The sequence below is a fragment of the Streptomyces sp. NPDC101393 genome (genome assembly GCF_044767385.1).
GTDB lineage: Bacteria > Actinomycetota > Actinomycetes > Streptomycetales > Streptomycetaceae > Streptomyces.
Genome location: NZ_JBIWNU010000007.1, coordinates 225,835 through 450,513, shown reverse-complemented (window position 1 = coordinate 450,513; position 224,679 = coordinate 225,835). Strand labels below are relative to the sequence as shown.

Annotated in this window: 208 protein-coding genes, 8 tRNA genes and 3 pseudogenes (2 of these 219 cut by a window edge); 55 read left to right on the top strand and 164 right to left on the bottom strand. The window is 71.5% G+C overall.

The genetic code is table 11. The annotated features are described in order from the left end of the window. The 9 genes from ACIRQ7_RS24335 to fmt form a co-directional block, all read right to left on the bottom strand. A protein-coding gene (locus tag ACIRQ7_RS24335) for a barstar family protein (protein ID WP_404264870.1) crosses the window boundary here: on the bottom strand, positions 1-152 show its 5' end (the start). Its footprint begins 292 nt before the window's first position; the window shows 152 of its 444 coding nt (coding positions 1-152); it begins with the start codon at positions 150-152; the stop codon falls past the left edge of the window. Continuing rightward, positions 149-604: a ribonuclease domain-containing protein gene (locus ACIRQ7_RS24330; RefSeq protein ID WP_404264869.1), complete on the bottom strand. Its 456-nt coding sequence runs from the start codon at positions 602-604 to the stop codon at positions 149-151. The genes ACIRQ7_RS24335 and ACIRQ7_RS24330 overlap by 4 nt, the downstream gene beginning before the upstream one ends. A 66-nt stretch (positions 605-670) precedes the next feature. Next, entirely contained in the window at positions 671-1,660 is a 990-nt protein-coding gene (locus ACIRQ7_RS24325) for a sugar-binding transcriptional regulator (RefSeq protein ID WP_401475131.1), read from the bottom strand. Positions 1,661-1,878: 218 nt separating this feature from the next. Then, positions 1,879-2,559 carry a ribulose-phosphate 3-epimerase gene (gene rpe, locus ACIRQ7_RS24320; protein ID WP_401475128.1) on the bottom strand — a complete coding sequence of 227 codons (681 nt, stop codon included), beginning with the start codon at positions 2,557-2,559 and terminating at the stop codon, positions 1,879-1,881. 77 nt (positions 2,560-2,636) lie between these two features. Beyond that, positions 2,637-3,845 (bottom strand): amidohydrolase, encoded by a 1,209-nt coding sequence (locus ACIRQ7_RS24315; RefSeq protein WP_404264868.1) that lies wholly within the window; start codon positions 3,843-3,845, stop codon positions 2,637-2,639. A 2-nt stretch (positions 3,846-3,847) separates the two neighbouring features. Beyond that, positions 3,848-5,314: an MFS transporter gene (locus tag ACIRQ7_RS24310; RefSeq protein WP_404264867.1), complete on the bottom strand. Its 1,467-nt coding sequence runs from the start codon at positions 5,312-5,314 to the stop codon at positions 3,848-3,850. Positions 5,315-5,656: 342 nt separating this feature from the next. Next, positions 5,657-6,451, bottom strand: a complete 795-nt coding sequence (locus tag ACIRQ7_RS24305) for a TetR/AcrR family transcriptional regulator (protein WP_404264866.1) — start codon at positions 6,449-6,451, stop codon at positions 5,657-5,659. A 296-nt stretch (positions 6,452-6,747) separates the two neighbouring features. Continuing rightward, positions 6,748-8,181, bottom strand: a complete 1,434-nt coding sequence (locus ACIRQ7_RS24300; protein ID WP_404264865.1) for an RsmB/NOP family class I SAM-dependent RNA methyltransferase — start codon at positions 8,179-8,181, stop codon at positions 6,748-6,750. Between the two features lie 127 nt (positions 8,182-8,308). Further along, positions 8,309-9,247: a methionyl-tRNA formyltransferase gene (gene fmt, locus ACIRQ7_RS24295; protein ID WP_404264864.1), complete on the bottom strand. Its 939-nt coding sequence runs from the start codon at positions 9,245-9,247 to the stop codon at positions 8,309-8,311. 252 nt (positions 9,248-9,499) lie between these two features. Here fmt and ACIRQ7_RS24290 point away from each other — a divergent pair, with 252 nt between their 5' ends. Then, a complete protein-coding gene (locus ACIRQ7_RS24290; RefSeq protein ID WP_404264863.1) occupies positions 9,500-10,042 on the top strand; it encodes a hypothetical protein in 543 nt (180 codons plus the stop codon). A 339-nt stretch (positions 10,043-10,381) separates the two neighbouring features. Here the strand turns inward: ACIRQ7_RS24290 and ACIRQ7_RS24285 are convergent, their stop codons facing one another. The 14 genes from ACIRQ7_RS24285 to pyrR form a co-directional block, all read right to left on the bottom strand. Then, positions 10,382-12,550 (bottom strand): primosomal protein N', encoded by a 2,169-nt coding sequence (locus ACIRQ7_RS24285; protein ID WP_404264862.1) that lies wholly within the window; start codon positions 12,548-12,550, stop codon positions 10,382-10,384. A 251-nt stretch (positions 12,551-12,801) separates the two neighbouring features. Further along, positions 12,802-14,010 carry a methionine adenosyltransferase gene (gene metK / locus ACIRQ7_RS24280; protein ID WP_404264861.1) on the bottom strand — a complete coding sequence of 403 codons (1,209 nt, stop codon included), beginning with the start codon at positions 14,008-14,010 and terminating at the stop codon, positions 12,802-12,804. 242 nt (positions 14,011-14,252) lie between these two features. Further along, positions 14,253-15,491, bottom strand: a complete 1,239-nt coding sequence (gene coaBC / locus ACIRQ7_RS24275) for a bifunctional phosphopantothenoylcysteine decarboxylase/phosphopantothenate--cysteine ligase CoaBC (RefSeq protein ID WP_404264860.1) — start codon at positions 15,489-15,491, stop codon at positions 14,253-14,255. 133 nt (positions 15,492-15,624) lie between these two features. Next, positions 15,625-15,897: a DNA-directed RNA polymerase subunit omega gene (gene rpoZ, locus ACIRQ7_RS24270; RefSeq protein WP_017242218.1), complete on the bottom strand. Its 273-nt coding sequence runs from the start codon at positions 15,895-15,897 to the stop codon at positions 15,625-15,627. 71 nt (positions 15,898-15,968) lie between these two features. Further along, positions 15,969-16,586: a guanylate kinase gene (gene gmk, locus ACIRQ7_RS24265; RefSeq protein ID WP_401475097.1), complete on the bottom strand. Its 618-nt coding sequence runs from the start codon at positions 16,584-16,586 to the stop codon at positions 15,969-15,971. A gap of 38 nt (positions 16,587-16,624) precedes the next feature. Beyond that, complete coding sequence (locus tag ACIRQ7_RS24260; protein WP_018564176.1) at positions 16,625-16,948, bottom strand: integration host factor; 324 nt, start codon at positions 16,946-16,948, stop codon at positions 16,625-16,627. A gap of 204 nt (positions 16,949-17,152) precedes the next feature. After that, entirely contained in the window at positions 17,153-18,001 is an 849-nt protein-coding gene (gene pyrF, locus ACIRQ7_RS24255) for an orotidine-5'-phosphate decarboxylase (RefSeq protein ID WP_404264859.1), read from the bottom strand. Next, positions 17,998-19,107: a quinone-dependent dihydroorotate dehydrogenase gene (locus ACIRQ7_RS24250; RefSeq protein WP_403674809.1), complete on the bottom strand. Its 1,110-nt coding sequence runs from the start codon at positions 19,105-19,107 to the stop codon at positions 17,998-18,000. Before ACIRQ7_RS24250 ends, pyrF begins: the two co-directional genes overlap by 4 nt. Positions 19,108-19,185: 78 nt before the next feature. Then, positions 19,186-22,497: a carbamoyl-phosphate synthase large subunit gene (gene carB / locus ACIRQ7_RS24245; protein ID WP_404264858.1), complete on the bottom strand. Its 3,312-nt coding sequence runs from the start codon at positions 22,495-22,497 to the stop codon at positions 19,186-19,188. After that, on the bottom strand, positions 22,490-23,632 hold the full coding sequence (gene carA / locus ACIRQ7_RS24240) for a glutamine-hydrolyzing carbamoyl-phosphate synthase small subunit (RefSeq protein ID WP_404264857.1): 1,143 nt from the start codon (positions 23,630-23,632) through the stop codon (positions 22,490-22,492). Before carA ends, carB begins: the two co-directional genes overlap by 8 nt. Next, positions 23,629-24,228, bottom strand: a complete 600-nt coding sequence (locus ACIRQ7_RS24235) for a hypothetical protein (RefSeq protein ID WP_404264959.1) — start codon at positions 24,226-24,228, stop codon at positions 23,629-23,631. The genes carA and ACIRQ7_RS24235 overlap by 4 nt, the downstream gene beginning before the upstream one ends. An 11-nt stretch (positions 24,229-24,239) precedes the next feature. Beyond that, entirely contained in the window at positions 24,240-25,526 is a 1,287-nt protein-coding gene (locus ACIRQ7_RS24230) for a dihydroorotase (RefSeq protein ID WP_404264856.1), read from the bottom strand. Between the two features lie 2 nt (positions 25,527-25,528). Then, positions 25,529-26,521: an aspartate carbamoyltransferase catalytic subunit gene (locus ACIRQ7_RS24225; protein ID WP_401475082.1), complete on the bottom strand. Its 993-nt coding sequence runs from the start codon at positions 26,519-26,521 to the stop codon at positions 25,529-25,531. A 92-nt stretch (positions 26,522-26,613) separates the two neighbouring features. Further along, positions 26,614-27,204, bottom strand: a complete 591-nt coding sequence (pyrR, locus tag ACIRQ7_RS24220) for a bifunctional pyr operon transcriptional regulator/uracil phosphoribosyltransferase PyrR (protein ID WP_401475079.1) — start codon at positions 27,202-27,204, stop codon at positions 26,614-26,616. A gap of 365 nt (positions 27,205-27,569) precedes the next feature. Here pyrR and bldD point away from each other — a divergent pair, with 365 nt between their 5' ends. Continuing rightward, positions 27,570-28,070 carry a transcriptional regulator BldD gene (gene bldD, locus ACIRQ7_RS24215; protein ID WP_030278578.1) on the top strand — a complete coding sequence of 167 codons (501 nt, stop codon included), beginning with the start codon at positions 27,570-27,572 and terminating at the stop codon, positions 28,068-28,070. A 207-nt stretch (positions 28,071-28,277) separates the two neighbouring features. On the opposite strand, the gene nusB is transcribed toward bldD, so the two are convergent. The 14 genes from nusB to ACIRQ7_RS24145 all read right to left on the bottom strand — a co-directional run bounded on the left by nusB (position 28,278) and on the right by ACIRQ7_RS24145 (position 41,645). After that, complete coding sequence (gene nusB, locus ACIRQ7_RS24210; protein WP_401475075.1) at positions 28,278-28,715, bottom strand: transcription antitermination factor NusB; 438 nt, start codon at positions 28,713-28,715, stop codon at positions 28,278-28,280. 2 nt (positions 28,716-28,717) lie between these two features. Continuing rightward, entirely contained in the window at positions 28,718-29,284 is a 567-nt protein-coding gene (efp, locus tag ACIRQ7_RS24205; RefSeq protein WP_401475072.1) for an elongation factor P, read from the bottom strand. 66 nt (positions 29,285-29,350) lie between these two features. Then, entirely contained in the window at positions 29,351-30,457 is a 1,107-nt protein-coding gene (locus ACIRQ7_RS24200) for an aminopeptidase P family protein (RefSeq protein WP_404264855.1), read from the bottom strand. A 92-nt stretch (positions 30,458-30,549) separates the two neighbouring features. Next, positions 30,550-31,482, bottom strand: a complete 933-nt coding sequence (locus ACIRQ7_RS24195) for a Pro-rich N-terminal domain-containing protein (RefSeq protein ID WP_401475066.1) — start codon at positions 31,480-31,482, stop codon at positions 30,550-30,552. Between the two features lie 202 nt (positions 31,483-31,684). Further along, positions 31,685-32,152, bottom strand: coding sequence for a type II 3-dehydroquinate dehydratase (gene aroQ / locus ACIRQ7_RS24190; protein ID WP_404264854.1), 468 nt, complete (start codon positions 32,150-32,152; stop codon positions 31,685-31,687). Next, positions 32,149-33,240 carry a 3-dehydroquinate synthase gene (aroB, locus tag ACIRQ7_RS24185; protein ID WP_401475060.1) on the bottom strand — a complete coding sequence of 364 codons (1,092 nt, stop codon included), beginning with the start codon at positions 33,238-33,240 and terminating at the stop codon, positions 32,149-32,151. The genes aroQ and aroB overlap by 4 nt, the downstream gene beginning before the upstream one ends. Then, entirely contained in the window at positions 33,237-33,794 is a 558-nt protein-coding gene (locus ACIRQ7_RS24180; RefSeq protein WP_404264853.1) for a shikimate kinase, read from the bottom strand. Before ACIRQ7_RS24180 ends, aroB begins: the two co-directional genes overlap by 4 nt. Beyond that, positions 33,791-34,975, bottom strand: coding sequence for a chorismate synthase (gene aroC, locus ACIRQ7_RS24175; RefSeq protein WP_404264852.1), 1,185 nt, complete (start codon positions 34,973-34,975; stop codon positions 33,791-33,793). Before aroC ends, ACIRQ7_RS24180 begins: the two co-directional genes overlap by 4 nt. A gap of 118 nt (positions 34,976-35,093) precedes the next feature. Further along, complete coding sequence (locus ACIRQ7_RS24170; protein ID WP_404264851.1) at positions 35,094-35,921, bottom strand: shikimate dehydrogenase; 828 nt, start codon at positions 35,919-35,921, stop codon at positions 35,094-35,096. Further along, positions 35,918-37,567, bottom strand: a complete 1,650-nt coding sequence (gene mltG, locus ACIRQ7_RS24165) for an endolytic transglycosylase MltG (RefSeq protein ID WP_404264850.1) — start codon at positions 37,565-37,567, stop codon at positions 35,918-35,920. Before mltG ends, ACIRQ7_RS24170 begins: the two co-directional genes overlap by 4 nt. Positions 37,568-37,695: 128 nt before the next feature. Then, positions 37,696-38,160 carry a Holliday junction resolvase RuvX gene (ruvX, locus tag ACIRQ7_RS24160; protein WP_401475627.1) on the bottom strand — a complete coding sequence of 155 codons (465 nt, stop codon included), beginning with the start codon at positions 38,158-38,160 and terminating at the stop codon, positions 37,696-37,698. 13 nt (positions 38,161-38,173) lie between these two features. Continuing rightward, entirely contained in the window at positions 38,174-40,843 is a 2,670-nt protein-coding gene (gene alaS / locus ACIRQ7_RS24155) for an alanine--tRNA ligase (protein ID WP_404264849.1), read from the bottom strand. Next, complete coding sequence (locus tag ACIRQ7_RS24150) at positions 40,843-41,190, bottom strand: DUF6167 family protein (RefSeq protein WP_404264848.1); 348 nt, start codon at positions 41,188-41,190, stop codon at positions 40,843-40,845. The genes alaS and ACIRQ7_RS24150 overlap by 1 nt, the downstream gene beginning before the upstream one ends. Before the next feature lie 8 nt (positions 41,191-41,198). Continuing rightward, positions 41,199-41,645: a DUF948 domain-containing protein gene (locus ACIRQ7_RS24145; RefSeq protein WP_401475041.1), complete on the bottom strand. Its 447-nt coding sequence runs from the start codon at positions 41,643-41,645 to the stop codon at positions 41,199-41,201. 205 nt (positions 41,646-41,850) lie between these two features. On the opposite strand from ACIRQ7_RS24145, the gene ACIRQ7_RS24140 reads away from it, so the two are divergent. After that, on the top strand, positions 41,851-44,028 hold the full coding sequence (locus ACIRQ7_RS24140; RefSeq protein WP_404264847.1) for an ATP-binding protein: 2,178 nt from the start codon (positions 41,851-41,853) through the stop codon (positions 44,026-44,028). A gap of 30 nt (positions 44,029-44,058) precedes the next feature. Here ACIRQ7_RS24140 and rpsD read toward each other — a convergent pair whose 3' ends face one another. Next, on the bottom strand, positions 44,059-44,670 hold the full coding sequence (gene rpsD / locus ACIRQ7_RS24135) for a 30S ribosomal protein S4 (protein ID WP_401475035.1): 612 nt from the start codon (positions 44,668-44,670) through the stop codon (positions 44,059-44,061). 182 nt (positions 44,671-44,852) lie between these two features. Here rpsD and ACIRQ7_RS24130 point away from each other — a divergent pair, with 182 nt between their 5' ends. Continuing rightward, positions 44,853-45,605 carry a DUF2470 domain-containing protein gene (locus ACIRQ7_RS24130; protein WP_404264846.1) on the top strand — a complete coding sequence of 251 codons (753 nt, stop codon included), beginning with the start codon at positions 44,853-44,855 and terminating at the stop codon, positions 45,603-45,605. A gap of 130 nt (positions 45,606-45,735) precedes the next feature. On the opposite strand, the gene ACIRQ7_RS24125 is transcribed toward ACIRQ7_RS24130, so the two are convergent. The 4 genes from ACIRQ7_RS24125 to ACIRQ7_RS24110 all read right to left on the bottom strand — a co-directional run bounded on the left by ACIRQ7_RS24125 (position 45,736) and on the right by ACIRQ7_RS24110 (position 50,175). Then, on the bottom strand, positions 45,736-47,094 hold the full coding sequence (locus tag ACIRQ7_RS24125; protein ID WP_404264845.1) for a replication-associated recombination protein A: 1,359 nt from the start codon (positions 47,092-47,094) through the stop codon (positions 45,736-45,738). Between the two features lie 97 nt (positions 47,095-47,191). Beyond that, entirely contained in the window at positions 47,192-47,836 is a 645-nt protein-coding gene (locus ACIRQ7_RS24120; protein ID WP_401475026.1) for a vitamin K epoxide reductase family protein, read from the bottom strand. Between the two features lie 351 nt (positions 47,837-48,187). Then, positions 48,188-49,450 carry a histidine--tRNA ligase gene (gene hisS, locus ACIRQ7_RS24115; protein WP_401475023.1) on the bottom strand — a complete coding sequence of 421 codons (1,263 nt, stop codon included), beginning with the start codon at positions 49,448-49,450 and terminating at the stop codon, positions 48,188-48,190. Positions 49,451-49,461: 11 nt separating this feature from the next. Next, on the bottom strand, positions 49,462-50,175 hold the full coding sequence (locus ACIRQ7_RS24110) for an MBL fold metallo-hydrolase (RefSeq protein ID WP_404264844.1): 714 nt from the start codon (positions 50,173-50,175) through the stop codon (positions 49,462-49,464). A 168-nt stretch (positions 50,176-50,343) separates the two neighbouring features. Here ACIRQ7_RS24110 and ACIRQ7_RS24105 point away from each other — a divergent pair, with 168 nt between their 5' ends. Both ACIRQ7_RS24105 and ACIRQ7_RS24100 read left to right on the top strand, forming a co-directional pair. Next, positions 50,344-51,162: a peptidylprolyl isomerase gene (locus ACIRQ7_RS24105; RefSeq protein WP_404264843.1), complete on the top strand. Its 819-nt coding sequence runs from the start codon at positions 50,344-50,346 to the stop codon at positions 51,160-51,162. Positions 51,163-51,438: 276 nt separating this feature from the next. Next, entirely contained in the window at positions 51,439-52,668 is a 1,230-nt protein-coding gene (locus ACIRQ7_RS24100; RefSeq protein ID WP_404264842.1) for a DUF349 domain-containing protein, read from the top strand. 98 nt (positions 52,669-52,766) lie between these two features. On the opposite strand, the gene ACIRQ7_RS24095 is transcribed toward ACIRQ7_RS24100, so the two are convergent. The 18 genes from ACIRQ7_RS24095 to pgsA form a co-directional block, all read right to left on the bottom strand. Beyond that, complete coding sequence (locus tag ACIRQ7_RS24095) at positions 52,767-53,912, bottom strand: tetratricopeptide repeat protein (protein ID WP_404264841.1); 1,146 nt, start codon at positions 53,910-53,912, stop codon at positions 52,767-52,769. Beyond that, entirely contained in the window at positions 53,896-54,273 is a 378-nt protein-coding gene (locus ACIRQ7_RS24090) for a hypothetical protein (protein WP_404264840.1), read from the bottom strand. Before ACIRQ7_RS24090 ends, ACIRQ7_RS24095 begins: the two co-directional genes overlap by 17 nt. Positions 54,274-54,328: 55 nt before the next feature. Further along, a complete protein-coding gene (locus ACIRQ7_RS24085; RefSeq protein ID WP_404264839.1) occupies positions 54,329-55,636 on the bottom strand; it encodes a serine/threonine-protein kinase in 1,308 nt (435 codons plus the stop codon). A 105-nt stretch (positions 55,637-55,741) separates the two neighbouring features. Continuing rightward, positions 55,742-58,450 carry a RelA/SpoT family protein gene (locus ACIRQ7_RS24080; protein WP_404264838.1) on the bottom strand — a complete coding sequence of 903 codons (2,709 nt, stop codon included), beginning with the start codon at positions 58,448-58,450 and terminating at the stop codon, positions 55,742-55,744. Positions 58,451-58,621: 171 nt separating this feature from the next. Beyond that, positions 58,622-59,170, bottom strand: coding sequence for an adenine phosphoribosyltransferase (locus ACIRQ7_RS24075; RefSeq protein ID WP_404264837.1), 549 nt, complete (start codon positions 59,168-59,170; stop codon positions 58,622-58,624). Continuing rightward, the gene (secF, locus tag ACIRQ7_RS24070) at positions 59,167-60,282 is read right to left on the bottom strand and encodes a protein translocase subunit SecF (protein WP_404264836.1); all 1,116 of its coding nucleotides are present in this window, start codon (positions 60,280-60,282) and stop codon (positions 59,167-59,169) included. The genes ACIRQ7_RS24075 and secF overlap by 4 nt, the downstream gene beginning before the upstream one ends. Before the next feature lies 1 nt (position 60,283). Further along, positions 60,284-62,065: a protein translocase subunit SecD gene (secD, locus tag ACIRQ7_RS24065; RefSeq protein WP_404264835.1), complete on the bottom strand. Its 1,782-nt coding sequence runs from the start codon at positions 62,063-62,065 to the stop codon at positions 60,284-60,286. Between the two features lie 153 nt (positions 62,066-62,218). Then, positions 62,219-62,761, bottom strand: a complete 543-nt coding sequence (gene yajC, locus ACIRQ7_RS24060) for a preprotein translocase subunit YajC (protein WP_404264834.1) — start codon at positions 62,759-62,761, stop codon at positions 62,219-62,221. A 161-nt stretch (positions 62,762-62,922) separates the two neighbouring features. After that, the gene (gene ruvB / locus ACIRQ7_RS24055) at positions 62,923-64,011 is read right to left on the bottom strand and encodes a Holliday junction branch migration DNA helicase RuvB (protein ID WP_401474999.1); all 1,089 of its coding nucleotides are present in this window, start codon (positions 64,009-64,011) and stop codon (positions 62,923-62,925) included. 97 nt (positions 64,012-64,108) lie between these two features. Further along, complete coding sequence (gene ruvA, locus ACIRQ7_RS24050) at positions 64,109-64,729, bottom strand: Holliday junction branch migration protein RuvA (protein WP_404264833.1); 621 nt, start codon at positions 64,727-64,729, stop codon at positions 64,109-64,111. After that, entirely contained in the window at positions 64,726-65,277 is a 552-nt protein-coding gene (gene ruvC, locus ACIRQ7_RS24045; RefSeq protein ID WP_401474993.1) for a crossover junction endodeoxyribonuclease RuvC, read from the bottom strand. The genes ruvA and ruvC overlap by 4 nt, the downstream gene beginning before the upstream one ends. A 210-nt stretch (positions 65,278-65,487) precedes the next feature. After that, a complete protein-coding gene (locus ACIRQ7_RS24040) occupies positions 65,488-66,240 on the bottom strand; it encodes a YebC/PmpR family DNA-binding transcriptional regulator (RefSeq protein ID WP_401474990.1) in 753 nt (250 codons plus the stop codon). A 62-nt stretch (positions 66,241-66,302) separates the two neighbouring features. Continuing rightward, on the bottom strand, positions 66,303-66,893 hold the full coding sequence (gene pdxT, locus ACIRQ7_RS24035) for a pyridoxal 5'-phosphate synthase glutaminase subunit PdxT (RefSeq protein WP_404264832.1): 591 nt from the start codon (positions 66,891-66,893) through the stop codon (positions 66,303-66,305). Between the two features lie 8 nt (positions 66,894-66,901). Then, on the bottom strand, positions 66,902-67,813 hold the full coding sequence (gene pdxS, locus ACIRQ7_RS24030; protein ID WP_404264831.1) for a pyridoxal 5'-phosphate synthase lyase subunit PdxS: 912 nt from the start codon (positions 67,811-67,813) through the stop codon (positions 66,902-66,904). A gap of 149 nt (positions 67,814-67,962) precedes the next feature. After that, positions 67,963-68,508, bottom strand: a complete 546-nt coding sequence (locus ACIRQ7_RS24025) for a hypothetical protein (protein WP_401474981.1) — start codon at positions 68,506-68,508, stop codon at positions 67,963-67,965. A gap of 82 nt (positions 68,509-68,590) precedes the next feature. Then, positions 68,591-69,751: a glycosyltransferase family 4 protein gene (locus ACIRQ7_RS24020; RefSeq protein WP_404264830.1), complete on the bottom strand. Its 1,161-nt coding sequence runs from the start codon at positions 69,749-69,751 to the stop codon at positions 68,591-68,593. Then, positions 69,748-70,809 (bottom strand): phosphatidylinositol mannoside acyltransferase, encoded by a 1,062-nt coding sequence (locus tag ACIRQ7_RS24015; RefSeq protein WP_404264829.1) that lies wholly within the window; start codon positions 70,807-70,809, stop codon positions 69,748-69,750. Before ACIRQ7_RS24015 ends, ACIRQ7_RS24020 begins: the two co-directional genes overlap by 4 nt. Then, on the bottom strand, positions 70,806-71,462 hold the full coding sequence (gene pgsA, locus ACIRQ7_RS24010) for a phosphatidylinositol phosphate synthase (RefSeq protein ID WP_401474972.1): 657 nt from the start codon (positions 71,460-71,462) through the stop codon (positions 70,806-70,808). The genes ACIRQ7_RS24015 and pgsA overlap by 4 nt, the downstream gene beginning before the upstream one ends. Before the next feature lie 219 nt (positions 71,463-71,681). Between pgsA and ACIRQ7_RS24005 the strand changes: the two genes are divergently transcribed. Both ACIRQ7_RS24005 and ACIRQ7_RS24000 read left to right on the top strand, forming a co-directional pair. Further along, on the top strand, positions 71,682-73,880 hold the full coding sequence (locus ACIRQ7_RS24005; protein WP_404264828.1) for an elongation factor G-like protein EF-G2: 2,199 nt from the start codon (positions 71,682-71,684) through the stop codon (positions 73,878-73,880). An 83-nt stretch (positions 73,881-73,963) separates the two neighbouring features. Then, on the top strand, positions 73,964-75,646 hold the full coding sequence (locus tag ACIRQ7_RS24000) for a hypothetical protein (RefSeq protein ID WP_404264827.1): 1,683 nt from the start codon (positions 73,964-73,966) through the stop codon (positions 75,644-75,646). Between the two features lie 9 nt (positions 75,647-75,655). On the opposite strand, the gene ACIRQ7_RS23995 is transcribed toward ACIRQ7_RS24000, so the two are convergent. The 3 genes from ACIRQ7_RS23995 to ACIRQ7_RS23985 all read right to left on the bottom strand — a co-directional run bounded on the left by ACIRQ7_RS23995 (position 75,656) and on the right by ACIRQ7_RS23985 (position 78,368). Then, a complete protein-coding gene (locus tag ACIRQ7_RS23995; RefSeq protein WP_404264826.1) occupies positions 75,656-76,876 on the bottom strand; it encodes a YncE family protein in 1,221 nt (406 codons plus the stop codon). Then, positions 76,876-77,688, bottom strand: coding sequence for a polysaccharide deacetylase family protein (locus tag ACIRQ7_RS23990; protein WP_404264825.1), 813 nt, complete (start codon positions 77,686-77,688; stop codon positions 76,876-76,878). The genes ACIRQ7_RS23995 and ACIRQ7_RS23990 overlap by 1 nt, the downstream gene beginning before the upstream one ends. A gap of 122 nt (positions 77,689-77,810) precedes the next feature. Next, complete coding sequence (locus tag ACIRQ7_RS23985) at positions 77,811-78,368, bottom strand: HIT family protein (protein ID WP_401474957.1); 558 nt, start codon at positions 78,366-78,368, stop codon at positions 77,811-77,813. Between the two features lie 67 nt (positions 78,369-78,435). On the opposite strand from ACIRQ7_RS23985, the gene ACIRQ7_RS23980 reads away from it, so the two are divergent. Then, the gene (locus ACIRQ7_RS23980) at positions 78,436-79,077 is read left to right on the top strand and encodes a potassium channel family protein (protein ID WP_401474954.1); all 642 of its coding nucleotides are present in this window, start codon (positions 78,436-78,438) and stop codon (positions 79,075-79,077) included. A gap of 91 nt (positions 79,078-79,168) precedes the next feature. On the opposite strand, the gene thrS is transcribed toward ACIRQ7_RS23980, so the two are convergent. From thrS to ACIRQ7_RS23965, 3 genes are all read right to left on the bottom strand, one after another. Then, complete coding sequence (thrS, locus tag ACIRQ7_RS23975; RefSeq protein WP_404264824.1) at positions 79,169-81,148, bottom strand: threonine--tRNA ligase; 1,980 nt, start codon at positions 81,146-81,148, stop codon at positions 79,169-79,171. A gap of 103 nt (positions 81,149-81,251) precedes the next feature. Then, on the bottom strand, positions 81,252-82,439 hold the full coding sequence (locus ACIRQ7_RS23970) for a hypothetical protein (RefSeq protein WP_404264823.1): 1,188 nt from the start codon (positions 82,437-82,439) through the stop codon (positions 81,252-81,254). Further along, on the bottom strand, positions 82,439-83,005 hold the full coding sequence (locus ACIRQ7_RS23965) for a DUF4365 domain-containing protein (protein ID WP_401474945.1): 567 nt from the start codon (positions 83,003-83,005) through the stop codon (positions 82,439-82,441). The genes ACIRQ7_RS23970 and ACIRQ7_RS23965 overlap by 1 nt, the downstream gene beginning before the upstream one ends. Positions 83,006-83,201: 196 nt before the next feature. Between ACIRQ7_RS23965 and ACIRQ7_RS23960 the strand changes: the two genes are divergently transcribed. Next, entirely contained in the window at positions 83,202-83,927 is a 726-nt protein-coding gene (locus ACIRQ7_RS23960) for an exonuclease domain-containing protein (RefSeq protein ID WP_401475621.1), read from the top strand. A 147-nt stretch (positions 83,928-84,074) separates the two neighbouring features. On the opposite strand, the gene ACIRQ7_RS23955 is transcribed toward ACIRQ7_RS23960, so the two are convergent. From ACIRQ7_RS23955 to ACIRQ7_RS23940, 4 genes are all read right to left on the bottom strand, one after another. Continuing rightward, a tRNA-Val gene (locus ACIRQ7_RS23955) sits at positions 84,075-84,146 on the bottom strand. Between the two features lie 117 nt (positions 84,147-84,263). Then, positions 84,264-84,725: an SRPBCC family protein gene (locus tag ACIRQ7_RS23950; RefSeq protein ID WP_404264822.1), complete on the bottom strand. Its 462-nt coding sequence runs from the start codon at positions 84,723-84,725 to the stop codon at positions 84,264-84,266. An 86-nt stretch (positions 84,726-84,811) separates the two neighbouring features. After that, positions 84,812-84,883, bottom strand: a tRNA-Val gene (locus tag ACIRQ7_RS23945). 53 nt (positions 84,884-84,936) lie between these two features. Beyond that, positions 84,937-85,368, bottom strand: a complete 432-nt coding sequence (locus tag ACIRQ7_RS23940) for a TIGR02611 family protein (RefSeq protein ID WP_401474939.1) — start codon at positions 85,366-85,368, stop codon at positions 84,937-84,939. A gap of 190 nt (positions 85,369-85,558) precedes the next feature. On the opposite strand from ACIRQ7_RS23940, the gene ACIRQ7_RS23935 reads away from it, so the two are divergent. Further along, positions 85,559-85,972: an SsgA family sporulation/cell division regulator gene (locus ACIRQ7_RS23935; RefSeq protein WP_003959770.1), complete on the top strand. Its 414-nt coding sequence runs from the start codon at positions 85,559-85,561 to the stop codon at positions 85,970-85,972. A gap of 228 nt (positions 85,973-86,200) precedes the next feature. Then, positions 86,201-86,767, top strand: a complete 567-nt coding sequence (locus tag ACIRQ7_RS23930; RefSeq protein WP_404264821.1) for a CGNR zinc finger domain-containing protein — start codon at positions 86,201-86,203, stop codon at positions 86,765-86,767. Positions 86,768-86,809: 42 nt separating this feature from the next. Here the strand turns inward: ACIRQ7_RS23930 and ACIRQ7_RS23925 are convergent, their stop codons facing one another. Together ACIRQ7_RS23925 and ACIRQ7_RS23920 are read right to left on the bottom strand one after the other, a co-directional pair. Then, the gene (locus ACIRQ7_RS23925; protein ID WP_401474933.1) at positions 86,810-86,965 is read right to left on the bottom strand and encodes a hypothetical protein; all 156 of its coding nucleotides are present in this window, start codon (positions 86,963-86,965) and stop codon (positions 86,810-86,812) included. 68 nt (positions 86,966-87,033) lie between these two features. Beyond that, complete coding sequence (locus ACIRQ7_RS23920; RefSeq protein ID WP_401474930.1) at positions 87,034-87,495, bottom strand: hypothetical protein; 462 nt, start codon at positions 87,493-87,495, stop codon at positions 87,034-87,036. 169 nt (positions 87,496-87,664) lie between these two features. Here ACIRQ7_RS23920 and ACIRQ7_RS23915 point away from each other — a divergent pair, with 169 nt between their 5' ends. After that, on the top strand, positions 87,665-88,186 hold the full coding sequence (locus tag ACIRQ7_RS23915; RefSeq protein WP_404264820.1) for a DsbA family protein: 522 nt from the start codon (positions 87,665-87,667) through the stop codon (positions 88,184-88,186). Positions 88,187-88,299: 113 nt separating this feature from the next. On the opposite strand, the gene ACIRQ7_RS23910 is transcribed toward ACIRQ7_RS23915, so the two are convergent. Genes ACIRQ7_RS23910 through ACIRQ7_RS23900 form a run of 3 tightly spaced genes read right to left on the bottom strand, consistent with a single transcriptional unit; the run spans position 88,300 to position 91,039 of the window. Continuing rightward, positions 88,300-89,130 carry a GNAT family N-acetyltransferase gene (locus tag ACIRQ7_RS23910; RefSeq protein ID WP_404264819.1) on the bottom strand — a complete coding sequence of 277 codons (831 nt, stop codon included), beginning with the start codon at positions 89,128-89,130 and terminating at the stop codon, positions 88,300-88,302. A gap of 35 nt (positions 89,131-89,165) precedes the next feature. Further along, positions 89,166-89,990 (bottom strand): aminotransferase class IV, encoded by an 825-nt coding sequence (locus tag ACIRQ7_RS23905; protein ID WP_404264818.1) that lies wholly within the window; start codon positions 89,988-89,990, stop codon positions 89,166-89,168. A gap of 2 nt (positions 89,991-89,992) precedes the next feature. Next, on the bottom strand, positions 89,993-91,039 hold the full coding sequence (locus ACIRQ7_RS23900; protein ID WP_404264958.1) for a chorismate-binding protein: 1,047 nt from the start codon (positions 91,037-91,039) through the stop codon (positions 89,993-89,995). Positions 91,040-91,235: 196 nt separating this feature from the next. Here ACIRQ7_RS23900 and ACIRQ7_RS23895 point away from each other — a divergent pair. The 5 genes from ACIRQ7_RS23895 to ACIRQ7_RS23875 all read left to right on the top strand — a co-directional run bounded on the left by ACIRQ7_RS23895 (position 91,236) and on the right by ACIRQ7_RS23875 (position 91,712). Further along, positions 91,236-91,308 (top strand) — tRNA-Gly (locus tag ACIRQ7_RS23895). Positions 91,309-91,343: 35 nt separating this feature from the next. After that, a tRNA-Cys gene (locus ACIRQ7_RS23890) sits at positions 91,344-91,417 on the top strand. 1 nt (position 91,418) lies between these two features. Beyond that, positions 91,419-91,490, top strand: a tRNA-Val gene (locus ACIRQ7_RS23885). A gap of 36 nt (positions 91,491-91,526) precedes the next feature. Continuing rightward, positions 91,527-91,598, top strand: a tRNA-Val gene (locus ACIRQ7_RS23880). 42 nt (positions 91,599-91,640) lie between these two features. Continuing rightward, positions 91,641-91,712: transfer RNA gene (locus ACIRQ7_RS23875), tRNA-Val, on the top strand. A gap of 57 nt (positions 91,713-91,769) precedes the next feature. Here ACIRQ7_RS23875 and ACIRQ7_RS23870 read toward each other — a convergent pair. The 3 genes from ACIRQ7_RS23870 to ACIRQ7_RS23860 all read right to left on the bottom strand — a co-directional run bounded on the left by ACIRQ7_RS23870 (position 91,770) and on the right by ACIRQ7_RS23860 (position 93,621). Next, positions 91,770-92,099: a zf-TFIIB domain-containing protein gene (locus ACIRQ7_RS23870; protein WP_404264817.1), complete on the bottom strand. Its 330-nt coding sequence runs from the start codon at positions 92,097-92,099 to the stop codon at positions 91,770-91,772. 73 nt (positions 92,100-92,172) lie between these two features. Then, positions 92,173-93,162: a phosphotransferase gene (locus ACIRQ7_RS23865; RefSeq protein WP_404264816.1), complete on the bottom strand. Its 990-nt coding sequence runs from the start codon at positions 93,160-93,162 to the stop codon at positions 92,173-92,175. 249 nt (positions 93,163-93,411) lie between these two features. After that, positions 93,412-93,621 (bottom strand): hypothetical protein, encoded by a 210-nt coding sequence (locus ACIRQ7_RS23860; protein ID WP_401474912.1) that lies wholly within the window; start codon positions 93,619-93,621, stop codon positions 93,412-93,414. A gap of 694 nt (positions 93,622-94,315) precedes the next feature. Between ACIRQ7_RS23860 and ACIRQ7_RS23855 the strand changes: the two genes are divergently transcribed. Next, the gene (locus tag ACIRQ7_RS23855; protein ID WP_404264815.1) at positions 94,316-95,668 is read left to right on the top strand and encodes a serine/threonine-protein kinase; all 1,353 of its coding nucleotides are present in this window, start codon (positions 94,316-94,318) and stop codon (positions 95,666-95,668) included. Positions 95,669-95,708: 40 nt separating this feature from the next. Here ACIRQ7_RS23855 and ACIRQ7_RS23850 read toward each other — a convergent pair whose 3' ends face one another. From ACIRQ7_RS23850 to ACIRQ7_RS23810, 9 genes are all read right to left on the bottom strand, one after another. Continuing rightward, complete coding sequence (locus ACIRQ7_RS23850) at positions 95,709-96,527, bottom strand: TrmH family RNA methyltransferase (protein ID WP_401474906.1); 819 nt, start codon at positions 96,525-96,527, stop codon at positions 95,709-95,711. Between the two features lie 53 nt (positions 96,528-96,580). Further along, complete coding sequence (gene cobA / locus ACIRQ7_RS23845; RefSeq protein WP_404264814.1) at positions 96,581-97,816, bottom strand: uroporphyrinogen-III C-methyltransferase; 1,236 nt, start codon at positions 97,814-97,816, stop codon at positions 96,581-96,583. Between the two features lie 184 nt (positions 97,817-98,000). Then, complete coding sequence (gene cobT / locus ACIRQ7_RS23840; protein WP_404264813.1) at positions 98,001-102,179, bottom strand: nicotinate-nucleotide--dimethylbenzimidazole phosphoribosyltransferase; 4,179 nt, start codon at positions 102,177-102,179, stop codon at positions 98,001-98,003. Positions 102,180-102,415: 236 nt separating this feature from the next. After that, positions 102,416-103,636: a precorrin-6y C5,15-methyltransferase (decarboxylating) subunit CbiE gene (gene cbiE / locus ACIRQ7_RS23835; protein WP_404264812.1), complete on the bottom strand. Its 1,221-nt coding sequence runs from the start codon at positions 103,634-103,636 to the stop codon at positions 102,416-102,418. Between the two features lie 177 nt (positions 103,637-103,813). Then, on the bottom strand, positions 103,814-104,449 hold the full coding sequence (locus ACIRQ7_RS23830; protein WP_404264811.1) for a GNAT family N-acetyltransferase: 636 nt from the start codon (positions 104,447-104,449) through the stop codon (positions 103,814-103,816). A 234-nt stretch (positions 104,450-104,683) separates the two neighbouring features. Beyond that, positions 104,684-105,541 (bottom strand): MetQ/NlpA family ABC transporter substrate-binding protein, encoded by an 858-nt coding sequence (locus ACIRQ7_RS23825; RefSeq protein WP_404264810.1) that lies wholly within the window; start codon positions 105,539-105,541, stop codon positions 104,684-104,686. Positions 105,542-105,628: 87 nt separating this feature from the next. After that, positions 105,629-106,369, bottom strand: coding sequence for a methionine ABC transporter permease (locus tag ACIRQ7_RS23820; RefSeq protein WP_401474889.1), 741 nt, complete (start codon positions 106,367-106,369; stop codon positions 105,629-105,631). Continuing rightward, a complete protein-coding gene (locus ACIRQ7_RS23815; protein ID WP_404264809.1) occupies positions 106,366-107,445 on the bottom strand; it encodes a methionine ABC transporter ATP-binding protein in 1,080 nt (359 codons plus the stop codon). The genes ACIRQ7_RS23820 and ACIRQ7_RS23815 overlap by 4 nt, the downstream gene beginning before the upstream one ends. A gap of 402 nt (positions 107,446-107,847) precedes the next feature. Further along, the gene (locus ACIRQ7_RS23810) at positions 107,848-108,495 is read right to left on the bottom strand and encodes an HAD-IA family hydrolase (RefSeq protein WP_404264808.1); all 648 of its coding nucleotides are present in this window, start codon (positions 108,493-108,495) and stop codon (positions 107,848-107,850) included. Between the two features lie 117 nt (positions 108,496-108,612). Here ACIRQ7_RS23810 and ACIRQ7_RS23805 point away from each other — a divergent pair, with 117 nt between their 5' ends. Both ACIRQ7_RS23805 and ACIRQ7_RS23800 read left to right on the top strand, forming a co-directional pair. After that, entirely contained in the window at positions 108,613-108,981 is a 369-nt protein-coding gene (locus tag ACIRQ7_RS23805) for a hypothetical protein (protein ID WP_401474880.1), read from the top strand. After that, positions 108,974-109,420, top strand: coding sequence for a hypothetical protein (locus ACIRQ7_RS23800; RefSeq protein WP_404264807.1), 447 nt, complete (start codon positions 108,974-108,976; stop codon positions 109,418-109,420). Before ACIRQ7_RS23805 ends, ACIRQ7_RS23800 begins: the two co-directional genes overlap by 8 nt. Before the next feature lie 98 nt (positions 109,421-109,518). On the opposite strand, the gene ACIRQ7_RS23795 is transcribed toward ACIRQ7_RS23800, so the two are convergent. Continuing rightward, positions 109,519-110,019, bottom strand: coding sequence for a GNAT family N-acetyltransferase (locus ACIRQ7_RS23795; protein WP_404264806.1), 501 nt, complete (start codon positions 110,017-110,019; stop codon positions 109,519-109,521). A gap of 195 nt (positions 110,020-110,214) precedes the next feature. Next, positions 110,215-111,363, bottom strand: a complete 1,149-nt coding sequence (locus tag ACIRQ7_RS23790; protein ID WP_404264805.1) for a glycerophosphodiester phosphodiesterase — start codon at positions 111,361-111,363, stop codon at positions 110,215-110,217. A 294-nt stretch (positions 111,364-111,657) separates the two neighbouring features. On the opposite strand from ACIRQ7_RS23790, the gene ACIRQ7_RS23785 reads away from it, so the two are divergent. Then, positions 111,658-112,326: a lysophospholipid acyltransferase family protein gene (locus ACIRQ7_RS23785; protein ID WP_404264957.1), complete on the top strand. Its 669-nt coding sequence runs from the start codon at positions 111,658-111,660 to the stop codon at positions 112,324-112,326. Between the two features lie 75 nt (positions 112,327-112,401). On the opposite strand, the gene ACIRQ7_RS23780 is transcribed toward ACIRQ7_RS23785, so the two are convergent. From ACIRQ7_RS23780 to ACIRQ7_RS23760, 5 genes are all read right to left on the bottom strand, one after another. Continuing rightward, on the bottom strand, positions 112,402-114,372 hold the full coding sequence (locus tag ACIRQ7_RS23780; protein WP_404264804.1) for a bifunctional metallophosphatase/5'-nucleotidase: 1,971 nt from the start codon (positions 114,370-114,372) through the stop codon (positions 112,402-112,404). A gap of 273 nt (positions 114,373-114,645) precedes the next feature. Further along, positions 114,646-116,268: an MFS transporter gene (locus ACIRQ7_RS23775; protein WP_404264803.1), complete on the bottom strand. Its 1,623-nt coding sequence runs from the start codon at positions 116,266-116,268 to the stop codon at positions 114,646-114,648. Further along, positions 116,265-116,816: a TetR/AcrR family transcriptional regulator gene (locus ACIRQ7_RS23770; protein WP_401474862.1), complete on the bottom strand. Its 552-nt coding sequence runs from the start codon at positions 116,814-116,816 to the stop codon at positions 116,265-116,267. The genes ACIRQ7_RS23775 and ACIRQ7_RS23770 overlap by 4 nt, the downstream gene beginning before the upstream one ends. Positions 116,817-116,990: 174 nt before the next feature. Then, positions 116,991-118,439: an argininosuccinate lyase gene (gene argH / locus ACIRQ7_RS23765; protein WP_404264802.1), complete on the bottom strand. Its 1,449-nt coding sequence runs from the start codon at positions 118,437-118,439 to the stop codon at positions 116,991-116,993. A 121-nt stretch (positions 118,440-118,560) separates the two neighbouring features. Next, positions 118,561-119,754 (bottom strand): argininosuccinate synthase, encoded by a 1,194-nt coding sequence (locus tag ACIRQ7_RS23760; RefSeq protein ID WP_404264801.1) that lies wholly within the window; start codon positions 119,752-119,754, stop codon positions 118,561-118,563. A gap of 307 nt (positions 119,755-120,061) precedes the next feature. Between ACIRQ7_RS23760 and ACIRQ7_RS23755 the strand changes: the two genes are divergently transcribed. Beyond that, a tRNA-Pro gene (locus ACIRQ7_RS23755) sits at positions 120,062-120,135 on the top strand. A gap of 231 nt (positions 120,136-120,366) precedes the next feature. Here ACIRQ7_RS23755 and ACIRQ7_RS23750 read toward each other — a convergent pair. The 5 genes from ACIRQ7_RS23750 to argC form a co-directional block, all read right to left on the bottom strand. Next, positions 120,367-120,903: an arginine repressor gene (locus ACIRQ7_RS23750; protein WP_401473247.1), complete on the bottom strand. Its 537-nt coding sequence runs from the start codon at positions 120,901-120,903 to the stop codon at positions 120,367-120,369. Between the two features lie 8 nt (positions 120,904-120,911). After that, a complete protein-coding gene (locus ACIRQ7_RS23745; protein ID WP_401473250.1) occupies positions 120,912-122,162 on the bottom strand; it encodes an acetylornithine transaminase in 1,251 nt (416 codons plus the stop codon). Next, a complete protein-coding gene (gene argB / locus ACIRQ7_RS23740; protein ID WP_404264800.1) occupies positions 122,159-123,076 on the bottom strand; it encodes an acetylglutamate kinase in 918 nt (305 codons plus the stop codon). The genes ACIRQ7_RS23745 and argB overlap by 4 nt, the downstream gene beginning before the upstream one ends. A 73-nt stretch (positions 123,077-123,149) precedes the next feature. Then, positions 123,150-124,328, bottom strand: a complete 1,179-nt coding sequence (argJ, locus tag ACIRQ7_RS23735; RefSeq protein WP_404264799.1) for a bifunctional glutamate N-acetyltransferase/amino-acid acetyltransferase ArgJ — start codon at positions 124,326-124,328, stop codon at positions 123,150-123,152. 85 nt (positions 124,329-124,413) lie between these two features. Continuing rightward, the gene (gene argC / locus ACIRQ7_RS23730) at positions 124,414-125,442 is read right to left on the bottom strand and encodes an N-acetyl-gamma-glutamyl-phosphate reductase (RefSeq protein WP_404264798.1); all 1,029 of its coding nucleotides are present in this window, start codon (positions 125,440-125,442) and stop codon (positions 124,414-124,416) included. A 290-nt stretch (positions 125,443-125,732) separates the two neighbouring features. Between argC and ACIRQ7_RS23725 the strand changes: the two genes are divergently transcribed. The 3 genes from ACIRQ7_RS23725 to ACIRQ7_RS23715 all read left to right on the top strand — a co-directional run bounded on the left by ACIRQ7_RS23725 (position 125,733) and on the right by ACIRQ7_RS23715 (position 127,859). Continuing rightward, positions 125,733-126,251: an AAA family ATPase gene (locus ACIRQ7_RS23725; RefSeq protein ID WP_404264797.1), complete on the top strand. Its 519-nt coding sequence runs from the start codon at positions 125,733-125,735 to the stop codon at positions 126,249-126,251. Between the two features lie 99 nt (positions 126,252-126,350). Further along, entirely contained in the window at positions 126,351-127,274 is a 924-nt protein-coding gene (locus ACIRQ7_RS23720; protein WP_404264796.1) for a TIGR03564 family F420-dependent LLM class oxidoreductase, read from the top strand. A gap of 363 nt (positions 127,275-127,637) precedes the next feature. Then, the gene (locus tag ACIRQ7_RS23715; RefSeq protein WP_401473268.1) at positions 127,638-127,859 is read left to right on the top strand and encodes a hypothetical protein; all 222 of its coding nucleotides are present in this window, start codon (positions 127,638-127,640) and stop codon (positions 127,857-127,859) included. Between the two features lie 277 nt (positions 127,860-128,136). On the opposite strand, the gene ACIRQ7_RS23710 is transcribed toward ACIRQ7_RS23715, so the two are convergent. Continuing rightward, positions 128,137-128,328 (bottom strand): DUF1059 domain-containing protein, encoded by a 192-nt coding sequence (locus ACIRQ7_RS23710; RefSeq protein ID WP_401473271.1) that lies wholly within the window; start codon positions 128,326-128,328, stop codon positions 128,137-128,139. Positions 128,329-128,449: 121 nt separating this feature from the next. Between ACIRQ7_RS23710 and ACIRQ7_RS23705 the strand changes: the two genes are divergently transcribed. From ACIRQ7_RS23705 to ACIRQ7_RS23685, 5 genes are all read left to right on the top strand, one after another. Continuing rightward, a complete protein-coding gene (locus ACIRQ7_RS23705; protein ID WP_404264795.1) occupies positions 128,450-129,538 on the top strand; it encodes a class I SAM-dependent methyltransferase in 1,089 nt (362 codons plus the stop codon). An 84-nt stretch (positions 129,539-129,622) separates the two neighbouring features. Continuing rightward, positions 129,623-130,381 carry a response regulator transcription factor gene (locus ACIRQ7_RS23700; protein WP_404264794.1) on the top strand — a complete coding sequence of 253 codons (759 nt, stop codon included), beginning with the start codon at positions 129,623-129,625 and terminating at the stop codon, positions 130,379-130,381. 109 nt (positions 130,382-130,490) lie between these two features. Next, positions 130,491-130,973: a YybH family protein gene (locus tag ACIRQ7_RS23695; protein WP_404264793.1), complete on the top strand. Its 483-nt coding sequence runs from the start codon at positions 130,491-130,493 to the stop codon at positions 130,971-130,973. 109 nt (positions 130,974-131,082) lie between these two features. Beyond that, positions 131,083-131,274 carry a hypothetical protein gene (locus ACIRQ7_RS23690; RefSeq protein ID WP_404264792.1) on the top strand — a complete coding sequence of 64 codons (192 nt, stop codon included), beginning with the start codon at positions 131,083-131,085 and terminating at the stop codon, positions 131,272-131,274. A 58-nt stretch (positions 131,275-131,332) separates the two neighbouring features. Further along, the gene (locus tag ACIRQ7_RS23685) at positions 131,333-132,115 is read left to right on the top strand and encodes a hypothetical protein (RefSeq protein WP_404264956.1); all 783 of its coding nucleotides are present in this window, start codon (positions 131,333-131,335) and stop codon (positions 132,113-132,115) included. Positions 132,116-132,173: 58 nt separating this feature from the next. Here ACIRQ7_RS23685 and ACIRQ7_RS23680 read toward each other — a convergent pair whose 3' ends face one another. The 4 genes and pseudogenes from ACIRQ7_RS23680 to ACIRQ7_RS23665 all read right to left on the bottom strand — a co-directional run bounded on the left by ACIRQ7_RS23680 (position 132,174) and on the right by ACIRQ7_RS23665 (position 135,961). Continuing rightward, positions 132,174-133,067, bottom strand: coding sequence for a hypothetical protein (locus ACIRQ7_RS23680; RefSeq protein WP_404264791.1), 894 nt, complete (start codon positions 133,065-133,067; stop codon positions 132,174-132,176). A 170-nt stretch (positions 133,068-133,237) separates the two neighbouring features. Then, a pseudogene (locus tag ACIRQ7_RS23675) lies at positions 133,238-133,806 on the bottom strand (histidine phosphatase family protein). A gap of 112 nt (positions 133,807-133,918) precedes the next feature. Then, the gene (locus ACIRQ7_RS23670) at positions 133,919-134,368 is read right to left on the bottom strand and encodes a GNAT family N-acetyltransferase (protein ID WP_404264790.1); all 450 of its coding nucleotides are present in this window, start codon (positions 134,366-134,368) and stop codon (positions 133,919-133,921) included. A 108-nt stretch (positions 134,369-134,476) separates the two neighbouring features. Further along, the gene (locus ACIRQ7_RS23665) at positions 134,477-135,961 is read right to left on the bottom strand and encodes a PLP-dependent aminotransferase family protein (protein WP_404264789.1); all 1,485 of its coding nucleotides are present in this window, start codon (positions 135,959-135,961) and stop codon (positions 134,477-134,479) included. Between ACIRQ7_RS23665 and ACIRQ7_RS23660 the strand changes: the two genes are divergently transcribed. Beyond that, entirely contained in the window at positions 135,960-136,973 is a 1,014-nt protein-coding gene (locus ACIRQ7_RS23660) for a DMT family transporter (RefSeq protein WP_404264788.1), read from the top strand. The genes ACIRQ7_RS23665 and ACIRQ7_RS23660 overlap by 2 nt on opposite strands. A gap of 219 nt (positions 136,974-137,192) precedes the next feature. Further along, the gene (locus tag ACIRQ7_RS23655) at positions 137,193-137,399 is read left to right on the top strand and encodes a DUF1918 domain-containing protein (protein ID WP_401473300.1); all 207 of its coding nucleotides are present in this window, start codon (positions 137,193-137,195) and stop codon (positions 137,397-137,399) included. A 63-nt stretch (positions 137,400-137,462) separates the two neighbouring features. Here the strand turns inward: ACIRQ7_RS23655 and ACIRQ7_RS23650 are convergent, their stop codons facing one another. Then, entirely contained in the window at positions 137,463-138,719 is a 1,257-nt protein-coding gene (locus ACIRQ7_RS23650; protein WP_404264787.1) for a glycoside hydrolase family 10 protein, read from the bottom strand. Positions 138,720-138,878: 159 nt separating this feature from the next. Here ACIRQ7_RS23650 and ACIRQ7_RS23645 point away from each other — a divergent pair, with 159 nt between their 5' ends. Then, entirely contained in the window at positions 138,879-139,748 is an 870-nt protein-coding gene (locus ACIRQ7_RS23645; RefSeq protein ID WP_401473305.1) for a 3-hydroxybutyryl-CoA dehydrogenase, read from the top strand. 357 nt (positions 139,749-140,105) lie between these two features. Next, positions 140,106-140,363, top strand: coding sequence for a hypothetical protein (locus ACIRQ7_RS23640; RefSeq protein WP_404264786.1), 258 nt, complete (start codon positions 140,106-140,108; stop codon positions 140,361-140,363). A 30-nt stretch (positions 140,364-140,393) separates the two neighbouring features. Here ACIRQ7_RS23640 and ACIRQ7_RS23635 read toward each other — a convergent pair whose 3' ends face one another. The 10 genes from ACIRQ7_RS23635 to infC all read right to left on the bottom strand — a co-directional run bounded on the left by ACIRQ7_RS23635 (position 140,394) and on the right by infC (position 151,567). Beyond that, positions 140,394-140,924, bottom strand: coding sequence for an NUDIX domain-containing protein (locus ACIRQ7_RS23635; protein ID WP_404264785.1), 531 nt, complete (start codon positions 140,922-140,924; stop codon positions 140,394-140,396). Between the two features lie 64 nt (positions 140,925-140,988). Continuing rightward, entirely contained in the window at positions 140,989-142,326 is a 1,338-nt protein-coding gene (locus ACIRQ7_RS23630) for a transcriptional regulator (RefSeq protein ID WP_404264784.1), read from the bottom strand. A 113-nt stretch (positions 142,327-142,439) separates the two neighbouring features. Beyond that, on the bottom strand, positions 142,440-143,711 hold the full coding sequence (locus ACIRQ7_RS23625; RefSeq protein ID WP_404264783.1) for a PP2C family protein-serine/threonine phosphatase: 1,272 nt from the start codon (positions 143,709-143,711) through the stop codon (positions 142,440-142,442). A gap of 317 nt (positions 143,712-144,028) precedes the next feature. After that, a complete protein-coding gene (gene pheT / locus ACIRQ7_RS23620) occupies positions 144,029-146,563 on the bottom strand; it encodes a phenylalanine--tRNA ligase subunit beta (protein WP_404264782.1) in 2,535 nt (844 codons plus the stop codon). Next, positions 146,563-147,687, bottom strand: a complete 1,125-nt coding sequence (gene pheS, locus ACIRQ7_RS23615; protein WP_404264781.1) for a phenylalanine--tRNA ligase subunit alpha — start codon at positions 147,685-147,687, stop codon at positions 146,563-146,565. The genes pheT and pheS overlap by 1 nt, the downstream gene beginning before the upstream one ends. A 191-nt stretch (positions 147,688-147,878) precedes the next feature. Next, on the bottom strand, positions 147,879-149,039 hold the full coding sequence (locus ACIRQ7_RS23610) for an ATP-binding protein (RefSeq protein ID WP_404264780.1): 1,161 nt from the start codon (positions 149,037-149,039) through the stop codon (positions 147,879-147,881). Positions 149,040-149,122: 83 nt separating this feature from the next. Continuing rightward, entirely contained in the window at positions 149,123-149,977 is an 855-nt protein-coding gene (locus ACIRQ7_RS23605) for a TrmH family RNA methyltransferase (RefSeq protein WP_401473329.1), read from the bottom strand. A gap of 121 nt (positions 149,978-150,098) precedes the next feature. Continuing rightward, entirely contained in the window at positions 150,099-150,482 is a 384-nt protein-coding gene (gene rplT / locus ACIRQ7_RS23600) for a 50S ribosomal protein L20 (protein WP_018087732.1), read from the bottom strand. Positions 150,483-150,584: 102 nt separating this feature from the next. Next, complete coding sequence (gene rpmI / locus ACIRQ7_RS23595) at positions 150,585-150,779, bottom strand: 50S ribosomal protein L35 (protein ID WP_398557566.1); 195 nt, start codon at positions 150,777-150,779, stop codon at positions 150,585-150,587. A gap of 146 nt (positions 150,780-150,925) precedes the next feature. Then, entirely contained in the window at positions 150,926-151,567 is a 642-nt protein-coding gene (gene infC, locus ACIRQ7_RS23590; RefSeq protein WP_404264955.1) for a translation initiation factor IF-3, read from the bottom strand. A gap of 407 nt (positions 151,568-151,974) precedes the next feature. Here infC and ACIRQ7_RS23585 point away from each other — a divergent pair, with 407 nt between their 5' ends. Continuing rightward, positions 151,975-152,364, top strand: a complete 390-nt coding sequence (locus ACIRQ7_RS23585; RefSeq protein WP_401473333.1) for a DUF1844 domain-containing protein — start codon at positions 151,975-151,977, stop codon at positions 152,362-152,364. Between the two features lie 101 nt (positions 152,365-152,465). Here the strand turns inward: ACIRQ7_RS23585 and ACIRQ7_RS23580 are convergent, their stop codons facing one another. The 4 genes from ACIRQ7_RS23580 to ACIRQ7_RS23565 all read right to left on the bottom strand — a co-directional run bounded on the left by ACIRQ7_RS23580 (position 152,466) and on the right by ACIRQ7_RS23565 (position 156,720). Then, positions 152,466-153,203 carry an MIP family channel protein gene (locus ACIRQ7_RS23580; RefSeq protein ID WP_404264779.1) on the bottom strand — a complete coding sequence of 246 codons (738 nt, stop codon included), beginning with the start codon at positions 153,201-153,203 and terminating at the stop codon, positions 152,466-152,468. Between the two features lie 150 nt (positions 153,204-153,353). Then, positions 153,354-154,088 (bottom strand): SseB family protein, encoded by a 735-nt coding sequence (locus tag ACIRQ7_RS23575; protein WP_404264778.1) that lies wholly within the window; start codon positions 154,086-154,088, stop codon positions 153,354-153,356. Between the two features lie 74 nt (positions 154,089-154,162). Continuing rightward, a complete protein-coding gene (gene mycP, locus ACIRQ7_RS23570; RefSeq protein ID WP_404264777.1) occupies positions 154,163-155,347 on the bottom strand; it encodes a type VII secretion-associated serine protease mycosin in 1,185 nt (394 codons plus the stop codon). Next, positions 155,344-156,720, bottom strand: coding sequence for a hypothetical protein (locus tag ACIRQ7_RS23565; protein WP_404264776.1), 1,377 nt, complete (start codon positions 156,718-156,720; stop codon positions 155,344-155,346). Before ACIRQ7_RS23565 ends, mycP begins: the two co-directional genes overlap by 4 nt. Positions 156,721-156,924: 204 nt before the next feature. Here ACIRQ7_RS23565 and ACIRQ7_RS23560 point away from each other — a divergent pair, with 204 nt between their 5' ends. Further along, positions 156,925-158,148: an amino acid deaminase/aldolase gene (locus ACIRQ7_RS23560; protein WP_404264775.1), complete on the top strand. Its 1,224-nt coding sequence runs from the start codon at positions 156,925-156,927 to the stop codon at positions 158,146-158,148. A gap of 46 nt (positions 158,149-158,194) precedes the next feature. Here ACIRQ7_RS23560 and ACIRQ7_RS23555 read toward each other — a convergent pair whose 3' ends face one another. From ACIRQ7_RS23555 to ACIRQ7_RS23540, 4 genes are all read right to left on the bottom strand, one after another. Then, on the bottom strand, positions 158,195-159,511 hold the full coding sequence (locus ACIRQ7_RS23555; protein WP_404264774.1) for a haloacid dehalogenase-like hydrolase: 1,317 nt from the start codon (positions 159,509-159,511) through the stop codon (positions 158,195-158,197). 161 nt (positions 159,512-159,672) lie between these two features. Further along, positions 159,673-160,458, bottom strand: a complete 786-nt coding sequence (locus ACIRQ7_RS23550; RefSeq protein ID WP_404264773.1) for a 3-oxoacyl-ACP reductase — start codon at positions 160,456-160,458, stop codon at positions 159,673-159,675. A 1-nt stretch (position 160,459) separates the two neighbouring features. Next, positions 160,460-161,836, bottom strand: a complete 1,377-nt coding sequence (locus ACIRQ7_RS23545; protein WP_404264772.1) for an aldehyde dehydrogenase family protein — start codon at positions 161,834-161,836, stop codon at positions 160,460-160,462. Positions 161,837-161,847: 11 nt separating this feature from the next. Further along, complete coding sequence (locus tag ACIRQ7_RS23540; RefSeq protein ID WP_401473355.1) at positions 161,848-163,215, bottom strand: glutamine synthetase family protein; 1,368 nt, start codon at positions 163,213-163,215, stop codon at positions 161,848-161,850. A gap of 73 nt (positions 163,216-163,288) precedes the next feature. Between ACIRQ7_RS23540 and ACIRQ7_RS23535 the strand changes: the two genes are divergently transcribed. The 3 genes from ACIRQ7_RS23535 (at position 163,289) to ACIRQ7_RS23525 (ending at position 166,435) form a co-directional block, all read left to right on the top strand. Beyond that, a complete protein-coding gene (locus ACIRQ7_RS23535; protein WP_404264771.1) occupies positions 163,289-164,020 on the top strand; it encodes a FadR/GntR family transcriptional regulator in 732 nt (243 codons plus the stop codon). 142 nt (positions 164,021-164,162) lie between these two features. Next, entirely contained in the window at positions 164,163-165,650 is a 1,488-nt protein-coding gene (gene eat / locus ACIRQ7_RS23530) for an ethanolamine permease (RefSeq protein WP_404264770.1), read from the top strand. A gap of 74 nt (positions 165,651-165,724) precedes the next feature. Further along, the gene (locus ACIRQ7_RS23525) at positions 165,725-166,435 is read left to right on the top strand and encodes a gamma-glutamyl-gamma-aminobutyrate hydrolase family protein (RefSeq protein WP_401473364.1); all 711 of its coding nucleotides are present in this window, start codon (positions 165,725-165,727) and stop codon (positions 166,433-166,435) included. A gap of 90 nt (positions 166,436-166,525) precedes the next feature. Here ACIRQ7_RS23525 and ACIRQ7_RS23520 read toward each other — a convergent pair whose 3' ends face one another. Then, positions 166,526-166,876, bottom strand: coding sequence for a hypothetical protein (locus ACIRQ7_RS23520; RefSeq protein WP_404264769.1), 351 nt, complete (start codon positions 166,874-166,876; stop codon positions 166,526-166,528). A 167-nt stretch (positions 166,877-167,043) separates the two neighbouring features. Next, entirely contained in the window at positions 167,044-167,988 is a 945-nt protein-coding gene (locus tag ACIRQ7_RS23515; RefSeq protein ID WP_401473370.1) for a LysR family transcriptional regulator, read from the bottom strand. Between the two features lie 180 nt (positions 167,989-168,168). On the opposite strand from ACIRQ7_RS23515, the gene ACIRQ7_RS23510 reads away from it, so the two are divergent. Continuing rightward, complete coding sequence (locus tag ACIRQ7_RS23510) at positions 168,169-169,317, top strand: TDT family transporter (protein ID WP_404264768.1); 1,149 nt, start codon at positions 168,169-168,171, stop codon at positions 169,315-169,317. On the opposite strand, the gene ACIRQ7_RS23505 is transcribed toward ACIRQ7_RS23510, so the two are convergent. The 4 genes from ACIRQ7_RS23505 to ACIRQ7_RS23490 form a co-directional block, all read right to left on the bottom strand. Further along, complete coding sequence (locus ACIRQ7_RS23505) at positions 169,314-170,069, bottom strand: helical backbone metal receptor (RefSeq protein WP_404264767.1); 756 nt, start codon at positions 170,067-170,069, stop codon at positions 169,314-169,316. The genes ACIRQ7_RS23510 and ACIRQ7_RS23505 overlap by 4 nt on opposite strands. A 175-nt stretch (positions 170,070-170,244) precedes the next feature. Next, positions 170,245-170,682, bottom strand: a complete 438-nt coding sequence (locus ACIRQ7_RS23500; protein ID WP_404264766.1) for a hypothetical protein — start codon at positions 170,680-170,682, stop codon at positions 170,245-170,247. Positions 170,683-171,040: 358 nt separating this feature from the next. Then, complete coding sequence (locus ACIRQ7_RS23495; RefSeq protein WP_404264765.1) at positions 171,041-173,650, bottom strand: ABC transporter permease/substrate binding protein; 2,610 nt, start codon at positions 173,648-173,650, stop codon at positions 171,041-171,043. Continuing rightward, the gene (locus ACIRQ7_RS23490) at positions 173,643-174,890 is read right to left on the bottom strand and encodes a glycine betaine/L-proline ABC transporter ATP-binding protein (protein ID WP_404264764.1); all 1,248 of its coding nucleotides are present in this window, start codon (positions 174,888-174,890) and stop codon (positions 173,643-173,645) included. Before ACIRQ7_RS23490 ends, ACIRQ7_RS23495 begins: the two co-directional genes overlap by 8 nt. A gap of 227 nt (positions 174,891-175,117) precedes the next feature. Between ACIRQ7_RS23490 and ACIRQ7_RS23485 the strand changes: the two genes are divergently transcribed. Both ACIRQ7_RS23485 and ACIRQ7_RS23480 read left to right on the top strand, forming a co-directional pair. Then, the gene (locus tag ACIRQ7_RS23485) at positions 175,118-176,032 is read left to right on the top strand and encodes a 5'-3' exonuclease H3TH domain-containing protein (RefSeq protein ID WP_404264954.1); all 915 of its coding nucleotides are present in this window, start codon (positions 175,118-175,120) and stop codon (positions 176,030-176,032) included. A gap of 50 nt (positions 176,033-176,082) precedes the next feature. Next, entirely contained in the window at positions 176,083-176,940 is an 858-nt protein-coding gene (locus ACIRQ7_RS23480) for a siderophore-interacting protein (protein ID WP_404264763.1), read from the top strand. Between the two features lie 57 nt (positions 176,941-176,997). On the opposite strand, the gene ACIRQ7_RS23475 is transcribed toward ACIRQ7_RS23480, so the two are convergent. Further along, a complete protein-coding gene (locus ACIRQ7_RS23475) occupies positions 176,998-177,666 on the bottom strand; it encodes a MerR family transcriptional regulator (protein ID WP_404264762.1) in 669 nt (222 codons plus the stop codon). Positions 177,667-177,855: 189 nt separating this feature from the next. Here ACIRQ7_RS23475 and ACIRQ7_RS23470 point away from each other — a divergent pair, with 189 nt between their 5' ends. Both ACIRQ7_RS23470 and ACIRQ7_RS23465 read left to right on the top strand, forming a co-directional pair. Further along, the gene (locus ACIRQ7_RS23470; RefSeq protein WP_404264953.1) at positions 177,856-178,770 is read left to right on the top strand and encodes a hypothetical protein; all 915 of its coding nucleotides are present in this window, start codon (positions 177,856-177,858) and stop codon (positions 178,768-178,770) included. Continuing rightward, positions 178,767-179,261, top strand: a complete 495-nt coding sequence (locus ACIRQ7_RS23465) for an ABA4-like family protein (protein ID WP_404264761.1) — start codon at positions 178,767-178,769, stop codon at positions 179,259-179,261. The genes ACIRQ7_RS23470 and ACIRQ7_RS23465 overlap by 4 nt, the downstream gene beginning before the upstream one ends. A gap of 7 nt (positions 179,262-179,268) precedes the next feature. Here ACIRQ7_RS23465 and ACIRQ7_RS23460 read toward each other — a convergent pair whose 3' ends face one another. The 9 genes from ACIRQ7_RS23460 to ACIRQ7_RS23420 all read right to left on the bottom strand — a co-directional run bounded on the left by ACIRQ7_RS23460 (position 179,269) and on the right by ACIRQ7_RS23420 (position 185,482). After that, positions 179,269-179,865 carry a bifunctional 4-hydroxy-2-oxoglutarate aldolase/2-dehydro-3-deoxy-phosphogluconate aldolase gene (locus ACIRQ7_RS23460; RefSeq protein ID WP_404264760.1) on the bottom strand — a complete coding sequence of 199 codons (597 nt, stop codon included), beginning with the start codon at positions 179,863-179,865 and terminating at the stop codon, positions 179,269-179,271. 61 nt (positions 179,866-179,926) lie between these two features. Beyond that, positions 179,927-180,256 carry an HPr family phosphocarrier protein gene (locus tag ACIRQ7_RS23455; protein WP_404264759.1) on the bottom strand — a complete coding sequence of 110 codons (330 nt, stop codon included), beginning with the start codon at positions 180,254-180,256 and terminating at the stop codon, positions 179,927-179,929. A 98-nt stretch (positions 180,257-180,354) separates the two neighbouring features. Next, positions 180,355-181,464, bottom strand: coding sequence for a DgaE family pyridoxal phosphate-dependent ammonia lyase (locus tag ACIRQ7_RS23450; protein WP_404264758.1), 1,110 nt, complete (start codon positions 181,462-181,464; stop codon positions 180,355-180,357). 75 nt (positions 181,465-181,539) lie between these two features. Next, complete coding sequence (locus tag ACIRQ7_RS23445; RefSeq protein ID WP_404264757.1) at positions 181,540-182,256, bottom strand: DUF4310 family protein; 717 nt, start codon at positions 182,254-182,256, stop codon at positions 181,540-181,542. A 13-nt stretch (positions 182,257-182,269) separates the two neighbouring features. After that, positions 182,270-183,061: a DUF4311 domain-containing protein gene (locus tag ACIRQ7_RS23440; RefSeq protein WP_404264756.1), complete on the bottom strand. Its 792-nt coding sequence runs from the start codon at positions 183,059-183,061 to the stop codon at positions 182,270-182,272. Between the two features lie 10 nt (positions 183,062-183,071). Beyond that, positions 183,072-183,407, bottom strand: coding sequence for a DUF4312 family protein (locus ACIRQ7_RS23435; protein ID WP_404264755.1), 336 nt, complete (start codon positions 183,405-183,407; stop codon positions 183,072-183,074). Next, positions 183,404-183,769, bottom strand: coding sequence for an SFCGS family glycine-rich protein (locus tag ACIRQ7_RS23430; protein WP_404264754.1), 366 nt, complete (start codon positions 183,767-183,769; stop codon positions 183,404-183,406). Before ACIRQ7_RS23430 ends, ACIRQ7_RS23435 begins: the two co-directional genes overlap by 4 nt. Before the next feature lie 118 nt (positions 183,770-183,887). Beyond that, complete coding sequence (locus tag ACIRQ7_RS23425) at positions 183,888-184,316, bottom strand: hypothetical protein (RefSeq protein ID WP_404264753.1); 429 nt, start codon at positions 184,314-184,316, stop codon at positions 183,888-183,890. Further along, the gene (locus ACIRQ7_RS23420) at positions 184,313-185,482 is read right to left on the bottom strand and encodes an amidohydrolase/deacetylase family metallohydrolase (RefSeq protein WP_404264752.1); all 1,170 of its coding nucleotides are present in this window, start codon (positions 185,480-185,482) and stop codon (positions 184,313-184,315) included. Before ACIRQ7_RS23420 ends, ACIRQ7_RS23425 begins: the two co-directional genes overlap by 4 nt. Positions 185,483-185,655: 173 nt before the next feature. Between ACIRQ7_RS23420 and ACIRQ7_RS23415 the strand changes: the two genes are divergently transcribed. Both ACIRQ7_RS23415 and ACIRQ7_RS23410 read left to right on the top strand, forming a co-directional pair. Further along, positions 185,656-186,474 (top strand): IclR family transcriptional regulator, encoded by an 819-nt coding sequence (locus ACIRQ7_RS23415; RefSeq protein ID WP_404264751.1) that lies wholly within the window; start codon positions 185,656-185,658, stop codon positions 186,472-186,474. A 23-nt stretch (positions 186,475-186,497) separates the two neighbouring features. Beyond that, positions 186,498-186,790, top strand: a pseudogene (locus ACIRQ7_RS23410) (ADP-ribosylglycohydrolase family protein); the annotation flags it as partial. Positions 186,791-186,832: 42 nt separating this feature from the next. On the opposite strand, the gene ACIRQ7_RS23405 reads toward ACIRQ7_RS23410, so the two are convergent. Beyond that, a complete protein-coding gene (locus ACIRQ7_RS23405) occupies positions 186,833-187,219 on the bottom strand; it encodes an L-rhamnose mutarotase (RefSeq protein ID WP_404264750.1) in 387 nt (128 codons plus the stop codon). Between the two features lie 346 nt (positions 187,220-187,565). Between ACIRQ7_RS23405 and ACIRQ7_RS23400 the strand changes: the two genes are divergently transcribed. After that, positions 187,566-188,690, top strand: a complete 1,125-nt coding sequence (locus ACIRQ7_RS23400) for an LLM class flavin-dependent oxidoreductase (protein ID WP_404264749.1) — start codon at positions 187,566-187,568, stop codon at positions 188,688-188,690. 262 nt (positions 188,691-188,952) lie between these two features. Here ACIRQ7_RS23400 and ACIRQ7_RS23395 read toward each other — a convergent pair whose 3' ends face one another. The 11 genes from ACIRQ7_RS23395 to ACIRQ7_RS23345 all read right to left on the bottom strand — a co-directional run bounded on the left by ACIRQ7_RS23395 (position 188,953) and on the right by ACIRQ7_RS23345 (position 200,240). Continuing rightward, a complete protein-coding gene (locus ACIRQ7_RS23395) occupies positions 188,953-191,769 on the bottom strand; it encodes a DEAD/DEAH box helicase (protein WP_404264748.1) in 2,817 nt (938 codons plus the stop codon). Positions 191,770-191,878: 109 nt separating this feature from the next. After that, a complete protein-coding gene (gene tatC, locus ACIRQ7_RS23390; protein WP_404264747.1) occupies positions 191,879-192,844 on the bottom strand; it encodes a twin-arginine translocase subunit TatC in 966 nt (321 codons plus the stop codon). Between the two features lie 65 nt (positions 192,845-192,909). After that, positions 192,910-193,203, bottom strand: coding sequence for a Sec-independent protein translocase subunit TatA (gene tatA, locus ACIRQ7_RS23385; protein WP_404264746.1), 294 nt, complete (start codon positions 193,201-193,203; stop codon positions 192,910-192,912). Positions 193,204-193,426: 223 nt separating this feature from the next. Next, on the bottom strand, positions 193,427-193,633 hold the full coding sequence (locus ACIRQ7_RS23380; protein ID WP_404264745.1) for a hypothetical protein: 207 nt from the start codon (positions 193,631-193,633) through the stop codon (positions 193,427-193,429). Between the two features lie 16 nt (positions 193,634-193,649). Then, positions 193,650-193,910, bottom strand: coding sequence for a hypothetical protein (locus ACIRQ7_RS23375; RefSeq protein WP_403673522.1), 261 nt, complete (start codon positions 193,908-193,910; stop codon positions 193,650-193,652). A gap of 58 nt (positions 193,911-193,968) precedes the next feature. Then, a complete protein-coding gene (locus ACIRQ7_RS23370; protein WP_401473438.1) occupies positions 193,969-194,919 on the bottom strand; it encodes a helix-turn-helix transcriptional regulator in 951 nt (316 codons plus the stop codon). Positions 194,920-194,936: 17 nt separating this feature from the next. After that, a complete protein-coding gene (locus tag ACIRQ7_RS23365) occupies positions 194,937-195,905 on the bottom strand; it encodes a helix-turn-helix transcriptional regulator (protein ID WP_401473441.1) in 969 nt (322 codons plus the stop codon). A 128-nt stretch (positions 195,906-196,033) separates the two neighbouring features. After that, positions 196,034-196,408: an FKBP-type peptidyl-prolyl cis-trans isomerase gene (locus ACIRQ7_RS23360; RefSeq protein ID WP_404264744.1), complete on the bottom strand. Its 375-nt coding sequence runs from the start codon at positions 196,406-196,408 to the stop codon at positions 196,034-196,036. Between the two features lie 57 nt (positions 196,409-196,465). Beyond that, positions 196,466-197,473 carry an FKBP-type peptidyl-prolyl cis-trans isomerase gene (locus ACIRQ7_RS23355; RefSeq protein WP_401473447.1) on the bottom strand — a complete coding sequence of 336 codons (1,008 nt, stop codon included), beginning with the start codon at positions 197,471-197,473 and terminating at the stop codon, positions 196,466-196,468. Positions 197,474-197,609: 136 nt separating this feature from the next. After that, positions 197,610-198,971: a Pup--protein ligase gene (gene pafA, locus ACIRQ7_RS23350; RefSeq protein WP_401473450.1), complete on the bottom strand. Its 1,362-nt coding sequence runs from the start codon at positions 198,969-198,971 to the stop codon at positions 197,610-197,612. 9 nt (positions 198,972-198,980) lie between these two features. Continuing rightward, positions 198,981-200,240 carry an MFS transporter gene (locus ACIRQ7_RS23345; protein WP_404264743.1) on the bottom strand — a complete coding sequence of 420 codons (1,260 nt, stop codon included), beginning with the start codon at positions 200,238-200,240 and terminating at the stop codon, positions 198,981-198,983. Between the two features lie 122 nt (positions 200,241-200,362). Here ACIRQ7_RS23345 and ACIRQ7_RS23340 point away from each other — a divergent pair, with 122 nt between their 5' ends. Beyond that, complete coding sequence (locus ACIRQ7_RS23340; RefSeq protein ID WP_404264742.1) at positions 200,363-201,454, top strand: LacI family DNA-binding transcriptional regulator; 1,092 nt, start codon at positions 200,363-200,365, stop codon at positions 201,452-201,454. A 56-nt stretch (positions 201,455-201,510) separates the two neighbouring features. Here the strand turns inward: ACIRQ7_RS23340 and prcA are convergent, their stop codons facing one another. From prcA to arc, 6 genes and pseudogenes are all read right to left on the bottom strand, one after another. Beyond that, positions 201,511-202,434: a proteasome subunit alpha gene (prcA, locus tag ACIRQ7_RS23335; protein ID WP_404264741.1), complete on the bottom strand. Its 924-nt coding sequence runs from the start codon at positions 202,432-202,434 to the stop codon at positions 201,511-201,513. 69 nt (positions 202,435-202,503) lie between these two features. Further along, a complete protein-coding gene (gene prcB, locus ACIRQ7_RS23330; RefSeq protein WP_401473462.1) occupies positions 202,504-203,349 on the bottom strand; it encodes a proteasome subunit beta in 846 nt (281 codons plus the stop codon). Beyond that, positions 203,301-203,480 (bottom strand): annotated as a pseudogene (locus tag ACIRQ7_RS23325) (endonuclease domain-containing protein); the annotation flags it as partial. The gene prcB and the pseudogene ACIRQ7_RS23325, both read right to left, overlap by 49 nt. A gap of 188 nt (positions 203,481-203,668) precedes the next feature. After that, positions 203,669-203,887, bottom strand: a complete 219-nt coding sequence (locus ACIRQ7_RS23320; protein ID WP_393894349.1) for a ubiquitin-like protein Pup — start codon at positions 203,885-203,887, stop codon at positions 203,669-203,671. Positions 203,888-204,076: 189 nt separating this feature from the next. Next, positions 204,077-205,588, bottom strand: a complete 1,512-nt coding sequence (gene dop / locus ACIRQ7_RS23315) for a depupylase/deamidase Dop (protein WP_401473466.1) — start codon at positions 205,586-205,588, stop codon at positions 204,077-204,079. A 274-nt stretch (positions 205,589-205,862) separates the two neighbouring features. After that, positions 205,863-207,629: a proteasome ATPase gene (gene arc, locus ACIRQ7_RS23310; RefSeq protein ID WP_401473469.1), complete on the bottom strand. Its 1,767-nt coding sequence runs from the start codon at positions 207,627-207,629 to the stop codon at positions 205,863-205,865. 250 nt (positions 207,630-207,879) lie between these two features. Between arc and ACIRQ7_RS23305 the strand changes: the two genes are divergently transcribed. Continuing rightward, positions 207,880-208,176 carry a ferredoxin gene (locus ACIRQ7_RS23305; RefSeq protein ID WP_404264740.1) on the top strand — a complete coding sequence of 99 codons (297 nt, stop codon included), beginning with the start codon at positions 207,880-207,882 and terminating at the stop codon, positions 208,174-208,176. A gap of 66 nt (positions 208,177-208,242) precedes the next feature. On the opposite strand, the gene ACIRQ7_RS23300 is transcribed toward ACIRQ7_RS23305, so the two are convergent. The 3 genes from ACIRQ7_RS23300 to ACIRQ7_RS23290 form a co-directional block, all read right to left on the bottom strand. Further along, a complete protein-coding gene (locus ACIRQ7_RS23300; protein ID WP_404264739.1) occupies positions 208,243-208,830 on the bottom strand; it encodes a hypothetical protein in 588 nt (195 codons plus the stop codon). A 191-nt stretch (positions 208,831-209,021) separates the two neighbouring features. After that, a complete protein-coding gene (locus tag ACIRQ7_RS23295; RefSeq protein WP_404264738.1) occupies positions 209,022-209,954 on the bottom strand; it encodes a tRNA (adenine-N1)-methyltransferase in 933 nt (310 codons plus the stop codon). Positions 209,955-210,006: 52 nt separating this feature from the next. Beyond that, entirely contained in the window at positions 210,007-211,266 is a 1,260-nt protein-coding gene (locus ACIRQ7_RS23290) for a site-2 protease family protein (RefSeq protein ID WP_401473481.1), read from the bottom strand. A gap of 174 nt (positions 211,267-211,440) precedes the next feature. Here ACIRQ7_RS23290 and ACIRQ7_RS23285 point away from each other — a divergent pair, with 174 nt between their 5' ends. Then, a complete protein-coding gene (locus tag ACIRQ7_RS23285; protein WP_404264737.1) occupies positions 211,441-212,481 on the top strand; it encodes a RecB family exonuclease in 1,041 nt (346 codons plus the stop codon). A 66-nt stretch (positions 212,482-212,547) separates the two neighbouring features. Next, positions 212,548-213,219 (top strand): response regulator, encoded by a 672-nt coding sequence (locus ACIRQ7_RS23280; RefSeq protein ID WP_401473487.1) that lies wholly within the window; start codon positions 212,548-212,550, stop codon positions 213,217-213,219. 113 nt (positions 213,220-213,332) lie between these two features. Here ACIRQ7_RS23280 and ACIRQ7_RS23275 read toward each other — a convergent pair whose 3' ends face one another. The 4 genes from ACIRQ7_RS23275 to metH all read right to left on the bottom strand — a co-directional run bounded on the left by ACIRQ7_RS23275 (position 213,333) and on the right by metH (position 221,436). Beyond that, positions 213,333-214,931 carry an ABC transporter substrate-binding protein gene (locus tag ACIRQ7_RS23275; protein WP_404264736.1) on the bottom strand — a complete coding sequence of 533 codons (1,599 nt, stop codon included), beginning with the start codon at positions 214,929-214,931 and terminating at the stop codon, positions 213,333-213,335. A 91-nt stretch (positions 214,932-215,022) separates the two neighbouring features. Continuing rightward, positions 215,023-216,630, bottom strand: a complete 1,608-nt coding sequence (locus ACIRQ7_RS23270) for an ABC transporter substrate-binding protein (RefSeq protein WP_404264735.1) — start codon at positions 216,628-216,630, stop codon at positions 215,023-215,025. Between the two features lie 374 nt (positions 216,631-217,004). Next, positions 217,005-217,706 carry an HAD family hydrolase gene (locus ACIRQ7_RS23265; RefSeq protein WP_404264734.1) on the bottom strand — a complete coding sequence of 234 codons (702 nt, stop codon included), beginning with the start codon at positions 217,704-217,706 and terminating at the stop codon, positions 217,005-217,007. Between the two features lie 220 nt (positions 217,707-217,926). Continuing rightward, complete coding sequence (metH, locus tag ACIRQ7_RS23260; RefSeq protein ID WP_401473499.1) at positions 217,927-221,436, bottom strand: methionine synthase; 3,510 nt, start codon at positions 221,434-221,436, stop codon at positions 217,927-217,929. 240 nt (positions 221,437-221,676) lie between these two features. Between metH and ACIRQ7_RS23255 the strand changes: the two genes are divergently transcribed. From ACIRQ7_RS23255 to glpK, 3 genes are all read left to right on the top strand, one after another. Next, positions 221,677-222,441 carry an IclR family transcriptional regulator gene (locus ACIRQ7_RS23255; RefSeq protein WP_404264733.1) on the top strand — a complete coding sequence of 255 codons (765 nt, stop codon included), beginning with the start codon at positions 221,677-221,679 and terminating at the stop codon, positions 222,439-222,441. Positions 222,442-222,667: 226 nt separating this feature from the next. Further along, positions 222,668-223,456: an MIP/aquaporin family protein gene (locus tag ACIRQ7_RS23250; protein WP_401473504.1), complete on the top strand. Its 789-nt coding sequence runs from the start codon at positions 222,668-222,670 to the stop codon at positions 223,454-223,456. 49 nt (positions 223,457-223,505) lie between these two features. After that, positions 223,506-224,679, top strand: partial view of a glycerol kinase GlpK gene (gene glpK / locus ACIRQ7_RS23245; RefSeq protein ID WP_404264732.1) — the 5' portion only. It continues 383 nt past the right edge of the window; only the first 1,174 of its 1,557 coding nucleotides appear in the window; the start codon lies at positions 223,506-223,508; its stop codon lies off the right edge, out of view.

The window sequence follows — 224,679 nt, the reverse complement described above, 5'->3', positions numbered from 1 at the left end:
CCCTCAAGATCCAGGGCGGTGGCGCTCCAGCCGGCGTCGCGCGCGGCGGCCAGCGCATCGGCCACCGGGCGGTCGGCGGGCCAGGGCAGTACGCCCGCGGGCGTACTGCCGTCGAGCACCGCAGCGAGCGGCCGGGGCACGGATCCCGTCATCGGAGCACCGCCTTGAAGGTCCGGTAGTGGTCGTCGGTGTAGTACGTCTCGTGGCCCTCGCCGGTGATGAGGCGACGGGCGCCGCGGTCCGGCGAGCCGGGGGTGCGGACCGTGTACTCGTGGTAGTAGCCGCGCGGCTGACGGGGCAGCAGCCGTTCGACGTTGCCGAAGACGGTGCCGTCCTGCCGGTAGGGGAAGGGCCCGCCGGCGTCGATCAGCCGCAGGGTCGTCCGCGCCTCGGCGGGCAGGTCGCCCGACGGGACGACCGGCATCCCCGCCGTCCGACCCGGCGCGGTGGACGGCCGGCCGGCGACGCCGGTGGCGGACGGCTGCGATCCGCCCGCGCTCCCGTTGCCGCCGCCCGTGGAACAGCCCGTCAGCACCAGCAGCAGCCCGGCGAGCAGCGCGCCGATGACGCCGGCGGCCCTGCGCGGGCCGGAGCGGATCACCATGGCGCCGATGCTGTCACAGCACCGGCCGGGCTGCGCGTCGTGGAACGGTGCGCACCGGCCGGGCGGTCACACCCCGTCAGGGTCCGCCCGGTCCAGGGCGGGACGCGGTCCGGGGCCGGTCTCCAGGAGCAGATGGTCGGCGGCGGCGGTGTCCGTCACCAGGCTCGTCACGAGACCGGAGCGGAGCACCGCGCCGATGGCGGCCGCCTTTCGCCGGCCGCCGGCGATCGCGACGACCTCGGGGATCCGGCGCAGCCGGTCCGCCTCGACGGTGATGCAGCGCTCGCCGAGGTCCCGGCCGATGCGCCGGCCGTCCGCGTCGAAGAGGTGGGCGGACATCTCGGCGGCGGCGCCGAGCGAGGCGTAGTGCTCGCGCTCCTGCTCCGAGAGCATGTCGTAGACGGTGGAGACGCCGGGCTCCCAGGAGCCGATGGAGACGCAGGCGACGGTGACCTTGTCGAAGTACTCGAAGGCGCGGGCGATGCCGGTCTGGCCGCGCAGGGCTGCGGCCGTCGCCGAGTCGGGGAGCAGCATCGGCGCGTAGATCGGGTGCGCCTCGCCGCCGGAGACGTCGGCCGCGCGGCGGACCGCCTCGACCGAGCCGCGGTCGGCGGTGCCCGCGTCGTAGACGCCGGTCAGCTGCACGACGGTGCACGGCGGGAGGCGGTGCAGCGCGGCGGCCATGTGGATGGTCGAGCGGCCCCAGGCCAGGCCCAGCACATCGCCCTCGGCGACCAGCTCGCCCAGCAGGTCGGCCGCGACCTCGCCGAGGTTCTCCGGGTCGGCGGCGTCCTCGGAAGCGTCCGCGGGGGATTCGACGACGACGGCGTGCCGCAGGCCGTAGCGGGCCCGCAGCGCGTCGGAGCGTTCGGCGTCCAGTTCGGACGGCACCCGGATCTCGATGCGTACGAGATCGCGTTCCAGTGCTGTCTCCAGCACGCGGGCGACCTTGAACCGGCTGACGCCGAATTCCTCCGCGATCTGGATCTTGGACTTGTTCTCAAGATAGAAACGGCGGGCCATGGCCGCGGCCTGCACCAGCTCGGCGGGGCCCATTCCGGACTGTGGGCGGCTGGCTACCACGAAATTCTCCCCTTTGGCGCATCTGATCGAGTCTTTGCTCATCCTTGCAGAAACCCGAGGTCGGCGGGGACCACGACCGCTCTGGACGTCGTGAACGCTCGGTTGCGGCACGGACAACCGGTGGCACGGGCCGCCCGCCGCCTCAGGCTGCCCTGCCCCGGCCGGGTCGGCAATCCCCTGGGCACGCCGCTTCAGTGCGCGCAGCCCCAGCTCGCCGCGGTCGCCGCATCCGCCTTTTCCCGCAGGTCACGGACGGCCTTGGCCGGGTCGTCGGCGCCGTACACCGCGGAGCCCGCCACGAACACGTCGGCGCCCGCCTCCGCGCACCGCTCGATGGTGGCGGCCGAGACCCCGCCGTCCACCTGGAGCCACAGCTCCAGACCGTGCCGGGAAATCAGCTCACGGGTCCGGCGGATCTTCGGGAGCATGATGTCGAGAAACGCCTGGCCGCCGAAGCCCGGCTCCACGGTCATGATCAGCAGCATGTCCAGCTCGCCGAGCAGGTCCTCGTACGGCTCGATCGGAGTGGCCGGCTTGAGGGCCATCGACGCCCGCGCGCCCTGCGCCCTGATCTCCCGTGCCAGGCGCACCGGGGCGGCCGCCGCCTCCGCGTGGAAGGTGACGGACCCGGCCCCGGCCTCGACGTACTGCGGCGCCCAGCGGTCCGGGTCCTCGATCATCAGGTGCAGATCGAGGGGGGTGTCCGTCGCCTTGCTCAGCGATTCGACGATCGGCACGCCGAGCGTGAGGTTCGGGACGAAGTGGTTGTCCATGACGTCGACATGGAGCCAGTCGGCGCCCTCGACGGCCTTCGCCTCCTCGGCGAGGCGGGCGAAGTCTGCGGACAGGATGCTGGGGTTGATCAAGGCCATACCCCCAGTATGGCGTGCCCCCTTCGGCCCGCCGAGGGGGGATCCGCGTCGGGGGCGGGGTCCCGGGCGCCGGGAGGTCAGGGGTGCGCGCCGGTGGGTTCGGCGGTGGGCCGCGGTGTACGGGCGCGCGCGCTGACGGCGGCGCGGAGCCGGTCGCGGTGGCCGGGGCCGGTGGCCAGTTCGACGCCGGTCCAGGCCATGGCCACCGCACCGTCCAGGACCGCGCGGTCGGCGCCCGCCGAGGTGCCGGCCGCGGCGAATTCGCGGGTGTGCTGGTGCGCGCCGCCGGTGTCGTAACCGATCATCGGGTGGATCGTCGGCAGCAGCTGGGAGACATTGCCCATATCGGTGGAGCCGCCGCGCTCCGGTGCCCGGCCGACGGTGCGCCCGAGGGATTCGGCGGCCTCGGCGTAGATCCCGGCGACGGTGCCGTCCTGGCGGAGCTCGGCGAAGTCGTGGCCGTGCGGCGCCATGTGCAGCGCGGCACCGGTGGCCAGCGCGCCCGCCTCGAAACAGACCGCCACCCGGCGCTGCAGGGCACGCATCGACTCCAGCGTCGCGGACCGCACTTCGTAGCGGGCCGCGGTCCGTTCGGGAATGACGTTCGGGGCCTGGCCGCCGTCGGTGATGATGCCGTGCACCCGGGCGTCCTGGGGCAGGTGCTGGCGCAGCAGGCCGATCGAGGTCTGTGCGACGGTGAGCGCGTCGAGTGCGTTGACCCCGTCCCAGGGCGCGGCGGCGGCGTGCGCGGGGCGCCCGGTGTACGTGATGTCCCACGCCCCGATGGCCATCGACGTATTGCCCACCGTGTCGGCGTTCGCGGCGTGCACCATCATCGCGACGGCCACGTCGTCGAAGAGCCCGGCGTCGATCATGTCGACCTTGCCGCCGCCGTCCTCCTCCGCGGGTGTGCCCAACAGCTTGACGGTGAGACCCAGTTCGTCGGCGACCGCGCCCAGGGCGAGGGCCGCGCCGAGCGCCGCCGTGCCGTTGACGTTGTGCCCGCAGGCGTGTCCGATGCCGGGCAGCGCGTCGTATTCCGCGCACAGGCCGATGACCAGGTCGCCGGTGCCCCGCACAGCGGTGAAGGCGGTGGGCAGCCCGGCCACCCCGCGCTCGACGGCGAAGCCCGCGCGCGCGGCGAGGTCCGCCAGCGCGGCCGCCGCACGGTGCTCCTCGTACGCCGTCTCCGGGTCGGCGTGCAACCGGTGGCTGAGGTCGAGCAGCGGACGGCGCCAGGACTCGGCGTGGTCGCGGACGGTGTGGTGGTGCCGGGTGAGCCGCACGGTCAGTGCTCCTTCGCGGGGTGGGCGGAGTGAGTGGGGGTCGCGGGCCGGGCCTCGGGGCCGGCGGGCGGGGCGGCTGTGGCCGGCCGCAGCCGCAGTGCGACGGCGGCCGCCGCCAGTCCCGCGACGGCGCACAGCGCCCAGCCGGTGGTGTAGCCGCCGAGGCCGACCCGGCCGTCGGCGGCGGTGTGCGCGCCGAGTGCCGCCCCGAGGACCGCGGCCCCCACGGCCGCCCCCAGGGACAGCACCAGTTCGTTGATCCCGGCCGCGCTCGCGGTCTCCTCCTTGGCGACGGCCTCCACGGTCAGCGTCCGGGTGACCGATTCGAAGAGGCCGAGCGCGGCGCCGATGAACAACGACGCGACCAGATACGCCGCGAGGCTGTCGTGCACGGCCACCAGTCCGCCGAATCCGATGAGCGTCGCGACCCCGGCGGCGGCCACGGTGGCCCGTTCACCACAGGCCCGCAGCAGCGCCGGCGAGAGCGCCGAGGTGAGGACGCTGGAGAGCGTCATGGGCAGCAGCGCCCAGCCGATGGCCCCCGCCCGCAGCCCGGTGCCGTACCCGACGTCGTGCGGCGAGGCGCCGAGGAAGGTCGCGTTGAAGGCGATCGATCCGATGGTGGCCGCCGCGACGCAGAACGTCACCACGCTCAGCACCGCGACCCTCGGATTGCGGAACATCCGTACGTCCACCAGCGGCCGCACGACCCGCAGTTCCAGCGCCCACCAGCCGGCCAGCCCCGCGATGCCCAGCAGCCCGCAGCCCAGCGTCGCGGCGGAGGTCCAACCCCAGGCGGCGCCCTGGGCGAGGGCGAGTACGACACCCACGAGCCCGGCCGTCAGCAGCAGGAACCCGCGCAGATCGAAGCTGCGCGCGGCGGCCGGCGGCGCCGCGGCGTCCGGCAGCAGGAACCCGGCGGCCGCTCCGAGCACCCCGGCGCCGACACCGATCCACAGACCCGACCGGGCATCGTGCGCCCCGACCGCGCCGGAGGCGATACCCGCACAGCCGACGGCCAGGAGCAGCGCGCCGACCAGCACCCCGATGCCGCGCCGGGATGCGGCGTCGCCGAGCTGGTGGCGCAGGATGCCGATCATCAGCGGCATGAATCCGACCACGCCGCCCTGCAGCAACGCGCCGATGGTGAGGAAGCCGAGCGTCGGCCGCAGCGCCATGAGCAGCGAGCCGAGCACCACCATGCCGATGGACACCCGCAGGACCCGCCGGTACCCGAAGCCGTCGCCCAGCCGTGAGAGCACGGGCGTGAGCACGGCGCAGCCGGCCATCTGGACGACGACGATCCAGTTCTGCTGGGCAGTGGTGATGCCGACCTGGGCGCCGAGCGCGGGCAGGATCGGCGGCAGGTACTGCTGGGTGGCACCACTGGCGACCTCCACGAGGGCCATGGAGGAGAGCATCGCGGTGGGACCGAGGGATCCACGCGGGGCGAGCTTTGATCTGAGCATGACAGCTCCTCGGATGGGCGGGGCTGAAGGGAGGGAGGGCGAAGAGAGCCTGGCCAGGCTCCGGGAGAAGCGAGAAGCGGGGCGGGAGCCAGAGGGAGCCGGCGGCCGCCGGGCGGGTTCGGGGAGTCGGGGTCAGGAAAGCTCGGGGTTCAGCAAAGCACCGGGGCCTGCGGCACCGGCCTCAGCGACGCATGGCGAGAGGACCGGCCAGAGACTCAGAGGCCGGAGACTCAGAGGCCGGAAGTCAGAGGTCAGAGGTCGCGGGGATCCCAGGGGCCACTGAGATCCCAGAGACCGCAGCGCCGCAGAGCCGCAGATCCGCAGATCCGCAGATCCGCAGGATCATGGCCTGTCGGCCGCACCCTCACCCGAAGGACCGGCGTCATCGAGACCGTCCCCGTGCTCGGCTCCGCCTCCGTCCCCGGCTCCGCCCCCGTCCATGCCCGCATCCCATGCCGCCGCCGGCACCCCGGCATGCGCAGCGCCCGCGCCGGATGCCTCCGTGCCCGACGGCAGCCTCGGTACGGACCCGCACAGCGCGAGGTCGACGAGCGCGTCGGCCTGCGAGGCGAGAAAGGTGTCCGCGCGGACATCGGTCCGGAACAGCACCGCCCCCGACCACATGTCGATCAGCAGATCCACATCGATATCGGCCGGGAGATCACCGCGGGCCACCCCGCGCTGCACCGCGGCCCGTGCGAACTGCCGCCGGGGTCCCAGCACTTCGGACCGGAACCGGTCAAGGACGGCAGGCTCGCCGATGGTCGCCCACAAGGCCGACATCAGCGTCCCCCGGTCGTCGCGCACATCCCGCAGGATCTGCCGGAAGAGGATGGCGAGTTCGCTCCGGGTGTCACCGAGGTCCGGCACATGGTCGACGACGGCGTGCGCGATGAGCAGGTCGCCGACCAGCGCCGCCTTGTTGGCCCACCGGTGGTAGACCGTCTTGCGGGTGACCCCGGCCCGCGCCGCGACCTTCTCGATCGTCAGCTCCAAGTACCCGAGTTCCGGGAGGAGTTCGGCCGCGGCGTCCAGCACCTTGCCGTGCACCTCAGGGTCCTTGGGGCGGCCACCGCGGGCAACGGGCCGGACGCCTTGCTCACCGGGCTCGGACCCCGGGGTACGACGTGAACTCATGCGGCACTCCGGTACGGAAGGGAGGACAGAGCGAAGCGGCCCGGCCCCGGGAAACCCGACCGGCCCGCCGACAGGCCCTCAACTTACGACCGGCCCTCCGCAGCGTCAACAGATGAACGTAAACACTCTGTACCCGATCCGCTCGGGAGCCATCTCCGCCACCCGGTCCTTACAGGCCGGTCCCGGCGATTCGACGCACCACCCCCGCCCTCAGGTTACGGAACACACTGTCCCCGAACTCGGAGCAAGCCGGGCACCCTGAGCACCCTCGACCGTGCCGAGGGCGCCGCCCTTCCTCAGGCGGTCCGCCGCAGCAGCGCCAGATACATCGCGTCCGTACCGTGCAGATGCGGCCACAGCTGGACATCGGGACCGTCGCCGAGCGCCGGCACACCCGCCATCAGCGGCCGGGCGTCGATCCACTCGACCTCCACGGCCTGGCCGCTGTGGCCCTTGATGACGTCGTCCACCACGGCGCGCGTCTCGGCCGGGTGCGGGGAGCAGGTCGCATAGCCGACGACGCCGCCGACCCGTACCGCCACCAGCGCCTGCCGGAGCAGCTCGCGCTGCAGCGGCGCGAAGCCGGCCAGGTCCTCCGGGCGGCGGCGCCAACGCGCCTCGGGCCGCCGGCGCAGCGCGCCCAGGCCGGTGCACGGCACGTCCACCAGCACCCGGTCGAAGGCCCCGGGCTGCCAGGCAGGCCGGGTGCCATCGGCGGCGATGACCGCGTACGGGCCGGGGTTGCCCTCCAGCGCACGCGCCACAAGCCGCGCACGGTGCGGCTGCTTCTCCGACGCCACCAGGGCGGCCCCGCGCCCCGCGGCGAGCGCGGCCAGCAGCGCCGCCTTTCCGCCGGGGCCCGCGCAACCGTCCAGCCAGAGGCGGTCGGGGCCTTCGACGGGCGCGTTCGCCAGCGCGATCGCGACGAGCTGGCTGCCCTCGTCCTGGACGCCGGCCCGCCCTTCGCGCACCGCGTCCAGCGCACCCGGCTCGCCGCCCTCCGCGAGCCGTACCGCGTACGGGGACCAGCGGCCGGGCAGGGCGCTGTCCTCGCCGACGGCGTCCAGCAGTTCGTCGGCCGTGGCGCGGCCGGGCCGTGCCACCAGCGTGACCTCGGGCCGCTCGTTGTCCGCCTCCAGCAGGTCCTCGATGCCGGCGCGGCCACCGCCGAGCGCGTCCCACAGCGCGGAGACAATCCAGCGCGGATGCGCGTGCACGATGCCGAGGTGGTCCTCGGGGTCCTCGTCGTACTCCGGGGCGACCCGCTCCAGCCAGCCGTCCATGTCGTGGGCGGCGATCTTCCGCAGCACCGCGTTGACGAACTTGGCCCGCCCGTCACCGAGCACCACCCGCGCCAGCTCGACACTCGCGCTGACCGCTGCGTGCGTGGGAATCCGGGTGCCCAGCAACTGGTGCGCGCCGAGCGTCAGCACGTCCAGGACCGGGGGGTCGACCTCCCGCAGCGGCCGGTCCACGCACTGCGCGATGATCGCGTCGTAGGTGCCCTGGCGGCGCAGCGTTCCGTAGACCAGCTCCGTCGCCAGCGCCGCGTCCCGGCTGTCGAAGTCGGCGTCCTCGCGCGCCTTGCGCAGCAACGGCGGCAGGACGAGGTTCGCGTAGGCGTCCCGCTCGTCCACTGCCCGCAACGCCTCGAAAGCGAGGATCCTGACCGGGTCCTTCTGCGGGCGGCGGTAGGGCTTGCTGGGGCGGCGGCGCGGCTGCTGGCTCACAGAAAAGGTGCTCCGGATACGAGATGAAGGGTCCACCCAACCCTACGCGGGCGCCCGGCCCGCCGCGCGCCCGGACGGTCGGGCCGCGGGCCCCCGGCGGGCGCGGAGCGGCGAGCCGCTCGGGCGGTCAGTCGCCGAGCCGCTCCCCGGGCTCGATCCGCACGCCGCGCGCCCAGTCGGCACCCTTCATCGGCTTCTTGCCCTGCGGCTGGACCCAGCCGAGTTCGGCGGCGTGGCTGCCGGTGCCGACGTACACCGCCTTCTTGGTGATCGCCAACTCGCCCGGCGCGAGCGCCAGTTCGGGGTGGGCGGCGGCCGAGGTCGCGGACATCAGCTTGAGGCGTTCGCCGCGGAAGACCGTCCACGCGCCGGGGGCGGGCGCACAGCCGCGGATCAAGCGGTCGACCCGCAGCGCCGGGGCGGACCAGTCCACCTTTGCGTCCTCGACCTCGATCTTGGGGGCGAGCGAAACACCGCCGGCCGGCTGCGGAACCGCCTGCAGGGTGCCGTCCTCGATGCCGTCCATCGTGGCGGACAGCAGCCCGGCACCGGCGAACGCCAGGCGGGTGAGCAGGTCACCACTGGTGTCCGTCGGACGCACCTCCTCGGTCAGCACGCCGAAGACGGGGCCGGAGTCCAGGCCCTCCTCGATCTGGAACGTCGAGGCACCGGTCATCTCGTCGCCCGCGAGCACCGCGTGCTGCACGGGCGCGGCACCACGCCATGCGGGCAGCAGCGAGAAATGCAGGTTGACCCACCCCTTGGTGGGGATGTCCAGCGCGGACTTCGGCAGCAGCGCGCCGTAGGCGACCACGGGGCAGCAGTCCGGGGCGATCTCCCGCAGCCGGGCCTGGAATTCCTCGTCCCGCGGCTTGACGGGCTTGAGGACCTCGATGCCCGCCTCCTCGGCGCGCTCGGCCACGGGGCTGGCGACGAGCCGCCGGCCGCGGCCCGCGGGAGCGTCGGGCCTGGTCACGACGGCCACGACCTCGTGCCGGTCCGAGGCGATCAGGGCATCGAGGGCGGGGACGGCGACCTCGGGGGTGCCGGCGAAGACGAGCCTCATGGGTGGCGCACAACCTCTCTCGCGCTGCGGAACGACGCACCAGTCTATGGGGCCCGGCCCGGGTCGCGCCGCGTGGCTCCAGGGGGCGTACGCAGTTGCCCGCGCCCCGCACGGAAGCTCGTACGCCCCCATACCGTGACCAGAGCCGCTGCTGTCGCGTTGGTCAAACAGCATTGACCCATGTCGGGCCGCCCAGGCGGCCCGATCGCTTGCACCACCTTCCCTTTCCACGCCGGTTCGAGAGGCTTGCTCATGGCCGACCACGCAACCCACGACGCCCAGGCACGCGCCAGCCTGCATCTCCTGGTGCGGGACATCGAGCGGGTCCGCCGGCAGGTGGACGCGCTGCGCACGCTGACCGCTCAGCTCGGCAACGTCTACCGCCCGCGGCGCACCGGCCCCTCGGCGGGCTTCGTCGTCTACGGCCGGGCGCCCGCCCCGACGGTGCGCCTCGCCCAGGAGCTGCGGGACAGCGTCGAAACGCTCGTCACGGCAGCGGTCGACTTCGACCGTTCGCTGGGCTTCTCCTGGGACGCGGTGGGCTCGGCACTCGGCGTCACCAAGCAGGCGGTGCACCGCCGTTACGGTGCCCGCCGCGCCGCCGCCCAGCCCGCCGCCGAGGGCGCCGAGCCGGCGGTCCGCTCGCCCGAGGCCCCCGCGCCGCGCCCGGTGACCGTCGCCGGCCTGCCCGCCACGCCGTCCCTCCCCGCCGCGCGTTCCCTGCCCGCACAGCCGTCCGCCGCCACGCGCGACGACGCACGACCGGGCGCCTTCCCCGGCCCCCGCAACGGCTGACGCCGACCCGCGCCGCAGAAGCCGCCCGGCCACCACACCGGAGCAGCTCACCGGACGAGGGCAGCCCGTCCCCTCGGGCAACGCAAGGACGCACAGCCGGCCAACGCCCCGGGACCGCCCACAGACTTCGGTCCCGGGGCGGCGCCATGTCCGGAGGACACACGGCCGCACGGCAAGAGGCGGCGAGAAGCCAGGGACGTCGCCTCGGCTTCTGACGGGCCTGATCCGCCGAGCCTGCTCGGGTGCGAAACCGGGACCGTGAACGCGCCCCTCGCCCCGGCCCGGCACGTACCGATCCCGCTCCGCCGCCGGACCGGCCCCGCCCCGCGCCCCTCCGCATCACCCGAGGTCGGGCGGATCGATCCGCACCCGGACCGGCTCGCCCTCCCGCTTCACCAGCCGGGCCGCGCGGGCGGCCTTGAGGGCGGCGGCGAGCGCCGCTCCCTGCCCCGGGCGGACCCGGACGAGGGCACGCTGCCACTCGTCCTCCGGCCGGCGGTCGCCGCCCCCGGAAGCCGGCGGCGGATCGCCCGGCCTCCGCGGACGCCCCGGATCGGGAACGGGCACCGGGACCGGCCCCAACACCTCGGCTCCCGCCGGGAGTTCGGCCGCCTTGAGCAGTTCGACGACGTCCTCGAAACGGCCGGCCACCGAGGCCATCCGGGACACCGGGGGGAAGCCCAGCTCGGCGCGCTCGGAGAGCTCACGGACGGCGTGGCCGACCGGATCCCAGCGCACCAGCGCCTGCACCGGCCGCAGAGTGGCCTCCGCGATCACCGCGACCGTGCCGCCCGCCGCCTGCCCCCGGACGAGCGCGGCGGCGCCCAGCCAGCGGCGCAGCGCCTCCTCACCGGCCCGCAGATCGGGGCGCCCCAGCAGCGCCCAGCCGTCCAGCAGCAACGCGGCGGCGTACCCCTCGCCCTCCGCCACCGGCTCGGCGCCGGGCGTACTCACCACGAGTGCGGGGGCATCGGGCACCGACGTCAGAATGTGGTCGCGCCCCGAGGTACGCACCGGCACGGCCGGGAACGCCCGGCCCAGCTCCTCCGCGGTCCTCCGGGCGCCCACGATCTGGGCGCGCAGCCGGGCCCCGCCGCACTCCTGGCAGTGCCAGTCCGGCTCCTCGCGTCCGCACCACGCGCAGGCCAGCTCGCCCGCGCCCTGCGACTCCAGCGGGCCGGCGCAGGCCCGGCAGCGGGCGGGCGCCCGGCAGCGCTCGCAGGCCAGCCGGGGCGCATAGCCGCGCCGCGGCACCTGGACCAGCACCGGGCCCGTCTTCAGCCCCTCCCGCACCACCTGCCACGCCATCGTCGGCAACCGGGCGGCCCGCGCCGCGGCATCCCGCGCCTCGTCGCCGTCACCGACCGTACGCACCATGGGCGCCGCTGCCCGCACCTGCTCGCGCTCGGCGGCCAGCGGACGCGCCCAGCCCGTCTCGACCAGCTGCGCCGCCTCGACCGTGCAGCCGATCCCGCCGAGCAGGAAACCCGCCCGTTCGTTGACCGCACGCTGGATCAGCACCTCTCTGGCGTGCGGCTGCGGGGCATGCGGATCGCTGTGGCTGGCGTCGCCGTCGTCCCACAGCGCGACCAGCCCCGGATCGGCGACCGGCGCGAACATCGCCGCACGGGTCCCGATCACGGCGCGCACCGCTCCCCGGCTCACCGCCAGCCAGCGCCGATACCGCTCCTCCGGCCCGGCATCGGCGGTCAGCAGCACATGCCGCCCCTCCCCGATCAGCTCGCCGAGCGCCGCGTCCACCCGCGCCGCGGCCCGCCCGTCCGGCACCACCACCAGCGCGCCACGGCCCCCGGCGAGCGCGGTGGCGGCGGCCCGCGCCAGCTCCTGCGGCCAGGTCGCACCCGGCAGCGCCGTCCACACCGCACGCGGCGCGTCCCCGCGCGCCAGCGCGGCCAGAAACCCGGGCCCGGCCGGATACCGCTCCCAACTCCCCGCCTCCGGAAGCGCATTGGGCGGGAGCGGAGCGGGCGACGCCTTGCCCTCCGCGCGCGCCCGGCGCGGCGGCACCGCCAGCTGCACCACATCGGCGAGCGTCCCCGCATAGCGATCGGCGACCGACCGGCACAACGCCAGCAGCTCGGGCGTCAGCACCCGCTCCGGCGAGAGCACCTGCGCGATCGGCGCGAGCACCCCGCGATAGTCGCTCTCCGCGACCCGCTCGACGATGAACCCGCTGACCAGCTTGCCGCCCTCGCGCCGGCCCCCCTTCTCCCCCGCCCCGAACCGCACCCGCACCCGCACGCCGGGCTGCGCCTCGGCATCCATGGCGGCGGGCACCGCATAGTCGAAATACCGGTCGAGGTGCACCAGCCCCTTGTCCACCAGCACCCGCGCCACCGGCAGCCCGGCCGCCAGCTCCGCCCCGCGCCACGTCCGCGGCTTCGCCCGCTCCGCCTTGGTCTCACGCACGGTCTCCCGGATGAGGGCCAGTTGCTCGCCCGCACCCGACTCCGCCCCCGCCTCCGGTCGCCCGTTCTCCCTGCTCACAGCATCAGTCTTAGCAGACGCCACCGACAACGCCCGGCCCCGCTCGGGACCGGGACCGCCGGCGGGAACGACGCACCGCGAACCAGGACGGAGGCGGCCCCGGAGCCACCGACCCGACCAGGGCCGTCTCGACACACCGGGCGATCTCCGCTTCCGTTCGGCAAGAGGAAACGGAAAACGCACGGCCCCGGACCGCAACCCGGTCCGGGGCCGTGCGTTTATGCCGTGTGGCGAGCCGAAGGCTTGAGGGCTTAGAGACCCGCGGCCTTCTTCAGTGCCTCGACCCGGTCCGTGCGCTCCCAGGTGAAGTCCTCCAGCTCGCGGCCGAAGTGGCCGTAAGCGGCGGTCTGGGCGTAGATCGGGCGGAGCAGGTCGAGGTCGCGGATGATCGCGGCCGGGCGGAGGTCGAAGACCTCGCCGATGGCCTGCTCGATCTTGTCCGTGTCGACCGTGGCCGTGCCGAAGGTCTCGACGAAGAGGCCGACGGGCTCGGCCTTGCCGATGGCGTAGGCGACCTGGACCTCGCAGCGGGCCGCGAGGCCTGCCGCGACGACGTTCTTGGCGACCCAGCGCATGGCGTACGCGGCCGAACGGTCGACCTTGGACGGGTCCTTGCCGGAGAAGGCACCGCCGCCGTGGCGGGCCATGCCGCCGTACGTGTCGATGATGATCTTGCGGCCGGTCAGGCCGGCGTCGCCCATCGGGCCGCCGATCTCGAAGCGGCCGGTCGGGTTGACGAGCAGGCGGTAGCCGTCGGTGTCCAGCTTGATGCCGTCCTCGACGAGCTCCTTGAGGACGTGCTCGACGACGAACTCGCGGATGTCGGGCGACAGCAGCGAGTCCAGGTCGATGTCGCTCGCGTGCTGCGAGGAGACGACGACCGTGTCGAGACGGACGGCCTTGTGGCCGTCGTACTCGATGGTGACCTGGGTCTTGCCGTCGGGGCGCAGGTACGGGATGGTCCCGTTCTTGCGGACGTCGGACAGACGCTTGGAGAGGCGGTGCGCGAGGTTGATCGGGAGCGGCATCAGCTCCGGGGTCTCGTCGCAGGCGTAGCCGAACATCAGGCCCTGGTCGCCCGCGCCCTGCTTGTCCAGCTCGTCCTCATCGCCCTCGACCCGCTTCTCGTACGCGGTGTCGACGCCCTGGGCGATATCCGGGGACTGCGCGCCGATGGAGACGGAGACGCCACAGGAAGCGCCGTCGAAGCCCTTCTTGGACGAGTCGTAGCCGATGTCGAGGATCTTGTTGCGGACAAGATTCGGGATGTCGGCGTACGCCTTCGTCGTCACCTCGCCGGCCACATGCACCAGGCCGGTGGTGATCAACGTCTCCACGGCGACCCGGGAAGTCGGGTCTTCCTTGAGGAGAGCGTCGAGAATCGTGTCGCTGATCTGGTCAGCGATCTTGTCGGGGTGGCCCTCGGTGACGGACTCCGAGGTGAACAGGCGGCGGGACACATCGCTCCCTGGGGTTGCAGCGGCTGCTGGCTGATCATTGGCGGAAGGGGCTCGAGAGCTGCGCTCGGCCCTTTCCTCGGCCAGTTTATCGGTCGTGTGTGACATGCGGGCACGCAGTCTCGATTTGTGGACCCCCCGTGACCTGGGACACCACGACCCACGGGTAGGACGATCACCTTACGAGCCTGTCGGGTCAAGGGGGCACGCCGGGTTCGGTGGGGTCGGTGGGACGGATCGAGGGGTCAGGATCCGGCCACGCCGAGACGGGGCGCCACGAGGTCCCACACCGTGTCGGCCAGGGCTTCCTTGGGGCCGTAGGGCACCGGGGTCTCCGTGCCGTCCGCCCCGAGGATCACCGCTTCGTTCTCGGCCGAGCCGAAGGCCTTGTGGTCACCGACCTCATTGACGACCAGCAGGTCACAGCCCTTGCGGACGAGCTTGGCGCGCCCGTTGGCGAGCACGTCGTCAGTCTCGGCGGCGAATCCGACCACGAGCTGGCCGGGGCGGGCGCGATCGGCGGAAATCTCGGCGAGGATGTCCGGATTACGGACCAGGGTGACTGGTTCCGGCTCCTGCCCGTCCTTCTTCTTGATCTTCCCGGTGGCATAGACGGCCGGGCGGAAGTCGGCAACGGCGGCCGCCATGACCACCGCGTCGGCGTCCGTGGCGGCCTTGAGGACGGCCTCGCGCAACTGCACGGCGGTGCCGATGCGGACGACGTCCACCCCGGCCGGATCCGGCAGCTCCGTATTGCCGGCGACCAGGGTGACGCGGGCACCGCGGGCCGCGGCGGTCCGGGCGAGGGCGTAGCCCTGCTTTCCGGAGGAACGGTTGCCCAGGTAACGGACCGGGTCGAGGGGCTCCCGGGTGCCGCCCGCGCTGATCAGCACATGGCGGCCGGCGAGGTCCGACGTCGCGGCCTCGGAGCCGCGGGCCAGCACCCGGCGGCAGAGTTCGAAGATCTCGACGGGGTCGGGGAAGCGGCCCTTGCCGGTGTCGACGCCGGTCAGCCGGCCCACGGAGGGTTCGATGACGATCGCGCCGCGGCGGCGCAGGGTGGCGACGTTCTCCTGGGTTGCCGGGTTCTCCCACATCTCGGTGTGCATGGCCGGCGCGAAGACCACCGGACAGCGAGCCGTGAGCAGGGTGTTGGTCAGCAGGTCGTCGGCGAGGCCGTGGGCGGCCTTCGCCAGCATGTCGGCGGTGGCGGGAGCGACGACGACGAGCTCGGCGGCCTGGCCGATGCGGACGTGCGGCACCTCGTGGACGGATTCCCAGACCTCGGTGGAGGCGGGGTTGCCGGAGAGCGCCGACCAGGTGGCCTCGCCGATGAAGTGCAGCGACGCGGCGGTCGGTACGACGCGTACGTCGTGCCCGGACTCGGTGAGCCGCCGCAGCAGCTCGCACGCCTTGTACGCGGCGATTCCGCCGCTGACCCCCAGGACGACCTTGGGCTTGTCCCGCCGCTCCCGCTTGTCCATCGCTTCGCCGCTCCCCGAGCCTCGGTCCGTTAGGTATGTCCCCATGACACACCAAGGGCCCGGCAGATGCTCCCCCCAGTCAGATGCTGGAAGGTGCCCCCGGCCGGGCCCTCGGTGGCGGAATGCCGTGCTGCTACTGAGCCGGGCCCTCGATGGCCTCGGAGGTCAGCAGGCCTGCGTTGATCTCGCGGAGCGCGATCGACAGCGGCTTCTCGTGGACGTGCGTGTCCACGAGCGGGCCGACGTACTCAAGCAGGCCCTCACCGAGCTGGGAGTAGTACGCGTTGATCTGACGCGCGCGCTTGGCGGCGTAGATCACGAGGCTGTACTTCGAGTCGGTGGCCTCGAGAAGCTCATCAATCGGAGGATTGATGATGCCCTCGGGTGCGGTCATGGAAGAGGACACTCTCTGCCTTCCGAAGGGGTATGAAGCCGGGGGTGGAGCGGAAAATCTTTGGCGGTCCGGGGGCCGCGGGGTCAGCCGCTGGTGTTCTGGTCCCCAGGTCGACGCAGCATCAAGGCTAGCAGCTCACGGCTGACGTCCTCGACGGAGGTGTTGACGAGGGTCACATCGAACTCGGTCTCCGCGGCCAGCTCGACCTTGGCGGCCGTCAGACGGCGCTCGATGACCTCGGGGGCCTCGGTGCCCCGCCCGGTGAGCCGGCGGACGAGTTCGTCCCAGCTCGGCGGGGCCAGGAAGATCAGATGGGCCTCCGCCATGGACTCCCGGACCTGGCGGGCACCCTGCAGGTCGATCTCCAGCAGGACGGGCTCCCCGGCCTCCAGGCGGTCCAGGACCGCCTGCCGCGGGGTGCCGTAGCGGTTGCCCGCGAACTCGGCCCACTCCAGCAGCTCGCCATTGGCGACGAGCTTGTCGAACTCCTCGTCGTCGACGAAGAAGTACTGGACACCGTGCCGCTCCCCCGGGCGCGGCTTGCGGGTGGTGGCCGAGACCGAGAGCCAGACCTCGGGATGAACTTTGCGCAGATGCGCGACGACCGTGCTCTTGCCGACCCCCGAGGGGCCGGAGAGCACGGTCAGTCGCGGACGGGCGTCCGGGGGCACGGGGGTGGTCCCCCGGGATGTTGCAGCCATACGGCGATTATTCCAGCTTCCCGGCAGTGCCGGGAAACTCAGGCAGCGGGGCTGCCGAACTCGCGCTCCAGCGACGCGATCTGATTGGAGCCAAGACCCCGTACGCGGCGGCTCTCGGAGATCCCGAGTCGCTCCATGATCTGCTTGGCGCGGACCTTGCCCACGCCGGGCAGGGACTCCAGGAGGGCGGAGACCTTCATCTTGCCGATGACGTCGTTCTCCTGGCCCTGCTTGATGACCTCATGGAGGGATGCACCGGAGTGCTTGAGCCGATTCTTGACCTCGGCGCGCTCCCGGCGAGCCGCGGCGGCCTTCTCGAGCGCGGCTGCGCGCTGTTCAGGGGTAAGGGGCGGAAGAGCCACGCCTACGTCACCTCGGATGTCGAACTGTCGGATACGGACCGGTGTGGAACCTAGTCGCCCCGCACCTGCGGAGCAACGAGCAACGCCCTTACGTGCGGTGCTCTCGACGGAGACTAGCGGCCGAGGGCGCCGGAGTCAGCGAGAACAGACGAAAAGTCCTGGTCAGACTCTGCTGACCAGGACAATTCGGGACCAAAGTCCCCCCTATTCGACCGCTGCTCGCACTTCATCGGCGAAACGGACCGCCGCCGCGCGCAGCGCCGCGGTGTCCGGACCGTGCCGCAGCACTCCGCGGCTGACGCTCGGCACGACATTGCGCACCGCGTCGCCGAAGACGCCGGGGAGGTCGGCGGGGGTGGCGCCCTGCGCGCCGATGCCGGGGGCCAGCAGCGGACCGTTGATCCCCAGATCGAACGCGGAGAGATCACCGAGGGTGGCGCCGACGACCGCGCCGACGGACCCGAGCGGCTCGGCACCGGCGTTCTCGGCCGCGAGGTGGCCGAGCATCGTCGCCGCGACGGTGCTGCCGTCGGCGCGCAGGGCGCGCTGGACCTCGGCGCCCTCCGGGTTGGACGTCAGCGCGAGCACGAAGACACCGGCGCCGCTGACACGGGCCGCCTCCAGGGCCGGACGCAGCGAGCCGTAGCCCAGATACGGCGAGACGGTCACCGCGTCGGAGAAGAGCGGCGAGTCCTTGTCCAGGTAGGTGGCGGCGTACGCGCCCATGGTGGAGCCGATGTCGCCGCGCTTGGCGTCCATCAGGACCAGGGCCCCGCGCTCGCGGGCCTCCTCGACGGCGGTCTCCAGGACGGCGATGCCGCGGGAGCCGAAGCGCTCGAAGAAGGCGGACTGCGGCTTGAGGACGGCGACGCGGTCGGCGAGCGCCTCCACGACGGTGCGGGTGAACCGCGCCAGGCCCGCGACGTCGTCGTTCAGGCCCCAGTCGGCGAGCAGCGAGGCGTGCGGGTCGATGCCGACGCAGAGCGGGCCCCGCTCGTCCATCGCGCGGCGCAGGCGGGCGCCGAAGGGCTCCTGGGCGGTCTCCCGGGTCATGCCGTCACCTTCTTGTGCTCGGCGCCGACGGCGTCGGCGAGGGTGGCGTACGGGCTGTTGCGCAGGCGCGCGGCCAGGCCCTTGTGGATGCCGCGGCACCAGAGGGGGCCTTCGTAGATGAAGGCGCTGTAGCCCTGAACGAGGGTGGCGCCGGCGAGGATGCGCTGCCAGGCGTCCTCGGCGGTGGTGATGCCGCCGACACCGACGAGGGTGATCCGGTCGCCCACGCGCGCGTAGAGGCGGCGCAGGACCTCCAGGGAGCGCTCCTTGACGGGCGCGCCGGACAGGCCGCCGGTCTCGGAGGTCAGGGCCGGGTCGGACCGCAGGCCGAGGCTGTCGCGGGCGATGGTGGTGTTGGTGGCGATGATGCCGTCCAGGCCGAGTTCGACGGCGAGGTCGGCGACGGCGTCGATGTCCGCGTCGGCGAGGTCCGGGGCGATCTTGACCAGCAGCGGGACCCGGCGGTCGGTGACCGTGCGGTCGGCGGCCTCGCGGACGGCGGTGAGCAGCGGCCGGAGGTGTTCGACGGCCTGGAGGTTGCGCAGCCCCGGGGTGTTCGGCGAGGAGACGTTGACGACGAGGTAGTCGGCGTGGCCGGCGAGGCGCTCGGTGGAGGTGACGTAGTCGGCGGTCGCCTCGTCCTCGGGGACGATCTTGGTCTTGCCGATGTTGACGCCGACGGTGGTCGAAAAGACCGGGTTCCGGGCGGCCAGGCGGGCCGCCACGGACGCGGAACCGTCGTTGTTGAACCCCATGCGGTTGATCAGCGCGCGGTCCGGCACGAGCCGGAACAGGCGCTTCTTGGGGTTGCCCGGCTGCGCCTGGGCGGTGACGGTGCCGATCTCGACGTGGTCGAAGCCGAGCATCGTCATGCCGTCGATGGCGACGGCGTTCTTGTCGAAGCCGGCGGCCAGGCCGAAGGGGCCGTGCATCCGGCGCCCGAGGGCCTCGGTGCGCAGCTCGGTGAAGCGGGGCGCGAGGGCGGCCGCGAGGAAGGTGCGGAGCACCGGGACGCGGGCCGCCCGGCGGATCCAGCCGAAGGCGAGGTGGTGGGCCTGCTCGGGGTCCATGCGCTTGAAGATCAGGTGGAAGAAGAGGCGGTACATCGTGGGTGGGCCTTCCGCGGGCGGGGATGGTGGGCTCATGAAGAGGGGGACACCGCCTCGGTGTCCCCCTCGTGCGCCCTACTCCTCGCGGGCGGCGGTGAGATGTCGTGCGTGTTCCTGGAGGGACCGCACACCCACGTCCCCGCGGGACATCGCCTCGATGCCCTGGACGGCGGCGGCGAGCGCCTGGACCGTGGTCAGGCAGGGGATGCCGCGGGCGACGGACGCGGTACGGATGTCGTACCCGTCGAGGCGGCCGCCGGTGCCGTAGGGGGTGTTGACGATCAGGTCGACCTGGCCGTCGTGGATGAGCTGGACGATGGTCTTCTCGCCGTTCGGGCCCTCGCCCTCGGACTGCTTGCGGACCACGGTGGCGTTGATGCCGTTGCGGCGCAGGACCTCGGCGGTGCCGGAGGTGGCGAGCAGTTCGAAGCCGTGCGCGACGAGTTCCCGGGCCGGGAAGATCATCGAGCGCTTGTCGCGGTTGGCGACGGAGACGAACGCGCGGCCCTTGGTGGGCAGCGCGCCGTACGCGGCGGACTGCGACTTGGCGTAGGCGGTGCCGAAGACCGAGTCGATGCCCATGACCTCGCCGGTGGAGCGCATCTCCGGGCCGAGGATGGTGTCCACACCGCGGCCCGAGGCGTCCCGGAAGCGCGACCAGGGCATCACGGCCTCCTTGACGGAGATCGGCGCGTCCAGCGGCAGCGTGCCGCCGTCGCCGGCCTTGGGCAGCATGCCCTCGGCGCGCAGCTCGGCGACGGTGGCGCCGAGCGAGATGCGGGCGGCGGCCTTGGCCAGCGGCACCGCGGTCGCCTTCGAGGTGAAGGGGACCGTACGGGAGGCGCGGGGGTTGGCCTCCAGGACGTAGAGGATGTCCCCGGCCATCGCGAACTGGATGTTGATCAGGCCGCGGACGCCGACGCCCTTGGCGATGGCTTCCGTCGAGGCGCGCAGCCGCTTGATGTCGAAGCCGCCCAGGGTGATGGGGGGCAGAGCGCAGGCGGAGTCGCCGGAGTGGATGCCGGCTTCCTCGATGTGCTCCATGACGCCGCCGAGGTAGAGCTCGGTGCCGTCGTAGAGGGCGTCGACGTCGATCTCGATGGCGTCGTCGAGGAAACGGTCGATGAGGACCGGGTGCCGGTCGATGAGACCGGCGTGGCGCAGCAGGTACTCGCCGAGCGACGGCTCGTCGTAGACGATCTCCATACCGCGGCCGCCCAGGACGTACGAGGGGCGGACCATGACCGGGTAGCCGATCTCGGTGGCGATCTTCTTCGCGTCCTCGTAGGAGAAGGCGGTGCCGTACTTCGGGGCGGGCAGCCCGGCCTCGGTGAGCACCCGGCCGAAGGCGCCGCGCTCCTCGGCGAGGTCGATGGCCTCGGGCGAGGTGCCGACGATCGGCACGCCGTTGTCCTTGAGGGCCTGCGCCAGGCCCAGCGGGGTCTGGCCGCCGAGCTGGACGATGACACCGGCGACCGGGCCGGCCAGGGTCTCGGCGTGCACGATCTCCAGGACGTCCTCCAGGGTGAGCGGCTCGAAGTAGAGCCGGTCGGAGGTGTCGTAGTCGGTGGAGACGGTCTCCGGGTTGCAGTTGACCATCACGGTCTCGTAGCCGGCGTCGCTGAGCGCGAAGGAGGCGTGGACGCAGGAGTAGTCGAACTCGATGCCCTGGCCGATGCGGTTGGGGCCGGAGCCGAGGATGATCACGGCGGGCTTCTCGCGGGGCGCGACCTCGCTCTCCTCGTCGTACGAGGAGTAGAAGTACGGCGTCCGCGCGGCGAACTCGGCGGCGCAGGTGTCGACGGTCTTGTAGACCGGGCGGACGCCGAGGGCGTGCCGCACCTCGCGGACGACGTCCTCGCGCAGCCCGCGGATCGCGGCGATCTGCGCGTCGGAGAAGCCGTGCCGCTTTGCGTCCGCAAGGATCTCCGGGTGGAGCTTCTCGGCGTCCGCGATCTCGTCCGCGATCTCCTTGACCAGGAAGAGCTGGTCGACGAACCACGGGTCGATCTTCGTGTGGTCGAAGACCTCCGCCGGGGTGGCGCCGGCCCGGATCGCCTGCATGACGGTGTTGATCCGGCCGTCGGTGGGAACCCGGGCGGACTCCAGGAGGGCGGTCCTGTCGCCGGGCTCGCCGACGAAGTCGAACTGGCTGCCCTTCTTCTCCAGCGAGCGCAGCGCCTTGTTGAGCGCCTCGGGGAAGTTGCGGCCGATGGCCATCGCCTCGCCGACCGACTTCATGGTCGTGGTGAGCGTGGCGTCGGCGGCCGGGAACTTCTCGAATGCGAAGCGGGGCACCTTGACGACGACATAGTCGAGGGTCGGCTCGAAGGACGCCGGGGTCTTCTCGGTGATGTCGTTGGGGATCTCATCGAGCGTGTAGCCCACCGCGAGCCGGGCCGCGATCTTGGCGATCGGGAAGCCGGTCGCCTTGGAGGCGAGCGCGGAGGAGCGCGAGACACGGGGGTTCATCTCGATGACGATGATCCGGCCGTCGTCGGGGTTGACCGCGAACTGGATGTTGCAGCCACCGGTGTCGACGCCGACCTCGCGGATGATCGCGATACCGACGTCCCGCAGGGTCTGGTACTCGCGGTCGGTCAGCGTCATCGCCGGGGCGACGGTGATCGAGTCGCCGGTGTGCACGCCCATCGGGTCGAAGTTCTCGATGGAGCAGACGACCACGACGTTGTCGTGCTTGTCGCGCATCAGCTCCAGCTCGTACTCCTTCCAGCCGAGGATGGACTCCTCCAGGAGCACCTCGGTGGTCGGGGAGAGGGTGAGGCCCTGGCCGGCGATGCGGCGCAGCTCCTCCTCGTCGTGCGCGAAGCCGGAGCCGGCGCCGCCCATGGTGAAGGAGGGGCGGACGACGACGGGGTAGCCGCCGAGGGTGTCGACACCCTGGAGGACGTCGTCCATGGAGTGGCAGATCACCGAGCGGGCGGACTCGCCGTGCCCGATCTTGGCGTGCACGGCCTCGACGACGCCCTTGAACAGGTCGCGGTCCTCGCCCTTGTTGATCGCCTCGACGTTGGCGCCGATGAGCTCGACGCCGTACTTGTCGAGCACGCCCTGCTCGTGCATGGAGATCGCGGTGTTCAGCGCGGTCTGGCCGCCCAGGGTGGGCAGCAGCGCGTCGGGGCGCTCCTTGGCGATGATCTTCTCGACGAACTCGGGGGTGATCGGCTCGACGTAGGTGGCGTCGGCGATCTCCGGGTCGGTCATGATCGTGGCCGGGTTGGAGTTGACCAGGATGACGCGCAGGCCCTCGGCCTTGAGGACGCGGCAGGCCTGGGTGCCGGAGTAGTCGAACTCGGCGGCCTGGCCGATGACGATCGGGCCGGAGCCGATGACCAGGACGGACTGGATATCGGTGCGCTTAGGCACGCTGGCCCTCCATGAGAGAGACGAAGCGGTCGAACAGGTAGGCCGCGTCGTGCGGCCCCGCTGCGGCTTCGGGGTGGTACTGGACGCTGAAAGCCGGCTGGTCGAGGAGGTGCAGCCCCTCAACGACGTTGTCGTTGAGGCAGACGTGCGAGACCTCGGCGCGGCCGAAGGGGGTGTCGGAGACGGCGTCGAGCGGGGCGTCGACGGCGAATCCGTGGTTGTGCGCGGTGACCTCGACCTTGCCGGTCGTACGGTCCTGCACCGGCTGGTTGATGCCGCGGTGGCCGTACTTGAGCTTGAAGGTGCCGAAGCCCAGCGCGCGGCCCAGGATCTGGTTGCCGAAGCAGATGCCGAACAGCGGCGTCTTCCGCTCCAGCACACCCTGCATCACGGACACCGGGTGATCGGCGGTCGCCGGGTCGCCGGGGCCGTTGGAGAAGAACACGCCGTCGGGCTCCACGGCGTAGATGTCCTCGACGGTGGCGGTCGCGGGCAGCACGTGCACCTCGATGCCGCGCTCGGCCATGCGGTGCGGGGTCATGCCCTTGATGCCCAGGTCGACGGCGGCGACCGTGAACCTCTTCGTGCCGATGGCGGGCACGACGTAGGACTCCTTGGTGGCGACCTGTGCCGAGAGGTCGGCGCCCTCCATCTCGGGGGCCTGGCGCACCTTGGCGAGCATCATGCCCTCGTCGGGCAGCGCGTCCCCGGAGAAGATGCCGACCCGCATCGCACCGCGCTCGCGCAGGTGGCGGGTGAGTGCGCGGGTGTCGACGCCGCTGATGCCGACGATGCCCTGGGCGACCAGCTCGTCGTCCAGCGAGCGCACCGAGCGCCAGTTGGACGGGATCCGGGCGGGGTCACGGACGACGTAGCCGGCGACCCAGATCTTCGCGGACTCGTTGTCCTCGTCGTTCACACCGGTGTTGCCGATGTGCGGGGCGGTCATGACGACGACCTGGCGGTGGTAGGACGGGTCGGTCAGGGTCTCCTGGTAGCCGGTCATGCCGGTGGAGAACACCGCCTCGCCGAAGGTCTCCCCCACGGCCCCGTAGGCGCGGCCGCGGAAGCTGCGGCCGTCCTCCAGGACGAGTACGGCGGGAACCTTCTCAGTTCCCCTGGTGGAGGTCGTCATCGTGCGCCTTCCGTTTCGATGTGCTCGGTGGTGCTGGTGGTGTCTTCGGTGGTGCCGGGGGCGGCGGCCGCACTGCGGGCGTTGACCGCGCGGACCCACGCCGGGTGCTCGGCCGCCCGGTCGGAGCGGAAGCCGGAGTCGATCTCCTTGCCGCCGTGCGCCCAGGTCACGATGAGCAGTCCGCCCTCGGGCAGGACCTTGCCGGCGATGCCCTTGTCGAGCCGGGCGCCGCGCAGCGCGGCGGCGGGCACGAAGAAGTCCCGCGCGCCCGGCCGCACGACGTCCAGGCCCTGGTCGGTCAGGGTCAGCCCGACGCGGCTGCGGGTGCCGAGACCGTGGGCGACGATGCGGTCGAGCCACTCTCCGGCGGTGGTCGAACCGTGGTAGCGGCCGCTCAGGGTCAGCTGCGGCTCACCGGCGTCGGCGGGCGTGGCGGGCAGCTCGGGCAGATCGCCCTGGAGCGTGCCGCGCCATTTCCAGCCCTCGCGCATCAGCCAGTAGAGGAGCGCGACGAAGAGCAGCAGGCCGACGACCCAGCCGATCCGTGCGGCCCAGTCGGTGACCTCGGCGGACTTCTGCGCCGCGGCCAGTTGCATAAGAGGAGGAGTCACGCCAGCTTCCCGTCGACGACCGTTGCGCGGCCCCGCAGGAAGGTGTGGGTGACGCGTCCCGGCAGCTCACGGCCCTCGTAGGGGGTGTTGCGGCTGCGGGAGGCGAAGCCCGCGGGGTCCACCTCTCCACGGTAAGCGGAATCGAGCAGTGTGAGGTTGGCAGGTTCACCGGCCGAGACGGGGCGGCCGTGGCCCTCAAGGCGGCCGATGACGGCCGGGCGGAAGGACATCCGGTCGGCGACGCCGGCCCAGTCCAGGAGTCCGCTGTCGACCATCGTGTGCTGGACGACGGACAGCGCCGTCTCCAGGCCGACCATGCCCATGGCCGCGGCACCCCACTCGCAGTCCTTGTCCTCGTGCGGGTGCGGGGCGTGGTCGGTGGCGACGCAGTCGATGGTGCCGTCGGCGAGCGCCTCGCGCAGCGCCATGACGTCGGCCTCGGTGCGCAGCGGCGGGTTCACCTTGTAGACCGGGTTGTAGGAGCGTACGAGCTCGTCGGTGAGCAGGAGGTGGTGCGGGGTGACCTCGGCGGTGACGTCCCAGCCCTTGGACTTGGCCCAGCGCACCAGCTCGACGGAGCCGGCGGTGGAGAGGTGGCAGATGTGCACCCGGGAGCCGACGTGCGCGGCGAGCAGCACATCGCGGGCGATGATCGACTCCTCGGCCACCGCGGGCCAGCCGCCCAGACCGAGTTCCGCGGAGACGATGCCCTCGTTCATCTGGGCGCCTTCGGTGAGCCGGGGCTCCTGGGCGTGCTGGGCGACGACGCCGTCGAAGGCCTTCACGTACTCCAGGGCGCGCCGCATGATGACGGCGTCGTCGACGCACTTGCCGTCGTCGGAGAAGACCCGGACGCCGGCCGCGGAGTCGTGCATGGCGCCGAGCTCGGCGAGCTTCTTGCCCTCCAGGCCCACCGTTACCGCACCGACCGGCTGGACGTCGCAGTAGCCGGACTCCTTGCCCAGGCGCCAGACCTGCTCGACGACGCCCGCGGTGTCGGCGACGGGGAAGGTGTTGGCCATCGCGTGCACGGCGGTGAAGCCGCCGACGGCCGCGGCCTTGGTGCCGGTCAGTACCGTCTCGGAGTCCTCGCGGCCCGGCTCCCGCAGGTGGGTGTGCAGGTCGACGAGGCCCGGCAGCAGGATCTTCCCGTCGGCCTCGATCACCCGGGCGCCCTCGGCGCTCAGCCCGCTGCCGACCTCGGCGATGGTCTCGCCGTCGATGAGGACGTCCTGCGGCTCGCCACCGAGGATCTTCGCCCCGCGAATAAGGATCTTGCTCATGGTTACTTGCTCTCCTCGGTGCGGGGGCTGGTGCCGGTGCCGGCGGTGATGGCGGGCTCGTTGCCGCCCAGAAGCAGATAGAGGACCGCCATACGGATGCTGACACCGTTGGTGACCTGTTCGACGGCGGTGCAGCGCGGCGAGTCGGCGACCTCGGCGGTGATCTCCATGCCGCGGTTCATCGGGCCGGGGTGCATCACGATGGCGTGCTCGGGCATCCGCGCCATCCGGTCGCCGTCCAGGCCGTAGCGCCGCGCGTACTCCCGCTCGGTGGGGAAGAACGCCGCGTTCATCCGCTCGCGCTGCACCCGCAGCATCATCACGGCGTCCGACCCTGCCACCACGGAGTCCAGGTCGTAGCTGACCTCGCAGGGCCACTGCTCCACGCCGATCGGGACCAGGGTCGGCGGCGCGACCAGGGTGACCTGGGCCCCGAGGGTGGTCAGCAGATGGACGTTGGAGCGGGCGACACGGCTGTGCAGGATGTCGCCGACGATGGTGATCCGGCGGCCGGCGAGGTCCTTGCCCGCGGCGTCGGCCCCGACGAGGCGCCGGCGCATCGTGAAGGCGTCCAGCAGGGCCTGGGTGGGGTGTTCGTGGGTGCCGTCACCGGCATTGACCACGGAGCCGCCGATCCAGCCGGAGGTCGCCAGGCGGTGCGGGGCGCCGGAGTCGCCGTGCCGGATGACGACGGCATCCGCGCCCATCGCCTCCAGCGTCAGGGCGGTGTCCTTGAGCGACTCGCCCTTGGAGACCGACGAGCCCTTGGCGGAGAAGTTGATGACGTCCGCCGAGAGCCGCTTGGCTGCGGCCTCGAAGGAGATGCGGGTACGGGTCGAGTCCTCGAAGAAAAGGTTGACGACGGTGCGTCCGCGCAGGGTGGGAAGTTTCTTGATCGGCCGGTCCGCGACCCGGGCCATCTCCTCGGCGGTGTCGAGGATCAGGACGGCGTCGTCGCGGGTGAGATCGGCGGCCGAGATGAGGTGACGCTTCATCCGGTTTCTCCGTGTGTGAGGGAGGGGTACGGGAATGTCCGTCGAGCAGGCAGGGGTACGGGCCCGGGATCACCGGGTCCGTACGCGGTGCGCTAGCGCTCGCCGGCCGGGCCGGTCCCACTGACACCGAGCAGCACGGCGTCCCGGCCGTCCTCCTCGGTGAGCTGGACCTTGACCGTCTCCCGCAGCGACGTGGGGAGGTTCTTGCCTACGTAATCGGCGCGGATCGGCAGCTCGCGGTGACCGCGGTCGACGAGGACCGCCAACTGCACGGCGCGCGGCCGTCCGATGTCGCCCAGCGCGTCCAGGGCGGCGCGGATCGTGCGCCCGGAGAAGAGGACGTCGTCCACGAGGAGGACGACGCGTCCCTCGATGCCGTCGGCGGGGATCTCCGTACGGGCGAGCGTACGGGCGGGGCCCAGCCGCAGGTCGTCGCGGTACATCGTGATGTCGAGCGAGCCGACCGGAATGCTGCGGCCGGTGATGTCCTCAAGCTTGGCGGCCAGCCGCCGGGCGAGGAACACGCCGCGGGTGGGGATTCCCAGCAGCACCACGTCGTCGGCGCCCTTGGCGCGTTCGACGATCTCGTGGGCGATGCGGGTGAGCATCCGCGCGATGTCCGGGCCTTCGAGCACCGGGCGTGCGGGGAGCTGGGATCGTGCGTCGGAACTGCTTGCGTCCATATGAAACGGACCTCCTTCTCCGCCTCACGGGACGGACCTTAAAGGACGTCGAAATTACGGTGCTCAGATTAGCAGGGGGCGCCCCGGCACCCGCAGGGGGGTGACGGCGGAGCCGGCGGCCCGGGGCGGCCGGCGCGGCGTCGCGTCGCCGCACTGGCGGTATGCGGATGATCGGACAATGGTGCGTGGCCTTGGGCCAGACGCCGCAAGCCGCACGGGCCCTTCATGAGCCCCCCGTGGCCCCTGTGACGGGCTCGGGTCTGACTCATTCGGCTTGACGAAGCCAAATTACGCTGCGTAACCTCACAGTGAGTTACCAGCCGCGCGGCGTAGCCGCATATCGATTCAGGTGTCTGGGGAGCTTTATGTCCAGCGAATACGCCAAACAGCTCGGGGCCAAGCTCCGTGCGATCCGCACCCAGCAGGGCCTCTCGCTCCACGGCGTCGAGGAGAAGTCCCAGGGCCGCTGGAAGGCCGTGGTGGTCGGCTCGTACGAGCGCGGCGACCGAGCCGTGACCGTGCAGCGCCTCGCCGAACTGGCGGACTTCTACGGTGTGCCGGTGCAGGAGCTGCTGCCGGGTACGACACCCGGCGGAGCTGCCGAGCCGCCGCCGAAGCTGGTGCTGGACCTGGAGCGCCTCGCCCACGTCCCGCAGGAGAAGGCCGGACCGCTGCAGCGCTACGCCGCCACGATCCAGAGCCAGCGCGGCGACTACAACGGCAAGGTCCTCTCGATCCGTCAGGACGACCTGCGCACCCTCGCGGTCATCTACGACCAGTCGCCCTCGGTGCTGACCGAGCAGCTGATCAGCTGGGGCGTGCTGGACGCCGACGCCCGCCGCGCCGTGGCGCACGACGACCTCTGACACCCCGGCTTCACCTGCAGAAACGTACCGCCGCCCCGGCCACCGGGGCGGCGGTTGTCGTCTGTCCGGGCCCGACCGGCCCGCAGGGCGGTACCCACGGGGCGCCCGGGGCGGCCGTGCCGAGGCCCGTACGCCGCTGGGCGGACAGGCGAAGGGCCCGGAGTATCCAGCTTCACCCCGGGCCCGTTCACCTACTGCACCGTCCGCCTACTGCGTCTCCTCACGCCGCAGGCCCGGCTTCAGCTCCTTGAAACGGCCGAGCAGGCCGTTGACGAAGGCCGGGGAGTCATCCGTGGAGAACTCCTTGGCGAGCTGCACCGCTTCGTCGATCGCCACGGCGTCCGGGGTCTCGTCGACCCAGATCAGCTCATAGGCACCGAGCCGGACGATGGCACGGTCGGCGACCGGCATCCGGTCCAGGTCCCAGTCGACGGCGTACGTCCAGATCAGCTCGTCGATGTGGCGGGTGTGGTCCGCGTACCCCTCGACCAACTGCAAGGTGTACTCGTTCACCGGCGGCTGCCGGGGGTCGGTCCGGGCGTGCCGCATCCAGTCCGCGAGCACGGACTGCACGTCGACCCCGCGCTGGTCGGCCTCGAAGAGGATCTGGAAGGCGCGCTTACGGGCCTTGTTGCGGGCAGCCACGGTTAGCTGTTCACCCGGCCGAGGTAGTCGCCCGAACGGGTATCGACCTTGATCTTTTCACCGGTGGTGATGAAGAGCGGCACCTGGATGTCGTAACCGGTCTCCAGGGTGGCGGGCTTGGAGCCGCCGGTGGAGCGGTCGCCCTGGACGCCCGGGTCGGTGTGCTGGATGACCAGCTCGACGGCGGCGGGCAGCTCGACGTAGAGGACCTCGCCCTCGTGCTGCGCCACGACGGCCTCGAAGCCCTCGAGGAGGAAGTTCGCGGCGTCGCCGACAGCCTTGCGGTCGACGTGCAGCTGGTCATACGTGTCCATGTCCATGAAGACGAAGTAGTCGCCGTCCATGTAGGAGAACTGCATGCTGCGCTTGTCGACGGTGGCCGTCTCGACCTTCACGCCGGCGTTGAAGGTCTTGTCGACCACCTTGCCGGAGAGCACATTCTTCAGCTTGGTGCGGACGAAGGCCGGGCCCTTACCGGGCTTGACATGCTGGAACTCGACGACGGACCAGAGCTGGCCCCCTTCGAGCTTGAGCACCAGGCCGTTCTTGAGGTCGTTCGTGGAAGCCACGGTTGCGGAATCTCCTGGACTGCAGGTGGTGGGTACCCCGAAGCCGCCCGCCGCAAGCCGTCAAGCTCACAGCGCGAGCAGCTCCTTGGTCGTGATCGTGAGTAGCTCGGGCCCGCCGTCCGCCTCGGGACGGACGACGAGTGTGTCGTCGATGCGGACACCTCCGCGGCCCGGGAGGTGAACCCCCGGTTCGACGGTGACCGGCACGCAAGCGTCCAGTTTACCCATGGCCGCAGGTGACAATTGAGGGTCCTCGTCGATTTCGAGCCCGACACCGTGCCCGGTCCACGGTCCGAGCCGCTCGCCGTGCCCCGCCGCGTCCAGTACGTGACGGGTCACACGGTCCACTTCGCGGTATTCCACACCGGGTGCGAGTGCCTCCCGGCCTGCCCGCTGGGCTGCGAAAACAAGGTCGTAGAGCTCGATCTGCCAGTCCGCGGGCGTGGTGCCGATGACGAAGGTCCGGCCGATCTCGCAACGATATCCGCGGTAGTTCGCCCCCAGGGAGACGCTCAGGAAGTCACCCTCCTCCACCCGGCGGTCCGTGGGCAGATGCCCCAAGCGCCCGGAATTGAGCCCGGAGGCCACGGAGGTGGGGAAGGCCGGGCCGTCGGCGCCGTGATCGACGAGGCGGCGCTCCAGTTCGAGGGCGAGATGACGTTCGGTGCGCCCCACGAGGATGGACTCCAGGAGTTCACCGAGCGCCTGGTCGGTGATCTCGGCGGCGATCCGCAGCGAGGCGATCTCGTCGTCGTCCTTGATCAGCCGCTGCGCCTCGACCGCGCACGCCAGGTCGGCCAGCCGCATCCGGGGCACGACCTGGGCGAGCGCCCGGTGCCGGGTGACGGTGAGATGGTGCTCCTCGACGGCCAGGGTGTCGGCGCCGGCCTTCTCGGCGAGGTCGGCGCCGGCCACGACCGGGTCACCCGCGCGGGTGGGCAGCACCAGCAGCCGTACGCCCTCGGCGGGGCGGCCCTCGGACGGGTCGCCGCTCAGCGGCCGGGTGCAGAGCAGCACGTCATGGACGGGCCCCAGCAGCAGGGCGGCGCCGGGTGGCGCACAGCCGGTGAGGTAGCGGACGTTGGCAGGGCGCGATACCAGGGCGGAGGCGCTTCCCGCCCCGGCTACGCGGTCGCGCAACCGCGTGCGTCGAACCGCGTACAACTCGGACATATCACGAGCCTACGGCCGGAACGGTGCGGCGGCCGTTCGAGAGCGGCCGCCCGGAGTACGCAGCCGCGCCCGGCGGCCAACGCCCCTGCCCGCTACCAGCTGGGCGGGCTGGCGATGCTGCGGGCGACGACGTCGTCCAGCACCCGCACCGTCGTCGCGACGTCGTGCGAGGAGTTGTCGATGATCGGCAGCCCCGAGCCGTACCAGCCGGCCATCCGGCCGTGGATGCGGGCGACCTCTTCGTCGGAGAGCCGGCGGTTGCCGCTGCGCCGGGCGTTGCGCTCCAGGACGATCTCCAGGCCCGGCAGCAGCACGACGGGCAGCAGGCCGGGGCCCACATGCCGCTTCCAGCCGCCGAGGCCGACGACCGGGCGGTCGGGGAAGACGGCGTCGTCGAGGATGCAGGAGATGCCGTTGGCGAGGAAGTTGCGGGCGGCGAAGCCGCAGGTGCGGCGGGCGAGGCGGTACTGCGCCTCGGAGTGGTCGTTCCAGCCCGTCTGCGGGTCGGCGAATCCGGAACGGACCCATTCGCGCACGTCGTCGAGGCTGATGTGCGCGGTCGGCACCCGCCGGGTGTCGGCCCAGTGCCGGGCGACGCTGGTCTTGCCGGCACCGGCCGGGCCGATGAGCAGCACCGCGACGGCGGCATGCGCGGCGTCGGGGGCCGCGGTGTCCGTCGGCGGGCTGGGCAGCGGCACCGGGGCGCCCGGGGGCAGCTGGATGTGGCCGGTGATGTCGGTGCTCTGTGGGGTGGGCGGGGCCTGCTGCGGTGCCGGTCCGCTCCAGCCGGGGCCGGGCGCGGGCGCGCCGTGGGACGGGGCGGGCGGCGGGGGCACCGGGGGTGCCTGGGCCGGCGGGGCGGCGGGAGCCGGGGGCTGCGCAGGGGACGGGGGTGAGGCGGGAGGTAGGGGCCGGCCCTGGTCGGGGGTCCAGCTCATGGCGGCGCCGGGCCCCGGGGCGTGGCCCGGCAGGTCAGGCTCCGGCCGGCGGGGCGGAGGCAGCGGAGCCCCCACTGCGTACTGCATCCGGTGGCTCTCCGTCTCGTGCGGTCGACATGGTGCGCTGCGGCGCCGGGCTGTGCCGTGCGGGTCGTGACCGGCGGCGGCCGGCGGCGCGGGTGGAACTGCTGCGAACGGTACTCTGCCCGCTGATGCCCCGTCGGATCCCCACCCCCGGCGCTCGGTTGCTGAACGGCCGGGGGCTGCGGGGAGTGCCCGGATCGGCGCGTCAGGCGGTGAGCTCCTCGGCCAGCGCGCGCAGCGCGAGGCGGTACGAGCCGATACCGAAGCCGGCGACCGTACCGCTGGCGACGGCCGCGATCACCGAATTGTGCCGGAATTCCTCGCGCGCGTACGGGTTAGAGATGTGCACCTCGATGAGCGGGGCGGTGCGCTGGGCCGCCGCGTCCCGCATTCCGTACGAATAGTGCGTGAAGGCACCGGGGTTGATGACGACCGGGATCGATCCGTCGGCGGCCTCGTGCAGCCAGCGGATCATCTCGCCCTCGTCGTTGGTCTCCCGGACCTCGGCCGCGAAGCCCAGCTCCTTGCCGAGCCGGGTGCACTCGTCGACGAGTCCGGCGTACGACGTGGCGCCGTAGACATCGGGCTCGCGGGAGCCCAGCCGGCCGAGATTGGGACCGTTCAGCACCAGGACCCGGCGAGGCGTGCCGGGCGCCTGCGGGGCGTCGCTCATGCCGCGATCTCCGCGTGTGCGGCGAGCAGCATCGCCGGGTCCGGGCCCTCCAGGACCGTCGGCTTGGCGAGGCCGTCGAGGACGATGAAGCGCAGCCGGTCGCCGCGGGTCTTCTTGTCGACCTTCATGGTCTCCAGCAGCTTGGGCCACTGGTCGCCGCGGTAGGTGAGCGGCAGCCCGACGGACTCCAGGACGGCGCGGTGCCGGTCGGCGGTGGCGTCGTCCAGGCGGCCGGCGATCCGGCCGAGTTCGGCGGCGAAGACCATGCCGACGGAGACGGCGGCGCCGTGCCGCCAGTTGTAGCGCTCGTTCTTCTCGATGGCGTGCGCCAGGGTGTGGCCGTAGTTGAGGATCTCCCGCAGACCGGATTCCTTGAGGTCGGCGGAGACCACCTCGGCCTTGACCCGGATCGCCCGCTCGATCAGCTCGGCGGTGTGCACGCCGTCCGGGCGCTTGGCCGCCTCGGGGTCGGACTCGATCAGGTCGAGGATCGCCGGGTCGGCGATGAACCCGGCCTTGATGACCTCGGCCAGGCCGGAGACGTAGTCGTGGACGGACAGCGAGTCCAGCGCCGCCAGGTCGCAGAGGACCCCGGCCGGCGGGTGGAACGCGCCGACGAGGTTCTTGCCCTCGGCGGTGTTGATGCCGGTCTTGCCGCCCACGGCCGCGTCGACCATGCCCAGCACCGTGGTGGGCACCGCGATCCAGCGCACCCCGCGCAGCCAGGTCGCAGCGACGAAACCGGCCAGGTCGGTGGTGGCGCCGCCGCCGACGCCGACGATCACATCGCCGCGCGTGAAGCCGGTCTGGCCGAGCGCCTTCCAGCAGTACGCCGCGACCTCGACGGTCTTGGACTCCTCGGCGTTCGGCAGCTGGACGGCGACCGCTTCGTAGCCCTGGGCGGCGAGATCCTCGCGCAGCGCCTCACCCGTGGCGGCCAGCGCCTCCGGGTGCAGCACGGCGACGCGCTGGGCGTTCTCCCCGATCAGCGCCGGGAGTTCGCCGAGCAGCTGCCGTCCGACGAGCACCTCGTACGGGTCGGTACCGGCCGTGCCGCCGACCTGGATACGGGTGGCCTGCTCCGTCATGCCTGTTCCTCCCTGTGGGCGGCCCGCGGGGCGTCGCCCGCCGCCTGCCCTGGCTTCAAAGCGTCCACGATCGCGTCGACGACCTCGTCCGGGGTGCGCTCCCCGGTGGCGATCACGGCACGCGAGACCTCGGTGTACAGCGGGCGGCGGTGCTCCATCAGCTCCCGCCAGCGCTTGCGCGGGTTGACGGCGAGCAGCGGGCGGGGCGCGTCGAGGCCCACCCGCTTGATGGCGTCGGCGAGTTGGACGTCCAGGAAGACGACCGGCAGCCCCGTCAGCAGCGCGCGGGTGCCGGCGTCCAGGATCGCGCCGCCGCCGAGCGACAGCACGCCGTCGTGGCTCTCCAGCGCGGCGCGTACGGCCTCCCGCTCGATCTCGCGGAAGTAGGGCTCGCCGTCGTCGACGAAGATCTCCGCGATCGGCCTGCCGGCCGCGGCGACGATATCGGCGTCGGTGTCGCGGTAGACGACACCGAGCCGCTTGGCCAGCAGCTCGCCCACCGTCGACTTGCCCGCGCCGGGCGGGCCGATGAGTACGGCGACCGGCGACGTCACTTGATCGCCAGGTTCTCGAGGAAGCTGCGGACGTTGCGGCGGGTCTCCGGCACGCTGTCGCCGCCGAACTTCTCCACCACCGCGTCGGCCAGCACCAGCGCGACCATCGCCTCGGCCACGATCCCGGCGGCCGGCACCGCGCAGACGTCCGAGCGCTGGTGATGCGCCTTGGTCGCCTCGCCCGTGCTCACGTCCACGGTGGCCAGCGCCCGCGGCACCGTCGCGATCGGCTTCATCGCGGCGCGTACGCGCAGCAGTTCGCCGGTCGTCAGGCCGCCCTCGGTGCCGCCGGAGCGACCGGACGTGCGCTTGATGCCGTCCTCGGTCGCGACGATCTCGTCATGGGCCTTCGAGCCCGGCACCCGCGCCAGATCGAACCCGTCACCGACCTCGACGCCCTTGATGGCCTGGATCCCCATCAGGGCGGCGGCCAGCCGGGCATCCAGACGGCGGTCCCAGTGGACGTGCGACCCCAGACCCACCGGCACTCCGTAGGCCAGCACCTCGACCACGCCACCGAGCGTGTCGCCGTCCTTGTGTGCCTGGTCGATCTCCGCGACCATCGCCTTGCTCGCGTCCGCGTCCAGGCAGCGCACCGGGTCCGCATCCAGCTTCTCGACGTCCGAGGGCTCGGGAACGACGCCGTAGGGCGCCTTCGCCGCCGCCAGCTCCACCACGTGCGAGACGATCTCGATACCGGCCGCCTCCTTGAGGAAGGACCGGGCCACCGCGCCCAGCGCCACCCGGGCCGCCGTCTCGCGGGCGGAGGCACGCTCCAGAATCGGCCGCGCCTCGTCGAAGCCGTACTTCTGCATACCGGCCAGGTCGGCGTGCCCGGGGCGCGGGCGGGTCAGCGGCGCGTTACGCGCCAGCGCCGCCAGCTCCGCCGCATCCACCGGATCGGCCGCCATGACCTGCTCCCACTTGGGCCACTCGGTGTTGCCGACCATCACGGCGACGGGCGAGCCCAGCGACAGACCGTGCCGGACACCGCCCAGGAACGTGATCTCGTCCTGCTCGAACTTCATCCGGGCACCGCGGCCGTAGCCGAGCCGGCGCCGGGCCAGCGCGTCCGCCACCAACTCCGTGGTGATCGGGACGCCGGCCGGAAGGCCTTCCAGTGTCGCCACGAGTGCGGGGCCGTGCGACTCCCCCGCCGTCAGCCAGCGCAACCTGCTCAACGGTGCTCCTCATGTACTGCTCATCCGCGTACGGTCTCCCCCCGATCCTCCCACGTCGCGCCGGACGGGCGGCGCCCAGTCCACGGACCGGGCGCCCGCGCGGGCGGCAGGCACAGGATCAGCGCGCGGCGAGCGCCGCCTCGCCGGCCTTGCGCATCGCGGCCAGCGGCGCCGGGGCGCTGCCGGTCATCTGTTCCACCTGGAGCACCGCCTGGTGCACCAGCAGGTCGAGGCCGCCGACGACCCCGCCGCCGTGCGTCGCCCAGGCCGTGGCCAGCGTCGTCGGCCAGGGCTCGTAGAGGACGTCGAAGAGCGTGCCGGGCCGCTCGGGGACGGCTGCGGCGAGCGCGTCGGTGGAGCCCGCCGGAGTCGTGGCGATGACCAGCGGCGCGTCGAGGCCTTCGGCGGCGTCCTCCCAGGAGGCCGTCCGCACCGTGACGCCGAGCCGCTCGCCCCAGCCGCGCATCTCCTCGGCACGGGCCGCACTGCGGACGTAGGCGGTCACCTCGCCGGTGCAGATCCGGGCGAGCGCGGCGAGCGCGGAGGACGCGGTGGCGCCCGCGCCCAGCACCGATGCCCGCTCGACGTGCTCCACACCGCGCTCGTGCAGGGCGGCCAGCATGCCGGGGATGTCGGTGTTGTCGCCTCGGACACGGCCGTCGTCGCCGAACACAACGGTGTTCACCGCCTCGACGGAGGCCGCGGTGTCACTGATCTCGTCGAGCAGCGGGATCACGGCACGCTTGAGCGGCATGGTCAGCGACAGTCCGGCCCAGTCCGGGCCGAGCTCGGCGACGAAGCCGGGCAGCGCCGCCTCGTCGATGTCGAAGCGGTCGTACGTCCAACCGCTCAGGCCCAGTTCCTCATAGGCCGCGCGGTGCAGCACCGGGGAAAGCGAATGGGCAATCGGGGAACCGAGAACCGCGGCTCGGCGTACGGCACTCACTGCTTTTCCTTCTCACGTTCTTTCTCGTAGAGGCGACGGTTGCGCTCGTGCTCTTCGTTCGTCACCGCGAAGAGCGTCTTCTCCGGGTTGATCGAAACGAAGTAGTACCAGTCGCCCTTCGCGGGCTTGATGGCGGATTTGAGCGCCACCTCGCCCGGGTTTCCGATCGGCCCCGGAGGGAGACCTTTGAATTTGTAGGTGTTGTACGGATCGTTGAAATTCCGCAGATCGTCGACGGTCCCGGTGTCCAGGGTGCTCTTCGATCTCGCGTAGTTCACAGTCGAGTCGAAGTCGAGCAGCCCGTAGGTCTCGGTGTTGTTCGGCTTCAGACGGTTGTAGACAACGGTCGCGACCTTCTCGAAGTCGTGCTTGTACTTGCCTTCGGCCTGCGTGAGGCTGGCGACGGTGAGCAGCTGCATCGGCGATTCGAGGTGGAGCTTCCTGGCGTTGCCCTCCAGGTCGTACTTCTTGTACTGCTGGGTGGCCAGTCGCACCATCTGCTTCAGGACGTCCGCGGGCTTCGCGTGGTCGCCGACGCTGTATGTCGACGGATAGAGGAAGCCCTCCAGCGGGTCCTTGACCTTCGACGATTCGTCGGCCCAGGACGGCAGCCCGAGGTGTGCGGCCTGGCTCTTGGCCACGTTCTTGGTGGTGCCCTTGCCGAGGTCCAGCTTTTTGTCGATCAGCTGGTAGACATCGCCCGAGCGCAGTCCCTCGCGGATCGTCAGGCCGTTGCGGCTCTTGGGATCCAGCATCAGGTCGATCGCCGAGGCCGCCGACATCTTTTCGCGCAGCGAATAGGTACCGGGCGGCAGGCTCTTGGCCCTCTTGTTCTCGTCGGCCGCACCGGTGAACGCATCGGCACTCTTGACGACGCCCTCGCGTTTCAGGATCAGGCCCATTTCCCCGAGCGACGAATCGGCCGGGATCTCGATCTGCACGGAACCCGACCCCTCCCCCTCGTAATCGGGGGCCGAGCCGAAGTGGCTCAGGTAGAAGTCGTACCCGAAGTAGCCGACGGTGCCCACGACACCGGCGAACACCGCGGAAATGACCAGGCAGGCCATGCCGCTGCGGCGCTTGGGCTTCCTGCCGCGGCGCTCGCGGCCGGCCCGGCGCTGCTCGCGCGGCTCGGGGTCGGGGCGGTCGTCGCCGGCGTCGTCGGAGCCGCCCGCGAAGAACGCGTGCTCCGGCTCCGGCTCCGGCTCGGCCCGCCAGTCGTCGCGGAGGCCGTCGTCGTACTGCGGCTCGGCCTGCTGCGCGTACTGCTGGTGCTGCTGCTGGAACTGTTGTTGCTGCTGCTGCGCGTACTGCTGTTGCTGCTGCGCCTGCTGCTGGCGCAGATGCTGGGGCTGCGGAGGCGGGTAGGCGTCCTGCGTGCCGTAGTAGTCGGGGCTCGCCCCGCTGTACGGATCGACCGGCGGCTGCTGGCCGTAGGGATCGTACGGGTCGTACGGCGACTGCCCGCCCTGCGAGCCGTCCCAGCCCCCGTTGTATTGCTGCTGGGGATAGGGACCGGACTGCTGCCCGTCCCAATGCGGCTGCTGCGGCTGCTGCGCCTGGCCTCCGTAGGAACCCTGCTCTCCGTAGAGCGGGTCCTCCGGATGCCACGGTTCGGAGCCGTAGCCCCGGCCATACTCGGTCATCGATCCCCTAGAGCCGAGAGGCGGTGCGCTCCTGACGGGGCGCGCATCCGCAGTACCGATCCGCCTCTTCTTGCACGCGCGACTGTTCGAACCGCCGCCGCATCGCGCGGAACGTTACCGTACCGCGATCAGATGACCACTTCGACGCTCTCGCCGGGGGGCTCCCCGGAGACCCGTTCAGTCTCCAGCGCGCTCTGCAGGATGACCACCGCGGCGGCCTGGTCGACCACCGAGCGGCCCTTCTTGCTGCGGACGCCGGAGGCTCGCAGCCCCTGGGTCGCGGTGACCGTCGACATCCGCTCGTCGACCAGCCGGACTCCGACGGGCGCGACGTTGCGGGCCATCTCCTGGGCGAACGCCCGGACCTTGGCCGCGGCCGGCCCCTCTCCCCCGTTGAGGGAGCGGGGCAGGCCGACCACGATCTCCAGCGGCTCGTACTCGTCGACGATCGCCTTGAGCCGCCGGTGCGCTGAGGGGACGTCACGTCCCGGCACGGTCTCGACGGGGGTGGCGAGGACCCCGTCGGGGTCGCACGAAGCGACCCCGATACGGGCGTCCCCGACATCCACGGCGATGCGCCGTCCGCGTCGCATGTCGCTCACGCGATCAGGCCGACTCGGCGACGAGCCGCTCGACGGCCTCGATGGCCTCGGGCACGGCCGCGGCGTTCTGCCCGCCGCCCTGGGCGACGTCCGGCTTGCCGCCGCCGCCTCCGCCGAGCGTCTTGGCGGCCGTACGGACCAGGTCGCCGGCCTTGATGCCGCGCTCGCGGGCGGCGTCGTTGGTGGCGATGACCGTCACCGGGCGGCCGTTGGCCACGGTGAACAGGGCCACCACCGCGGCGCGGTCACCCGGAATCCGACCGCGCACGTCCAGCACCAGCTTGCGCAGGTCGTCGGCGGAGGTGCCGTCGGGGACCTGCCCGGCGGCCAGCGCCACACCGCGTACGTCCTTGGCACCGGAGGCCAGCCCGGCGGCGGCCTGCAGCACCTTCTCGGCGCGGAACTTCTCGATCTCCTTCTCGGCGTCCTTCAGCTTGGCCAGGACACCGGAGATCTTCTCGGGCAGCTCGTCCGGGCGCCCCTTGACCAGCTCGGTGAGCTGCGAGACGACGGTGTGCTCGCGGGCCAGGAACTTGTAGGCGTCCACGCCCACCAGCGCCTCGACCCGGCGGACACCGGAGCCGATGGACGACTCGCCGAGCAGCTTCACCAGGCCCAGCTGGGCGGTGTTGTGGACGTGGGTGCCGCCGCACAGCTCCTTGGAGAAGTCGCCGATGGTGACCACACGGACCCGGTCGCCGTACTTCTCACCGAACTCGGCGATGGCGCCCTGCTTCTTGGCGTCATCCATGCTCATGACCTCGGCGTGCACGTCGAGCTCGCGCGAGAGCACCTCGTTGATCTTCTGCTCGACGTCGGTGAGGACCCCGCCGGGCACGGCGGCCGGCGAGCCGAAGTCGAAGCGGAAGCGGCCCGGGGAGTTCTCCGAACCTGCCTGGGCGGCCGTCGGGCCGAGGGCGTCGCGCAGCGCCTGGTGGGTGAGGTGGGTGGCGCTGTGGGCGCGGGCGATGGCCCGCCGGCGGGTGATGTCGATGGCGGCGTAAGCGGCCGAGCCGAGCACCACCTCGCCGACCTGGACGACGCCCTTGTGCACCGTCACGCCGGGCACCGGCTGCTGGACGTCGCGGACCTCGACGACGGCGCCGGAGCTCAGCTTGATCCGGCCGGTGTCGGCGAGCTGGCCGCCACCCTCGGCGTAGAAGGGGGTGCGGTCCAGCACGACCTCGACCTCGTCGCCCTCGTGGGCGGCGGGGGCCGGAGCGCCGTTGACGAGCAGACCGACGATGCTGGTCTCGCCCTCGGTGGAGCTGTAGCCGGTGAACTCGGTGGCGCCGGAGGTGTCGGCGACCTCGCGGTAGGCGGAGAGGTCGGCGTGCCCGTGCTTCTTGGACTGGGCGTCGGCCTTGGCGCGCTCCCGCTGCTCCTTCATCAGGCGGCGGAAACCGTCCTCGTCCACCGACAGGCCCTGCTCGGCGGCCATTTCGAGGGTGAGGTCGATCGGGAAGCCCCAGGTGTCGTGGAGCAGGAACGCCTTGTCACCGGCGAGCACCTTGCCGCCGGAGGCCTTGGTGTCGGTGACGGCGGTGTCGAGGATGTTCGTACCGGCCTTCAGCGTCTTGACGAAGGCGGCCTCCTCGGCGAGGGCGACGGTCTCGATGCGCCGGCGGTCCTCCAGCAGCTCCGGGTACTGCTGGCCCATCGTCTTGATGACGACGTCCAGCAGCTCGCCGACGACCAGGCCGGAGGCGCCGAGCAGCCGCATGTTGCGGATGGCGCGGCGCATGATGCGGCGCAGGACGTAGCCGCGGCCCTCGTTGCCGGGGGTGACGCCGTCGCCGATGAGCATCGTGGAGGTGCGGATGTGGTCGGCGACCACGCGCAGCGAGACATCGGAGTCGTCCGAGGCGCCGTAGCGGACGCCGGAGAGCTCGGTGGCCTTGTCGATGACGACACGCAGGGTGTCGGTCTCGTACATGTTGGGGACGTCCTGCAGGATCATCGCCAGGCGCTCCAGGCCGAGACCGGTGTCGATGTTCTGGCTGGGCAGGTCCCCGAGGATCTCGAAGTCCTCCTTGCCCGTGCCGGCACCCCGCTCGTACTGCATGAAGACGAGGTTCCAGATCTCCACGTACCGCTCGTCGTTGACGGCCGGGCCGCCCTCGACGCCGAAGGCCGGACCGCGGTCGTAGTTGATCTCGGAGCACGGGCCGCACGGGCCCGGAACGCCCATGGACCAGTAGTTCTCCTTCTTGCCCAGCCGCTGGATCCGCTCGGCCGGCACGCCGACGACCTCGCGCCAGATGCGCTCGGCCTCGTCGTCGTCGAGGTAGACGGTGATCCAGAGCTTCTCCGGGTCGAGCCCGAAGCTGCCGTCGGCCTGCGAGCCGGTCAGCAGCTCCCAGGCGAACTTGATGGCGCCTTCCTTGAAGTAGTCGCCGAAGGAGAAGTTGCCGCACATCTGGAAGAACGTGCCGTGCCGGGTCGTCTTGCCGACCTCTTCGATGTCCGGCGTCCGCACGCACTTCTGCACGCTGGTGGCGCGCGCGGCGGGCGGCTTCACCTCGCCGAGGAAGTACGGCTTGAAGGGGACCATGCCCGCGTTGACGAGCAACAGGGTCGGGTCGTCCGCGATGAGCGACGCCGACGGCACGACGGTGTGCCCACGCTCTTCGAAGAAGCGCAGCCAGCGGCGGCGGATTTCAGCCGACTCCATCAGTGGTCCTCATTTCCAGTCGGTCCGGTCAGCCGGGCCTGTCCGGTTGTTCTCGTGTGTCGGTACTGCGGTTCGAGCACCGTGCGGGAGCGCGGTGCGGGCAGCTCGCGGACGTCGCCGGTCTCGCCGAGACCCAGCGCGTCGTGCAGCTGTTCCTCACGGTCCGCCATTCCCGTGCGTACGTCCAATGCAAATTGGCGCAGCCGGTGGCCGGATTCGACGGCCTTGTCCACGGCCTGCGCCGCGAGGCTGTCGGGCTGCAGCTTGCGCAGCTTGCGGTTGACCTTGGTGGTGGCCCACACGCCGGCGGCGGCGCCGGTGGTGAACCAGAATGCGCGGCGGAACATCGCTGTGATCAGTCCTTGGAGCGACGGGTTCGGCGCCCGCCGCGGCGGGCGCCGGGCAGGGTTCGGCCGACGACGACGGTGCGCTTCGTGCCGGCGGCAGAGGCTTCTTCGCCCTTCTTGCCGATCGCGCGGCGCACGCCGTAGCCGAACGCCGCGACCTTGACCAGCGGTCCCCCGAAGGCGGAGGAGACGGTCGAGGAGAGCGCGGAGGCGTTGGCGGTGACCTCCTGGACGTCGGCGGCGATGGCGTCGACGCGGGCCAGTTGGCTGTGTGCGGAGCGGACGGTCGCGGACGCGTCGGCGAGCAACGGGACGGCCTGGTCGGACACCTCGGCCACCATCTTCGTGGTCGCCTTGAGCGTCTGCGCGAGTCTCACCAGCACGAGGGCGAGGAAGGACACGAGGATCGCCCAGAAGACGGCCACGAGAATCCCGGCCACCTCTCCACCGGACACGTTGGCACCACTCTCCGACTGGGTTGGTCTGGGATCGGCCCGCTCGGCTGTCCCGCTCGAACGGCAACCTTGACCTTATCGCGCCGTGACTGTCCGTCCGCACCCCCGTTCCCCGTGCCGCCGGGGGGCGCACGAAGGGTCAGGGGGGAGCAATCCGAAAGAGCGATTGTACGGTCCGCACACCTCCGAGTACGCTCCGTGTCCCATGCGACGCTACGCGCGGGCCGATCCCGCTCCCGTACGTCTGCGGGCACCGGGAAATCTGCCCGCGGAACTCACCCGGTTCATCGGCCGCGACGACGAACTGGCCGCGCTGGCCCGGCGACTGGAAGCCGACCGTCTCGTGACGCTCACCGGCCTCGGCGGCGTCGGAAAGTCCCGGCTCGCCGTGCATGGCGCGGCGATCTTGCAGGATCGCTTCTGCGACGGGGTGTGGCTGGTCGAACTGTCCGCCCTGCGCGAGCCCGGCGTCCTGGTGCACGCCGTCGTCGAGGCACTCGCTCCGGTGGACCACACCAGCCGGCCGCCCCTCGACGCACTGTGCGACCACCTCGCCGACCGCGAGCTGCTGCTCGTCCTGGACGGCTACGAGCATCTGGTCGACGCCTGCGCCGAGCTGACCGCCAAGCTGCTGCGCCGCGCCCCCGGGCTGCGGGTGCTGGCCGCGGGCCGCAGACCGCTCAAAATCCCCGGCGAGCAGAATCTCCCGCTGGCACCGATGAACGACGGCGACGCGGCCGCCCTCTTCGAGGACCGCGCCGCCTCGGTCGTGCCCGGCTTCACCGTCGGACCGGCCGACGAGGCGGCCGTCGCCGAGCTCTGCCGGCGCCTCGACGGCATCCCGCTCGCCCTGGAGCTGGCCGCCGGCCGGCTGCGCGCGCTCTCCGTCGACCAGGTGCTGGACCGGCTCGGCGACCGCTTCCGGCTGCTGACCGGCGCCGCCCGCGGTGCGCTGCCCCGCCACCAGACGCTGCGTACGGCGATCGGCTGGAGCCATGAGCTGTGCACGTCCGCGGAACGGCTGCTGTGGGCGCGGCTCTCCGTCTTCGCCGGGCAGTTCGACCTGGAGGCCGCCGAGTACGTCTGCTCGGGGCCCGATCTTCCCGTCGATGAACTGCTCGACGTCATCGACGAGTTGGTTGCCCAGTCGGTGCTCGTACGGGAGGAGACCGCGGCCGGGGTGCGCTACCGGATGCTGGACACCGTGCGGGCGTACGCCGCGGACTGGCTGGCGGCGACCCGGGATGGCGAGCGGCTGCGGCGCCGCCATCGCGACTGGTTCCTGGGCCTCGCCACCTGGTGCGAGATGGACTGGTTCAGCCCCCGGCAGGCCGAGATCGCCGCCCGTATCGACGCCGAACTCCCCAATCTGCGGGTCGCGCTGGAGCAGTGCCTGGACAGCGGGCACGACGCGCACCTCGGCCAGTATCTGGCGGGTTCGCTGTGGTTCTACTGGGTGGGCTGCGGCCGGCTGGCGGAGGGCCGGCACTGGCTGGACCGGGCGCTGGAGCTGGACGGCGGCCACGACGACGCCCGGCTGAAGGCCCTGTGGGTGGTCGGCTACGTCGCGGTCCTCCAGGGTGACACCGTCGGCGCGCTGCGGGCCCTGGAGGAGTGCCGCGACGAGGCCGAGCGCACGGACAACCCCACGGCGACGGCGTACGCGCTGCACCGCACCGGCTGTCTGGCGCTGGTCTGCGACGACATGCCGCGCGCCGAGGCGCTGCTGCGCGACGCCCTGGCCCGCTACCGCGAGATCGGCGAGCTCAACAGCAATGTGCTGATGGGTCAGGTCGAGCTGGCGATGGCGGTGGCGTTCCGGGGGGATCTGGAGGCGGCCGTGGCGCTGTGCGAGGACGTCCGGGAGGTGTGCGAGGAGCACGGTGAGCGCTGGACGCTGGCGTACGCGCTGTACGTGCTGGCGTACGCCGCCTGGACCCGCGGCGAGAGCGACCGGGCCCGCGCACTTCTGGAGCAGTGCCTGTCCATCGACCACACCTTCCACGATCTGCTGGGTGCGGTGCTGGCCATCGAGCTGCTGGCGCTGGTGACGCTCGACTCCGGGGACGCACAGGAGGCGGCGGTGCTGCAGGGTGCCGCGGGGGGCATCTGGCCGTCCGTGGGGCTGCCGCTGTTCGGCTCGCGGCACTTCAACCAGCCGCACGCACTGTGCGCGGACCGGGCGCGCGAGCTGCTGGGCGCGGAGCACTACGCGCACTGCCTGCACGCGGGTGCTGCCCTCGGCCTGGACGCCGCGGTGGCCCGGATCCTCGGACGGACCGGCGGGGTGCCGGGCCCGCGCCGCAGGATGCGGATCTCGTCACCGGGAACGAACGAACCCGCCGCCTCCCCCACCGCGAGCGGCGGGGAGACGGCGGGCTGAATGCCGTTCGGCTGAGCGGCTACGCCTGATTTATCGGGCGTAGTACTCGACGACGAGCTGCTCGTCGCAGATCACCGGGATCTCCTTGCGGTTCGGGTCCCGGTCGAGCCGGAACGCCAGAGCCGGAAGGTTGACCTCGAGGTAGCGCGGGGTCTCACCGTCGGTGTCGTAGCCACCCTCACGGGCGACCTGGAAGGGGTGCTTCTCGCGGCTGCGCTCGCGGACCACCACGACGTCGCCGGGGCGGACGCGGAAGGACGGCTTGTCGACCTTGCGGTCGTTGACCGCGATGTGGCCGTGGACGACCATCTGGCGAGCCTGGTAGATGGTGCGGGCGATGCCCGACCGCAGGACGAGCGCGTCCAGACGGCGCTCAAGCTCGATGATCAGCGCTTCGCCGGTCTTGCCTTCGACCTTCCGAGCGCGGTCGTAGGCACGCGCCATCTGGCGCTCGCTGATGTCGTACTGCGCACGCAGACGCTGCTTTTCGAGCAGACGGACCTTGTAGTCCGAGTTCTGCTTGCGGCCACGGCCGTGCTCGCCGGGCGGGTAGGGACGGGCCTCGAAGTACTTGACGGCCTTCGGCGTCAGGGCAATGCCCAGAGCGCGCGACTTCTTGACCTTGGGACGCGACTGGTTCACGTGGAACGGACCTCCATGTAAGTTAGGTGAGGCTTACCTTACCGCGAGGAGTACGCATGTTTCGACCTGGGATCCCCCTGCCCGGTGCACAAAACACCGAGGCGGGTCAGCCGCGTCCCGTGGAAAACGCCCAGCAGCCTTCGGCCGCCGAGCGCGTACGAACCCTCGTCGAAGCCAATGGTATGGCGTCTCTCAGTATCCCCGGAATCGAGGACCCCGACGAAACCGGACTCTCGGCTCCGGTCTGCCGGACCGTGACGCCCGAAGGAGACGTGCTACTGCTGGTTCCTGGCGATTCTGCGGCCGCACGAGCGGCCGCACACGCACAGGACGACGACCTCACCGCCGTGATGGAAATCACTGATGTCGCGCCGGTTTCCGTGCCGCATCGGATCCGCGGACGCGCCTGGGTGGCCGGCTGGCTGACTCCCGTACGCAATGACCAGCGCGCACAGGCGGCGATGCTGCTCGCCGAGCGGCACCCCGTCGGCGAGCTGCTCGGCATCGGCGAGGCGCTGCATCCCGAGCCGGCACCGGGACTGAACGGGCGGGCCGCCTGGATGATGCTGCGCCTGGAGGTCGGGGAGGGTGCGGTGGACGATCTGTGGGGCGCCGAGCCCGTCGAACCGGACGAGTTCGCCGCCGCCTCCCCCGACCCCCTGGTGGCCCACGAGGCGGAACTGCTGCAGCATCTGCACAGCGCGCACGGCGATCAGGTGCGCGGGCTGTGTGCGCTGCTGGGCGATCGATCGCAGGTCTGCGGGCTGCGCGACCGGGCCACTCCGGTCGGCCTGGACCGCTTCGGACTCCGCGTCCGCTTCACCGACACCGAGCAGCGGTCCTTCGACGCCCGCTTCGACTTCCCGGAGCCGGTGCGGGACGTGGCCGAGCTGCGGCGGGCGATGCACACGCTCTTCGAGGCCGCGGCGGAATGACCCGGACGAGCGATACGCAGGGCCCGCGGGGTGACGCCCGGGGTTGACCCCGGGCGGATCCGCGGCAGCTGCCGCCCGCCCCTCGGCATGCGACGGACCGCCCGGGCCGGTGATCCGCCGAACACCGTCGTCAGTCGGAGCTCTCGCCGCGGAGCCGGGCGCGGACCCGCTCGGCGACGTCGGCGTACCGGGCCTCGGTGCCGTGCCGGGTCGGGGAGTAGTACCGCTTGCCGTGCACCTCGTCCGGTGCGTACTGCTGGGCCGCGATGCCGCCCGGCAGATCATGCGGATACTGATAGCCCTTGCCGTGGCCGAGCTTCTCCGCGCCCTTGTAGTGGCTGTCGCGCAGATGGGCCGGGACCGCACCGGCGAGACCGCCGCGGACGTCCGCCAGCGCGGCGTCGATCGCCATGTAGGCGGCGTTCGACTTCGGCGCCAGCGCGAGCGCGATGGTGGCCTGGCTCAAGGTGATCCGGGCCTCCGGGAAACCGATCATCGCCACCGCCTGGGCCGCGGCGACCGCGGTCTGCAGGGCCGACGGATCGGCCAGCCCGATGTCCTCGCTCGCCGAGATCATCAGCCGCCGAGCGATGAACCGCGGGTCCTCGCCGGCCTCGATCATGCGCGCGAGGTAGTGCAGCGCGGCATCGACATCGGAGCCCCGGATGGACTTGATCAGGGCGCTGGCGACGTCGTAATGCTGATCGCCGTCCCGGTCGTACTTCACCGCGGCGCGGTCGACGGACTCCTCCAGGGTCTGGAGGGTGATCTCCTTCTCGCCCTTGGACAGGGCGGATCCGGCGCCGGCCTCCAGGGCCGTCAGCGCACGCCGGGCATCGCCGCCCGCGATCCGCAGCAGATGCGCCTCGGTGTCTTCGGGGAGGGTGACGGCGCCCGCGAGTCCACGCGCATCGGTCAGCGCGCGCTTGAGCAGACCGCGCAGATCGTCGTCGGTGAGCGGTTCGAGAGTCAGCAGCAGGGAGCGGGACAGCAGCGGGGAGATCACCGAGAAGTAGGGGTTCTCGGTCGTCGCGGCGATCAGGGTGACCCAGCGGTTCTCGACCGCGGGCAGCAGAGAATCCTGCTGGGCCTTGCTGAAGCGGTGGATCTCGTCGAGGAAGAGGACGGTGTCCTTGCCGTAGCCGCCCGAGGCGCGCCGGGCGCCGTCGATGACGGTCCGGACCTCCTTGACGCCCGCGGTGATCGCGGACAGCTCCACGAAGCGTTTGTTGGTCGCCTGGCTGACGACATACGCGAGGGTCGTCTTGCCGATGCCGGGCGGACCCCACAGGAAGACGGAGGACGGGCCGGCGGGACCGCCGCTGCCCTCGCCGACGAGACGGCGCAGCGGGGAGCCGGGCTTGAGCAGATGCTGCTGTCCCACCACCTCGTCGAGGGTGCGCGGGCGCATCCGGACGGCGAGCGGGGACCCCGCGGGGTCCTTCTCCTGGCGGTCTTCGGCAGCGGCGGTGAACAGGTCGGGCTCCACGCTCAAGAGCCTATGTCACCCCACTGACAACGCCCCCGGCCGCCGTCCCGGCCGGTGTCCGACCTGGGCGGCGGCCGGGGGCCGGGCGCGGGAGGGATCAGATCAGCGTGCTCCAGTACGACCACCACTTGGTGAGGATCAGCAGCGCGATCACGCCGTACCAGAGCACGGGGACGACCCAGTGGAACTCCAGCACGGTCCTGCGGAGGCCTTCGGGCGCCGGGATGATGCCGTGCTTGAGGTTGTGGACGGTGGTGTACCAGAACATCAGGATCGTGACGCACCAGGTCAGCGTGCACCACAGGCACAGCGAGTTGATGCTGTACAGCGACTGGGTCATCAGCCACATGCAGAACACGGCGCCGAGCAGCGTGCCGACGTTCAGACCGATCCAGTACCAGCGACGGTAGCGGGCGCCGGCCAGCAGGCCCATACCGACGGCGACGACCACGGCGAAGCCGACGAGGCCGGCCAGCGGGTTGGGGAAGCCGAAGACGTTGGCCTGCTCGCTCTGCATGACATTGCCGCAGGAAATGATCGGGTTGAGGCTGCAGGCCGGCTTGTAGTTCGGGTCCTTCAGCAGCTCGATCTTGTCGATGGTGATGACCCAGGCCGCCAGGAGGCCCAGCGCGCCGGTGATCACCAGGAGCAAGGCGAATCCACGGCCCGACCCGATGGTGCCCGCGCCGCTCGCGCGGTCGTCGTCGGTGGACACGTCGTCGTCAAGCGCTGTCGTCGTCATATCGCCGTTCCGTCGATCCCTTGGGAGATGAGGCTGAGCAAACGGGCCCGCGGGGACGCGGCCGCGCCTTTCATTCTGCCCCAACTCCTCGACGGCCCACCGTTCGATGAACATAAAGACGACCGGCGCCGGACCTCCGGTGCGGGCGGTATCCCGGACCGCCCGGTGCCCTGCGGCGGCGCGCTGCGGTCACCGGGGCAGCACCGGCGCACCACCGGGAGGCCGCCGGAATCATCCGGCGGAATGAACGCGCGCGCACGCCGGCGTTGACGCGACCACGCACGGGGCCCGGCCGGCTGTGTCCGCCGTCCGGGCCCCGCGCCCTGTCACTCCCCGCGTACCGGGCGCCTCTCAGCCCAGCGTGCGCCGGACCTCCTCTACCACCGCGTCCAGCGCGATCGGCGTCTGCTCGCCGCTCTCCAGATTCTTGAGCTGCAGCACGCCCTCGGCCAGGTCCCGCTCGCCCGCCACCAGCGCCAGCCGGGCGCCGGAGCGGTTGGCGGACTTCATGGCGTTCTTCAGGCCCTTGCCGCCGAACGCGAAGTCGGTGGCGATACCGGCCCGGCGCAGCTCGGTGACGGCTCCGAAGAGCACCCGGCGGGCCTCCTCGCCGAGCGGCACGGCGTACACGGCGGTGGCGGCGGGGATGTCGAGCGTGATGCCCTCCGCCTCCAGCGCGAGCACCGTACGGTCCACGCCCAGTGCCCAGCCGACGGACGGCAGCGCGGGGCCGCCGATCATCTCGGACAGCCCGTCGTAGCGGCCGCCGCCGCCCACCGCGGACTGCGAGCCGAGGCCGTCGTGGACGAACTCGAAGGTGGTGCGGGTGTAGTAATCGAGGCCGCGGACCAGCTTCTCGTCGTCCTCGTACGTCACGCCCGCCGCGGTCAGCAGCTCGCGCACCTGCTCGTGGTACGCCTTGCACGCCTCACAGAGGTAATCGCGCAGCGCGGGCGCGCCGGTCAGCTGCTTCTGGACGTACTCGCGCTTGTCGTCCAGGACCCGCAGCGGGTTGATGTCGACGCGGCGCCGGGTGTCGTCGTCCAGGTCCAGCTCGCGCAGGAAGTCCTGCAGCGCGGTGCGGTAGACCGGGCGGCACTCCTTGTCACCGAGCGAGTTCAGCAGGATGCGGAAGTCGCGCAGGCCGAGCGCGCGGTAGGCCTGGTCGGCCAGGATGATCAACTCGGCGTCCAGCGCCGGGTCCTCGGCGCCGATGGCCTCGGCACCGACCTGCGAGAAGTGGCGGTAGCGGCCCTTCTGCGGGCGCTCGTAGCGGTAGTACGAGCCGGAGTACCAGAGCTTGACGGGGAGGTTGCCGCCCTTGTGGAGGTTGGCCTCCAGCGCCGCGCGCAGTACGGAGGCGGTGCCCTCGGGGCGCAGTGCGAGCTGGTCGCCGCCCTTGGTCTCGAAGGCGTACATCTCCTTGGTCACGATGTCGGTGGACTCACCGACGCCGCGTGCGAACAGCTCGACGTTCTCGAAGCCGGGCGTCTCGATGTAGCCGTAGCCGGAGTTCTTCAGCGGGCCGGAGATCGCCTCGCGCACCGCGAGATACGTCGCGGAGTCCGGCGGAAGCAGGTCGTACGTGCCCTTGGGTGCCTGAAAGGTGCTCACGGAAAGTCTCGTCACATTCCTCGTCGCGGAGCGGCCGGGAAGCCGTCTCCGAGGCCGGCGGCCAACTCCCGCAAGTAGGGGTTGCCGGCGCGCTCGCGGCCGATGGTGGTCTGGGGGCCGTGGCCGGACAGGACGACGGTCGAGTCCTCCAGCGGCAGGCACACGCGCGCCAGCGACTGCAGGATCTCGGCGTGGTCGCCGCCCGGCAGGTCGGTACGTCCGATGGAGCCGGCGAAGAGCAGGTCGCCCGAGAAGAAGACCGGCGGAATGTCCGCCTGCTCGGGCATCCGGAACGTCACCGACCCCTTGGTATGGCCCGGGGCGTGCGCGACGGAGAACTCCATGCCGGCGAGCTCCAGCGCACTGCCGTCGGTCAGCTCCTTGACGTCGTCCGGCTCCCCCACCGTCAGGTCGCCCATGAGCTGCGCGCCGAAGGAGCGGCCGAGGGCCTTCTCCGGGTCGCTCATCATGAAGCGGTCCTCGGGGTGGATCCAGGCCGGTACGCCGTGGGCGCCGCACACCGGGACGACCGAGGCGACATGGTCGATATGGCCGTGGGTGAGGATGACCGCGACGGGCTTGAGCCGATGCTTCTTGACCGCGTCCTCGACTCCTTGGGCCGCCTGGTGGCCCGGGTCGATGATCACGCACTCCTCGCCTGCGGCGGGGGCGACCAGATAGCAGTTGGTCCCCCAGGCCCCGGCGGGGAACCCGGCAATCAGCACGTTCGTCCTTAAAGGTCGGTGGAGGTCGGCGGAGATCGGCCCGCGGGACCGTTCCTGGAACATCTCGGCAGCTCCAGAGCTTACCGGCGGCACTCCCACGGGGGCGAACCCGTATACGGTACGGCCACGGCAGACGAGAGCGATCAGGCTCAGGACAGGAGACGACCGGTGGTCAGCAGCGATCAGCGGCGGCGGCAGCTCGCCCGGGAGAAGTACGAGCGCCAGCAGCAACGGCGGGCCGTGCAACGGCAGAAGACCAAACGCCGCAATGTGATCGTCGCGTCCTCCGTCGCGCTCGTGGTGGTGGCCGGCCTGGTCGGCGCAGCCGTCGCCTCGTACGCCGGAGCCTTCACGGAGAGCGGCAAGGGCCAAGGGGCCGAGGCGGCCGACCCCTGCGGCAAGCCCGCGAAGGGCCGCCCCTCCACCCAGAAGTGGAAGAAGGAGCCGGCGATGTCGGTCGACACCTCCGCTTCCTACGACGTGACGCTGGCAACGACCTGCGGACAGATCGAGATGGAGCTGGACGCGGGCAAGGCACCGCACACGGTGAACTCCTTCGCGTTCCTCGCCGGCAAGCGCTATTTCGACCACAGCAGGTGCCATCGCCTCGTCGACCAGGGCATCTTCGTCCTCCAGTGCGGCGACCCGACCGCGACCGGCGGGGGCACGCCCGGCTACTCCCTGCCGGACGAGAACCTCAAGGACCCCGCGCTCAAGGGCGGTATCTATCCGGCGGGCACGGTCGCGATGGCCAACACCTACGACGGCAAGAACGAGAAGACCCGCAACTCCGGTGGCAGCCAGTTCTTTCTCGTCTACCAGGACAGCAAGCTGCCGGCCAACTACACACCGTTCGGGAAGATCACTGCCGGTATGGACGTACTGCAGAAGATCGCCAAGGCCGGTTCCCGGGCCGACCCGGCGACGCACAACACCGCACCGAAGGCCACCGTCGTCATCAACAAGGCGACGGTCACCAAGTCCTGACCTCCTACCTGGGACGCACCTGACCGATACCTGACCGAATGGGGGGCGTTGCGCCGTCGTCCCCGTGTGCGAACCGCGGAATTCCGGTCGTGCTGGATGCGGACAGCCGACCGCCGGTCGCCTAGATTGGCGTTGTGAGGGTGCCTGCTCCGACGGCTGCCACCCTCGCCCGCAAGACACCCGTCGGACCGGTCAGGGCGCGGCTCTGCCGGACAGAAACTGTGGACGATGCCGGGGGGCCGCACGCCCCCGTCGGCATCATGTGGAGGAGGCGCTGTGAGCAGCGACCCGTGGGGCCGCGTCGACGAGACGGGGACCGTGTACGTGCGTACCGCCGAGGGCGAGCAGGTCGTCGGATCGTGGCAGGCGGGATCTCCGGAGGAGGCTCTCGCCTACTTCGAGCGCAAGTATGAGGGCCTGGTCGTGGAGATCGGCCTCCTGGAGCGCCGGGTCAAGACCACCGACCTGTCGGCGAAGGACGCCCAGACCGCGATCGACCATCTGCGGCAGCAGGTCGACGAGCACCACGCGGTCGGTGACCTGGAGGCGCTGAGGAAGCGGCTGGACGCGCTCGTCAGCACGGTCGAGTCGCGCCGCGAGGAGCGCAAGGCGCAGAAGGCCAAGCAGAGCGACGAGGCCCGGCAGGCCAAGGAGAAGCTGGTCGCCGAGGCCGAGGAGCTGGCGGCGAGCGAGCAGTGGCGGGCGGCGGGTGAGCGGCTGCGGTCTCTGGTCGACACCTGGAAGGGCCTGCCGCGTCTGGACCGCAAGGCCGACGACGAGCTGTGGCACCGCTTCTCGCACGCCCGCTCGGCGTTCTCCAAGCGGCGCAAGGCGCACTTCGCCTCGCTGGACGCGCAGCGCGAGGAGGCCCGCAAGGCGAAGGAGAAGCTGGTCGCCGAGGCCGAGTCGCTGTCGAAGTCGACGGACTGGGGCACCACCGCCGCCCGCTACCGCGACCTGATGACGGACTGGAAGGCCGCGGGCCGCGCCCAGCGCGAGCACGAGGACGATCTGTGGAACCGTTTCCGCGGTGCCCAGGACATCTTCTTCCAGGCGCGCGGCGAGGTCTTCGCGGAGCGCGATGCCGAGCAGCAGGAGAATCTCACCCGCAAGGAGGAGCTCGTCGTCGAGGCGGAGAAGCTGCTCCCGGTCTCCGACCTGAAGACCGCGCGGGCCGCGTTCCGTACGGTCAATGAGCGGTGGGAGGCCATCGGCCATGTGCCGCGGGACGCCCGCCCGAAGATCGAGGGCCGGATGCATGCCGTCGAGCGCGCGATCCAGGAGGCCGAGGAGACCGAGTGGCGGCGGACGAACCCTGAGGCGCGGGCGCGTGCCGCGGGGCTGACCGGCCAGCTGCAGGACGCCGTCGACAAGCTGGAGAAGCAGATCGACACGGCACGGGCGGCCGGCAACAACGCCAAGGCCGACAAGCTCGGCCGGGAGCTGGCGGGCCGCAAGGCCCTGCTGGACCAGGCGCTCAAGGGCCTGGAGGAGTTCGGCGGTTGAGCGGACCCGGGTAGGGCGGACCCCCGCGCAGGCCACCCGGCCCGCGCGGGGGTTTCTGTTGTGCGCGCAGCAGGTACGGCGAGAGCCACCCGGGGCCGCTATACGGGAGCCCCGGCGCCCGGCCCGCGTTCGAGGCTGTCGAGGGCGTGCCTGAGCACCTCGCATGCCTGGCGGTGGTTGCCTGCGGCCTGCAGCAGTTCCGCCAGCCTGCGGCAGACGGTGACCGTCTCGGGTCCGAAACGCTTATGGGTCTGGCGGAACGCGGATTCAAGCGTTTCGATCGCTTCCTTCTCCCGTCCCGTCTCGGTGAGGAGTTCGGCAAGCTCGAGGTGGACGGCGACGCTGTCACCGTCGGCTTCGGGGACCCGCGCCTGGAGGACCATCCGGAGGATCGGCAGCGCGTCACGGTTGCGTCCCACGGACCGCAGGAGACGGGCGAGTTTCAACCCGGTGGACATCATCGCGACCTGGACCTCGATGTCGACCACGGGCCCGGCGGCGGTCGCTGCGGACGCCCGGGCGCGGTTGCGTACGAGCGGCAGACGGCCGACATCGTTCTCCTGGCTTCGCTGCGGACGCGGCCGGTTCTTCGAACTCAGCCTCGCTTCGAGGGCCCGGAAGAGGGTTTCCAGGTCAAGGGTCTCCGGAGCCTCGCTCACTCCGTTGGACAGCAGGTGCAGCAGCTCTCCGGTGAAGGCCGTGTTCCGCTCGCCCTCCGGCGCCAGTGCGACATGGTCGCGCGGTGACGCAGTGAGGACGTACGCGCCGTCGATCCCGGCCTGCGCAGCGAGCGCGTTGGGGCTGCTGAGCATGCGTGCGGCGCGTCCGCTGAAGCAGCAGTCCAAGATCACGATCTTGCGCCGGGCCGGAGAGGCCAGCAGCGCGGACCTCAGATGGCGGTACTCGGTCGCCGTGTAGCCGGCGCCTTCCCGCGAGCCGGTGAGCCCCAGATAGAGGTCGGCCGACTCGGAGTCCCGCAGCCCGTGCCCGCAGTAGTAGACAAGAAGGGTGTCGGTGGACTCGCGCCCCAGCGCGTAGACGGGGTCCAGGAGTTCGGCAGGCGTGCTGGGGTCGAGAACCGTTGGACAGCGCGCGGGCGGAAGTCCCCAAACCGTGGGGTCGCACAAGATGTCCGCGAGGTCCGAGGTGTTGCGCTGCACGGCCTTCAGCTGCGGAAGATGCTGGTAGGAGGACGTCCCGATCAGCACCGCCGCGGAGGCGGACGGGTCAGGAAGCTCCGTCATCGCCGCCCTGGCCCCCGGCAAGCAGCTCGGTCAGACGCCGCACGGTCTCCGGGTCCGCGTCGTACACCTCCACCCGGGCTTCACCCCTGTGCACGATGATCGAGGGGGCGCTGTGCCGCGCGGCTCGCCACTGGGCGAGGCCCGCCGCGAGCTGCGCTGCTCCCAGCCCGCCGCTGACCGTGAGCGAGATGAGATCGAGCAGCGCCCCCATGTGATCGGTGCGGGCCGGCTGCGAGCTCGCGAGCACACCGTGGGCGTACGGCCCGACCCCTTCATCAGCCTTCAGCCAGCGCAGCAGGGACCGCAGCTCGCTCTCGTCGTCGTTCGTTCCCGCGACCCGTACCTCGATCACCTTCGTCATGCCCCCACTGATTCCCTCGTCCTCGCGTCTGTCAGCTGCGGTTGTCCGGCCGTCGTCATAGGCGGCGCGCTTTCTCCCGGTCGCCGAACACGGCCTCGGCGGTCTGGTCGGCGACCCCCGAGAAAGCGGCGAGCGCCTCACCCGAGGCGCCCAGCCGGGCCAGGCACACGGCTTGCCAATAGCGACTGGTGAGTGTGGTGGGATGAGCGGCCCCGAAGGCCGGCCCGCAGACGTTGCCCACCGCCGCCAGCAGCTCGATGGCCTCCTCCAGCTCGTCGCGCAGCACCAGACCCACGGCCTCGCGCAGCCTCGCCTCTGCGGCCTCCGGGGTCATCGAGCGCAGGATCTGCTGCCGGGTCTCGACGCTGAGGCTCACGTCTGTCGAAGCGCCGTGCGGAGTCCCGCCGTACGTGGTCGGCAGTGCCGCCGGCAACGCCAAGGCGCGGTCGACGTCCACGGAGGAGAGCGAGTCCACCGAGGGGAGCGAGTCCGCGAACTGCTGCACGGCGCGGTCCCGGATCCCGCCCGTCGCCGCTTTCGCGATCAGGCGCTCCGCGTCCGGCGGGCAGTCCAGCCGCTCGATCACCTCGCCGGGCCCGGGGCGGTCGGCGGGGTCGCGGCTGAGGAGGTCGTCGACCAGCGCCGCCAAGTCGCCCGGGACGTCGGGATGATCCTGCAACGACGGCGGGCCCTCGTGCACGATGCGGTACATCGCCTGGAGAGCGCCCTCGCCGAAAGGCAGTTCGCCGGTGAGCATGACGTACATGCACACACCGACCGCGTACAGATCGGCGGGTGGCCCCAGGAGCTTCCCGGCGACCGCCTCCGGGCTCATGAACCTCGGCGTGCCGATCACGGCTCCGGTCTGGGTGATCAGGGACGTCTCCTGCATCAACAGGTGCGCGATACCGAAGTCCTGCAGGACCACCCTGCCCCGCCGGCTCAGGTGGACGTTGCCGGGTTTGATGTCGCGGTGCAGCACACCTGCCTCGTGCACGGCGCCCAGCCCCTCGCACATGCCCGCCGCCACTGCCCTGACCAGCGAGGACTCCATGGGGCCCCGCTCAGTGAGGCTCTGCAGGCTGATGCCTTCGAGCAGTTCCATCACGAGGTAGGGACGGCTGTCGATCTGGCCGAAGTCGTGGACCGCGACCGTGTTGGGGTGGGCGATCCGGGCCAGGACTTGGGCCTCGCGGCGGAATCGGTCGATCAGCCTGTCACCGGAGATGTCCGAGCGGATGAGCTTCACGGCGACCCGCCGGTCGAGTGCGGTGTCGAGCGCTTCGAACACCTGGCCCATGCCGCCCGAACCGATGGGACTCAGCACTCTGTACCGGCCGTCGATCTCGGTCCCCGTCGACACCAGTGGTGATTCCATCCGCCCCCCAAGCCCCTGCACTCTGATCATCGCCATTCCGGTCCATGCCCCGCAACCCGTTGCGCGGAATGGACCGGTATGGACAGAGCCCTACGGCCGGCGGGCCGACGTCACGCGGTAGACGTCGTACACGCCCTCCACGCCGCGTACCGCCTTCAGGACGTGTCCCAGGTGCTTGGGATCGCCCATCTCGAAGGTGAAGCGGGAGGTGGCGACGCGGTCGCGGGAGGTCTGGACGGCCGCGGACAGGATGTTGACGTGCTGGTCGGACAGGACACGGGTGACGTCCGACAGCAGGCGGGAGCGGTCCAGTGCCTCGACCTGGATGGCGACGAGGAAGACCGAGGACTGGGTGGGTGCCCACTCGACCTCCAGGATCCGCTCCGGCTGCTTGGACAGCGAGTCGACGTTGACGCAGTCCGCGCGGTGCACCGAGACGCCGCTGCCGCGGGTGACGAAGCCGATGATGGGGTCGCCCGGCACCGGCGTACAGCAGCGGGCCAGCTTGACCCAGACATCGTCGACGCCCTTGACGACCACACCGGGGTCGGCGCTGGAGCGGCGCTTGGAGCGCGGCCGGATCGGCGTCGACTCCGCGAGGTCCTCGGTGGCCTCGTCCTGGCCGCCGAGTGCGTGCACCAGCTTCTGCACGACGCTCTGCGCGGTGACATGGCCCTCGCCGATGGCGGCGTACAGCGACGAGATGTCCGGATAGCGCATCTCGTGCGCGAGGGTGACCAGTGAGTCGCCGGTCAGGATCCGCTGGATCGGCAGGTTCTGCTTGCGCATGGCCCGCGCGATGGCGTCCTTGCCCTGCTCTATGGCCTCGTCGCGGCGTTCCTTGGAGAACCAGGCGCGGATCTTGTTGCGGGCGCGGGGCGATTTGACGAAGCCCAGCCAGTCGCGGGACGGCCCGGCCCCCGGTGCCTTGGAGGTGAAGACCTCCACCAAGTCGCCGTTGTCCAGGGTCGATTCGAGCGGTACGAGCCGCCCGTTGACCCGGGCTCCTATCGTGCGGTGGCCGACCTCGGTGTGCACCGCGTACGCGAAGTCGACGGGGGTCGCGCCGGCCGGCAGCGCTATCACGTCGCCCTTCGGCGTGAAGACGAAGACTTCGTTGCGGGAGAGGTCGAAGCGCAGCGATTCGAGGAACTCGCCCGGGTCCTCAGTCTCCTTCTGCCAGTCGAGCAGCTGCCGCAGCCAGGCCATGTCGTTGACGGTGTCCTGGCCGGCGCCCTTGCCCTTGGGGATGTCCGTACGCACCTTGGAGGCGCCGGCGACGGCCTCCTGCTTGTACTTCCAGTGCGCGGCGATGCCGTACTCGGCGCGGCGGTGCATGTCGAAGGTGCGGATCTGCAGCTCGACGGGCTTGCCGCTGGGGCCGATGACCGTCGTGTGCAGCGACTGGTACATGTTGAACTTGGGCATCGCGATGTAGTCCTTGAACCGGCCGGGGACCGGATTCCATCGCGCGTGCACGGTGCCCAGCGCCGCGTAGCAGTCGCGGACGGTGTCGACGAGGACGCGGATGCCCACCAGGTCGTAGATCTCGGCGAAGTCGCGGCCGCGCACGATCATCTTCTGGTAGACGCTGTAGTAGTGCTTCGGCCGGCCGGTGACGGTGGCCTTGATCCGCGCGGCACGTAGATCCGTCTGGACCTCGTCGGTCACTATGGCCAGATACTCGTCGCGCTTGGGCGCCCGCTCGGCGACGAGCCGGACGATCTCGTCGTACATCTTGGGGTAGAGGATCGCGAAGGCGAGGTCCTCCAGCTCCCACTTGATGGTGTTCATGCCCAGGCGGTGGGCCAGCGGGGCGTAGATCTCCAGGGTCTCGCGGGCCTTCTTCTCCTGCTTCTCCCGCTTGAGATACCGCATCGTGCGCATGTTGTGCAGCCGGTCGGCGAGCTTGATGACCAGGACGCGCGGGTCCTTGGCCATCGCGACGACCATCTTGCGGACGGTCTCGGCCTGCGCGGCCTCGCCGAATTTGACCCGGTCCAGCTTCGTGACGCCGTCGACCAGCAGCGCCACCTGGTCGCCGAAGTCGCGGCGCAGGGTGTCCAGGCCGTACTCGGTGTCCTCGACGGTGTCGTGCAGCAGGCCGGCCATCAGGGTGGCCGGGTCCATGCCCAGCTCGGCGAGGATCGTCGTCACCGCGAGCGGGTGGGTGATGTACGGGTCGCCGCTCTTGCGCTTCTGGCCGCGGTGCCAGCGCTCGGCGACCTGATAGGCGCGCTCGATCTGCCGCAGCGTCGCGGACTCGATCTTGGGGTCGTTGCCCCGCACGGCCCGCAGCAGCGGTTCGAGAACGGGGTTGTACGGGCTGGAACGCTGCACGCCCAGCCGGGCGAGGCGGGCCCGTACGCGGTTCGGCGAACCCGAGCGGCCCGCCGGGGTGGGCGTCACGGGCTTGGCGGCCGGGGCCGGCGAGGCGGCGGGCTGCTCAGCCTTGGCGGGCGGGGCCGGCGAGGCGGCAGGCTGCTCGGCCTTGGCGGGCGGCTTGGGCGCGGCCGGCATGTCGGTCGGCTTGGGCGTGCTGCCGTCCGCCTTCGGCTTCGGCCGGGGCGCCGGGTCAGGAGCCGGTTCGGCCGCGGCGGCCGGGGACGCGGCGGACCGGCCGTCCTCGGCGGACGGCTCGGGCTTGGCTGTGCCGTCGGCCGCGCCCTGCTGCTCGGGCTTCGGCGCGTCCGAGGAAGCTGCGCCCGTGGCGTCGCTGGGCGTCGGCTCGTCCGGACGCGCGGCGGAGGATTCCGCCGGACGCAGTCCGGGGGAGAGCGGCTGGGCCTCGTCTGGCAAGAGCACTCCTCAAGCGATTCCGGACCACAAGACCACGAACGGGTCGGGGTGCCATGGTATCGACCCCGGCGGCGCGGCTCTCCCGCGGCCATGGCTCCGTACATGACACAGCAGCAGGGGCACCCGGATTCTTCCGGGTGCCCCTGCTGCCGATGTGGTGCGTGCGGTCCCTCAGACCGTGATCAGGGCCTCCAGCGGAGCGCCCTTCAGACCGTCCTCCAGCCGCCGGCGACCGGCGAGGAAGCCCAGCTCCAGCAGCACGGCAAGGCCCGCGACCTCGGCCCCCGCACGGCGGATGAGCTGGAGCGACGCGTCGGCCGTGCCGCCCGTGGCCAGCACGTCGTCGATCACCAGCACCCGGTCGCCCGGGGCCAGCGCATCGGCGTGGATCTCGATCTCGGCGGTGCCGTACTCCAGCTCGTAGGACTGCCCGAGCGTCGCGCCGGGCAGCTTGCCCGCCTTGCGCACGGGGACGAAGCCGATGCCGGCGCGGACCGCGACCGGGGCCGCGAGGATGAAGCCACGCGCCTCCAGGCCGACGACCTTGTCCACGCGGTGCTGTGCGCACAGGTCGGCGAACGTGTCGGTCAGCGCGCCGAAGGCCGCCGGGTCGGCCAGCAGCGGGGTGATGTCCTTGAACATCACGCCCGGCTGCGGGTAGTCCGGGACGTCCGAGATCCGGCTCAGCAGCAGCTCACGCAGCTCGGCGGAGGCGCTCATCGGCGCTTGCCCGACGGGCGGCCGCGGCCGCCCTTGCGCGAGGCGGGCTGGTTGCGCGGCCCGACGACGGCGGCGTCGTCGCCACCGTCATCGGCGACGGCGGTCGACCCGCCCTGCGGCTCGTCCTCCGCGCCCTTGGCCGCAGCCGCGGTGCGCTTGGCCTTGACCCGCTTGGCGAGCGCCTTCATCTGCGGCTCGCGCTCCTTGAAGTCGGCGACCAGCGGGGTGGCGATGAAGATCGACGAATACGCACCGGCCGCGAGACCGACGAACAGGGCGAGCGAGATGTCGTTGAGCATGCCCGCGCCCAGCACACCGCCACCGACGAACAGCAGACCGGCCACCGGCAGCAGCGCGACGACGGTGGTGTTGATGGAACGCACCAGAGTGCCGTTGATACTGCGGTTGGCGATCTCGCTGTACGTGAAGCGGGTCTGCTTGGTGATGTCCTTGGAGGCTTCCTTGAGGCTGTCGAAGACGACGACCGTGTCGTACAGGGAGTAACCAAGGATGGTCAGCAGACCGATGACCGTGCCGGGGGTGACCTCGAAGCCGACCAGGGCGTAGATACCGACCGTGATCGTGAGGTCGTGGATCAGCGCGATCAGAGCCGCTGCCGCCATCCGCCACTCGAAGGCAATGGCCAGATAGAGCACCACCAGGACCATGAAGATCCCCAGGCCCAGCCAGGCCTTGTTGGCGATCTCCTCGCCCCAACTCGGGCCGACCAGCTGGGTGTTGACGTCATTGACCGGGACGTTCAGGTCCTTGGCGAGCTCCTCCTGGACCGGCACCGACTGCTTGGTGTCCAGGCCGCTGATCTGGATGCGCAGCGCGCCGCCACCGAGCTTCTGGACGACGGCCTGATGACCGCCGGCCGCCGACTCGGCCTTGTGCTGGGCCTCCGTGGCGGACACCGAGGTCTTCGGGGTGGTGAAGACCGCGCCGCCGGAGAACTCGATGCCCATGTTCAGGCCGCGCACCGCCAGGCCGGCGATGGCCAGGATGGTGATGAGGATCGAGATGCCGTACCAGATCTTCCGCTTGCCGATGAAGTCGTAGCCGACCTCACCGCGGTAGAGCCTGGCGCCGATGTTTCCGAGCTTCGACATCTCACGCCTCCTTGGTCTCGGTGCGGGTGCTGCCGCGACGGCGGCGCAGCGGCGGCTTGGCGCCGAGCCGCTCGGGGTCCAGGCCGGACCAGGAGTGGCCCTCGTAGAAGAACCGCTTCTTCGCCAGCAGCGTCATCAGCGGCTTGGTGAAGAAGAAGACCACGACGACGTCGAGGACGGTGGTCAGGCCGAGCGTGAACGCGAAGCCCTGCACCTTGCCGACGGTGACGGCGAAGAGCACCGCGGCCGCCAGGAACGACACGAAGTCGGAGACCAGGATCGTGCGGCGGGCGCGCGGCCAGCCGCGTTCGACGGCGGGTCGCAGCGTGCGGCCCTCGCGGATCTCGTCTCTGATGCGTTCGAAATACACGATGAACGAGTCGGCGGTGATGCCGATGGCGACGATGGCGCCGCAGACAGCCGGCAGGTTCAGCGCGAAGCCGATCGCCGGGCCGAGCAACGTCATGATCGTGTACGTCAGGATCGCGGAGACCACCAGGCTCGCCAACGCCACCAGGGCGAGGCCCCGGTAGTACGCGACGAGGTAGACGACGACGAGCGCGAGGCCGATGGCGCCCGCGATGAGGCCTGCCTGCAGCTGCTCACCACCGAGCGCGGCGGTGACCGTGGTCTCGTCGACGATCTTGAAGGAGAGGGGCAGCGCGCCGTACGACAGCATGTTGCCGAGCTCCTCGGCGCTCTGCTGCGTGAAGCCGCCGGAGATGGTGGCGCTGCCGCCGTTGAGCTGCTGGCTGACGCGCGGGTCGGAGACCACGGCGCCGTCCAGGACGATCGCGAACTGGTTCTGCGGCGGCTGATTGGCGGCGAGCTTGCCGGTGACGTCCGCGAACTTCTTGCCACCGTCGGAGGTGAAGTCCATCTGGACGATCCAGCCCTGGCCGCCCTGGCTGTCGAAGACCGCCTTGGCGTCGTCGACGTCGGTGCCCTCGACACCGACCGCGCCCAGCGCGTACTTCTGCGTGCCGTCGTTCTTGCACGCCACCACCGGATCGCCGGGCTTGCTGCCGGCGGCCTTCTCACCGGCCACGGCGCGCGATGCCTTGGTGGAGCAGTCCAGCGCGTCGAGCTGCTTCTGCAGGGCCGCGGGGATCTCCGCGGCGCCCGTCGGCGGCGGGGTCGGGGCCGGGGGCGTGGAAGGCTTGGCGGAGGCCGGGTCGGTGGCCTTGGGCGGGTCGGACGGAGCCTTCTTCAGGGAGTCCGTGACCGCGCGGCCCTGGGTCGTGGGGCCGGAGGATGGCTTCGCCGGCGACGAGGCCTGCGGCTTGTCATCCTTGGCGTCCTTGCCCTTGGCGCCGCCCTTGTCGTTCTTGCCGCTCTTGGAGGGGCTCGGGGTGGGCGGCGGCGTCTTCTTCCCGGCGGTGGTGGTGAGCACCGGGCGGAAGCCGAGCTGGGCGGTGGTGCCGACCTGTTGGCGGGACTGCTTCGGGTTCGTCCCCTTGGGGATGTTCACAATGATGTGATTCTCGCCCTGGGTCTGGACCTCGGCCTCCGTCACACCCAGACCGTTGACCCGCCGGTCCATGATGGCGGCGGCGGTCTTCATGTTGGTCTCGTTGATCGCGTTGGGCTTGCCCGGCTGGTTCTCGGCCTGGAGCGTGAAGCTGGTGCCGCCCGCCAGGTCGATGCCCAGTCGTGGCGTCAGAGTGCCGGAGTAGAACATTCCTCCGACCAGCGCCACCATCACGATCAGGATCAGGAGCAGGGTGCGCCCCGGATGGCCCTGGCTCGTGGGCGCCCTACGGCCCTTGTTCGGTGCTGCCACCTTCTCGTATCTCCCTGTCCAACCACTCGGCTTCGGGTGTCTGCCGAGCGGCCACGAAGTGTTGTGGGGACATGCCCCCGCCGGAGCCTAGACCGTCCCGGAACCGCGGTGCACCGCGCGTGGGGTGCCTCCGCGGTTCCGTCCGGGCGGGACCTACTTCGCGTCGGCGCCGCCGGCCTTCTTCTCGTCCTTGGCGGCTTCGGCGTCGTCCTCCACCGCGTCCTTGGCGGTCTTGGCGTCCTCGACGTCCTTGGCGGTGGGCTCGACGGCGCCGGCGTCGTCGGCCGCGGCCTCGGTCTTGCCCAGGTCGATCTTGTCGGCCTTGTCACCCGATTCGGTGGCGGCGTCGGCGCTCGCGCCGGTCAGCGAGGAGGCGTCGTCCGGGACCGTCGGCTCGTCGCCCTTGATCGGGTCGGCACCGTCCAGGATGCGGTTGTACTCCTCGTCCGCGAGCACCGCCCCGATGGCGTTCTTGGCGTAGATGGCGTGCACGCCGGGGGCGACCTCGAGGAGTACGGACTCCTCGTGGATCTCCTTGACGGTGGCGTACATGCCGCCGATCGTGCGGACGCCGGTGCCGGGCTGCATCTCATTGCGCATCTGCGCGGCAGCCTGCTGCTTCTTCTTGGCAGACCGGGTCATCAGGAACATGGCCCCGATGAGGACGACGAAAGGGAGGAGAGTCATGATGCTCACGGGACGGAAATCCTTCGCACGACCGCGATCCGCGGTCTCATATACGGGGGTGGGCATGCACGTCCATACGGACGGCATCGGCGGAGTCTAAGTCAGTCCGCACCGGTGGAACAACGCCCAGCATCCCACCGCAGTTCCTGACCGGGCGAGTCTCCGCGCCGTCACGCCCCGAAGAGGCCTTGCTGTCCACTTCCGCCCGATTGCTGCTGCGGCGGAACCAGCCCCATGTGGGCCCAGGCCGCGGGCGTCCCGATCCGGCCCCTGGGGGTACGGGCCAGCAGCCCTTCGCGCACCAGGAACGGCTCGGCGACCTCCTCCACCGTCTCGCGCTCCTCCCCCACCGCGACCGCGAGGGTCGACAGGCCCACCGGGCCGCCGCCGAAGAGCTTGAGCAGTGCCGTGAGGACGGCGCGGTCGAGGCGGTCCAGACCGCGGGCGTCGACCTCGTAGACACCGAGCGCCTGGGAGGCGATCTCGCGGGTGATCAGGCCGTCGGCCTTGACCTGGGCGTAGTCGCGGACGCGGCGCAGCAGGCGGTTGGCGATACGGGGTGTGCCGCGGGAGCGGCCGGCGATCTCGGCGGCGCCGTCGGCCTCTATGTCGAGGTCCAGCAGGCCGGCCGAGCGGTGGATGACCCGCTCCAGCTCGGCGGGGGCATAGAACTCCATGTGGCCGGTGAAGCCGAAGCGGTCGCGCAGCGGGGGCGGCAGGAGGCCGGCCCGGGTGGTGGCGCCCACGAGGGTGAACGGCGGGAGTTCGAGGGGGATGGCGGTGGCGCCGGGGCCCTTGCCGACGATCACGTCGACGCGGAAGTCCTCCATGGCCATGTAGAGCATTTCCTCGGCGGGCCGGGACATCCGGTGGATCTCGTCGAGGAAGAGCACCTCGCCCTCCTGGAGGGAGGAGAGGATCGCGGCCAGGTCGCCGGCGTGCTGGATGGCGGGGCCGGAGGTGATGCGGATGGGGGCGCCCATCTCGGCGGCGATGATCATCGAGAGGGTGGTCTTGCCCAGGCCGGGGGCGCCGGAGAGCAGGACGTGGTCGGCGGTGGCACCGCGGGCGCGGGCGGCGCGGAGCACCAGGTCGAGCTGTTCGCGCACCCGTTCCTGGCCGACGAACTCCCCCAGGTCCTTGGGCCGCAGCGCGGCCTCCACGGCGGTGTCCTCGCCGTCGGCGTCGGACCCGACCAGCCGGTCGGCAGCCCCGGTGGGGTCGTCGGTGGTGGACGGTGCGGTGTCGTCCCAGTTCACTGCGGATTGCCTCGCGGGGTCGGGGCGGCCGGGCCGCCTGCGTGGTCGTCGTGGTGGTGCGCTCGGGTGCGGGCCGCCGGAGGCCGGGGGCCCGCGGTCATCGCGCCCGGTTCAGGGTCTGCAGTGCGGCCTTGAGGAGCTGCGGGACCTGCGGCTGCCCGCCGTCGGCGACGGCCGCTTCGGCCTGCGGGGCGACGGCGGCGACCGCCTCGTCCGCCTCGCGGGTGGCATAGCCGAGGCTGATCAGGGCGGCGTTCAGCTGGTCGCGCCAGCCGGAGGTGACAGCGCTGCCGATGCCCGCGCGGCCGTTGCCGACCGGCGCTCCGAGGCGGTCCTTCAGCTCCAGGAGCAGCTTCTGGGCGCCCTTCTTGCCGATTCCGGGCACGGCGGTGAGCGTCTTCTCGTCATCGCCGGCGACCGCGCGCCGCAGAGTGTCCGGGGAGTGCACGGCCAGCATGGCCTGGGCGAGCCGGGGCCCGACGCCGCTGGCGGTCTGCAGCAGCTCGAAGGTCTGCCGCTCGTCGTCGTCGGCGAAGCCGTAGAGGGTCAGGGAGTCCTCGCGGACGACGAGGGAGGTGGCGAGCTTGGCCTGCTGTCCGATGCGCAGCCCGGACAGGGTGTCGGGTGTGCACTGGACGGCCATGCCGAGACCGCCGACCTCGACGACCGCGGTGTCGGGGGCCAGGGCCGCGATCGGGCCGGAGACAAAGGCGATCATCGGGTGCCCTTCAGCGTGCGGGTGGGAGCGGGGGTGCGGCGGGCGGCGGCGTGTGCCTGCTGGAGGCGGTTGAGCGCGGGCGCGCGCCAGATGTGGCAGATGGCCAGCGCGAGGGCGTCGGCGGCGTCGGCCGGTTTGGGGGGTGCGTCGAGCCGGAGCAGCCGGGTGACCATCGCGCCGACCTGGTCCTTGCCGGCCCGGCCCGAGCCGGTGACGGCGGCCTTGACCTCGCTGGGGGTGTGCAGGGCGACGGGCAGTCCGCGGCGCGCGGCGCACAGCATGGCGACCGCGCTGGCCTGGGCCGTGCCCATCACCGTACGGACGTTGTGCTGGCTGAACACCCGCTCCACGGCGACGAATTCGGGGCGGTGCGCATCGAGCCATTCCTCGATGCCGCGCTCGATGAGGACCAGGCGGTCGGCGACGGGCGCGTCCGCGGGGGTACGCACGACACCGACGCCGACCATCTTCAGCGGGCGGCCGGCGACGCCTTCCACCACGCCGACGCCGCATCGGGTCAGACCCGGGTCCACACCCAGTACGCGCACAATGCCCCTCTCATGACCGGCCGCCGACCGATCGGCGGCCAACCGGCAGACTGTTCCTGCAGGTTATCGGCTGCCACTGACAATGCGTCGGGGGCGGGCGGGTGCGGCGTCCGCGGCGGCCGCGTACCCGGACTCCCGCCATGAACTCCCGCCATCGGCAACGGCCCGCCGGTTCTCACCGGCGGGCCGTTGTCGGGTACGGAGTGCGGCTCAGGCGTCGACCTTGGCCATCGTCTCGTCGGAGACGTCGAAGTTGGCGAAGACGTTCTGCACGTCGTCGCTGTCCTCCAGCGCGTCGATCAGCTTGAAGATCTTGCGCGCGCCCTCTTCCTCCAGCTCGACCTGCATGGTCGGGACGAAGCTGGCGTCGGCCGAGTCGTAGTCGATACCGGCCTCCTGGAGCGCGGTGCGGACCGCGACCAGGTCGGTGGCCTCGCTGAGCACCTCGAAGGACTCGCCGAGGTCGTTGACCTCTTCGGCGCCCGCGTCCAGGACGGCACCGAGGACGTCGTCCTCGGACAGCTCGGCCTTGGGGACGATCACGACGCCCTTGCGGTTGAAGAGGTACGACACCGAGCCCGGGTCGGCCATCGAGCCGCCGTTGCGGGTCATCGCGACGCGGACGTCCGAGGCGGCACGGTTGCGGTTGTCGGTGAGGCACTCGATGAGCACCGCGACACCGTTGGGGCCGTATCCCTCGTACATGATGGTTTCGTAGTCGGCGCCGCCCGCTTCAAGACCGGCACCGCGCTTGAGCGCGGAGTCGATGTTCTTGTTGGGCACCGAGCTCTTCTTGGCCTTCTGGATGGCGTCGAAGAGCGTCGGGTTGCCTTCGGGGTCGGCGCCGCCGGTGCGGGCCGCGACCTCGATGTTCTTGATCAGCTTCGCGAAGAGCTTGCCGCGCTTGGCATCGATCACGGCCTTCTTGTGCTTCGTCGTAGCCCATTTAGAGTGGCCGGACATCCGCCTGTCTCCTTCGCGTAACCAATTGAGAAACGAACGCCTGAGATCCTACCGGGATCGCCTCAGACCGCCGCACGCACCATGTCCACGAAAAACGCGTGGACGCGGTGGTCACCGGTCAGCTCCGGGTGGAAAGACGTGGCAAGGACGTTACCCTGCCGCACGGCCACCGTGTGCCCGTCATACGTCGCCAGGACCTCCGCCGCCGCACCGACCGACTCGACCCACGGCGCCCGGATGAAGACTCCCTGGACGGGTCCGCCGGGTATGCCGGCGATGTCGATGGCGGCCTCGAAGGACTCGTTCTGCCGCCCGAAGGCGTTACGGCGCACGATCATGTCGACGCCGCCGAGCGTCTCCTGGTCCTCGCGGGCGTCCAGCAGCTTGTCCGCGACCATGATCATGCCGGCGCAGGTGCCGTAGACCGGCTTGCCCGCACGGACGAACGCGCGCAGCGGCTCCAGCATGCCGAAGGCGACGGCCAGCTTGGACATCGTGGTGGACTCGCCGCCGGGGACGACCAGGCCGTCGAGCCCTTCCAGTTCCTCGGGGCGGCGCACCGGCCTGGCCAGGGCGTCCGCCTCGGCGAGCGCCGTGAGGTGCTCGCGGACGTCGCCCTGGAGGGCCAGCACACCGATGGTGGGGGTGCTCATCTACGTCCCTACCAGCCGCGGTTGGCGTAGCGCTCGGCCTCGGGGAGGGTGTCGCAGTTGATGCCGACCATGGCCTCGCCCAGGTTGCGGGAGACATCCGCGATGACCTTGGGGTCGTCGTAGAAGGTGGTGGCCTTCACGATCGCGGCGGCGCGCTTGGCGGGGTCGCCGGACTTGAAGATGCCGGAGCCCACGAAGACGCCCTCGGCACCGAGCTGGCGCATCAGGGCCGCGTCGGCCGGGGTGGCCACGCCGCCGGCGGAGAACAGCACGACCGGCAGCTTGCCGAGCTCGGCGACCTCCTTGACCAGCTCGTACGGGGCGCGCAGTTCCTTGGCGGCGGCGAACAGCTCGTTGTTGTCGTAGCCGCGCAGGCGGGCGATCTCGCCCTTGATCTGGCGCATGTGGCGGACCGCCTCGACGACGTTGCCGGTGCCGGCCTCGCCCTTCGAGCGGATCATGGCCGCGCCCTCGGCGATACGGCGCAGCGCCTCGCCCAGGTTGGTGGCACCACAGACGAAGGGGGTGGTGTACGCCCACTTGTCGGAGTGGTTGACCTCGTCGGCCGGGGTGAGGACCTCGGACTCGTCGATGTAGTCGACGCCGAGCGACTGCAGGACCTGGGCCTCGACGATGTGGCCGATGCGGGACTTGGCCATGACCGGGATGGAGACGGCGTTGATGATGCCGTCGATCATGTCGGGGTCCGACATCCGGGCCACGCCGCCGTCCTTGCGGATGTCGGCGGGGACCCGCTCCAGGGCCATGACGGCGACGGCGCCGGCGTCCTCGGCGATCTTCGCCTCTTCCGGCGTGACGACGTCCATGATCACGCCGCCCTTGAGCTGCTCGGCCATACCGCGCTTGACGCGCGCGGTTCCGGTCTCGGGGTGCTGGGGCGTGGTGGGCGTGCTGGACACGGTTGACCTCACTCAATGCGGGTGGTTGCGCTACGACGCCTACACAACCGTGTGTGCGGGGCCCGCGAAAAGGGCCAATTAGAGGTCAGTGGCTCGTCACGCCCCGCAGGCGGCCCCGGCCGGAGTCGTCCGCGGCTGCGGTGGCGCGCTCAGTTCCCGGCGGAGCGGTCGTCGAGGACGGCCGGCGGTTCGTCGTCCATCTCGAAGGCCAGCGGGAACGGCGCGTGGCCGGCCAGCCGCAGATAGCGCACCACCCGGTGCCGGCGGACGGCGCGCGCGGCGCGTACGGCGTCGTTGTGGAACCGTCGCGCCATCGGGACCCGGCGCACCGCCGCGGTGAGTTCGGTGACCGTCTGCTCGCCGCCCGGTGCCTCGCGGACGGCTTCCAGCTGGGCCTCCTCGTCGAAGATGGCGCGCAGCGCCTGGCTGAGCTCGCTCTCGGCCACCTCGCGGTGGTCCTCCTCGGCCTGCCGGGCCTCGTGCGCCGCCTGGTAGAGGACGATCGAGGCCGCGGGGTCGAGGACGCCCGAGGTGCCCACTTCCTGGGCGACCGAGGCGCGCCGCAGCAGTTGGGCGTCGAGGGCGGCCCGTGCCGCGTCGATGCGCGCGTGCAGGCGGTCGAGCCGGCCGGCCGTCCAGCTCAGATAGACGCCGATGAGGACGACGGCAGCCGCGATCCAGATGAAGGTGGTCACGCGGGGTCACGTTACCCGTCCGTCGGGGCCGCCCCCGGCCGCCGGGGGGCCACCGGGAACCGGCGGCCGCCCCGGGGCGCCGTCAGTCCTTGGCCAGGCCCCAGCGGGCGCGCAGGCCCACCCGTTCGTCGGTGGCGACCGAGGCGGCACCGTCGGTCACCGTTTCGTAGACCGCGAGGATGTCCGCGCCGACCGTCGACCAGTCGAAGCGGCGGACGTGCTTGCTGCCGCGCTCGCGGAGTTCCGCCAGCCGCTCGGGGTCGCCGAGCAGGCGTACGGCGGCGGCGGCGAGCTCGGCGGCGTCCTCGTTGGCGAACAGCTCGCCGGCCTCGCCCTGGTCCAGGACCTGGGCGAACGCGTCGAGATCGCTGGCCAGGACGGGTGCCCCGGCCGACATGGCCTCGACGAGGATGATGCCGAAGGATTCGCCGCCGGTATTCGGTGCGACGTACACATCGACGCTGCGCAGCAGCCGGGCCTTGTCCTCGTCGCTGACCATGCCGAGGAATTCGACCCGGGAGCGCAGCTCGGCGGGCAGCTCCGCGACGGCCTCCTCCTCGTCGCCGCGGCCGGCGACCAGCAGCCGGGCGTCCGGCACCTCGGCAAGGATCGTGGGCAGGGCCTTCATCAGGACCGGCAGGCCCTTGCGCGGTTCGTCGATCCGGCCGATGAAGCCGATCGTGTGGCCCTGCCATTCGGCCTTGGGCTCGGCGCGCGCGAAGAAGTCGACGTCCACGCCGTTGGGGATGACGACGGCGTCGCCGCCGAGGTGTTCGACGAGGGTGCGGCGGGCGTATTCGCTGACCGCGATGCGTGCGCTGATCTTCTCCAGTGCGGGCTGCAGGATCGGATACGCGGCGATCATCGCCCGGGAGCGCGGGTTGGAGGTGTGGAAGGTCGCCACGATCGGGCCCTGCGCCGCCCAGCAGGAGAGCAGCCCCAGCGAGGGGGAGGCCGGTTCGTGGATGTGGATGACGTCGAAGGCGCCGTTCTGCAGCCAGCGGCGCACCCGGGCCGCCGACAGGAAACCGAAGTTGAGCCGGGCGACGGAACCGTTGTACGGGACGGGGACGGCGCGGCCCGCGGAGACGACGTACGGCGGGAGGGGGGTCTCGTCGTCCGCCGGGGCGAGGACGGAGACCTCGTGGCCGAGCCGGATGAGGTGTTCGGCGAGGTCACGGATGTGGAATTGGACGCCGCCGGGGACGTCCCAGGCGTAGGGGCAGACGATGCCGATTCTCACGCGGTCTCCGTTCCGGTGGCCTCGGCCTCGGCGTCATTGCGGGGCGGCACGGAAGGCTGCTCGCGCGGTGGGCGGGGCGCTTCGCCCGCAGGTGCGGGGAGGTCGTCGCGCGCTTCCAGGTCGGCGAGCCACAGGCGCTGCAGCATGTGCCAGTCCTGGGGGTGCTCGGCGATGCCGGAGGCGAACGCGTCGGCCAGTGCCTGGGTCATCGCGGCGGCCTTCTCATTGCGGGTGCCGGTCCCGGGGACCTCGATCTCGGGGTGGACGCGGCCGCGCATGATGGCGGTGTCGTCGTACCAGAGGGTGACGGGGAGCAGCATCGCGCCGGTCTGTGCGGCGAGGATCGCGGGTCCGGCCGGCATCTTCGTGGCCTCCCCGAAGAAGGTGACCTCGATCCCGGAACTGGACAGATCGCGGTCGGCGACCAGGCAGACCAGGCCGCCGGCCCGCAGCCGCCGGGCCAGGGTGCCGAAGGCGGCGCCGCCCGTGTGCGGCAGCACCTCCATGCCCAGGCCCTGGCGGTAGGCGACGAAGCGGTCGTAGAGGGTCTCGGGCTTGAGGCGCTCGGCGACGGTGGTGAAGGGCACGCCGAGCTTGGTGGTGACCCAGACACCCGCGAGGTCGTAGTTGCCCATGTGGGGCAGCGCCAGGATGACCCCGCGGTCGCTCTTGAGGCCGTCCTCCAGGTGGTGCACGTCCTGGGGCGTGAAACCGGCCCTTATCCGGTCCTTGCTCCAGGCAGGCAGCCGGAACGACTCCATCCAGTAGCGCATGTAGGAGCGCATCCCGGCCCGGGAGAGCTCGGCGAGCCGCTGCGGCGAGGCGTCCGGGACGACCCGGGCGAGGTTGGACTCCAGGCGGAGCACGCCCTTGCCGCGGCGTTTCCAGACCGTGTCGGCGATCCGCCGGCCGAGCCGTACGGCGACCCCCTCGGGGAGCTTCTTGACGGTGCTCCAGCCGAGACCGTAGAGCCCGTCCGTGAGCTTCCCGGTGTCGATCTTCCACCGGCCGGTCCGCCTCGTGCCGGCGTCCGGTCCGGTCCTGTCGTCACGGCTCATGCGCCGTTCCCCCCTTGTGCGATGGCGTCGGCCTCGGCCGACTCACGGCGCACCGTCACCACGCGCTGGGCGAGGGTGACGGTGCTGCCGATGCCGACGACCCACAGGGCGATCGGCAGCAGGATCTCGATTCCGGGCACCCCGAACTTGTGCAGTCCCGACAGGCCGCAGGCGACCAGCGAGATGACCAGCCGCTCGGCGCGCTCCACCAGCCCGTTGACGTTCACCGGAAGTCCGATGGCCTCGCCGCGTGCCTTGGTGTAGGACACCACCTGCCCGCTGGCGAGGCAGAAGATCGCCATCGCGCAGAGCATCAGGCTGTCGCCGCGTCCGGCGTACCAGAGGGCGAGTCCGCCGAAGATCGCGGAGTCCGCGACCCGGTCGAGGGTGGAGTCGAGGAAGGCGCCCCAGCGGCTCGTGCGGCCCAGTTGCCTGGCCATGTTGCCGTCGACCAGGTCGGAGAAGACGAACAGGGTGATGACGATGGTGCCCCAGAAGAACTCGCCCAGCGGGTAGAAGACCAGGGCGCCGGCCACCACGCCGCCGGTCCCGACGAGGGTGACCGCGTCCGGGCTGACCCCGATACGGATGAGCAGGGCGGCGAACGGCGTGAGAACACGCGTGAAGAACGCACGCGCGTACTTGTTCAGCATGGCCTTCCCGGAGGGTCGATACGGGCCGCGCGGTCGATGGGCCACCGGCTGGCCCATCGTAGCCAGCGCGCCAGGGGCCACCGCGAACGCATCGCGGCACCGGGTGCGGCCGGGGGCCGCCCCGCCCGGTGGGCCCCGGCCCTGCGCCACGTATGGACGCATCATGACCTCGGTGGAAAGCTCGAATCACCGCAAAGTGTCGACCTGGAGGCGAGACACATGAGCGAGAAGTCGAGTACACACCCGCGAGCCGCCGGCAGGGCGTCGGCGGCCGACCGGCCCACCGCCCTGCGGAATGTGGTGCTGGTCGGCCACAGCGGTTCGGGGAAGACCACACTGGTCGAGGCACTGGCGCTGGCTTCCGGCGCGGTCAACAGGGCGGGCCGGGTCGAGGACGGCGCCGCGCTGTCCGACTACGACGAGATCGAGCACCGCCAGCAGCGCTCCGTACAGCTCTCCCTGGTCCCGGTCGACTGGGGCGGAGTCAAGATCAATCTTCTGGACACCCCCGGATACGCGGATTTCGTCGGGGAGTTGAGGGCCGGTCTGCGCGCTGCGGACGCGGCCCTCTTCGTGATTTCGGCGGCGGACGGGGTCGCCGGTGCGGACCGGATGGTCTGGGAGGAGTGCGCCGCCGTCAACATGCCGCGCGCCCTGGTCGTCACCCACCTGGAAGCCGCCCGCTCCGACTTCGACGAGATGACCGAGCTCTGCCGCGCCACCTTCGGCGGCGAGGACCCGGATGCCGTGCTTCCGCTCTATCTGCCGCTGTACGGCACGCCCGGTGCCGACGGCCACTCCCCCGTGCACGGCCTCACCGGCCTGCTCACGCGGCGGGTCTTCGACTATTCCTCCGGTGAGCGCACCGAGCGCGCACCGACCGGCGACGAACAGCCGCTGATCGAGCAGGCCCGCAACCGCCTCATCGAGGGGATCATCGCCGAGAGCGAGGACGAGTCCCTGATGGACCGCTACCTCGGCGGCGAGGAGATCGACGTCAAGACCCTCATCGGTGACCTGGAGACCGCGGTCGCCCGCGGCACCTTCCACCCCGTACTCGCCGCCGCCCCCGCCGCCGAGGGCTCCAGGCAGGGGCTCGGCACCGTCGAACTGCTGGAGCTGATCACCGGCGGTTTCCCGACCCCGGCGGAGTGCGAGGCGCCCGCGGTGACCGGGATCGACGGCGCCCCGCGTGCGCCGCTGACCTGCGATCCGGCAGGGCCGCTGGCGGCCGAGGTGGTCAAGACCTCCTCCGACCCGTACGTCGGGCGCCTCTCGCTGGTCCGGGTCTTCTCCGGCACCCTGCGCCCGGACGAGACGGTGCATGTCTCGGGCCACGGTCTGCAGGACCGGGGGCATGAGGACCACGACGTCGACGAGCGGATCGGCGCGCTGTCCGCACCGTTCGGCAAGCAGCAGCGCCCGCTGCCCAAGGCGATCGCCGGCGATCTGGCCTGTGTGGCGAAGCTGACCCGCGCCGAGACCGGCGACACCCTCTCGGCCAAGGACACACCGCTGCTGATGGCGCCCTGGACGATGCCGGACCCGCTGCTGCCGGTCGCCATCCAGGCGCACAGCAAGGCCGACGAGGACAAACTGTCGCAGGGCCTGTCCCGGCTGGTGGCGGAGGATCCGACGATGCGCCTGGAGCACAACCAGGCCACCCACCAGGTGGTGCTGTGGTGCCTGGGCGAGGCGCACGCCGATGTGGCGCTGGAGCGGCTGCGGTCGCGCTACGGCGTCCAGGTCGACACCGTCACCCACCAGGTGCCGCTGCGGGAGACCTTCGGGGCGGGCGGCACGGGGCGCGGCCGCCATGTGAAACAGTCCGGTGGACACGGCCAGTTCGCGATCTGCGAGATCGAGGTCGAGCCGCTGCCGGGCGGCTCCGGCATCGAGTTCGTGGACAAGGTGGTCGGCGGCGCGGTGCCACGCCAGTTCATCCCGTCCGTCGAGAAGGGCGTACGCGCCCAGGCCCGCGCGGGGGTCGCCGCCGGGCATCCGCTCGTCGACATCCGCGTCACACTGCTGGACGGCAAGGCGCACTCCGTCGACTCCTCGGACGCCGCCTTCCAGATGGCGGGCGCGCTGGCGCTGCGCGAGGCCGCCGCCGAGGCCCGGATCGATCTCCTCGAACCGTACGCCGAGGTGCGGGTGCTGATTCCGGACGACTTCGTCGGCCCGGTGATGAGCGATCTGTCGGGGCGCCGGGGCCGGGTGGTGGGCACCGAGCAGTCGGGAGCGGGTCGCACACTCGTACGCGCCGAGGTGCCCGAGCTCGAAATCGGCAGGTACGCCGTCGATCTGCGCTCCCTCTCGCACGGGACCGGGCGCTTCGAACGCTGTTACCTGCGGCATGAGCCGATGCCGCCGCAGCTCGCCTCGAAGCTGCGTCAGGCGCCGGAGAACGGCGCATAGTCAACGCTGCGTCAGCCGTCGTCCCGCTCAACTCCCTTGGGCTGGACGGCGGCTGTACGCTGGGATTCCTCGGATGTGCGGTGATGGGGGCGGTAGTGGCAGACGGCTTTGACTTCAGTCCCGGTGCGCAGGTGCCGCTCCTGGGCGGCGCCGGGCAGACAGCGGCGACCCAGGCGCTGGCCTCGGCCGCCTATCGGGACGGCCCGGTCGCCGACATCTCCAAGGCCGACTCCGATTCCGGCAAGTCCGAGATCAAGAAGCCGAAGCTGTCGCTGTTCGCGCCCAATCTCGGCGAGGCGTTCTCGCGCGCCGTGCAGGTGCGGATGCTCGGTGGCGGCCGCAAGGCGCTGATCCAGTCCTTCGGCACCGAACCCCAGGCCATCGTCGAGCACTGCCTGTCCGCCACCCGCGTCCGCAAGCAGCGGGACGCCAAACTCACGCTGCTGATGGTGTTGTTCGGGCTGGTGTTCCTGCCCGGGGTGCTGCTGTGGCTCGGCGCGTTCCAGCTCAAGAAGGTGTTCTCCAAGGACCCCGCCAAGGAGGGCGGGCCCCGCGGCGTCAGTGCGCTGGGTGCCGTCCTGCTCGCCGTGCTCGCCGGTCTCGCCCTGTTCGCGATGGTCAAGCTGCCGACCACGGGCTTCTGGATGCTGTACGTCCGCGCCATGCTCGTCGTCCCCGTGATCGGCTGGTGGTGGGCCAAGCAGATCTGCGAGAAGACCGCCGTCATGCTGCGGGAGGCCTGGAAGGGCCTGCTGGAGGGCGGTGGCGTCGCCGCGAAGATCCCCGAGGCGGTGCCGCAGGACCCGAACGAGATCGCGGCCGAGACCCTCCGGCAGAACCTCGCCAAGGTGTCGGCCGAGCAGAAGAGCAACGTCGTCTTCTACGCCGGCCCCAAGGGGATACTCGGCATGGGCACCCGCTGGGGCAGCTGGCAGCTCGCCGAGGAGCTGAAGCCGGCTCAGGCGGGCGGGGAGATCCACCCGTTCCGCAGCTGGGACGTCATCCGGGTCATCCACGACCGGCTGCGCCTGCTGGAGCGCTCGCCGCTGCACACCGGCGGATTCCAGCAGCCCCCGTCCGTGCGCCACTGGATCGTCTCGCCGGTCGGGGAGAAGGCCAAGGAGGTCGCCCACCCGGAGGGCACCGAGATCGAGGCCTATCAGGTCCGCGGGCACGAGATCGAGCGGATCTGCAACGAGCAGCAGTTCGGCAGCGGCAACCGCCACTACCTCGGCGTCCAATTCGTCCTCTGGGACGGCCAGTTGGTGATTACCTTGATGATCACCGTCACGGTGCTGCACGAGACGCTGCGCGTCGAGGTGACCGGTCATGCCCTGGGTCCGGTCAACTCCCTGTTCACCACCAAGCCGGAGCCCAAGACCAAGGACGTCGCCAAGGTCGTGAAGTTCTGGGAGACCAAGACCCAGCAGCTGCCGCTCATTCACCCCGGCGAGGTCGTCCGGCTCGCCGCCCGCGCCCCGCTGACGTGGTTCCCCTCGGTGCTGGACTTCATGGGCGGCAAGCTGACCCTCCCCGAGCCCTTCGGGCTGCGCCACGTCTGGGCCGACAAGCCCTGGCGGCACCGCTTCATGGCCGATGACGCGCTGCGCGCGGCGACCCCGGTCCTGCGGACGGTGCACGCCGCCGCCCTGAGCGTGCTCAAGGAGAACGGCGTGGACACCGAGCGCTTCGACAACCGGTCCCTGGTCCTCAGCGGCATGATCCAGGGCGCCGAACCGGGCAAGGCGGACGAGTACAACGCCTAGGGGACACGGCTAGCGGAAGATCCCGGTGTGGCCCAGCGAGTACCGTCCGGGCTGCGGGTAGACGGCGAGCCCGTGCGGCCCGGCACCCACCGGGATCTTCGCCAGGGTCTTACCGGTCCGGGTGTCGAGGGCGTAGACCTCGGAGTTGTAGCGGCCCGAGAGCCACAGCACCTTGCCGTCCACGGAGACTCCGCCCATGTCCGGACTGCCGCCGCCCGGGATGTGCCACTTGTCGACGAGTTTGCCGGTCGTGAAGTCGAGGAGGGAAATGGAGCCCTCGCCGCGGTTGGAGATGTACATGTTCTTGGAGTCACGGCTGACGTAGAGGCCGTGGGCGCCCTTGCCGGTCGGCATCAGGCGGGGCCGTTCGAAGGTGTCACCGTTGAGGACCCAGACGCCGTCGGCCATCATGTCGGCGATGTACCAGGTCTTGCCGTCCGGGGAGATCTTCACGTCCTGCGGCATCGCCCCGTCGAAGGGCAGCTTCTCCTGGCCGATGACCTTCATCTTCTCGGTGTCGACCTTGAGCAGTTCGCCGGAGAACTCACAGGAGACGATGAAGTACCTGCCGTCCGGCGAGAAGTCGGCGTGGTTGACGCCGGCGCAGGAGACCGGGACGGTCTTGCGGATCTTCATGGAGTGCGGGTCGCGGAAGACCAGCTGCCTGTCCAGCGAGGCCATCACGATCGCGTACTTGCCGTTCGGCGTGAAGTAGAGGTTGTACGGGTCGTGCACGTCGACGGGCTCACCGGACTTTCCGGTGGCCGGGTCGATCGGGGTGAGGTCGTGGCCGCGGTTGTTGTTGACCCAGAGCGTCTTCATGTCCCAGGACGGGACGACGTGCTGCGGCTGCACGCCGACCGGGATGGTCTCGATGACCTTGTAGGTCTTCGGGTCGATCACGCTGACGGTGTCGGACTCGGTGTTGGGCACATACACCCGCGAGGGGAAATCCTTGACCTGCGGCGCCAGTTTGCCGGGCCGGTCCGCGGCGTAGAGGTCGTCCGCCTCCAGCGGCGGCGGCATCCCGGGCAGACCGGGGCTGACGGCCTTGACCGGCGAGGGCTTGGCGGGGCGCTGGCTCTTCTCGGCGGCCCGGATGTCGCTGCCGCCGCCACCGCAGCCCGCCGCCACCAGCGCACAGGCCACCGCCAGCAGCCCGGCCCGCCGGCCGCCGCGCACGGGCCACCAGCCGTTGCGGCGGTGAGGGGTACGGATGCGTTCAGCCATCAGGTCACCAGCTCCGTAGTCGTCACCGCACGCAGACCGCGCCGGCGGAGGCCGTCGAGAATCGGGGGCAGCGCGGCCACCGTGCCGGCGTGCCCGAGGTGGAGGCTCACGACCGAGCCCGGCGTGAGGGCGCCCAGCACGGTGCGCTGCACGGCCGCCGCCCCGGGGTCGTCGGCGTCGAGGGAGTCCACGTCGTAGGACAGGACGTGCGGATAGCCGGCCTTGCGGGCCAGCCGGGTCACCAGGTCCGTGGACCGCTGGGTCTGCGAGGGGCGGAACCAGCTGCCGATGCTGCCCGTGAGCGCCTTCAGCCGGTCGGCGCACCGGGTGATCTCGGCGTACGCCTCATCGGCGGGCAGTGCGCAGATGTTGCGGTGGTGCATCGTGTGATTGCCCAGCTCATGGCCGCCGTCGAGGATCCGGCGGGCCATCGCGGGCTGTTCGTCGAGCCACTCCCCGACGGCAAGCACGGTGATACGGGCGCCGGCCCGCTCCGCCTCGCCGAGCAGGGCGGTCGCCAGCCGTGGGTCGCCCTTGCCGTGGAAGGTCAGCGCGACGGCGTGACCGCCCCGCGGCCCGTGGTCGATCTGCGCGGGCAGCCCGGGCGCCAGGGTCGGCGGCCGGGCGGCGTGCGCGGGGGCGGGCGAGGCACGGCCGGGCGCTGCGGGGCTCGGCCCACCGGAGCGGCCGGTTGCCGCGGCCCGTACGGCGGTGGAGTCCGTACGGGCCCCGGCGCAGCCCGACGCGAGCGCACCGGCGGCCGCGGCCGAGACGGCCGCGCGCAGCACGGAGCGGCGTTCTAGGGAAGTCACCACACCATTAGAGGGGCAACTATTCCCAATTGGGGCGATTTGTCGGATTCCTCGGGATGCGTGTCGCCTGCACCGTCCCGCACGACGACGCCGACGCCCGAGGGCGCCGGCGGACGGTGCGTCTAGACGGGCCAGGCGTCGGCGAGCATCGCCCGGGTGTCGGCGAGGAGTTGGGGCAGCACCTTGGTGTGGCCGACCACCGGCATGAAGTTGGTGTCGCCGCCCCAGCGGGGCACGACGTGCTGGTGGAGATGCGCGGCGATACCGGCCCCCGCGACGGTGCCCTGATTCATCCCGATGTTGAAGCCGTGCGCCCCGGACGCGGTCCGCAGCGCCGTCATCGCCCGCTTCGTCAGCTCGGCGAGCTCCGCGGTCTCCGGCCCGTCCAGCTCGGTGTAATCGGCGACGTGCCGGAAGGGGACGAGCATGAGATGTCCGCCGTTGTACGGGTAGAGATTCAGCACCGCGTAGACGTGCTCGCCGCGCGCGATCACGAGGCCGTCCTCGTCCGACTTCGCGGGAATCGAGCAGAACGGACAGCCGTCGTCGGCCCCCGGGCCGCTCGGCTTGTTCTCCCCCTGGATGTACGCCATCCGGTGGGGCGTCCACAGGCGCTGGAAGGCGTCCTGTGTCCCGACTCCGATCTGCTGCTCCGGCTCGCTTGTCATACGGGCCAGCATATGACTTCGCCTTCCGGCCGCGTGTCGTTGGGGCGAGCTGTACCCCCGGCTCCGCGATGCTGACCCGGTGGACAGGGAAGAGCGGCTCCGTGAATGGGAAAAGGGCGCCGAGCCCTACCTCTTCGTCGCGTCGCTCCTCTTCCTGACCTCGTACGCGGTACGGGTCCTGTGCCCCGACCTCTCCCCCGGCTGGCACACCCTGTGGGAGACGGTCACCGTCGTGTCCTGGAGCGTCTTCGGCGTGGAGTATCTGGCACGGCTGGCCTTCAGCAACGACCGGCGGCACTTCATCCGCACCCGCTGGCTGGACCTGATCGTGACCGTGCTGCCGCTGCTGCGCCCGCTGCGCATGGTCGACCTGCACGAGCGGCTGCAGCGGCGCAGGGACCGGCCCCGGCTCGTCCTGGAGGCGCGGGTGATGTTGTACTCCGGGCTCGCGGCGCTGCTGCTGGGCTTCGCCGCCAGCCTGGCCGTCTACCACGACGAGCGCTACGCCCCGGGCGCCAACATCCATACCTTCGGCGACTCGGTGTGGTGGGCCGTCTCGGCACTGACGACGACCGGATACGGCGATGTCACCCCGGTCACGGTGCGCGGCCGCTTCATCGGCTCGGGGCTGATGTGTGTCGGGGTCGCCCTGGTCGGCGCGGTGGTCGGCTCGTTCTCCTCCTGGCTGCTGCGCCGCTTCCGGCAGGAGGGCGAGAGCTGAGGGGCCGGGGCACGGCGAAGGCCCCGGGAGCGGATGCCGCTCGCCGGGGCCTTCGTCAGGTTCTCGGGGAGAACCCGGGGTCGTGCCGGTCTCACACCTGGACGCGGCGCTCCACGACGTCCACGATCTCGGCGATCGCCTCGTCGCGCGGGATGCCGTTCTTCTGCGAACCGTCGCGGTAGCGGAAGGACACGGCGCCGTTGGCGACGTCGTCGTCACCGGCGATGACCATGAACGGCACCTTGCTCTTCTGGGCGTTCCTGATCTTCTTCTGCATCCGGTCCGAGGACGAGTCGACCTCGATGCGCAGGCCCTTGGCCTTCGCCTCCGCCGCGAACTCCTGGAGGTAGGGCACGTGGGCGTCGCCGATCGGGATACCGGTCGCCTGCACCGGCGCCAGCCACGCCGGGAACGCACCCGCGTAGTGCTCCAGCAGCACCGCGAAGAACCGCTCGATGGAGCCGAACAGCGCACGGTGGATCATGACCGGGCGCTGCTTGCTGCCGTCGGCGGAGGTGTACTCCAGGTCGAACCGCTCCGGCAGGTTGAAGTCCAGCTGGATGGTGGACATCTGCCAGGTACGGCCGATGGCGTCCTTGGCCTGGACCGAGATCTTGGGGCCGTAGAACGCGGCGCCGCCCGGGTCGGGGACCAGCGGGAGGCCCTGCTTCTCGGCGACCTTGCGCAGCGTCTCGGTGGCCTCTTCCCAGGCGTCGTCCTCGCCGACGAACTTCTCCGGATCCTTGGTGGACAGCTCCAGGTAGAAGTCGTTGAGGCCGTAGTCGCGCAGCAGGTCCAGCACGAAGGTGAGCGTGGTGTCCAGTTCGTCGGCCATCTGCTCCTTGGTGCAGTAGATGTGCGCGTCGTCCTGGGTGAAGCCGCGGGCGCGGGTCAGACCGTGCACCACGCCGGACTTCTCGTAGCGGTAGACCGTCCCGAACTCGAAGAGACGCAGCGGGAGTTCACGGTAGGAACGGCCGCGCGCATCGAAGATCAGGTTGTGCATCGGGCAGTTCATGGGCTTGAGGTAGTAGTCCGTGCCCTCGTCCAGCTGCATGGGCGGGTACATGCCGTCGGCGTACCAGTCCAGGTGGCCGGACTTCTCGAACAGCTTCCCCTTGGTGGCGTGCGGGGTGTAGACGAACTCGTAGCCCGAGTCCTCGTGCCGCTTGCGGGAGTAGTCCTCCATGGTGCGGCGGATGATGCCGCCCTTGGGGTGGAAGACCGCCAGGCCCGAGCCGATGTCCTCCGGGATCGAGAAGAGGTCCAGCTCGCTGCCGAGCTTGCGGTGGTCGCGCTTCTCGGCCTCGGCGAGGAACTCCAGATGGGCCTTGAGCTCGTCCTTGGTCGGCCAGGCGGTGCCGTAGATCCGCTGCAGCTGCTTGTTCTTCTCGCTGCCGCGCCAGTACGCGGCGGCCGAGCGCATCAGCTTGAAGGCCGGGATGGCGCGGGTGCTGGGCAGGTGCGGGCCGCGGCACAGGTCCTTCCAGCACAGCTCGCCGGTCTTGGCGTCGAGGTTGTCGTAGATGGTCAGCTCGCCGGCGCCGACCTCGGCGGACGCGCCCTCGGCGGCGTCGGCCGCGGAACCCTTGAGACCGATCAGCTCGATCTTGTACGGCTCGTCGGCCAGCTCCTCGCGCGCCGCGTCGTCGCTGATCGCGCGGCGGGAGAACTTCTGCCCGCGCTTCTGGATCTCCTGCATCTTCTTCTCGATGCGCTTGAGATCGTCCGGGTGGAAGGGGTTCTCGACGTCGAAGTCGTAGTAGAAGCCGTCCTTGATGGGCGGGCCGATGCCGAGCTTCGCGTCCGGGAACAGCTCCTGCACGGCCTGCGCCATCACATGCGCGGTGGAGTGCCGCAGGATGTTCAGGCCGTCCTCGGAGGTGATCTCGACGGGCTCGACGATCTCGCCGTCGGCGACCTCGTGGGCCAGGTCCTTCAGCTCGCCGGCCACCCGCGCGGCGACGACACTGCGCTCGCCCTGGAAGAGCTCGGCGGCCGTAGTCCCCGTGGTCACCACGCGTTCTTCCCGCTCGGAATCGCGTTGGACGGTCACACGGACGTCTGACACCGGTCTCTCCAAACTCATGTCTCTTGCACGTCAGCGATTGCTGCGCAGCCGAATCGTACCGAGCCACCGGGCCGCACCGCGAAACGGTTTGTCCCGCACCCGCTCAGTCGCCGGCCGGCGGCACGCCGCACGCCTCCTCGAACGAGTCGAGATTCTCCTGGAGCGACTTCATCAGCCGGTCCCGCTCGGCCTCGTCGACCTGCACGGGGGTGACGTCCCGGCCCCCGGTGATACGACGGAACCCGCCCCGGCTCTCCAACCGCCCGCTCACCCGGATCGGCAGCCCCACCAGGTGCGCGTGCCCCGCGATGCGGTAGTCCTCCTCCCCCAGCGCGACCCGCACCTGCACCACGTCCGCCCCGGTGATCACCCGCAGCCGCACCGCGCCCGGCCCGCCCGGCCGCTCCCTGCGCAGCCGTACCACCGCGCCGGTCACCCGCACCGGCAGCGACGGCTCGTCGCGTACGTAGCGCTGGGCGGCCAGCTGGAGCGCGGGCAGATCACCCGGGGAGAACTCGACCGGTTCGGGGCGGGCCGCGCAGCCCGGCGGCGGCCCCGAGGCCGGCGCCCACTCCACCGCGATCCGCGCCCCCTCGGTGTCCCGCACCAGCGCGATCAGCGCCTCCACCAGCTCATGGCAGACGCCCAGCTCGACGGCCGCGTCGAAGGCCTCCATACCGCCGGTGGCCCGCTGGTAGTCGGTCGCGTCCCGGGCCGCGTGCAGCGCCCGCTGGAGCCCGGCGACCGCACCGCGCCCGGCCCGCACCGGGACGAACGCGGCCACCCGGCGGCCGGCCGACGCGGGGCCGACCAGGACCTCGCCGAGGAATCCCTCGGCCTTCCGTTTGTGCCGGGCGCCGTGATAGCCGTTGCGCGCGTACGTGCCGAGCGCCCCGGCGGTCAGCATCGACCGCGCGGCACCGCGCAGCCGCTCCTGCGCGACCCACAGCCCGGCCCCCGCCCCGCCATCGGGGATCTCACGCTCCCAGCGCACCTCGTCACTGGGCACCGCCAGCCCCACCAGTACGTCGCGCGCGGAGGGGGCGGCGCTCTGCGCCAGCGCCGCCAGCGCCTCGGCGAGCAGTTCCCCGCTGTCGGGGAAGCGGCGGTCGTGCGGCACCAGCAGGCTGGTGCCGGCCGCGCCGTCCGGCGGCATCCACCGGGCGTACGGTGCGCCGGCCCCGCCACTGCGCCGCCAGCCGTGCCGGGCCAGCAGGGCGCCGAGCACCGCCGGGTCGAGCCGCGCCGGGTCCAGCAGCCGGGCGTCGTGATCATCGGTCGGCCGGTACATCAGGGTCTCCCTCCCGCCCCGACCCGCGTCATGATCTCGCAGAGCGCGCGGTCGTCGAAGATCCGCGTGGTCGGGATCCGCACAGTGGTCCTGCGCCGGCCGGTCACCGGATGTCCGGCCAGGTTGATCCAGTAGCAGCAGTGCCGCAGTTCGAGATGGTCGTGGCCCGCCCGCAGCCAGTCCTCCTGCACCCGCGGGACGAGCATCACGACCAGGATCTTGTGCACCGCCACGGGCGTACGGGCCAGTTTCACCAGGTGGTCGTTGTCGAGCGTGAAGGCGAAGGTGGGCCCCGGCGGGCGCGGGGCGGTCTGGTAGGTGCACTTGAGCTGCACCTTGATGGTGATCTCGTCGTCGACGGTGTGCCCCGGCGCGCCATGGCTGACGTGCCAGTCGATTCCGTTGTCCGGGAAGGGCTGCCCCAGCGAGCACCCGGAGGCGGCGGCGATCGCGTGCAGATAGCCCACCTGGAGGGTCTCCATGCAGGCAGTGGTGGCGAGTCCGCCGCGCTGAGGTGCGAGGTGCTGGGGCAGCAGCCCGCCCGGTTCGGGCTGCGCGAGCGTCATCGCTCCATGCCTTCCGGGCTGTGCCGATCGAAGTGTCAGGCCGACGGCGGCGCGGATCGCACCGGCCCGTCCCCTTGGTTTTCTCCGCGTCAAGTGGCCGTCAAACAAAGACGGTTCGAGTACCGCGCGGCTCGGGTATCACCAGCTCGGGTGGCGTGCACCGTCATCCGTCCCCCGAACCCGAGGAGTTGGGATGATGCCGTGCTGGTATGACGGTCCGCTTGCTTCCTTCGACACCGAGACGACGGGCATCGACGTCGAGCGGGACCGCATCGTCTCCGCGGCCCTGGTGGTCCAGGAGACCCCCCGCTCCGCGCCCCGGATCACCCGCTGGCTGGTCAACCCCGGCGTCGCGATACCCGAGGCCGCGACGGCCGTACACGGCCTGACCGCCGACCACCTCGCGCTGCACGGCCGCTGGCCTGCGCCGGTGCTGGAAGAGGTCGCGCGCGCCCTGGCCGCGCAGGCGGCGACCGGCCGGCCGCTGGTCGTGATGAACGCGCCGTTCGATCTCACGCTCCTGGACCGCGAGTTGAAGCGGCACCGCGCCTCGTCCCTCGACGCCTACCTCGGCAGCCGTCCGCTGTGCGTCCTCGACCCCCGGGTCCTGGACAAGCACCTCGACCGCTACCGCAAGGGCCGGCGCACCCTCACCGACCTGTGCGCGCACTACGGCGTCGAACTGACCGGCGCGCACGAGGCCGCCGCCGACGCGATGGCCGCGCTGGGCGTCGTCCGCGCGCTGGGGCACCATTTCGCCGCCCGGCTCGACGGACTGCGACCCGAGGAACTGCACACCCGCCAGGCGGTCTGGCATGCCGCCCAGGCACGCGGGCTGCAGGCGTGGTTCGCCCGCAGCGGCACCCCGGAAACCGTCGATCCGCATTGGCCGCTGCGCCCCGGCCTTCCGGCCGCTGCCTGATACCGCATCAGTAATTCCGGGCCATTCGGCCACGCCTTTCGGTGGCGGCCCGGAAAAGCAATCACAAGGGATCACGGACGATCGGCAACGGCACATCTCAACGAAAAGGACCGGGCCGTCAATTGACGGCCCGGTCCTTGATCCGGGTGGGCGATACTGGGTTCGAACCAGTGACCTCTTCGGTGTGAACGAAGCGCTCTCCCACTGAGCTAATCGCCCGGGTGCCTGCGAGGTTTCCCCCGCGAACGACCTGAACAATACAGGCCGCCACGTCCTTCCATCAAATTCTCGTTCCGTACCCGCCCCAGGTACCCCCGCCGCCCCGCCCCGCCCGCCTCACCCGCGGGCCAGCCAGGCGGCCAGTCCGCGCCGCCCCGCGCGCATCATCAGCCGGTGGTTGGCGAGGAAAAGCGGCCGCCCCAGCAGCACGAGCCGCCGCAGCAGCGGCTTGCTGACCTCGACCTGCTGCTCGAACACGGCCCGCGTCCCGCCGCTTCCGGGGCGCACGGTCCAGCGCGCCCAGCCGGCCATGTCCCCGCTCAGTTCCGTCTCCAGCACCCCGGCCCCCGGGTCGTGCACCCGCTCGCTCACCACGACGGTCAACGCGTACGGCAGCAGGGAACGGACCCGGACCGTCGCGCTGTGTTCGTCGATCGAGGCCGCCTCACGCACCTGCGGCCACCACCGCGGGTACGCGTCGAGGCGTTCGAGCACGGCGTAGACGACGGCGGGCTGGGCGTCCAGCAGCCATTCGCTGCGGAAGCGGTAGCGGTGCAGACGGCGGGTCCGGGCGGGCATGGTCCCAGTGTGCGCCCCGGCGCACCGCGCGCATCCAACAAGCGCGACGGCCCGGAGACTTGAAGTCTCCGGGCCGTCGTCCGGGGTGGGCGATACTGGGTTCGAACCAGTGACCTCTTCGGTGTGAACGAAGCGCTCTCCCACTGAGCTAATCGCCCGGTGCAGCGCCAACATTACCCCACGTCGGCGCGCGCTCCCGACCATTGCGCGATCACTCGCTGACGTTCCACGGCATCGCGAAACCGAACTTCCAGACATACACCGCGAGCGCCGCCGCGATGATCACCAATCCGATGCTCGTCAGAATGATGTTGCGCCGCCGCACCTTCGGGTCGAGCGCCTTCTGGGCCGCCTCGGTGACCTTCCTCTTGGTCCAGCGCAGCACCAGCTGGGCCCACACGAATTCCGTGGCCCAGATCGCCATACCGCCGAAGATCACCAGCCAGCCCGGCCCCGGCAGCGGCAGCATGATGACGCCGGCCACCACCACCGCGAGACCGACCACAAAGACCCCGACCTGCCAGCTCACATGCAGCGGCCGGGAGCGCTTGATGAAGTGCGGCGCACGCGAACCGAGCGGCTGCTCATCCGTCGGGGCGCTCCCTTCGGCCGCGCCCGTCCCCCCGTTACTCTCCGTATTCATAAGGCCCAACTTACCGGACGAGATCCGTCCACCGGAATTACCACCAAGGACGATCCCGCAATCCGCCGTAAGAGGTACGTGAAGCCACACAAAACCGTCAGAGGGGTTTACAACGGCACCGTAGGTGGCATGTCGATTTCGCCGACGTGCGAATCCCCGAGCGCACACTGAGCGAAAGGCCCTGGCGCTTATGAACACCACGGTCAGCTGCGAGCTGCACCTGCGCCTCGTTGTGTCGAGCGAGTCCTCACTGCCTGTACCCGCGGGCCTGCGGTATGACACGGCCGATCCCTATGCCGTGCATGCCACCTTCCATACCGGAGCCGAGGAGACCGTGGAGTGGGTTTTCGCCCGCGACCTCCTCGCCGAGGGCCTGCACCGGCCCACAGGCACCGGAGACGTCCGCGTATGGCCGTCCCGGAGCCACGGTCAGGGTGTTGTCTGCATCGCCCTGAGCTCCCCGGAAGGCGAAGCCCTCCTGGAGGCCCCCGCACGGGCCCTCGAATCGTTCCTCAAGAGGACCGACGCCGCCGTGCCACCCGGCACGGAGCACCGGCACTTCGATCTCGACACGGAGCTCTCCCACATCCTCGCGGAGAGCTGAGGCGCACCACAGCCACCCACCGCACCCAACCGCTCACACTTGCGACCGTCCGACTCGGGGCGACGGCGCAGGACCGACAAGTTCATACGGCACACTCCGGCGCCGTCGCCGCGGACCCACCGCGGCGGCGGCGCCGAGGCTTGTTCGAAGCGCTAAAGTCGGCCACCATTCGGCAACGAGACCGGGGGCGGCACCCGCCCGACCCCCGCCCGGCCAGGGAGCGGAACCGTGATGATCACCCATGACACCCGGTGCGCGCTCGACGCGGTCGTCGATCTGCTCAACACCGCCCCGGAGGGCGAAGCGGCCGAAGCGCCGGACAGCCTGACCGACCTCGCGGCGCTCCAGGACTTCGTGGTGCGCAACGACGTCAGCGACGTGGGCTCCCTCGGTGAGGGCGATCTGGCGGCCGTACGGTCCCTTCGCGCGACGTTCGCCCAGGTCTTCGCCGCCGACAACGACCGCGCCGCCTCCGAGCTGCTGAACGCCCTGGTCGCCTCGGCGGGCACCACGCCGCGGCTGACCGACCACGACGGCTACGACTGGCATGTCCATTACTTCGCACCCGGTGCCTCGGTCGCCGATCATCTGGCGGCCGACGGCGGGATGGCGCTGGCCTTCCTCGTCGTCGGCGGCGAGCGCGAGCGGCTGCGGCACTGCGAGGCGCCGGACTGCCGGCACGCCTTCGTCGACCTCTCACGCAACCGCTCCCGGCGCTACTGCGACAGCCGCACCTGCGGAAACCGGCTGCATGTCGCCGCCTACCGGGCGCGGCGGCGGGAGGCCACGGGCTGAGCGGCTCCCGGCGGGGCGTACGGCCACCGGCGGGCGCGGCCCTCACAGGAGGAACAGGTCGTGTACGGCGCCCATGAGGAGCAACAGGCCGATCACGCCGAGGAAGAGCATCAGCGGTGGCTGGGACAGCGCGAAAAGACAGCCGCGCGGTTCGGGGGCCGGGGCGTCGTCCCGGGCCAGGGCGCACTCATCGTTCATCTCGCGCGCATCATGGCGCAGATGATCGACCCGGAGCCCCCGATAGGCCCCTCAGCAGGGGTAGTTCATCAGATCCCGTGCTTTTTCAGAATCGCTTCGATGTCCGAGAAGTCATCCTTGGGCGCACCGGCCTTGCCCTTGCCCTGAGCCTTCGGCTGGGTGGCCGGCGTCGCGCCGCGGCCCGCGCCCAGCGAGGGTGCCGATGCGGCCGGCGCCACCGCGTCCGGCCGGGAGGCCGCCGCGGCCTTGCGCTCCTTGCGGCTGCCGATCCCGCCCCTGCGGCGCTCCACGCCCCGGCTGATCATGAACAGCACGACCGAGAGGGCGAGCACGCCGAAGCCTGCCCAGACCGTGGGCTTGAAGACGATGTCGGTGACCCAGTCGATGACGCCGGTCATCACCAGGCCCACAGGGATGAGGGAAAACGCCGCGATGCGGGTCGCGGTCAGGAACCGCTTGCGGTATGCCGTCAGCGCGGCGATGCCCAGGCCCGCCGCCGACACCGCGGCACAGACGGTCGAGGTCAGCATCCGGTCCTCCTGCCGATGGATGTCCGAGCGGGCAGTCCGCTCCCTTCCATCCTGCCTTGTCCGGTGCGTCCGGGGCCATCTTCCGGCAGCGCCTCAGGGACATCTCCGGGTCCCGCTCCTCCGCAGGTCCCGGTTCCAGCACCGGTTCCGGTGCTGGAAGACTGACCTCATGAACGACGCCACCACCTCCGGCACCGCCCGTCCCGTCCTGGACGTCTGGTGCGAGCTGCAGTGCCCGGACTGCCATGCCGCCCTCGACGACGTACGGGCGCTGCGTGCGCGCTACGGCGACCGGCTGGACATCCGGCTGCGCCACTTCCCCCTGGAGAAGCACAAGCACGCCTACGTCGCGGCGCAGGCGGCCGAGGAGGCCACCGAGCAGGGGCAGGGCTGGCCGTACATCGAGGCCGTGCTGGCGCGCACCGAGGAACTCGGCAAGCGCGGCGAGAAGCTGCTGCTGGAGATCGCCGGGTCGCTGGGTCTGGACGCCGAGGAGCTGGACACCGCGCTGATCGACGGGCGGCACCTGCTGATCGTCGACGCGGACCAGGCGGAGGGCAAGGCGATCGGCGTCACCGGCACCCCGACCTATGTGATCGGCGGGGAACGGCTGGACGGCGGCAAGAGCCAGGACGGGCTGCGTGCCCGGATCGAGGAGATCGCCGACCGCCTGCTGGCCGAGCAGGACTGAGGCCGCGCGGGCCCGCCGCACCCCCTCGACCGCACAGCCCACCCGCACCGCCGCAGTCACAGAAGCGGCATCACAGGATCGGCGTCACGGAATCCGCGTCACGGAATCCGCCATCACAGGATCGGCTTCCAGAGCTGGTAGGCGGTCGGGCGGTAGCCCAGCCCGTCGTAGAGCCGGCGCGCGGGGGCGTTGTCCGCGTAGACGTTGAGGCCCAGGACCGGCAGTCCGGCGGCGAGGCACACCCGCTCGGCGACGAGCATCAGGCTGCGGCCGTGGCCGCTTCCCCGGTGTTCGGGGTCCACCGTCACATCGAAGACATGGCCACCCGGCTGGTCCGGCATCCGCAGCGCGATCCAGATGGTGCCGACGTCCGTCCCGTCGTGGGCGAGGATCCGCAGTTCGTGGCCGGGCGTGCCGGCCCCGTCGGGGAGCAGGGTGCGGTGCGCGTCGGCGGAGGTCTCCTCGGCGCGTGCGCGGGTCATGCCCTGCCCGGTCTGGATCCGGACGTAACGGTCGGACGCCTCGGCCTGCCAGGCCGGGTACTCCGCTTCGTCCATGGCCCGGTCGGCGCTGCCCGCGGGCAGCGGGGGCGGTTCGGTGAGGGGCTTGGCCATCCGCCGGCTGCGCTCGGTGTAGCCCAGAGCCGCGGCGAGCCGCACCGCGGCCTCGGCCTCCACCGGGACGGCCGCCTCGATCTGCCGGCAGCCCCAGCCGCGCAGCACTTCCTCGGCGGCCAGCGCGGCGACCGTGGCGCGGCCGCGGTGCCGGTCCGGTGCCTCGATGGCCAGGGCCTGGATCCGGCCGGCCGTGGGCCCGTACCGCGCGTCCGTGGTCAGCCGGATCCCGCCGACACGGCGGCTGTTGACGCAGATGTCGTACGTACGGGCCCGGCTCCCGTCGTCGTGCCGTTCTTCCGGTCCCGCGGGGCGCAGCGTAGTGGTCACCAGGACTTTCTACTCGCCCGGTGGCGGGCCCGTCATCACCGCGGGTCGAAGTCGGCCGCCGCGTGCGCGTCGAAGATCCGCATGGCCTCGGCGGTCACCGGGCCCGGTCCGTCGGCCAGTTGGCGCCGGTCGATCCGGGTCACGGCCTGCACGTCGCGCAGCGTGGAGGTCAGGAAGATCTCCTCGGCGTGCTCCAGGGCGTCCAGCGGAAGGTCGGCCTCCTTGGCCCCCGCCCACGTCACGGTGAGGGCGCGGGTGATGCCCGCCAGGCAGCCGGAGGCCAGCGGCGGGGTGTGCAGTTCGCCGTCGAGGACGACGAAGACGTTGGAGCCGGTGCCTTCGCACAGGGCGCCCACGGTGTTGGCGAACAGCGCCTCGGAGGCGCCCAGTTCACGGGCGCGGGCGAGCGCGACGACGTTCTCGCCGTACGACGTGCTCTTGAGACCGGCCAGCGCACCGCGTTCGTTGCGGGTCCAGGGGACCGTGACCGCGGCGGTGGTGTCGGGGCGGCGCGTGGTCTCGGAGAGCGCGATGGCCAGCGTCGGCGCGGCGTCCCCGCGGTCCGAACCGAGTGGCGAGACGCCGCCCGTGTAGGTGATCCGCAGCCGTCCGAGCGCCATCGGGTTGGCGTCCAGGACGGCCGCACAACCGCGCCGCACTTCGTCCAGGTCGGGGTCGGGCAGGCCGAGCCCCCGCGCCGAGGTGGTCAGCCGCTCCAGGTGACGGGTGAGCGCGAACAGCTGCCCCCGGTCGGCCTTGATCGTCTCGAATACGCCGTCGCCGACCGTCAGCCCATGGTCGAATACCGAGACCGTGGCACCCTCGGCGTCCCGCAGTCCCCCGTCGAGCCAGATCTTCATCGTCACTTTCCTCCACTCGCGTCGTGCAGGCCGGACGCTACCGCCAGCAGCCTGCTCGCCTTCAACTCGGTCTCCTCCCACTCCCGCTCCGGGTCCGAGTCCCAGATGATCCCGGCCCCGGCGCCGAACCGGAGCACCGGCCCGCCGGGCGGCGTCCGGTCGATCCAGAACGTACGTATGCCGACGTTGAGCTCGCCGGTGCGGCGGTCCGCGTCGACCCAGCCGATGCCTCCGCAGTACGGCCCGCGCGGCGCGCTCTCCAGCTCCCCGATGATCCGCAGCGCGCTGTATTTGGGGGCGCCGGTGACCGAGCCGGGCGGGAAGGTGGCGCCCAGCAGATCCGCCCAGGCGGTCTTCTCGTGCTCCTCCGCCAGCTCGCCGCGCACGGTGGAGACGAGGTGGACGAGCCCGGGGTGCTCCTCGACGGCGCACAGCGCGGGGACGGTCACCGTGCCGCCCGCGCAGACCCGCCCGAGATCGTTGCGGACCAGGTCCACGATCATCACGTTCTCCGCCCTGTCCTTCTCGGAGAGATCCTCAACGGTCCTGCCGGTCCCCTTGATCGGCCCCGACTCGACCGTACGGCCGTCCCGCCGCAGGTACAGCTCGGGCGAGGCGGAGGCGACCTCGACGCCGTGGTCGGGCAGCCGCACCGTTCCCGCATAGGGAGCGGGATTGCCGCGGGCCAGCACCGTGGACAGCGCGTCGACGTCGGAGCGGCCGGGGTCGGGCAGCGGCGCGGTCAGCACCCGGCAGAGGTTCACCTGGTAGACCGTGCCGGCCGCGATGTGTTCACGGACGCGCCGCACGCCGGCGGTATAGGCGTCGCGGTCCAGGGAGCTGCGCCAGTCGCCTGGCGCGGGCCCCCGCCAGGCGGCGGGGCCCGGGGCACAAGCGGTGGCGGCCGGCCGGATGTCCGCGAAGCGGGCGCAGACCACGGCTCCCTCGAAGTCGGCGACCACGGCCCACCAGCCCGTGGAGTCGAGAGCCGCGGGATCGGTGGTGACATCGCGCAGGTCGGTGGCCATGAGACCGCCGAAGCGAGCCATGGGAGGGAAGTCGTGCACGTCAGTGAGTCTATGGCGGGTGCCCGATCGCCGCCTTGGCCGAGTGTTCAGCGCAGCACGCTGCACAAACGCGTTTTTGTACTGGCCCCGGAATCCGCTAGAGTTCAACACGTCGCCGGGACGCGCCAAGCGCCCCGGAGGTCACGTAGCTCCCGGACGTAGTCTGGGAGAGACATCTGCGGACGTAGCTCAGTTGGTAGAGCACCACCTTGCCAAGGTGGATGTCGCGAGTTCGAGTCTCGTCGTCCGCTCGATGTGGGGGATCTTCCCGAACCCCCTCACTCCTGGTGGAGTGGCCGAGAGGCGAGGCAACGGCCTGCAAAGCCGTCTACACGGGTTCAAATCCCGTCTCCACCTCCAAGGACGATTAGCTCAGCGGGAGAGCGCTTCCCTGACACGGAAGAGGTCACTGGTTCAATCCCAGTATCGTCCACTGGATGCCCCGTCGTAGGACAGGGTGGTCCGTCCCGCGCGATTAGCTCAGCGGGAGAGCGCTTCCCTGACACGGAAGAGGTCACTGGTTCAATCCCAGTATCGCGCACGCAGCAACCATGGAGCTCGTCATCGAGATCCGTGGTCCCGAGGACGATTAGCTCAGCGGGAGAGCGCTTCCCTGACACGGAAGAGGTCACTGGTTCAATCCCAGTATCGTCCACATCCAGACCGAGGGCCGGAGCATTCGCTCCGGCCCTCGGTCGTTGTGCGGCGGCCCTCAGGAGGAGAAGAGCATCCGGCCGAAGCTGCGGTGACCGTGGTGGCCGTGGTGCTGGCCGTGGTGTCCCTGGTGCGGCGCTCCCCAGGCAGGCGCGGACGGGTACGCCTGCGGTGCGGGCGCTGCGGGATAGGCCTGCGGTGCGGGCGCTGCGGGATAGGCCTGCGGGGCGGGAGGCGGGGCCTGCTGCGACCACTGGGATTCGAGGCGGGTCAGGGACTCCAGCTCCCCGTAGTCCAGGAAGATCCCCCGGCAGCCGGCGCACTGCTCGATCTGGACGCCGTTGCGGTGGTACGTCTGCATCGGTGCATGGCACTTGGGACACTGCATCGTCGGCTCAACTCCTGTGATCCATTGCTGCTCACTACGGCATCGCCGGAACGGCCTCCCGACGATGAGGTGTTCACCCTACGGCGGGGCCGTCGTCCGCCAACTGCGGCGGCAGGGAAGTCATCCGGGCGCAGGCGTCGACGACGGCCGTCTCGATCTCGTCCAGGGGGCGGGAGGCGGCGAGGGCCTTGGCCACGGCGAGTGCGGCGGTCTGCACGGTCAGTGCGCGGGCCGGGGTCTCCAGAGCGGGCCAGGGGTCGCCGTCGGGGCGTACGGCAGGGCCGCCGGCGGCACGGTAGGCGGCCAGGAAGCGGGTCCAGACGCCGGGGGCGAGCAGGCCGGTGGCGAACCAGGCGGCCGGGCGGGCCAGGTCCCAGGCCGGGTCGCCGAGGCCCAGGTCGTCGATGTCGATCAGCAGCCAGGGGCCGTCGGCGGCCGGGTGCCGGACGAGTTGGCCGAGGTGGAGATCGCCGTGGCAGAGGTGGCCGCGGCGCGGTGGGCCGGCGGCGTCGCGGGCCCAGGCCGGCAGGAGTGCCCAGGCCCGCTCGACGACGTCGGCGGCCGGGGCGAGGGGGTGCGCGACGCCTGCGGCGGGGAGCGCGGCGCGCAGGCGGGTCAGGGCGCGGGCAGCCTTGGCGGGGCCGCGCATCGGCGGCACGGGGCCGGGCAGTTGGGCCACGTCCACGGAGTGCAGACGGGCCAGCAGGCGCGCGGCGTCCTCCCAGGGCGCGGCATCCGGATCGTCGGGCGGGACCGGGCTGCCGTACGGCCAGCGGGTCAGGGCACGGCCGTCCTCGGCGAGGGTGAGATGGCCGCCAGGGGCGGTGACGGGGAGCGGGGGCAGCAGGACGCCGTGCAGGAGGGGGTGGGCGGCGACCCGCAGCCGGGCGGCCAGGTCCTGCGGGTCGCAGTCGGGGGCGTGGGCCTTGGCGACGGTGCGGCCGCTGCGGACGACCGTGCCGTCGGGGCGGTCGGCGAGGACTTCCGGGGCGGGCTGGGGCGTGCGGCCGGGCGCGGGCGACGCCGACAGGGCGGCCAGGCGGCCGAGCAGTGGTGTGGTCATGGATCCCCCGAGTCTCCCGAGTGCCGCGGGCCGTGCGGTGGTGCGTGCAGCGGGCGGGAGGAATGCCGCCTCCCGGCCGCGATCGTATGCGGGGCGCGGGCGGGGCGGCAGGGCGCTGCCGGAAATGCTCGATGGCCGGGCATCTCCCCAGATGCCCGGCCATTCGTGCCGTCCGCCGCACCCCCGTCCCCACGGGGTTATGGCCGGAAGTCCCCGTCCCGGGCCGCTCTCCCAGGACCGGGGCGCCTCTCAGCGCCCCAGCATTCCGACCACGGACGACGCCTGTGTGATGACGGCTTCCCAGCCGCCGAAGACCACGGCCAGGAGGATCGCCAGCGGCAGCACCATGGCCACCGCGACGAGGGGATGACGGGTGCCGGAGGACTGCTGGCCGCCGAACGCCGCGGCGACCCGGCGCCCCTGCGCCCGAAGGGCCTTCCGTCCTGAGCTTTCCGCCATCGTCATGCTCCTGTCGTGTCTGGGGGCGGCGGGCGTTTGACCTCGGGGGACGAGTGCTACGCCCGCCGCTTGGAGACCACATTAGGGAAGCGGCGGGCCCTCGGCGTCATGCCCTCGTATCGATTGCTCCGCCTCCAGGAGGATGACGGCACGGGGCCCGGCGTACTCCCCTGGGTGGAGAGGCCGGGAGCGGGACCCGGGGACAACCCTGAGGTGGGCCGTGGGCCGGTGCCCCGCGAGGGCCGAGATGCCGGGCGGATGCGGGGACTTCGGCCGTCCGGGGCACCCCTGAGCACCCCGTTCCGCTGCCGCCGCCGCGGAGGGGCGGACTCCGGGTGACTTCCCTCACGTCAGCCGCCCCTCCGCGGGCGGCAGACGGGGGCGCGCGGCCCCGCCGACCGCCGTCCCGGCGCCTTCCCGGCGCCCCACCCCCGCTTCCGGCGGGCCGGACGGGTCGGCCGCCTTACGCGGCGTCAATCTCCCTACTGCGTCGGAATATTGGCTTCCGTTCAGGGAAGTCGGCCCGTCCGGTGGCCGGTTCCCGCCTGGCCGACCGGGTATTGCGGCCCGGTACCGACAATCCGGATGCCGACGCATGCGCGGCCTCTGCGCACAGCGAGCCGTCAATCCGTAAGCTGTGCCACGTCAGACGGTTGGCAGTGTGGGGCCTCCCCACCGCAGGTAGGGGACGGACATGGCGATGATGCGGCTCCGGCGCGAGGACCCGCGTGTCGTCGGGACGTTCCGGCTGCACCGCCGGCTCGGCGCGGGCGGGATGGGCGTGGTCTATCTCGGCTCCGACAAGCGCGGGCAGCGGGTGGCCCTGAAGGTGATCCGGCCGGATCTTGCCGAGGACCAGGAGTTCCGCTCACGCTTCGCGCGGGAGGTCTCGGCCGCCCGGCGGATCCGCGGCGGCTGTACGGCCCGTCTGGTCGCCGCCGATCTCGACGCGGACCGCCCCTGGTTCGCGACGCAGTACGTACCGGGACCCTCGCTGCACGACAAGGTCAACGACGAGGGGCCGCAGTCCCCCGCGCAGGTCGCCTCCATCGGTGCCGCGCTGTCCGAGGGGCTGCTCGCCGTCCATGACGCGGGGGTGGTGCACCGCGATCTGAAGCCGTCCAACATCCTGCTGTCCCCCAAGGGGCCGCGGATCATCGACTTCGGCATCGCCTGGGCCACGGGCTCCAGCACCCTGACGCACGTCGGGACGGCCGTCGGCTCGCCGGGATTCCTCGCGCCCGAGCAGGTGCGCGGCGCCGCGGTGTCCCCGGCCACGGACATCTTCGCGCTGGGCGCCACGCTCGCCTACGCCTGCACCGCCGACTCGCCCTTCGGTCAGGGAAGTTCGGAGGTCATGCTCTACCGCGTGGTGCACGAGGAGGCGCAGCTGGCCGGGGTGCCGGACGCGCTGGCGCCGCTGCTCGCCTCGTGTCTGGCGAAGGACCCGGGGGACCGCCCGAGCACGCTCTCGCTGTCGTTGCGGCTCAAGGAGATCGCGGCGCGCGAGGCGCACGGCCTGTCGAGCGACCCCTCGGAGAGCGGGGCCGGCTGGGCACGCATGGAGCGCCGCCCGTCGGACCGGCCCACGGGTCAGCGGGCCGAGGAATACGCGCGTCAGCACACCGAGCGGCGCCCCACGGGCACTCCCCCGCGTGCGCAATCGGCCGCCCGTCCCGCGGCGGCACGTGAGGCGACGCCCCGGCCCGGCACGGCGGACGCACCGGCAGGCACGAACTCGCGCGGCGTCCGGCGTACTTCGGGCCGTGTCCCGGCCGCGCGTACCGGCAGGCGAAACGGTTCGCGCTCCCAGGTGCGGACGACGTCGGGCGGGCGCCGTCCCGGCCCCGACCGCAGGCTGCTGCGGCAGCGGGTGATCGTGTTCGTGGTGGTGACGCTGCTGGTGGCGCTGGGGATCGCCGCCGCACAGGGCTGCCAGGGCCCGGCCCGCGGGCTGGGGGCCGGCCATCCGTCGGCGGTCGCCCCGTCCTGGGACGGACATGCGGCGGACACGCCGGCCGGTGAGGCGCGCCCGCACGGAGCCTGACGGGCGCGGTCCGTCCGGTGGCCGGGCGGACGGACGGAGTTCAGGCCCCGGGGCGGCCCGTCGCGACGGCGTAGAAGGCGACGGCGGCGGCCGCTCCGACGTTGAGCGAGTCCACGCCGTGCGCCATCGGGATACGGACCCATTCATCGGCGGCGCGCAGCGCGCCCGTCGTCAGCCCGTCGCCCTCGGCCCCCAGCATCAGCGCGGCGCGCTCCAGGGTGTGCGGGGCGGCTTCGTCGATGGCGGTGGCCTTCTCCGCCGGGGTCAGCGCGAGCAGTTTGAAGCCCGCTTCGCGTACGGCCGCCAGGTCCCGCGGCCAGCTCTCCAAGCGGGCGTAGGGCACCGAGAACACCGCGCCCATGGAGACCTTCACCGAGCGGCGGTACAGCGGGTCGGCGCAGTCCGGGGAGAGCAGCACCGCGTCCATGCCGAGAGCCGCGGCACTGCGGAAGATCGCCCCGATGTTGGTGTGGTCGTTGACGGCTTCCATGACGACGATGCGGCGGGCCGTGCCGAGCAGGTCGGTGGCCGCGGGCAGCGGTTTGCGCTGCATGGAGGCGAGTGCGCCGCGGTGGACGTGGTAGCCGGTCACCCGCTCGGCGAGGTCCGGGCTGACGGCGTAGACCGGGGCCGGGACCTCGTCGATGACATCGCGCATCACGTCGACCCACTTGGCCGAGAGCAGCATGGAGCGCATGGCGTACCCGGCGTGCCCGGCGCGCCGGATGACCTTCTCGCCCTCGGCGATGAAGAGCCCTTCGGCGGGCTCGCGCCGGCGCCGCAGCTCGACGTCGGTGAGGCCGGTGTAGTCGCGCAGCCGCGGGTCGTCCGGGTCATCGACGGTGATGATTTCTGCCACGGGGAGATAGTGCCTTGTCGGTGTCGAGGTGCCAATGCCGCGTACGGGATCGGTTACTTGTGGGTACGGTCGGCGGTCACGGAGACGACGTCGCCGATGACGATGACCGCCGGAGGGCGTACGCCTTCGGCCCGTACGGTCTCGCCGAGGGTCGCGAGGGTGGCGTCGACGCGGCGCTGGGCAGCGGTGGTGCCCTCCTGGATGACGGCCGCGGGGGTGTCGGCGGCCCGGCCGTGCTCGATGAGCTTGGCGGCGATGGCGCCGCTGTTCTCCACGCCCATCAGGACGACGAGGGTGCCGCGGAGCCCGGCGAGGGCCGGCCAGTCGACGAGCGAGCGCTCGTCGTCGGGGGCGACATGGCCGCTGACGACGGTGAACTCGTGGGCGACCCCGCGGTGGGTGACGGGGATGCCGGCGGCACCGGGCACCGAGATGGTGCTGGAGATGCCGGGGACGACCGTGCAGGGGATGCCGACCTCGGCGAGCGCCTGGGCCTCCTCCATGCCGCGGCCGAAGACGAACGGGTCGCCGCCCTTGAGGCGGACCACGGCCTTGCCGGCCTTGGCGTGCTCGATCAGCGCGTTGTTGATGGCCTCCTGGGCCATGAACCGGCCGTAGGGGATCTTCGCGGCGTCGATGACCTCGACATGCGGCGGGAGTTCGGCGAGCAGATCACGCGGGCCGAGCCGGTCGGCGATGACGACGTCCGCCTCGGCGAGCAGCCGACGCCCGCGCACGGTGATCAGGTCCGGGTCCCCGGGGCCGCCGCCCACCAGGGCCACGCCCGGGGTGCGGGTGCGGCGGTGCGGGGCGGCGAGGCTGCCGTCGCGCAGGCCCTCGACGATCGCGTCGCGTACGGCGGCGGAGCGGCGCGGGTCGCGGCCGGTGAGCACCGCGACGGTGACGCCCTCGCTGCGGCCGGTGGCCGGGGTCCAGGCGGTGGCCGCCTCGGCGTCGTCGGAGCGTACGCACCACACCCGGCGGTCCTCGGCCTCCTGGGACGCCGCGGCGTTGGCCACGGGATCGTCGGTGGAGATCAGGGCATACCAGGCGCCGTCGAGGTCACCGGGGCGGTAGCCCCGGCGCTCCCAGCGGACCTCACCGGTGTCGGCCATCGCCTCGACGGAGGGGGTGGCCGACGGGGAGATCAGCAGGACGTCCGCGCCGGCGGCGACCAGCGAGGGGAGCCGGCGCTGGGCGACCTGGCCGCCTCCGAGGACGACCACGCGACGGCCGGACAGCCGCAGTCCGACGGGGTAGGCAGCGTGTTCGGCGGCGTGCTCAGCCATAGCGGTACGGCTCCTTGTGCGGGTGATGCGGTTCGACCAGCGGCAGCCGCTGCGGCTCTGAAGCGGCTGGTGAGGGATGGTAGGGGCCCGGGAACAGCAGGTGCGGCACGCAGCCCCGGCCCACAGCCTATGGGGCTGCGGGCCGGGGGTCATGCGGGGGCCGGGGCCGGCCCGGCGGACCCGGTCAGTTCTTCTCCGTCACTCCGGCGGAGTCGAAGGTGGCGACCTCGTGCATGGCGCGGGCCGCGCTCTGCACGACCGGGAGCGCCAGCAGCGCGCCGGTGCCCTCGCCCAGGCGCAGGTCGAGGTCGACGAGCGGGCGCAGGCCGAGCTTGGTGAGGGCCGCGACATGGCCGGGCTCCGCGCTGCGGTGGCCCGCGATGCACGCCGCCAGCGCCTCGGGGGCGATGGCGCGGGCCACCAGGGCGGCGGCACCGGCGCTGACGCCGTCGAGGATCACCGGCGTACGCAGCGAGGCGCCGCCGAGGATCAGGCCGACGAGGGCGGCGTGTTCGAGGCCGCCGACCGCGGCGAGCACGCCGATGGGGTCGGCCGGGTCGGGCTGGTGGAGCTCCAGGCCGCGGCGGACGACATCGACCTTGCGGGCGTGCGTCTCGTCGTTGATGCCGGTGCCGCGGCCGGTGACCTCGACCGGGTCGACGCCGGTGTAGACGGCGATCAGCGCGGCGGATGTCGTGGTGTTGGCGATGCCCATCTCGCCGGTCAGCAGCGCCTTGTTGCCTGCCGCGACGAGGTCACGGGCCGTCTCGATGCCGACCTCGATGGCCTTGAGGACGTCCTCGTGGCTCATCGCGGGGCCGACCGTGAAGTCGGCGGTGCCGGGCCGCACCTTGCGCGGCAGCAGCCCCGGGGTGGCGGGGAGTTCGCAGGCCACGCCGACGTCCACGACGCAGACCTCGGCCCCGACCTGGTTGGCGAAGGCGTTGCACACCGCGCCGCCGCCGAGGAAGTTGGCCACCATCTGGCCGGTGACCTCCTGGGGCCACGGGGTGACGCCCTGGGCGTGCACACCGTGGTCGCCCGCGAAGATCGCCACGGCGGCGGGCTCCGGGATCGGCGGCGGGCACTTGCGGGACAGACCGCTCAGCTGCGCGGAGATGATCTCCAGCATGCCCAGCGCCCCGGCCGGCTTCGTCATCCGCTTCTGCCGCTCCCAGGCCTCGCCGAGCGCCTTCGCATCCAGCGGCCGGATGCCCTGCAGGGTCTCCTGGAGGAGGTCGTGCGGGTCCTCGCCGGGAAGCGCGCGGCGTCCGTACGTCTCCTCATGGACGACCCAGGACAGCGGACGGCGCTTGGACCAGCCGGCCTGCAGCAGCTCGGGCTCTTCGGGGAACTCGTCGACGTAGCCGACGCAGAGGTAGGCGACGACCTCCAGGTGGTCGGGCAGGCCCAGTTCGCGGACCATCTCCCGCTCGTCGAAGAAGCTGACCCAGCCGACACCGAGGCCCTCGGCGCGGGCGGCGAGCCAGAGGTTCTCCACGGCGAGCGCGGAGGAGTACGGGGCCATCTGCGGCTGGGTGTGCCGGCCGAGGGTGTGCCGGCCGCCGCGCGTCGAGTCGGCGGTGACGACGATGTTCACCGGCGTTTCGAGGATCGCCTCGATCTTCAGCTCGCGGAACTGCTTGGCACGGGCCTTGGGCAGCGACTTGGCGTACGCGTCGCGCTGCTCCGTCGCGAGCTGGTGCATCCGCTCGCGGGTCTCGTCGGAGCGGATCACGACGAAGTCCCAGGGCTGGGAGTGGCCGACGCTGGGCGCGGTGTGGGCCGCCTCCAGGACGCGCAGCAGCACGTCGTTGGGGATCGGGTCGCTGCGGAAGCCGTTGCGGATGTCGCGGCGCTCGCGCATCACGCGGTGCACCGCGGCACGTTCGGAATCGTCGTACCCGGCGGCCGGGGCCGGGATCGGGACACCACTGGGATGCGTGAGGTCGTCCACGAACAGGCCGTCCTGGTGCTGGGGCTGGGTGGGGAGCACGGCGTGGACGGGAACGCCGGCCTCGTCGGAGGTGAAGTCGGCGGGCGCGGCGCCGTCGGCGGGAATGTCGCCGGGGGCGCCTGCGGGGCCCTCTGCTGCGTCGGCGCCCTCAAGACCCTCGGGCCCCGCGGCGGCGGCCGGGGTGCCTTCGTCGTCCGCGGCGTCCTGGCCCTCACCGAGCTGGACGAGCTCCGCGCCGTCCTGCTGGGGCGGGACGTCGGCGTCGGTGACGTCGGGGGCTTCGGGAGCCTCGCCGGGGAGGTGTTCGCCGGTCGGCTGGGCGGGGATGAGGATCGCCGCGGACTGCGGGTCGGGCTGCTCGGCCGGGGCGGGCTGCTCGGCTGCGGCCGGCTGCTCGGCTGCGGCCGGCTGTTCGGCCTCGGCTGCGGGCCCTGCCTCGGCGGTCGCTTCGGCAGGCGCCTCGGCGGGGACGGTCGGGGTGTCCGCCCCGTCGGACGCGTCGACCGGAAGGGCCGGGTCTGCCTGGACGTCGGGGCTCGCGCCGGGGTCGGTGGAGCCGGAGGCGGCGGGCTGCTGCCCGGCCGGTGCCTCGGGCGCCGTCTCGGGTGCCACCTCGGGTGCCTCCGGCGCCGCGCTCACGTCGGGCTGCTGCGCCTCGGGCTGCTCTATGACGGCCTGTTCGCGGGGCGTACCCTCCGGAACCTGGACGTCCTGGGCGTCCTGGGTGTTCTGAGCGTCCTGACCCGCCTCGTCACCGTCGGCCGGCGACGGGGACAGCGACGGTGCGTCAGCTTCCGCCTGCGCTGCCGCGGGCTGCTCCGTGATCTCCGTCGCCGCGTCGGACGCGACGACATCGGCACGGGCCTCCGCCTCCTCGGCGGGGACGGCCTGAACGGGCTCGGCCGGCTCGACGGGGGCGACGGGCTCGGCGACCGGGTCGACGAACTGCTGGTCCTGTCCCTGGTCCTGACCCTCGGGCGCCTGCTCCGCCGGGGTGTGCTGTTCCGCGGCGGCCGGGTCCTCGGCGGGCTCGCTCTCGTCCGGCGCCTCGGCGACGACGGCCGGGAGCTGCTCCAGCGGGGCGCTCGGCGCGGCATCCGCCGCCTGATCCACCACCGGCTCCACCGGCTGATCCGCTGACTGCTGCGGGGCCTCGGCGAGCGCCTCGGGCGGCTGCGGCGCGACGGGGGCGTCGGCTGAGGGGGCGTCGGGCGCGGAGGCTTCCGGAACCTGGGCCTCCGATACAGCGGCCTCCGGCGCGGAGACGGCAGGGGCCACAGGAGGGACGGCCGGCCCCTCCGCCGGAACGTCCGCCGGCGCCTCGGCCGGGCTCTCGGCAGCCGCGCCTTCCGGGAGGTCGTCGGCCGGCTGCGGCATCGGCTGGGCCTGCGGCTGCTCGATGACCGGCTGCGGAGTCTCCTGAGCCGCCTCGGCGACCGGCGCGGCGGGGGCCTGCGCGGCAGGACTGGCCGATGCCGCACCGTCCGCGGCAGGGGCCGCGACCGCCTGTGCGGAGGCCTCGCCCCACGGCGGCATCTGGGTGGGGATCTCGCCGAGCTGGGGTCCGGGCAGCCGGCCCTGGCCGGTGGCGCCGTACGACTGCTCGGCATACAGCTGGCCGTCGTAGGGCCGGTCGGCATAGGACGGCGCGGCGGGAGGCTGCTCGGCGTACGCCGTTTCCCGCGCGGGCGCCCCGGCGGCCGGCTCTCCGGGGGCGGGCTGCGCGGAGGCGGGCGCCTGGGCGGCGGCCGGCTGCTCCGGGCCCGTCGGCGGATCGGCGGGGGTATCGGGGTATTCGGAGCCGGCGGGGGGCGGGCCGGCGTGCCGTGCGGCGGCCTGCGCCGGCGCGCCGGCGGGACCGCGGTCGGCGAGCGAGCGGACCACGCCGCCGGTCGCCTCCGGGACGGGCGGGCCCATGTGCAGCGGGCGGCGCGCGGGCGTGGACTGGGCGGCCGCCGGCGTCCTCTCCTGCTGCTGCGGTGCCACGGGCTGCGGGATGCGGACGGCGCCCAGGTCGACGGAACCGGAATCCCGGCCGCCGCTCTCGTGGTCACCGGCCTGCGCGGGCATCGGCTCGAGCCCGGCGGCGGGAGTGGGCTGCGGGTCGGGCTGCGGGGCCTGCGGGGCCGCGCCCTGAGGGCCGTCGTGCGGCTGCGGGAGCGGCTGTTGCGCCTGCGGCTCGCTCCACGCGCCCTGGGCACCCGGCATCAGCAGCAGGTCGTCGTCCTCACCGGCGGGGTCGGCCGGGTCGAGGTAGGGGTAGGTCTCCGGAGGGGTGACCGTGCCCGGAGCGTACGGAGGTCCGGCGTCGGCAGGGGAGGGAGCGGCCGCCGGCTGCGGCTGCCCGGGATGTCCGCCTGCGTTCTCCGGCTGTCCCTCGCCCGGGACCTGGCCGGTGTCGGTCATGCGTACCCCTCGCCCATTGGTAGTGCTCCTTCCAACCGCTCGTGCGACGCGCTCGACCGGGGCGCGCCGACGCCCCGATAGCTAGAACGAGCGAGCACGCCTCGCGGCACGTCCGCCCTCTACAGCTTCATTTTCGGCCAAAACCACGGCATTTTCCGGATATTGGCGTACGAGGCCGAACGCGGAACGGCGGCGCAACGATCTGCCAGCCTACCTCCCAAGGGTTGCCGCACCGGTCACGGGTGAGGAACGCGATACCCGCTCAGCAGAAAGACCACGGAGCGCTCGCGTTCGACCCAGACCGATGTGTCCAGGTCGACGGACTGCAGCAGTGCGCACTCGACTTCGTATCCGCCGTCGGCCAGCGCCCGGCCGACCGACTCGGCCTCGTCGCGGGTCGCGGCATGGGTGACGATCCGTTCGGGACGGCGGTCGGCGCAGGCGGTGACGACCGCCGCTCCCCCGGCGCCGACCCGCACCACGTCCGGTTCCGGGAGGTCTTCGAGAATGTGCGGCGCCCGGCCGTGGACGACCTGGAGTTGGACGCCGTGCCGACGGGCGACGGCCGCGGTGTGCGCGCAGGCATCGGGGTCGGCGTCCACCGCGATGACGGCGGCGCCGAAGCGGGCGGCCTCCACGGCGGCGGCGCCGTTTCCGCAGCCGATGTCCCAGACCAGATCGCCCACCTGCGGCCCGAGGCGGGCGAGTTGGGCGGTGCGCAGCTGGACCGACTCGCCCTCGCCGAGCACCCCGCCGTACGCGCGGGCCGGAAGCCCCCAGCCGCGCGGCCCGGCCGGATGGCCGACCTCGTGCGCGGCGATCCAGCCGGTGCCCTGCGCGGCGGCGCCGGCCGGTGAACCGCCGATGACGATGACGACGTTGGGATCGCGCCAGACGTGGTCGGCGACCTTGTCGGATGTGAGGACAGTCACCCGTTCCCGGGCGGTGCCCAGGTCCTCGCAGATGACGAAGGTGCGGTGGACGCCGCCCAGCAGCAGGGCGAGTTCGGCGGGGCCCGCGCCGGGCGAGGTGAGGACGGCCACCTTGGCGTGGGCGCGGCAGACGTTCACCGCGCGGCGCAGATCGCGGCTGTGGGCGACGACGATCTGGGCGTCGTCCCAGGGCATGCCGGCGCGCGCGAAGGCGGTGGCGACGGAGGAGACGGCCGGTACGACCTCGACCTCCAGGCCGTGCTCGGGGGCGCGCAGGGTGCGGACGACGCCGAAGAAGCCGGGGTCGCCGTCGGCGAGGACGACGGCGGTGCCGCGGTGCTGGGCGATGCGGCGGGCGGCCAGGGTCACGCTGCCGAGCCGGATCCGTTCGGCTTTCGGCGGGACTTCGGGAAGGGCGAGGTGGTGGGCCGCTCCGGCCACGAGCGTCGCGGCGCCGAGGGCGGAGCGGGCGGCGGCGGTCAGCGGGGAGCCGTCCCATCCGATCACCGTGACCCGGTCGGCCATGCTCGTCAGTCTCCTGGTGCTGCGGGGGTACGCGGGCGGGCGCGGCATCTCGGCGGCGGCTGCGGCGCCGTGCTGCGGCGGCGGCCGGTGGTGGTGCGTGGGTGCCGGTCGCGCCGGTGGTGGAGGTGCGCGCAGGCCGAGACTACCTCGGGCGGTCCGTACCGGGCGTAGGGCGGTTCAGTTCCACTCCGGGTACTGGAATCCGTTCGCGTCGGCCATCCGGCCGGGGAACGCGTCGAGGTCCTCGGGCAGCAGGCTCCAGACGATGAGGTCGGTGCGGATGTCCGTCCAGCCGCCGTCCTCGGTGCGGGAGCGGGCTATGAAGGCGTTGCGCAGCACGCCCTCGCTGATGCAGCCGATCTTCTGGGCCACCTGCTGGGAGGCGGTGTTGCCGGCGGCGGTGCGCAGCTCCAGGCGCTCGAACTTCTGGTCCTGGAAGACCCACTGGGCGGTGGCGAGGGCGGCCTCCGAGGCGTATCCCTCGCCGCGTGCCCAGGAGGCGACGATGTAGGAGATCTCGGTGGAGCGCACCCGCCAGTCGGTGTTGCCCAGCTGGACGACGCCGACCAGGCGCTGGGTGAGGAATTCGGTGACGGCGAAGTCGATACCGCGTCCCGCGGTGCGTTCGGTGGGCGCGTACTCGGTGACCCAGGTGCGGGCGCCGGCCTCGGTGTAGGGCTGGGGTATCGCGGTCCAGGCTGCGACCAGCTCATCGTTCATCATCTCGGCGAGGCCCGGGATGTCGTCCTCGTCCAACGGGCGCAGCACCAACCGGTCCGTGCTGATGGAGATGTCCGGAAAGGTGGATGTCATGCTGCTGCTCCCACGCCGTTGACCGTGTTGCTCCGGGGACGTCACGGGCCCGATGTCTCCGTGGAATCGTGGAATCACGGGCCGTACCGACCGTCTTGAGTGCACCAGCATGCAGCATCCGCCTGCGCGGGTGCACGCGCGTGGGCCCCGGCCGCGCGGTGCGCGGGTCCGGGGCCCACTCGTCGTCCGTGCTGACGGGCCGCCCGGGGGCGGCCTGCGCACGAGGAGGTGTCGTCAGCTCTTGGCGGGGCCGAAGGCGGGGATGACGGAACCGTCCTTGTACTTGTCCTGGAGGAACTTCTTGACCTCGGGGGAGTTCAGGAGCTTGGCGAGCTTCTTGATCCGCGGGTCGTCCTCGTTGCCCTTCTTGACCGCCAGGAAGTTGGCGTAGGGGTTGTCCTTCGCCTTCTCCAGGGCCAGGGCGTCGGTGGAGGGCTTGAGGTGGGCGCCGATGGCGAAGTTGCCGTTGATGATCGCGGCGTCGACGTCGTCGATGCGCGGGGCGGTCTGCGCGGCCTCCAGCTCCGTGATCTTGATGCCCTTGTCGTCCTTGACGTCCGTCAGCTTGGCGTCCGAGCCGACGCCGGGCTTGAGGGTGATCACGCCGTTGTCGGCGAGCAGCTTGAGGGCGCGGCCCTCGTTGGACGGGTCGTTCGGGACCGAGACGGTGCTGCCGGCCTTGAGCTCGGAGAGCTTGTCGATCTTCTTGGAGTAGACGCCGAGCGGCTCGATGAGCACGTTCACGACCGGCACGATGTGCGTGCCGTTCTCCTTGTTGAAGGTGTCCAGGAACGGCTTGTGCTGGAAGAAGTTGGCGTCCACCTGGCCGTCGTCGGTGACCTTGTTGGGGATCTTGTAGTCGTTGAACGGCTTCACGACGAGCTTGAGCCCGGCCTTGTCCGCCAGCTTGTTCTTGACGAAGTCGAGGATGGTGCCGTGCGGGGTGGGGCTCGCGGCGATGACGAGCGGGGCATTCTTGTCGCTCTTGTCGCTGCTGGCGGTGGTGTCGGAGGGGGCGCTGCAGGCGCTCGCGCCGAGGGCGACGGCGGAAGCGGCGGCGACGGCCACGGAGATCTTGACGGTGTTGCGCACGAAGAGTGCCTCTTTCTTGTTCACACGGGGGTCTGCGCCCGGCAAAGGGTCCGGGCTCGTGGGACGGCGGGACGGTGGTGCGGGTGCCTAGGCGGCTTCGCCGGCGGCCACCGCGGGCTCCTCGGTGGCGCCGCGCGTACGGCGCAGGCCGACGCGCAGCGAGGCGCGGGTGCCCCGGCCGGCCAGCCGGCGTACGACGAGGTCGCCGATCAGCTGGACGAGGGTGACCAGGACGATCAGCTCCACGACGGTGGTGATCATCAGGGAGGTCTCGTACTGCTGGTAGCCGTAGGTGTAGGCGAGGTTGCCGAGGCCGCCGCCGCCGACCGCGCCGGCGATGGCCGAGTAGCCGATCAGCGTGATGACGGTGGTGGTGACGGCCGCGACCAGCGCGGGCAGGGCCTGCGGGAGCAGCACCTTGAAGACGGTGGTCCAGGTGCCGCCGCCCATGGCCTGGGCTGCCTCGACGAGGCCCTTGTCGACCTCACGCAGCGAGGATTCCACCAGGCGGGCGAAGAACGGGATGGCGGCGATGGCGAGCGGCACGACCGCGCCGGTCGGGCCGATGGAGACGCCGACGACGACCCGGGTGAAGGGGATCAGCACGACGATCAGGATCAGGAACGGGAAGGACCGCCCGATGTTCACGACCGCGCCGAGGACCTTGCTCACCACGACGTTCTGCAGCATCGCGCCGCGGTCGGTCAGGTGCAGCAGCACGCCGACCGGTATGCCGATGAGTACGGCGTAGAACGTCGACCACCACACCATGAAGAGGGTGTCGAGCGTGTTGTCGTACAGCAGCGGCTGCATATCGTTCCAGCTCACTTGGCACCTTCCTTCTGGATCGTGGGCGCAGGTTCGGCGGTGTCGCCGCCCTGGGAGGCGGCGGCGGGGTCCGGGATGTCCGCGACATCCACCTGAAGTCCCTGCTCGCGCAGGAAGCCGATGGGGACGACGTTCTCCTCGAAGCGGCCGGGCAGTTCGATCCGCATCCGGCCGACCTGGTTGCCGCCGACGGTGTCCATGGCGGCGCCGAGGATGGAGATGTCGACGTTGTACGTACGCGACAGTTCGGAGATCACCGGGCGGGTGGCGGCCGCGCCGTGGAAGGTGATGTCGACGACCGTGCGGTCCTCGCCGGAGGGCTCGCCGCCGACCGGGAACAGCTCCCGTGCCAGCTCGGAGCCGGGGGTGGCCAGCAGATCGGCGACGGTGCCCTGCTCGATGACGCGGCCGTTCTTCATCAGCGCGGCCGAGTCGCAGATCGTCTTGACGACGTCCATCTCGTGCGTGATGAGCACGATGGTCAGGCCGAGCTGGCGGTTGAGGTCGCGCAGCAGCTGGAGGATGGAGCGGGTGGTCTCCGGGTCCAGGGCGCTGGTGGCCTCGTCGGAGAGCAGCACCTTGGGGTCGCCGGCCAGGGCGCGGGCGATGCCGACGCGCTGCTTCTGGCCGCCGGACAGCTGGGCGGGGTACGCCTTGGCCTTGTCGGCGAGGCCGACCAGGTCCAGCAGTTCCAGGGCCTTGCGGGACCGTTCGCGGCGGTCGACCTTGAGGATCTCCAGCGGCAGTTCCACGTTGCCCTGGACGGTGCGCGAGGACAGCAGGTTGAAGTGCTGGAAGACCATGCCGATGTGGCCGCGGGCGGCACGCAGTTCCGCGTTGGCGCGTTTCTGGTTGCCGGCGAGCGCCGTGAGGTCCTGGCCGGCGACGGTGACCGTGCCGGAGGTGGGGCGCTCCAGGAGGTTGAGGCAGCGGATGAGGGTGGATTTACCGGCGCCGCTCTGGCCGATGACGCCGTACACCTCGCCCTCGCGGACGTGCAGATCGACGCCGTCCAGGGCGGTGACTTCGCGGTCTCCTGAGCGGTAGACCTTGGTCAGGCCCGTTGTGGTGATCACAGGGAATTCCGTCACTGTCGAGTGCCCGGCGGCTCACCCGCCGGGCACGGGGCATTCTTGCGAGTGCGGCATGGGGGAACCGATCAGGCGGCGGGCGTGGGGCCCGGCTTCGGGTTCCGGTGACGCGGGGCGGCCGGTCCGTCGGGGACAGGGACGTCGGTGACGGGTGCGGCACGGGGCAGCGGGTCTCGCTTCGGGGCGCGAGGCTCAGGCGGGGGCCCTCAGCGGTCACACATTCGACACATGCAACGAGCACCGGGCGTCGTGATCGCCTCGGTCGCAGGGGTGCGGCTGCTCGTCGTGGTCATGTCGGTCAGTAAACCAGACCGGTATACGGGCCGATCAAGCCCGTCCGCATAGCGGACGCACCTGACCGACCCGTGGACAGTGCGGCGCGGCGGGTCAGCCGGCCGTGGTGATCTCCACCCCGTTGTCCGTGGCCTGCGCGGATACCGCGGACAGATCCGCGACGACGACATCCGCCGACAGCTCGTCGGCACGGTGCGTTGTGGTCAACGCCACGGTGGTCATGCCGGCCGCGCGGCCCGCCGCCAGCCCCGCGGGCGCGTCCTCGAAGACCACACAGCGGGCCGGGTCGATGCCGAGCCGGGCGGCGCCGAGCAGGAACGGCTCCGGGTCCGGCTTGCCGCGGCTGATGTCATCGGCGGCGATCAGGTGCTTGGGGCGCAGCCCGACCTCCTCCAGCCGGGCCTCGGCCAGCCGCCGGGTGGCCGAGGTGACCACCGCCCACCGGTCGGCGGGCAGGCTCTCCAGCAGCGCGCGGGTGCCGGGCAGCAGCACCACACCGCCCGCGACGTCCTCGACCTCCAGCTGCTCGATACGCGCGAGCGCCTCGGGCACGCGGTCGGCGGGCAGCAGATCGGCGGCTATCTCGACCGCCGGACGACCGTGCAGCTCGACCCGCGCGAAGTCCTCCTCGGTGATGCCGAACTCCTTCGCCCACCGGGTCCAGCAGCGGTACACGGACTCCATGGAGGAGAGGAGTGTGCCGTCATTGTCGAAAAGGAGTGCATCAGCGGAGATCTTCATGTTTCCCGAGCGTACGTGGCGTGGTGGGGCCGGACGCAGCCGCCTCGGCGGCGCCGATTAGCATCGCTGCATGCCCCACAACCCCACGGCGTCCCGCCGCGCCGCGCGGAGGTCCCGGTGATCGACGCGCTGACGATCACGGTCGCCGTGACCGCTCTCGCCCTGGCCGCCTGGTGCGGCTTCGCCGCGTACCGCGACCAGCCGACGAAGGACTGGCACTTCATCGGCATGGCCCTGGTGTCGCTGCTCGGCATCGTCCAACTGGTCATAGCGGTCGTGCAGTTGGCGCGGGGCGAGTCGCCCGACCAGGGCACCGCGATCTTTGTGGCGTATCTGCTCGGGGCGGCGGCGTGCGTCCCGGCGACCGGCTTCATGTCGCTGACCGAGCGCACCCGCTGGGGCTCGGCCACCGTCGCGGCGGGCGCCGTGGTGCTGGCCGTACTGGAAGTGCGGCTGTTCGACATCTGGGGAGGCGGCAGTGCCTGAGACCACGGCGACCACGGCGGCGGACGGCGATGTGCCCAAGGCGGTGGAGAGGCGTTCGCTGGGCACCGGCCCCGGCCGGCTGCTGGTCACGCTCTACGGCGTCTTCACCGTCGCGGCGGCCTCCCGCTCGCTCTACCAGCTGATCGCGCAGTTCGACCGGGCCCCGCTGGCCTACGGCCTGTCGGCCGTCTCCGCGGTCGTCTACGGCTTCATCACCCTCTCGCTGGTACGCGGCGGTGAAGGGGCCCGCAAGGCGGCGCTCGGCTGCTGTGCGCTGGAGCTGCTCGGGGTGCTGGGCATCGGCACCTGGACGCTGCTCGATGCCTCGGCCTTCCCCGACGCCACCGTCTGGTCGGACTACGGGATGGGCTACCTCTTCATCCCGGTCATCCTGCCCGTCACCGGGCTGATCTGGCTGCGCCGGGCCCGTACGGCCTGAGCCGTACCCGGCAGGGGGCGGGAAGAGCAGGGAGAGAAAGAGCAGGACCGGAAGAGAAGGAGGGGCCCGCCGATCGCGGCGGGCCCCTCCGGCGTTCCCTACGCGGTGGCCGCTGCGCGGACCGCCGCTTCCTTCTCCAGCGTCACCAGGCTCAGCCTGCGGGTGCGCTGCTCGGTGCCCACCGGCGCGTAGCCGTGGCTGCGGTACAGACGCAGATCGCTCTCGCTGCGGTGGCCGGCGAAGAGGCGGTAGCGGACGGCGGAGCGCTCGGTCGTCAGCCGCTCCTCGACGGCGGCGAGCAGCCGGCCGCCCAGGCCGTGCCGCTGCAGCCGGGGGTGGACGATGAGCTTGGCGATCTGCCCCGTCCCGTCCGCGTCGACCGTGCCGCGCACGGACCCGACCACCTCGGCGCCGAGCCGGGCGACGACGACGCAGCCCTCACCCAGTTCGTCACGCAGGGCGTCCAGGCTCTGGGTGAGCGGCTCGATGCCGTAGTCGTCGTACAGCGCGGCCTCCGGCTGATAGCAGAGGTATTGGAGTTTGAGGATCTGCTCGGCGTCCTGTGCGGTCGCCGCAGAGATGGTCACGCTGGTGCCCATGCGCGTATGCCTCCCCTTTTCGGTTCGCTGCTTCCGGGGTCCCCGGATTCCGGCAGCGGCAATCTCACCGCGAGCATTCTGCGCGGGCGCGGGAGGTAACGGAACGGACCGACCCCCAGCTCTTCTGTGACATTCCCAACTCAGATGAGTATGCGCAGGAGGGCGGGGCCGGTCCGGGACGCCCGGACGCGCCGGTCAGTGCTTGCGGAACTCCGCGGCGACGAGCAACGCGGTGTCGGGATTGTCGGAGAACAGGCCGTCGATACCGGTGCCGAGGTAGGCCCGGAAGACGCCGAGGGCATCGCCGTACGCGTTCGGGTCGGTGCCGCGGCGGTAGTCGGCCGGCAGGAAGGTGTTCTCGTTGCGGACCGTGTACGGGTGCAGCACCAGACCGGCGGCGTGCGCGTCCTTGACGACGGCGGTGGGCTCGCCGAGCTTGCCGTCCTTGTCGCGCGGGATGATCACGGTCAGGTCCGGGCCGATGCCCTGGGCGAAGCCCGCGATCCACTTCAGGCCCTCGGGCCGGACCAGGTCGGCGACCGTGCGGGGGTCACCGGCCTCGACGAAGTCCCACGGCCGGGTCGCGAGCGTGGAGAGCAGCACGACCTTGGGGCAGTCGACCAGCCGGTCGAGCCGCTGGATGCTGCTGGGCTCGAAGGACTGCAGGAAGTTCGGGGAGTTCTTGCGGTGCCGGCCGTGCGCGCGCAGCGCCTTGGCGAGACGCTCCTCCAGGCCCAGGCCCAGCTTGCGGAAGTAGGTGGGGTGCTTGGTCTCGATGTGCAGCCAGACGCGGCGGCCCCGCTTGCGGCCCTCGCGCTCGGCCCACTGGAGGACCTCCTCGAAGGTCGGCACCTCCCACACCCCGTCGTAGAGGGTGTTGTGCTGCCGGGTGCCCGGAATGCGCTCCTTGGCGCGCAGCGTCTTGATCTCGGCGAGCGTGAAGTCCTCGGTGAACCAGCCGGTGAGCTTGACGCCGTCGACGGACTTGGTGGTCTTGCGGTCGGCGAACTCGGGGTGCGCGGAGACGTCGGTGGTTGCGGTGATGTCGTTCTCGTGACGGCAGACCAGATGCCCGTCCTTGGTGGGGACGAGGTCCTGCTCGATGACGTCGGCGCCCATGTCGAGGGCCAGTTGGTAGGAGCCGAAGGTGTGCTCGGGGCGGTATCCGCTGGCGCCGCGGTGGCCGACGATCAGCGGCACCGGCAGCTCGTGGCCGTCGTGTCCGCCCGCCGCGCCACGCCCGGCGGCACCCGCCTGGCTCGCTCCGCCCAGTACCGCCGCTCCCGCGCCGAGTGCCGCGGCGCCCAGTACCGCCCGCCGTCCCGGCTGCTGCCGCTTCTGCATGCCCGCGCTCCTCGCTCTGTGATGTCCGGGTGATGACCGGTGCCGAATTCCGGGCATTTCCCGGGTTTTTGCGGTGTCCCGCACCTGACAACGGACGGGGTGATCGTAAGCACGAACGGGCGTGGCCGGGGAGACGCGGGACAACTTCGGAGGGAACATGGAGGTAACACGCGTCAACAGTGCGTATCGGCCCCGTAAACCCGACGTGCGAGCCGGGGTGACCCGCGAGTATCGTCCTGAGCTGCAGAGCCTTGCGCTTCCCTGACGTTGACCAGCCACGACCCGGAGGGCCCGTTGTCCCGCATCCTGCTGAAGGCGATTCTCGGATTCGTCATGCGTGTCCTGTACCGCCCGAAGATCGAGGGCATGGAGCGCATTCCGGCGAGCGGGCCGGTGATCCTGGCCGGCAACCACGTCACCTTCATCGACTCGCTGTTCCTCGGCCTGGTCGTCAAGCGCCCGGTGTTCTTCATCGGCAAGGACGAGTACGTCACCGGCAAGGGCCTCAAGGGCCGCCTGATGGCCTGGTTCTTCACCAGCTCCGGCATGATCCCGGTCGACCGCGACGGCGGCCGTGGCGGTGTGGCGGCGCTGATGACCGGCCGCCGCGTCCTGGAGGAGGGCAGCGTCTTCGGCATCTACCCCGAGGGCACCCGCTCCCCCGACGGCCGCCTCTACCGCGGCCGTACGGGCATCGCCCGGCTCGCGCTGATGACCGGTGCGCCGGTCGTCCCGTTCGCGATGGTCGGCACGGACAAGGTGCAGCCCGGCGGCAAGGGCCTCCCGCGCGTCGCGCCGGTGACCGTGCGCTTCGGCGAGGCGCTGGACTTCTCCCGCTATGACGGGATGGACCGCGACCGCTACGTCCTGCGGGCCGTCACCGACGAGGTGATGAGCGACGTCATGGAGCTGTCCGGCCAGGAGTACGTCGACATCTACGCCACCAAGGCCAGGGCGGCCTGACACCCCGCACGCCCCGACGGGCCCCATCCGCTTTCCGGATGGGGCCCGTTGCGTGCTCCCGTCAGCCGCGCCGGTTCAGCAGGGGACCCGGAAGCCGCCTGGGGCACGCTGGCCCTCCGGCCCGCGGGTGGAGGCCGTACGCAGCGCCGCCTCCGGCCGCGGTACCGCGCTGCCGTCGGGCGCGCGCAGCCGCGGGCGTTCGGCGACGGTGCCGATCCGGGCGCCGGGCACATCGGCGTTCCTGACCGCCACCCGGTTCAGCGGTGCGGGCGCCAGCTGCTGCTTGCCGCGGACGAATTCGACGAAGCTCTCGAAGTCGCGGGTGTGCCGGACGGGTGCGGTGAAGCCCGTGAAGGCGCTGAACCCGTCCTGGTTGATGAGGGTGTAGGAGGGGGCGGCGAGGCGGTAGGTACGGGCCGGGTCCAGCGCCGTGCCGTTGATGAGGACGTCGGCCGGGGCGATCCGGCGTCCGACCGGCCCGGCCGCGTCGAAGGTGTAGCGGACGTTCGCGGAGACGGCCAGCGGGGCGAAGCCCAGGCCGCCGCCGGCGATCGGCGCCCACTGCTCCTCCAGGGCCTGGCGGATCTGGGCACCGGTGACGGTGACGGTCATGATCGGGTCGCCGAATCCGACGGCGTTCCAGGCCTGTCCGAAGGTGACGGTGCCGCCCGACTCCGCGTCGAGGACCAGATCGCCGGCGATGACGGCCTGCCCCACGCGCGGGGCGACCGCGATCACGGCGAGCTCCGCCGCGGTGTTGGCGGCGCCCCCTGGGTCGTCCATCGGTCCGTGCGGTTGTCCGCCCGCCCACAGCGCCCAGTCCGCCACCAGGTCGCCCATGGTGCTCTCGCCGGCCGCGTTGCGCCGCCGGGTGAAGGAGGCGGACTGGGTGGCGAGCGGAATGCGGGCGCGGCGGGTGGCGTGGCCCGCCCAGTAGTCGGTGATCGACTTCAGCTCCGGATGGGGCGCCACATCACGGGTGTTGGGATGGTTGACGGCCGTGGTCAGGGGCCGGACCACCGCCCCGGTGTCGGGGTCGAGGCGCAGATTGATCTCGTTGATGAGCTGGCCGTAGCAGCCCGCCTCGACGAAGGGGCGGGGGGAGCCGGTGGGATCCGGCAGCATCATGGTGAAGGCGTTGTGCCAGTGGCCGGTGACGATGACGTCGATGTCCGGGGAGGCGCGCAGGGCCAGTTCGTAGGCGGGCCCCTGGGGGTTGCTGCCGCTGGAGAAATCGCTGCCGGCGACCGCCCCGTCGTGCATGCTGAGCACGATCGCGTTGACGCCCTTCGACCTGAGTTCGGCGGCGCAGCGGTTGGCGGTCTCCAGATCGTCCAGGGTGCGCAGGCCCGGCTGATAGGAGCCGGGGAAGGACTCGGTGCCGATGGCGGTCAGGTGGATGAAACCGACCGGCAGCCGACGGCCGTTGCCGGCGTCCACGTACGCGATGTTGTACGGCGGCAGGACCGTACTGCCGGACTCGTTCCAGACCATGTTGGCGCTGTAGTAGGGGAAGTCCGCGCCGCGGAAGCGGCGGCCGGCGGAGTCCGTGAAGGCGTCGTCGCGGCCGATGACGGGGAAGGTGGCGCCCCGCTCCATGTGGGAGGTCAGGAAGGTCGCCGACTTGTCGAATTCGTGGTTGCCGGCGGAGGCGAAGTCCAGGCGCATGGCGTTGAGCGCCTCGATGGTGGGTTCGTCGGCGAAGGCCGAGGCGTCGAACTCCCAGCCGGAGAAGAGGTCTCCGGGGGCGAAGAAGAGCGAGTTGGCGTGGCCGTCCCGCAGCCGCTCCAGATGGGCCGCCAGGTAAGCGACGCCGCCCACGGTGTAGCTCGTGCCGCCCGCTCCGGTGATGACGGAGTTGGCGCCCGGGGCAGCCTGCAGGTAGCCGTGCAGGTCGGTGATGTTGAGCAGCTGCACATCGACGTATTCGTCGGCGGTGGCCGCGTCGCGGGCGTGCCCGGTGGCGTAGGCGTTGCTGCCGATGGCGGCGGAGGTGGCCAGCGCCCCCGCCGCGGTGAAGAAGGACCGTCGTCCGATGTCGCGCACTGTGTCACTCTCCTGAGCCGCCGACCGTTGGGCGTCAGGAGAGTCAGGTGAGCCGCGCGGGACGGCCGGTCACCGGGACGCGTACCGGGCGGGAACGGTGAGGGACAGGCGCCCCCGGGGTCCTGTGGATCATGGCGGTGCGGGACGCTCCGATCCACCGGACACGCCCGTGCCGGCGCAGCGGCGGGCCACTGTCCCTCGTTCGCCCGTGTGGTGCGCCTCAACGGGGTACCCGGCAAGGCCGTCCGCGCCGCCGGCGGGCGGCCGCTCGGCCTACGGGCGCTTCGCGGGGGCGCCGGCGGACGGGCCGCCTTCGGTGGCGGCGTCCTCCGCCACGGGCTCCGGCGCCGCCGGGCTGTTCGCGAGTTCCTGGCCGCGGAGCAGGAACCACGCGGCGACCGCCGCGCCCAGCAGGACCACGGCGCCCACCGCTGCGGCGGTGTCCAGTCCGTCGACGAACGAGTCCTGGGCGGCCTTCATCAGGGCCGCGCCCTGGCCCTCGGGGAGTTGCTGGGAGGTCTCGAAGGCGCCACCGAGCGATTCGCGGGCCGCGGAGGCGGCGCCGGCGGGCACGCCGCGGGGCGTCGGAAAGCCGCGGTAGATGCCGGTGACGATGGAGCCGAGCAGCGCGATGCCGAGGGCGGCGCCGAGCTCGTAGGCCGTCTCGGAGACCGCGGAGGCGGCGCCCGCCTCCTCCTTGGGCACGCTGGAGAGGATCACGTCGGCGGTGACGGTGAATGCGAAACCGGCGCCGATACCGACGACGAAGAGGATCGAGCCCAGCGCGAAGGTGCCGGTGTCGGCGTGCAGCGTGACGCAGCCGGCGAGCGCCAGCCCGACCACGGCGAGGCCACCGGCCACCACGATGCGTACGGACAGCCGCCGGGCGACGTATCCGGCGGCCAGACCGGCGCCCACCGCGCCGACCGCGGCCGGGAGTTCGATGAGTCCGGCGTTCAGCGGGGTGCGCAGCTGCACCATCTGGAGGAACTGGGAGAGGAAGAAGACCAGCCCCGACAGGCCCAGGATCGTCAGCAGGTCGGCAAGTACGGCCCCGGAGAAGCCGCGGTGCTGGAAGAGCTTCATGTTCAGCAGCGGCGATTCCAGGGTGTGCTGGCGGCGGACGAAGACGAACAGCGCCAGCAGGCCGATGATGCCGGCCAGCAGGATGTCCCAGCGGTAGCCGTGCACGGCGGCTTCCTTGATGGCGTAGACGACGCCGACGATGCCGACGAGGGCCAGTCCGACACTGGGGATGTCCCAGGGGCCGGGGTCGGGGTTGCGGGACTCGGGGATCACCTTGGCGCCGACGACCACCAGCAGTGCCATGACGGGCAGGTTGATGAGAAAGACCGAGCCCCACCAGAAGTGGCCGAGCAGAAAGCCGCCGAGGACCGGTCCCACGGCCATGCCCGCCGAGGCCATCGCGCCCCAGATGCCGACGGCCAGGCTGCGTTCCCTGGGGTCGTGGAAGAGGTTGCGGATCAGCGCGAGGGTGGACGGCATCAGGGTCGCGCCGGCCACGCCGAGCAGGGCGCGGGCGGCGATCATCATCTCCGGGGTGGCGGCGTAGGCGCACAGCACCGAGGTCGCGCCGAAGGCGGTGGAGCCGATCAGCAGCAGCTTCTTGCGGCCGATCCGGTCGCCGAGGCTGCCCATGGAGACCAGCAGGCCGGCGATGACGAAGGAGTAGATGTCGCCGATCCACAGCAGCTGGGTGCCGGAGGGGCGCAGATCCTCGCTGAGGTAAGGCGTGGCGAGGCCGAGGACCGTGGCGTCGACGCCGACCAGCAGGACGGCCAGGACGAGGACGGCGAGCGCGAGCCAGCGGCCCGGCCGGGGCTGGTCGTCCAGGTGGGCCGAACCGGTCGGTCCGGACGCGGTGGTCTCGCTCATTTCTCCATGCTCCGTCGGATGCCGCCGAGCAGCAGCTCGGCGATCGAGTGGTTGAGGTCGTTGCGGGCCACGCGCCCTTCGTGCACGGCCCAGGCGCCGGCGCCGATGAGGCCGTAGAACGCTTCGGTGAGCCAGGCGGCGCTCAGCTCGATACGGAAGGCGCCTTCTTCCTGGCCGCGCCGGAAGAGGCCGTTGATCCGGGCGTCCAGCCGCGCCCAGCCGGCGTTGATCTCGCCGCTTTCGAAGAGCTGGTTCTCGGTGAAGAGGAAGGCGAGGACGCCGGCGACCGGTTCGGCCTCGTCGATCAGCCGGCGCAGCGCCTCGTCGGCGCTCCCCTCGTCGAGCCGGGCGGCGTCCAGCGCCTGGGCGAACCGGTCGATCCCCAGGTCCTCCAGGGCGCGTATGAGGGCGTCCCGTCCCGCGAAGTGACGGTGCAGGGTCGCGCGGCTGATGCCGGCGGCCCGTGCGATCTCGTCCATGGACGTCGTCGCCCGGCGGGTGAGCAGCGCGGCGGCCTCTTTGAGTACCTGTTCCCGATCCACGGCCATGAGACAGAGACTATCCTAATGAGACATCGCTGTCTCACTCACAGGTCCCGCCGAATTCCGGCGCCCGCTGCTCCGAACGACGCGCCCGAACCGGACGCGGCCCCGCACGCACGACGGCGGCGGTCCCCACCCTCCCGGGTGGGGACCGCCGCCGTGCTGCCGCTGCGGCCGGTGCTACTTCTTCGCCGCGGCCCACTCCTGCTGTGTCACCAGGTCGGCCCGCACCTCGGCGAGCTGGACGGCGACCGCCGAGGGCGCCGTACCGCCACGGCCACTGCGCGAGGCGAGCGCGCCGGGGACATTGAGCACCGTGCGGACCTCGGGGGTCAGGTGCGGGGAGATCTTGGCGAACTGCTCATCGGTGAGCTGCTCCAGCTCGATGCCGTGCGCCTCGCACTCCTTGACGCACTCCCCCGCGACCTCGTGCGCCACCCGGAACGGCACACCCTGCTTGACCAGCCACTCCGCGATGTCGGTGGCCAGCGAGAAGCCGGCCGGGGCCAGCTCCTCCATGCGCTCGCGGTGGACGGTCAGCGTGGCCATCATGCCGGTGAACGCCGGGAGCAGCACCTCCAGTTGGTCACAGGAGTCGAAGACCGGCTCCTTGTCCTCCTGGAGGTCGCGGTTGTAGGCGAGCGGAAGAGCCTTCAGCGTCGCCATCAGACCCGTCAGATTGCCGATCAGGCGGCCCGACTTGCCGCGCGCCAGCTCCGCGATGTCCGGGTTCTTCTTCTGCGGCATGATCGACGAGCCGGTGGAGAAGGCGTCGTGGAGGGTCACGAAGGAGAACTCCTTCGTGTTCCAGATGATGATTTCCTCGGCGATCCGGGAGAGGTTGATGCCGATCATCGCGGTGATGAAGGCGAACTCCGCGACGAAGTCACGGGAGGCCGTGCCGTCGATGGAGTTGCCCACGCTGCCGTGCTCGAAGCCGAGGTCGGCGGCGACCGCCTCCGGGTCGAGGCCCAGCGAGGAGCCGGCCAGCGCGCCCGAGCCGTAGGGCGAGACGGCGGTGCGCTCGTCCCACTGCCGCAGCCGCTCCGCGTCCCGCGCCAGGGGCTGCACATGGGCCAGCACGTGGTGGGCGAAGAGCACCGGCTGGGCGTGCTGGAGGTGGGTACGGCCCGGCATCGCGACGTCCGGGTGCGCCTCGGCGAGGCCGACCAGCGCCTCCTGGAGGTCGGCGATCAGACCGCCGATGATCCGGGCGTGGTCGCGCAGGTACATCCGGAAGAGCGTGGCGACCTGGTCGTTCCGGGACCGGCCGGCCCGCAGCTTGCCACCGAGGTCCGGGCCGAGGCGCTCCAGCAGCCCGCGCTCCAGGGCGGAGTGCACGTCCTCGTCGGCGACGGTGCCGGTGAACGAACCGTCGGCCACATCGGCTTCGAGCCGGTCCAGGCCGTCCAGCATCCGCTCCAGCTCGTCGGCCGTCAGCAGGCCGGCCTTGTGCAGCACACGGGCGTGCGCCCGGGAGCCGGCGATGTCGTACGGCGCGAGCCGCCAGTCGAAGTGGACGGATGCCGACAGCTGGGCCAGCGCCTCGGCCGGCCCGTCGGCGAAACGGCCGCCCCAGAGCCGGACATCGCCGGCACTCTTGTCGGTCGCATCGGCGCCGTTGCTCACTGCTTGCTCCTCAAAGGCTGTGACTGCGTCTTCTGGGGGAACCGCAGACCCCGTATGCCACCGCCTCCCGTCGCCAGGACGGAAAGGCGGCTGTACTGCGTGAGGCTATCGAGCCCGGGGCTCAGGCCTGGTCGCGCTTGGCCGCGATCTTGCTGGACATTCCGAAGAGCTCGATGAAGCCCTTGGACAGCGACTGGTCGAAGGTGTCGCCGGTGTCGTAGGTCGCCAGGTTGAAGTCGTAGAGCGACGCGTCGGACCTCCGGCCGGTGACGACGGCGCGGCCGCCGTGCATCGTCATCCGGATGTCGCCGGTGACGTGCTGGTTGGCCTCGTCGATGAAGCCGTCCAGGGCGCGCTTGAGCGGCGAGAACCACAGGCCGTCGTAGACCAGTTCACCCCAGCGCTGCTCGACCTGCCGCTTGTAGCGGGCCAGTTCGCGCTCGACGGTGACGTTCTCCAGCTCCTGGTGGGCGGTGATCAGGGCGATGGCGCCGGGCGCCTCGTAGATCTCCCGGGACTTGATGCCCACGAGCCGGTCCTCGACCATGTCGATCCGGCCGATGCCCTGGGCGCCGGCCCGCTCGTTCAGCTGCTGGATCGCCTGGAGCACCGTGACGGGCCTGCCGTCGATGGCGACCGGGACGCCCTCCTTGAAGGAGATGACGACCTCGTCGGCCTCCCGCACCGCCGCCGGGTTCTCGGTGTACTCGTAGACGTCCTCGATCGGGCCGTTCCAGATGTCCTCCAGGAAGCCGGTCTCGACGGCGCGCCCGAAGACGTTCTGGTCGATGGAGTACGGCGACTTCTTGGTGGTCGCGATCGGGAGGTTCTTGTCCTCGCAGAAGGCGATGGCCTTGTCCCGGGTCATCGCGTAGTCGCGGACCGGGGCGATGCAGGAGAGATCCGGGGCGAGGGAGGAGATGCCCGCCTCGAAGCGGACCTGGTCGTTGCCCTTGCCGGTGCAGCCGTGGGCGACGGTGGTGGCGCCGTGCTTCCTGGCGGCGGCGACCAGGTGCTTGACGATGGCCGGCCGCGAGAGGGCGGAGACCAGCGGGTAGCGGTCCATGTAGAGGGCGTTGGCCTTGATCGCCGGGAGGCAGTACTCGTCGGCGAATTCGTCCTTGGCGTCCGCGACCTCGGCCTCGACGGCACCGCAGGCAAGGGCGCGCTTGCGGATGACGTCCAGGTCCTCGCCACCCTGGCCGACGTCCACGGCAACGGCGATGACCTCGGCGCCCGTCTCCTCGGCGATCCAGCCGATACAGACGGAGGTGTCCAGTCCGCCCGAGTAGGCGAGTACGACGCGCTCGGTCACGGGTTTCTCCTTACGGTGCATACGCTGATGGGTATAAGTATGCAGTCCACCGTATGTTTCGTCAATGATCGAGAGAATGTGCAGGTCAGAGCGTAATGCGAGGGCGATGAGCCGCGGCGGGAGGCGCCGCACAGGGCCGCGGAGGGCCACGGAGCGGGCCGCCGGCGGTGCCCCGCAGAGCGGTCGGGAGGGGGCTGCGGGTGCCCCGGTCACGCCCCGGAGGGGACCCGCTTTGGATTCATGGGCCGGGACAGGGTATTTTTCTTCTGCACGCCCCGGCCGGGAGCTTTCCGGCCGGTACGAGCACCGGGACGTGGCGCAGCTTGGTAGCGCACTTGACTGGGGGTCAAGGGGTCGCAGGTTCAAATCCTGTCGTCCCGACGGTGCACGAAAGCCCGCTGCCCGGGAGATTCTTCTCCCGGGCAGCGGGCTTTTTCTGCTCGGTGGACCGGCGGCCGGGAAACCCGGAAGGGACGAGGGGCAGCCGGTACGGGAGCCGCGTGACACAGCAATGGCCGTCGGCCGCCGCGTTCACGAGGACGGGGCGGCCGAGGGACGCGAGGGAGGACGGCCCGGAAGGGCGCGGGTCCGGCCCGCGCCCTCCTCAGCCGCTCAGTGCTGTGCCAGCCGCAGCAGATGGTCGGCCAGCGCCTGGCCGCCCGACGGGTCGCGGCTGATGAGCATCAGCGTGTCATCGCCGGCGATGGTGCCGAGGATGTCGTGCAGTTCGGCCTGGTCGATGGCCGAGGCCAGGAACTGGGCGGCGCCCGGCGGGGTGCGCAGGACGACGAGGTTGGCGGACGCCTCGGCGGAGATGAGCAGTTCGCCGGAGAGCCGGCGCATCCGCTCCTCCTTGGCCGACTCGCCCAGCGGTGCCCGCGGCTTGCGGTCGCCGCCCTCGCTGGGCACCGCGTAGATCAGCTCACCGCCGGTGTTGCGGATCTTCACCGCGCCCAGTTCGTCCAGGTCCCGGGAGAGCGTCGCCTGGGTGACGGACAGGCCGTCGTCGGCGAGCAGCTTGGCGAGCTGGCTCTGGGAGCGGACCGCCTGCCGGTTGAGGATGTCCACGATCCGGCGGTGGCGGGCGGTGCGGGTCTGCGGTACGGCCTGGCCGCCGTTGAGCGTGTCGTTGTCCTGCGCCTCGGTCATCGGTGTCGTCAGTCTCCGGATCGTTGTTCCCCGTCGGCCCCTTCGAGGGCCGCGTTGAGGACGGCGGGCAGCTTCCGGAGGAACGTGTCCGCCTCGTCTTCCGAGACGATCAGCGGCGGGGCGAGCCGGATGACGTCCGGCGCGACCGCGTTCACCAGGAGGCCCGCGTCCTGAGCCGCCTGCTGCGCCCGGGGCGCGAGGGACTCGGTCAAGACGATACCCAGGAGGAGCCCCACGCCGCGGACCTGGCCGACGAGCGGGTGCCCGAGCGCCTCGATCCCGCTGCGCAGCCGCTCGCCGACCCGCTTGACGTGGTCGAGCAGCCCGTCCGCCTCGATGGTGTCCAGGACGGCGAGCGCACCGGCGCAGACGACCGGGTTGCCGCTGAACGTCGAGCCGTGCGCGCCGGGCGTGAGCAGGTCGGCGGCCGGGCCGAAGGCCAGCGTCGCGCCGATCGGGAGGCCGCCGCCCAGCCCCTTGGCCAGGGTGATGATGTCGGCGTCGACGCCCTGCGCCCCGGACTCCAGCCAGTTGCCGGTCCGGCCGATGCCGGTCTGGATCTCGTCGAGGACGAGCAGGGTGCCGGTGGCGGCGGTGATCTCGCGGGCCGCCCGGAGGTAGCCGGGCGGCGGTACGACCACGCCGTTCTCGCCCTGCACCGGCTCCAGGATCACGAAGGCGGTGTCGGTGGTGACGGCGGCCCGCAGCGCCTCGGTGTCGCCGTACGGGACGTAGCTGACGTCACCGGGCAGCGGCGCGAACGGCGCCTGCTTCGCGGGCTGGCCGGTGAGCGCCAGGGCGCCCATGGTCCGGCCGTGGAAGCCGCCGTCGGTGGCGACCATGTGCGTCCGCCCGGTCAGCCGCCCGATCTTGAAGGCGGCTTCGTTGGCCTCGGCGCCGGAGTTGGAGAAGTAGACCCGGCCGGGGCGCCCGGCGAGCGCGATCAGCCGCTCGGCCAGCGCCACGGTGGGCTCCGCGACGAAGAAGTTCGAGACATGGCCGAGGGTGGCGACCTGGTCCGACACGGCGCGGACGATCGCGGGGTGGGCGTGGCCAAGGGCGTTGACCGCGATCCCGCCCAGGAAGTCGAGGTACTCGTTGCCGTCGGCGTCCCACACCTTGGCGCCCTCGCCCCGGACGAGCGGGACGCGTGGGGTGCCGAAGTTGTCCATCATCGTGCCCCGCCAGCGCCGGGTGAGGTCCTCGTTGTCCGCCGGCTCGTGCGGCTGCGCGATGATCCGCTCGCTGCGCTCGCTCATGTCGCCCCCTCGATCGTGTTGGCGTCCGGCACGACCATCGTGCCGATGCCTTCGTCGGTGAAGATCTCCAGCAGGATCGAGTGCTGGACCCGCCCGTCGATGACCCGGGCGGTGTGCACGCCGTTGCGGACGGCGTGCAGGCAGCCCTTCATCTTCGGGACCATGCCGCTGGCCAGATCGGGCAGCAGCTTCTCCAGCTCGGTCGCGGTCAGCCGCGAGATCACCTCGTCGCTGTGGGGCCAGTCCTCGTACAGCCCCTCGACGTCGGTGAGCACCATCAGGGTCTCGGCGTCGAGGGCCGCGGCCAGCGCGGCGGCGGCGGTGTCGGCGTTGACGTTGAAGATGCCGGAGGCGTCGCCCTCGTCGCTGCTGCGGGCGATGGAGGAGATGACCGGGATCCGGCCGTCGTCCAGCAGGGCCCGGACCGCGCCGGCGTCGATCGAGGTGATCTCACCGACCCGGCCGATGTCCACCCGCTCGCCGTCGATGTCGGCGTAGTGCTTGGTCGCGGTCATCAGGTGGGCGTCCTCGCCCGTCATGCCGACGGCGAGCGGCCCGTGCTCGTTGAGCAGTCCGACCAGCTCGCGCTGCACCTGGCCGGCCAGCACCATCCGTACGACGTTCATCGCCTCGGGCGTGGTGACCCGCAGCCCGCCCTTGAACTCCGACTCCAGTCCGAGCAGGTCGAGTTGGGCGCTGATCTGCGGGCCGCCGCCGTGCACCACGACGGGCCGCAGCCCGGCGTGCCGCAGGAAGACCACGTCCTGGGCGAACGCGCTCTTGAGCTCCTCGTCGACCATGGCGTTGCCGCCGAACTTGATGACGACGGTCTTGCCGTGATGACGGGTCAGCCAGGGCAATGCCTCGATGAGCGTGCGGGCCTTGGGCAGCGCGGTGTGCTTGCGGGTACTCATGCGCCGGCCTCGCTCCGCGGGGCGCGCCGCGCGTACGGGACGCACCGTTCCATGATTCCCTCGCTCCGCCCGCTCATGAGGAGTACGCGCTGTTCTCGTGGACATAGTCGGCGGTGAGGTCGTTGGCCCAGATGACCGCGGACTCGTCGCCCGCGGCGAGGTCGGCGGTGATCCGCACCTCGCGGAAGCGCATGTCGACCAGCTCGCGGTCCGCGCCCACCGAGCCGTTCTTGCACACCCAGACATCGTTGATGGCGACGTTGAGCCGGTCCGGCTCGAAGACGGCGGACGTGGTGCCGATCGCGGAGAGCACCCGGCCCCAGTTGGGGTCCTCGCCGTGGATGGCGCACTTGAGGAGGTTGTTGCGGGCGATGGAGCGGCCGACCTCGACGGCGTCGTCCTCGCTCGCCGCGCCCACGATCTCGATCCGGATGTCCTTGCTGGCGCCCTCGGCGTCCCCGATCAGCTGCCGGGCGAGGTCGTCACACACCGTACGCACCGCTTCGGCGAACGCGGCGCCGTCCGGGACGACGCCGGAGGCGCCGGAGGCGAGCAGCAGCACGGTGTCGTTCGTCGACATGCAGCCGTCGGAGTCGATCCGGTCGAAGGTGGTGCGGGTGGCCGCGCGCAGCGCCGCGTCGAGTCCGTCGGCGGGCACATCGGCGTCGGTCGTCAGCACCACCAGCATGGTGGCCAGGCCCGGTGCGAGCATGCCGGCGCCCTTGGCCATCCCGCCGACGGTCCAGCCGTCCCGGCCCGCCACGGCCGTCTTGTGCACGCTGTCGGTGGTCTTGATGGCGAGGGCGGCCTTCTCGCCGCCGTGCGCGTCGAGTTGGGCGACGGCCTTGTCGACGCCGGGCAGCAGCTTGTCCATCGGCAGCAGTTCGCCGATCAGGCCCGTCGAGCAGACGGCGACCGCGGCCGGGTTGTGGCCGCCGGTTCGGTCGAGCCCCGCGGTGTTGAGTGAGGCGGCGGCCTTCTCCGCGGTGGCGTGCGTGTCCTGGAAGCCCTGGGGGCCCGTACAGGCGTTGGCGCCACCGGAGTTGAGGACGACGGCGGAGACCTCGCCGCCCTTGAGGACCTGCTCGGACCACAGCACCGGCGCGGCCTTGACGCGGTTGGCGGTGAAGACGCCGGCGGCGGCCAGTCGCGGCCCGTTGTTCACCACGAGGGCGAGGTCCGGGTTTCCGTTCTCCTTGATCCCGGCGGCGATACCCGACGCCGTGAATCCCTGTGCTGCCGTGACGCTCACTGCTTCTCCTCGATCGCTTCTCCGGCCGCGCCCTTCGCGGGCGCGCCGGTCACCCCTTGCTGCTCCGGCCCGCTGTCCGTACGGGTCACGGGGCCACCCCGACCAGTGGCAGCCCGGTGCCCTCCGGAAGGCCCAGAGCGATGTTCATGCTCTGCACGGCGCCGCCCGCGGTCCCCTTGGTGAGGTTGTCGAGGGCGCAGATCGCGATGATCCGGCCGGCCGCGGGGTCGAGCGCGACCTGGATCTGGACGGCGTTGGAGCCGTACACGGCGGCCGTCGACGGCCACTGGCCCTCGGGCAGCAGCTGCACGAACGGCTCGTCGGCCAGTGCCTTCTCGTACGCGGCCCGCACGCTCTCCGCGTCCGCACCGGGCTTCGCCTTGGCGGTGCAGGTGGCGAGGATGCCGCGCGGCATCGGCGCGAGGGTCGGCGTGAACGAGACCCCGACCCGCTCGCCCGCGACGGCGCTGAGGTTCTGGATCATCTCCGGGGTGTGGCGGTGGCCGCCCCCGACGCCGTACGGGCTCATCGAGCCCATGACCTCGGAGCCGAGCAGATGCGGCTTGGCCGCCTTGCCCGCGCCGGAGGTGCCGGACGCCGCGACGATCACCGCCTCGGGCTCGGCGAGCCCCGCCGCGTACGCGGGGAACAGCGCGAGCGAGACGGCGGTGGGGTAGCAGCCCGGGACGGCGATGCGCTGGGACCCCTGGAGCGCGGCACGGGCGCCGGGCAGCTCCGGGAGGCCGTACGGCCAGGTGCCGGCGTGGGCGGAGCCGTAGAAGGCCTCCCAGTCAGCGGCGTCCTGGAGTCGGAAGTCCGCCCCGCAGTCCACGACGAGCACCTCGGGCCCCAGCTCCTCGGCGACGGCCGCGGACTGCCCGTGCGGCAGCGCGAGGAAGACGACGTCGTGCCCGGCCAGCACCTCGGCGGAGGTCTCCTGGACCTCCCGGTCGGCCAGGGGGACCAGATGCGGCTGCAGGGCGCCCAGGCGTCGGCCCGCGTTGGAGTTCCCGGTCACCGCGCCGATCTCCACATCCGGGTGCCCCAGAAGCACTCGCAGGACTTCACCCCCCGCGTACCCGCTCGCACCGGCCACTGCTGCTCGTACCGTCATGGACCCTCCTTCTCGATGGCATGACTATACGGATGGAGGCAGTTTTATGCAATGCGAGGCGAGCGGCGGGCGGGGTGTGGAGCGCACCACGGTGGACCGATCGGCCGCGCCGGCCCGGCCGAGCGCTGCCGCCGGCCGCCCCGGCTTCAGCGGTGCCGCGGAGACACCGAAGCCGTACCGGTAGCCGCCGCGGCCGTACCGGTCCCCTGCCGCGCCTGCGCCCGTGCCCGTGCCCGTTCCGTGACGGAATCGGCACCGGCCCATGCACCGCACACCGTTAGCGTCGGGCCATGATCGTATGGCTCAACGGCACCCACGGCGCGGGCAAGACGACGACCGGCGCGCTCCTGCAGCCGCTCCTCCCGGATGCGCGGGTGCTCGACGCCGAGAAGGTCGGCGAGACGCTCATGGACATCACACCCGGGCTGCCGGGGACGGACAACTTCCAGCACTGGCCGCCGTGGCGGCAGCTGGTCGTCGAGACCGCCCGCCAGGTACTCGACTACACCGGCGGCACCTTGGTCATGCCCATGACCGTCCTGGTCGAGCAGTACTGGCGGGAGATCAGCGCGGGCCTCGCCCGCCATGCCATCCCGGTACGGCACTTCGTGCTCCACGCCGAACAGGAGACCCTCCGCGGGCGCATCGAGGGGGCCGGCCCCGGCCCCTCGCCGTTCCGCCTCCGCCACCTCGCACCGTACGCCGAGGCGGCCCGCACATGGCTGCACGACGAGGCCGAGGTCGTCGACACCACACACCTCACGCCCGCCAGGGCCGCCCTGCGGATCGCGGAGGCCGTCAAGGGCTGACGCTCGATCCGCAGGGCGCCCGGCCGCGTCACACAGCCGACAGGAAGGTGTCACACAGGACGCGGAATGGGCCGCCAACTCCCGCTGTTCACACGTGACATGACCATCGGAGTAGCCATCAACGCGACCGGCGCCGGCAATCAGATCGACGCCACCGTACGACACGCCGCCGAGGCCGCGGCCGCGGGCCTGCGGTCGGCCTGGTTCGGGCAGACCTTCGGCGCCGACTCGCCCCAGCTCGCGGCGATCGTGGGACGCGAGGTACCCGGCCTGCAGGTCGGTACCTCGGCGATCCCCGTCTTCGGACGCCACCCGCTGCACGTCTCCAGCCAGGCCCTGACGGCGCAGGCCGCGACGCACGGCCGCTACCACCTCGGGCTCGCCCTCGGCACGAAGCTCCTGACCGAAGGGGGCTTCGGTCTCCCGTACGAACGCCCCGTCGCCCGTCTGCGGGAGTTCCTCACCGCGCTGCGCGCGCTGACCGAGAGCGGCAGCGCCGACTTCCACGGCGAGCTGATCACCGCGCGCACCCCCACCCCCGCGCACGTACCGGGCGCCGAGGACGGGGTGCCGCTGCTGGTGGCCGCGATGGGGCCGCAGGCGCTGCGCGCCAGTGGCGAGCTGGCGGACGGGGTCCTGCCCTATCTGGCCGGGCCCCGCGCCCTGGCCGAGCACATCGTCCCGGCCGTCACCGCGGCCGCGCGGGCCGCCGGCCGCCCCGCGCCCCGGATCGTGGCACTCGTGCAGGGCGTGGTCACCGACGACGTCGACGCCGTGCGCGAGCGGGCCACCGAGCAGCTCGCCTTCTACGAACAGATCCCGTCGTACGCGCGGGCCATCGCACTCTCGGGCGGCACACGGGCTGCCGATGTGGCCGTGATCGGCGACGAACGGACGGTCGCCGCCGAGGTCCGGCGCTACCGGGACGCCGGGGCGACGGAGGTGGTCTTCGCCGGAACGGAGATCGCGGGGGACGCCGACCGGCACCGCACCTGGGCGCTCCTGGGCGAGCTGGCGGGCTGAACGGCCCCGCCCGGCCGTCCTGCGCCGCTCACCCGCCGCTCAGCCCTCCTGGGCGAACGCAGGGCGCCCGTGCGCCACGCCCCACCGGCCGGCCCGCTCCCCGCGCCTGAGCCGCAGAGGGTTCGGCGACGGCCGGCCAGGTCTCACGGTGGCCGTGGATGCCGCGGACGCCCAGGTGGGGCGAGGGGACGTCACCCGGCACGAGGTCATCGGCGCGCTCCCCCGGACGACGTCCCCTCCGATGTGATCCTTCTCCGGCGGCGTCCACGGAAGGGCCGGTCAGGGGCCGAATCGGGCTGTCCGGGGAGAGAGATTGCGGGGCTGCGGACCGCAAGTGCGTCCAGCAGGCGCATACTGGCGTTAATGACAAAGCCAGCGGTTTCCAAACGTCATCTGCCGACCAGCCCTTTCAAGAGCCCCGTCGCGCCCCCTCGCAAGGAGTTCACGATAGGAGGCCGGGTGTCCCACGATGTGTACGGCCTCGGCCGGGTGACCGGCATCGAGGAAGGGGTCGCCGTGCTCGTCGACTTCGGCTCGATGCAGCACCGGATCATGAGCCCGTACAGCAAAATGACCAGTCTCTGAGGCGGCACGCTCCGAGGCCGCACCAGCCCGCAACGAAAGGCAGTCGTCCCATCGACATGACCTCGACGTTCTCCGCGCCGGAACCGGCGCCCCGCGGTGTCACGGCAGGGTCGCCGCCTCCGGCGAAGAATCCCTTCCAGGCCCCGGATTTCGGTGACGCCGCGTCCACGACCGACACCACCACCGCTGTTTCCGCCGGCAATCGGGACCAGCTGAACACGCCCTTCGCTCCGTAACACGAGACTCCGGGTCGCACGAGCTCCAGCCGGCCCGCAGCTCAGGCGTGCTGCGGGACCTCGTCCTTGAGTCCGGACCGGATCTGCTCCCGCAGCTCCGGCGTGTCGGTGTGTCCGTGCACCGATGCCGCGTGCTCGGCGGCGGCGCGCACCACTTCTTCCTCTTCGCCGGATATGGCAAGCGTGCAGTTCATCTCGCTCGGCATGTCCCGGCAGTCGACCATCTTGCGCATGACGCACCTCCTCACCTCCCAGTGTCGGCCCGCCGGGCCGTCCGCCGCATACGGGGAATCCCGTATGGCGCACCGCCCGCGCCGGCTGGTGCAGTGAAGGGACGAGGAGGAGGTGAGGACCATGGCGACCTCTGCCGCCGTCACACCCGGCGCTGCCATGGACGAAGACCGGGTGATGGAGTTCCTGGAGCAGGTCATCACCGACGGCGGGGCCGCGGTCGCCGGGTTGTGCACCTCGCTCGGCGACCGGCTCGGGCTGTATACGGCCATGGCCGGTGCCGGCCCGCTCACCTCGGCGCAGCTCGCCACCCGCACCGGCCTCGTCGAGCGCTACGTACGGGAATGGCTGGGCGCGCAGGTTGCCGGCGAGTACGTGACGTACGACCCGGCTCAGGACACCTACCTGCTGCCCGACGCCCATGCCGCGGTGCTCGCCGACCCCGATCTGCCGACCTACGCGGCGGGCTTCTTCACCATGATGCAGGCGGTCTACGGCACCGAGGACACCCTGGTGGAGGCCTTCCGCACCGGGGCCGGGGTGGGCTGGGAGGAGCATGCGCCGGCGCTGTTCGCCGGTACCGCGAAATTCTTCCGTCCCGGCTACACGGCAGCGCTGGTCCCCGAGTGGCTGGCCTCGCTGGACGGCGTCGTCGACAAACTGGAACGCGGTGCGACGGTCGCCGACGTCGGATGCGGCTACGGCTACTCCACGGCGCTCATGGCGCAGGCCTACCCCGCGTCGCAGTTCTGGGGCTTCGACTTCCACGGCCCCTCCGTCGAGGCGGCCCGCGGTATCGCGGCGGAGCAGGGCCTCGCCGACCGGGTGCGCTTCGAGACCGCGACGGCGCAGGATTTCCCCGGCGTGGACTACGAACTGATCACTTTCTTCGACTGTCTGCACGACACCGGCGACCCGGGCGGCGCGCTGCGGCGTGCCGAGCAGACGCTGGCCGATGACGGCACCTGCATGATCGTCGAGCCGAACGCCTCGGCGCACGCGCAGGAGAACGCCACCCCCATCGGCCGGGCGCTGACCGCCGCCTCCGTCGCCGTCTGCCTGCCGTCCGCCCTGGCCCAGCACGGCCCGCAGGCCATGGGCAACCACGCGGGTGAGGACGCCATGCGGGCCCTCGCGGACGAAGCCGGACTGCACAGCTGGAAGCTCGCGGCCGAGAGTCCGGTCAACCGCGTCTATGACGTCGGGCGCTAACCGCGCCCGACGCACCCGGCCGGTCTTCCCCCGGCCGGCCGGGCGCCCCTTGACGCCTCCCCCGCCGCTGCGCACGCTGGAAGAATGAGAGCGGCCGGGGAGGCCGGTCTGCGACGCATTCTCGCCGTCCTGGATCTCCTGATCGACGCCGCGGACGAGGACTCCCTCCTCCCGGCGCTGCTCCCCCTGCTGCTTCGGGCCGTACCGGGCGACAGCATCGCCTGGACCCCGCGCCCCGATCCGGCCAACCGGCTGATCACCCTGCCGAGCGGTCTGCTGACTCCGGACGCGCTGGACGCCTTCGCCCGGGAGTCGGCGGACGACGCACTGGTCGTGCACACCACCGCAGGCGCCGGCTCGCCGATGCGCCGCTCGACCCTGCACTCGCGCGGCGAGTACCACGCGCTGGCCGCGTACGCCGATGTCTACCGGCCGATCGGGGCCGAGCACCAGCTCGCGATGGCGTTCCCCGGCGGCTGGGCCGAGGGCGTGCCACGACGGGTGTGCCTGGCGGTCAACCGCAGCGGCAGTGACTTCTCCGACGACGACGTGGCGACGGCCGCCCTGTTGCGCAGTCGCCTCGGTCACGCCCTGAACCGGCTCGCGCCGCCGGGCCCCGCGGCGGCGCTGCACCTGGTCACCCGCCGCGAATCGGCCGTTCTCCGGCTGCTGGCGCACGGCTTCACCAATCAGCAGATCGCGAGCCGCCTGGCGATCAGCCCGCGCACCGTCGACAAGCATCTGGAGCACGCCTACGCCAAATTGCGGGTCGGCGGCCGGGTCGAGGCCGCGAACGCCTGGCTGACCGGCGGCGCGCCACCGCGGCCCGGCCCGGCGCGGTAGCGCTGCGGCCGCCACCGATGACTTCCGGCGGCGGCCGGCGTCTACCCGTCGCACAGCGACGACAGGCGCCGGGCGCCCGCGGGCACCCGGAATTCGGGAGGTAATTCCCATGACCACGGATGCGACCACCGGCACGACTGCCGGCGCCGGGCGTGCGGCGGGGACGGACGAGGAGCAGATCCGGGCGCTGCTGGAGGACCGCGCGGCCGCGACCGCCGCCCGGGACGCACGGCGGTTCCTCGCGCACTGCGCGCCGGAGATCGTCCAGTTCGACCTCGCACCCCCCTTGCAGCTCAAGGGCCCCGAAGCGCTCGACGAGAAGGCCGTCGAAGCCTGGTATGCGACATGGGACGGGGCCATCGAGGTGTCGCTCACCCAGGTCGAGATCACCGTTGGCGACGATGTCGCCTTCAGCCACAGCATCAACCGGATGCACGGAACGAAGGCGGACGGGTTCGAGGTGGAACTGTGGAGCCGGGCGACGACCGGCCTCCGCAAAACCGGCGGCACGTGGCGGATCGCGCATACGCACCACTCGGTGCCGTTCCTGATGGACGGTTCGGGGCGGGCGGCCCTCGACCTGGCGCCGTAGTCACGGACGAAGCCCGCAGGGGAATTCCCGGGGCGCCACCCGGCGGTCCGGGACCGCACGACCGGACCGGGGATGCCGAGGGGAATCGTGCTCGTCCACCTCGGGGCCGATGGCGCCCGCCGAATGCCTCGGCGCGGGACTCGTCGACGAGGTCCTGCTGCACGTCGCGCCCGTCCTGCTTTTCGGCGAGGGCATCCGGCTCTTCGACCGGCCCGGCCCGCCGACCGAGCGGGAGCCGACGACCGTGCCCCGGTCCGGCAAGGTCACCAACCTGCGGTTCAGCACCCGCACGGCCTCGTAGGGTCGGTAATCCCCTGGAGGGTGCGGCGGCATTCTGCCGGCATCGGCCCATGACCGAGATGTTCCGGCCGCCGGAATCCGCTGACCGTGCCGGAGCCGACCGCGCGGGTCAGGTGCGCAACGCCGCGCGCAACAACGCCCGTTGGTGCGATGCGGTGTGCCGCGCGCACGGCACACCGGGCGCGTTCACGGCGGAGAGCTGGACGAGCGCCCACCGGACACCGGCGCTCTATCCCGACGCCGTCACACTGACCGAGCGCGCCTCGCCGGCGGAGCTGCTGGCCAGGATCGACACCGGCGCGCCCGGCTGCACGGTGAAGGACAGCTTCGCGACGCTGGACCTGTCCGGGGCGGGGTTCGGCGTCCTGTTCGAGGCGCAGTGGATCCACCGCCCGGCCGGACTCCCGGCACCCGCGCCGGTGGACGGCGTCCGCTGGGACGTCGTACGGGATGCCGGCGCGCTGGCCTCCTGGGCGGCGGCGTGGGCCGGGGAGCCCGATGAGGGCGGGCCCGCCGGGGGCGCGGGCAGCGGGCCCTTCCGGGCCGAACTGCTCGACGACGCGGGGACGTTCTTCCTCAGGGGACGGAGCGGGGAGCGGGTCGTCGCCGGTGCGGTGGCCAGCCGGAGCGGGTCCGTGGTGGGACTGTCCAATGTGTTCGCTGCGGACGGCGGTACCGGGTCCGCCTGGGCGGGCGTCTTCCGCGCCGTCGCCGAACGGTGGCCGGAGCGGGCGGTCGTCGGCTACGAGTCCGGTGACGATCTGGATGCGGCGATCCGTCACGGCAGCGTGCCGATCGGGCCGTTGCGGGTGTGGTGGCAGCACAGCCGAAGGGACGGTTGAGGGGACGACCGGCCGGCGAGGGCAACAACTCTCCTCACCCGGAGTGAAGTTGGGATGCTCAGTGGCGGCCGTACCGGGTGCGCCGATGGTGGCCGGCGACGCCCCAGGCGGCCGCGCCGGCCAGCAGGATGCCGCCGAGCGCCGTGGTGGCGGTGCTCACGCCGGAGCCGCCGCCGAGGCCGGTGTGCGAGCCGCCCTGGGGGACGTCCTCACGGGGCCGGTCGGGCTGTGCGCCCTTGACGGAGACGGTCAGGGTGCCGGTGAACGTCTCCTGGCCGCCGTGCCCCTTGCCGGGCTTCGTGCCCTGCCCCTCGCCGGGCATCTCCCCCAGGCCGCCGGTACCTGGATCGCCCTCCCCCAGACCACCCGTACCTGGACCGCTCTCCCCCAGACCACCGGTACCTGGACCGCTCTCCCCCAGGCCGCCGCCGGTGCCCGGATCGGCCTCGCCCAGGCCACCGATCCCGAGGTCGCCTTCGCCCAGGCCACCGATCCCCGGATCGCCTTCGCCCGGCACAACGGTCCCCGGCACCTCGCCCACCCCCGGGTGCCCCGCCGAGCCCGTTTTCCACTCCGCACCCGGCTGCACGCCCGCACCCGGTTCCGCGCTCGGCGCCTTGGAGCCGCCACCGGCGCCGCAGGTGACCGTGACGGTGTACGAACCGGGCTTGGTGGCCTCGGGCACGGTGCCGGTGCCGCCGACCTGGTTGCTGAGCGGGGACAGCTTCATCGTCGGGATGCCCGCGCCGTCGAAGGCGGCCTCGCCGGTCCCGCCCGGACAGTTGCCGCCGTCGAAGACCGAGAACTCGCCGCCGGGTGTCACCGGGTCGGGCTGGACGACCACCTGGTTCGTCCCGTCCGACGCGGCTGCCGCACCGCCGCCGATCAACGTGACGGACGCGGCCAGGGCGCCGGCCGCGGGGGCGTTTCGCAGGACGTCGCGTAGGTGCATGCCACGAGCCAAACGTCCTGAGGTGCCCGGCGCACGTCGGTGCGGGCCCGAGGCCGGGGCCAACTGCCGGGCGGGCAGCCGGGTGTACGCGTCTTTGTGCAGGTCACACGAGTATGCCCCGGCGCGCGGCGGAAGGGGCGGTTACTGGTCTTTCCGAGTGGCGGCCGCACTCACACCGCGAGGTGGAGGCTCCAGCTGCCGGGCCGTCCGGTGAGCGTGGTCACCGACAGCGGCTGCACATCGATGCGCCAGTACGTGTGCGGCGGCGCCTGGAGCGCGTACACGAGGGCGGCACGGACGACACCGGGCTCGGCGACCGCCAGCAGGCCGGAGTACTCGTCGGCGGGCCGGGTGTCCAGCCAGCCGCCGACGCGGGTGATGAAGGCCAGCAGCGACTCCCCGCCGTGCGGTGCGGAGCGCGGGTCGGCGAGCCAGGTGTCCACCGCCTGGGGTTCCACGCCCGCCACCTCGCCCAGCGTGCGGCCGCGCCAGCGGCCCATGTCGCAGTCCCGCAGCGCCGGCTGGGCGAGCGGGGTGAGGCCGAGGGCGTCCCCGGTCTCCCGGCAGCGCGCCGACGGCGAGCAGTAGCGCAGCTCGGCCGCGGCGAGCCGGCACAGGACGGGGCGGCGCGCTCGGCCTCGTGCCACCCGGCGGCGTCGAGCGGGCGGTCGTCCTCGAACCGGGTCTCCAGCAGCGAGGAGCTGCGGGCGGCGGCGAGCAGCTTGAGGCGAACACTCATTCGCCGATGGTAAGAGCAGCACCGCCCGATGCGGTGGGGTTGATCGGATCTCGCAGAGATCCGCGGGGCGACCGGGCCTTCCCGTGCCCCGGTGCGCCCCGTCGGGTCCGTCTCAGCCGATCGGCCCGGGGTCGATCAGGCCCAGCGTCATCCACTGCTCCGGGGCCGTCAGACGCCGGAAGCCAATCTTCTCGTAGACGCCATGGGCGTCCTTCGTGGCGAGCGTGATCCTGGTCAGTCCGCAGGGCGTCATGTGGTCGGCGATCGCGTCGACGAAAGCGGTGCCCAGTCCCTTGCCGCGGTCGTCGCGGCCGATGTAGACGTCGCAGAGCCAGCCGAAGGTGGCGTGGTCGGTGACCATCCGGGCGTACCCGGCCTGCCGGCCCGAACCGGCCGCGTACAGGCCGAAGTTGAGCGATCCCGCGACGGCGCGGTCATGCAGCTCACGAGGGCGGTCCAGGGCCCAGTAGGCGTCGGTGGCGAGCCAGTGGTGGACCAGGTCCGCGTCCAGGCGGGCCGGGTCGGTGGAGATCTCGTAGCCGTCGAGGGCGTGATCGTTCATGGCGGGAGGGTGGCAGAAGCGCGGCACCGGCGTCGAACCGGCTGCCGCCCGGCCCGCGGCACCGGCACCCGGGCGCCGATCCCCCGGCCCGTCCGGGCCGCGGTAGCCTCACCCGGTCGCGAGGGACAGTTCGGCGCAGGCGGCGCGGAGCCGGCCGATGCCTTCGGTGAGTTCGCCGGTCCCGGATGCCGACGCGAAGCCCAGGCGCAGGTGCGGGGCCGGTGGCTCGGCGGCGTAATAGGGGCGGCCGGCCGCGACGGCCACGCCCGCGCGCAGCGCGGCACCGGTCAGCGCCGCCTCGTCCGTGCCGTCCGGCAGCCGCAGCCACAGATGGAAGCCGCCCGGCGGGACGAACGGGCCGCCCGCGGCCCCCTGCCCCAGGCCCGGACCGGCGAGCGCGGGCAGCTGCCGGCGCAGCGCGGTCACCACAGCGTCCCGGCGTACGGTCAACTCCCCCGAGATCAGGCGCAGATGACGGGGCCAAGCCGGCGATCCGACGAGTTCCAGGGCGGTTTCCTGGAGCGGGCCCGGCACGAAGAAGCTGTCGACGATCTGGACGGCGCGCAGCCGGTCGAGGACCGGACCGCGGGCGGCCAGCGCGCCCACCCGCAGGCTCGGCGAGGCGGCTTTGGTGAGGGAGCAGACATGGACGACCGTGCCGTCCCGGTCCTCCGCCATGAGGGTCGGCGGCAGGGCGGGGGCGTCGCTGTGGACCAGTCGGCGGGCGAAGTCGTCCTCGATCACGAACGCCCCGGCCGCGCGGGCCACCCGCAGCACCTCGCTCCGCCGCTGCGCGCCGAGCACCGTACCGGTCGGGTTCTGGAAGAGCGGCTGGCAGACGAAGAGCCGTGCGCCGCTGGCCCGGAAGGCGTCGGCGAGCAGATCGGTGCGCACCCCGTCCGCGTCCATCGGTACCGGCACCGGCCGCAGGCCCGAGGCGCGGGCGGCGGCCAGCATGCCCGGATAGGTCGGGGACTCGACGAGCACCGGCGCGCCGGGCGCGGCCAGCGCGCGCAGGGCGGCGGTCAGCGCGCTCTGGCCGCCGGCGGTGACCAGCACGTCGTTGGCGACGAGCGGGCCGCCGCGGCCCCCGATCTCCCGGGCGAACCAGGCCCGCAGTTCCGGTACGCCCTCGACCGGGGGCCGCCCCCAGGCGCCGGGGCGCCGTCCGGCCCGCGCCAGCGCGGCGGCGAGGGCGCGCTCGGGCTGGAGGCCGGGGTGGAGGTAGCCGCCGTTGAGTTCGATCACCCCGGGGGCCGGTACGGCGAGGGTGGCCAGCACGCCCGACGCGTCGACGCTGCGGGGCACCTGGTCGCCGGCCGGTTCCGCGCTCAGCGCGATCTCCTGCCAGGAGGTGTCGGCGGGGCGCGGCGCCTCGTCGCGCGGCTCGGCCCGGAACGCGCCGGCGCCGGGCCGGGTGACGACCAGCCCCTCGGCGACCAGCTCGGCCAGCGCCCGGGAAACGGTCACCGGGCTGACGCGGTGCTGCTCGACCAGGACGCGACTCGACGGCAGCTTCTCTCCGGGAGAGTAGCGGTTCAGCCCCGTACGAAGGATCGCGGCCAGTTCGGCCACACTGCTACGCTCATGCATGAGAGACAACGATAGCGCTACTACGTCGAGGGGGATAGCGGTCACCACCGCTCCCGAGCGCCCCGCCCCCGTGGCCCCCGCGATCGATGCGCCCGGCGCCCGGCCCGGCCCCGCCGGCGGCACCCCCGCCGTTCATGCCGCCCCCGTCGGCCGTGGCGTGCTGCTCGCCGTACTGGGCGTCGCCGCCTTCTCCCTCACGTTTCCCGCGACGGCCTGGGCCCTGGAGGGCATGGGCCCCTGGACCGTGGTGATGCTGCGCAACGCGCTCGCCGCAGCCGTGGCGGGCGGCTTCCTCCTGGCGTTCCGCGTGCGGGTCCCCGAGCGCCGCCACTGGGCGGGGATCGCGGTGGTGGCGGGTGGGGTCGTGCTCGGCTTCCCGCTGCTGACGACCCTCGCCCTGCAGACCTCGACCACCTCGCACGCGGCCGTCGTGGTCGGGCTGCTGCCGCTCACCACCGCCACCTTCGCGGCGGTACGGACCGGCGTCCGGCCCTCCCGCACGTTCTGGGCCGCCTCCCTGGCCGGCGCCGCCATCGTGATCGCCTTCGCGGTGCAGCAGAGCGGCGGGGCCCTCAGCACCGGCGATCTGCTGCTGTTCGGGGCGGTGGTGGTGTGCGCGGCCGGATACGCCGAGGGCGGCCGGCTGGCCCGCCACCTGCCGGGCTGGCAGGTGATCGGCTGGGCCCTGGTGCTCGCCCTGCCGGTGACGGTGGCGGGCGGGGCGATCGCGCTGTCCCGGGAGCCGCTGCACCTCACGGCCCATGCGGTCGGCGGAGTGCTGTGGCTGGCGATCGGGTCGACGTTCGTCGGTATGTTCGTCTGGTATCGCGGGATGGCCGCAATCGGCGTCTCCAGGGCCAGCCAGCTGCAGCTCGCCCAGCCGCTGCTGACGCTGGTGTGGTCGGTCCTGCTGCTCGGCGAGCACCTGCCGCCGGCCGCTCCGGCCGCGGCGCTCGCGGTCCTGGTGTGCATCGCCGTCACCCAGCGGACCCGGCCCCGGACGGGCCGCTGACGACCCGGCGCCCGACGGCTGCGGGCCGCCGGGCGGGGACGCGGCACCGGCCGTGCGCGCCCGGGTGCGGGCCAGGCCTCCGGACGTAAACTTGCCGCGACGGCTCGTTTTTGCCGTCCGGGCCGTAGCCGGCCCGTCATCCGCAGGCCGTCCACCGCCCGGCCGTCGCGCAGTCGGCCGTCCCGGTCACGCGGCCGCCCGAAGCGGGAGGAACCCCTGATGCATGCGAGCACGGGCGACCGGCTGCTGGTGCACGGCAGGACCGTCGGGCAGCACGACCGCGTCGTCGAAGTTGTCGAGGTACTGGGCACGAACGGCGATCCGCCCTACCGGGTCCGCGCCGAGGACGGGCACGAGGCGATCATGTCGCCCGGCCCCGACACGGTCGTCCGGCACGGCAGGACGGTCGACATCGGCCCCACCTGAGAGACGGGCCGCGCCCCGCGAGACGGCCGCCCCTGAGGAACGCGCAGCGGGGCGCCCGGCCCGCTACCGCCGCGGCGCACCCCCGTAGTGGTCGGTCACGACCCGCGCGAGCGCGCCCGCCCGGTCTTTGGCGACCTCCGTCGCCGAGAAGTACACATGACCGCCGACCTGCGGATACGAACGGGCGTAGGTGAGGTGGCGGGAGAGTTCGGCCGGGTCCTGCCAGGCGGCGGGCTGCGCCGGATCGCCCGCCTTGTAGAGCGCCTCCCCGATGTAGAGGTCGACCCCGGTGCCCGCCACGGTCCGCGACCACCACGGCACCAGCTCGGCGTAGTCGGCGGCCGCGAAGCCGAGGTTCCAGTACACCTGCGGGACGATGTAGTCGATCCAGCCCTCGCGCACCCAGCGGCGGGTGTCGGCGTGCAGGTCGTCGTAGGTCTGCACCCCGGCCCGGGTGGCGGAGCCCGCCGGGTCCGTCGCGCGATTGCGCCAGACCGCGAACGGGCTGACACCGAAGCGCACCCGGCGCTCCGCCCCCCGCGCGGTGCCGCGGATCCGGTGGGCCAGCTCCTGGATCAGCCGGTCGATGTTGTCCCGCCGCCAGTCCGCCCGGTTGGCGAAGCCCCCGCCGTGCGCCGCGTACGCCGCGTCGTCGCCGAAGGTCTGGCCCGCGACCGGATACGGATAGAAGTAGTCGTCGAGGTGCAGCCCGTCGACCGGGTGGTGGAGCAGCGCGTCCAGCATCGCGTCCTGGACGAAGCGGCGGACCTCCGGCAGCCCCGGGTTGTAGTAGAGCTTGCCGCCGTAGGGGAGGACCCACTCGGGGTGCCGGCGCGCGGGGTGTCCGGGCACCAGCCGGGAGGGGTCCGTGTGGTTGGCCACCCGGTACGGGTTGCACCAGGCGTGCAGCTCCAGGCCGCGCCGGTGGGCCTCGCGGACGGCGAAGCCGAGCGGGTCCCAGCCCGGGTCGCGGCCCTGCTGCCCGGTCAGGCACGCGGCCCACGGTTCGTGGCGCGACGGCCACAGGGCGTCCGCGGTGGGGCGCACCTGGAAGAAGACGGTGTTGAGCCGGCGTTCGACGGCGGCGTCGAAGTGGTCCAGGAGTTCCCTCTGTTGCACGGCGGGCGCCGCACCCGGTTTGCCCGGCCAGTCCCGGTTCGCGACTGTCGCCAGCCACATGCCGCGCATATCCTGTTTGTTCCGCCTGCTCCGCCGCGGCCCGCCACTCTCACCCACGGCCGTGGCCGATTCCGCACCGAGAAGCGTCGAGGCCGCGCCCAGCGCCGCCACCGTGAAGCCTCTTCGTGTGATCCACCTCATGAAATGCCCCCAACTTGTCCCATTCGTCCCGTACTAGCCGCTCAGAATGCCCGCCCCGGCGCGTTTAGCACACCACCGCGCGGAGTAACGTCGGGGCCGAGGCGGGCGCCGGACCCTTACGGCAGGCCGTCAGTCCTGAAGATCAGCGAAAGGCACGAGGTGACGGACACTTTCACCGACATTGCACGCGTCGGAGTGGTCGGCTGCGGCCAAATGGGCGCAGGCATCGCCGAGGTGTGCGCGCGCGCCGGGCTGGACGTCATGGTCGCCGAGACCACCGGCGAGGCCTTGGAGCTGGGTCGCACCCGCTTGACCAACTCCCTGAGCAAGGCCGCCGAACGCGGCAAGATCACCACCGCGGAGCGCGACGCGACACTGGGCCGCCTCAGCTTCACCACCGACCTCGGCGAATTCGCCGACCGCGACCTCGTCATCGAGGCCGTGGTGGAGAACGAACAGGTCAAGACCGAGATCTTCCAGGTCCTCGACCAGGTGATGACCCGACCGGACGCGATCATCGCCTCCAACACCTCGTCGATCCCGCTGGTGAAGCTGGCGGTCGCGACCTCGCGGCCCGACCAGGTCATCGGGATCCACTTCTTCAACCCGGCGCCCGTACAGAAGCTCGTCGAGCTGATCCCCGCCCTGACCACCGGCGAGGACACCGTCAAGCGGGCCGAGGCGCTGGTGCAGGACGTCCTCGGCAAGCACGCGATCCGCGCCCAGGACCGCTCGGGCTTCGTCGTCAACGCCCTGCTCATCCCGTACCTGCTCTCCGCGATCCGGATGTTCGAGTCGGGCATGGCCAGCCGCGAGGACATCGACAACGGCATGGAGCTGGGCTGCGCCCATCCGATGGGCCCGCTCAAGCTGTCCGACCTGATCGGCCTGGACACCGTCTCGTCGGTCGCCGCGTCGATGTACGAGGAGTACAAGGAGCCGCTCTACGCCGCTCCCCCGCTGCTCGCCCGCATGGTGGACGCGGGCCGGCTGGGCCGTAAGTCCGGCTCGGGGTTCTACTCGTACTGAGGCATGTCACGGGGCCGCCCGCCCGCCGCTCGGGGGAAATTCGGCGGGCGGGCACCAGGCCGGGGGCGCCCGTCCACCGGCTTCGGCCCCCGTGGCAATCCCCAGTCAACTCCCGTGCGGGCGGCGGCGGGAGCGTGTGAAGCGACCGGCCGGGTGTGCGTGCTTCACACCCCGTGCGAAAGCCCGCCCCGCGGGCGCCGCTCCCCGCCCGGCCGTCACCGTGCGTCACTTCACACGGGGTGTGCGCCGCAGACCCGCATATTCCCGCCGCACACGCTCCCGCCTTCCTTCCCAGCGCAGTTGACTGAGGCGCGTACGGACAGTGCAGTCGTTCGCCGAAGGAATGAGGAGCGGACCGTGACCGCCCACCCTGAATCCGATCTGGTCGCCGCCGAGTTAGCGGAGCTGAGGCGCAGCCTCGACGTACGCACCGCACGGGTCGACGGCCAACTCGCGCTGCTCGCCCAGCGCACCGAGCAGTACGTGCGTGACGCGGACGAACTACAGGCCCGCGTCACGCGGTTGGAGACGGCCCGCTGGCCGCTGCCCTCGCTCGCCGCGCTCACGGGGCTCGCGGCGCTGGTGGTCACCTTCTGGCAGGCCCTCGGCCGATGACCGCCCCTCGGCGCAACGGGTCAACTCCCGTCAGCCCAGCCGTATGTGGTGGAGCATCAGCAGCGCGGCGGCCATATTGGCGGCCGGCACCTCCCCTCGCGCCACCATGTCCGGCACCAGTTTGAGGGACACCCACTCCCGCCGGTCGGACTCGAAGTCGTCCTGGGGATGGCCGACATAGCTGCCCTCGTCGGACCAGTAGATGTGGTGCCGGGCGTCGGTGAGGCCGTTGGACGGCTCCACCGACAGGAGGTGCTTGAGGGGGCCGGGACGCCACCCGGTCTCCTCCTCCATCTCGCGCGCCGCCGCGGCCGCGATGTCCTCGCCGTCCTCGACGACCCCGGCGGCCAGTTCCCAGCCCCAGGTGTCGGTGATGAAGCGGTGCCGCCACAGCAGCAGCACCTCATTGGCCTCGTTGACCACTGTGGCGACGGCAACGGGCCGCATCCGGATCAGGTAATGATCGAGATGCCGCCCGTCCGGGAGTTCCACGTCGGCGAGATTGACGCGGAACCAGGGATTGGCATACACGGGCCGTTCGCTGAGATTGTTCCAACGCAACGTTCTGCCACCTTCCGCAGGGGAGCCGGCGAGGTGACACGGGCCCGGTCAGGGCGGTGACGCCCTACAGCGGAACGCGCAGCACCTCGTCGATGAGATCGGCGGCCGCGTCGGTCGCGGCGCTCCCGGTCTCCGCCAGATGCTCGCGCACCGCCCGCAGCCGGTCCCGCAGCCGTTGCGACTCCATGCCACGCGCCTGCTCCGTCATCTGCACGGCATTGGCCACGGCCCGGTCCGCATCGCCTTGGCGCAGCTCGATATGGGTGAGCATGGCCAGCCGGTGGACCCGGCCGCGGTCGTGGGCGGGGGTGTCGACGGCGGCGTCCGCCTGCTCCCGGGCGGCCCGCAGGTCACCCAGGCTCAGCAGGGCCTCCGCCACCTGTACGTTCACCAGCCCCGGCTGGACGTAGCCCGTCTCGTCGGGCTCCAGACCGGGTCTGATGCGTTCGGCGGCGGCCTCCGCGCGGCGGATGCAGGACAGCGCGCCGGCCCCGTCGCCCAGCCGGGCGTAGGACTTGGCCTGCATCGCGTAGAGATCCGCGGAAAGCGCCGGGGTGATCTGCGGGCCCGCCGCCCGCAGCGCCGCCTCCGCGAACGCCACCGCCTGGCGGTATTCGCGTACGAACAGGGACTGATTGACCAGCAGCGCGATCACGTACGCGCCCAGGCCCCGGTCCCCGCTGGCCTTGGCCAGCCGTAACGCCTGGTGGAAGTAGCGCTGGGCCAGCCCCAGGGCATCCGAGTCGTACGCGCAGATCCCGGCGACGGCGACCAGTCCGCCGGTGGCCCGGTGCAGCTGGCGGCCCGTCGCATCGGTGTAGCTGCCTCTCAGCAGGGGCGCCGCCTCGGTGTTGAGGAATCCGACGATGCGGGCCCTGGTCGCGACGCCGCCCGCCTTCCGGTACATGGACTCGTAGTGCGTCCGCGCCGACCGCAGCAGCTCGATGTCGGCCATGCCGACCCGGGCCGGTCCGTCGCGCGACACATCGGAGTCCTCGGGAGGGTTCTCCCACTCCCATACGGGCATCACGGCCGAGGTCCCGGTGAGCGCGGGGGCGGCGAGGATGTGCGGCCGCTGCTGCTCGTCGGAGCGCCACAGCGCGGTGGCCCGCTCGACGAAGCCGGACAGGGGGGTGTCCGGGGCCCGGCGCAGGCCCGGCCGGCTCAGCCCGATGTCGTCGAGCCCGACGGCGCGGTGCAGCCGTTCGCCGAGGATCTCGCAGATCAGGTCGGGCACCTGGCCGCGCGGCCGCTGCCCCTTCAACCACCGTGCCACCGCGGTGTGTTCGTATCGCAGGGCCAGTCCGCGGCTGCCGCCGAGCCGGTTGATGCGCGCGGCGAGCCCGGCATGCGAGATGCCGGCCTCGTCGAGGATCGCGTCGAGCAGAGTGTTGGGCTCCATACCGGCCTCCCGGTGAGCCGGACCCGCGCGGGCGGGCCCGTGATACCGCCCCGTGCGCTCAGCGTAGCGAAGGACGCTTCACACGGGGTGTGAAGCGCGCGTCATGAACGGCCCTACGGACCAGGAGTGTTGTGCGTCGGGCGGCAGCCGCGTCGGTCCGGCCGGCCGGCGTCCACGCACCCCGGCTCGGACCGCCGCACGCCGGGCGCCTGGGCAGGCACCCGCATCCGGTCGTTGCCGAGCATCAGCAGCGCGACGTCGTCGGTCAGCCGCCCGCCGGCGTGCCGCAGCAGCGCCTCCCGAACGTCCGCGACCACCCCGGCGGGCGAGGGTACGGGGCCCGGTGCGGCCTCGACGCTGCTGCGCAGTTCCCGGGCCAGCGGGAAGAACGCCCCCGCCGGATCCCGCGCGTCCTCGGCGCCGTCGGTGTGCAGGAACAGCGCCTCGCCGGGCCGCAGTTGCCCGCAGGGGACGGCGGGCAGCTCGTCGGGCAGCGGGAAGAGGCCCAGCGGCGGCATCGGCTCGGCGCGGACGCCCGACGTCACCCCACGGCAATCGATGCGGTACGGCCACGGGTGCCCGCAGTTCAGCGCGGTGACCCGGCCGTCCCGGGCGATCTCGACCAGCAGCACGGTCACGAACTCCTCGGCGACCGGGCTCACCGGCTCGCCCCCGCCGGCCGCCGGGTGCTCAGCGCGCGCCCTGTCCCGCAGGTGCCGGTGGTGCGCACGCTCCAACCGGCGCAGCACACCGCCGAGTTCGGGCTCGTCGTGCGCCACTTCGCGGAAGCTGCCCAGCATCGCGGCGACCGTACCGATGGCCTCCAGGCCGTGGCCGCGCACATCCCCGATCACCGCCCGGACGCCGTACGGGGTGCCCAGCACCTCGTAGAGGTCACCGCCGACCAGCGCGCCCTCGCTCGCCGACAGATGCCCGGCGGCCAGCAGCACGCCGTCGATCCGTGCCGGGAGCGGCCGCAGCAGCACCCGCTGTGCGGCATCGGCGACCTCCCGGGTGCGCTCCAACTCCCGTACCAGCCGCAGCCGCCGACCGGCCGTCAGATAGCTGGCGCCGATCACCACGAGGATCGCGCCGCAGGTCGTCGCGCGGGTGCCGACCCCGGCCGCCGGCTCCACCCCGCCGAACGGGACGAGCACGAGCAGCGCGCACAGGCCGCCGAGCAGCACGCACTGGCGGCGTCCGGTGCCGGCGCAGGCGATGGCCGGCGCGGCGGCCAGGAGCTGCAGCAGCCGGCCGCTGCTGGGCTGCCACAGCTCCCAGATCACCACACCGAGCACCCAGAGACCGGGCAGGACGAAGACGAAGGCCCTCCGGGCGCGTTGTGCACCCACCGGCGCGGCATCCCTCGCCCGGGTTCGGATCATGCCGATGGTCCTCCCCTGGTGGGCATTGGGCGATCGACCGGCCACAGCCCCGCGGTCTTCCCTCGGTCACGCGGCTGGATGGATCGACTGGATCGACCGGCTCCGATTGTTACGACGCCAGGTGTCCGGGTGGCGACGATGCGTGCCCTATCACCCGATGGAGTGATGGTGTGCGGATGTGACCGCACGGAGTCCCTCCGCGGTGCGCGCCCCGAGGAACGACGAAAGGGGTGAGGGTGTGGACCGCACCGAAGTGCCGTCCACACCCTCACCCCTCATGCCTTCCGGCAGCCGGCCCGGCGCTCGGCCGGAACCGGTCAGCCGCGCAGTGCCGCCCCCGTGCGCGCGAGCGCCGAGGCGACCGCCGCGTCCCGGGCGGCCGAGGCCTCCTCGGCGGTCAGCGTGCGGTCGGCGGCGCGGAACCGCAGCGCGTACGCGAGGGACTTCTTGCCCTCGCCGACCTGCTCGCCGGTGAAGACGTCGAACAGCCGCAGCGATTCGAGGAGTTCACCCGCGCCGTCGCGCAGCGCACTCTCCACGTCCGCCGCCGGCACCGCGTCGTCCACGATGAGCGCGACGTCCTGGGTGGCGACCGGGAAGGCCGAGATCCGCGGGGCACGCAGCGGGCCGGCCGCGGCACGCTCGACGCGGTCCACGTCGATCTCCATCGCGCAGGTGCGCTCCGGCAGGCCGAGCGTCTTGATGACGCGCGGGTGCAGCTCACCGGCGTTGCCGACGAGGATCTCCTCACCGTCGACAAGGGCGAGCAGCGCCGCGCACCGGCCCGGGTGGAACGGCGCGTGCTGGTCCTGGCGGACGATCAGCTCGACGCCCGCCTCGCGCGCGACCGTACGGCCGGCCTCGACGGCGTCCGCCCAGTTCGCCGGGCGGGCGGGGCCCCACCAGCCGGCCTGCTCACGTCCGCCGGCGAGGACCACCGCGGCGCGCCGCGGCTGCTCGGGGAGCGAGGCGTCCAGCGCGGCGATCTCGTCGTCGCTGGGCCGGCGGTCCACGACGAGCCGGGTGGCCGGCTTCTCGTCGCCGGTCGCCCGGAAGACCGGACCGGTCTCGAAGAGCGCCAGGTCGTGCGTGCCGCGGCCGTGGTTGCGGCGCAGCGCGTTCAGCAGACCGGGGATCAGCGTCGTGCGGAGGTCGGGCTCCTCGTCGGAGAGCGGGTTGACGAGGGTGACGGCCCGGCGGCGCGGGTCGTCCTGCTCGATGCCGAGCTGGTCGAGGATCGCCGACCCGGTGAACGGGTAGTTGAGCGCCTCGACGTAGCCCGCCCCGGCCAGCGCGCGGCCGACCCTGCGGTGCAGCCGCTGACGCTCGGTCAGCCCGCGGCCGGCCGGCGGCAGCGGGAGGGTGGAGGGCAGGTTTTCGTAGCCCTCCAGCCGGATGACCTCTTCGGCCAGGTCGTTCGGCTCGCTGAGGTCGGGGCGCCAGGACGGCACGGTGACGACGAGTTCGTCCTGCCCGTAGACGTCGCAGCCGACCTGCTGGAGGCGGCGCACGACGGTCTCCCGGCCGTAGGTGACACCGGCGACCTTGTCCGGGTGGTTCGCGGAGATGGTGATCGTGCGCGGACCGCTGGGCGAGACGATCTCGGTGACGCCGGGCTCGGCCTTGCCGCCGGCCAGCAGCACCAGCAGGTCGACGGTGCGCTGGGCCGCCGCCGACGCGGCCTCCGGGTCGACGCCGCGCTCGAAGCGCTTGGACGCCTCGGAGGACAGCTTGTGCCGGCGGGCCGTACGCGCGATGGAGAGCGCGTCGAAATGCGCGGCCTCCACCACGATGTCGGTGGTACCGCGGAGTTCGCCGGTGCCCGGGTCGGCGACCGCGCCCGCGATCTCGGTGTTGGCGCCGCCCATGACACCCGCGAGGCCGATGGGGCCGCGGTTGTCGGTGATGACCAGGTCCGCCTCGTCCAGCACCCGCTTGGCGCCGTCCAGGGTGGTCAGCTTCTCGCCGGCCGTGGCACGGCGCACGCCGATCGGCCCGTCCACGGAGGAGCGGTCGTAGGCGTGCAGCGGCTGGCCGATCTCCAGCATCACGTAGTTGGTGATGTCGACGGCCAGCGAGATCGGGCGCATACCGGCCTTCTGGAGCCGGCGCTGCAGCCAGATCGGCGACCGGGCCTCGGGGTTGACGCCCCGGACCGTACGCGCCGTGAAGCGGGTGCAGCCACGGCGGTCGGTGACCTCGACGGGGTAGCCGTCGGAGGTCGGCGGCGGCACGTCGAGCAGCGCCGGGTCCCGCAGCTGAAGGCCGTAGGCGGTGGCGGTCTCGCGGGCCACGCCGCGCATCGACAGGCAGTAACCGCGGTCGGGCGTGACGGCGATGTCCAGTACCTCGTCGACGAGCTGGAGCAGCTCGATCGCGTCGGTGCCCACCTCGTACTCGGGCGGCAGCACGATGATGCCGTCGTTGTCCGTCGCAGTGGCGCCGCCCATGCCCAGCTCGTCACCGGAGCAGATCATGCCGTGCGAGGTCTTGCCGTACGTCTTGCGGGCGGCGATCTTGAAGTCACCGGGCAGCACGGCGCCGGGCAGGACCACGACGACCTTGTCGCCGACGGCGAAGTTCCGTGCGCCGCAGACGATTTCCTGCGGCTCGCCGGTGCCGTTGGCGGAGCCGACGTCGACGGTGCAGAAGCGGATGGGCTTCTTGAAGCCCTCCAGCTCCTCGATGGTCAGCACCTGGCCGACGACGAGCGGGCCCTTGAGGCCGTCGCCCACCCGCTCGACGGTCTCGACCTCCAGGCCGACGGCAATGAGCTTGGTCTGTACGTCACGGCCGGACTCGGTCGTCGGCAGGTCGACGTACTCCCGCAGCCAAGAAAGCGGGACCCGCATCAGATCTCCATCCCGAACGGCCGGGTGAACCGGACGTCGCCTTCGAACATGTCGCGCATGTCTTCCACGTTGTGCCGGAACATCAGCATCCGGTCGATGCCGAACCCGAACGCGAACCCGCTGTACTTCTCGGGGTCCACACCACAGGCGATCAGCACCTTGGGGTTGACCATTCCGCAGCCGCCCAGCTCGATCCAGCCCTCGCTGGAGCAGGTGCGGCAGGGCCGGTCGGGATTGCCCACGGACGCGCCACGGCAGACGTAGCAGACCATGTCCATCTCGGCGGACGGCTCGGTGAACGGGAAGTAGTTCGGCCGCAGCCGGGTCTTCATGTCCGGGCCGAACAGCGCCTTGACCATGTGGTCGAGGGTGCCCTTGAGGTCGGCCATGGTCAGGCCCTCGTCGACGGCCAGCAGCTCGATCTGGTGGAAGACCGGGGAGTGCGTGGCGTCCAGCTCGTCGGTGCGGTAGACCCGCCCCGGGCAGACGACGTAGACCGGCGGCTCGCGGTCGACGAGCGTACGGGCCTGGACCGGCGAGGTGTGGGTGCGCAGCACGACACCGGACTCGTCGCCCGTGGTGCCTTCACCCTGGACGAAGAAGGTGTCCTGCATCTGGCGCGCCGGGTGGTCGGGCACGAAGTTGAGGGCGTCGAAGTTGAACCACTCCGCCTCGACCTCGGGGCCCTCGGCGACCTCGTAGCCCATCGCGACGAAGACGTCGGCGACCCGCTCCATGAAGGTGGTCAGGGGGTGCCGGGCGCCTGCGGGCACGCGGTCGTACGGCAGCGTGACATCCACCGCCTCCTCGACGAGCACACGCGCGTCGCGCTCCGCCTCCAGCTCCTCCTGGCGGGCCTTGAGCGCCTGATTGACCCGGCCGCGGGCCTGGCCGACGCGCTTGCCGGCTTCCGCCTTGGCCTGCGGGGGCAGGGCGCCGATCTCCCGGTTGGCCAGCGCGAGCGGCGAGCGGTCGCCGGTGTGCGCGACCTTCGCCTCGCGCAGCGCCTCCAGGTCGGCCGCTGCGGCGACGGCGGCCAGCGCCTCGTCCAGCCGTCGGGCGATCTCTTCCGGTTTGAGGGCTTCGACCTCGACAGGGTCGTACGACTTATTGGGTGCGGACATCTCTTCCCGTGCTTCCGGTGGACTGGCTTGGCTTGGCTCGCTTCGCCTCGGCCTTCGATCACAAACTTCGGATGCCGAGCCCGCGCTGTGCCCGCGATGCTTGTGCGCCAAAGGTGCCAAAGGTCAAGTCTAAGGGGCGGGCCTTCACGGCCCGAGCGAACCCCTGGGGCGAAGGCGCCCGCCGCTGCCCGCTAGGCCATGAAGGCCGGGGCCGCGACGGGCAGGCTGAATCGGAACTGCGCGCCGCCGGCCGGCGCCCGGCCGACGGTGATCGTCCCGCCGTGCGCTTCGACGATGCCTTTGACGATGTAGAGGCCGAGGCCCGTGCCGCCGCGTTTGCTGCCCCGCCAGAAGCGGGTGAAGACACGGCTCATCGACTCCTCCGGAATGCCGGGCCCCTCGTCGCTCACGGTGACGGTCGTCCCCTCCGCGCTGGTCGTGTCCGATGACGGTCCGACCTCGATGGTGACCGTTCCCTCGCCGTGGCGCACCGCATTTTCCAGCAGGTTGCCCAGCACCTGGTCGACCTTGTCCGGGTCCGCCCACAGATCGGGCAGCGGCTCCAGCATCCGGATCAGGAAGCGGTCCGGCCGCTGGCCCGCCGTGGCCTGCGCCTGGACGTGCCGGCGGACCGCGGCGCTCATGTCGACCCGCTGCCGGCGCACCTCCAGCCGTCCGGAGTCGATCCGGGAGATGTCCAGAAGCTCGGCGATCAGGCGGGTGACGCGGTTGGCGTCGGCGTCGACGGTCTCCAGCATCAGCCGCTTCTGGTCGTCGGTGAAGCGTTCCCACTTCTGGAGGAGGGTGGCGGTGAAGCCCTTGACGGAGGTCAGCGGCGAGCGGAGCTCATGGGCGACGGTGGCGATCAGCTCGGCGTGGCTCAGCTCCGTACGGCGCCGGGCCTCGGTGCCGCGCAGGGCGATGACCAGCCGCTCCACGGGGCCGGTGGGCCGGCTGCGGACATAGCGGGCGGAGACCAGCACCTCCCGGCTGCCCAGCAGCAGATTGCGTTCGGGCTGGCCGCGGCGGATGGCGAGACCGCCGTAGGGGTCGGTGAGGGTCCACCAGCGGCGGCCCTCGATGTCCTGCAGCGGCAGGGCGTGCTCCAGGGAGTGGCCGAGGGCGTCCCGGGCGGCGATGTCGGTGATCCTGGCCGCGGCCGCGTTGAAGCAGATCACCCGGCCGGTCTCGTCGGCGACGACCAGGCCGTCGGGCAGATCGTCCGGGTCGAACCCGAGACCCGCCCCGGGCTCGTCACTCCGCAGCCCGCCGGCGGGCGGAGCGCCGCGCACGGGTCCGTCGGACGGGCAGCTGTCAGCGGCGACTGTGGTGCCGGAAGTCCTCACACTCATCCCCGATACCCCCTTCCGGGCCCCGAGCACGTCACCCTACTAGCTCGGATCGGATGTGCCGCGAAGATCCCGGGGCACTCCCCTCAGGCGGGTGACACGGACCGGCAGCCGCCGGCGGTGCGCTGGGCGCGCGCGGAGGCGTACAGGCAGACCGCGGCGGCCGTGGCGAGGTTGAGGCTCTCGGCCTTGCCGTGGATCGGGACCCGCACCACCGCGTCCGCCAGCTCCCGGGTCTCCGCCGGCAGCCCCCAGGCCTCGTTGCCGAAGACCCAGGCGGTCGGCCCGCTCATGGAGCCGGCGTCCAGCTCGGCGTCGAGGTCCTGCTCGCCCGCACCGTCGGCGGCGAGGATCCGCACCCCGGCGCCTTGGAGCCCGGCCACCACGCGCTCGACGGGGACGCCCACCGCGACCGGCAGATGGAAGAGCGAACCGACCGATGCGCGTACGGACTTGGGGTTGTAGAGGTCGACGGAGGCGTCGGTGAGGACCACGGCGTCCGCGCCGGCGGCGTCCGCGCAGCGCAGGACCGTACCGGCGTTCCCCGGGTCGCGGACGTTGGCGAGCACCGCGACCAGCTGCGGGCGCGCCGCGAGGATCTCCTCGAACGGCGAGTCCAGGAAGCGGCAGACGCCGAGCAGGCCCTGCGGGGTGACCGTCTGGGAGATGTCGGCGACGGTCCGGTCGTCGGCGTGGTGCACCCGGACCCCGGCGGCATGGGCGGCCGCGATGATCTCGGCGTGCCGCTCGGCGGCCTCCACGGTGGCGAACAGCTCCAGGAGCGTGGGCGCCCCGTCGACACGGTGCGCGATGGCCTCCCGTACGGCCTGCGGCCCCTCGGCGATGAACCGGCGTTCCTTGCCGCGGAAAGCGCGGCGGGCCAGCCTCCGGGCGGCGGCGACGCGCGGGGAACGCGGGGAGATCAGCTCGGGGGTGCCCATGGGCGGCGGCTCACTTCTTGGGTTCGGTGCGTGGGGCCCCGGACCGTGCGCCGGTCCGGAAAAGCGGCGGACCCGCAGGCCGGGGCCTGCGGGTCCGTGTGCTACGTCGTCAGGCTGAGGTTCAGGCAGCCTTCGGGGCGTTGACGTCGCTCGGAAGCGCCTTCTGCGAGGCCTCGACGAGCGCCGCGAACGCGTTGGCGTCGTTGACCGCGAGGTCGGCGAGGATCTTGCGGTCCACCTCGATGTTGGCGGCCTTCAGACCCTGGATGAAGCGGTTGTAGGTCATGCCGTTGGCGCGGGCAGCGGCGTTGATGCGCTGGATCCACAGCTGACGGAAGTCGCCCTTGCGCTTCTTGCGGTCGTTGTAGTTGTAGACGAGGGAGTGGGTGACCTGCTCCTTCGCCTTGCGGTACAGACGCGAGCGCTGGCCGCGGTAGCCACTGGCCTGCTCGAGGATCGCCCGGCGCTTCTTGTGGGCGTTGACCGCCCGCTTGACGCGTGCCACTTGTTAACTCCTTGTAGCGGGGCCGCGGTTGTCTTCACGCGGCCCGGTTCGATTGGGTCCCGGTCTCAAGTCCTGCGCCCGGCCGCCGGCGGGGCGCAGGACTCACTTGCCGAGAAGCTTCTTGATCTTCGCGGCGTCGCCCGGGGCCATCTCGGCGTTGCCGCTGAGGCGACGCGTCACACGGGACGACTTGTGCTCGAGCAGGTGGCGCTTGCCGGCGCGCTCGCGCATCACCTTGCCGGAGCCAGTGATCTTGAAACGCTTGCTGGCACCGCTGTGCGTCTTGTTCTTCGGCATGCGCCGTTCTCTCCTCGTCAGTGGCGCCCCCACCGGCACGGACCGGCAAGTGGGAGCGTCAGATGTTTCGGTTGATGTCCGGGGCGGGGCGCCCTGGGCCCCCCTCGAAGGTAAGGGGAGCGAATCCGGGACTCACGCCTCGGGGATCACGCCTGGGCGTGCTCCTCGGTGGGCTCCTCGACGGGCTCCTCCACGGACTCGTCCGCGGGAACTCCGCCTTGGCGCTCGGCCTTGCGGGCGGCCTGCGCCTCACGGGCCTCAGCCATCGCCTCGGTCTTCTTCTTGTGCGGACCGAGAACCATGATCATGTTTCGGCCGTCCTGCTTCGGATTCGACTCGATGAAGCCGAGGTCCTCCACGTCGGACGCGAGCCGCTGCAGCAGTCGGAAGCCCAGCTCGGGGCGGGACTGCTCGCGACCACGGAACATGATCGTGATCTTGACCTTGTCACCCTGCTTGAGGAACCGGACGACGTGACCCTTCTTGGTGTCATAGTCGTGCGGGTCGATCTTCGGCCGGAGTTTCATCTCCTTGATGACCGTGTGCGCCTGGTTCTTGCGCGCCTCACGGGCCTTCATGGCCGACTCGTACTTGAACTTTCCGTAGTCCATGAGCTTGCAGACCGGCGGACGTGCGTTCGCCGCCACCTCGACCAGGTCGAGGTCGTACTCCTGCGCAAGCTCCAGGGCCTTGGCAAGCGGCACGATGCCGACCTGCTCGCCACTGGGACCGACGAGTCGCACCTCAGGGACGCGAATCCGGTCGTTGATGCGGGGCTCGGCGCTGATGGATCCTCCTCGGTAGCACCACGCGACGGCCTGGCGGACTGCCGCGTAACGTCTGTTTCGGTGTGACCAACCGCGCCGGTGACATGAAAAACGCCCCGGACGGGACACAGGCGGGGCTCCGTGAATGGACTCAGGAGCACCGCCGCGAATGTCTCCGCGGGGCGCAGCCGGACCGTTGACCCGCCAACCCTGAGGTCGGCCGGGTGGGAGATCGGAGCCTCCACTTGTGGGCCGGTCACATGTGTGTCCGGCCGGTCGGAACACCAGAATACACGAGTCAAGGGGTGACCCCCACTCCTGTGCTGACGCGGGTGCCCGCCGGGCCCCGGTCCGGCCCGTTCGAACGTCGCGCGGCGGGGGCCATAAGGTGGACACGATCCCCTCAGCAGGAAGTGAAGCCCCCAGACATGAGTGACCAGACCCCGCAGCAGCCCGACGCACCGCTTCCGGCGGACCCGTCGCATCCCGACTTCGACGCCATGACCCGCGACATCGCGGACGTGCCCGCGGTCGAGGTGATCACGACGGTCGCGGTGCACCTCATGAGCTCGGCGGCGGTCAACCTCGGGCTCGCCGAAGAGGGTGAGACGCACAAGGACCTGGATGAGGCGCGCAAGCTCATTCACGCGCTGGCCGGGCTGATCACCGCCAGCGCCACCGAGATCGGCTCGTACCACGCGGCGCCGCTGCGGGACGGACTGAAGTCGCTGCAGCTCGCCTTCCGTGAGGCGTCGGTCGTCCCGGACGAGCCGGGCCAGGGCCCCGGCGAGAAGTTCACCGGCCCGGTTTACGGCTAGCGGGCGGCGGGCCGCGCGGCGACGCGCGGCCCGCCGATTGGAAGAGACGAGCCCCGGCCGGTCGGCCGGGGCTCGTGACGTCCGGGGGCCCGCGGCCGGGCTCAGTCCTTCTTCGCGTCGGGCGCCCTCTCGTCGGCGACCAGGACCGGCTCCTGGGCCGGATGGGTGATCTGGTGCACCACCGCGGCCAGGGCGCCGCCGATCAGCGGCGCGAGGATGAACAGCCACAGCTGGGTGATGGCGGCGCCGCCGGCGAACAGCGCCGGGCCGATGCTCCGCGCCGGGTTGACCGAGGTGCCGTCGAGCGGGATGCCGATGAGGTGGACGGCGCCCAGCGCCAGACCGATCGCCAGGCCTCCGAAGCCGACCACCGCCACCTTGTGGGTGGCCGACAGCACGACGAAGACGAACAGGAAGGTCATCACGATCTCGGCGACGAATGCGCCGCCGAGGTTGATGTGCACCGCCGAGCGGTCGCCCCAGCCGTTCGTGCCGAAGGCGCCGTCGGTCTGCAGCCCCGGCACCTGCTTGGTGACGAGGAAGAGCAGGGCCGCGCCCACGATGGCGCCGACGATCTGGGCGATCCAGTACTCGACGGCCGTACGGACCGTGATGCGGCGGGCGAGCAGCATGCCGAGCGTGACCGCCGGGTTGATGTGGCAACCCGATATGGGCCCGAGGGCGTAGGCGAGTGCCAGCATCGTGAAGCCGAAGGCCAGGGCGATGCCGAAGGTCCCGATGTACTCGCCGGCCAGCACTGCCGCGCCGACGGCGAAGAACACCAGGAGCAGCGTGCCGAGGAATTCGGATACGACCGTGCGGGTCTCCGTGGTCTCCATGTGGGGCTCTCCTCGCGTGGATCTTGAGCTCTCCTCGAATTGTGCGGCCGAGGAGGGCAACGCGCCCGTTGGCGAGGGGCGTCCAGGGGCGGGGAGAGCCCTGGCGGAGGAAGCGGCCCGGCGCCCGCGGTCCGGCGCCGGTGCCGGGCGTCAGCGGCGGAAGAGGGGCTTTGCGGCCGTCTCGGCACCGGGCGGCAGAAGTGCCAGGTCCAGGCCGCGGACCAGCCGGCCGCGCAGCACGTCGTCAGTGGCCAGCGCCTGCGCCAGGCGCTGGGCGACCTCGGCCGCGGGGGCGCCGGCGGCCAGGCCGAGGGCGAGGGTGGCGTCGGTCTCCTGGGACGGGGCAAGGCGGGCGACGAGGACGGCGGGCTCATCGGCGAGCACGGCGCGCAGCGCGGCGGTGACGGCCGGGTCGGCCAGCGGGTCGGCGCTGTCCCGGCCCTCCGCGAGAGCGCGCAGGGCGTGCCCGGTGAGCTGGAAGGCGACGGGTCCGGCCAGGTCGAGGACGATCGTGTCGGCCTTTTCGTGCGAGGCGGCGAGCAGCGCCTGCCGGAGCGGCACGGCGGCGGGGCGGGCGTCCGCGCGCCAGCGCCGCAGGGTCTCCATGGAGGTGAAGGCGGGCAGTGCGCGGCGGCCGTCCGGGGCCTGGAGGGTGGGCACGGCCATATCGCTGGTCTTCTCCCGGAGCAGGCCGTCCGGGCCCTCTTCGCTCTCGCCGAGTACGGCGACGATCGGGACCAGGAGGCGGGCGCCGGTCAGTGCGGCCAGGACCTGGGGCTCCGCGCTCCGGTCGGCGGCATAGGCGGTCAGGGCCGCGGTGAGGGCCGGGTCCGCGGAGCCGTCGTCGTCGGAGAAACCGGGGTCCGGAATGTTCTTCTGTGCCACGGGGTGAGCCTAGCGGCTCGGTCCGCGGCCGCTCCGGGCGGTGCGGACCGGGGGTGCGGCGGCTTGGGCGGCGCTCAGTGGTGCCTGGGGCGGGTGCACCGGATCAGGGTGGCGGCGGCGATGAGGGCCGCGCCGATGCCGCCCGCGGTCCAGGGCAACCAGCCGATGCCGGTGCCGGCTTCCGCTTCCGGGGTGGGGCCGGGGCCGAAGTAGCGGTGGGCGTAGCCGGCGGGGGACGGCTTCTGGGGGGTGGGTTCGGTCCTGCCCGCGGCGGTGAGTGCGGCGGCGGCGTCGACCATGCCCGCGCCGTAGTCGTCGTCGCGGCCGCCCTTGGGGCCGTCCTGCGCGGTGTCGATCAGCAGTTGCCGGATCTGCGCCGGGCTGAGGTCGGGGTGTGTGGCGCGCACCAGCGCGATGGTGCCGGAGACGAAGGCGGCGGCGGGGCTGGTGCCCTGGCCCCGGTAGTACTTGCGGTCGGGGTCCGGCATGACGATCTCGTCGCCGGGGGCGCAGAGCGCGGCGTACCAGTGGCGGGTGGAGAAGGAGGCGCGGGTGCCGAGGCTGTCGACGGCGGTGACCGCGATGACGCCCGGGTAGGCGGCGGGGTAGGAGGCGCGGTTGCCCTGCAGGCCGCCGTTGCCCGCCGAGGCGACGACCGGGACGCCCTTGCCGAGGGCGTACTGGATGGCGGAGTCCTCGCGCGGTTCGGGGTGCGCGGATTCACTGTCGTCACCGAGCGACAGGTTGATCACGTCGGCGCCGTGGTCGGCGGCCCAGCGGATGCCGTCGGCGAGGGCGCCGGACTTCTCGGTGCGGGCGCGTTTGCGCTCCGGGTCGGCGTCTTCGAGGATCACCCGGACCGGGAGGATCCGGACGCCCGGCGCGAGGCCGAGCACGCCGTCGGCACGGCCCGGCCCATGGCCCTGGCCTGCGATGATGCCGGCCATTCCGGTGCCGTGCCGGGCCCAGGCGCGGTCGCCGGGGGCGGCGCCGAAGCCGACCAGGTCCTTCTCGGGCAGCACATGGCCCTTGAGGTCGGGGTGGCCGGCGTCCACGCCGGTGTCCAGGACGGCGACGGTGATGCCTTCGCCTTTGGTGGTGTGCCAGGCCTTCTGGGCGTGTACGGCCTCCAGGGCCCATTCCGCGGCGCGGATGCCGTCGGCCTGCGCGGGGACGGCGGGCAGCACGGCGAGGGCGGTGGAGAACAGCGACACGGCGGTGCCGCGCAGCGCGGCCCGGGTCGGCGCGGCCTTGGTCATGGCGACGCCTCCGTTGCCTGGGTGGGGATGCCCGACGCCTTGCGGAAGGAGACCTCGAGGAGGTCGGCGAGGTCCTTCGCGGAGTGGCCGAGGCCGGATTCGGCGGGGGCGGTGGTGGCGCCCTCGCGGACGGCGGCCTCGGCGGGCTGCGGGTCGGTGACGACGCGGCCGTCGGCGAAGCCGGAGACGGCGAAGATGACCACGGGGATGTCCGTGAGGATCCGCACCGTCCAGCTCGCGCGCTGCTTGGGCCCGAAGTCCGCGGCCGGGGTGTTCCCGGCGGCGTACGGCAGGGGCATCAGGTCGGTGCGGGCGCCGAGGCTGTCGGTGCTGAAGCGGGTGTTCAGCGCCATCATGGCGTTCTGGTCGCCCTTGGCGACCTGGGCGCCGACGGTGATGACGTCGGTGCGGGTGGCGTCGACGTAGGTGGCGCGCAGCAGGCGGGCGCAGCCGACCCGGGCGAGCGCTCTGGCCAGCTTCGGGTCGTAGGCGTCGGAGCAGTTGCTGTCGGGGGCGACGGCGATGCGGGTCCAGCTCCGGTCGGAGCCGCCGGGGCCGACGCCCAGGCCGTCGAGGTGGCGCGGGAAGAGGGTGTTGACGGGGGTGCTGTGCCAGGCGTCGTGGCCCTTGGTGAAGGAGGCCGCGGCGGTGGGCTTCGCCCGCTCGTCCTCGCTGAGCCAACTTCCGGCCGCCGCGCCGCCGATGAGGCCGACGCCGAGGACGAGGCAGGCCGCGGTGGCGATCAGCCGGCCACCGGGGCGCCGCACCGCCGGCCGGCTCCGGGGCACGGCCGGCATCCCGGGGGCGGGTGCAACTCCGGGGTGCCGGAGGGGAGTTCGGGTCCAGGGGGCGCCGGAGGGGCGTGCCGCGCCCGGGGCGGGCGGGGTGCTGCCCGGAGCGGCGGACGGGGTGGCGGCGGCGCGGGTGCGGCCGGGGCGCGTGCCGGGGGCGCCGTCGCGGCCGCCGCTCCACAGCTCCTGGCTGTTGGCCAGGTGGAAGGCGGCGGTGTCACGGAAGGAGTCGGGGCGCGGGCCGGGGGCGGGCGGCACAGCGGCGGCCGGCGGGGCGGCGGGTGCGCGGTCCGGGCGGGGTGGCGCCGGGGGGCCCGCGGCGGGCGGCGGCGTACGGGGCCGGGGCGGCACGGGCGGCGGGGCCGCGGGGCGTGGCGGGGCGGCGGGCGCGGGGGGCACCGGCCGGGAGGCGGCGGGGCCGGACGGGGCGGCGGGCGGCGGGACCGAGGGGTCGGCCGGAACCGGGCGCAGGACGGTGGCCTGCGGGTCCTCGTCGGGCAGTGCCGCGCCGGGCCGGTGGGGTGGCGGCGGGGGTATGGACGGGAGCCGGTGCGCGTCCGTGTAATCGGCGTCGGTGCTCACCCGCGATCCCCCTCGCGCCGCGTACACCCGGCCCGATCCGCAATCGGGGCAGGGTGGTTCGTATCCGGACATCGCGCCGCTGACCTGCTGGTTGCGGTGCTCAGCCACCTTACGGCCTGCCGCGGCCGGTGCTCCAACCCCGTGTCCGCTCTGTCGCGATCTCTCCCCTACCCAGCGGTAGGCGCGTCTGGCAGGCTCAGGGCCATGGACCGGTACACCGCCGACACGTATGGCGACAAAGCCCGTTACGACCGGGCCACCGCCTCTCTCGACGCACCGCTGGCCGTCGTCGACCTGCGGGCCTTCGACGCGAACGCCGCCGATCTGGTGCGCCGTTCCAAGGGCAAGCCGATCCGGGTGGCGAGCAAGTCGGTGCGCTGCCGGGCCCTGTTGGAGCGGGTGCTGGCGCGGGACGGCTTCGCGGGGATCATGAGTTTCACGCTCGGGGAGTCGCTGTGGCTGGCGCGCTCGGGCTTCACCGACATCCTGCTGGCGTATCCGTCGGCCGACCGGGCCGGATTCGCCGGGCTGACCGCCGATCCGAAGCTCGCCGCGGCGGTGACGGTGATGGTCGACGACCCCGCGCAGCTGGATCTGATCGACGCGGCCCGGCCGGACGGCGGCCACGGCGGCGAGGAGGTGCGGGTGTGTCTGGAACTGGACACCTCCTACCGCGTGCTGGGCGGGAAGGTGCGGGTGGGCGCCCGGCGCTCGCCGCTGCGCGAGCCCGCCCAACTCGCCGCGCTGGCCCGTGCGGTGGTGCGCCGCCCGGGGTTCTCCCTGGTGGGCCTGATGGCGTACGAGGGGCATGTGGCGGGCGTGGGCGACGAGGTCGCCGGCAAGCCGGTCTTCTCGCGGGCCATCCGGGTGATGCAGGCGGCGGCCCGCAAGGAGCTGGCGCAGCGGCGCTGGGAGGCCGTGCGGGCGGTGCGGGCGGTGGCTCCGCGGCTGGAGTTCGTCAACGGCGGCGGCACCGGCAGTGTGCAGCACACTGCCGCGGAGGCGGCGGTCACCGAGATCGCGGCCGGGTCGGGGCTGTACGTACCGCGGCTGTTCGACAACTTCCGCTCGTTCAGCGGGCGTCCGGCGGCGCTGTTCGCCCAGCCGGTGGTGCGCCGGCCGGGGCCGGGGGTGGTGACGGTGCTCGGCGGCGGCTATCCGGCGTCGGGGGCGGCGGGGGCCGACCGGCTGCCGGTGCCGCATCTTCCGGCGGGGCTGTCCTACGACCCGCAGGAGGGGCCCGGCGAGGTGCAGACGCCGCTGCTGGGGCCGGCCGCCGACTCGCTGCGGATCGGCGACAAGGTGTGGTTCCGGCACGCGAAGGCCGGGGAGCTGTGCGAGCGGTTCGCCGCGCTGCATCTGATCGACGGGGACCGGGTGGTGGAGACCGTGCCGACGTACCGCGGCGAGGGGCACACCTTCCTGTGAGCAGCGGCCGGGCCGCGCCGTCCGGTGACGGCGCGGCCCGTCGCCGTCAGCCGTGGATGCGGTCGCGCTGGTCGGTCACGACGGTGCCGTCGGGGCGGCGCATCGGGCCGAGAACGCCGTCGGTGTTGGTGTAGGCGGCGGTGGCGCAGGGGTACGTGCCGGACTTGCGGGGCAGCGGCTCGATGAACATCGGGTTGACCACCCAGCGGTCGTCGGCGTCGTCGTAGCCGCGGCACATCAGTTCGTTCTTGTTGCGGTTGATGGCCAGGTGGGCGCCGGTGGCGTCGTTCACGAACGTCACGTCGGTGTCGGCGTCGCCGCCGCCCAGCGCGATGCGGTGCGCGGGGTCCTGCATGCGCCAGGCCTCGGCACCCTTGATGTGGAAGATCTCCTGGTTGATCCAGCAGCGCTTGCCGTCGATGTAGGGGATGGCGTCGCCCCGGGAGTCCGGGACGTCGCCGCAGCCCTGCATGCCGTAGGTGATCTTTCCGTGGTCGAGCAGGCTGCGGATCGCGATGGTGTGGTCCCGGTCGAAGCCGATGGACTGGGACCACACCTCGGTGACCGGCTCGGACCCGGCGGAGACGATGTAGACGTCGAAGCCGGCCCGCCGCAGGGTGCGCACCAGGTCCTTCTGCTGGGCGTAGTAACGCACGTAGGCGGGGAGCGTGTGGGTGCCGACCTTCTGGGTGCTGCCCACCGGCGCGGCGAGCGCGGCCTTACGTCCGGCGGCGGCGTAGGAGCGGAGTTCGGCGTCGGTGTGACCGGCGAACAGCTGCGGCACCCAGGCGTATTCGGGCACCGTACGGCGGTGGTTCCAGGTGCCCGCGAAGGCTTCCTCGCCGCCCATGGTCTTCGCCTCGCCGCGGATCTCCAGGATCTCGTCGGCGCAGTCGGCGTCGGTGGAGGTGGGCAGCGGTGCGCCGACGGGTACGGAGGTGCCGCAGGCCTTGGTCAGGGCGCGGTCGGCCGCCGGGGTCAGCCACTTGCTGGTGTCGCGCCAGCGGGCCGGGCGGAGGATCTTGTCGTGCAGCAGGGACCAGTCGATCGTCGCGTCGGTGACGTCGTTCTTGGTCATGGTGTTGTCCCAGTCGAACGCGGCGACCGGGGCCCGTCCGTGGCCGTGGGCGAGGCCGGGGTTGCCGCAGGTGCCGCGCTCGTCGATGGTGCGCTGCAGCTTGGCCCGGTTGCGGCCGTACCACGTCAGGTCCTTGGAGAGCTGCGGGCAGTGCGTGGCGTTCTGGGCCGTGGGGGTGTCCTGTCCGGGCGCCGCCTGGGGCGAGGCGGTCGCGCTCGCGGGCACGCTGCCGGCGAGGAGCGCGGTCACGGTGAGGCCCAGGGCGAGGGCGTGCCTGTTGCGCATGGGGGGCTCCGATGTCCGGGGGCGGTCAACAGCGGGGAAGCGGCGGGACCGGCACCTTTCGGTGCCGGTCCCGTGCTGCGTGGTGCGGTGGTGCTGTGCTGCGGTCGTGCCGGTTGGTGCGGGTGTGGTGTGGCGCGTCCGGTGACTTTACCGAGCGGCGGCTACACGGGCGTCACATATGCACCGGCAATCCCGCCGTCCACCAGGAATTCGGCGGCGTTGACGAAGGAGGCGTCGTCGCTGGCCAGGAAGGCGACGGCGGCGGCGATCTCCTCGGGCTCGGCGAACCGGCCGACGGGGACGTGCACCAGACGGCGCGCGGCGCGCTCCGGGTCCTTGGCGAACAGCTCCTTGAGCAGGGGGGTGTTGACCGGCCCCGGGCACAGGGCGTTGACCCGGATGCCCTCGCGGGCGAACTGCACGCCCAGTTCGCGGGACATCGACAGCACGCCGCCCTTGGAAGCGGTGTAGCTGATCTGCGAGGTGGCGGCGCCCATCACGGCCACGAAGGACGCGGTGTTGATGATGGAGCCGCGGCCCTGGTCGCGCATGTAGGGCAGTGCGTGCTTGCAGCAGAGGTAGACCGAGGTGAGGTTGACCTCCTGGACGCGCTTCCAGGCGTCGAGCCCGGTGGTGAGGATCGAGTCGTCGTCGGCCGGCGAGATGCCCGCGTTGTTGAAGGCGATGTCGACCGAGCCGTAGGTGTCGAAGGCGGTCTTGTAGAGCGCCTCGACCTGATCGGAGTCCGTCACGTCGACCTGCACGAAGAGGCCGCCGACCTCGTCGGCCGCCGCCTTGCCGGCCACCGGGTCGATGTCGGCACAGACGATGTTGGCGCCTTCGGACGTCAGCCGGCGGGCGGTGGCCAGGCCGATGCCGCTGCCGGCTCCGGTGATGACGGCGGTACGGCCCACCAGGCGGCGGCACACGGGGTTCTGGTCGGTCACTTCACTGCTCCTCGGTGCTGATGAAGACGTTCTTGGTCTCGGTGAAGGGGATCAGGGCGTCCGGGCCCAGTTCGCGGCCGAGTCCGGACTGCTTGAACCCGCCGAAGGGGGTCCAGTAGCGCACGCTGGCATGGGAGTTGACGGAGAGGTTGCCGGCCGCGACGGCACGCGAGACGCGGATCGCCCGGCCGACGTCCCGGGTCCACAGGGAGCCGGAGAGGCCGTAGTCGGTGGCGTTGGCGAGGCGGACGGCGTCGGCCTCGTCGTCGAAGGGCAGGACGACGGCGACCGGGCCGAAGATCTCCTCGATGGCCGTACGGTCCTCGGGCCGCCCCTCCAGGACGGTCGCCGGATACCAAAAGCCCTTGCCCGCGGGTGCCTCGCCGCGGATGGCGGCCGGGGCGTCCTCGGGGACGTAGGACCGTACCCGGTCGCGCTGGGCGGCGGAGATCAGCGGGCCCATCTGGGTCGCGGGGTCGGCGGGGTCACCGACCACGAACGCCTTGACGGCGGGCTCCAGCAGCTCCATGTAGCGGTCGTAGACCGAGCGTTGGACGAGGATGCGGCTGCGGGCGCAGCAGTCCTGGCCGGTGTTGTCGAGGAACGAGCCGGGGGTGGCTGCCGCGGCGGCCTCGATGTCGGCGTCGGCGAAGACGATGTTGGGGCTCTTGCCGCCGAGTTCGAGGGTCAGGCGCTTGGTCTGCTCCGCGCAGCGGGCGGCGATCTGCCGGCCGGTGGTGGTGGAGCCGGTGAAGACGACCTTGGCGACGCCGGGGTGGTCGACCAGCGCGGTGCCGGTGACCGGCCCCTCCCCCGGCAGGACCTGGAAGAGGCCTTCGGGCAGTCCGGCGTCCAGGGCGTACCGGGCGAGCCGGAGCGCGGTGAGCGGGGTGGTCTCGGCGGGCTTGAGGAGGACGGCATTGCCGGCCGCGAGGGCGGGGGCGGTGCCCCAGGCGGCGATCGGCATCGGGAAGTTCCAGGGGGCGATGACGGCGACGACGCCGAGGGGCTCCTGGAGGGTGATGTTCAGGCCGCCGGCGACCGGGATCTGGGAGCCGGTCAGCCGCTCCACTCCCCCGGCGGCGTAGTGCAGCAGATCGCGGACGTTGCCCGCTTCCCAGGTGGCGTTGCCGAGCGGGTGGCCGGCTTCCTGGAGTTCGAGTTCGGCGAGCTGCTTGATGTTGGCGTCGACCACGTCGGCGAAGCGGCGCAGGATCCGGGCCCGGTCGCCGGGTGCGAGGGCGGCCCATTTCTGCTGCGCTGCGGCGGCCCGCCGGACCGCGGCGTCGACCTCGGCGGGCGAGGTGGTGGGGACGGTGGCCACCACTTCCTCGGTGGCCGGGTTGATGATGTCGATCTCGTGGAGTCCATCGGACACGTCGTCGTTCCTCACATGCGCTCGAAGGAGCGGAAGCGCTCCCAGTCCGTGACGGCGGCGTCGTAGGCGTTCTGCTCGACGCGGGCCATGTGGCGGTAGTGGTCGACCACTTCGTCGCCGAAGGCTTCGCGGGCGATCGGGCTGTTCTCCCACAGCTCGGCGGCCTCGCGCAGCGTGGTGGGGACGTGGGCGGCGTCGCCGGTGTAGGCGTTGCCGGTGGTCGCCTCGGGGAGTTCCAGCTCGTGCTCTATGCCGTACAGGCCGGCCGCGACCATGGCGGCGACCGCGAGGTAGGGGTTCACGTCGCCGCCGGGGAGGCGGTTCTCCAGGCGGTGCGAGCGGCCGTGGCCGATGACCCGCAGCGCGCAGGTGCGGTTGTCCGGGCCCCAGGCGACGGCGGTGGGCGCGAAGGAGCCGGGGCGGTAGCGCTTGTAGGAGTTGATGTTGGGGGCGTAGAAGAGCGTGAAGTCACGCATCGCGGCGACCTGGCCGGCGAGGAAGTGCTGCATGGTCTTCGACATGCCGTACGGGCCGTTGTCGTCGGCGAGTACGGGGCGGCCGTCCGCGTCCTGGAGCGAGAGGTGGATATGACAGGAATTGCCCTCGCGCTCGTCGTACTTCGCCATGAAGGTGAGCGACATGCCCTCCTGGGCGGCGATCTCCTTGGCGCCGGTCTTGTAGATGCTGTGCTGGTCGCAGGTGGTGAGCGCCTCGTCGTAGACGAACACGATCTCGTGCTGGCCGAGATTGCACTCACCCTTGGCGGACTCGACCGTCATGCCGGCCGCGCCCATCTCGTTGCGGATGCGGCGCAGCAGCGGTTCGACGCGGCCGGTGCCCAGCACGGAGTAGTCGGCGTTGTACTGGTTGGCGGGGTTCATCCCACGGTAGCCGCGCGACCAGCCGTCTTCGTAGGTGTCCTTGAAGACCATGAATTCGAGTTCGGTGCCGGCGTGCGCGCTCCAGCCGCGGTCGGCGAGGCGGTCGAGCTGGCGGCGCAGAATCTGCCGGGGCGAGGCGACGACCGGCGAGCGGTCGTGCCAGGCGAGGTCGGCGGTGATCAGGGCGGTGCCCGGGTTCCAGGGGGTGCGGCGCAGGGTGCCGACGTCGCCGTGCATGGCGAAGTCGCCGTAGCCGCGTTCCCAGGAGGACATCTCGTAGCCCTCGACGGTGTTGAGGTCGACGTCCACGGCGAGGAGGTAGTTGCAGCCTTCGGTGCCGTGGTCGAGGACGGTGTCGAGGAAGTAGCGGGCGGCGAACCGCTTGCCCTGGAGCCTGCCTTGCATATCGGTGAAGGCGAGGACGACAGTGTCGATCTCCCCGGCGTCGACGAGGACTCTGAGTTCCTCGACGGAGAGTGGGGGCGTGCGGTCAGCCACGGTGTTGCCTCCTGTCACTGCATCCGGAAGTCATAAGGTAGGCACACGAACCATTGATTGGGAAGGGGTTCCGATGGACGGTGCGGCGGATCGGCTGGCGCCGGTGCTGCGTCCGGTGCGGGCCGGCAACGGTTTCGAGGAGGCGCTGGAGCAGATACTGCAGATCGTCCGGCTGGGACTCGTACCGCAGGGCGAACGGCTTCCCGCCGAGCGGGAGCTGGCGGAGCGGCTGCAGATCAGCCGGGTGACGCTGCGCGAGGTGCTGAAGGTCCTGCAGGACGAGGGGCTGGTGGAGAGCCGGCGCGGGCGCTACGGCGGGACGTTCGTCCGGGTGCGTACGGAGAATCCGGGCGAGGCCGAGTTGCGGCGCCGGATCGGGAAGATCGACGTCGAGGACACCCTGCGCTTCCGCGAGGCGCTGGAGGTGGGCGCGGCCGGGCTGTGCGCGGCACACGGCCTGACCGGGCCGCAGGGCGACCGGCTGCGGGCGACGCTCGCAGCGACCCATGACGCACCCCTTGCGGACTACCGCAGGCGTGACACCATGCTGCACCTGACCCTCGCGGAGCTGTCCGGTTCGCCGTCGCTGGCGGCCCAGTACGCGGCGGTACGGGCGAGCGTGAACGACCTCCTGGACTGCATTCCGCTGCTGGTACGGAATCTGGAGCATTCGCAGACCCAGCACAGCGCGCTGGTGGACGCGGTCCTGGAGGGCGACGCGGACGGCGCACGCGAGGTGATGCGGGAGCACTGCTGCGGCACGGCCGCGCTGCTGCGGGGATTCCTCTCCGCCCCGGCGGCATGACCCCTCCGGCATGCCGGGTCCCCCGAGGAGGCCGACGTTACGAGTCTTTTACGCACAGGTCTTGCGCTCGGGCAGCAGCGGCAGCAAAGGTATGCCGCTGAACCTTTAATCCGGATACCCCTCGGCGAGGCAGGAGCGGCTCATGGCCGACAGCACGGATTCCCCGACCGCACCGCCCACCCCGTCCGCGGACGGGCCGCCCCCCGGCGGCGCCGGATCGCCCGAAGCCGCCTACCTGGAGCGCCGGGCCCTGCGCCGCGGCAGCGCGGGACCGCTGCTGCTGACCGGGCTGGGCGTCGCCTACGTCGTCTCGGGCGACTTCTCGGGCTGGAACAACGGCCTGGCGCAGGGCGGCTTCGGTGGTCTCGCCATCGCCGCCGTCCTGATGGGCCTGATGTACACCTGCCTGGTCTTCGCGCTGGCGGAGCTGGCGTCGATCCTGCCGACCGCGGGCGGCGGCTACGGCTTCGCCCGGCGCGCGCTGGGCACCTGGGGCGGCTTCCTGACCGGCACCGCGATCCTGATCGAATATGTGCTGGCGCCCGCCGCGATCTCGATCTTCATCGGCGACTACGTCGAGTCGCTGGGCCTCTTCGGCCTGCACTCCAGCTGGCCGGTCTATCTCGCCTGCTTCGTCCTCTTCATCGGGATCCACCTGTGGGGCGTCGGCGAGGCGCTGCGCTTCAGCCTGGTCGTCACCGCCATAGCGGTCGCCGCCCTCCTCGTCTTCGCACTGGCCGCGCTCACCGACTTCCACGTCGACGCCCTCAACGACATCCCCGTCAAGGCCGGCGCCTTCGGGGCCAACTCCTGGCTGCCGTTCGGCATCCTGGGCATCTGGGCGGCCTTCCCGTTCGGCATGTGGTTCTTCCTCGGCGTCGAGGGTGTGCCGCTGGCCGCCGAGGAGACCAAGGACCCGGCCAAGTCGCTGCCGAAGGCGATGGGCGCGGCGATGGGCATCCTGCTGCTGCTCGCGCTGGTCACCTTCATCGCGGCGACCGGAGCGCGCGGCTCGGCCGCGATCCAGTCCGCCGGTGACCCGCTGGTCCAGGCGCTGCAGCCGCACGGCGAGCCCACCACCGTCAGCCGGATCGTCAACTACGCCGGACTCGCGGGCCTGGTGGCGTCCTTCTTCTCGCTGATCTTCGCCGGGTCCCGGCAGCTCTTCGCGCTCTCCCGGGCCGGCTACCTCCCCCGTTTCCTCTCCCTCACCAGCCGCCGGAAGGCCCCCTACCTCGGCCTGCTGGTCCCCGGCGCGCTCGGCTTCGCGCTCGCCGCGGCCACCGGGGACGGCGCCCGGATGCTGAATGTCGCGGTCTTCGGGGCCACCATCTCCTACGCCCTGATGGCGCTGTCGCACATCGTGCTGCGCCGCCGCGAGCCCGGTCTGCACCGCCCCTACCGCACCCCCGGCGGCATGCTGACCTCGTCCGTGGCCTTCGTCCTCGCCTGCTCCGCGCTGGTGGCGACGTTCCTGGTGGACAAGGAGGCCGCCTTCATCGCACTCGGCGTGTACGTCGTGGCGCTCGCCTACTTCGCGTTCTACTCACGGCACCGGCTGGTGGCCGCGGCGCCCGAGGAGGAGTTCGCGGCGCTGGCCGCCGCCGAGGCCGAACTCGAACGCGACTGACCCCGGGGCCGTCCGGGCACACCGGCCGGCCCCGCCCGCCCCTTCCCCACTCCGCACGAAGGACTCCGCACCGCATGTCCCAGGACCCCCGGCAGCCGCTCATCGGCATCAGCACCTACCAGGAAGAGGCCAGCTGGGGGGTGTGGACGCTGCCCGCCGCCCTGGTCCCCGCCGGGTATCCGAAGCTGGTGCAGCGGGCGGGCGGCCTCGCCGCGCTGCTGCCGCCCGGCGACCCGGCCACCGCGGCCGCGGCCGTCGCCCGTCTGGACGGGCTGGTGATCGCCGGCGGCGCGGACGTGGCCCCGGCGCGGTACGGGGCCGAGCCGCACCCCCGGACCGGACCGCCCGCCCTGGACCGCGACGCGTGGGAACTGGCCCTGATCGAGGCGGCGTTGGCGGGCGGCGTCCCCCTGCTGGGCATCTGCCGCGGCCTCCAGCTGCTGAACGTGGCGCGCGGCGGCACCCTCGTCCAGCACCTCGACGGTCACGCGGGCGCCCCCGGCGTCTTCGAGCGGCACGCGATCAAGCCGGTGCCCGGGACACTGCTCGGCACGGCGCTGCCCGAGCCGGTGTCCGTGCCGACGTATCACCATCAGTCGGTGGACCGTATCGGCGACGGGCTGCTGGCCTCGGCGTTCGCGGAGGACGGGACCATCGAGGGGCTGGAGCTGCCGGACGCGCGGGCATTCACGCTGGCCGTGCAGTGGCACCCGGAGGCCGGGGACGACACCCGGGTGATGGACGCGCTGGTGGCCGCGGCAGCCGGGGCACCCCGGGAAGCGTGACGGGGCGCTCCGGGAGCGCCCCGCCTCACCGGCTACCGCTCATGGAACGGGACAGCCTGCGCTACAGACCCTTGGTGCAGTGATCCGGCGCTACAGACCCTTGGTGCAGTAGTAGGGAATCCAGCCGGTGATCCCCTTGTACGTGATCTCTTTCCAGGAGTTGTCCTTGAATCCGCAGAGGTCGTAGGACCCTCCGGCACTCGCCGGCTTGCCGGTCGTGCAGGCCGAGTAGCCCTTGGGAAGCAGGCCGAGCGCGGTGGCGTTGACCGCCTTGGACTTGCGGATCTTCACGCTCTCCGCCGCGATGACCTTGACGCAGGCGGCCGGTGCGGGCGCGGCGGCGGTGGTCGCGGAGGCGCCGGCCGCTGCAGCCGGGGTGCTCAGGAAGGTGCCGAGCAGGGCGGCCGAAGCGAGCGCGGGTGCGAGGAACTTGAGCCTCATGTGTGGTGACTCCCCGTTGTGTGTCATGCCGAGGCCGTATCCGCCCTCGATCAGTCGTACACACTAGCGAAGCATTCACGCCGCGATCAACGCTCCCCGAGCGGGGGGCCGTTGCCGCCCCGCCGTCAACGTGCCACCGCACACGGGGCGTTGGCGGCCGCCCGGTGTCAGGAACCCCCGCGCGTCAGCCCCAGCAGCTGTCGGGCCGGTCCTGCCGGACGCTGGCCCGCAGGCCAGACGGCGCGCAGATCGCGGCCGAGGCGCAGGTCGTGGACCGGGATCTCCACCAGCCTGCGCGCGGTCAGCTCCTCGCCGACGGCGAGTTCGCTCAGCACGGACGGCGCCGCCTCGCTGACGACCGCGGACTTGACCGCGGTGGTGGAGGAGAGCTCCAGCAGCGGGTCCGCGAGGCCGCCGTGCCGGGCGAGCGCCGCGTCCAGCACCTGCCGGGTTCCCGAGCCGCGTTCGCGCAGGATCAGCGGGGTCGCGGCCAGCTCACCTGCGGTCAGCTCGGTACGGCGCCGGGACCAGGGGTGGGACGGCGCGGCGACGACGATCAGCCGGTCGTGGCCGATGACCGTGCCGTCGAGACCGGCGGGCACGGTCAGCCCCTCGACGAAGCCGAGGTCCGCCTCGCCGGCCAGCAGCCGTTCCGCGACCACGGTGGAGTTGCCGGCGAGCAGCGACACGGCGGTCCCCGGGCGCTGGGCCCGCAACGCGATCAGCCAGCCGGGCAGCAGATATTCGGCGATGGTCATGCTGGCCGCGACCCGCAGCCGGGAGTCCCGGCGCCCACGCAGCGCCTGCGCGCCCACGTCGAACGCCTCGGCCGCCTCCACCACCCGCCGGGCCCAGTCGGTGACCAGCGCGCCGGCGTCGGTGAGCCGGGAGCCGCGCGGCGAGCGCTCCACCAGCGCGACGCCCAGCTGCCGCTCCATGGAGCGGATCCGGCTGCTGGCGGCGGGCTGGGTGACGCCGGTCGCGCGGGCGGCGCGCCCCAGGCTGCCGAGCCGGGCGACGGCGAGCAGGAGTTCCAGCGCGCCGAGGTCCGGGACCCGGTGCGCGAGCGGCACGGCGGGGTCGGGTGTGCCGTTGTCCGGGGCGCCGGTCATGCCGCCGCCCGGTGGCCGCCGCCGGTGCCCGGCCCCGTCAGCCGGCCGGTCCCGTCCGTGTCGGCGCGGCCGAAAGCCGGCCCCCGCCCCTCATAAAGCCCCATGCGCATAAATCCAGCTTATGCCCCCATAGACACGACGTCCCTGGTGGGGCCGGGCCGGCGCGACGACGCTGGTGCCATGGCAACACTCGCGCAAGCACCTTCCCGGTCCCGGTCCGCCACCGGCCGCAGCACCCCCGGCCCGGCATCCTCCGTCCGCCATCTCGGCCCGAACTGGTACGCCGTCGTGATGGGCACGGCGATCGTCGCCAACGCCGGTGCGACGCTTCCGCTCGCCGCACCCGGCCTGCGCGGCGCCTACGCGTGCGTCTGGGCGCTCGCCGTCCTGCTGCTGGTGACCCTGCTGGCCGCCCGGACCGTGCACTGGGTCCGGCACGGCGACCAGGCGCGGCAGCACCTGCTGGACCCGGCGGTCGCCCCGTTCTACGGCTGCCTGTCGATGGCGCTGCTGGCGGTCGGGGGCGGCACGCTCGCGGTCGGCCGGGGCGTGATCGGCGAAGGGCCCGCGGTCGCCGTTGACACCGCGCTGTGGATCCTGGGCACCCTCGTGGGCCTGGCTGCCGCGACGACCGTCCCGTATCTGATGGTCACCCGGCACCGCATCGAGGTGGGCAGCGCCTCACCGGTGTGGATCCTGCCGCTGGTCGCCCCGATGGTCTCGGCGGCGCTCGGCCCGGCCCTGGTGCCGCATCTGCCGGCCGGGCAGTGGCGGACGGCGATGCTGCTGGGCTGCTACGGCCTGTTCGGGATGTCGCTGCTGGCGACGCTGCTGGTGCTGCCGCTCGTGCTGGCGCGGCTCTTCCACCACGGTCCGCTGCCGCTCGCGCTGACTCCCACGCTGTTCCTCGTCCTCGGCCCGCTGGGCCAGTCCACCACCGCGGTGAACAACCTCGCCGACGCCGCTCCGGGTGCCGTCGACGCCTCGTCCGCACACGCGATGGGGGCGTTCGCGGTGCTGTACGGCGTGCCCGTGATGGGCTTCGCGCTGCTGTGGCTGGCGATCGCGGCGGCGATGGTGGTGCGGGCCTTCCGCGGCGGGATGACCTTCTCGATGACCTGGTGGGGCTTCACCTTCCCCCTCGGGACGTGTGTCACCGGCGCGGCCGGGCTGGCCCACCACACCGGTCTCGTGGCCTTCGACGTGCTCGCGGTGGCGCTGTTCGCGGCACTGCTGACGGCGGTGGCGGTGACCGCCGCCCGTACGGTCCACGGCCTGGCCCGCGGCCGGCTCCTCGCGCCCCCGCAGCCGCAGCCGGCCGCCGCTTAACCCCCGCCGCCGCCCTGCCCCGCAGCGGCCAGCGCCGCGCCCAGAATCTCCGGGGCCTCGGCCAACGACGGTCCGTACCAGGTCAGATGGCGGCCGCTGACGAGCGCCGCGGGCAGCGCGGGGAAGGCCTCGGGGCCGTCCTGCGCGGTGAAGAGGTACGGCTCGTCCGGGAGGACGACGAGGTCGGCGGCGCCGGAGTTCAGCTCGTCGAGCGGGATGCGGGGATAGCGCTCGGGATGCCCGGCGTAGAGGTTGTGCACGCCGAGACGGGCCAGCAGATCACCGGCGAAGGTGTCCCGTCCCAGCACCATCCACGGCCGCCGCCAGACCGGCACCACGGCCCGCCGCTCCGCCGGCCGGGCCGGCACCGCGCGCCAGGCCGCCTCGGCGGCGTCCAGCCACTCCGGCCGGGGCAGCCCGCAGCCGCGTACGAGGACACGCTCCAGCTCGCGAAGCGCCTGGTCGAGGGTCCGGATCTCGGTGACCAGCACGTCGAGACCGGCGGCCCGGAGGGCGGCGAGGTCCTGCGGGCGGTTCTCCTCCTCGTTGGCGATCACGAGGTCAGGGGCGAGGGCCGCGATCTTGGCGGTGTCGGGGTTCTTGGTGCCGCCGATGCGCGCGACGTCGAGGTCCGCGGGGTGGCTGCACCAGTCGGTGGCGCCGACCAGGAGGCCGGGGGCGCCGGCGGCCACCGCCTCGGTGAGGGACGGCACCAGGGACACCACCCGGCGGGTGGACTTGTGACCGGTCATCCGGCCACGGTACGCGGGCCGGCCGGCCGGCCGTGACATCGCGGTCCGGGGCCGCGGACGATCCGGGTACGGGGTCGGTCCGGGTACGGGGTCGGTCCGGGTACGGGGTCGGTCCGGGTACGGGGTCGGTCCGGGTACGGGGTCGGTCCGGGTACGGCCCGGGGGGTGAACCGCCTTACCAGGAACTGCCGTTCACGCTGCGGCGCAGCAGGTAGGCGGCCCCACCCGCCAGTGCCAGCAGGGCCAGGCCGCCGGCCGCCTGGTTCGCGCTCACGCCGTCGGCCCGGCCACCGCGCACGGTGACCTTCTCGGTGAACTTCGGACCGCCGGAGCCGCATTCGACGGTGACCTTGTAGCGGCCGGGCGTGGCTCCCGCGGCCACCTTCGCGTCCGCCGTCATCCCGCCGCGGCCCGGCCGCAGAACCACCACGCCGAACAGCGTCGACAGGGCCCTGGCCGTCGTCTCCCCGGCACACCGCGTGCCGTCACTGATGCTCACGCGTTGCCCGGCCGACATCGGATCCGGTTCCACCTGCGCCGACGCGAGGGGCGCGGCGATCGCCAGGGTGACGGCGGTGAGCAGAGTGACGGTGGCTATGCGCGCAGGGTTCACGGTCGTCTCCAGGGCCGGCCGCGGCCGCGGCCGGCCGCGAGGGAGAACCGGCACGTTCGCAGCACATCACCCCTCGCGCCCGGCCGCGACACGAGCGCGGCCGGTCGGTGGACGGCGCTGATCCGCGGGGGCGGTGGGCCTGCCGGGCGGGCTGCCGGCGGGGGGCTTGGGCGGGGGAACCACAGGGCGACGGCGGTCTCCTGTGCCGGCTGTTCTGCCGCATGTTCCGGCACGGGGCCCGGCAGCGCGGCTGACGCCGCCGCGCCGCATCCCGCACCGCCGGACGACAAGAAAACGAGCCCCGCCACCGGATATCCGGTGGCGGGGCTCGCCGTCGTGAAGCAGGCGCCGGAGCGGGCTACTTCACGGGGGCCATCTTGTCGACGATGCCCGGGTGGGCATCGATCCACTTCTCGACGCCCTTGTTCTCATTGCCCTTGCCGGCCGCCTGGATTTCCTTCTCCAGGCTGCCCAGCTCGTCAGCGCTCATCTTCCAGTTCTTCAGCCAGCCGTTGAACTCCGGGAATTTCTTCGGGAAGCTCTTGTTGCCGACGGTCTTGATCTGGTTGTTGGCGCCCCACGTGCCCTTGGGGTCCTTGAGCTTGGTGAGGTCGTACTTGCTGTACGCCCAGTGCGGGGACCAGAGGACCACCGCGATGGGCTCATGGTTCTCGTACGCCCGCTTCAGCTCGGTGAGCATGGCACTGGTGCCGGCCTCGGTGACATCGAAGTCCTGGAGACCGTAGGCGGGAGCGACGGTGCTCTTGAGGCGCTTCATCTCGCCGGTGCCCGGCTCGATTCCGATGATCTTGCCCTTGAACTCGTCCTTGTGCTCGCGCAGGTCGTCGAGGGTCTTCACGCCCTTGACGTAGGACGGGACCGCCAATTCCAGCGTGGTCTTGTCGTACCAGGGGCCGATATCGACGAGATCCTTTTTGTACTTGTCCCAGTACTGCTTCTGCGCGACCGGGAGCCAGGCATCGGTTTCCACGTCGATCTGCCCCGTCGACAGCCCGGTCCACATCGGACCGACGTCGAGGTTGCGGATGTTCGGCTTGTAGCCGCGCTTCTCCAGAACGTTCTTCCAGAGGTACGTGGTGGCGATGCCCTCGTCCCACGCCGGGTAGCCGATGTTCGGCGCCTTGCCGGCGTCCTTGCCCTTGGCGTACTGGGCGTTGGCGGACGGGGCGATCTTGTCGACCAGGCCCGGGTGCTTCTTGAGCCAGGTGCGCACACCGTCCTGCTCGTGACCGACGCCGGCCTGCTTGACGTCGTTCTCCAGGCTGGTGAGCTGCTTCTCGTCCAGGTGGAAGTTCTTCATCCACTTGGCGACCTTCGGCTCGTCCTTGGCGAAGCCCTTGCGGCCGAGCATGTGCAGGCTGTCACCGGAGCCGAAGGAGCCCTTGGGGTCCTTGAGCTTGGTCAGCTTGTGCTTGTTGTACGCCCAGTGCGGCGACCAGAGGGTGACCGCGATCGGCTTCTTCTCCTTGATCGAGCGGTCCAGCTCGGTGAGCATCGACGAGGTGCTGGACTCCTGCACCTTGTACTCGCCCTCCAGGCCGTAGTCCTTGAGGACCTTGTCCTTGAGGATCTTCATCTCGCCGGCGCCGGGCTCGATGCCGGTGATCTTGCCGCCGAACTTCCCGCCCTTGCCCTTGAGGTCGTCGAGGGTCTTGACGTCCTTCATGTAGGACGGGACCGCGATCTCCAGGGAGGTCTTGTCGTACCAGGCGCCCAGGTCCTCCAGCTTGTCCTTGTACTTCTTCCAGTACGAGGCGTGGGTCGTCGGCAGCCAGGCGTTGGTCTGCACGTCGATGTCACCACGGGCCTGCCCGGTGAAGAGCGGGCCGGCGTCCAGCGCCTGGGTCTTGGGCTTGAAGCCGCGCTGTTCGAGGATTTCCTTCCACAGGAAGGTGGTGGCCTTGCCCTCGTCCCAGTTGACGTAGCCCAGGTTGATCGCGCGGCCGTTGCCGTCGGTCCCCGCCGAGCCGCTTCCGCTGCCCTGGCCGAAGACCCCCATCCCGCCGGCGACCAGCGCGAGCACGACCACGCCGACCGTCGCGAGGGACGTCGCGGGCTTCCACTGGAGGACCTTGAGGCCCCCGAGCGCGGCCTGCGCCTTGGCGAGCGCGCGCCTGCCGAGCGGGGAGACCCGCTGGTTGAGCGCACTGGTCATCCGGTCCAGGTACACGGCGAGGATGACGACCGAGAGGCCCGCCTCGGAGCCCAGCTTCACGTCGACGGAGCTGAGCGAGTTGTAGACCGAGCCGCCCAGACCGCCGCCGCCGACCATGCCGGCGATGACGACCATGGACAGGGCCAGCATGATGACCTGGTTGACGCCCGCCATGATCGTGGGCAGCGCCAGCGGCAGCTGCACACGGAAGAGCGTGCGCCGCGGGTGGGTGCCGAACGCGTCGGCCGCCTCGACCAGTTCCTCGTCGACCTGCCGGATGCCGAGCTCGGTCATGCGGACCGCGGGCGGCATGGAGAAGACGATGGTCGACACGATGCCCGGGACGGGGCCGAGGCCGAAGAAGAGGATGCCGGGGATGAGGTAGACCATCGCGGGCATCGTCTGCATCAGGTCGAGGACCGGGCGCAGCACGCCGCCGACGGCGCGGCTGCGGGCCGCCCAGATGCCGAGCGGAATGGCGACCGCGATCGTGATGATGCAGGCGACCAGTACCAGGGACAGCGACGAGACCGTCTCGTCCCATTGCTCGATCGAATCGATCAGCGCGAATCCGCCGAACGTCAGCAGCGCGGCCGGCAGACCTCGCAGCCACCAGGCGATGATCGCGAAGATGCCGGCGAGGATGAGCGGCTCGGGGGCGGTGAGCACGGTGTGCACGGCGTCGTAGAACGCGCCGAGGACACTGGTGACGAAGTGGAAGAACCACTTGCCGTTGTTCGTGAGCCATTCGACGAGGTCGTTGGCCCAACTGCCTACCGGGATCCTAGGCATCGGCGATCACCTTGCCCTCGGGGTCGTTGTCCGCGGGCTGATTCCCGGACGTCTGCGCGGACGTGGCGTCCGCGGGCTTCTTGTCCATGGAGGGCTTGTCCACGGACGTGGCGTCCGCCGGCTTCGCGTCCTCCACCGGGTCCGCCTGGGCGGGGACGGCGGGCGTCGCGTCGGCTGCGGGCTCGCCGAGGACGGCGAGCAGCCGGTCTGCCGCCACCGCGCCCACGAGCTTGCCGTTCGCGTCCGTCACGGCGACCGGAACGCTGCTCCGGGAGCACGGGGTGAACAGCTCGAAGAGCGGCGTGTCGAGGCCGACCGTGGCGGGAGCCGCGGCCAGGAACTCGTCGGCCGTGCGAAGCGTTTTCCCCTCGGCGGTCACGGTGCCGAGCAGGGTGTCGATGTCGGCCATGATCGCGCCGGCGGTCACCACCCGGGTGCGGTCCACGTCCTGGGTGAAGGAGGCGACGTAGTCGTTGGCGGGGCTGACGAGGATGTCCTCGGCGCTGCCGATCTGCACGATGCGGCCGTCGCGCATGACGGCGATCCGGTCGCCGAGACGCATGGCCTCGTTGAGGTCGTGGGTGATGAAGACGATGGTCTTCTTCAGCGACTTCTGCAGTTCGAGGAGCTGGTCCTGCATATCGCGGCGGATCAGCGGGTCGAGCGCGCTGAAGGACTCGTCCATCAGCAGCAGGTCGGCGTTGGTGGCCAGCGCGCGGGCCAGGCCCACGCGCTGCTGCATGCCGCCGGAGAGCTCGTCGGGCCAGGACTTGATCCAGCCCTGGAGCCCGGTGAGTTCGAGTGCCTCGGTGGCGCGCTTCTCGCGCTCGGCGCGGGGTACTCCCTGCACTTCGAGCCCGTAGGCGGCGTTCTCCAGCACACTGCGGTGCGGGAAGAGCGCGAAGTGCTGGAAGACCATGGATATCTTCTCGGAGCGGACCTTGCGCAGTTCCTTGTCGCTGAGCGAAGTGAGGTCCTGGCCGTCGAACCGGACGGTTCCGGCGGTCGGCTCCAGCAGCCCGTTGAGCGTGCGCAGCAGCGTGGACTTGCCGGACCCGGACAGACCCATGACGACGAATATCTGGCCCTCGTCGACCTCGATCGACGCGTCGATCACCGCGGCCGTGGTGCCTTCGGCCCGCAGGTCGTCGCGGCTCGCGCCGCCTTCGAGCTTCCGGACCGCGTCCTCGGGTCGTCTGCCGAACACTTTGTACAGGTGCTCGGCTTGCAGCCTGGACACATATACCTCTCTTGTCGCACGAGAAACGACCTGCCACCCCCGTAGGCAGGTCGTGGAGCGGGCGGGTTCGGCCCGCCTTTACCGGTAAAAATGTTGAATCCCTTACCGGGTCCGCTCCGGCTGCGCGCCTGCCCCTCTTTATGGGGCTCAAACACGTCGGTGATTCAGCTCACATCTATGTGACGTTTGGGGCATACGGCATCATGCGAGGTGTGACACGACGCCTGATGCTCCTCGACACCGCCTCCCTCTACTTCCGCGCCTATTTCGGGGTGCCGGAATCGGTCAAAGCCCCGGACGGCACTCCCGTCAACGCCGTGCGCGGCCTGCTGGACTTCATCACCCGGCTCGTCCAGGACCACCACCCCGACGACCTGGTCGCCTGCATGGACTTCGACTGGCGGCCCCAGTGGCGGGTGGACCTGATCCCCTCCTACAAGGCGCACCGGGTCGCCGAGGAGGCCCCGGAGGGCTCCGCAGACCCCGACGAGGAGGAGATCCCGGACACCCTCTCCCCGCAGGTTCCGGTCATCGAGGAGGTGCTCGACGCGCTGGGCATCGCCCGTATCGGATCCGCCGGTTATGAGGCCGACGACATCATCGGCACGCTGGCCGGCCGGGCGACGGGCCCGGTGGACGTCGTCACCGGCGACCGCGACCTCTTCCAGCTGGTCGACGACCGCCGCGGCATCCGCATCCTGTATCCGCTCAAGGGTGTCGGGATGCTGCAGATCACCGACGAGGCGCTGCTGCGCGAGAAGTACGGCGTGGACGGGTCCGGTTACGCCGATCTGGCGCTGCTGCGCGGTGACCCCAGCGACGGCCTGCCCGGAGTGCCGGGGATCGGCGAGAAGACCGCGGCCAAGCTGCTCGACGCGTACGGCGACCTGGCGGGGATCATGGCCGCCGCCGACGACCCGGCCTCGAAGCTGACCCCCTCGCAGCGCAAGCGGCTGACCGAGGCGCGCCCCTATCTCGCGGTCGCCCCGACCGTCGTGCAGGTGGCGACCGACGCACCGTTCCCCGACGTCGATCACGCGCTGCCGACGGAGCCCGCCGATCCCGAGCGGCTGGACGCACTGGCCGCGCGGTGGGGCTTGGGTGGATCTTTGCACCGGCTGCTCGTCACCCTGGACCGATGACCTGTTAGGTTAGGTAAACCTAACTTTGGATCACGTCAGGGGAGATTGCCGTGGCAGCAGAACGACCGGCCCGCAAAAAACCCGCCGTGCACCACGCCGAGGTGGTGCGCAGCCTGCAGCTCACTCCGCACATGGTGCGGATCGTGCTGGGCGGGCCAGGGCTGGCGGAGTTCGCCGCGGGCGAGTACTCCGACCACTACATCAAGCTGCTCTTCCCGGTGCCCGGTGTGACCTACCCCGAGCCGTTCGACATCGCGCAGATCCGCGCCGACTTCCCGCGCGACCAGTGGCCCAGCACCCGTACGTACACGGTGCGTTCCTGGGACGCCGAGGCCCGCGAGCTGGCCGTCGACTTCGTGGTGCACGGCGACGAGGGGCTGGCCGGACCCTGGGCGGTGGGGGCGAAGCCGGGCGACGAGGTGCGTTTCCTCGGCCCCGGCGGCGCGTACGTCCCCGAGGCGGGCGCCGACTGGCATCTGCTGGCGGGCGACGAGAGCGCGCTGCCGGCCATCGCCGCCTCCCTCGCCCGGATTCCGGCCGGCTCCGCGGTGCACGCCTTCATCGAGGTGGCGGGCCCCGAGGAGGAGCAGCAGCTGGAGATTCCGGCCGGCGCCGAGGTCACCTGGCTGCACCGCGGCGACGCCCCGGCCGGCCGCGAACTCGTCGCCGCCGTACGGGCCCTGGACTTCCCGGCGGGCCGGGTGCAGGCGTTCGTACACGGCGAGGCGGGCTTCGTGAAGGAGCTGCGCCGCCTGCTGCGGGTCGAGCGGGAGATCCCCCGGGAGGCCCTGTCGATCTCCGGCTACTGGCGCGCCGGCCACGACGAGGACGGCTGGCAGGCCTCCAAGCGCGACTGGAACCAGCAGGTGGAGGCGGAGCAGGAGTCCGCCCCGGCACCCGCCACCTGACCTTCCGTAACCCCTTGCCGGCCTCGCCGCCGGCAGCCACTGCGCCACAGGACAGACCTAGGGCGCCCAGGGCGTGTCCGGTTCACCGGACGCCTCCTGGGCGCCCTCGCCGTATGTGCGGGCGGACCGGTCCACATGGGCGAGGCGGCGCATGGAGCTGAGCACCACGTCGCCCAGGACGGTGCCGATCACGACGCCCTCCACGAGCCCGTCGACCTCGGCGTTGCGTCCCACATACGCCATATCGGCGGCGGCGATCCGCTCGCACGCCGAGGCGTAGTCGTCCAGCACCTCCTCGAAGGCGCCCTGCCCGATGCCGCGGAAGGTGGCCAGCGCGACGGCGAGCACCTCCGCCGACGGATGGTCCGGCTCGACATGCCATCCACGGCGCTCCAGCAGCTCGGCGACCGCGCGACGGGCCTCCTCCAGCCCCTCCGGCCGCGCGGCGGTCACCGGAGTGATCGCGTGCTGCGCCGCGCCGAGCACCTTGTGGACCGGCTCGTCGGGTGAGTCGACGGCCGCCAGCACCTCCCGGACGACCGAGACGGAGAGCCCTCCGACGTCCAGCAGCCCGCGGATCAGCCGCAGCCTGCGCACGTGGATGTCGTCGTAACTCGCCTGATTGGGGCTGGTCAGCCGGCCCGCGGGGAGCAGTCCCTCGCGGACGTAGTACTTGATCGTCGGGACCGCCACACCCGTGTCGCGGCTCAATTCCCCGATGCGCATCTGCCGCCCTCTCCGTTCCGGGTCCGTGTCCCGGCGTTCGTGTGCCCGGGGCCCCCAGCGCGCCCGGCCTTGCCAATCCGCTTCCCATCATAGATAGTCCAGCTATCAGATAGCGGAAAGCACTACTATCCATATTGCTGGGGGATCCGCATGTCCACCTACCGTTCCCTGCTCGCCTTCTCCTGGGCGATGGCGGCGCTCGCCGTCGTCACCGCCGTGGGCCTGATCACCGACGACCGGGTTCTGGTCGGCGCACCGATCTGGTTCAAACCGTTCAAGTTCTCGGTGTCGTTCGCGCTCTACGGACTCACGCTGGCCTGGATGCTGTCCCGCCGCGCCACCCCGAGCCGGACCGCCCGGTGGACCGCGCACACCGTCGTCGCCTCCGGGGCCATCGAGATGGCGATCATCACCACCCAGGCGGCGCGCGGCCGACGCAGCCACTACAACATCGAAACCCCGCTGGACCAGACCCTGTTCACCGTCATGGGGATCACCATCGCCGTCCTCTGGGCAGGCACCCTGGTCCTCGCGATCCTGCTCTTCCGGGCCCGCCTGGGCGACCGGGCCACCACCTGGGCCATCCGCTACGGACTGCTCCTCGCGCTGGTCGGCCTGCTGCTCGGCGGGCTGATGCTCGGCCCCACGCCGGAGCAGCGTGCCGCCGGCGATCTGGCGACCGTCATCGGCGCGCACAGCGTCGGCGTCCCCGACGGCGGCCCGGCCATGCCGCTCACCGGCTGGAACACCACCGGCGGCGATCTGCGCATCCCGCACTTCGTCGGCATGCACGCCCTCCAGGCGATCCCGCTCTTCCTGTACGGCATCGAGGCGCTCGCCACCCGCTTCGCCCGGCTGCGGGACGATCGGGTCCGGCTGCACCTGGTCCGCGTCGCGGCCGGCTGCTGCACCGCGCTGCTCGCGGTGGTGACCTGGCAGGCGCTGCGCGGCCAGGCGCTGATCCACCCGGACGCCGCCACGCTCGCCGCGCTCGGCGCGACGGCCGCGGCGACGGCGGCCGGCACCTGCGCGGCGCTGCGGCGACGGCCCGTGACCACCCCCCACGACAACACCCCTACCCCCGCAACGGAGTTGCCGGCATGACCCACACCGCCCTCTTCGATCTGGCCTTCCTCCTCGCGGCGCCGTTCTGGGCACTGATGATCCTCGCCCCCGGCCTGCGCTGGACCGACCGGATGGCCGCCTCACCGCTCCCGATGGTGCCGGTCATCGCCGTCTACCTCGCCCTGGCGATACCGGTGTTCCCGCAGCTGTGGGCCGCGGTGCGCAGCCCCGACCTGGCAGGTTTCCAGGAGCTGGTGGCCCTCGGGGGCGGTGCCGGCGCCATCTGGGCGCAGGTGATCGCCTGGGACCTGTTCCTGGGGCAGTGGATGTACCGCGAGGGCCGCGCCCTGGGCATCCATCCGCTGGTGATGGGGCCGCTGCTCGTACTGACGGTGCTGCTCTCCCCCCTCGGCGTGCTGCTCTTCCTCGGCATCCGCGCGGGCTTCCGGCGCAAGCGCGCGGACACGCCCCACCGGGCCGCGCGCCCCGGGCCGCACGACCGGGCGGCGCGGCCCGGCGTGGCGGGGTGACGGTGCCTCAGCCGTCGAGCAGTGCGCGCAGCCGCGGCGCATTGCCCGCGATATCGCTGCCGATGCTCACGCTGAACGCCCCGGCGGCGAGCCAGTCCGCCGCGTTGTCCACCGTGATCCCGCCGGTCGCCATGATCCGCGCGCCGGGCAGTACGGCCAGCAGCGACCTCAGATAGGCGAGGCCTCCGACGTGCGCGGGGAAGAGCTTCGCCACCCCGCGCTCGGCGGCGGTGCGCAGTTCGGACGGGGTCAGCCCGCCCTCGACGAGCAGCCGGTCGGCGTCGTCGGCCACCGGCCGTACGTCCGGCACCTGGAACGGGCTGACCAGGAACGCCGCACCGGCTGCCAGCGCCCGCTCGGCGATCTCCGGCGAGGTCACCGTCCCCAGCCCGACGACGGCCCGGGGGAACTCCCGGCGCCAGCTCGCCACCAGTTCCTCCCACCCCGGCGTGGTGGCGGTGAACTCGAAGGTGGCGAATCCGGCTCGGAGCAGTTCGCGGGCGAGCGCGTCGGCGGCGTCCGCGTCGGCGGCCCGTACGGTCGGTACGGCGCGCGCCTGCCGCAGATGGCCGACGGTGGAACGGACGGCGGGGGTCAGGGGCATGGCGGGGTCATCCTTCGGACGTGCGGAGTGACGTGTGGAGTACGGGTGTCGGGGCGCCGGGTCAGCCGGCGGTGGGCGCGGCGATCTCGGCGAGCGCGGTGAGCGTCTCGGCGGCGCCGTCGCCCCGCGCGCGCAGCACGATCTCCTCGCCGCAGCGGATGTTCAGCGCCATCAGGGACAGCACGCTGCGGGCCGAGACCTCCCGCTCGTCGGCGCCGGGGCGGGCCGCGGCCCGGCGGACCGTCACCGTCGCCGCGCCGCGGCCCGCGGCCTGCGCGAAGGCGGCGGCCGGGCGGGCGTGCAGCCCGGCCTCCTCGGTGACCACCAGCCGGCGTTCCAGGGCCGCCTCCGGCGCGCCATCGGACCCCGTCAACTCCTGTGCCACAGCCACCTCCTGCACACCTCGCGTCCCGCCACTCCCCTGCGTTCCCTCCGGTACCCCCGGCAGCTCCGGGGCCGCCCGGACGTCCCGCCGCGCCGCCTCCCCCGTCACTCCGCGCCCTCCAGAATCCCGGTGAGCCGGGCCACCAGCCGCTCCTCCTCGTCGGGCGTCAGCGGACGCGGATCGACGGCCAGCCGACCGGTCGCGGCCTGATGGTCCCGCAGGAAGACCGGCGGACTGCCCTGCGCCAGCTCGGCCGCCAGCCCCGCCGCATCCCGTCCCGCCGTCGCGGCATCCACGGTCAGTTCGGCCCGGTGGATGAGCCGGCCGGCCTCGTCCCGGACGACCCGGGCGGACAGTCCCGGCAGCCGGTCCAGGCGCTCGGCGAGCCGCGCCATCCGGGACCGCTGCTCCTCCGGGTCGGCGGCGGCGCCCCCGTACGCGCGGACCGCCCGGACCAGACCGGCGACGGTCTCCTTGCCGACCTTCATCGGACGGCCGATCCCGCCGTACTGCGCCCGGCAGGCGGCGATCAGGTCGGCCCGCCCGCAGATCAGTCCGGAGGTCGGGCCGCCGATGGCCTTGCCGCCGCTGTAGACGACGAGGTCGGCGCCGGTGGCCGGCCAGCGCCGCAGGTCCTCCTCGGCCGCCGCGTCCACGATCACCGGGATGCCGCGCTCGCGCCCGAGGGCCACCATCGTCTCCAGCGGGACCTGTCCCTTCTGTACGGCGTGGTGCGACTGCACGTACAGCAGCGCGGCGGTGCGGTCGGTGACGGCTGCGGCTAGGTGCTCGGGGCGGGCCTTGTTGACGGATCCGACCTCCACCGGGCGGCCGCCGCCGAGGGCGATCATCTGGCAGAGGGGGGCGCCGAAGTGGACGGCGTGCCCCTTCTGCAGGATCACCTCGTCGGGCGCGCCCGCGGCGTCCGGCAGCCGCTCGATCCGCGCCGGGTCCGTACCGGCGATGAGGGCGGCCACGGCGAGGGCGATCCCGGCGGCGGCGCCGGTGGTGGGGCAGACGTCCTCGGTGCCGGTGGCGCGGGCGAGGTCCCGGCCGGCGGCGATCAGCAGATCGTCCATCACCACATGGCCGCGGGCCGCGTCGGCCATCGCGGCGATGACCGGCTCGTCGAGCCTGCTGCCGCCGAGGGCGGTCATCTTGCCGCTGGCGTTGAGGGCGGGGGCGAGGCCCAGGTCGTCGTAGAGCGTGCTCATGATGCCTTTCCTTCGGAGGTACGGATCAAGGGGCGCGGCTGCCTTTGGCGCGTCGTAACGGCCGTGCCGGGCGGCCTACTTGCCCGCGATCGGGAAGAAGAGCCCGAAGAGCATGGCGCCGAGGATGGCGCCGCCGGTCAGCGGCTTCTTCCACCAGTAGAAGAGGGCCGCGCCGAGCGTGGAGCCCAGGCCCACGGGGAGCGAGGCGGTGGCCGCCGCGATGATCACCAGGGGGCCGAGATAGCGGCCCGCGGAGTTGCCGGCGCCCATCATCACGTCGGCGCCGAAGGTGGAGGTGCCGCCTGCGGAATTCACCGTCGCCCGCCGGATCGCCAGGATCAGCGCGCCGATCAGGGCGCCCAGTACGGCCCCGGTGGGCACCGCGAGCCAGAAGTGCTCCAGCGGGGCGGTGACCCCGGCGGCCAGCAGCATCGCGGGGATGCCGATGCCGACACCGGTCTGCAGGGAGCCGCCGATGTCGAGGATGCCGACCATCGGCCCCTCGATGACGCGGGCGAAGAGGAAACCGGCGCCGAAGGCGGCCGCCGCTCCGTAACTCCCGCTGTCCATACCGGCCTTGAGCATGGCGGTGACGGCGACATCACTGAAGGTGCCGGTGCGGTAGACGTAGTACAGGTGCGTACCGGCGAAGATGCCGGCCGCCAGGGCCGCCACGAACAGCGGGAAGACCCATTCGGAGAGCCAGAAGCTGCCCTCGCCCGGCACCTTCGCGCGGGCCTTGCCGGCGGACGCCGGGGACCCCGTGGCGGTGGAGACGTCGTCGGTGGTCATCGCGCTGCCTCGCTCACTTCGTCGGGGTGGTGCCGGTCGCCTCGTGGAGCTGCGCCAGCCAGTGCGGTACGTCCGCCTTCATCTGCTGCAGCAGCTGGATGTCGACGCCGCGCAGGAAGGCGCTGACCACGAACAGCGTCACCACCGCCCCGGCGAGCGACTTGGTGACCCGGGTCCACCCCAGGTCGTCGATGCCCTTGCCGACGACGATGCCGAGCACGATCCCGGGCACCGCGTTGCCCATCACGACATGCGCCAGACCGCCGAGCACCGTGCCCCAACCGCCGCTGCGCCGGCCCGCGTCGACCGCCGCCATCCAGAAGACGATCGGCATGACGGGGTTGATCAGCCACTCGGACGCCGGTCCGAGCACATCGGCCGCGACCTTCTGGAGCGAGTGCGGGATGGAGGCCGCGGTCGTGTTCAGCACGGTCACCAGGACGAGACCGACGCCCGCCCCGAAGACCGCCATCCGGCGGGGGTTGTGCAGCGTCTCGGCGAGGTTGCGGTTCCGGGTCATCGACAGGGCCGCGGCCCAGTGCGGGACGATGCGGTGGTCGACGTCCGAGGTGAGCGCGCCGGTGCCGACCGCGCTGGCCCAGGCGTTGAAGAAGAAGCCGAGGCCGAAGGAGAAGTGCGCGACGGGGTCGTTCTCGCAGGCGTTGAGCTCTCCCAGGGTGCGGAAGGCGCCCATGCCCTGCACCTTCGGGGCGTGGAACATCCGCGCCACGCCGGCGCCGGCCCCGAAGCCGATCAGTGCGCCGATGACCATCGACTCCAGCGCGATGGTGAGCGTCTCGTTCATGCCGGCGTCCTCACCTCATGTGGAGCGCGTGCTGGAGCGGGCTCAGCCGCTCCTCGCGTACGGAGAAATCGATGGCGTCCAGATCGAGCGCGGCGACGCGCACCTCGATCCGCAGGGTGAGGTCGAAGCGGCGGCGCTCGCGGGCGAAGAACAGCCCCAAAAACCGTTCCGTCCAGCGGTGTTCGACGGCCGATGCGACCTCCACCGCGAGCGGCTCCACGCGGAAGCAGACGCCGTCGGTCAGCTTGCCGACGGCACCGGACACCTGCTGCATGGCGGTGGCGAAGGCCTTTTCGCGGGTCGGTCCGGTGCCGCTGACCCGGACGGTGTGCCGGTCCTCGATCACGCCGCCTCCCCCAGCTTCCTCAGCAGCGCCTCGGCCACCTTGAAGCCCAGCTCCTCGCTGTCCAGGAAGCCGAAGCCGAGCACCGTCTTGCCCTGCTGGACGGCGGTGATCCCGGCCTGCGGGGAGCGCATCCCGAACTCGATGTCGTGTCCGTACTTGGCTTTGGCGGTGACGGCACCCGCGCCGCCGCTGCCGCAGAAGGAGATGCCCAGCGCCGCGCCCTCGGCGGCCATCACGTCGCCGACCTTCATGTCCGCGCCGGGGCCCGGGATCAGGACGGGTTCGGCGCCCGCCGCGCGGATGCCGTCGGCGACGGCCTGGCCCTTGCCGAGCCGGTGCCCGATCACGATCTTGACTGCCATGGTGCGCTCCCTTGTCGTGCGTGGCGTACGTACGTACGTGCGTACGTCGTCCGTGGCGTAGGTGTCGTACGTCGTCCGTGTCGCCGGGTGATCCGCGGCCCCTCGGCGCGCGGCCCGGTCATGCCTGTGTGCGCTGTGCCGCCGTGGCGGCGGTGTGCTCCGGGGCGGTGTCCTGGAGCTGCCGTGCGGTCTCGAAGTGCAGGGCGAGCAGCAGGACTTCGGTGTCCCCGGCGACGAAGCCGCGGGGTGTGCAGTACGCGTCGATCAGCTCGCGGGCGGCGGCCAGGCGGCCCGGCCCGACCTCGTCGGCGAGCTGCGGATCCAGCGCGTCCAGGTGCTCCCCGGCCCGCACCCGGCGGACGAACGCCAGGGTGTGGACGGCGAGCGCGAGCCTGCGGTCGTCGCCGAAGGTGATGCGTTCGGCGGTGGCCCGCTCCTCGATCAGGGGAAGGAGGCGGGCGAGCGCCCGGCGGTCCTCCTCGCGGACGGGTTCGGCGGTGTCCGCCACGGCCCCGGCCAGCCGCTCGATCAAGGGGTCGGCAGTCATACGGCGGCCTTTCGTATCGGAATCGGGCGCCCGGCGCGGACGGCCGCGACGGGGGCGAGCCACGGCCCGGCCGGGCGGGTGTGCCCTTCGGAGTCGGTGAGGTGCTCCGGCGCCCCGGCCGTGCCGAGCAGACTCAGATCGGCCGCCGCGCCCGGCTTCAGCGAACCCAACTCCCCAGCCAAACCCAGGACTTCGGCCGGCCGGGAGGTGGTGCAGCGGATGACGTCCGGCAGCGGCATGCCGAGGGCGAGCAGTTTGGAGAGGCAGGTGGTCAGGTCGTGCACCGGCCCGTCGGCATTACGGGCGTGCAGGTCGGTGCTGATGGTGTACGGCTCGATCCCGGCCGCGAGCGCCCGTTCCGCGGTGTCGAACGCGAAGCTGGCACTGCCGTGCCCGACGTCGAACCGCACCCCGCGCTCCAGGGCCGCGCGGGCCTGCGGCAGGGGCGCGCGGCCGCCGCCGAACAGCCCGCCGGTCTTGCCGTGGAAGGCGTGCGTGACGACATCGCCGGGCCCGAGCAGGTCCAGGACGTCGCCGAACGCGGGCGGCGCGTTGCCGACATGCACCATCACCGGGAGCGCGTGGTCCCCGGCCAGCCGGACGGCCGTACGCAGCGGCGCCAGACCGCTGTCACCGAGCACCGAACGGCTCATCCGGACCTTGAGGCCGCGGACGGTCTCCGGGTGGCGGGCGAGGATCCCGGCGGTGGCCTCGACATCGATGTCGGCCGCGCCCCGTACGAGTTCGGCGGTGCCGTGGACGAGCCCGTGCCGGGAGATGTTGAGCCAGCTCAGCACGCGGGTGGCGGCCGGGGCGACGACACCGGCGGCGAAGTGCGGCCAGTCGTCGCTGCCGCAGCTGCCGGCGTCCACCACGGTCGTCACACCCTGGCGGACGCCCGCGAGATCGGCCGGGAGGCCGAGGCCGGTGGTGCCGTCGTAGACATGGGTGTGCAGGTCGATCAGGCCGGGCGTGACCAGCAGTCCGCTCGCGTCGTACACCTCGGCGCCTGCCGGATCGACCGTCCCGGGCCCGCCGACGGCGGCGATCCGGTCGCCCGCCACGGCGAGATCTCCGGGCGCCGCCGTGCCCTTCTCCGGGTCGACCAGCAGCCCGCCGCGGATCACAAGATCGAATCGGATGTCGGTGGATGCCTGCACAACCATGGACGGCGGCCTTTCACTGAGCGTGAGATGGGGCGCGGAGGTACAGCTGCGGGACGGAGAGGCGTTCCGTAGAGTAGATTCGCGTTCCGGAGAACGGATTGGTGGCACGCTAGCCGGATGCCTTCGGAGGGTCAATGGATCGCGAAAGGTCACGCGAAACAACGGGAGCCGCGGTGGAAGGGCCGACCGGCGGACCGGTGGACGACCGGGCCGACGCGCGGCCGGAGACCACGCCCGACGCCGCGGCCGGGAGCCCCACCGCGGTCAACTCCGTCGCCAAGGCACTGCGCGTGCTGCAGGCCCTCGCACACCCCGACGCCCCGCACCGGCTCGGCGAGATCGCCGACCGCTCCGGCGTCCCCAAGGCCAGCACCCACCGCATCCTCGCCACCCTCACCGAGGAGGGGTACGCCGTCCCGGACGGTGAGGGCCGCTACGGCATCGGCGTCCAACTCCGGGCGCTGGCCGCCCAGGTGCTCTCCGATGACACCGTCGGCATCGACGCGGTGCTCCGCGCGCTCCAGCAACGCCTGGGCCAGGCCGTCCACTTGGCGGTGCTCAGCGGCGACCACGCCACCTACACCCACAAGGTCGACCCGGGACACGCCTACCGCATCGCCACCGAGGTCGGCATGCACCTCCCGCTGCACGCCTCGGCCGCCGGCAAGGTACTGCTGGCCCACCTCCCGGAGGCGGAGGCCGGCGCACTGCTGGACCGGGTCGGACTGCCCGCCCGCACCCCCCGCACCGTCACCGACCGCACGGCCCTCCTCGCCGAGCTGGCCGACATCCGGCACAGCGGCTTCGCCACGGAGTACGAGGAGGCCGACGCGGCGATCTGCTCGCTCGCCGCCCCGGTCCTGGACACCGACGGCTACCCGGTCGGCGCGGTATCCGTCTCCTCCCTCGCCTTCCTGGTCACCGAGGACCAGCTGACGGCGTTCGCCCCGGCGGTCCGGCAGGCGGCGGCAGAGGTGTCACGACGACTGTGAGACCGGGAACGTGAACTCCGTGCCCAGGACTGGGCTCCGCCCTCTGGGCGCTGCGCACCACCGGTTCGTACGCCGCGGCCGTCGGCGCCGCGACCGATCTGGGCGGCGACACCGACACGGTTGCCGCCGCCCCGGCGCACTGGCCGGCGCGGTGCACGGCGTGCAGGCGATCCCGGAGCGCTGGTCCCGGCCGCTGCACGTACCGTTGCCGGGGCACGGCGATAGCGTCCTGCGGATCCTCGAACTCGCCGCGCCGGCACAGCAGTTGTTGCACGCCGGAGCCCGAGAGGCGCGGCGGGGCGGGAGCGGCGCGTAGGGAAGGCAGCAAAGGGGCAGAGAGGGCGGGCGGGGCGGTGGCTCAGTCGTGGTGGAAGACCTCCCGCAGCGGCGTCCACCACTCCCCCGCCACGGCGCCCTCCGTTTGCTCCTGGCACGGGTCGGTCAGCCGCCACCACTCCCGCGTCGCCGGGTCGGCGGCCATCCGGGCCATGTCGGCGGCGTAGTCCCCGCCCACGTACTCGAAGTACGAGAACAGCATCCCGCCCTCGAGAAAGATCGAGTAGTTGCGGATATGACATGCGGTGAGCGTGGCGAGCACCGCGGGCCAGGCGTCGGCGTGCAGACGCAGATACTCCTCCCGGTGCTCCGGCCGCAACTTGATGATCTTCCCGAAGCGCTGGACCCGGGGGTCGCCGCCCTCATGTGCCCCGCCCTCGCCCGCACCCTCGTCACGTATCGAAGCCATGACGGCATCCTGCACCCCGCGCCCCTCCCCGCACACCCACGCACGACGGGCGCAGCGGCGGCCAACGCACGTCCGCATACCGGCGATTGGTTGACGTACCACGTATCAGCTGTTCCACTGGCGGCATGCGTCCTCAGCCGCGGCTGGTCACCCGCGACCACATCGACTTCGGTCGAGTGTGGTCCGCCTCCTGTTGCCGCTGACTTCTCCGTAGCGCACCCCCCTTTCCCCGTACGGCAATCCCCTACGGGAGTTCCCTCCGCCTTTCCGCAGGGCACTTCCGTGGCGCGCGCCGCCGTACGCCTTCCTGACTGAGCACGACCTACGAGAAGACGAGGCCGCACCCATGCCTGTCGAGTTCCTCGGCATCGCCGCCACCCACAACGGTTCCGAAGTCACCCCGCGCTCCGGCGTGTCCTTCGACAAGGACTACACGCTGAAGCTGGCCCGCGCCCACGAGGACCACGGCTGGGACCGGGTGCTGTTCGCCTACGGCTCCGGCTCCCCCGACCCCTCCCCGGCCGCCGCCTATATCGCCGCGCGCACCGACACCCTGCAACTGCTGGTCGCACACCGTCCCAACGTCTCCTATCCGACGTTCGCCGCGAAAACCTTCGCGACCCTGGACCGGATCAGCGACGGCCGCCTCGCGGTGCACTTCATCACCGGCGGCAACGACCATGAACAGGCCCGCGAGGGCGACACCCTCACCAAGGACGAGCGCTACGACCGCACCCGGGAGTACATCGGCCTCGTCAAGAAGATCTGGACCACCCACGAACCCTTCGACCACGAGGGCACGCACTACCGCTTCCACGACTTCGTCTCGGACACCTTCCCCGTCCAGCAGCCCCATCCGCAGGTCTCGTTCGGCGGTTCCTCGGCCGCCGCCTACGCGGCCGGCGGGGCCGAGGCGGACATCTACTGCCTGTGGGGCGAGCCGCTGGCGCAGACCGCCGAGCAGATCGCCTCGGTCAAGGCGGCGGCGCGCGCCGCGGGCCGCACCGATGTGCCCAGGATCCAGGTCGCGTTCCGGCCGATCATCGCGCCCACGGAGGAACTGGCCTGGGAGAAGGCGCACCGCACCCTGGAGCGGATCAAGGCGCGGAAGGCCGGTGGCGTGCTCAGCCGCCGGCATCCGCTGACGAACCCGCAGAACACCGGCTCGCAGCGGCTGCTGGCGGTGGCCGCCCAGGGCGAGCGGCACGACCGTGCGCTGTGGACGCCGACCACCGCGGAAACCGGCGGCGCGGGAAACTCCACCGCGCTGGTCGGCACGCCCGAGACCGTCGCCCAGGCGCTGCTGGACTACTACGACCTCGGCGTGGACATCCTCTCCGCCCGCGGTTACGACCTGCTCGACGACGCGATCGACTTCGGGCGCCAGGTCATCCCGATCGTCCGCGAGGAGGTCGCCAAGCGGGACGCGGCACGGGCGGCGGAAGGGGCGGGGGAACGGGCAGCCTCGTAGGGCGGGCGCCCTTCGGGTCGCGCGGCGCCCGCCGCACGACCCGGACGACGACCGGCGCCACATCAGGAACCACGGTGGGCGCGCCGGGCACAGCCGGCCGTGCCCACCTCCTCGTGACGGTTGCGGCTTCCGCCTCGCCACCCTCGGCGCATCCGGCTCCCCGGGTCGGGGCCCCTCCCCGCAAAGTGAACGGCGGCTGGGCCTGCGGACTCCCGCAGGCGCAGCCGCCGTCATCTCACCGTCCGGCCCGGCCGGACCCTGCTCAGCCCACCGACGAGTACGCCACGACGCCGCGGAGCACGCCGTCCACGGCCTTGCGGGCCGTGCGGGCCACCGAACCGCCAGGCGGGGCCGCCGCGGCGATCTGGCCGAGCACATCGATCAGCTGCTTGCACCAGCGGACGAAGTCGCCGGCCGGCATGTCCGCCTCCTGGAGCACCTCGTCCAGGCCGAACCCGGAGGCCCAGCGGTAGGCGGACCAGGCGAAGCCGAGGTCCGGCTCGCGCTGGCCGACACCCTCCGCCTGATTGATCTTGTGGCTCTCCTCCAGGGCATCCAGCCGGCCCCAGATGCGCACCATCTCCGCCAAGGCGTCACGCGCCTTGCCGGACGGCAGCTTGGGGGCCACCGCGTCGTCCGCCTGCCGCGCCTCGTACACCAGCGCCGAGGCGCAGGCCGCCAGCTCCGCCGGGCCGAGCCCCTCCCAGACGCCGTCGCGCAGGCACTCGCTCGCCAGCAGGTCCAGCTCGCCGTAGAGCCGGGCCAGCCGGCGGCCCTCGTCGGTGACGGTGTCGCCTTCGAGGTAGTCCAGCTCGGTCAGCAGCGAACAGATCCGGTCGAAGGTGCGCGCGATGGTGTTCGTCCGCCCCTCGATCCGACGCTCCAACTGGCGGGTGTCCCGCAGCAGCCGGTGATAGCGCTCCGCCCAGCGGGCATGGTCCTCCCGCTCGTCGCAGCCATGGCAGGGATGCGCCCGGATCGCCGTACGCAGCCGGGCGATCTCCCGGTCGTCGACCGCCTCCGAGCGCGGTTTGCGGTGCCGCGACGGGACGATATGGCCGGCCTTGGTGCGCAGCGCGGACGCCAGATCACGACGCGACTGCGGGCTGCGGGCGTTGAAGGACTTGGGGATCCGCATCCGGTCCAACGCCTCGACAGGCACCGGGAAATCCATCGAGGCGAGCCGCTTGACCTGCCGCTCGGCGGTCAGCACCAGCGGCCGGGGACCGTCCTGGGCCTCGAAGCCGCGATGGCCGTTGGTCCGCCCCGACGGCATGCCCGGATCCAGCACCAGCGCGAGACCGGCGTACTTGCCCGTCGGGACATGGATGACATCGCCCGGCTTGAGCTTCTCCAGCGCCGTCGCGGCCGCCACCCGCCGCTGCGCCGCGCCCTGCTTGGCGAGGTCCGTCTCCCGGTCCTTCAACTCCCGCCGCAGCCGGGAGTACTCCTCGAAGTCCCCGAGGTGGCAGGTCATCGAACCGCGATAGCCCTCCAGCCCCTCCTCGTTCTTCTGCACCTGGCGGGAGATCCCGACCACCGACTTGTCGGCCTGGAACTGCGCGAAGGACATCTCCAGCAGCTCCCGCGAACGGTGCCTGCCGAACTGCGAGACCAGATTGACCGCCATGTTGTACGACGGCCTGAAGGAGGAACGCAGCGGATACGTACGCGTCCCGGCGAGGCCGGCCAGCGCGCCCGGGTTCATGCCGCGCTGCCAGAGCACCACGGCGTGGCCCTCGACGTCGATCCCGCGCCGCCCGGCCCGGCCGGTGAGCTGGGTGTATTCGCCGGGGGTGATGTCGGCGTGCTGCTCGCCGTTCCACTTGACGAGCTTCTCCAACACCACCGTACGGGCGGGCATGTTGATGCCCAGGGCCAGCGTCTCGGTCGCGAAGACGGCCTTGACCAGCCCCTTCACGAACAGCTCCTCGACGACCTCCTTGAAGGTCGGCAGCATGCCGGCGTGGTGTGCCGCGATGCCCCGCTCCAGGCCCTCCAACCACTCGAAGTAGCCCAGCACATGGAGGTCGTCGTCCGGGATGCCGGCCGTCCGCGCCTCGACTATGCGGCGGACCTTCTCGCGGCCCTCCTGGTCGTTGAGCCGCAGGCCGGCGTACAGGCACTGCTGGACGGCCGCCTGGCAGCCGGCCCGGCTGAAGATGAAGGTGATCGCGGGCAGCAGGCCTTCGTTGTCGAGGCGGTCGATCACCTCGGCGCGACTGGGGGTCCAGATGCGGCTGCGCTGGCGCCGCTCACGCTCGCGGTCCGCCTCGCGCAGATTGCGGCCACGGCGTTTGTCCCGGCCGAACGTCGGCCGGCTGTTCTCCATCCGTGCCAGCCGCTCCAGGTCGGGGTTGACCTCGCGGCGGCCGCCGCCCTGCCCGTCCCGCTCCTCGAACAGGTCGTATATCCGCCGGCCCGCGAGGACGTGCTGCCACAGCGGCACCGGGCGGTGCTCGGAGACGATCACCTCGGTGTCGCCTCGGACGGTGTCGAGCCAGTCCCCGAACTCCTCGGCGTTGGAGACCGTGGCCGACAGGGATACCAGGGTCACGGACTCCGGGAGGTGAATGATCACCTCTTCCCAGACGGCACCGCGGAAACGGTCGGAGAGGTAGTGGACCTCGTCCATGACCACATACCCGAGACCGACCAGCGCCTGCGAGCCGGAATAGAGCATGTTCCGCAGCACCTCGGTGGTCATCACGACCACCGGGGCATCGGAGTTGACGCTGTTGTCGCCGGTCAGCAGGCCGACCTTGTCGGCGCCGTACCGCTTGACCAGGTCCTGGAACTTCTGGTTCGACAGCGCCTTGATGGGCGTCGTGTAGAAGCATTTTCGGCCCTGCTCCAGGGCCAGGTGGACGGCGAATTCGCCGACGATCGTCTTTCCGGATCCGGTGGGGGCCGCGACCAGCACGCCCTTGCCGGCCTCCAGGGCCTTGCATGCGTCGATCTGGAACGGATCCAGATCGAACTCGTACATCTCTCGGAAAGGGGCGAGTGCGGTGGCCTGCTCGGCCGCCCGGAGCTTGGCGGCGGCAAAGCGCTCAGCAGGGGACATGTCCTCGGTCATCGTGCTTACGAGCCTACCGGCCACCACTGACACACACCGGATCTTTACCGTTCACCGCCCGGGACCCTTCGGGTCCCGGGCGGTGCGCAGGGCACGATGCGGTGTCAGCTCAGGTGAAGTCGTCGTAGCCGGCCCGACGGCTCGGCTCACTGCCGCCGGAGTCCCCGCTCGCCTGCTCCGGGAGCATCCGGCTGGAGGCCACCGGCTCGCTCTCGCCGACAGCGGCAGGCGTCAGGTCCAGCTCGGAGGCCTCGTCGTCGTCCAGCTCCGCGTCCGGGTCGGCACGCTTGCGGCGGCGGTCGTGGAGCAGGCAGATGCCCGTGGCGCCGAAGTACAGGATCACGATCGGCAGTGCCAGCAGGGTCATCACCAGCGGGTCACCGGTGGGTGTGGCGAGCGCGGCGAAGACCGTGATGCCCAGCACCATGAACCGCCACCAGCCCAGGACCCGGCGGCCGGTGAGCACGCCGCCGAAGTTCAGCAGCACCAGCAGCAGCGGCAGCTCGAAGGCGAGGCCGAAGACGACGACCATGCGCGTGACGATGTCGATGAATTCATCGGCCGGGAAGAGGTTGGCCCAGTCGCTGGGTGTCAGCCCGACCAGGGCCCCGGCCGTGGTGGGCAGCACCGCGTAGGCGAGGTAGGCGCCCGCGAGGAAGAGCGGCACGCCGGCGCCGACGAAGCTCAGCGCGTACTTCTTCTCGTGCCGGTGCAGACCCGGGGCGAGGAAGGCCCACAGCTGGTAGAGCCAGATCGGGCTGGAGGCGACCACGCCGGAGGTGAGCGACAGCTTCAGCATGATCGTGAAGGGCGCGATCAGACCGTTGGCGGTGATCTCGGCACACGGATGCGCGCGGGGGCCGGCGGCGGCCGTACCCGAAGGACAGCCGACGACGTCGAGGACCGGCCCCGTGATGAAGCGCGCGATGTCCTGGTAGTAGACCATCGCGATCGCGGCGGCCACACAGACCGCCAGCACCGACTTCAGAAGCCGGTTGCGCAACTCACGCAGATGCGCCGCGAGGGGCATCCGCCCATCGGGATCCTTGTCCTGCTTGCGGGCAGACTTGAGCAACCCACTTCCTCGTCTCGTGCGTCAGCTTCCCGACCAACCGGGTCGGTAGGGCTGGGTCGGCTCGGTCAGTTCTGGTTGGTGCGGTTCGGCTCGGCCACCGGGCGCGAGCTGGACACATCACCGGGCGAGGCCTGGATCGTACGAGGCGCGGCCTGGGTGGCGTCGGCGGTGGGGTCGGACGGGGCGGCGGCGTCGCCGTCCTTCTCGCCCTCCTTCTTCATCGCCTTGGCCTCGCTCTTGAGGATACGAGCGGACTTGCCGAGCGAACGCGCCATGTCCGGGAGCTTCTTCGCGCCGAACAGCAGCACAACGATGACGAGGATCAGAATGATCTCGGGGGCCCTCAGGTTGCTGAACATGTGCGACTACCTTCTCGCCGGGGCGGCGTCTGCTGTGGTGCCTGCCGATGGGGTCGGACTGGCGTCCTGGTGCTAGCTCGATCGTAACGTTCGGTCGTGAACGCTGGGCAATCCCCTTGCATACTGCGGATTGCCTCCCCTGCCGGTGGTCCGACCCTGCCTAGTGGTCTGAACCACGCATGCAGGGTACCTCCCGGGTCCGCGTCACAGCAGAGTGCCGACGTCAGTAGTCACGACCGGCCTCATGGGCCCGCGCGGCAAGCGGCGTCGCCGCGCTTTCCAGGTCGGCGGAGGCCCGCTGGATCCGCTCCGACGCCGCACCGACCTGACGGGCCAGCCGCCGTACCTCGACGAAGACGCGGATGGCGAGGACGCCCAGCACGGCGATGCCGAGGAAGCCGAGGGCGATAGCGATCATGGGCCAGAGCATGGGGCGAGCCTATCGGTCAGCCCGTGTGCAGCCGCAGCGTGCGGACCCCGCCGCCGGTCAGCAGCTCGATGATCCGCTCACCGGCCGGCCGGCGCACCGCGCGCCCGCAGTCGGGGCAGGTGAAGGAGTAGAAGGTGGTGCGGCTGCTGGCGCCGATGGCCAGCCGGAAGGCGTCCGAGGCCAGTTCGAAACGGCCCCGGCAGTCCGTGCAGGCCGCCTTGAAGAGCACCGGAGCGGTCGTTGTCGCCATGGTGGTCGCCGCCATCGTGGTCGTCATCCTTCGCTGCTCCTCTTTACGGTTCGGTGCGCCCGCTACGGGACCCGGTGCCCCGCGGTCACCCGTCGTACGCCGCGAGCGCCTCACCCGCGGCCTGGCGTGCGCTGTCGGCGAGCGCCTGCGGGGACACGATGCTGCCGTCCCTGCCGAGCCGCAAGGCCAGCCGGCGCAGCGACGCGGGGTCGGGGGTGCGCAGGGTGATGCGCAGCCCGCCCTCGGGGAGCTCCTCGGCGCTGTCGTGCGGGTAGTACTCGGCGACCCAGCGGCCCCCGGGGCCCACCTCGATGATCACCTCGGGGTCCTCGGCGGCCGGCTGCACCAGGCCTTCCGAGAGGTCGCGCAGCTCGATGGGCGGCGGGTCGGCGGGCGCGTCCAGCAGCTTGATCTCGGCGACCCGGTCGAGCCGGAAGGTACGCCGCGCCTCCGAGAGCCGGCACCAGGCCTCGACGTAGGTGTGGCCGACCGCGAAGAGACGGATCGGGTCCACCTCGCGCTCGGTCAGCTCGTCGCGTGCCGGGGAGTAGTAGCGCAGCCACAGCCGGCGCCGTTCGGCGATGGCGCGGTCCACGTCGGCGAAGACACCGCCCTCGGATTCGAAGGTCACCGACAGCCGGGAGCTGGCACCGGCCACCTCGCCCGCGGCCGCCTCCAGCTTGGCGGTGGCGCGCAGCAGCGCCTGCCGGTCGCCCTCGCGCAGGCCGGGCAGCGTCGACACGGCACGGGCCGCGACGAGCAGCGCGGTGGCCTCGTCGGCGGCCAGCCGCAGCGGTTCGGCGACATCGTCGGGGTTGTGCCACCAGATGCGGTCGCCGTCGGTGTCGATGTCGAGGAGGTCGCCGCCACGGAAGCTCGTACCGCACATGGGCAGTACGTCGAGGTCGGCGATCAGCTCGTCCTCGGTGATGCCGAAGGCCCGCGCGACGTCGCCGACGCGGGCGCCGGGGCGCTCGCGCAGGTAGGTCACCAGGGACAGCATCCGGCGGGTCTGGTCGATCGCGTTCGTCGCCATGGGTTCTCGTATCCCTCTCAGCCCTTGGCCACGGCGCGCAGCCGGTCCACGACATCGGCCCGCAGTTCGGCGGGTTCCAGGACGACCACGTCGGGGCCGAACTCCACGAGCCAGGCGTCGAGTCCGTGCCCGTTGGGGATCTCCAGCTCGTCCCAGCCGTCGCCCAGGTCCCGGACGAAGAGCGCGCGGGCCCGCAGCGGATAGCCGTGCCCGGCACGGAGTTTGATCCTGGCGGTGCCGGTGGCGGTCTCGCCGGCCCAGCTCTCGACGGTCTCGCGGACGGTGACGTGATCGGGCACCGGAGCGGTGAACGCCCCTTGCCGGGAACGGACCTTGCCGGTGATCCGGGAGAGCCGGAAGACCCGCTCGGCCTTGCGCTCGCGGTCCCAGCCCGCGACGTACCAGTGGCCGCGCCAGCACTCCAGGATCCACGGTTCGACCTGCCGCTGCTCGGGGCGCGCGGCGTTGGACTTGCGGTAGTCGAAGACCACCGGCCGGCGGTCCCGGCAGGCCAGCATCAGCGGCTCGAACGCGGCTTCGTGGGTCGGGATGCGGGGTTCGAGGGCACTGTGCGGCTGCCCGGCGTCGAGGTCGGCGCCGTCGGCGGCCAGCGGCATCCCGGCCGCCCGCAGCTTCTGCAGGGCGCCGCTGGCCGCACCGGCCAGCCGGGCCTGCTGCCAGACCTTGGCGGTCAGTCCGAGGGCGGCGGCCTCCTCGGCGTCCAGGGTGATCGGCGGGAGGCGGTTGCTGTCGCGGCGGGCGAGATAGCCGACGTCGCCCTCGATGCCGTCAACGGTCTCGATCACCAGGCCCAGCTCGCGCAGGTCGTCCTTGTCCCGCTCGAACATGCGGTTGAAGGAGTCGTCGCCGCCCGCTTCCAGATACGCCTCGATCGATGACCGCAGTTCGCGCTTGGTCAGCGGTCGACGGGTCCCCAGCAGACACAGCGCCAGGTTCATCAGCCGCTCGGCCTTGGCAATCGCCATCGACGCCCTTTCTCGTTGTACTCCCGACCGTTGACCGTACCGCTCAGGGTGCCGACGGCAAAAGCCAGGTCCAGCGACTGAGGGCCCCCGCCGGATCGGCGGGGGCCCTCAGGGGTGTCGCTGTGGTCTCAGACGGAGACCAGGTCGCAGACGAAGATCAGCGTCTCGCCCGGGGCGATGCGGCCGCCACCGGCGCCACGGTCGCCGTACGCGAGGTGCGAGGGGATGGTCAGCCGGCGACGACCGCCGACCTTCATGCCCTGCACGCCCTGGTCCCAGCCGGAGATGACCTGGCCGGCACCGAGCTGGAACTGGAGCGGGGTGCCGCGGTTCCAGCTGGCGTCGAACTCCTCGCCGGTGCTGAACGCCACGCCGACGTAGTGGACGGAGACGGTGGCCCCGGCCTTGGCGACCGGCCCGTCACCCTCCCACAGGTCCACGATCTCCAGCTCGGTGGGAGCCGGGCCCTCAGGGAAGTCGATCTCGGGCTTGTCGATGCTCACGAATGTGCTCCTACTTACGGATCTTTGCGATTGCTGCGACAGTCTTGCAGATAGCGGTCAGAACGTGCCGAGGACGTCGACCTGGAAGACAAGGGCGTCGCCCTTGGCCAGACCACTGCCCTGCGGCGGGTTGTCGCCGTAGGCCTGCTCCGCGGGAATCGACAGCAGGACACGGTCGCCGACGTGCTTACCGACCAGACCCTTGTCCCAGCCCTTGATGACGCTGCTGGTGCCGATCTGGAAGGCGGTCGCACCGCCGTGGTCCCAGGACGAGTCGAACTTCTTGCCGTCCTTCCACTTCACGCCCGTGTACTGCGCGATCAGTCCGTCGCGGGCCTTCACCTCGGCGCCCTTGCCCTTGATCAGGACCTGGTCCTGGAGCTTGGTCGGCGCCTTCTCCCCCTCGGGGACGGTGATCTTCGCGGCCTTCTCGCCCTCGGCCTTCACCTCGGGCATACCGTCCTCGGCCGGCGCCTGCTTGCCCTCGGCCTTGGCCTTCTTGTCGACCTGCTTGGCGCCGACGACATCGACGACGAACACCATGCCGTCACCGGGCTTGACGCCCGACTGCGGCGGCACCTCGCCGATCAGGGCCTTGGCGGTGCCTTCCACCTGGACACGGCTGCCGACCTTCTTGCCCTTCAGCGCTTCCAGCACCTTCACCGGGACCGGCAGCTGCTGCTGCATCTGCGGGAGCTGCTCGTCGAGCGGGAAGACGAGCTGGCGCCGGGGGGCATTCTTGTCCGTGCCGGGCTGGACGTCCCAGCTGTTGCCGAGGCTCTGCCCCTTCGCCAGCTGGCCCGCGTAGTCGATGCGTACGTTGTCGCCCGACTTGACCGCGGCACCCTTACCCTCGGTAACGGTCTTGGTGACGACCTTGTCCGCGACCTTGGCGTTCTTGGCGACCTTGATCTTGGGCTTGTCCCCGACCGTGCCCTGCACACTGGCGACGGGGTCACCGGACGAGCCCTTGTCGTCATCGGACCCGCAGGCGGCGGTGAACAGCAGGAGGGGCACGGTCAGCACCGCGGCGGCGGCGCGACGGGTGTTTTTCGTGAGGTTCATCAGTCCAACTCGGGCTCGTGGGGTGGGTGGGCAATGCCCGCCACTCTACGACCTGACGCTGTGGGCGTTTCCCGGCGCAACACAGCAATGTGCCGAGAGCTTTTATGCTCCCGGCACACCACCGCAAACCCGCCGGTCACATCCCGGCGATCAGCTTCTCCACCCGGTCGTCCACGGATCGGAACGGGTCCTTGCACAGCACGGTGCGCTGCGCCTGGTCATTGAGCTTGAGATGCACCCAGTCGACCGTGAAATCACGGCGCTGTTCCTGAGCACGGCGGATGAAGTCCCCGCGCAGCCTTGCGCGGGTGGTCTGCGGAGGCACCGACTTGCCTTCGAAGATCTTCAAGTCGTTACAGATCCGCGCCGCCTGCCCCTTCCGCTCCAGGAGGTAATACAGCCCCCTGCGGCGGTGGATGTCGTGATACGCGAGGTCTATCTGCGCCACCCGGGGGTGGGACATGGTGATGTTGTTCTTTGCTCGATATCGCTCGATGAGCTGATGTTTCATCACCCAGTCGATCTCGGTCGAGATACGGTCCAGGTCCTCGTCCCGGATCGCTTCGAGCGTACGGCCCCAGAGCTCCAGGACCTTTTCGACGGTGCCGGTGCGGATTCCGCGGCGCTCGCAGAAGTCGACGGCCTTTTCGTAGTACTCCTGCTGGACCTCGAGAGCCGAGGCCTCACGCCCGCTGGCCAGCCGCACCTTGCGCTGTCCCGTGGTGTCGTGACTGACCTCACGGATCGCCCGGATCGGGTTCTCCAGCGTCAGGTCCCGCATGACGGTGCCCGCCTCGATCATGCGCAGCACGAGATCGGTGGCACCGACCTTGAGCAGCATGGTCGTCTCGGACATGTTGGAGTCACCGACGATGACGTGCAGGCGGCGGTAGCGTTCGGCGTCCGCATGCGGTTCGTCGCGGGTGTTGATGATGGGCCGGGAGCGGGTCGTCGCGGAGGAGACGCCCTCCCAGATGTGCTCCGCCCGCTGGCTGACGCAGTAGACCGCGCCCCGCGGTGTCTGGAGCACCTTGCCGGCACCGCAGATCAGCTGACGGGTGACGAGGAACGGGATGAGGATGTCCGCGAGCCGGGAGAACTCCCCGTGGCGGGCGACGAGATAGTTCTCGTGGCAGCCGTAGGAGTTTCCCGCCGAATCGGTGTTGTTCTTGAAGAGATAGACGTCGCCGGCGATTCCCTCCTCGTGCAGGCGGCGTTCGGCGTCGACGAGCAGGCCTTCGAGAATACGCTCGCCGGCCTTGTCGTGGGTGACCAGTTCGGTCACGTTGTCGCACTCGGGAGTTGCGTATTCCGGATGCGATCCCACGTCCAAGTACAGGCGGGCGCCGTTCCGCAGGAAGACATTGCTGCTGCGGCCCCATGACACAACACGGCGGAAGAGGTACCGCGCCACTTCGTCAGGTGACAGTCGGCGCTGTCCCCTGAACGTGCACGTGACGCCGTACTCGTTCTCCAGCCCGAAAATGCGGCGGTCCATGACTGAACATTACGCCTGATGCCCTGCTCTGAAACCGGGTTCGACGGCCCCGTTTCGATCATTTTCCGCCGGGACCGCACCGGCCGTACGCTGCACGGGATCCCCGAGGAATCGCTTCGTCGACAAAAGCACGAGCAGCGCGGCGATTCCGCCCGCGCCCGCCACCGCGAAACCCGCCGCCGCGCCACCGCTCTCCACCGCCGGCCCCACCACCGAGGCGCCCACCGCCGACCCGACGCCGAAGGTCGTCACCAGCCACGAAAACGCCTCCGTCACGGTGCCCTTGGGCGCGTGCCGGTCCACGACCACGAACGCGCAGGCGAGCGCGGGCGCCAGGAACACGCCCGCCACACCCGTCAGCACCGTCATCCAGACGGCCCCGGGAGCCAGCGCCAGCGGCAGGTACCCCAGCGCCAGCAGCCCGACGAGCAGCCGCAGTCGGCTCTCCGGCCTCCCCGGCCACTGGCGGGCGCCGTAGACCAGGCCACCGATCAGCGCGCCGACGCCCAGCGACGAGAGCAGATAGCTGGAGACCATGCCGCCGCCGTGGTCGTCGGAGTACGCCACCGCCGCGACAGCGATGGAGCCGAGCGCGAGCCCGACGAAGAAGAAGGCCCCGATCAGCACCAGCAGTCCGGCCGAGCGCAGCGCGCCCAGCCAGTGCGCCTCGCGCGGCCCGCTGCGCCACTGCCGGGACGGCTCGGACACGACGACGGAGAGCGCGCCGAGCACCCCGATCAGATTGATGACCAGGAGGGCGACCCGCTCGGACCAGGCCGCCACGCACAGCGTCACCAGCAACGGGCCCACCGCGAACATGACTTCCTGGGCCACCGCGTCCAACGCGTAGGCGGCGTGCACCCGGTCCTCGCGCTTGAGGACCCCGGGCCACAGGGCTCGCAGACCGCCCTCCAGGGGCGGGGTGAAGACACCGGCGATCACCATGGCGAGATACGCGAGCCACAGCACGTCCAGGCCGACGACGGCGAGCAGCGCCATGCCGAGCGCGGAGAGCACCGCGGCCGGCAGCATCACGCGCGGCTGACCGTAGAGGTCCACGGCGCGGCCGAGCAGCGGCTGGCCGACGGCGGTGAAGACGCCGTAGACCGCGGAGAGCGCGCCGGCCAGGGCGTAGCTGCCGCCCTCGGCGCGGATGAAGAGCACGATGGCCAGCGCGGCCGTGGCGTTCGGCAGCCTGCCGATCAGCGTGCCCGTCAGCAGCCGGGCCGCGTGCCGGGTCCTGAGCAGCTCCGCATATCCCGCGGCCATGCCTGCCCCTCTCCGTCGGGCCCAGCCCGTTCGTGTTACGTATAACCTCGGGCGTTATACGTATCATGACCACACCCCATGGGTCCACCGCACAGTGGCCCGGCACAAGGAGTGGAGCACCGGTGACCAGCAACGAGGCCGCACCGCCGGACCGCCGCGAGGCCGCCCGCGCGCACGCCCCGTCCCCCGGCGCCCGCGTCACCAGCCGGGATGTCGCGCACGCCGCGGGGGTCTCGCAGGCCGCCGTCTCCCTCGTCCTGGGCGACAAATGGCGCGGCCGGGTCTCCCCCGGCAAGGCCGAAGCGGTACGCGCCGCCGCCCGCGAACTGGGCTACCGGCCCAACCTCGCCGCCCGCAGCCTGCGCATGGGCCGCACCCGCACCGTCCTCCTCGTGGTTCCCGCGCTCACCACCGAGTTCTTCGCCCGCGTCTACACCGGGGCCGCCCGGATCGCCGCCGACCACGGCTTCGGCGTCGTCCTCTACCCCTCCCCCGAGGGCATCGGACCGGCCCGCGATCCCTTCGACTCCGCCTCGGCCACCCTGGACGGCGTGATCGCCTCCTCCATGGCCGCCGACGCACTCACCCCGCTCCGCGCCGCCGGACTGCCCCTCGTGATGCTGGACAGCGACCCGCGGGACGACCGCGCCACCGCCACCGTCAACCTCGACATCGCCGACGGCGTACGGCAGTTGACGGCCCATCTCGCTGCCCTCGGCCACCGCCGCATCACCCACCTCGCGGCCGATGTGGACTCCTGGACCTTCACCCTGCGCGCCCGCGCCGTCGACGCGGCGGTGGGCGCGATCCCCGGAGGAGTGCTGCGCCGGGCACCGGGCGCGCTCAGCGTGGACGCCGGCCTGCGGACGGCACATGCGGCACTGACCGCCCCCGGCCCCCGCCCGACGGCGCTGCTCTGCGACGACGACATCATCGCCGCCGGCGCCTGCAAGGCCGTACGCCGGCTGGGCCTGCGGGTCCCCGAGGACGTCTCCGTCACCGGATTCGACGATCTCGCCCTCGCCGTCGCCGTGGAGCCGGAGCTGACGACCGTACGGCTCCCCGCCGAGGAGTTCGGCGAAGCCGGCATGCGGGCCCTGATGACCGTGCTCGACGGCGGCCGCGCCGAGACCCCCACCCTGCCCGTCGCCCTCGTCACCCGAGGCTCCACGGCGCCACCGCCGGACAACGCCGCGCGCCCCGGCGGGAGTTGACCCACCGGGGCGCGATACCGGGCACCTGCTCCGAAGGAGCGGGGCCGCTCCTTCACCTACTCCTTCGAACCGGACGACCCGTCAGCATCATCCGATGCGTCCGGCTTGGCGGAGCCGGACGAACCGGAACCCGCCTTGCCGGTCGATCCCTTGCCGCCGGCACCCTTGCTGTCGGAGGCCTTGCCGTCAGACCCCTTGCCCGCGCCGCCGGAGGACTCCCCGGCACCGCTCTCGGTGTCGGCATCCGCGTCGGCATCCGGCTTCCCGGCGCCCTCGGCGGAGGGCTCGTCCAGCAGCCGGGAGAGCTGACGCCCCAGGATCCGCTTGAACTTCCGCTGCTGCGGCCGCGTACGGTCCAGGGTCGCGACCTCGAGCTGCTCGGCGGTCAGCGCACGCTCACCGCCGTTGTTGTCCCGCGACAGCGAATCGACAGCCAGCTTCAGGGCCTCGGCCAGCGTCATGCCGTCGCGGTGATGCTGGTCGAGATAGCTGCTGATGGTGTCGGCGTTGCCGCCCACCGCGACCGAGCCGTGCTCGTCCACGATCGAGCCGTCGTGCGGCAGCCGGTAGATCTGATCGTCCTCGGCCGCCCTTCCGACCTCGGCGACGATCAGCTCGACCTCGTACGGCTTCTCCGCGGCGCTGGAGAAGATCGTGCCGAGCGTCTGGGCATAGACATTCGCGAGACCGCGCGCGGTCACGTCCTCGCGGTGGTACGTATAGCCCCGCAGATCGGCGTAACGGACACCACCGATCCGCAGATTCTCGAACTCGTTGTATTTGCCGACCGCGGCGAAAGCGATGCGGTCATAGATCTCGCTGACCTTGTGCAGGGCGCGGGAAGGATTCTCGGCGACGAATACCACGCCGTCGGTGTACTGCAGCACCACGACGCTGCGACCGCGCGCGATGCCCTTGCGGGCATACTCGGCGCGATCCGCCATGGCCTGCTGGGGTGAGACATAGAACGGCGTCGACACCGGCTATCCGTCCCTTTCTGTCAATGGCGCGCTGAGTAGCTGGGGGAGCATTCCGGACCATCCGTCCCGTCAGAGCAGCTCGGCACGCGGGCCGTCGGGCTGCTGGAGCCGGCGCTCATGAATGGCACGGGCGATCTCCGAGACCTCGGCTTCGGTGAACTTCTTGAAGCCGTCCTCGGTGATGACCGTGACGATCGGGTAGATCCGCCGGGCCAGATCGGGCCCGCCGGTCGCCGAGTCGTCGTCCGCGGCGTCGTAGAGCGCCTGGACGACGGCCGTGGCGGCCTGATGCTCCGTGAAGTCGTCGCGGTAGAGCTTCTTGAGGGCACCACGGGCGAAGACGGAACCGGATCCCGTCGACGCGAAGCCGTGCTCCTCGGAGCGCCCGCCGGTCACGTCGTACGAGAAGATGCGGCCCTTCCCGCGGTCGACGTCCCAGCCGGCGAACAGCGGCACCACGGCCAGGCCCTGCATGGCCATCCCGAGATTGCCGCGGATCATCGTGGACAGCCGGTTCGCCTTGCCCTCCAGGGAGAGTTGGGCGCCTTCCACCTTCTCGAAGTGCTCCAGCTCCAGCTGGAACAGCTTGACCATCTCCACGGCGAGACCGGCGGTGCCGGCGATGCCCACCGCGGAGTACTCGTCGGCCGGGAACACCTTCTCGATGTCGCGCTGGGCGATGACATTGCCCATCGTCGCCCGCCGGTCACCGGCGAGCACCACGCCGCCGTCGAACGACGCCGCCACGATCGTCGTGCCGTGCGGCGCCTCGATGGCGCCCTGCACGGGCGGCAACGGGCGGTTGCCCGGCAGCAGATCCGGAGAGTGCTCGCCGATGAAATCCATGAACGACGAGGATCCAGGCGTCAGGAAGGCAGCTGGTAGACGCCCGGTGCTACGAGTGTTGGCTTCCACACGTTTCCTTCCAGATATTCGGCCGCCCGCCTCAAGGTGTCCGGCCGATCCTTGAATTGACCCAAGGCTGCGTTGCAGCTGAAGCACCGTACGCCTCGGACCCTACCCGCCTCGCGGCTGTGATCCACATGAGTTCCGCAACCGGGCCACTCACCCCACCGGCCGCCTCGCGCGCGCCTGTCCGGCATGCCGCCGGGGCGGCGCGCACCGGCGGACCGAACCGAACGGGATCCGCCGGTTCCGGGAGTCCCGGTGCGCCCCGGGCGGCGTCGGCGGCGCCCCGAGGGCCACCGCCGACGCCGCGCGGGCCACGAACCGGCTACTCGCCGCCCTTCTGAACGAAGGACCGCACGAAATCCTCGGCATTCTCTTCGAGTACGTCGTCGATTTCGTCCAGGACGGAATCCACGTCGTCCGACAGCTTTTCCTGGCGCTCCTTGAGGTCTTCGGAAGCCTCCGCGTCCTGCGTCTGCTCCTCGACCTCTTCGGTGGAACGCGTGGCCTTCTGCTGTCCGCCGCCGCTGTCCTTGGTCGCCATATCCCTCACCCCGCTCGGTTCGCCCCGCTCGATGAGACCTTCAAGATCCGACCCTACAAGCAGGGTCCGACATCGGCCCTGCACTTGGTGCAACGTCCGGGCGTCACCTCGATGATTCCCGCACCGCAGCCATTTCAGCCGTGGATCAGCCATGGATCGCGACGGATTCCGTCCCGGATCCGCCGCAGATCACCGTCCGGACAGCGTCCTCACCAGCTCTTCGGCCGTGCGGCAGCGGTCCAGGAGGTCCTTGACGTGGGTCCGGGTACCGCGCAACGGCTCCAGCGTGGGAACCCGCTGCAGGGAGTCCTGGCCGGGCAGATCGAAGATGACCGAATCCCAGGAGGCGGCCGCTACGTCATCGGCGTACTGCTCCAGACAGCGGCCGCGGAAATACGCCCTGGTGTCCTCCGGAGGCTTCATCTCGGCCCGCTCGACCCCGGGCTCGTCCAGCAGGCGCTTCATCTTCCCGCGGGCCGCCAGACGGTTGTACAGGCCCTTCTCGGGGCGTACGTCGGCGTACTGCAGGTCGATGAGGTGCAGGCGCGCGGCGTCCCAGCCCAGGCCGTCGCGGCGGCGGTATCCCTCCATCAGCTCCCGCTTGGCGACCCAGTCCAGCTCGCCCGACAGGCTCATCGGGTCGTTCTCCAGCCGCCCGAGCACGTCCTCCCACCTGGTCAGGACGTCCTTGGTCTGCTCGTCCGCATCCGCTCCGTAACGGTCCTCGACGTATTTGCGGGCCAGCTCGAAATACTCCATCTGGAGCTGTACGGCGGTGAGGGTGCGGCCGCTGCGGAGCGTGATCAGGTGGTGCAGATCGGGATCGTGCGAGACCTGGTGGAGGGTGCGGACGGGCTGGTCGACGGCCAGGTCGACAGCGATGAAACCGTCCTCGATCATGGAGAGCACCAGAGAGGTGGTGCCGAGCTTCAGATAGGTCGAGATCTCCGAAAGGTTCGCGTCACCGATGATGACGTGCAGGCGGCGGTAGCGCTCGGCGTCGGCATGCGGTTCGTCGCGGGTATTGATGATCGGCCGCTTGAGCGTCGTCTCCAGGCCGACCTCGACCTCGAAGTAATCGGCCCGCTGGCTGAGCTGGAAGCCGTGGTCGTGGCCGTCCTGGCCGATACCGACCCGGCCGGCGCCGGTGACCACCTGGCGCGAGATGAAGAAGGGCGTCAGGTGCCGCACGATGTCCGAGAAGGGGGTCTCCCGCTTCATCAGGTAATTCTCGTGCGTGCCGTAGGACGCGCCCTTGTTGTCGGTGTTGTTCTTGTAAAGGTGGATCGGCTGGGCACCGGGGACCTGTGCGGCCCGCTCCGCGGCCTCGGCCATGATTCGCTCGCCGGCCTTGTCCCACAGCACCGCGTCGCGCGGGTTGGTGACCTCCGGAGAGCTGTATTCGGGGTGCGCGTGGTCGACGTAGAGCCGGGCGCCATTGGTCAGGATCACATTCGCGAGGCCGATGTCCTCGTCGGTGAGCTGACTGGAATCGGCGGCCTCGCGGGCGAGGTCGAAGCCACGGGCATCCCGCAGCGGATTCTCCTCCTCGAAATCCCAGCGGGCACGTCGTGCCCGGTGCATCGCCGCCGCGTAGGCATTGACGACCTGGGACGAGGTGAGCATGGCATTGGCGTTCGGGTGGCCGGGAACGGAAATTCCGTACTCCGTCTCGATTCCCATTACTCGCCGTACGGTCATGCGGCCCTCCTTGCCCGGCGGCGCCCCCTGATGGGGTCGGCGCTCAAGTACCGCTGCGCTTCCGGTACGTGTGCGATCCCCGCTCCCGCACAGCGTGACGCCGCGATACCCAAGAGCCTAGAACGCCTCAGCGGCGCTGGGGAGATCATTACAGTCATTGCTCCCGTCCGGTTTTCCCTGTCCGGTACGCCAGGCCGGGGGCGGCCGGGCCGCCCCCGGAAAAGCGTCCGGCTGCGGACGCCCCGTGCAGGACATCCGCAGCCGGAGAGCGGTCTTACAGGTATTGGCCGGTATTCGCCACCGTGTCGATGGAGCGGCCGGTGTCCGCGCCCTGTTTTCCGGTGACCAGCGTGCGGATGTAAACGATCCGCTCGCCCTTCTTACCGGAGATACGGGCCCAGTCGTCCGGGTTGGTGGTGTTGGGCAGGTCCTCGTTCTCCTTGAACTCGTCCACGCATGCCTGGAGGAGGTGGGAGACCCGCAGACCCTTTTGGTTGTGCTCGAGGAATGCCTTGATGGCCATCTTCTTCGCACGTCCGACGATATTCTCGATCATCGCGCCGGAGTTGAAATCCTTGAAGTACAGGACTTCCTTGTCACCATTGGCGTAGGTGACCTCCAGGAAGCGATTCTCCTCAGATTCCGCGTACATCTGCTCGACGACCGACTGGATCATCCCGCTGACCGCGGCCTTACGCGACTCGCCGTGTTCGGTGAGGTCGTCGGAATGCAGCGGCAGGCGTTCCGTGAGGTACTTCGAGAAGATGTCCTTGGCCGCCTCGGCGTCCGGACGCTCGATCTTGATTTTCACATCGAGCCGGCCGGGGCGCAGAATCGCCGGGTCGATCATGTCCTCGCGGTTCGAGGCGCCGATCACGATGACGTTCTCCAGGCCCTCCACGCCGTCGATCTCGGAGAGCAGCTGCGGGACGATGGTGTTCTCCACGTCCGAGCTGACACCGGATCCACGGGTGCGGAAGAGGGAGTCCATCTCGTCGAAGAAGACGATGACAGGGGTTCCCTCGCTCGCCTTCTCCCGGGCCCGCTGGAAGACCAGCCGGATATGCCGTTCCGTCTCGCCGACGTACTTGTTGAGAAGCTCGGGGCCCTTGATGTTGAGGAAGAAGCTCTTCCCCGCGGGCTGCCCGGTCACCTCGGCGACCTTCTTGGCAAGGGAGTTGGCGACCGCCTTGGCGATGAGTGTCTTGCCGCAGCCGGGAGGGCCGTAGAGCAAGACGCCCTTGGGCGGACGGAGTTCGTGTTCCTTGAAGAGGTCGGGATAGAGGTACGGAAGCTCGACCGCGTCCCGGATCAGTTCGATCTGGCCGCCCAGACCGCCGATCTTGGTGTAGTCGATGTCCGGGACCTCTTCGAGGACGAGCTCCTCGACCTCGCTCTTCGGGATGACTTCATAGACGTAGCCGGAGCGGGGTTCGAGCAGCAGGGCGTCCCCGGCGCGGATGGTGATGTCCAGCAGCGGCTCGGCGAGCCTCACCACCCGCTCCTCGTCGGTGTGCCCGACCACCAGGGCGCGCTCGCCGTCCTCAAGGATCTCCTTGAGGGTGACGATGTCGCCGGCGCTCTCGTACTCCATGGCCTCGACCACGTTGAGCGCTTCATTGAGCATGACCTCTTGGCCGCGCCTGAGGTCCTCTGTCTCCACGCTGGGACTGACATTCACGCGGAGTTTTCTGCCTCCGGTGAAAATGTCGGCCGTGCCGTCCTCATTCGCCTGCAGGAAGACACCGAAGCCGGCCGGCGGCTGTGCGAGCCGGTCGACTTCCTCCTTGAGCGCGACGATCTGGTCGCGGGCCTCGCGGAGAGTATTGGCGAGTCGCTCGTTCTGAGCCGAAACGCCGGCCAGGTTGGTCTGCAGCTCGACGATCCGCTCTTCGAGAATCCTCGTGTGACGCGGAGAGTCGGCGAGCTTGCGTCGCAGGACGGCGATCTCCTGCTCGAGATAGGCAACCTGACCGGCGGGATCTTCAGACCCTCGCCCCGGCCGGATGCCGCGGTTGATGTCGTCGTCGTGGGCTGCCACGGTCCTCACCTCCTCCAAGGAGCTGGACGCTTCCTGACCCTACCTGGGCCGGTGCAGGTTGAAACCCCTAGATCGAAAAGACTGTCGGGGTGTGTCCGATCTTCACCCTTGCGCACGTCCTCACGCCTAAGGAATACCCACCCAACAGCATCGGAAAGCGAGCGGTTGTATCGTCGAGTCGGTCAACACCCGTCAGGGCTGGCGCCACTTAGACAAAAACGGTTCACGTACGCAGGGAACGGCAGGCGAGATGACCGCGCAGGAAGAAGCCCGTCCAGAGCTTGAAGTCTGGATCGACCAGGACCTGTGCACCGGTGACGGCATCTGTGTGCAGTACGCGCCCGAGGTCTTCGAGCTCGACATCGACGGCCTGGCCTATGTGAAGAGCGCCGATGACGAGCTGCTCCAGGACAAGGGCGCCACAACGCCCGTCCCGCTGAAGCTGCTCAACGACGTGAAGGACTCGGCGAAGGAGTGCCCAGGGGACTGCATCCACGTCCGCCGCGCGACGGACGGGGTCGAGGTCTACGGACCGGACGCGGAGTAGACGCGGCGCGGACACGGCGTAGGCGTGGCGTAGCCGGCGTCGACACCGCGGACGACGGGTGACGGATCACGCACGCTCGGTGCTCGCGGCGGCCGGCAGATCGCTCTGGATGAACTTCCCGTCCTTCCATTGCCACTTGACGGATGTGTGCACGTCGGGGCAGCAGCGCGGGATGTCGTTCGTGGAGTAGCTCAGGAGTTTCGCGGAGATCTCGCGGCCCCGGAGGGTGAGGTCCTGGACGTTGGTCTTCTGGGACGGCGCGAGAAGGGTCGCCACGACCCTCGGCGCGGCCTTCGGGTCGGTCGGCTGCGCCAGGACGTAGGCGCCGCTGGGCGGGGTGCCGAAACCGGAGTGGCAGCGGACCACGGCGACGGTCTCGGACGTGCCGTTGCCGTCAAGGTCGCCGGAGGCCTTCTTCACCACGTCGATGCGGTTGGGGCCGCAGTCGACCGGAAAGGTCACCTTGCCCGGGTCGGGGGCGGCTGCCGCGGCGCGGTGGGCGACCTGCGGATCCGGGGTGGGCGTGGCCGTGGCATCGGGAGGCTGGACGAAGGACGCGGCCGCGATGACCGCCGAGAGAGCGGTGGCGGTGGCGAGCCAGTGCATGGGGCGGGGCTGAGTGTGCGAGAGGTCCTGGCCTGCCGAAAGCTGCACGCGGGGTAACTCCTGTGAAGAGCTGTGGCTGTGGGAGTGCCAAGCATCGTTCCACAGGAGCGAGCGGCTAGGAACCAGCTGGGCCGGAGTTTTGTTCCCGTTCTCGTGGAGGAAACGAAAAGGCGCCGCCGGCGGTTCCCCTGGGGAACTCGTCGGCGGCGCCTGAGGGTTCGTCGGCCGGATCCGGTCGGTCAGCCGCGCTCGGCGGAACCGCTGCTTCCGGAGGCCGCGGCCCCGTCTGCCTTACCGGGCCCGGTGTAGTCGTCGCCGTACGCGCCCTTGGCGGGCCGGCGGCGGCGCAGCGGAGGCTCGACGCCGTCCGCGAGGCGGCGGGCGGTCAGCAGGAAGCCGGTGTGGCCGATCATGCGGTGGTCCGGGCGGACGGCGAGGCCCTCGACGTGCCAGGTGCGGACCATGGTTTCCCAGGCCGACGGCTCGTTGAAGGTGCCGTGCTCGCGGATCGCCTCGACGGTGCGTGCCATCTGTGTCGTCGTGGCGACGTAGGCACAGAGGATGCCGCCGGGGACCAGGGCCTTGGAGACGGCCTCCAGGCACTCCCAGGGGGCGAGCATGTCGAGGATGACGCGGTCGACCTCGGTGTCGGAGAGGTTGTCCTGGAGGTCGCCGACGGTGAGGGTCCACGCGGGGTGCGGGCCGCCGAAGTAGCGCTCGACGTTCTGGGTGGCGATGTCGGCGAAGTCGGCGCGGCGCTCGTAGGAGTGCAGCATTCCCTGGTCGCCGATGGCGCGCAGCAGGAAGCTGCTGAGCGAGCCGGACCCCACCCCCGCCTCGACGACACGGGCGCCGGGGAAGATGTCGGCCATCGCCAGGATCTGCCCCGCGTCCTTGGGGTAGACCACGGCGGCACCGCGGGGCATGGACAGGACGTAGTCGGGGAGCAGCGGGCGCAGCGCGAGGTAGGCGACGTTCCCGGTGGTACGGACAACACTGCCCTCGGGAGCACCGATCAGCTCGTCGTGGGGGAAAGCTCCCTTGTGGGTGTGGAAGCTTTTTCCCTCTTCGAGCGTGAAGGTGTAGTGGCGTCCCTTGGGGTCGGTGAGCTGGACCTGGTCCCCGACCTTGAAGGGGCCGCGACGGCGGGCGGCACCGGTCGGTTCGGACATGTGAACAGCCTACCGGCCCGCCGGGACGCCCAGGACCAGTGGGCCGGGCCCGTCAGGAATGGCGCCCCATGGCGGAGACGAAGGCCCGCTCGACATCGGCGGTGGACAGCACTCCGTAGATCTCGCCGGTTTCCTCGACGACGAGGTATTCGGTGGCGGGGGTCGCCCGCAGGAATTCCAGGAGTTCCTCGCCGGCGATTTCCGTCGGGACCCGCATGCCCTCCTTGAGGTCCTGGGCGAGGGTTCCCACCGGAACCCAGGGGCGGCGGTGTTCGGGGACGCCGACGATGGCGGCTTCGCGGACGACGGCGGTGGGCTCCCCCTGGCGGTCGACGACCACCAGGGCGCGGGCGCCGGAGTCGTTGGCGCGGCGCAGGGCCTCGGAGAGCGGGGTGTCGGTCTCGACGGGAACCGCGCGCCGGGTGAGGTTGCGGGCCTGGAGCTCGGGGAGGCGCTCGCGCAGCCGGGCCATGCGCAGGCTGTTGCCCGCGCCGGTCCAGATGATGGCCGCGAGGATCGCAGCGAGCAGGGCGTCGGTCAGGGAGTCGGCGCCGCCGATCTCGGGGCGGGCGTTGCCGAGGGCCCCGGTGTGGGTGAGCAGCGGCAGGCCGATGAGGACGGCGATGGCGAGCGCGCGGCCGACCCAGGCGGCGGCGACGGTGCCGGTCATGGGACGGCCGGTGCACTTCCAGACGATGGCGCGGAGCATCCGGCCACCGTCCAGGGGAAGGCCGGGCAGCAGGTTGAACACGGCGACGATGAGGTTGGAGATCATCAGGCCGGCGAGCAGGACGCCGGGGACCGTGCGGGGCTCGACCAGCTGCATGCCGCCGTAGAAGACCGCGGCGAGCACCAGGGAGAGCAGCGGGCCGACGAAGGCGAGGACGAATTCCCGTCCGGGCGTCTCGGACTCCTTCTCGATCTCCGAGACGCCGCCGAAGAACTGCAGCTGGATGCGGCGTACGGGGAGCTTGAAGCGGAGGGCGGCGACGGTGTGCGCGAGCTCGTGGACGAGCACCGAGGCGTAGAAGGCGACGGCGAAGAAGAGGGAGACGAGGTAGCGGGCGCCGCCGAGCTGGGGCAGCACCCGCTCCAGCTGGCCGCCGAAGACCCAGGTGATGAGGGCGGCGACGAGGAACCAGCTGGGGGCGACGTATACGGGCACGCCGAAGGGGCGGCCCATGAGGATGCCGCCGCCGGTGCTCTTCTTCCGGCCCGGCGCGGGCGGCTCGGGCTTGGTGTTCCTGGGCGGCTCGGGCGGCTGGGGCTGCACGGACTCCTGGGGGTCCTGCGGCTTCCCGCTCTCGTCCACGGCGTCCCCTCATCGAATAACGGCCTTCGCACCTGCTCGGCGTGATCTCTCGATCGTGCGGGGCGAAGGGTTCTGTGGTCGATGGTATGCGGAGAGCCCCGCCGGGATCCGCTGTGGGGGCCTTCCGCTCGCGGGTGCGGGCGTTGTCAGTGGCGGGCCGTAGGGTCTGCTGCTATGGGAACGAGCACCGAGAGGGCCGAGGCGGCCGCGCAGGGCGGGCAGGACGGGCAGGACCGGGCCGAGGGCGCGGAGGCGCAGCGGACCGCGGCCGGGCCGGGGCCGCAGCGCGGGCCGGCGGCGCAGGAGACGCCGGCGTCCGTGGAGACGGCCGAGGGGCCGGCGGCCGGGCCCGTCGTGCGCCCCGCGGCCCGGCCGGTGGCGCTGTCGCCGTCGCGGGCGAGCGACTTCATGCAGTGCCCGCTGCTGTACCGCTTCCGGGTGATCGACAAGCTGCCGGAGAAGCCGAGCGCGGCGGCGACGCGCGGCACCGTGGTGCATGCGGTCCTGGAGCGGCTCTTCGACGCCCCGGCGGCGGAGCGTACGGCGCCCGGTGCCCGCGCGATGGTCCCGGGCGAGTGGGAGAAGCTGCTGGCGAAGCGCCCGGAGCTGGCGGAGCTCTTCGCGGACGACCCGGAGGGCGAGCAGCTGGCGACGTGGCTGGCGGATGCCGAGGCGCTGGTGGAGCGGTGGTTCTCGCTGGAGGACCCGACGCGCCTTGAGCCGGCCGAGCGTGAGCTGTATGTGGAGACGGTGCTGGAGTCGGGGCTGCAGCTGCGCGGTTTCATCGACCGGGTCGATGTGGCGCCGACGGGCGAGGTGCGGATCGTCGACTACAAGACCGGCAAGGCGCCGCGGCCGCAGTTCTTCGAGGGCGCGCTGTTCCAGATGAAGTTCTACGCGCTGGTGGTGTGGCGGCTGCGCGGTGTGGTCCCCCGGCGGCTGCAGTTGGTGTACCTGGGCAGCGGCGACGTGCGGACGTACGACCCGAGCGAGGCCGATCTGCTGGGCGTGGAGCGGAAGTTGCAGGCGCTGTGGGAGGCGATCCAGCTCGCGACGGAGAGCGGCGACTGGCGCCCGCGGCCGACCAAGCTCTGCGGCTGGTGCGACCACCAGGCGCACTGCCCGGAATTCGGCGGCACTCCCCCGGTCTATCCGCTGGCGATCCGCCCGGCGGACGGCGGGGCGGCCCGGCAGGGCAGAATGGACCAGAGCTAGGGCCTGTCTGATCCGAACGACAGGCCCCCGGGGCCTGGCCGGGCAAGGCCTACCGAAGGAGAGTTCGTGGCTATCCGTGTCCTGCTGGTCGACGACCAGCCCCTGCTGCGTACGGGATTCCGGATGATTCTGGAGGCCGAGCAGGATCTGGCGGTCGTCGGTGAGGCCGGTGACGGTCTGCAGGCACTGGACCAGGTGCGGGCGTTGCAGCCCGATGTGGTGCTGATGGACATCCGGATGCCGCGGATGGACGGGGTGGAGGCGACCCGGCAGATCACCGGTCCGGCGAAGGACGGTCCGGCGAAGGTGCTGGTGCTGACGACCTTCGATCTGGACGAGTACGTGGTCGAGGCGCTGCGGGCCGGGGCCAGCGGCTTCCTGCTGAAGGACGCGCCGGCCAATGAACTCGTGCAGGCGATCCGGGTGGTCGCGGGCGGTGAGGCGATGCTCGCGCCGAGCATCACCCGCCGGCTGCTGGACAAGTACGCCGGGCATCTCCCGTCGGGCGAGGACCCGATGCCGGACACCCTGCACACCCTCACCGAGCGCGAGGTCGAGGTGCTGAAGCTGGTGGCGCGCGGGCTGTCGAACGCCGAGATCGCCGCGGATCTGTTCGTGAGCGAGACGACGGTCAAGACCCATGTGGGGCATGTGCTCACGAAGCTGGGGCTGCGCGACCGCGTGCAGGCCGCGGTGTACGCGTACGAGAGCGGGCTGGTGCGTCCCGGCGCGCAGTGATCCCGGGCGGACCGGAGAGTGCCGGTACGCGGACGACGGCGGGGCCGCCCGAGGTTCTCGGGCGGCCCCGCCGTCGTCCGCGCGGCGCGGTGTTGGCCGTGCGCGCGGCCGGGTCAGTCCTCGGACGGCTTGCTGATCTCCCAGAACCGGAAGACGGTCGAGGAGTCCAGGGTCCATTCCAGGCCGGAGATCCCTTCGCGGGCCACGGCGTACTGCTTGCCCTGCCAGAGAGGGATGACCGGCGCGTCCTGGGCGACGATGTCCTGCATCTCGCGGAAGGCGGTCTTGGTGGCGCCGCGGTCGGGCTGGCCGGCCGTCTTGGGCAGCAGTCCGCTGGTGATCCGCGGTGAGTTGTAGTGGTTGGCCAGGACGTTGTCCTTGCCGAAGAACGGCTGGGTGAAGTTGTCCGGGTCGGGGTAGTCGGGGACCCAGCCCTTGACGTAGACGCCGTAGTCGCCGGCGGCCACGCCCTGGTCGTACTCCTTGGTGGGCGCGCTGCGCACCTTGGCGTTGAACAGGCCGCTGGCGTTGAGCTGCTGGGCGATTTCCCGGACGGCGGGGACGGTGCCGGGGCCGAAGCGGTCGGGGGTGGCCCAGAGTGTGAGCGGGACCTTTCCGCTGTAGCCGGCGCCGCGCAGCGCGGCCGCCGCCTTGTCGGGCTTCGGGCGGTCGCCGTAGGTGTTGAAGAAGGCGGTGTTGTGGCCGGTGATGCCGGCCGGGACGATCGAGTAGAGCGGTTCCGCGGTGTGCTTGTAGACGTCCCGGACGAGGGTGGAGCGGTCCAGGAGGTAGGCGACCGCCTTGCGCACGCCGAGCTTGCCGGCGACCGGGTCCTTCATGTTGAAGACCAGGTGCATGACCTCGGCGCTGCCGCCCTCGATCACCTGGGTGCCGTGCTGCTCGTCGAGCGAGGCGTTCTCCAGGGAGGCGATGTCCTTCATCGCCAGTCCGCGGTAGGCGACATCGATGGAGCCGCTCTGGACGGCCTTCTTGAGCTTGTCGCGGGCGTCGAAGAACTTCAGGGTCATCCCGGAGTTCTTGACCTTGGCGGGGCCCTTGTAGGAGGGGTTGACGGCGAAAGCGGCCTGCTTCTCGCCGTATTCCCGCAGGGTGTAGGCGCCGGAGCCGACCGCCTTGCCGTCGTTGCGCAGCCGGTCGGCGGGGTATTCGGCATGGTCGACGATGGAGCCGGCGCCCGAGGCGATCTTCATGGGGAAGGTCGCGTCGGGCGTCTTCAGGCGGAAGACCACGGTCTTGCTGTCCGGGGTCTCGACCTTGTCGAGCGCGGCGAACATCACGGCGGGGCCGTTCTTGTCCTTGATCTTCCGGGTGCGGTCGAAGGAGTACTTGACGTCCTTCGAGGTCAGCGCGTCACCGTTGCTGAAGGTCAGGCCGTCCTTCAGGGTGCAGCGGTAGACGGTGCTGCCGGTGTCGGTGAATTCGCAGCTCTTGGCGGCTTCCGGTTCGGGCGTGGTGCCGCCCTTGGGGAAGCTCAGCAGCGACTGGAAGACATTGTTGAACAGCAGCCAGGACCCCGGGTCGTAGCCTGCGGCGGGGTCGGTGGCGACGACCTTGTCCGTCATTCCCATGACCAGGGGTTCGCCGGTGCCGGCCGCCCCCGAGTCATCGGTGCCGCACCCGGCGAGCGCGAGAAGGGCTGTGGTCAGCCCCGCTCCGATCGGTGCGGCCAGCCACTGGTCACGCTTCCTCACTACGCGGTCCTCACGATAGGGCGGTGCTGCGCGGTCGGTTCGCGGCGGAGTGCCGCGGTGGGGCGGGGTACTGCGTTCCGCTTGTCGCGTCTCAGTCGGAGACGCCGCGGCCGAGCTCCCAGATCTGCAGCGCCGAGGAGGAGTTGAGGGCCCATTCCACGCCGGTGACGTCATCGCGGGCGGCGACGTACTGCTTGCCCTGCCACAGCGGGAGGACCGGAACGTCGTCGGCGAAGATGTTCTGCGCCTGCTTGAAGTCGTCCGCGGCGGCGTTGCGGTCGGTCTGCTGCCGGGTGTTCGGGATCAGCTGCGACTCGATCTTGGAGTTGCGGTAGGGGGAGTTGAGGAAGTTCCCCTTGCCGATGAAGGGCGCGATGTAGTTGTCCGCGTCCGGGAGGTCGGCGAACCAGCCCATGCCGTAGGCGGTGTACTTGCCGGCCGAGGCGTCGGTGCGGAACTGCTGCCAGTTGTCGACGCCCTTGATGTCGACGTCGAAGAGCTTGCTCTTGTTGAGCTGGCTCCGCAGCGTCTGGAACTCCTTGGCGGTGCTGGAGCCGTAGTGGTTCGTGGTGTACGTCAGGGTCAGCTTCACCGGGGTGGTGATGTTCGCCTGCTGGAGGATCTTGCGGGCGGCCGGGACGCTGGGGTTGGCGTACTTGGTGAAGAAGGAGTTGATATGGCCGGTGAGGCCGGTGGGGACCAGGGAGTACAGCGGGTCACCGGTGTATCCGTAGACATCGCGTACCAGGACGGAGCGGTTGACGAGCTGCGCCATCGCCTGCCGCACGGCCTTGTTGGCGACTGCCGGGTCCTTGGTGTTGAAGGCGAGGTAGCGGATCTCCTGGCCGGGCATTTCCTGGAGAGCGATGTGCTTGTCGCGGGCGTTCTCCAGGCCCTTGATCTGGTCGGGTGCCAGACCACGGTTCATCAGGTCGATGTCGCCCTTCCGCAGCGCCCGCTCCATCGCGGGGCCGTCCTTGAAGAAACGCATCTCGATCTTTTCGTTCTTCGCCTTGATCCCGCCCTTGTACTCGGGGTTCTTGGTGAAGACCGCCTTGGTGATGTGGTTCTCGGTGTGCTCCGCCTTGAGCGTGTACGGGCCGGAGCCGACGACGCCAAAGCCCTTGTAGAGGCCGTTCTTCGGGTATTCCGCGCTGTCGACGATGGCCGCGGCCGGAGTGGCGAGCTTCTGCGGGAAGGTGGCGTCCGGCTTCTTGAGCTGGAAGACCACCTCGCCGTCATTGGGCGTCTCGACCTTGTCGATGCCGTTGAGCAGCGACACCGGGCCGTTGACGTAGTTGATGTTCTGCATACGGTCGAAGGAGAACTTGACGTCCCGCGCCGTCAGCGCGTCGCCGTTGGAGAACTTCAGGCCCTTGCGCAGGGTGCAGCGGAACTGCTCGTTCTGGGTGTCGCGGAAGCCGCAGGACTCGGCCGCCTCGGGCACCGGCGCCGTACCGGTCCTGGGCAGCCGCATCAGCGTCTGGAGGGTTCCGCGCAGCATGTTCCACGCGTCGACGTCGTAAGCCTGTGCCGGGTCGAGCGGGGCGGGCGCTGCCTTGGTGGCGTTGATCTGGGAGGCGACTCCGACGACGATCGGGTTGCCGCCCTCACCGGCGCCGTCCGTGCTGCCGCAGGCAGCGAGTACGGGGGCGAGCAGACCGGCTAGTGCCGGCAGCACCAAGGTCTTGCGATTCATCGTCGGCAGGTTCCTTATCCGCGCAGAGGTGTTGCTCGCGTCGACATTAGTAGGAAGCGCCAGCCGGTCCGGGACACAGCGGAGTTGAATCGATAAGGCCACTGGATAGCGATGGGCAGGTGACCGATATCCGGACGGTGGAACGATTCGCACGTTGCCCCACCAATCCGGACACTTACCCCCGTAGAAACCACCAAAAAGCCGCCGTGGAACACCTGTCGGACCCACTGTCGACGGTCCGGCACGTGAGAAACGTCACGCGCCGAATTAGCTGCGGGAGTGCGCGAATTCGGCCGGGACATTCGTCACGGAAAATGAGCGCATCGTTCCCCTGAGTTCCGTCGTCTTTCCACGGGACACGCTCAGTGCACGGTTCAACGGCTTTCCGTGATGAGTGCCCGGAGAAAAGGCAGATCGACTTCTTCCAGCGACCGCACCACCGTACGCCCTGCCCCGGCCGGAATCGGCATCACCGACGGCACCGCGACCACCCGGCAGCCCGCCGCCTCACCCGCCGTCACGCCCGTCATGGTGTCCTCCACGACGGCACAGCGCGCCGGGTCCGCCCCCAGCCGCGCGGCGGCCGTCAGATACGGGTCGGGGTGCGGCTTGGTGCGCGCCAAGTCGTCGCCGGCCAGGGTCAGCCGGAAGTTCTCCGGGCCGAGAGAGTGCAGCATCTGATCGATGATGCTGCGGTGCGAGGCGGAGACCAGGGCGGTGGGCACCTGATGCGCGGCCAGCTCGGCGAGCAGCCTGCGGGCACCGGGCATCAACGGGACGCCGCGGGCGATCCGGGCGGCGAAGGCGGCGTTGAGCAGCGTGCTGAGCTCGGCGAGGCCGATGTCGGCTCCGGTGGCCTCCAGCAGGTATCCGGCGCTGCGGGTCATCGGGCCGCCCACGACGACCTCGCGGTGCGCATCGTCCAGGACGTGGCCCAGTTCCGCGAAGACCTGCGCCTCGGCCTCCCACCAGAAGCCCTCGGTGTCGACGAGGGTGCCGTCCAGGTCGAGGAAGACGGCTTGGAGGGTCGCGGCTTCCGCCGTTCGGGTGCCGACTGCGGGGATGCTGCTGGTCATCCGTCCACCTCCGTGAGGGACGCCCCCGAAGGGACGAAAGGGCCGGTCGCCGCCCCGGGCTGGGGAAACGACCGGCCGCTACCGGACCGATAAGTGTACGACGGTCCGGCACGAAACGCGTGCTGACGCGGTGCGGGGCCGCCGGGAAAGATTCCGGCGGCCCCTGGGGCACGGTGGGGGGGCAGTCCCGCTCGCAGGCCTGGCACGCCCCGGCGCGCGTCTACCGCGCGTTGAAGTACTTCGCCTCCGGGTGGTGGATGACGATGGCGTCGGTGGACTGCTCGGGGTGCAGCTGGAATTCCTCGGAGAGTTCGACGCCGATCCGCTCCGGCTCCAGAAGATTCGCGATCTTGGCGCGGTCCTCCAGGTCCGGGCAGGCGCCGTAACCGAGCGAGAAACGCGCCCCGCGGTACTTCAGCGCGAACATGTCCTCGACGTCGGCGGGGTCCTCGCCGGCGAAGCCCAGCTCGGAACGGACCCGGGCGTGCCAGTACTCGGCCAGCGCCTCGGCCAACTGCACGGACAGGCCGTGCAGTTCGAGGTAGTCGCGGTAGGCGTTGGCCTCGAAGAGTTCGGCGGTGGCGCCGCCGATCTTCGAGCCGACGGTGACGACCTGGAGGCCGACGACGTCCGTCTCACCGGACTCCTCCGGGCGGAAGTAGTCGGCCAGGCACAGCCGGCGGCCACGGCGCTGGCGGGGGAAGGTGAAGCGGGTGAGCTCGGTGCCGTCCTCGTGCAGCAGGATCAGGTCCTCGCCCTTGGACACACACGGGAAGTAGCCGTGCACGACGGCCGCTTCCAGCAGGTTCTCGGTCTGCAGCTTGTCCAGCCAGCCACGCAGCCGCGGCCGTCCCTCGGTCTCCACCAGCTCCTCGTACGTGGGGCCGTCCCCGGCACGGGCCTGCTTGAGGCCCCACTGGCCCTTGAAGAGGGCGCCCTCGTCCAGCCAGGAGGCGTAGTCGGCCAGCTGGATGCCCTTGACGACGCGGGTGCCCCAGAACGGCGGGGTCGGCACCGGGTTGTCGATCGACACGTCGGAGCGGACCGAGCCCTCCGGCTCCTCGACCTCCAGCACGGGCGTGTCGCGCTTGGGCACCCGCCGCTGCTTCAGCTCCGGCAGGCTCGCGCCCGGCACCCCGCGCTTGACGGCGATCAGCGCGTCCATCAGACGCAGGCCCTCGAACGCGTCCCGGGCGTAGCGGACTTCGCCCTCGTAGATCTCGTGGAGGTCCTGCTCGACGTAGGCGCGGGTCAGCGCGGCGCCGCCGAGGATGACGGGGAAGTCGGCGGCCATCTTGCGCTGGTTGAGCTCCTGGAGGTTCTCCTTCATGATCACCGTGGACTTGACCAGGAGTCCGGACATCCCGATGACGTCGGCACGGTGCTCCTCGGCGGCTTCGAGAATCGCCGAGACGGGCTGCTTGATGCCGAGGTTGACGACGTTGTAGCCGTTGTTGGACAGGATGATGTCGACGAGGTTCTTGCCGATGTCATGGACGTCGCCGCGCACGGTCGCCAGCACGATCGTGCCCTTGCCGTCGTCGTCGGTCTTCTCCATGTGCGGCTCCAGATGGGCCACCGCGGTCTTCATCACCTCGGCGGACTGCAGCACGAACGGCAGCTGCATCTGCCCGGAACCGAACAGCTCACCGACGACCTTCATGCCCTCCAGGAGGGTGTCGTTGACGATCTCGAGGGCCGGACGCTCCGTCAGCGCCGCGTCGAGGTCGGCCTCCAGGCCGTTCTTCTCGCCGTCGATGATGCGGCGCTGCAGCCGCTCGTCCAGCGGCAGGGCGAGAAGTTCCTCGGCGCGGCCGTCCTTCATCGACTTGGTGTTGACGCCCTCGAACAGCTCCATGAGCTTCTGCAGCGGGTCGTAGCCCTCGCTGCGGCGGTCGTAGATCAGGTCGAGGGCGGTGTTGACCTGCTCCTCCTCCAGCCGCGCGATCGGCAGGATCTTCGACGCGTGCACGATCGCCGAATCCAGGCCGGCCTTGACGCACTCGTCCAGGAAGACGGAGTTGAGCGTGACCCGGGCGGCCGGGTTCAGGCCGAAGGAGATGTTGGACAGGCCCAGGGTGGTCTGGACATCGGGGCGGCGCCGCTTGAGCTCGCGGATCGCCTCGATCGTCGCGATGCCGTCCTTGCGGGACTCCTCCTGACCGGTGCAGATGGTGAAGGTCAGGGTGTCGACGAGGATGTCCGACTCGCGGATGCCCCAGTTGGTGGTGAGGTCCTCGATGATCCGCTCGGCGATGGCGACCTTGTTCTCGACGGTGCGGGCCTGGCCCTCCTCGTCGATGGTCAGCGCGATGAGTGCGGCGCCGTGTTCGGCGGCCAGGGCGGTGACCTTGGCGAACCGGGACTCCGGGCCGTCGCCGTCCTCGTAGTTGATGGAGTTGATGACCGCGCGCCCGCCGAGCTTTTCCAGCCCGGCCTGGAGCACGGGCAGCTCGGTGGAGTCCAGCACGATCGGGAGGGTGGAGGCGGTGGCCAGGCGGCCGGCCAGCTCCTGCATGTCGGCGACGCCGTCGCGGCCGACGTAGTCGACGCACAGGTCGAGCATGTGGGCGCCCTCGCGGATCTGGTCGCGGGCCATCTCCACACAGTCGTCCCAGCGCGCGTCCAGCATCGCCTCACGGAACTTCTTCGAGCCGTTCGCGTTGGTCCGCTCCCCGATCGCCATGTACGACGTGTCCTGACGGAACGGCACCGTCTGGTAGAGCGAGGCGGCGCCCGCCTCGGGGCGCGGGGTGCGCGGCGTCGGGGCCTGTCCCCGCACCCGCTCGACGACCTGGCGCAGGTGCTCGGGGGTGGTGCCGCAGCAGCCGCCGACCAGCGAGAGGCCGTATTCGGCGACGAAGGTCTCCTGCGCGTCGGCCAGCTCGCCGGCGGTCAGCGGGTAGTGCGCGCCGTCCTTGCCCAGCACCGGCAGGCCCGCGTTGGGCATGCAGGCGATCGGGATGCGGGAATTGCGCGCCAGATAGCGCAGGTGCTCGCTCATCTCGGCCGGGCCGGTGGCGCAGTTCAGGCCGATCATGTCGATGCCCAGCGGCTCCAGTGCCGTCAGGGCCGCACCGATCTCCGATCCCAGCAGCATCGTCCCGGTCGTCTCGACCGTGACGGAGCAGATGACCGGGAGGTTGGTGCCGGTGGTCTCCAGGGCGCGGCGGGCGCCCAGGATGGCCGCCTTGGTCTGGAGCAGGTCCTGTGTCGTCTCCACGAGCAGCGCGTCCGCGCCGCCGGCGATCATGCCCTCGGCGTTCTGCTGGTAGGCGTCGCGCAGCGTGACGTAGGGGGCGTGGCCGAGGGTGGGCAGCTTGGTGCCGGGGCCCATGGAGCCGAGGACGTAGCGCTGCTGGCCGGTCGAGGCGGTGAATTCGTCCGCGACCTCGCGGGCGATGCGCGCGCCGGACTCCGACAGCTCGAAGACCCGCTCGGGAATGTCGTACTCGGCCAGGGCCGCGAAGTTCGCGCCGAAGGTGTTGGTCTCCACGCAGTCGACGCCGACCGCGAAGTACTCCTCGTGCACCGAGCGGACGATGTCCGGGCGCGTGACGTTGAGGATCTCGTTGCAGCCCTCCAGCTGCTGGAAGTCCTCCATCGTCGGGTCCTGTGCCTGCAGCATCGTGCCCATCGCTCCGTCGGCGACCACCACCCGCGAGGCGAGCGCCTCCCGGAAGGACTGGACGCGGGCCGAGCTGGTGGACGATGGCATGTTCGAGGCCATGGAGATGCTCCCGTGGTTGCGACGGCTGTCGGCTTTGCGCCCTCCGGGAGAGGGCGCACCCGGCCAGCGTAGCTGCCGGTCCGGGACATGTGTTCCCTGTTCCACGGCGTGGACAGGGATCGGTGTCACGGACAGGTACCTACCCCATGATCGTTGACAGACCCGGCTGGCTCCTCAAGAGTCGGCATCGGCCGATATCGTTCAGCATTGTCGAACCGTTCCTTCCTCGGAGGTTGCCCGATGGCACGCACCATCCAGTCGCTGGAGCGAGCCGCCGCCATGCTGCGGCTGCTCGCGGGAGGGGAACGGCGGCTGGGACTCTCCGACATCTCGTCGTCCCTGGGACTGGCCAAGGGCACCGCCCACGGGATCCTGCGCACCCTCCAGCAGGAGGGCTTCGTCGAGCAGGACCCGGCCTCGGGCCGCTACCAGCTCGGCGCGGAGCTGCTGCGCCTGGGCAACAGCTATCTCGACGTGCACGAGCTGCGCGCCCGCGCTCTGGTGTGGACCGACGACCTGGCCCGTTCGAGTGGCGAGAGCGTCTATCTGGGGGTGCTGCACCAGCAGGGCGTGCTGATCGTGCACCACGTCTTCCGGCCGGACGACAGCCGGCAGGTGCTGGAGGTCGGTGCGATGCAGCCGCTGCACAGCACGGCGCTGGGCAAGGTGCTCTCCGCGTACGACCCGGTGGCGCACAGCGAGGTCGCCGAGGTGGCCAGGGAGGCGTTCACACCGCGCACGGTGACCGGCCTGGAGGACTTCGAGGGGCTGCTGGATCTGACCCGGGCCCGCGGCTGGGCGGCGGACGTGGAGGAGACCTGGGACGGCGTGGCATCGGTGGCCGCGCCGATCCACGACCGGCGGCGGATGCCGGTGGGTGCGGTGGGTGTCACCGGAGCCGTCGAGCGGGTCTGCCAGGACGGCGAGGTACGGCCGGAAATCATCGCCGCTGTGAGGGATTGCGCACGCGCCGTATCGAGGGATCTTGGCGCCGGGCGATTCTGACCGGTATTAACCGATATGTTCACCTAAGTTTTTGGCCACCGAACCCTTGACGGGGTGCTGCGGGTAAAGAAAACTGCCGTTCATCGGTCGGCATTGTCGAACACCTAACGACAATATTCGCTATGGTGGACAGTGCCGCGGGCCGAAGACCGCCCTCTCGGAGGGCGCGGACCACCGGAGGGACCCGGGGTTCGCTTCCCCTGGACGAAGGACAAAGGAGTCGCGGGTGTCCAGCTCCGACATCTTCACCAGCGAGACCATCGGTACCGCTGTTCTGATTCTGCTGGGCGGTGGCGTGTGCGCCGCCGTCACGTTCAAGCGCTCCAAGGCGTTCAACGCCGGATGGGTCGCCATCGCCTTCGGGTGGGGCTTCGCCGTCCTCACGGGCGCCTACATCGCCGCGAAGTCCGGCGCGCACCTCAACCCTGCGGTCACCATCGGTATCGCCATCCAGGGCGGCATCGAGTGGAGCCAGGTGCCGGTGTACCTCGCCGGCGAGCTGTTCGGCGCCATGTGCGGCGCGGTACTCGTGTGGCTCACGTACTACGGGCAGTTCCAGGCGCATCTGAAGGACCCCGAGGTCCTGGCCGACCACGTCGGCGAGGAAGGTCTGGTGGACCAGGCCGCCGCGCCGAAGGCCGGACCGGTGCTGGGGATCTTCTCCACCGGCCCGGAGATCCGCCACGCCGTGCAGAACGTCATGACGGAGATCATCGCCACGTTCGTGCTCGTGCTGTCGATCCTCACGCTCGGCCTGAGCGACGACGGCAAGGGTGTGGGCCCCCTGGGCTCGCTGCTGGTGGCGTTCGTGGTCGTCGGCATCGGCCTGTCGCTGGGCGGTCCGACCGGGTACGCGATCAACCCGGTCCGCGACCTCGGCCCGCGGATCGTGCACGCGCTTCTGCCGCTGCCGAACAAGGGCGGTTCAGACTGGGGATATGCATGGGTCCCGGTCGTCGGCCCGCTGATCGGCGGAGCCATCGCCGGTGGCGTCTACCAGGTGGCTTTCGCCTGAGCCGCACGACCGCCCCGTCTCCGCCCGCACAGACCTCTTGGAGCACACCATGAGCGACACCCACAACACCGGCACCGCCTCCCACGGCCACGGCCCGTTCATCGCGGCCATCGACCAGGGAACGACCTCCAGCCGCTGCATCGTCTTCGACAGAGACGGCCGGATCGTCTCCGTCGACCAGAAGGAACACGAGCAGATCTTCCCGAAGCCGGGATGGGTCGAGCACGACGCCTCGGAGATCTGGACCAACGTCCAGCAGGTCGTCGCCAGCGCCGTCGAGAAGGCCGGGATCACCTCCGCCGACGTCAAGGCCATCGGCATCACCAACCAGCGCGAGACCACCGTGCTCTGGGACAAGCACACCGGTGAGCCCGTCCACAACGCCATCGTCTGGCAGGACACCCGCACTGACGCGCTCTGCAAGGAGCTCGGCCGCAACGTCGGCCAGGACCGCTTCCGCCGCGAGACCGGCCTGCCGCTGGCCTCGTACTTCGCGGGCCCGAAGATCCGCTGGCTGCTGGACAACGTCGAGGGCCTGCGCGAGCGCGCCGAGCGCGGCGACATCCTCTTCGGCACCATGGACTCCTGGGTCATCTGGAACCTGACCGGCGGCGTGAACGGCGGCGTGCACGTCACCGACGTCACCAACGCCTCGCGCACCCTCCTGATGAACCTCTACCGCCTGGAGTGGGACCCCAAGATCCTCACCTCCATGGAGATCCCGGCGGCCGTGCTGCCGGAGATCAAGTCCTCCGCCGAGGTGTACGGCCACACCGCCGAGGGTGTCCTCGCCGGTGTCCCGGTCGCCTCCGCGCTCGGCGACCAGCAGGCGGCGCTGTTCGGCCAGACCTGTTACGAGAAGGGCGAGGCGAAGTCCACGTACGGCACCGGCACGTTCATGCTGATGAACACCGGTGACGAGCCCGTGAACTCCTACAACGGGCTGCTGACCACCGTCGGCTACCGCATCGGCGAGCAGAAGCCGGTCTACGCCCTCGAAGGCTCCATCGCCGTCACCGGCTCGCTCGTCCAGTGGATGCGCGACCAGATGGGGCTGATCAACAGCGCGGCCGAGATCGAGACGCTGGCCAGCTCGGTCGACGACAACGGCGGCGCGTACTTCGTGCCCGCCTTCTCCGGCCTGTTCGCCCCGTACTGGCGTCCCGACGCCCGCGGTGTGATCGCCGGCCTGACCCGGTACGTCACCAAGGCGCACATCGCCC

Bases quoted from the DNA above. Each gene is read 5' to 3' on its own strand.
- ACIRQ7_RS23660 (WP_404264788.1), top strand. From the start codon at position 135,960: ATGAGAGACAACGATAGCGCTACTACGTCGAGGGGGATAGCGGTCACC.
- ACIRQ7_RS24015 (WP_404264829.1), bottom strand. From the start codon at position 70,809: ATGAGCCGTGACGACAGGACCGGACCGGACGCCGGCACGAGGCGGACC.
- ACIRQ7_RS23470 (WP_404264953.1), top strand. From the start codon at position 177,856: ATGGCGGCGCTCGCCGTCGTCACCGCCGTGGGCCTGATCACCGACGAC.
- ACIRQ7_RS23940 (WP_401474939.1), bottom strand. From the start codon at position 85,368: ATGAATACGGAGAGTAACGGGGGGACGGGCGCGGCCGAAGGGAGCGCC.
- ACIRQ7_RS24140 (WP_404264847.1), top strand. From the start codon at position 41,851: ATGCGACGCTACGCGCGGGCCGATCCCGCTCCCGTACGTCTGCGGGCA.
- ACIRQ7_RS23440 (WP_404264756.1), bottom strand. From the start codon at position 183,061: ATGAACGAGACGCTCACCATCGCGCTGGAGTCGATGGTCATCGGCGCA.
- secF (WP_404264836.1), bottom strand. From the start codon at position 60,282: ATGTCGAAGCTCGGAAACATCGGCGCCAGGCTCTACCGCGGTGAGGTC.
- pyrR (WP_401475079.1), bottom strand. From the start codon at position 27,204: ATGGACGCAAGCAGTTCCGACGCACGATCCCAGCTCCCCGCACGCCCG.
- ACIRQ7_RS23295 (WP_404264738.1), bottom strand. From the start codon at position 209,954: ATGTCCGAACCGACCGGTGCCGCCCGCCGTCGCGGCCCCTTCAAGGTC.
- ruvX (WP_401475627.1), bottom strand. From the start codon at position 38,160: ATGCGACGCGGACGGCGCATCGCCGTGGATGTCGGGGACGCCCGTATC.
- ACIRQ7_RS23745 (WP_401473250.1), bottom strand. From the start codon at position 122,162: ATGAGCGAGCGCAGCGAGCGGATCATCGCGCAGCCGCACGAGCCGGCG.
- ACIRQ7_RS23485 (WP_404264954.1), top strand. From the start codon at position 175,118: ATGCTCCTCGACACCGCCTCCCTCTACTTCCGCGCCTATTTCGGGGTG.
- ACIRQ7_RS23510 (WP_404264768.1), top strand. From the start codon at position 168,169: ATGGCAACACTCGCGCAAGCACCTTCCCGGTCCCGGTCCGCCACCGGC.
- ACIRQ7_RS23255 (WP_404264733.1), top strand. From the start codon at position 221,677: ATGGCACGCACCATCCAGTCGCTGGAGCGAGCCGCCGCCATGCTGCGG.
- ACIRQ7_RS23345 (WP_404264743.1), bottom strand. From the start codon at position 200,240: ATGGCCGCGGGATATGCGGAGCTGCTCAGGACCCGGCACGCGGCCCGG.
- ACIRQ7_RS24225 (WP_401475082.1), bottom strand. From the start codon at position 26,521: ATGAAGCGTCACCTCATCTCGGCCGCCGATCTCACCCGCGACGACGCC.
- ACIRQ7_RS23870 (WP_404264817.1), bottom strand. From the start codon at position 92,099: ATGCAGTGTCCCAAGTGCCATGCACCGATGCAGACGTACCACCGCAAC.
- cbiE (WP_404264812.1), bottom strand. From the start codon at position 103,636: ATGGCCGACCGGGTCACGGTGATCGGATGGGACGGCTCCCCGCTGACC.
- ACIRQ7_RS23585 (WP_401473333.1), top strand. From the start codon at position 151,975: ATGAGTGACCAGACCCCGCAGCAGCCCGACGCACCGCTTCCGGCGGAC.
- ACIRQ7_RS24005 (WP_404264828.1), top strand. From the start codon at position 71,682: ATGAGCGAGAAGTCGAGTACACACCCGCGAGCCGCCGGCAGGGCGTCG.
- ACIRQ7_RS24075 (WP_404264837.1), bottom strand. From the start codon at position 59,170: ATGAGCGCCTCCGCCGAGCTGCGTGAGCTGCTGCTGAGCCGGATCTCG.
- ACIRQ7_RS23320 (WP_393894349.1), bottom strand. From the start codon at position 203,887: ATGGCGACCAAGGACAGCGGCGGCGGACAGCAGAAGGCCACGCGTTCC.
- ACIRQ7_RS23650 (WP_404264787.1), bottom strand. From the start codon at position 138,719: ATGAGGTGGATCACACGAAGAGGCTTCACGGTGGCGGCGCTGGGCGCG.
- ACIRQ7_RS23365 (WP_401473441.1), bottom strand. From the start codon at position 195,905: ATGGCGATTGCCAAGGCCGAGCGGCTGATGAACCTGGCGCTGTGTCTG.
- ACIRQ7_RS23610 (WP_404264780.1), bottom strand. From the start codon at position 149,039: ATGAGTGTGAGGACTTCCGGCACCACAGTCGCCGCTGACAGCTGCCCG.
- ACIRQ7_RS23450 (WP_404264758.1), bottom strand. From the start codon at position 181,464: ATGAGCACGCTCTACGACGACCTGGGCCTCGCCCCCGCCCTCAACGCC.
- ACIRQ7_RS23475 (WP_404264762.1), bottom strand. From the start codon at position 177,666: ATGCGCATCGGGGAATTGAGCCGCGACACGGGTGTGGCGGTCCCGACG.
- ACIRQ7_RS23750 (WP_401473247.1), bottom strand. From the start codon at position 120,903: ATGACCGAGGCGCAGGACAACGACACGCTCAACGGCGGCCAGGCCGTA.
- aroB (WP_401475060.1), bottom strand. From the start codon at position 33,240: ATGACGGAGCAGGCCACCCGTATCCAGGTCGGCGGCACGGCCGGTACC.
- pheS (WP_404264781.1), bottom strand. From the start codon at position 147,687: ATGTCCGCACCCAATAAGTCGTACGACCCTGTCGAGGTCGAAGCCCTC.
- ACIRQ7_RS23405 (WP_404264750.1), bottom strand. From the start codon at position 187,219: ATGGCTTCGATACGTGACGAGGGTGCGGGCGAGGGCGGGGCACATGAG.
- ACIRQ7_RS23355 (WP_401473447.1), bottom strand. From the start codon at position 197,473: ATGAACCTCACGAAAAACACCCGTCGCGCCGCCGCCGCGGTGCTGACC.
- ACIRQ7_RS23720 (WP_404264796.1), top strand. From the start codon at position 126,351: ATGACCATCGGAGTAGCCATCAACGCGACCGGCGCCGGCAATCAGATC.
- ACIRQ7_RS24235 (WP_404264959.1), bottom strand. From the start codon at position 24,228: ATGCAACTGGCCGCGGCGCAGAAGTCCGCCGAGGTCACCGACTGGGCC.
- ACIRQ7_RS23630 (WP_404264784.1), bottom strand. From the start codon at position 142,326: ATGGAGCCCAACACTCTGCTCGACGCGATCCTCGACGAGGCCGGCATC.
- ACIRQ7_RS23265 (WP_404264734.1), bottom strand. From the start codon at position 217,706: ATGACCAGCAGCATCCCCGCAGTCGGCACCCGAACGGCGGAAGCCGCG.
- ACIRQ7_RS23505 (WP_404264767.1), bottom strand. From the start codon at position 170,069: ATGACCGGTCACAAGTCCACCCGCCGGGTGGTGTCCCTGGTGCCGTCC.
- ACIRQ7_RS23935 (WP_003959770.1), top strand. From the start codon at position 85,559: ATGAACACCACGGTCAGCTGCGAGCTGCACCTGCGCCTCGTTGTGTCG.
- ACIRQ7_RS23305 (WP_404264740.1), top strand. From the start codon at position 207,880: ATGACCGCGCAGGAAGAAGCCCGTCCAGAGCTTGAAGTCTGGATCGAC.
- mltG (WP_404264850.1), bottom strand. From the start codon at position 37,567: ATGACCGAGTATGGCCGGGGCTACGGCTCCGAACCGTGGCATCCGGAG.
- ACIRQ7_RS24250 (WP_403674809.1), bottom strand. From the start codon at position 19,107: ATGTACCGCCTCTTCTTCCACCTGATCTTCAAGCGCATGGACCCCGAG.
- mycP (WP_404264777.1), bottom strand. From the start codon at position 155,347: ATGACCAAGGCCGCGCCGACCCGGGCCGCGCTGCGCGGCACCGCCGTG.
- ACIRQ7_RS23950 (WP_404264822.1), bottom strand. From the start codon at position 84,725: ATGCCCGCCCGGACCCGCCGTCTGCACCGCTACCGCTTCCGCAGCGAA.
- ACIRQ7_RS23670 (WP_404264790.1), bottom strand. From the start codon at position 134,368: ATGAACGATCACGCCCTCGACGGCTACGAGATCTCCACCGACCCGGCC.
- ACIRQ7_RS23535 (WP_404264771.1), top strand. From the start codon at position 163,289: ATGGACGGTGCGGCGGATCGGCTGGCGCCGGTGCTGCGTCCGGTGCGG.
- rpe (WP_401475128.1), bottom strand. From the start codon at position 2,559: ATGGCCTTGATCAACCCCAGCATCCTGTCCGCAGACTTCGCCCGCCTC.
- metH (WP_401473499.1), bottom strand. From the start codon at position 221,436: ATGGCCTCGAACATGCCATCGTCCACCAGCTCGGCCCGCGTCCAGTCC.
- ACIRQ7_RS23370 (WP_401473438.1), bottom strand. From the start codon at position 194,919: ATGGCGACGAACGCGATCGACCAGACCCGCCGGATGCTGTCCCTGGTG.
- ACIRQ7_RS24325 (WP_401475131.1), bottom strand. From the start codon at position 1,660: ATGGGCCCCGCCGAGCTGGTGCAGGCCGCGGCCATGGCCCGCCGTTTC.
- ACIRQ7_RS24095 (WP_404264841.1), bottom strand. From the start codon at position 53,912: ATGACGGAGCTTCCTGACCCGTCCGCCTCCGCGGCGGTGCTGATCGGG.
- tatA (WP_404264746.1), bottom strand. From the start codon at position 193,203: ATGTTCAGCAACCTGAGGGCCCCCGAGATCATTCTGATCCTCGTCATC.
- ACIRQ7_RS23680 (WP_404264791.1), bottom strand. From the start codon at position 133,067: ATGCACCTACGCGACGTCCTGCGAAACGCCCCCGCGGCCGGCGCCCTG.
- ACIRQ7_RS23420 (WP_404264752.1), bottom strand. From the start codon at position 185,482: ATGGTTGTGCAGGCATCCACCGACATCCGATTCGATCTTGTGATCCGC.
- ACIRQ7_RS23685 (WP_404264956.1), top strand. From the start codon at position 131,333: ATGTTCCGGCCGCCGGAATCCGCTGACCGTGCCGGAGCCGACCGCGCG.
- ACIRQ7_RS23285 (WP_404264737.1), top strand. From the start codon at position 211,441: ATGGGAACGAGCACCGAGAGGGCCGAGGCGGCCGCGCAGGGCGGGCAG.
- ACIRQ7_RS23395 (WP_404264748.1), bottom strand. From the start codon at position 191,769: ATGACCGAGGACATGTCCCCTGCTGAGCGCTTTGCCGCCGCCAAGCTC.
- ACIRQ7_RS23690 (WP_404264792.1), top strand. From the start codon at position 131,083: ATGGCGCCCGCCGAATGCCTCGGCGCGGGACTCGTCGACGAGGTCCTG.
- ACIRQ7_RS23775 (WP_404264803.1), bottom strand. From the start codon at position 116,268: ATGAGCGAGACCACCGCGTCCGGACCGACCGGTTCGGCCCACCTGGAC.
- ACIRQ7_RS23580 (WP_404264779.1), bottom strand. From the start codon at position 153,203: ATGGAGACCACGGAGACCCGCACGGTCGTATCCGAATTCCTCGGCACG.
- ACIRQ7_RS23515 (WP_401473370.1), bottom strand. From the start codon at position 167,988: ATGACCGGCGCCCCGGACAACGGCACACCCGACCCCGCCGTGCCGCTC.
- cobT (WP_404264813.1), bottom strand. From the start codon at position 102,179: ATGACCGACACCGGCCAGGTCCCGGGCGAGGGACAGCCGGAGAACGCA.
- ACIRQ7_RS23920 (WP_401474930.1), bottom strand. From the start codon at position 87,495: ATGCTGACCTCGACCGTCTGTGCCGCGGTGTCGGCGGCGGGCCTGGGC.
- ruvA (WP_404264833.1), bottom strand. From the start codon at position 64,729: ATGATCGCCTTTGTCTCCGGCCCGATCGCGGCCCTGGCCCCCGACACC.
- ACIRQ7_RS23790 (WP_404264805.1), bottom strand. From the start codon at position 111,363: ATGCAGAAGCGGCAGCAGCCGGGACGGCGGGCGGTACTGGGCGCCGCG.
- ACIRQ7_RS23560 (WP_404264775.1), top strand. From the start codon at position 156,925: ATGGACCGGTACACCGCCGACACGTATGGCGACAAAGCCCGTTACGAC.
- pheT (WP_404264782.1), bottom strand. From the start codon at position 146,563: ATGCGGGTCCCGCTTTCTTGGCTGCGGGAGTACGTCGACCTGCCGACG.
- ACIRQ7_RS23860 (WP_401474912.1), bottom strand. From the start codon at position 93,621: ATGGCGGAAAGCTCAGGACGGAAGGCCCTTCGGGCGCAGGGGCGCCGG.
- ACIRQ7_RS23725 (WP_404264797.1), top strand. From the start codon at position 125,733: ATGATCGTATGGCTCAACGGCACCCACGGCGCGGGCAAGACGACGACC.
- ACIRQ7_RS23795 (WP_404264806.1), bottom strand. From the start codon at position 110,019: ATGGGCACCAGCGTGACCATCTCTGCGGCGACCGCACAGGACGCCGAG.
- ACIRQ7_RS23770 (WP_401474862.1), bottom strand. From the start codon at position 116,816: ATGGCCGTGGATCGGGAACAGGTACTCAAAGAGGCCGCCGCGCTGCTC.
- ACIRQ7_RS23710 (WP_401473271.1), bottom strand. From the start codon at position 128,328: ATGCGCAAGATGGTCGACTGCCGGGACATGCCGAGCGAGATGAACTGC.
- ACIRQ7_RS23525 (WP_401473364.1), top strand. From the start codon at position 165,725: ATGTCCCAGGACCCCCGGCAGCCGCTCATCGGCATCAGCACCTACCAG.
- ACIRQ7_RS23520 (WP_404264769.1), bottom strand. From the start codon at position 166,876: ATGAGGCTCAAGTTCCTCGCACCCGCGCTCGCTTCGGCCGCCCTGCTC.
- pyrF (WP_404264859.1), bottom strand. From the start codon at position 18,001: ATGACCCGGGAGACCGCCCAGGAGCCCTTCGGCGCCCGCCTGCGCCGC.
- dop (WP_401473466.1), bottom strand. From the start codon at position 205,588: ATGACCGTACGGCGAGTAATGGGAATCGAGACGGAGTACGGAATTTCC.
- ACIRQ7_RS23380 (WP_404264745.1), bottom strand. From the start codon at position 193,633: ATGCTCTGGCCCATGATCGCTATCGCCCTCGGCTTCCTCGGCATCGCC.
- ACIRQ7_RS23460 (WP_404264760.1), bottom strand. From the start codon at position 179,865: ATGCCCCTGACCCCCGCCGTCCGTTCCACCGTCGGCCATCTGCGGCAG.
- gmk (WP_401475097.1), bottom strand. From the start codon at position 16,586: ATGGCTGCAACATCCCGGGGGACCACCCCCGTGCCCCCGGACGCCCGT.
- ACIRQ7_RS23555 (WP_404264774.1), bottom strand. From the start codon at position 159,511: ATGCGCAACAGGCACGCCCTCGCCCTGGGCCTCACCGTGACCGCGCTC.
- ACIRQ7_RS24000 (WP_404264827.1), top strand. From the start codon at position 73,964: ATGGGGGCGGTAGTGGCAGACGGCTTTGACTTCAGTCCCGGTGCGCAG.
- fmt (WP_404264864.1), bottom strand. From the start codon at position 9,247: ATGAGGCTCGTCTTCGCCGGCACCCCCGAGGTCGCCGTCCCCGCCCTC.
- argC (WP_404264798.1), bottom strand. From the start codon at position 125,442: ATGACGGTACGAGCAGCAGTGGCCGGTGCGAGCGGGTACGCGGGGGGT.
- ACIRQ7_RS23830 (WP_404264811.1), bottom strand. From the start codon at position 104,449: ATGACATCCACCTTTCCGGACATCTCCATCAGCACGGACCGGTTGGTG.
- ACIRQ7_RS23705 (WP_404264795.1), top strand. From the start codon at position 128,450: ATGGCGACCTCTGCCGCCGTCACACCCGGCGCTGCCATGGACGAAGAC.
- ACIRQ7_RS23445 (WP_404264757.1), bottom strand. From the start codon at position 182,256: ATGACCACCGACGACGTCTCCACCGCCACGGGGTCCCCGGCGTCCGCC.
- pdxT (WP_404264832.1), bottom strand. From the start codon at position 66,893: ATGAGCACCCCCACCATCGGTGTGCTGGCCCTCCAGGGCGACGTCCGC.
- ACIRQ7_RS24130 (WP_404264846.1), top strand. From the start codon at position 44,853: ATGGCGTCTCTCAGTATCCCCGGAATCGAGGACCCCGACGAAACCGGA.
- cobA (WP_404264814.1), bottom strand. From the start codon at position 97,816: ATGGCTGAGCACGCCGCCGAACACGCTGCCTACCCCGTCGGACTGCGG.
- ACIRQ7_RS23905 (WP_404264818.1), bottom strand. From the start codon at position 89,990: ATGAAGATCTGGCTCGACGGGGGACTGCGGGACGCCGAGGGTGCCACG.
- ACIRQ7_RS23430 (WP_404264754.1), bottom strand. From the start codon at position 183,769: ATGGCAGTCAAGATCGTGATCGGGCACCGGCTCGGCAAGGGCCAGGCC.
- bldD (WP_030278578.1), top strand. From the start codon at position 27,570: ATGTCCAGCGAATACGCCAAACAGCTCGGGGCCAAGCTCCGTGCGATC.
- ACIRQ7_RS24120 (WP_401475026.1), bottom strand. From the start codon at position 47,836: ATGACGACGACAGCGCTTGACGACGACGTGTCCACCGACGACGACCGC.
- alaS (WP_404264849.1), bottom strand. From the start codon at position 40,843: ATGGAGTCGGCTGAAATCCGCCGCCGCTGGCTGCGCTTCTTCGAAGAG.
- ACIRQ7_RS23270 (WP_404264735.1), bottom strand. From the start codon at position 216,630: ATGAATCGCAAGACCTTGGTGCTGCCGGCACTAGCCGGTCTGCTCGCC.
- ACIRQ7_RS23925 (WP_401474933.1), bottom strand. From the start codon at position 86,965: ATGAACGATGAGTGCGCCCTGGCCCGGGACGACGCCCCGGCCCCCGAA.
- ACIRQ7_RS23900 (WP_404264958.1), bottom strand. From the start codon at position 91,039: ATGGCTCGCTTCGGCGGTCTCATGGCCACCGACCTGCGCGATGTCACC.
- ACIRQ7_RS23605 (WP_401473329.1), bottom strand. From the start codon at position 149,977: ATGGGCACCCCCGAGCTGATCTCCCCGCGTTCCCCGCGCGTCGCCGCC.
- ACIRQ7_RS24195 (WP_401475066.1), bottom strand. From the start codon at position 31,482: ATGCAGTACGCAGTGGGGGCTCCGCTGCCTCCGCCCCGCCGGCCGGAG.
- ACIRQ7_RS23375 (WP_403673522.1), bottom strand. From the start codon at position 193,910: ATGACGACCACGATGGCGGCGACCACCATGGCGACAACGACCGCTCCG.
- ACIRQ7_RS23495 (WP_404264765.1), bottom strand. From the start codon at position 173,650: ATGCCTAGGATCCCGGTAGGCAGTTGGGCCAACGACCTCGTCGAATGG.
- ACIRQ7_RS23665 (WP_404264789.1), bottom strand. From the start codon at position 135,961: ATGCATGAGCGTAGCAGTGTGGCCGAACTGGCCGCGATCCTTCGTACG.
- ACIRQ7_RS23985 (WP_401474957.1), bottom strand. From the start codon at position 78,368: ATGCTGGCCCGTATGACAAGCGAGCCGGAGCAGCAGATCGGAGTCGGG.
- ACIRQ7_RS24200 (WP_404264855.1), bottom strand. From the start codon at position 30,457: ATGTCCGAGTTGTACGCGGTTCGACGCACGCGGTTGCGCGACCGCGTA.
- ACIRQ7_RS24305 (WP_404264866.1), bottom strand. From the start codon at position 6,451: ATGAGTTCACGTCGTACCCCGGGGTCCGAGCCCGGTGAGCAAGGCGTC.
- ACIRQ7_RS23715 (WP_401473268.1), top strand. From the start codon at position 127,638: ATGACAAAGCCAGCGGTTTCCAAACGTCATCTGCCGACCAGCCCTTTC.
- rpmI (WP_398557566.1), bottom strand. From the start codon at position 150,779: ATGCCGAAGAACAAGACGCACAGCGGTGCCAGCAAGCGTTTCAAGATC.
- argB (WP_404264800.1), bottom strand. From the start codon at position 123,076: ATGAGTACCCGCAAGCACACCGCGCTGCCCAAGGCCCGCACGCTCATC.
- ACIRQ7_RS23915 (WP_404264820.1), top strand. From the start codon at position 87,665: ATGAACGACGCCACCACCTCCGGCACCGCCCGTCCCGTCCTGGACGTC.
- coaBC (WP_404264860.1), bottom strand. From the start codon at position 15,491: ATGGACAAGCGGGAGCGGCGGGACAAGCCCAAGGTCGTCCTGGGGGTC.
- ACIRQ7_RS23965 (WP_401474945.1), bottom strand. From the start codon at position 83,005: ATGACGCTCGCGCAGCCCGAACCGGGCGGGCTGCTGCCCCAGCACCTC.
- pafA (WP_401473450.1), bottom strand. From the start codon at position 198,971: ATGGACCGCCGCATTTTCGGGCTGGAGAACGAGTACGGCGTCACGTGC.
- ACIRQ7_RS23425 (WP_404264753.1), bottom strand. From the start codon at position 184,316: ATGACTGCCGACCCCTTGATCGAGCGGCTGGCCGGGGCCGTGGCGGAC.
- ACIRQ7_RS24290 (WP_404264863.1), top strand. From the start codon at position 9,500: ATGGCCGACCACGCAACCCACGACGCCCAGGCACGCGCCAGCCTGCAT.
- ACIRQ7_RS23970 (WP_404264823.1), bottom strand. From the start codon at position 82,439: ATGTACCGGCCGACCGATGATCACGACGCCCGGCTGCTGGACCCGGCG.
- ACIRQ7_RS24230 (WP_404264856.1), bottom strand. From the start codon at position 25,526: ATGAGCAAGATCCTTATTCGCGGGGCGAAGATCCTCGGTGGCGAGCCG.
- ACIRQ7_RS24040 (WP_401474990.1), bottom strand. From the start codon at position 66,240: ATGTCCGGCCACTCTAAATGGGCTACGACGAAGCACAAGAAGGCCGTG.
- ACIRQ7_RS23700 (WP_404264794.1), top strand. From the start codon at position 129,623: ATGAGAGCGGCCGGGGAGGCCGGTCTGCGACGCATTCTCGCCGTCCTG.
- ACIRQ7_RS23695 (WP_404264793.1), top strand. From the start codon at position 130,491: ATGACCACGGATGCGACCACCGGCACGACTGCCGGCGCCGGGCGTGCG.
- ACIRQ7_RS23625 (WP_404264783.1), bottom strand. From the start codon at position 143,711: ATGATCCGAACCCGGGCGAGGGATGCCGCGCCGGTGGGTGCACAACGC.
- ACIRQ7_RS23855 (WP_404264815.1), top strand. From the start codon at position 94,316: ATGGCGATGATGCGGCTCCGGCGCGAGGACCCGCGTGTCGTCGGGACG.
- ACIRQ7_RS23995 (WP_404264826.1), bottom strand. From the start codon at position 76,876: ATGGCTGAACGCATCCGTACCCCTCACCGCCGCAACGGCTGGTGGCCC.
- ACIRQ7_RS24310 (WP_404264867.1), bottom strand. From the start codon at position 5,314: ATGCTCAGATCAAAGCTCGCCCCGCGTGGATCCCTCGGTCCCACCGCG.
- aroQ (WP_404264854.1), bottom strand. From the start codon at position 32,152: ATGAGCGACGCCCCGCAGGCGCCCGGCACGCCTCGCCGGGTCCTGGTG.
- ACIRQ7_RS23465 (WP_404264761.1), top strand. From the start codon at position 178,767: ATGACCCACACCGCCCTCTTCGATCTGGCCTTCCTCCTCGCGGCGCCG.
- ACIRQ7_RS23400 (WP_404264749.1), top strand. From the start codon at position 187,566: ATGCCTGTCGAGTTCCTCGGCATCGCCGCCACCCACAACGGTTCCGAA.
- pgsA (WP_401474972.1), bottom strand. From the start codon at position 71,462: ATGCTGAACAAGTACGCGCGTGCGTTCTTCACGCGTGTTCTCACGCCG.
- ACIRQ7_RS23810 (WP_404264808.1), bottom strand. From the start codon at position 108,495: ATGAAGATCTCCGCTGATGCACTCCTTTTCGACAATGACGGCACACTC.
- eat (WP_404264770.1), top strand. From the start codon at position 164,163: ATGGCCGACAGCACGGATTCCCCGACCGCACCGCCCACCCCGTCCGCG.
- carA (WP_404264857.1), bottom strand. From the start codon at position 23,632: ATGACGACCTCCACCAGGGGAACTGAGAAGGTTCCCGCCGTACTCGTC.
- ACIRQ7_RS24090 (WP_404264840.1), bottom strand. From the start codon at position 54,273: ATGACGAAGGTGATCGAGGTACGGGTCGCGGGAACGAACGACGACGAG.
- ACIRQ7_RS23960 (WP_401475621.1), top strand. From the start codon at position 83,202: ATGCCGTGCTGGTATGACGGTCCGCTTGCTTCCTTCGACACCGAGACG.
- ACIRQ7_RS24330 (WP_404264869.1), bottom strand. From the start codon at position 604: ATGGTGATCCGCTCCGGCCCGCGCAGGGCCGCCGGCGTCATCGGCGCG.
- ACIRQ7_RS23655 (WP_401473300.1), top strand. From the start codon at position 137,193: ATGCATGCGAGCACGGGCGACCGGCTGCTGGTGCACGGCAGGACCGTC.
- ACIRQ7_RS24150 (WP_404264848.1), bottom strand. From the start codon at position 41,190: ATGTTCCGCCGCGCATTCTGGTTCACCACCGGCGCCGCCGCCGGCGTG.
- ACIRQ7_RS23865 (WP_404264816.1), bottom strand. From the start codon at position 93,162: ATGACCACACCACTGCTCGGCCGCCTGGCCGCCCTGTCGGCGTCGCCC.